We start from the raw sequence: 227,312 nt of genomic DNA, 5'->3' as shown, positions 1-227,312 counted from the left end.
CCGGAGATCTCGGGCTCCTTCACGCAGGAGAGCGCCCAGGTGCTCGCCGATCAGCTGAAGTACGGGGCGCTGCCGCTGAGTTTCGAGGTGGTCAGCTCCGACACGATCTCGGCGACACTCGGGTCGCAGCAGCTGCAGATCGGTCTCGTCGCGGGCCTCATCGGTCTGGCGCTCGTGGCGATCTACTCGCTGGTCTCCTACCGCGCGCTCGGTTTCGTCATCATCGCCTCGCTGGCGGTGATGGCGATCCTCACCTACATCGCCCTGTGCATCCTGTCGTGGCGGATGGGCTTCCGGCTCTCGCTCGCCGGTGTCGCGGGCCTCATCGTGACGATCGGGTTCACGGCCGATTCCTTCATCGTCTACTTCGAGCGGATCCGCGACGAACTCCGGGACGGCAAGAGCATCACGGGCGCCGTCGAGGACGGCTGGGCGCGTGCGAAGCGCACGATCTACATCTCGAAGTCGATCAACATCCTTGCGGCGGTCGTGCTCTACATCCTCGCCGACGCGACCGTGAAGGGCTTCGCGTTCACGCTCGGCCTGACGACCGTCATCGACGTGCTGATCTTCATCATCTTCACCCACCCCGTCATGCAGCTGCTGGCCCGCACCCGGTTCTTCGGGCAGGGTCACCCGCTGTCCGGACTCGATCCGCACGCGCTGGGCGCGGTGTACCGCAGCCGGGCGGAATTCCAGACGCCCGTGGCTGCGGCGTCGCGCGGACGCGCGGCCAGGACGGCCCGCTCCCGCGGTGAGGCGGAGCGCCGTCAGACGATCGCGGAGCGCAAGCAGGCCGAGTTGCAGGCGGCGTCGCGCGCCGGCGGTGCCGGAAAGGACGGCCGGGACTGATGCCCTCCATGAACCAGTTCGGCAACGATCTCTACACCGGGAAGGTGTCGGTGCCCTTCGTGCGCCGGCGTCGCGTGTGGTTCATCACCGCCATCGCGCTCGTCTTCGCGTCGGTGCTCATCCTTCTCGTGCGCCCCCCGCAGTTCTCCATCGAGTTCACGGGCGGGTCGCAGTTCACGGTCTCCGGGCTGGAGCAGCCCGACCAGCTCGTGGCCACGGACGCCGTGCGCGAGGTGGTCCCCGGGGCCACCACGAAGGTCACCACGGTCGGCGGCACCGCGATCCGCGTGCAGACCGATCAGATGTCGGAGGTGGAGACGCGAGAGGTCGCCTCATCGCTCGCCGACGCCTACGGAGTGGGCACCGAGGAGGTCACGACCTCGTTCATCGGGCCGACATGGGGCCAGGATGTCACGCGGCAATCCCTGTGGGGTCTGTCGATCTTCCTCGCGCTGACGTTCCTCATCATGGCGATCTACTTCCGCACTTGGAAGATGTCGGCTGCCGCCATCATCGGCCTCATCGACGTGCTGGTCGTCACGGTGGGCATCTACGCCCTCGCGGGGTTCGAGATCTCGCCGGCCGCGGTGATCGGCTTCCTCACGATCCTCGGGTACTCGCTCTACGACACCACGGTCGTGTTCGACAAGATCAGGGAGAACACCTCCGAGGACGGCCTGAGATCGGGTCGCACCTTCGGGGAGTCCGTCGAGCTCGCCGTGAACCAGACCCTCATCCGATCGATCAACACGTCGGTCGTGGCGGTGCTGCCGGTGGCGGCGATCCTGTTCATCGGCGCGTTCTGGCTGGGGGCCGAGACCCTCTCCGACATCTCCCTGTCGATCACCGTCGGCATCGTCGTCGCGGCGTACTCGACGCTGTTCGTCGCGGCCCCGCTGTACTCGCTGTTCCGCGAGGGCGAGACCGAGCTCAAGCGCCGGGACGACCGTCTCCGTGAGGCGCGCGCCCAGTCCGCCGACGTCTCGGTCTGACCGCGGCCGGTGGGTCCTCGTCGCGCGCGTAGGATGGGCACATCCGGCGGGATGACCAGGTTCCGCGTATCACCGGCGGAGGAGGAGAGCGGATGACGGAGACGGCTCCTCCCGTGGTACAGAGCTCGTCGCTGCGCCGGCTCGTGCCCCGCATCTTCTCCCGCGCCCCCCGTCGTGAGGGCCTCGAGGATCTCATCCGCACGGTCCGGACGAACCACCCGCGCGGGGACATCGCGGTCATCGAACGCGCGTACGCCGTCGCGGCACGGGCCCACGAGGGACAGAAGCGCCAGAGCGGCGAGCCGTACATCACCCACCCCGTCGCGGTCGCGCAGATCCTCGCCGACCTGGGGCTGGGGCCGAAGGCGATCGCCGCAGCCCTGCTGCACGACACCGTCGAGGACACCGCGTACAGCCTCGACCAGCTGTCGGCGGAGTTCGGCGACGAGGTCGCCATGCTCGTCGACGGCGTCACGAAGCTCGACAAGGTCAAGTACGGCGACGCCGCGCAGGCGGAGACCGTCCGCAAGATGATCGTCGCGATGTCCAAGGACATCCGGGTGCTCGTGATCAAGCTCGCGGACCGTCTTCACAACGCCCGCACATGGGGGTTCGTGCCGCCCGAGAAGGCGGCGAAGAAGGCGACCGAGACCCTCGAGATCTACGCGCCGCTGGCGCACCGTCTCGGCATCCAGACGATCAAGTCCGAACTCGAGGACCTCTCGTTCGCCGTCTTACACCCCAAGCTCTACGCCGAGATCGACAGCCTCGTCAAGCAGCGCACGCCCCAGCGGGAACAGTACGTGCAGAGCGTCATCTCCTCCGTCGAGGAGGATCTGCGCGAGCTGCGCATCCGGGGGCGCATCATGGGCCGCCCCAAGCAGCTGTACTCCGTGTACCAGAAGATGGTGGTGCGCGGTCGCGAGTTCGACGACATCTACGACCTCATCGGCATCCGTGTGCTCGTCTCGAGCGTGCGCGACTGCTACGCCGTGCTGGGATCGATCCACGCCCGCTGGACGCCGCTGCCCGGTCGATTCAAGGACTACATCGCCACCCCCAAGTTCAACCTCTACCAGTCGCTGCACACGACCGTCATCGGTCCGGGTGGCCGCACGGTCGAGATCCAGATCCGCACCCACGAGATGCATCAGCAGGCGGAGTTCGGTGTCGCCGCGCACTGGAAGTACAAGGAGCGGGTCACGGGCGGCAAGACCGCGAAGGCCCTCGACACCGACATGGCGTGGCTCGCGCACATCTCGGACTGGCAGGCCGAGACGGCCGATCCCGGCGAGTTCCTCGACTCCCTCCGGTACGAGATCGGGGCGAAGGAGGTCTATGTCTTCACGCCCAAGGGGCGGGTCATCGGCCTGCCCGCCGGGGCGACCCCGGTCGATTTCGCCTACGCCGTGCACACCGAGGTCGGACACCGCACGATGGGCGCAAAGGTGGGCGGCCGGCTCGTGCCGCTGGACTCCCCGCTCGCGTCCGGCGATGTCGTCGAGGTCTTCACGTCGAAGAACCCGGATGCCGGACCCAGCCAGGACTGGCTCGGCTTCGTCAAGAGCACCCGCGCGCGCAACAAGATCCGCGCCTGGTTCACGAAGGAGCGGCGCGAGGAGGCGGTCGAGCAGGGCAAGGAGTCCATCGCCCGCGCCATGCGGCGACAGAACCTGCCGCTGCAGCGACTGATGAGCCAGGACTCGTTCGCCGAGGTCGCCCATCAGCTGCGGTACGAGGACGTCACCGCCCTCTACGCCGCGGTCGGCGAGGGACACGTCTCGACGCAGTCGATCATCGAGAAGGTCACCGCGCTCGTCGGCACCGGCGAGGACACCTCCACCGGACCCATCGATCTGCCGAACGCCACGCGTGTGCGCGCGCCGCGCACGACCGATTCCGGCGTGCTCGTGCGCGGGGCCCCCGACATCCTCGTCAAGCTCGCCAAGTGCTGCACCCCGGTGCCGGGCGACGACATCGTGGGCTTCGTCACGCGCGGCAGCGGGGTATCGGTGCACCGTACCGACTGCCCGAACGTCGCCGCGCTCGAGAACGACCCCGAGCGGATGATCGACGTGTCGTGGGCGCCGACCCCGAAGGGCGTGTTCCTGGTGCAGATCCAGGTGGAGGCGCTGGATCGGTCGGGGCTGCTGTCGGATGTGACGCGCGTGCTGAGCGAGCACCACGTCAACATCCTGTCGGCGTCCGTGTCGACCACGGACGAGCGGCTCGCCCTCAGCAAGTTCGTCTTCGAGATGGGCGACACGGTGCACCTCGACCGCGTGCTGAACGCTGTGCGCCGCATCGACGCGGTGTACGACGTCTACCGTGTGACGTCGTCCTGACCGTACCGCTCGCCGATCCGCAGCAGCTCCGCGACGGCGTCGGCGCGACCCGGTAGGCGTTGCTGATCGCGCATCCACCGGATGCCCTCGGCGACGCCGAACGCCTCGGCCATCGCCTCGACCGCGGCACGGGCGCGAACGGCGTCGACGGGATGCGCGAGCCGGCGCGCCAGGTCGGCCATCGTCTTGTCGCGCCGCACCACGAGCACCCCGCCGAGCCGGATCACCTGGTCGGCCCGCACCGGCCAGTCGTGGAAGATCGCACGGCGCCCGATGAGGTTGCCGACCCGGTGCTCGACGGCGCGCACGAGGCTGTGACGTGCGGGTGCGGTCGCGAGCGCGCCGTACACCCAGGCCGCGCTCCACAGGCAGGCCGCGAACCGCTCGTCGCACAGCACGCTGAGGGACGCCGCCCGCATCTCCGCCGTCTCGACGGCGTCCGCCGGGATGTACCCTTCCCCGAGCTCCACGACGTGCCCGTCCAGACGCGCCGCCGAGAGTTCGGCGGGCGACAGGCGGTCGTGAGGGAAGTACAGGAACGGCCCGGTCATGGCGGCAGTCAACCCCATGGCCCGGGCCGATCGGCGGTCCCGCTTCGATCCTGTGGAGAAGTCGGCGGGGAAGAGCGCCCTCGGGGTGCGCGGTGGGCGGAGGGTGTCAGCCGCCGACGACGTCGAGCCAGGCTCGGCGCGTGGACAGTTCGTCCTCGAGGCGCGTGGCGGCCTTGGCGTCGCCGCGCTGATGCGCCTGCGCGATCTCCCGCTCCAGCTTCTCGATCGCGTCGGCCAGCTGGCGTGCCATGTCTCCCGCACGCGCCTTGGTCTCGGGGTTGTTGCGCTTCCAGTCCGCGTCCTCGCGCCCACGCAGCGCGGACTCCACCTTGCGGAGGGCGTCGTCGAGGGCGCGGTCACGCTCGCGAGGGGCGACGCGGCCGATTTCATCCCAGCGACGCTGGATGCCGGTGAGCAGCGAGCGCGCGGCGGACAGATCCTTCTCGTCGGCCACGGACTGCGCCTCGGCGATGAGGGCCTCCTTGGCTTCGATCTTCGGCTGCGACTCGGCGATCTCCGCGGCATCCCGTTCGGCGCGGGCGCCGTAGAGGGCGTCTCCGGCGGCCTTGAACCGGGCCCACAGCGCGTCGTCCGCCTTCTTGCCGGCGCGCCCGGAGGCCTTCCACTCGTCCAGCAGGGCGCGATAGGAGGGGATGCCGTCCTCGCCCTTGTCGCGCAGCGCCTCGGCGCGCTCGACGAGGCGGGTCTTGCGCTCGCGTGCGCCCTTGTGCGCCTCGTCGAGCTCGGCGAAGAACTCCCGGCGGTGCTTGTCGACGATCGCTCGCGCGTCGCGGAAGCGCTTCCACAATTCCTGCGCGGTGCTCTTGGGCAGCCGCGGCCCCGTCTGCTGATGGGACTGCCAGGAAGCGAAGAGATCGCTCATCTCCTGCGTGGCCTGCTTCCATTGGACCGTCTTGGGGTCCCGGGCAGCGAGCGCCTCGGCGCGCTCGACGAGCGTCGTCCGCTCGACGACGGCTCGCGCGACCGCCTCCTTCGCCGCGGCGGTCTCCGCCGCCGACGCCTCGGAGAGCGCGGCGGAGAGCGCCTCGACGCGCGCGATCAGGCCGCCGAGGTCGCCGACGGCAGCGGCGCCCTCGATGTCGGCGCGCAGGTGGACGGCCGCGGATGCGAGGTCGCCCGCCGAAGCGCCGCCACCGCGGTGGCGCTGTTCCAGGAGCGTGACCTTGTCGGCCAGGTCGGTGAACTTGCGCTCGTAATAGGCGAGGGCCTCGTCCGGCGTGCCGTCGGGGTACTGGCCGACTTCGCGCCAGTTGTCGCCCTCGCGGACGTAGACGGTGCCGTCGTCATCGACGCGGCCCCACGCCTGCTCGGGCGCGGAAGCAGTCTCGGAGGACACGGTTCTCCTTGTGCGGTGCCGGGGGAGTGGGTCCGGACCAGCCTAGTACGACCGGACCACGGCTCAAGGGGTCGTGCTCGGCTCGGGGGCAGGCGCGCCGGACAGGGACGGGCCGGGGGAGCTGGTGTCACCCGGGGCGGGGGCGCCGGGGCCGATGGTGGCGAAGGCGACCTGGGAGGCGATCGCGGCGGCGATGACGAGACCGCCGGCGACCGCGGCCACGACGGTGTCGCGGCGACGGCGGGCCACGATGCCGTCGTGGAGGGTCCGTCGAGCCTCGTAGGCCCGTTCCCGGGCGCGCGCCTGTTCCTGGGCGCGCTGGCGTTCGCTCTTCCCTCGTGCCATGGCATTCTCCCTCGTGGCGGGCCGTGGACAGATCGGCCACGAGCCTAGCCGCGCTCGGGATGTCGGCTACCCCGGTTAGCCTGAGGGGATGGCCGGCTCCAGTGCGCTCTTCGCGGGATCGACGCCGCTGGCCGTGCGCATGCGGCCCGCGGGTCTGGACGAGGTCGCGGGCCAGCAGCACCTGCTGCGACCGGGGTCGCCGCTGGTCGCCCTCGCCGATCCGGATCGTGCGTCGACGGGCGCCGTCTCCGTCATCCTGTGGGGGCCGCCCGGTACGGGGAAGACGACGCTCGCGCAGGCGATCGCCCGCTCCTCGGGGCGGCGCTTCGTCGAGCTCTCCGCCGTCACGGCGGGGGTCAAGGACGTGCGCGAGGTCATGCAGGACGCCCTCACGCAGCGCGACATGTACGGCGCGCAGACGATCCTCTTCCTCGACGAGATCCACCGCTTCACGAAGGCGCAGCAGGACGCCCTGCTCCCCGGCGTCGAGAACGGTTGGGTGGTGCTCATCGCCGCGACCACCGAGAACCCCTCCTTCTCGGTGATCTCCCCGCTGCTCTCGCGTTCCCTCCTGCTGACCCTCAAGCCGCTCTCCGACGCCGACCTCGCGCTGCTGATCGATCGCGCCGTGGACGACCCGCGGGGGCTCGCGGGGGCGGTCCGGCTGGATGACGAGGCGCGCTCGGCCCTCGTGCGGCTCGCGTCGGGCGATGCTCGCCGCGCGCTGACGGCCCTCGAGGCCGCCGCGGTCATGACCATCGGCGCCACGGAGGCCGACGGCGACCGCATCGACGCCGAGGCGGACACCGACGACGAGACCGAGGCCGATGAGGATGCGACGGCGGACGAGGATGCGTCGGCCGCGCCCGTCGTCGGTGCCGACGCCGTCGCGCGGGCGGTGGACCGGGCGCTGCTGCGGTACGACCGCCAGGGCGACGAGCACTACGACGTCATCAGCGCGTTCATCAAGTCCATCCGCGGCTCGGACGTCGATGCCTCGCTGCACTATCTCGCGCGCATGATCGAGGCGGGGGAGGACCCCCGCTTCATCGCGCGGCGACTGGTCATCTCCGCGTCCGAGGACATCGGGCTCGCCGACCCGCAGGCCCTGCAGATAGCGGTCGCCGCGGCGGACGCGGTCGCCTTCATCGGGATGCCGGAGGGGCGCATCCCGCTCGCGGAGGCCACGGCCTATCTGGCCACCGCCGCCAAGTCCAACGCGGCGTACGTCGCGATCGACCGGGCCCTCGCGGATGTGCGCGCGGGCAGGATCGGACAGGTCCCCGTGCACCTGCGCGACGCCCACTATGCGGGGGCGAAGCGTCTCGGGCACGGGAAGGGGTACGTGTATCCGCACGACAGCGAGGTCGGCGTCGCGGCGCAGAAGTATCTCCCCGAGCCGCTCGAGGGGACGCGCTACTACTCCCCGACATCGCACGGTGCCGAGCGCGACATCTCAGCGCGCCTGGAGAAGATCCGCCGCATCCTCGGCGACGCGCGATGACGGCTCCGTCGCGCGCCGGGCGGCTCTGGTAGTATCGGAGGGTTCGGAACCCACGTTTCCGGGCATCCCCCTCATTCTTTCACTCCACCGGCGCGCTGCGACGTGCGTGCCGGCCGGCGGATGGCGGGATACGTCCGTGAGCTGCGAAAGACGCGGCCACGTCACCGGAAGGACAGCTTCGTGACCACGAAGTCCCAGGACCGCCGCAAGGTGCGCCTCTCGCGCGCCCTCGGCGTCGCACTGACCCCCAAGGCCGCCCGCTACCTCGAGAAGCGTCCCTACGCTCCCGGCGAGCACGGCCGCACCAAGCGCAAGGCCGACAGCGACTACGCCGTCCGTCTGCGCGAGAAGCAGCGTCTGCGCGAGCAGTACGGCATCCGCGAGAAGCAGCTGCGCATCGCCTTCAACGAGGCTCGTCGCACCGAGGGCCTGACGGGTGAGAACCTCGTCGAGCTGCTCGAGATGCGTCTCGACGCGCTCGTCGTGCGCGCCGGCTTCGCCCGCACGACCGCGCAGGCCCGCCAGCTCGTCGTGCACCGTCACATCCTCGTCGACGGTCAGCTCGTGGATCGCCCCTCGTTCCGGGTCAAGCCGGGACAGCAGATCCACGTCAAGCCCAAGAGCGAGAGCCTCGAGCCGTTCCAGGTGGCGGCTGCCGGCGGTCACGCCGAAGTGCTGCCCCCGGTTCCCGGCTACATCGAGGTCGACCTGTCGACCCTCCGGGCCACGCTCGTGCGTCGCCCGAAGCGCGCGGAGGTCCCCGTGACCTGTGACGTGCAGCTCGTCGTGGAGTACTACGCGGCGCGCTAAGCGACGCCCACCGCTGCGAAGCGCACGAAGGGCGCCGGGTCTCCACGGATCCGGCGCCCTTCGGCGTCGGTGGCTACGATGGGTCAGACGCCGCGTCCGCGACGTCTATCGGCGAGGAAGTGATGACATGAAGAACCTCCTGTGGTTCACGTTCGGCATCGTCGGCGGGTTCGTGATCGCGCACCTGGTGGACAAGAACCCGGCCGGTCACGACGCCCTCGCCGAGATCGACGCGCGGATCGGGGAGTTCACCGACCGCATCGGCGAGGCCTACCGGGACCAGGAATCGCGCCTGGGTCAGATCGTGGACGACGCCAAGGACGCGGTGGCCCGTGCCGCCGACGCGGCGGCCGACTCGGCCCGCTCCGCCGAGTAGCAGCGCCCGCTCGAGACATCCACCCTTCTCACCGCCGCGGACCGGCGGTGATCACGCTGGCAAGGACACCCCACTCCGCATGAAGACCGCCGACATCGCGAAGCGCTACCTCGACTACTTCGAGAAGAACGACCACACCATCGTTCCGTCGGCGTCGCTCGTGACCGATGATCCCTCGCTGCTGTTCACGGTCGCCGGGATGGTCCCGTTCATCCCCTATCTCACGGGCGTCGTCCCCGCCCCCTTCTCGCGGGCGGCCGATGTGCAGAAGTGCATCCGCACGAACGACATCGAAGAGGTCGGTCACACGGCTCGCCACGGCACCTTCTTTCAGATGCTCGGGAACTGGTCGTTCGGCGACTACTTCAAGGAAGGCGCGATCGGCTACGCGTGGGAGCTGCTGACGTCGTCGGAGTCCGACGGCGGGCTGGGGTTCGCCGAGCGCGACCTGTGGGTGACCGTCTACGAGGACGACGACGAGGCGGCGCTGCTGTGGCAGAAGGTCGCCGGGGTCCCCGCCGAGCGCATCCAGCGCCTGGGCAAGGACGACAACTACTGGTCCACGGGCCAGCCGGGCCCCGCGGGTCCCTGCTCGGAGATCTACTTCGACCGCGGTCCCGCCTACGGTCGCGATGGCGGACCCGCCGTCGACGACAACCGGTTCACCGAGATCTGGAACCTCGTGTTCATGCAGGATCTCATCACGAACGTGCGCAGCAAGGTCGACTTCGACATCGTCGGCGAGCTCCCGATGAAGAACATCGACACGGGCATGGGGCTCGAGCGCGTCGCCTTCATCAAGCAGGGCGTCGAGAACATGTACGAGATCGACCAGGTGCGTCCCGTGCTCGATCGCGCCGTCGAGCTCTCCGGCCGCCGCTACGGCGCAGAGCACGAGGACGACGTGCGCTTCCGCGTCATCGCCGACCACGTCCGTTCGTCGCTGATGCTGCTCTCCGACGGCGTCACCCCCTCCAACGAGGGTCGCGGTTACATCCTCCGCCGCCTGATGCGCCGCTCGGTGCGCGCCATGCGTCTGCTCGGGGTCGACGGCCCGACGTTCCCCGAACTGTTCTCCGCCTCGCGGGACGCGATGAAGTCCGCGTACCCCGAGCTCGAGACCGACTACCCGCGCCTGTCCGCGTACGCGTACGCCGAGGAGGAGACGTTCCTGCGCACCCTCGCCTCGGGCTCGAGCATCCTCGATCTCGCGGTGACGCAGACGAAGGATGCCGGGGGCACACAGGTGTCGGGGACGGAGGCGTTCCTTCTCCACGACACGTACGGCTTCCCGATCGACCTCACGCTCGAGGTGGCCGCCGAGGCGGGCCTGAGCGTGGATCGTGCGGCGTTCGACGCGCTCATGCTGGAGCAGCGCACGCGCGCCAAGACCGACGCGAAGAGTCGCAAGCGCGCCCTCGCGGACCACAGCGTCTACCGCGACTTCCGTGCCCTGGGCGAGACCGTCTTCACGGGATACACCGACCTCGAGACCGAGTCCCGGGTGCTCGGCCTCCTCGTCGACGGCGTCTCCGTCGACCGGGCGGGCGTCGGGCAGGTGGCCGAGGTCATCCTCGCGGAGACCGCGCTGTACGCCGAGTCCGGCGGGCAGGTCGCCGACAAGGGGATCATCGTGGGTCCGGGGTACGAGCTTGACGTGCTCGACGTCCAGAAGCCGGTGCCGGGCCTCGTCAGCCACACCGTCGAGGTCACCGCGGGCGAGGTGGCCGTGGGCGTCGCGGCGACATCGGTCGTCGACGCCGCGAACCGCCGTGCGGCGCGCCAGGCGCACTCCGCGACGCACCTCGTGCACGCCGCGCTGCGGGACACGCTCGGGTCGAGCGCGACGCAGGCCGGTTCGCTGAACCGGGCCGGCTATCTGCGGTTCGACTTCACGTGGGGCCAGGCGCTGTCGGCCCAGACGCGCTCCGAGATCGAGGAGATCGCGAACAACGCCGTCCGCGACAACCTCGCGGTCGAGACGCGCGTGCTCTCGCTCGACGAGGCGAAGGCCGCCGGTGCCATGGCGCTGTTCGGCGAGAAGTACGGCGACGTCGTGCGGATGGTCGACATCGGCGGTCCGTGGTCGCGCGAACTGTGCGCCGGCACCCACGTCGGATCCAGCGCCGAGATCGGGCTCATCTCGCTGGTCGGCGAGTCGTCGGTCGGCGCGTCGAACCGTCGCATCGAATCCCTCGTCGGTCTCGACGCGTTCCGTGAGCTCGCCGCCGAGCGTGCCATCGTGTCCCAGCTGACGACATCGCTGAAGACGCCCCGCGACCAGCTCCCCGACCGGATCGCAGAGCTGTCGGCGAGCCTGAAGGCGGCCGAGAAGAAGATCGCGGCGTTCGAGTCGCGCGCCCTGCTGGAGCGGGTGCCCGCTCTCGCGGAGGCCGCCGAGAGCATCGGTGCGGTGCGGGTCGTCGCGGCGGACGTGTCGGCCGTCGCATCCCAGGACGATCTGCGTCAGCTCGTCGTCGGCGTGCGCGACAGGCTGTCGGCGGCTCCCGCCGTCGTGGCGCTGGGTGCCAGGGTCGGCGATCGTCCGGTCGTGATCGTCGCCACGAACGACGACGCGCGTGGCCGGGGCATCAAGGCCGGCGTCCTGGCGAAGGCCGCGGCCGCGGCTCTCGGCGGCGGCGGCGGCGGGCGGGACGACATCGCGCAGGGTGGCGGGGCGGATGCCGCGGCGCTCCCCGAGGCGCTCGAGGCGGTCCGCGCCGGCATCGGCGCCGCGATCGCGTGAGCGGATTCCGCCCCGGGGTGAGGCTCGGCGTCGACGTCGGGAAGGCGCGCGTGGGTGTGGCCCGCTGCGACCGCGACGGTCTGCTCGCGACTCCCGTGGAGACCGTGACGCGCACCGACCCCGGAGCCGTCGCGCGCATCGCCGCACTGGCCGACGAGTACGGCGCCGTCGAGATCGTGGTCGGCCTGCCGGTGAGCCTGTCGGGAGGTGAGACGTCCTCGACGTCCGATGCGCGGGCGTTCGCGGCGGAGATCGTCGCGGCATCCGGTCTGCCCGTGCGCCTGGTCGACGAGCGGCTGAGCACCGTGACGGCGCACGACGCCCTCCGGCGTTCGGGCCGGTCCCAGCGCTCGTCGCGTAGCATTGTCGACCAGGTCGCCGCGGTCGTGCTCCTGCAGCACGCCCTCGATATCGAGAAGAGGACGGGACGCCCTGCGGGCGAGCCCGTCCATCCTGAGGAGCCCCCCTCCTGATGTCCCACAACACGCCCCCTGAAGGTCCTGACGAGGATCGGTTCGCCGAGCTTTTCGGGAACCTGCCGGACCCGCGTCAGCGCGACGCCGGAGAGCGCGAACCCGAGCCCGAGCCGCCCCTGTCGCGTCGGGAGGCCAGGCAGCGCGCCGCCGCCTCGAGTCCGGGCCCGGGCGCCGACGAGGGCGCTCCCGAGCCCGTCGCCGCCCCGCGCGCGGACGCTCCGCGCATCACGCGGGAGCCGGCACTCGCGCCGGCCGCGGCGGGGCATGCGGCGGCGGGCGGCGGCTCGACGATGACGCTCGACGCGCTGTTCGCCGACGAGACGCAGGCGACGCCCACCCGCGCGGAGAAGAAGCGGAATCGCCGCGTGGGGGGCTGGATCGCTCTCGGCGTCGTGGTCCTGGTCGTCGGGGGGATCGTCGGCACGGGCGCATGGGCCTGGGCCGCCTACGAGGACCAGATCCGCGCCGTCTTCGGATGGCAGGAGCCCATCGACTACGAGCCCGGGATGGCCACGGGCGAAGCGCTCGTGACCATCGTCGACGGCGACACGGGTGCGACGATCTCCGACACGCTCTACGAGGCCGGCGTGACGATGACGCCCGAGGCCTTCTACTCGCACATCCTCACGCTCGACGCGGTGCCCACCTTCTATCCGGGCGTGTTCCAGCTTCAGCAGCAGATGACCTCGGCCGCGGCGCTCGAGGCGCTGCAGAATCCGGACAACCGTATGGAGAACTCGGCGCAGCTGCGCGAGGGCCTCACGGTAGAGCAGACGCTTCCCCTCCTGGCCGACGGCATCGGCCTGCCGATCGAGGAGCTGCAGGCGGCCGTCTCCGACCCCGCGCCGTACGGCGTGCCCGCGGACACCCTCGAGGGCTGGCTGTTTCCGGCGACGTATCAGTTCTCGCCGGGCGTGACCGCACCCGAGGTCATCCAGACGCTCGTGGACCGCACGATCCAGTCGCTCGACTCGGCGGGCGTGCCGGTGGAGGAGCGCGAGCGCATCCTCACGATCGCGTCGATCATCGAGCGCGAGGCGCGCTTCGAGGACGACTTCTATCGCGTCTCGCGCGTCATCTACAACAGGCTCTCGCCCGACAACCAGGAGACCAACGGGCTGCTGCAGATGGACTCGACGGCGCAGTACGGCTACGGCGAGATGCACGACGGCACCGTCTCCTCGACCGCCGAGGCGCTCGAGGACGACAACCCCTGGAACACGTACGTGAACACCGGGCTCCCGATCGGTCCCATCGCCAATCCCGGCGACACCGCGATCGATGCCGCGATGAATCCCGCCGACGGCCCGTGGTTGTATTTCGTCACGGTCAATCTCGACACCGGCGAGACGGTCTTCACCGAGACGAACGCGCAGCATCAGCAGGCCGTCACGCAGTGGCAGCAGTGGTGCCGCGACAATCCCGACTCCGGGTGCTGACGTGACGGTCACCGGACCCCGCACCCGCCTCGCGGTGTGGGGGAGCCCGATCGCGCACAGCAGGTCCCCGCAGCTGCACCTCGCAGCCTACGCCGCGCTCGGACTGGACTGGCGCTACGAGCGGCGTGAGGTCGGCGCGGAGCGCTTCGACGAGTCCGTCGCCTCGCTGGATGACGCGTGGCGGGGCCTGTCGCTGACGATGCCGCTGAAGGAGGGCGCGTTCCGCATCGCGGTCGAGCGGGATCGCCGTGCCGAGCTCACCGGGGCCGTCAACACGCTCCTGCTCGGACCCGGGGGCCCGCGGGGCGTCAACACGGACGTGGGCGGTCTCGTGCGAGCTCTCGGCGACGCCGGGGTGCCGGCGGTGGAGACGGCGCGCGTCATCGGGGCCGGGGCCACGGCATCCTCCGCTCTGGTCGCGCTCAGCGAGCTGGGCGCGTCGCGCGTGGATGTGCTCGCCCGGCGTCCGGACGCGGCCCGGGGACTGGTCGTCCTCGGCTCCCGCCTCGGGATGGATGTGCGTGCGCGCCCGCTCGGCGAGGATCCGGCGACGCTCGCGGACGTGGTCATCGGCACGCTGCCGGGCGGCGCGGCGCTGGCGGAGAAGGACGCGGACGCCGCGCTGACGGATGCCCCGGTGCTGCTGGATGTCGCCTACAGCCCGTGGCCGTCCGCCCTCGCGGAGCGCCAGCGGCTCCGCGGCGGCGCGGCTGTCTCGGGCCTCGGGATGCTGCTGCACCAGGCCCTCCTGCAGGTGCGATTCTTCGTCAACGGCGATGTGGACGAGCCGCTCGCCGCGGAGGACGACGTCCTCGCCGCGATGCGTGCGGCGCTCATGGGAGACTAGACATATGCTTCGCGTGCTCACGGCCGGTGAATCCCACGGCCCCGAACTCGTCGCCGTCATGGAGGGACTGCCCGCGGGCGTCCCCGTGTCGCTCGACGCCATCCGCGCCGACCTCGCCCGCCGGAAGCTCGGCTACGGCCGCGGCTCCCGCATGAAGTTCGAGGAGGACGAGCTCACCATCTCCGGCGGCGTGCGTCACGGGCTGTCGCTCGGCAGCCCCATCGCGCTGCGCATCGGCAACACCGAGTGGCCGAAGTGGGTCGAGGTGATGAGCCCCGAGCCCGTCGAGCTGACCGAGCGCTCGCGCGGCCGCGGTGCCGCCCTCACCCGTCCGCGCCCGGGGCACGCCGATCTCGTCGGCATGCAGAAGTACGGCTTCGACGAGGCACGCCCGATCCTCGAGCGCGCGAGCGCCCGCGAGACGGCCGCCCGTGTCGCCCTCGGCGCGCTCGCCCGGGGCTTCCTCGCGGAGCTCGGCATCCGGCTCGTGAGCCACACCCTGTCGATCGGTCCCGTTCGCGTCCCGGATGACGCGCGCCTGCCGACGCCCGACGACGTCGACGCCCTCGACGCCGATCCGCTGCGCTGCTTCGACGCCGAGACGTCCTCGCGGATGGTCGCCGAGGTGGACGAGGCACGCAAGGACGGCGACACCCTCGGCGGGATCGTCGAGGTGCTCGCCTACGGCCTGCCGCCCGGGCTCGGCTCCCATGTGCACTGGGATCGTCGCCTCGACGGCAAGCTGGCGCAGGCGCTCATGAGCATCCAGGCGATCAAGGGCGTCGAGATCGGCGACGGCTTCGAGACCACCCGCCGCCGCGGGTCGGTCGCGCACGACGAGCTCTTCGCGGCCGACGCCGGCATCACGCGCGGCTCCGACCGCGCCGGCGGCACCGAAGGCGGCATGTCCACGGGCACGGTGCTGCGCGTTCGCGCGGGCATGAAGCCGATCGCCACCGTCCCGCACGCGCTGCGCACCGTCGACGTGGCATCCGGGGAGACGGCATCCGCGCACCACCAGCGCTCCGATGTCTGCGCCGTGCCTGCGGCGGGCGTCGTGGCCGAGGCGATGGTGGCGATCGTACTCGCCGAGGCGGTGCTGGAGAAGTTCGGCGGCGACAGCGTCCGCGAGACGCGACGCAACCTCGAGTCCTACCTCGCCGAGATTCCGGCGACGCTGCGGTCGGCGCCGGCATCAGAGGCCGACCTGCTCGCGCATGAGCTCTCCTGACGGCGGAGCCCTCGTCCTGGTCGGGCCGATGGGCTCGGGCAAGACGAGCGTCGGCAAGCGCGTCGCTCGGGCGCTGGGCTGGTCCTTCACCGACACCGACGCCCTGGTGGTGCGGGAGAACGGACCCCTGCCGCAGCTGTTCGCCACCCACGGCGAGGCCCACTTCCGGGCGCTGGAGCGCGATGCGGTGAGCCGTGCGCTGGCGGGCGGCGGCGTCGTGTCCCTCGGCGGCGGGGCGGTGCTCGATGCGCGCACCCGGTCGGACCTCGCCGCGCACCGGGTGGCGCTGCTCACCGTCGACCCTCACGTCGTCGCATCGCGCCTCGGGGGAGCGGGCCGGCCGCTCCTGGACGGGGAGGACCCCCTGGTGCGATGGGAGCGCATCCTCGCCGAGCGGCGACCCCTGTACGAGGAGGTCGCGGACGCGACCTTCGACACGTCCTCCGGCCCGCTCTCGCGGGTCGTGGAGGCGATCGTGACCTGGGCCCAGGCGCCCCTTCCGCCCTCGTCCCCGGCTCAGTCCGGCAATCAGGAGACGCTGTGAGCATCACGACCATCACCGTGGCCGGCGACGACGGCTACGACATCCTCATCGGCCGCGGCACGCTCGCGCGGGTCGGCGATCTGCTTGCGGCGTCGACGCGGAAGGTCCTCATCGTCCACCCTCCGACCCTCGGCCGCAAGGCGTCCGCCCTGCGCGAGCAGCTCATGGCGGACGCGGGACGCGAGGTTCTGCTCGCCGAGGTCCCCGACGCGGAGGCGGGCAAGCGCGTCGAGGTCGCCGCGTTCTGCTGGCAGGTCATGGGTCAGGCGGACTTCACCCGCACCGACGCCGTCATCGGGTTCGGCGGGGGAGCCGTGACCGACCTGGCCGGATTCGTCGCGGCGACGTGGCTGCGCGGCGTGCAGATCGTGCAGGTCCCCACCACCGTGCTCGGGATGGTCGACGCGGCCGTCGGCGGCAAGACCGGCATCAACACCGCAGAGGGCAAGAACCTCGTCGGCGCCTTCTGGCCGCCGCGCGCCGTCGTCTGCGACCTCGACCTCCTCGAGACCCTTCCGCACAACGAGATCGTCGCCGGCTTCGCCGAGGTGATCAAGGCGGGCTTCATCGCGGAGCCCGAGATCCTCGAGATCGTCGAGTCGGATGCCGCGGCGGCGGTCGACCCGACGACGCCCGCCTTCCGGCGGTGCATCGAACTCGCGATCGGGATGAAGGCGCGGGTCGTGGCCGAGGACCTGCGCGAGGCGGGGCTGCGCGAGACGCTCAACTACGGGCACACGCTCGGGCATGCGATCGAGCACGCGGAACGCTATCGGTGGCGTCACGGCGCGGCCGTCTCCATCGGGATGGTCTACGCGGCCGAGCTGTCGCGCCTGGCCGGGCGGCTCTCGGATGCCGGCGCCGCGCGTCACCGCGACATCCTGGAGAGCCTGGGCCTTCCCACCGACTATCGCGCGGGGGCGTGGCCGCAGCTGCTGGCAACGATGCAGCGCGACAAGAAGAGCCGCGGCGGGATGCTGCGCTTCATCGTCCTCGACGACATCGGCCGCCCCACGGTCCTGCAGGCCCCCGACGAGTCGCTGCTGTTCGCCGCCTACCAGGAGGTCGCGTCATGACCGACCGCCGGCTGCTGCTGGTCAACGGACCGAACCTGAACCTGCTCGGGACCCGGGAGCCGGCCGTCTACGGCTCCGACACGCTCGAGGACGCCGAGGAGCTCGCGATGCGCGCGGCGCGCGCGCGGGGCTTCGACGTCCGCGCCGTGCAGAGCAACCACGAGGGCGTGCTGATCGACGCGATCCACGCCGCGCGGCACGACTGCGCAGGCATCGTGATCAATCCGGGGGGGCTCACCCACACCTCGGTCGTGCTCCGCGACGCCCTCGTGGGCGTCGCTCTTCCAGTGGCCGAGGTCCACGTCTCGGATGTGAAGGCGCGGGAGAGCTTCCGGCATCATTCGTATGTCGAGGACATAGCGGTCGTCCACGTCATCGGTCTGGGGGTGGCCGGGTACGGCGTCGCGATCGAGCGCCTCATCGACGTCATCGAGGCCGACGGCGGGCACTGATACGCACCCGTCGGACGGTCATCACGTAGAATCGACCGTCGGGCCCGGCTGGGCCGCACTCCTCCCGGGCGCAGGCCCCGGCATCTCGAAGGACCTCACACACCCATGGCTTCCACCGCAGACATCAAGAACGGCGTCGTCCTCAACATCGACGGGCAGCTCTGGAGCGTCGTGGAGTTCCAGCACGTCAAGCCCGGCAAGGGTGGCGCCTTCGTGCGCACCAAGCTGAAGAACGTCATGACGGGCAAGGTCGTCGACAAGACCTTCAATGCCGGCTCGAAGGTGGAGATCGAGAACGTCGACCGCCGCGACTTCACGTACCTCTACAACGACGGCGACGGCTTCGTCTTCATGGACACGGCCGACTTCGACCAGCTGACCGTCGCCGCGGCGACGGTGGGCGACGCGAAGAACTTCCTGCTGGAGAACCAGCAGGTCACGATCGCGCTCAACAACGGCAACCCGCTCTACATCGACCTGCCCGCCTCCGTCGTGCTCGAGGTGACGTACACCGAGCCGGGCCTGCAGGGCGACCGCTCCTCGGCCGGCACCAAGCCCGCGACGGTGGAGACGGGCTACGAGATCCAGGTACCGCTCTTCCTCGAGACCGGCACGAAGGTCAAGGTCGACACGCGCACCGGGGATTACCTCGGTCGTGTCAGCTGAGCCGGGGGCTTCCACGTCATGAGCGCTCGCACGAAGGCGCGCAAGCGCGCCCTCGACATCCTCTTCCAGGCCGATGTGCGCGGAGAGCAGGTCTCGATCATCCTCGCGGCCGAGGCCAAGCGCGCGGCCGGCGAGCCGGCGCGCGAGGCGTCGTGGCTGTACGCGCGTGAGATCGTCGACGGCGTCATCGATCACCGCGACGACATCGACGAGGTCATCGCCACCCACAGCCGGGACTGGAAGATCGAGCGGATGCCGGCGGTCGACCGGGCGGTGCTGCGGATAGGCGTCTGGGAGCTGCTCCACAACGACGACATCCCCGCGGCGGTGGCGATCGACGAGGCGGTCGAGCTCGCCAAGGAGTTCTCCACCGACGATTCGGGCTCGTTCGTGCACGGCGTGCTGGCCCGCGTCGCCCGGGCGGGCTGAGCGCCCGGCAGACGCGAGTGCCGCACGGGCGCGTCGCGTGTCCGAGGCGTCTGAGAGCATGACCGGGATGGGTCACACTCCGCGTCCGCCCTCGACGCCGCCGACGTGGCGCGATCTCGTGACCCCTGCGCCGGCATCGGGCGGCGAGGTGCCCCTGGCGCTGGGCGTGGATCTGCGGCGGGCGATCCCGGGATCGTCGCCGTGGCTACCCCGGCAGTCCGAGGCCGCCACGGCGCGCACACTACGGCTCGCTCACGACGACCTGCGCCTGCGCGTGCACCCGATGCGGCGCAGCCCGCACACGGGAACATGGATCAAGGGCGACGCGACGTGGGAGGTGGTGCGGCGCCCCGGCGGGGTGTTCATTCCTGCGCAGGCCCGCTGGTTCGCGGAGCTGTACAGCATCGCCCGCGATGTCTTCGCGATCGGGGCGTTCGCCGCCGTGTCCGAGGGGATCGTGCTCGACGGCGTCGGGTCGGGGCTGCTGTGGCAGCACCTCCGGGCCGCATCGGCGCTCGAGATCCCCCTCGTCGGCCTGCACCGGAGCATCGCGGTCGCCCTGGCGGAGAGCGCGTCGTCGAGCATCAGGATCTCTCCGCGCAGCGACGGCGCGCTGGATGTGTCGGCGTGCGTCGTGATCGACGGGGCGGAGGTCGAGGCGCGGGGAGTGCGCCCGATCGGCGCGACGGGGGTCTACGCCGTTGCGACGAACGGAACCCGCATCCACGTCGCCATCGCGGAACTCGCCCTCGATGACCCGCTGCAGACGCTCCTGTCTGCACGCGGCGACATCCGGGTGCCGGCGGCCGAGCGGGAGGACTTCCTCGCGCAGGCGGGTCCGCGGCTGGGGCGACGCGGCGACGTCGAGTTCTCGGGCGGGATCACGCCGGTGCGGATGCCGGAGCCCGCCCCGGTTCTGGAGGTGGCGCACCGTCCGGAGGACCGCGTCGACGTGGCGCTGGTCTGGGACTACCCCGGGGCGGGTCGCGTGTCCGATGCGGAGGGCTCCGCCCGTCGGGACGCACCCGTCGAGCGCGACCGTGAGACGGAGGCCCGTTGGGTGCGGCGGATCTCCGAGGAATGGCATCGCGCGCTCGGCGACGCGTTCGCCCCGACGCGCACCGCGCAGGGGGTGCGCGCCGCGGAGATGGTCACGCGCGCCATCCCGGCGCTCGAGAGGATCGGCGTCCGCATCGAGACCGCGGGGAGACGCCGCACTTACCGCGAGCTGGCGGGGGACCCTCACATCTCCGTCTCCACGGTCGAGAGCGCCGACCCCGACTGGTTCGACCTCGGCGTGATCGTCTCGATCGACGGTCGGCGCATCCCCTTCGCTCCGCTGTTCACCGCCCTCGCGCAAGGGCGCCGGAAGATGCTCCTCGCGGACGGCGGCTACTTCTCCCTCGCGCATCCCGCGCTCCAGCGCCTGAAGGACCTCATCGGCGAGGCCGCGGACGTGGCCGAGTGGGAGACGGGCCCACGTCTGCATCGCCACCAGAGCGCTCTCTGGGCGGAGTTCGAGGATCTCGCCGACGAGTCCGCGGCCGCGCTGACGTGGCGGTCGGCCGTGGCGGGACTGCGCGACGTGAGCCGCATCCCGTCGACGCCGATTCCCCGCGCGCTGAGTGCGACGCTCCGGCCGTATCAGCGATCGGGCTTCGACTGGCTCGCGTTCCTCTGGCGGCACCGCCTGGGAGGGATACTCGCTGACGACATGGGGCTTGGAAAGACCCTCCAGACGCTGGCTCTCGTCGCGCACGCGGTGGAGTCGGGGGAGCGGCGACCCTTCCTCGTGATCGCCCCCACGTCGGTCACCTCGGTGTGGCGCGACGAGGCGGCGAGGTTCGTCCCCGGTCTTCGGGTGCAGACGATCACCGAGACGCGCGGACGTCGCCCGCAGACGGTCGAGCAGCTCGCCGGCGACGCCGATATCGTCGTGACCTCCTATGCGGTTCTCCGTCTCTCCGCCTCCGAATTCGCCCCGATCGGCTGGGCGGGCGTCATCGTCGACGAGGCGCAGTTCGTCAAGAACGCTCAGACGAAGGCGCACCGCACGGTGGGGGAGCTGCGGGCGGATGCCGTGTACGCCCTCACCGGCACGCCGCTCGAGAACTCGCTCGCCGATCTGTGGGCGCTGCTGTCGTTGACGGCCCCGGGCCTGTTCGCCTCGGCGCGCCGCTTCCGGGAGGACTACATCGGTCCCATCGAGCAGGGGAGGGTGCCGGAGAACTCCGAGGGCGGGGCGTTCCGCGCCGAGCGGCTGGCGCGGCTGCGCCGACGCATCCGCCCCCTCGTCATGAGGCGCACCAAACAGCTCGTGGCGCCCGAGCTGCCTCCGCTGCAGGAGCAGGTCCAGCACGTCGAGCTCAGCGCCGAGCACCGCGAGATCTACGACGCCGTGCTGCAGCGCGAGAGGAAGAAGGTGCTCGGACTGCTCGATGACCTCGACCGCAACAGGTTCATCGTCTTCCGCTCGCTGACGCTGCTGCGATTGCTGAGCGTCGATGCGGGCCTCGTCGACGACGCCCACGCGGAGATCGGGTCCGCCAAGCTCGACGCGCTCGTCGAGCAGCTTGCGGAGATCGCGTCCGAGGGCCACCGCGCGCTCGTGTTCAGCCAGTTCACGAGCTTCCTCGCGCGCGTCTCCCGGCGCCTCGACGCGGCGGGCGTGGCGCACACCCAGCTCGACGGGTCCACGCGAGACCGCGACGAGGTCGTGCAGCGGTTCCGATCCGGCGCCGCGCCGGTCTTCCTCATCAGCCTCAAGGCGGGAGGCTTCGGTCTCACCCTGACCGAGGCCGAGTACGTGTTCGTCGCCGACCCGTGGTGGAACCCCGCGGCCGAGTCGCAGGCGATCGACCGGGCCCACCGGATCGGGCAGGATCGCTCCGTGATCGTGTACCGCATGATCGCCTCCGACACGATCGAGGAGAAGGTCGCGGCGCTGCAGGCGCGCAAGGCGCGCCTCTTCACCGCCGTCATGGACGACGAGGAACTCTTCGCCCGCGCGTTCTCGGCCGACGACATCCGCGCGCTGCTGGAATCGTGACGTCCGGGTGTTTTGCCCGGTCCGTCGCTCAGGGCGCTGCCGGGGGGCGGCCGTACAATCGATGAGTTCACGAGACGACCCGACGGGAGCAGCATGAAGATCACGGGACTCGGACATGCCGGAATGTTCATCGAGACGGCGGGAGGATCCATCCTCTGCGACCCGGTGATCGGCCCCAGCTTCTTCGGCTCGTGGTTCCCCTTCCCCGACAACCGCGGACTCGACTGGGAGCGCTTCGGCGCGGCCGACTTCCTGTACATCTCGCACCGCCACCGTGATCATTTCGATCCCGCGCTGCTGCGGCGTTACGTCTCGACCGACATCCGCGTGTTGCTCCCGGACTACCCCACGGACGACCTCGAGACCGATCTGCGGCGCCTGGGGTACGACAACATCGTCTACACGCAGGCCGGGGTGCCCCTGACCTTCGGTGACATGACTCTGATGGTGACGCCCCTGCGCGCGCCGAGCGACGGCCCGATCGGCGATTCCTCGCTGAGCGTCGACGACGGGACGGCGAGCATCCTGAACCAGAACGATTCGCATCCGCTCGATCTCGACAAGCTGCTGTCGTTCAGCAAGCCCGACGCGTACTTCACGCAGGTCTCTGGAGCCATCTGGTGGCCGATGGTCTACGACCTGCCGCAGGACGCGAAGCAGAACTTCGCGCGTCTCAAGCGCGACGCCCAGAACAAGCGGGCGATGTACTACATCGACAAGGTCGACGCCCCCCATGTGTTCCCGATGGCGGGCCCGCCGATGTTCCTCCGCGAGGAGCTGTTCCGCTACAACGGGCTCGGCGAGCAGAACGACTCGATCTTCACCGACCAGCGCGAGTTTCTCGAGCACATGGCGATCGAGCGCCCCGAGCAGAAGGGGCATCTCTTCGTTCCGGGGACGGAGGTCGAGGTGAGCAACGGCGATGTCCGCGTCTCGCAGACGCTCTTCACCGACGAGGAGATCGCCCGCATCTTCGGCGACAAGTGGGCGTATCTCGCCGAGCAGGCCCACTCGCGTCAGGACGAGATCCGTGCCGAGGAGGCATCGCGCGCCGCGGCGATGCCGCCCGAGCAGATGCTCGCCGAGATCAAGGAGTGGTGGGAGCCGCTGCTTCGCAGGGCGCGGACCATCCGCAACGGTGTGGGCGGCAACGTCCGCTTCCGCATCGGCGACCTCGACATGGTCGTGGACTTCCCGAAGGCGAAGGTCCGGCACTACGCCGGCGAGGAGTGCGTGTACTGGTACACCATCCCGGCCGACCTCGTCTCGACGAACATCCGCGACCGAGAGATCGACTGGTCAAACTCGATCTTCCTGTCGATGCAGTTCGAGGTCGGGCGCAGCGGCAAGTTCAACGAGTTCCTCACGACGTTCCTCAAGTGCCTCTCTCGCGACCGCATCGAGTACGTCGAGAACTGGTATGCCGAGCAGTCCGACCAGACGGAGGACGCGAGGCTCGACGAGTGGGTCGTGCAGCGGCGGTGCCCCCACCTGCGCGCCGACCTGACCAAGACCGGCAAGATCGAGGACGGCGTGCTCACCTGCAGCCTGCACGACTGGAAGTGGGACCTCGCCAGCGGGCGCTGCCTCACGACGCAGGGGCACCCGATCCGGGCTCGCGCCGCCGCCGACGCCGATCGTGCCGACACCGCCGCCGCGGTCTGAGTGGGAGGGGCGCGCCCCGCGGATCCGCTAGAGTGAACCCGCACCTCAGCAACCTTTAACCCCGTCCCGTGAGGCGGAGAAGGGAGCGTCGATGAGCACGAGAACCGTGCTGCACGAGGCCGACATCACCCGGGCCCTGACTCGGATCTCCCACGAGATCCTCGAGTCCAATCGCGGCCCCGACGATCTGATCCTCCTGGGGATCCCTACCCGCGGTGTGACGCTCGCCCACCGCATCGGCGCCCTCGTGTCGCAGTTCTCGGGGGTGGATGTCCCCGTCGGTTCCCTCGACGTGACGATGTACCGCGACGACCTGTCTCAGCACCCCACGCGCGCGCCGCACCCCACGCAGATTCCCGAGGGCGGCGTGGACGGCAAGGTCGTGGTCCTCGTGGACGACGTGCTCTACTCGGGCCGCAGCATCCGGGCGGCCCTCGATGCGCTTCAGGACATCGGGCGTCCCGCGGTCGTGCGTCTGGCGACCCTCGTCGACCGCGGGCATCGAGAGCTGCCCATCCGCCCCGACTTCGTGGGCAAGAACCTGCCGAGCGCCCGCGACGAGCGTGTCAACGTGCGCCTGACCGAGGTCGACGGGGCGGAATCCGTGACGATCGAGGACGAAGGCGCCGACGAATGAGGCACCTGCTCGACACCGCATCGCTGTCCCGCGAGGACGCCCTCGCGATCCTCGACGTCGCCGAGGACATGTCGGCCACCCAGAGCCGGCAGGTCAAGAAGCTCCCCACGCTTCGCGGCAAGACCGTCGTCAACCTCTTCTTCGAGGACTCCACCCGCACGCGCATCTCGTTCGAGGCGGCGGCCAAGCGGCTGAGCGCCGATGTGATCAACTTCGCCGCCAAGGGGTCCAGCGTCTCGAAAGGCGAGAGCCTGCAGGACACGGCACAGACCCTCCAGGCGATGGGGGCGGATGCCGTGGTCATCCGTCACGGCGCATCCGGCGCCCCGCGCACGCTCGCCACGAGCGGGTGGATCACCGCGGGGGTCGTCAACGCCGGGGACGGCACGCACGAGCACCCCACGCAGGCGCTCCTCGACGCGTTCACGATGCGACGTCGTCGCTACGGCGGCGACAGCCGCGGCCGGGACCTGTCGGGATACCGCGTCGCGATCGTCGGCGACATCCTGCACTCCCGGGTGGCCCGCTCCAACGTCTGGCTCCTGCACACGCTGGGCGCGGAGGTCACGCTCGTGGCCCCGCCCACCCTGGTGCCGCAGGATGTGTCGGGGTGGCCCGTGCGCGTCGTGTACGACCTCGACGAGGCGATCGCGAACCGACCCGACGCCGTCATGATGCTGCGCATCCAGCTCGAGCGCATGCGCGCGGCGTACTTCCCGACCGAGCGCGAGTACGCCCGCCGCTGGGGGCTCGGCAGCGACCGCCTGCGGGCGCTTCCCGCCGATAGCATTGTCATGCACCCCGGGCCCATGAACCGGGGTCTGGAGATCTCCGCCGATGCCGCCGATTCACCCCGTTCGACGGTGCTCGAGCAGGTGTCGAACGGCGTCTCGGTGCGGATGGCCGCGCTCTACCTGCTGCTGGCGGGCGAGCGGGAAGACGATATGCCGGGGCATCCCGCGCGAGCGGAGGAGGAGCGATGAGCCACACGAACACGGGACCCCTCCTGATCGCGGGGGCTCGGCTGCCCGACGGGTCCCGCGCGGACATCCTGATCGAGGACGGGCGCGTGAGCGAGGTGGGCACCGGGCTCAGCCGGGCGGGATCCCGGCGCATCGACGCCGACGGGCTCGTCGCGCTCCCCGGGCTGGTTGACCTGCACACGCACCTGCGTGAGCCCGGCTACGAGGCCGGGGAGACGATCCTCACGGGGACCCGAGCCGCCGCCGCCGGAGGGTTCACGGCCGTCTTCGCGATGCCGAACACCTCGCCGGTCGCCGACACGGCGGGCGTCGTCGAGCAGGAGCTCGCGCTCGGCGAGGCCGCGGGCTACGCGACCGTTCAGCCGATCGGTGCCGTGACCGTCGGACAGAAGGGCGAGCGGCTCGCCGAGCTGGGTGCCATGGCGGATTCCCGCGCGCGGGTGCGGGTCTTCAGCGACGACGGCTTCTGCGTGCACGATCCGCTCATCATGCGGCGCGCCCTGGAGTATGTGAAGGCTTTCGACGGCGTCATCGCGCAGCACGCGCAGGATCCCCGCCTCACCGAGGGGGCGCAGATGAACGAGGGCGCGGTCTCGGCGGAGCTGGGGCTGGCCGGGTGGCCGGCGGTCGCGGAGGAGTCGATCATCGCGCGCGACGTGCTGCTGGCCGAGCACGTCGGCTCCCGCCTGCACGTGTGCCACCTCTCCACCGCGGGCTCCGTCGACATCATCCGGTGGGCCAAGAAGCGGGGCATCCCGGTCACCGCCGAGGTGACCCCGCATCATCTCCTGCTCACCGACGAACGGGTGCGCGGATACGACGCCCGGTACAAGGTGAACCCGCCGCTGCGCCGCGCCGAGGACGTGCAGGCGGTGCGCGAGGGCCTCGCGGACGGCACGATCGACATCGTCGCCACCGACCACGCCCCGCACCCGGCCGAGCACAAGAGCTGCGAGTGGCAGGCCGCTGCGAACGGCATGGTGGGTCTGGAGAGCGCCCTGCGCGTCGTGCACTCGGCCATGGTCGAGACAGGCTTGCTCTCGTGGACCGACATCGCTCGCGTGATGTCGGAGACCCCCGCCCGCATCGGTCGCCTCGCCGGCCACGGGATGCCGATCGCCGCGGGGCAGCCGGCGGAGATCACCCTCTACGATCCGTCGGTGAGGGGGACCTTCACCGAGGGGGATCTGCGCGGCCGCAGCGAGAACTCGCCCTATCTGGGGACGGAGCTGCCCGGGAGCGTCCGGTGGAGCATCCACCGTGGCCGGCCGACGCTGGCCGACGGCGTCATCGTGCCGGAGCCGGCCTCGTGACGCGCGAGGCCGCGGTCGCGATCCTCGTCGCGGTCGCCGTGCTGCTCCTGGGTCTCATGGCGTGGGGATGGTGGCGACGATCCCGGCGCGACCGAGCGCTCTCCGCTCCTACCGACGTTCCGGTCGATGCGGCGGCCACGGCATCCTTCTCGGGGCTGTACGTCGCGACCACGCGGCACGACGCGCCGCTGGACCGCCTCGCTATCCGTCACCTGGCCTACCGCGGTCGCGTGCGGGTGGACGTGACCGCCACCGGCGTGATCCTGCGGATCACGGGGGAGCCCGACGTCTTCCTCGGGGCGCCGCTGCTCCTCGAGGTGGGCCGCGCCACCTGGACCATCGACCGCGTCGTCGAGCGCGACGGCCTGGTCTATCTCGCCTGGCGCGTCGACGACACGACTGTCGCCGACAGCTACCTGCGCCTGCAGGGAACCGATCCCGATGCCCTCGTCGCCGCCGTGCAGGAGATCCTGCCGGCGCCCACAACGACTGGACCTGACGCATGACCCGTTTCACCACAGACCCCGCCGTCCTCGTCCTCGAGGACGGCACCCGCTATGCCGGACGCGCCTACGGGGCCCGCGGCACGACCCTCGGCGAGGTCGTCTTCGCCACCGGCATGACCGGATACCAGGAGACCCTGACCGATCCCTCGTACGCCGGGCAGATCGTGCTGCAGACCGCGCCGCACATCGGCAACACGGGCATGAACGGCGAGGACCGGGAATCCCGCCGCATCTGGGTCGCCGGCTACATCGTGCGCGACCCCTCGCGCGTGGTGTCCAACTGGCGCGCCGACGAATCGCTCGACGATGCGCTCGAGACCGACGGCATCGTCGGCATCAGCGGTATCGACACGCGCGCCGTGACGCGCCACATCCGCTCGGCGGGCAGCATGCGCGGCGCCATCTTCTCCGGCGATGCCGCGGGCATCGACCCGGACGAGCAGGTGCGCCTCGTCCGCGAGGCGCCCGCGATGGCGGGTCGCAGCCTGTCGGCCGAGGTGTCGGTCGCCGCCGCCGAGGTGACCCCCGCGCGGGGCGAGCGGATCGGCGCCCTCGCCGTCCTCGACCTCGGCGTCAAGCAGGCGACGGTCGACAACCTCGCCGACCGTGGCTTCGAGGTGCACGTCCTGCCTCAGGACGTCACGATCGAGCAGCTGCGCGCGATCGACCCCGTGGCGGTGTTCTACTCCAACGGCCCGGGCGACCCCGCCGCCTCCGCGGACCACGTCGACCTGCTGCGCGCGGTGCTCGATGACCGGCTGCCGTTCTTCGGCATCTGCTTCGGCAACCAGCTGCTCGGCCGCGCCCTCGGCCTCGGCACGTACAAGCTGCCCTTCGGTCACCGCGGGATCAACCAGCCGGTGCTCGATCGGCAGACCGGACGCGTGGAGATCACGGCGCACAATCACGGTTTCGCCGTCGAGGCCCCCCTCGAAGGCCCCTTCGACAGCCCCCACGGCTACGGACGCGTCGAGGTGAGCCACGTCGGACTCAACGACCAGGTCGTCGAGGGCCTCCGCGCCCTGGACCTGCCGGCGTTCAGCGTGCAGTACCACCCCGAGGCGGCCGCCGGCCCGCACGATGCGAACTACCTCTTCGACCGGTTCCGCGACATGGTCGTGGCCCACCTCGACAGCAAGAAGGACTCCCAGTAATGCCCAAGCGCGACGACATCAAGAGCGTCCTCGTCATCGGCTCCGGCCCGATCGTCATCGGCCAGGCCTGCGAATTCGACTACTCGGGGACCCAGGCCTGCCGCGTTCTGCGCGAGGAAGGCGTCCGCGTCATCCTCGTCAACTCGAACCCGGCGACGATCATGACCGACCCGGACTTCGCGGATGCGACGTACATCGAGCCGATCACCCCCGCCGTCATCGAGACGATCATCGCCAAGGAGCGACCCGACGCGATCCTGCCGACGCTTGGCGGGCAGACGGCCCTCAACGCCGCGATGGCGCTCGACGCGGCCGGGATCCTGGAGAAGTACGACGTCGAGCTGATCGGCGCGAAGGTCGAAGCCATCAACAAGGGCGAGGACCGGCAGATCTTCAAGCAGCTCGTCATCGACGCGGGTGCGGATGTCGCGGCGAGCCGCATCTGCCGCTCGATGGACGAGGTGCTCGCCGGCGCGGAAGAGCTCGGATACCCCCTCGTGGTGCGCCCGAGCTTCACGATGGGCGGTCTCGGCTCGGGCTTCGCGTACGACGAGAAGGACCTGCGCCGCATCGCGGGCGCGGGACTGCACGACTCGCCGACCCACGAGGTGCTGCTCGAGGAGTCGATCCTGGGATGGAAGGAGTACGAGCTCGAGCTCATGCGCGACATGGCCGACAACACGGTCGTCGTCTGCTCGATCGAGAACGTCGATCCCGTCGGCGTGCACACGGGCGACTCGATCACGGTCGCCCCGGCCCTCACGCTCACCGACCGCGAGTACCAGAAGCTCCGCGATATCGGCATCGACATCATCCGCGCCGTCGGTGTGGACACCGGCGGCTGCAACATCCAGTTCGCGGTGGACCCGGCCTCGGGACGCATCATCGTGATCGAGATGAACCCCCGCGTCTCGCGCTCGTCGGCCCTGGCGTCGAAGGCCACGGGGTTCCCGATCGCCAAGATCGCCGCCAAGCTCGCGATCGGGTACCGCCTCGACGAGATCCCGAACGACATCACCAAGGTGACGCCGGCCAGCTTCGAGCCCACGCTCGACTACGTCGTGGTCAAGGTTCCCCGCTTCGCGTTCGAGAAGTTCCCGGCCGCCGACACGACGCTGACGACCACCATGAAGTCGGTCGGCGAGGCCATGGCGATCGGCCGCAACTACGCCACGGCTCTTCAGAAGGCGCTGCGTTCGCTCGAGAAGCGCGGGTCGAGCTTCCACTGGGGCGAGGAGCCCCGCTCGGTGGAGGAGTTGCTCGAGGTCTCCAAGACGCCCACGGATGGGCGGATCGTCGTGCTGCAGCAGGCGATGCGCAAGGGCGCGAGCATCGAGCAGGCGTTCGAGGCGACGGCGATCGACCCGTGGTTCCTCGACCAGATCGCGCTCATCAACGAGGTCGCCGAGCACGTGCGCACCGCCCCGGAGCTCGACGCCGCGACGCTTCGGCTGGCGAAGGAGCACGGCTTCTCGGACGCCCAGCTCGCGCAGCTGCGGGGGATGAGCGAGGAGCGGGTGCGCGAGCAGCGGTATGCCGCCGGCATCCGCCCCGTCTACAAGACGGTCGACACCTGCGCGGGGGAGTTCCCTGCGCTCACGCCCTACCACTACTCCAGCTACGACAGCGAGACCGAGGTCACCCCGTCGGAGCGCACGAAGGTCGTCATCATCGGGTCCGGGCCGAACCGCATCGGGCAGGGCGTCGAGTTCGACTACTCGTGCGTGCACGCGTCGTTCGCCCTCGCCGACGCGGGATACGAGACCGTCATGGTCAACTGCAACCCGGAGACCGTCTCGACGGACTACGACACCTCCGACCGCCTATACTTCGAGCCGCTCACGCTCGAGGACGTGCTCGAGGTGCTGCACGCCGAGGCGGCGTCGGGCGAGATCCTCGGGGTCGTCTGCCAGCTGGGCGGCCAGACGCCGCTGGGCCTTGCCAAGGGCATCCAGGATGCCGGATACCGCATCCTCGGCACGAGCCCCGAGGCGATCGACCTGGCCGAGGAGCGCGAGCTGTTCTCGCGCCTGCTCGACCGCGCGGGTCTCGTCGCGCCCCGCAACGGAACGGCCACCGACGTCGAGGGCGCCGTTCGCATCGCCGAGGACATCGGCTACCCCGTCCTCGTCCGCCCGAGCTTCGTGCTGGGCGGCCGCGGGATGGAGATCGTCTACGACACCCCCAGCATCCGCGACTACTTCTTCCGGATCGCCGATCAGGCGATCATCGGGCCCGGACAGCCGTTGCTGGTGGACCGTTTCCTGGACGACGCGATCGAGATCGACGTCGATGCCCTCTACGACGGCTCCGAGCTGTACATCGGGGGCGTCATGGAGCACATCGAGGAGGCGGGCATCCACTCGGGCGACTCGAGCTGCACGCTTCCGCCCATCTCGCTCGGCCGCACCGAGATCGACCGCGTCCGCGAGGCGACGCTGGCGATCGCCGAGGGAGTCGGCGTGCGGGGCCTGCTGAACGTGCAGTTCGCCATCAGCGCGGGCGTGCTGTACGTCATCGAGGCCAATCCCCGCGCCAGCCGCACGGTGCCGTTCGTCTCGAAGGCGCTCGGCATCCCGCTCGCCAAGGCCGCGTCGCGCATCATGGCCGGCACGAGCATCGCCGAGTTGAAGGACGAGGGGCTGCTGCCCGCCGTCGACGGCTCGCGCGTGCCGCTGGACTCGCCGGTGTCGGTGAAGGAGGCCGTCCTGCCCTTCAAGCGCTTCCGCACGAAGGAGGGCCACATCGTCGACTCCGTGCTGGGCCCCGAGATGCGCTCGACGGGCGAGGTCATGGGGATAGACCGCGACTTCCCGACGGCGTTCGCCAAGAGCCAGGAGGCGGCGTACGGCGGCATGCCGACGTCGGGGACCGTGTTCATCTCGGTGGCCGACAGCGACAAGCGCGCCGTCATCCTGCCCGCCCACCGCCTGCGGCAGCTGGGCTTCGATCTGGTGGCGACGGAGGGCACGGCGGAGATCCTCGCCCGCAACGGCATCGACGTGCGCATCGTGGCCAAGTACAGCGAGACGGCCGGCTCGTCCGAGCCGAACATCGTCGACCTGATCAACGCGGGCGAGATCGACATCGTCGTGAACACCCCCTCGGGGCGGTCGGCGCGTGCCGACGGCTACGAGATCCGCGCCGCCGCGGTCGCCGCCGACAAGGCACTCTTCACCACGATCGCGGTGCTCGGCGCCGCCGTCAGCGCGATGGACGCGATCGGCGACGGGTTCGACGTGAGGAGCCTGCAGGAGTACGCCGCGGACCGGGCCGTACGAGCGTGAGCGCACCCACCTTCGGGGATCGGGTGCAGGGGGCAATCGCGGCGCACGGGCACCTGTGCGTCGGGATCGACCCGCACCCGCACCTGCTCGAGGCATGGGGCCTGCCCGTGAGCGCCGACGGCGTGAGGCGGTTCGGCGAGCGCGTCGTGGATGCCGCGGCCGGGCGGGCGGGGATCGTCAAGCCCCAGGTGTCCTTCTTCGAACGATTCGGGTCCGCCGGCTTCGCCGCCCTGGAGGCGGTGCTGTCGGCGGCACGGGAGCGGGGGCTGATCACGATCGCCGACGCCAAGCGCGGCGACATCGGCACGACGATGGACGCGTATGCGGCCGCGTGGCTGCTCCCGGGATCGCCGCTCGAGGCGGATGCCCTGACCGTCTCCCCGTACCTGGGGGCGGGAGCGCTCGAGGGGACCCTGGCGCTGGCCGCGGCCCACGGCAAGGGCGTCTTCGTGCTGGCCGCGACGAGCAATCCGGAGGGCGCCGCGGTGCAGGGCGCGGCGGTCTCCGGCCGTGATGGCGTGCGCGACACCGTCGCCGGCAGGATCGTTCGGGAGGTCACGGCGTTCAACGCGGCGCACACCCCGGCCGGGTCCTGGGCCGGAGCGGGGTTCGTCGTCGGTGCAACCGTGGACAGGCGCGCCGCCGGGCTTCCCGATACGATCGACCCCGTCGCCCCGATCCTCGCACCCGGGTTCGGCCACCAGGGCGCCCGTCCGGAAGACCTCGAAGAGATCTTCGGGCCGTTGTCCCCGGCCGTCCTCGCGAGCGAGAGCAGAAGCATCCTCTCGGCCGGTCCGAAGGCACTGGAGGCAGCCATCGAGGCGACACGAGCACGCACGGGAGGCGCACGTGGCTGAGACGGTTGAGCCGAAGACGGGTTCGTCGCGCCCGCCCGAGGTCGATCGGGCCGCCGCCTCGCGCAAGGCGGTCGCCGCTCGTCGGGAGCGCGCCGCGCTCAAGCGGGACGTGGCGACCCGCGTCATCAGCCCCCAGGAGATGCTGCGGCGCGCGTGGCGCGACGCGGATTCGGCCGCGGCCGCGATGCGCGTGCCCGACTTCCTCACGTGCATCCCGGCGATCGGCGAGGGCAAGCGCGACCGGATCCTCGCCGACCTGCGCATCTCGCCGGTGAAGCGGCTCGGAGGGCTGGGAGCGCGCCAGCGGCTGGACCTGCAGACGTTCCTCGACGACCGATTCCCCGAGCCCGCGGCGCGGCCCGGGCGCAGTCGCCTCGTCGTCCTCGCGGGGCCGACCGCCGTGGGCAAGGGCACGGTCGCCGCGCACATCCAGCAGCACCATCCCGAGATGCTCCTCTCCGTCTCCGCCACGACCCGGCCGCCGCGGCCGGGCGAGGAGCACGGCGTGCACTACTTCTTCGTCGACGACGCCGAGTTCGACCGGATGATCGCCGCCGGCGAGCTTCTCGAGCACGCGACCGTGCACAACCGTTTCCGCTACGGAACACCCCGGCAGCCCATCGCGCGCGCGCTGGAGGAGGGTCGGAGCGTGCTGCTGGAGATCGACCTGCAGGGAGCGCGTCAGGTGCGCGCGGCGGATCCATCCGCCATGCTCGTGTTCCTCCTCCCGCCCAGCTGGGATGAGCTGGTCACGCGGCTCGTCGGCCGCGGCACGGAGGGACCCGAGGAGCGCGCCCGCCGCCTGCGCACCGCCAAGCGCGAGCTCGCGGCGCAGAGCGAGTTCGACCACCGGGTCGTGAACGCGGATGTCGCGACGGCCGCTCGCGAGGTCGTCGCCCTCGTGCAGGCTCCCTCCGCACCCTGACCGGGCGGCGCGCCTGGGTTTCGTAAAGTTACACACGAATTCGGGTTCGCGGCGCCGTCCGGAACGATGAGTCTGTGCCCGCAACCGTCATCGACAGCCGCCCGTCGCTCCGCGCCGCTCCCGCGCGACGCGACGGAGTGCTGCTGGATGCCGTCTCCCGCACGTTCGGCACGGCGCAGGGCGCACGCGATGTGCTCCGCGGGGTCGACCTCGAGGTGCCCGCGGGTGAGATCCTCGCCGTCGTCGGGCCCTCGGGCTGCGGCAAGTCCACGCTGCTGCGACTGCTCGGCGGTCTCGACGTCCCCACGACCGGGACGATCCGCGTCTCCGGCGAGCCGGTCGCGGACACCGACGCCCGTACGGCCGTCGCCTTCCAGGAGCCGCGCCTCCTGCCGTGGCGCACGCTCGCGCAGAACATCGAGCTCGGCCTGCCGCGCGGTGCCCGGTCCGGCCGTTCCCGCGTCGCGGAGCTTCTCGACCTGGTCGGCCTGTCCCACGCCGCCGATCAGAAGCCGCGTGAGGTCTCCGGCGGCATGGCGCAGCGCGCCTCGCTCGCCCGAGCCCTCGCGCGCAATCCGGAGGTGCTGCTGCTCGACGAGCCGTTCGGCGCCCTGGACGCCCTGACGCGGCTGCGCATGCAGGATCTGCTGCTGGATGTCCACTCCGCGCAGCCGACGACCGTCATCCTCGTCACGCATGACGTCGAGGAGGCCCTCTTCCTGGCCGATCGGGTGCTCCTGCTGCGCTCGATCGGGGACGACACGGCGGAGGGCTCGATCGCGCGCACGATCGCCGTCCCCGGGCACCGCCCGCGCGACCGCGCCGACCGTGCCTTCACAGAGTTGCGCGCCGAGCTCCTGCAAGGGCTCGGCGTCGACACCCATCACCACACCCACGACAGCTCCGAGGAGACCCGATGAGCGCCATCATCCGCCGCACCGTACCGACGATCGCGATCGCGGGTGCGATGATGCTGATGGCGACGGGCTGCGTCGCGGGGGAGAACGCCACGGCATCCGACTCCGGTGCCGCCGACGGGGCCCAGGAGTGGTCCACCGACACGCTGTCGATCGACTTCGCCACGTACAACCCGCTGAGCCTCATCATCAAGGAGCAGGGCCTTCTGGAGGAGGCGCTCGGCGAGGGCGTCACCGTCGAGTGGGTGCAGTCGGCCGGATCCAACAAGGCCAACGAGTTCCTCCGCGCCGGATCGATCGACGTCGGCTCCACCGCCGGCTCGGCGGCGCTGCTCGCTCGCGCGAACGGTTCGCCCATCCAGGTGATCGACATCTACTCGCAGCCGGAGTGGGCGGCGATCGTCGTTCCGGAGGGCAGCGACATCACGTCGGTCGCCGACCTGGCCGGCAAGTCCGTCGCGGCCACCGCGGGCACCGACCCTTACTTCTTCCTGCTGCAGGCGCTCGAGACCGAGGGCCTGTCGGTCGAAGACATCCAGGTGCAGAACCTGCAGCACGCCGACGGCCGGGCGGCCCTCGACGCGGGGTCGGTGGATGCGTGGTCGGGCCTCGACCCGATCATGGCGGCCGCCGAGGTCGAGTCGGGCGCGCAGCTGATCTACCGGAACGTCGACTTCAACTCCTACGGGTTCCTCAACGCAACCGAGGAGTTCATCACCGAGCACGCCGACGTCGCGCAGGTCGTCGTCGACGCCTACGAGGACGCCCGCGCCTGGGCGCTGGAGAACCCGGAGGAGACCGCGGCCCTGCTCGCCGAGGTCGCGGGCATCGACATCGAGGTGGCGAACACCGTCATCCAGGAGCGTTCCAACCTCGACGTGAGCGGCGTCCCCGGCGAGGCGCAGCTGGATGTGCTCCGCGTCATCGCGCCGGTGCTCGTCGCCTCCGACGCCGTCCAGGGCGGTCAGGCGGAGATCGATCGCGCGCTCGACACGATCGTGAACGCGACGTTCGCCGAGAAGGCGACAGAGGGCCGATGACCTCCGCGCCCGCCCGCACGAGCACGAGCCCGGACGCCCCCGCGCGTCCGGGCTCGGCGCCGCGTCCGTTCTGGGAACGACGCGCCGTCAGGGTCGTCGGCGGACTCGTCCTGCCCCTGGCGATCCTCGGCGTCTGGCAGGTCGTCACGACGTCCGGACTCGTGCCGCCCTACCGGCTCCCCCCGCCCGCCACCGTCGTTCAGGCGGCCGTCCAACTCGCGGACAGCGGCGACCTCTGGATCCACATCGCGATCTCGGTGCAGCGCGTACTGCTCGGCTTCGCGATCGGTTCGGTCGTCGGGCTCGCGGGTGCGGCCATCGTCGGGCTGACGAAGGCCGGCGACATCCTCCTCAGCCCGATCCTCGCGGCGTTCCGTGCGATCCCCTCCCTCGCGCTCGTGCCGCTGCTGCTGCTCTGGATGGGGATCGGCGAGGACTCGAAGGTCGCCCTCATCGCGATCGGGGCTTTCTTCCCCGTCTTCACGACGGTGAGCCTGGCGCTGCGCCAGGTCGATCCCCACTCGGTGGAGATGGCCCGCTCGTTCAGCCTGCGCGGGTTCTCCCTGTTCCGCACGGTGCAGCTGCCCTCGGTTGTGCCCGCGATCATGTCGGGGCTGCGGCTCGCGCTGGCGCAGTCCTGGCTCTTCCTCGTCGCCGCCGAGCTGATCGCGGCCTCCATGGGACTCGGCTGGCTCCTGACGGACTCGCAGTCCACGGGACGGGTGGACCGCATCCTTCTCGCGATCGTGCTGCTGGCGCTTCTCGGAACGCTGACCAACGGCGTCCTGAGCGTCGTGCAGAAGTACCTGCTGCGCCGGTGGATCTGACGTGAGCGATGCCGTCACCGGGAGCGCGGCTCCCACGGAGGAAGCACGCCTGGTCGAGACGCGCGCCTACCCGCCTTCCGAGGGCTTCGCGGCGCAGGCGAACGTAGGCGCCGGCGCGTACGCCGACGCCGCGGCCGACCCGATCGCCTTCTGGGAGGACGCTGCCCGCCGGCTCGACTGGGCGACGCCGTGGGATGCCCCGCACGAGTGGGAGCCGCCCGTGCGCGGCGACGACGGCGAGCTGTCCGTGCCCGCCGCACGCTGGTTCGTCGGCGGGCGCCTGAACGTCGCCTACAACTGCGTCGACCGGCACGTGGAGGCGGGGCGAGGGCAGAAGGTGGCGCTCCATTTCGAGGGCGAGCCGGGCGACCGGACGAGCGTGACCTACGCGGACCTGCAGCGCCGCGTCGCGCGGGCCGCGAACGGGCTGATCGCCCTCGGCATCCAGCCCGGGGACCGCGTCGTGGTGTATCTGCCGGTGCTCGTGGAGACCGTCGTCATCGCGCTGGCCTGCGCGCGCATCGGTGCCGTGCATTCGCTCGTCTTCGGGGGGTTCTCCGCCGAGGCGCTGCGGTTCCGCGTCGAGGACACCGGCGCGAAGCTGCTGGTGACCACCGACGGCCAGTACCGCCGCGGTGCCGCCGTGGAGGTCAAGTCCGCCGCCGACGAGGCGGTCGAGGGGCTCGCTCACGTCGAGCATGTCCTCGTGGTGCGCCGCACCGGCCAGGACGTGCCCTGGCGGGGCGGGCGCGACGTGTGGTGGCACGACGTCGTCGACACCGCATCCGACGTGCACGAGCCGCAGGCCTTCGACGCCGAGCATCCCCTGTTCATCATCTACACCTCGGGCACGACCGGCAGGCCGAAGGGGCTCGTCCACACCGGTGGCGGGTACCTCGCACATGCGAGCTGGGCCCACTGGGCGCACTTCGACGCCAAGCCGGACGATGTCCACTGGTGCACCGCCGACCTGGCGTGGGTCACGGCGCACACCTACGAGATCTACGGCCCGCTCTCCAACGGCCTGACGCAGGTCATCTACGAGGGCACCCCCGACACCCCGCACCGGGAGCGGCACCTCGAGATCATCGAGCGCTACGGCGTGACCGTGTACTACACGGCGCCGACCCTCATCCGCACCTTCATGACGTGGTTCGGCGACACCCTGCCGGCCGGCCACGACCTCTCGTCGCTGCGCCTTCTCGGCACGGTCGGCGAGGCGATCAACCCCGCCGCGTGGGTGTGGTTCCGGGACGCGTTCGGGCGTGGCGAGCTGCCCGTCGTGGACACCTGGTGGCAGTCCGAGACCGGTGCGGCGATGATCGCGCCGCTGCCCGGGGCGACGACCCTGAAGCCCGGTTCCGCCTCCGTCCCGCTCCCCGGCATCGACGCGGCCGTCGTCGACGAGGAGGGTCGGGAGGTCGCGCCGGGCCGCTCGGGAACCCTCGTCGTGCGGCGGCCCTGGCCCGGGATGGCGCGTACCGTGTGGGGCGACCCGCGGCGGTATCGCGACTCGTACTGGGCCCAGTACGCCGGGCGCGGCGAGCACGGCGGCTTCTACGTCGCCGGCGATGGCGCGACGGTGGATGCCGACGGCTACGTCTGGATCCTCGGCCGACTCGACGACGTGCTGAACGTGTCGGGACACCGGATGTCGACGATCGAGATCGAATCCGCCCTCGTGGCGCATGCGTCGGTGGGGGAGGCCGGGGTGGCGGCGGTCGAGGATCCCGTCACGGGTCACGCCGTCGCCGCCTTCGTGGTGGCCTCCGGCGCGGGCAACGTCGCTCCCGACGCGCTGCGCGCGCACGTCGCGCACGAGATCGGACCGATCGCGAAGCCCCGGCACCTCGTCGTCGTGCCCGAGCTGCCGAAGACCCGTTCGGGGAAGATCCTGCGCCGACTCCTCGCGCAGTTGTGGGAGGCTGAACGGGATCGCCGCGCCGGTCGCGACCCGCACCCTCTGGGCGACACCACCTCCCTCCAGAACCCCTGGGCGGTCGAGCAGATCGCCGCCGTCCTCGCCGACGCCTGAGCGACGCGCACCCCATCAGAGAGAAGACATGAGCGAAGACCACCGGTTCGGGTTCCGCACCCGCGCCCTGCACGCGGGCGGCACGCCCGACGCCGCCACGGGTGCCCGCGCGGTGCCGATCTACCAGACCTCGTCGTTCGTCTTCGACGACGCCGCGGATGCCGCGAACCTCTTCGCGCTGCAGAAGTACGGCAACATCTACTCGCGCATCGGCAATCCCACCGTCGCCGCGCTCGAGGAGCGTCTGGCCTCGCTCGAGGGCGGCATCGGAGCCGTCGCGACGGCATCCGGGATGAGCGCGGAGTTCATCACGTTCGCGGCCCTCACGGGCGCGGGCGACCACGTCGTGGCCTCGGCGCAGCTCTACGGCGGCACGGTGACGCAGCTGGACGTGACGCTGCGGCGCTTCGGCGTCGACACGACGTTCGTCGCATCGAGCGACCCGGCCGACTACGCCGCCGCGATCCGGCCGGAGACGAAGGTGCTCTACGTCGAGACGATCGGCAACCCCTCCGGCGAGATCGCCGATATCGAGGGGCTCGCCGAGGTGGCACACGCCGCCGGCATCCCGCTCGTGGTGGACTCCACGCTCGCGACGCCCTACCTGGCGCGTCCGCTCGAGCACGGCGCCGACATCGTCATCCACTCGGTGACGAAGTTCCTCGGCGGTCACGGGACGACCCTCGGCGGCGTCGTGGTGGAGAAGGGCACGTTCGACTGGGGCAACGGCAGGTTCCCCCAGATGACCGAGCCCGTCGCGTCGTACGGCGGCATCAGCTGGTGGGACAACTTCGGCGAGTACGGGTTCCTCACCAAGCTGCGCTCCGAGCAGCTGCGCGACATCGGGCCCGCCCTGGCCCCCCACTCCGCCTTCCTGCTGCTGCAGGGCGTGGAGACCCTTCCGCAGCGGATCGACGCGCACCTCGCGAACGCCCGCATCGTCGCCGAATGGCTGGACTCGGACCCCCGCGTCTCGTTCGTCACGTGGGCGGGCCTGCCCGCACACCCGCACCGCGCCCGCGCCGAGAAGTACCTGCCGCTCGGTCCCGGCTCCGTCTTCGCGTTCGGGGTGCGCCCGACCGGCGACTTCGACGCCGAGGAGCAGAGGCTCGCGGCCGCCCGGCGCACCGGCGAGGCGCTCATCGACTCGCTCCGCCTCGCCTCGCACCTCGCGAACATCGGGGACGCCCGCACCCTCGTCATCCACCCGGCCTCGACGACGCACCAGCAGCTGAGTGCGGCGCAGCTCGTGACCGCGGGGGTGCCGGCGGATCTCATCCGCATCTCGGTGGGCCTGGAGGACGCCGAGGACATCCTGTGGGACCTCGACCAGGCTCTCACCGCAGCGACAGGAGTGACGCGTTGAGCGCATCGTGCGAACTTCCCCCGCAGCCCGTCGTCGCGTGCGCCCTCCCGGCCGCGCCGGCGCCGGCGTCGTCGGAGCGGACCTGGCGGGCGCCCGGCGCGCAGGAGCGGTACGAGATCCTCCGGCGCGCGAAGTCCGTCGCGATCGTCGGCGCATCCGAGAACCCCGCGCGCGCGAGCTTCTTCGTCGCGACGTACCTGCTCGGCTCGTCGCCGTACGACGTCTACTTCGTCAACCCGCGGGCGAAGAGCATCCTCGGCCGGCCCGTCTACGCGTCGCTCGCGGACCTCCCCGTCGTGCCCGACATCGTCGACGTCTTCCGCCGGCACGACGACCTGCCCGGGGTCGCCCGCGAGGCCGTCGATGCGGGTGCGAGCGCCCTCTGGCTGCAGCTCGGCTCGTGGAACGAGGATGCCGCGGCCGTCGCCGAAGAGGCGGGGCTCGCTGTCGTCATGGACCGGTGCATCAAGATCGAGCACGCGCGCTTCCACGGGGGTCTGCACCTCGCGGGGTTCGACACCGGCGTCATCAGCTCCCGGCGCCAGTTGCTCTCGCGCTGAGGAGCGTCGAGCGGCGGGTCCCGTGCCGCGTCGCGTAGACTGGTCGGATGCCGTGAGGGGCGCGCTTCGCGCCGCCGGGCACCCGAGATTTCCGGACCACTCGCGTCCGGACCCCCGATCGAGAGGATTCCGCCATGGCCGGAACGAACCAGGGCATCATCGAGCCCCCCATCGAGTCCCTTCTCCACAAGGTCGACGCGAACGGCGAGCCGATCTCGAAGTATCAGCTGGTGATCTTCGCGGCGCGCCGCGCCCGGCAGATCAACGACTACTACTCCGACCTGCACGAGGGGAACCTCTTCGACAACGTCGGCCCGCTGGTCGACTCGTCCGTCGAGGACAAGCCCCTCACGATCGCGCTGCACGAGATCGCCGAGGACAAGCTGCGCCTGCGCTCCGCCTGATCCGGTGAGTGCTCTGCGGCTGTTCACGTCGGAGTCCGTCACCGAGGGGCATCCCGACAAGATCTGCGACCAGATCTCCGACAGCATCCTGGATGCGATCCTGACCGAGGATCCGCACGGTCGAGTGGCCGTCGAGACCCTCGTCACGACGGGTCTGGTGCACGTCGCGGGAGAGGTGTCGACCTCCGCCTATGTGGAGATCCCCGCGATCGTGCGCGATGTCGTGAACCGCATCGGTTACACCTCGAGCGAGACGGGCTTCGACGGCGACTCGTGCGGTGTCAGCGTCTCCATCGGCGCGCAGTCGTCCGACATCGCGGCGGGCGTCAACAAGGCGTTCGAGCAGCGCGAGCAGCGCTCGGTCGATCCGCACGACGAGCAGGGCGCGGGCGATCAGGGCATCATGTTCGGCTTCGCCACCGCGGAGACGCCCCAGTACATGCCGATGGCGAGCTGGATCGCGCACCGCATGGCGGAGCGGCTGGCCGACACGCGGCGCGACGGCAGGCTTCCCTTCCTCCGCCCCGACGGCAAGACCCAGGTGACGCTGGGCTTCGACGGCCACACTCCCAAGACCGTGGAGTCCGTCGTGCTCTCGACGCAGCACCACCCCGACATCAGCCAGGAAGACCTCCGCCGCGCGGTGCGCCGGGACGTCATCGACCCGGTGCTCGCGGAGAGCGGTCTCGACCTGCGCGACGTCAGCTACTACATCAACCCCGCCGGCCCGTTCCTCGTCGGCGGTCCCAAGGGGGATGCGGGCCTGACCGGCCGCAAGATCATCATCGACACCTACGGGGGAGCGGCCCGCCACGGCGGCGGGGCCTTCAGCGGCAAGGACCCGTCGAAGGTCGACCGCTCCGCGGCCTACGCGATGCGGTGGGTCGCGAAGAACGCCGTCGCCGCGGGGCTCGCCGAGCGCCTCGAGGTGCAGGTGGCCTACGCGATCGGCAAGGCGCGCCCGGTCGGAGTCTACGTCGAGACCTTCGGCACGGGCACCGTGTCGGACGAGGCCATCACCGCGGCCATCCGCGAGGTGTTCGACCTGCGCCCCGCCGCGATCATCGAGGATCTCGATCTGCTGCGGCCCATCTACGCGCGTACGGCCTCCTACGGTCACTTCGGCCGCGAGCTGGACGAGTTCACCTGGGAGCGGCTCGACCGCGTCGACGACCTGCGCGCCGCCGCCGGGATCTGAGCGTGGGCGGCCGCGCCGTCGCTCGCGTGCTGCTGGATTCGCCGCTGCCGCAGCTGGATCGCCTCTTCGATTACGCGATCCCCGACGCGATGGACGAGGAGATCGTCCCCGGCATCCGCGTCAAGGTACCGCTGCGCACCGCCGGACGCATCGTCGATGCGTATGTCGTGGAGCGGGGCGAGGCGGTCGACCCCGACCGGCCGCTGTCGGAGATCGATGCCGTCGTCTCCTCCGTCCGAGTCCTTCCCCCGTCGCTGTACACGCTCGCCCGCCGGGTCGCAGACCGTGCCGCCGGATCAGCCTCGGACATCCTGCGACTGGTGATCCCCAAGCGCCAGGTGCGCGTCGAGAAGGCGTGGGTCGCCCGACGGGATGCCGAGGCGCAGGCGGTGTCCGGCTCGCCCGCGGATGCCGAGGCCGCGGGCGACACCGCACCCGTCGCCGGATCGGCGTCCTCCGCACCGGGCGCCGAATGGGCCCGGGCCGTGCTCGAGACGTATCCCGCGCTGACCGCAGCGCTGGACGCCGACAAACGCGTCGCGCTCGACGCCCCCGCGAGGCCGGCGCGCACCCACGCCCAATCGGGGAGTGGCGCGTGGGCCGTGCTGCTCGCGGCCGCCGCGGCGCACACCCTCGCGGGGGGACGCAGCGCCGTCGTCGTCGTGCCCGACCACCGGGACCTCGACCAGATCGAGCGAGCGCTGGAGGGACTCGTTCCGCCGCAGGACCTGGTGCGGGACGACGCGGCCCGACCGGCCGCGGATCGCTACCGCGGGTATCTGAGGATCCTCGAGCGCCGGCCCGTCGTCGTGATCGGGAATCGCTCGAGCGTCTATTCGCCCGTGCACCGCCCGGGCCTCGTCGCGGTGTGGGACGACGGAGACCCCCTGCTCGACGAACCGCTCGCCCCCTACGTGCACGCCCGCGACGCGGCGCTCGTGCGCCAGGGCCTCGACGGGGGCGCGTTGCTGCTGGCGGGCCACACGCGCACGAGCGACGTCGAACGGCTCGTGCGGATCGGCTGGGTGGGGGAGGCCGCGCCGAAGCGCAAGTACGCCCCCCGCGTCATCCTGAGCGCGACGCGCGAGGGGGAGCGTCCCGGCGCGCGCATTCCCTCGGCGGCGTTCGCCGCGGCCCGAGAGGCCCTCGAGAGCGGGCCCGTGCTGGTGCAGGTGGCGAGGCCGGGCTACGCGCCGTCGCTGGTCTGCGGCGACTGCCGGCGACCCGCCCGGTGCGTCCACTGCGCCGGCCCGCTCCACGCGCCGCGCAAGGACGCCCCGCCCGTCTGCCGGTGGTGCGGGCGCACCGCGATGGCCTGGCGATGCGCATCCTGCGACGGCACGACACTGCGGCTCGCCTCCTCCGGCAGCACCCGCACGGCCGACGAGCTCGGTCGCGCATTCCCCGGGACCCGCGTCATCGTCGCGGACGGGACCCACCCCATCCGCTCCGTCGCGGCGGCGCCCGCGCTCGTCATCGCGACGCGCGGCGCGGAACCCGAGGCGGAGGGCGGGTATCGGGCCGTGCTCCTGCTGGACGGCGAGCGGATGCTGATGGCCGAGTCGCTGCGCATCGCCGAGGACTGTCTGCGCTGGTGGTCGAACGCCGCGGCCCTCGCAGCCCCCGGCGCGCCCGTTCACCTGGTCGGCGTCGCGGGGCGGATCGCCCGGGCGCTCGCGACGTGGACGCAGCCCGCCTTCGCCGCCGCGGAGCTCGAGGAGCGAGCGCCCCTGCGGATGCCGCCGACGGCGCGTGTCGCGGCGGTCGAGGGGGAGCCCACGGCTGTGGAGAAGGCCCTGTCGGACCTGCGTGCTCACGTCCCGCTCGCCGCCGACGCCATCCTCGGCCCCGTCGACGTGCCGCCGGGGGAGCGTGAGCGGGGAGCCCCGCCGAGGGCCCGTGCGATCGTGCGGTTCGACTACGCGCACGGCGCGGACGTCGCCCGCGCGCTGCGCGCGTCCGTCGTCGCCGCCTCCGTCCGGGGTCGACGTTCGCCGCGAGGCGCGGCACCCCGCAATACACTCAGAGTGCGGGTCGACGTGCCCGATCCCGAACTGTAGGAAAGGAACGATGCGCATCGTCTTCGCGGGCACCCCCGCACCCGCCGTTCCCTCGCTGCGCGTCCTCGCGGCATCCGATCATGAGATCGCCGCCGTGGTGACGCGCCCCGACGCCCCTCTCGGCCGCAGGCGCACGCTCACCCCCTCGCCGATCGCCGTCACAGCGGAGGAGCTGGGGCTGCCCGTCGTGCGGGCCGCCTCGCTCGATGCGGACGCGGGCCGGCGCATCACGGCGCTGCGGCCCGAGCTCGGCGTCATCGTCGCCTACGGCGGCCTCGTGCGCGAACCGCTGCTGAGCGCTCCCGAACACGGCTGGATCAACCTGCACTTCTCGCTCCTGCCGCGGTGGCGGGGGGCGGCTCCCGTGCAGCACTCCCTGATCGCCGGCGACTCCCTGACGGGCGTCAGCGTCTTCCGGCTCGTCGCCGAGCTCGACGCCGGCGAGGTGCTCGGCATGCGCGAATACGCGGTGGGTCCCCGGGCCGTCGCGGGAGACGTCCTGGAGGACCTGTCGGGCCTCGGGGCGGAGCTGTTGCGGGATGTCGTCGCCGACATCGCCGACGGACGCGCGCAGGCCGTGCCGCAGGAGGGCACCCCCACCTACGCGCCGAAGCTGACGCTCGACGACGCGCGCGTGCGATGGGGCGAGGATGCCGCGGCCGTGCTGTCCCGCGTGCGGGGCACGACGCCCGAGCCGGGCGCGTTCACCACCGTCAACGGGCAGCGCCTGAAGATCCTGGGCGTGCGCGAGCACACTGCCGATGTGTCTCTGCCGCCGGGGGAGTTCGCCGCCGTCGGGCGCGAGGTGCTGGTGGGCACGGGCACGCACGCGATCGTGGTCGAGCAGGTCCAGCCCGCCGGCAAGGGCGCGATGTCGGCCGGCGACTGGTGGCGGGGCCTGCGGTTGCCCGTCCTGCGGGCCGACTCGTGAAGGTCCAGCCCTCCCGCCGGGTCGCCTTCGACGTCATCCGTGCCGTGTCGGAGTCCGACGCGTACGCCAACCTCCTGCTGCCGGCGGCGATCTCCCGCGCCGCGCTGAACACCGCCGATGCGGCCCTCGCGACGGAGCTGACCTACGGGACCCTGCGTCGACGCGGGTACTACGACGCGGTCATCGAGGTGGCGGCCTCCCGTTCCGTGGAGCGCATCGACCCGCCCGTGCTCGACGCGCTGCGGCTGAGCGCGCACCAGATCCTCTCGACGAGGGTCGCGTCGCACGCCGCCGTGAACGAGGGCGTCGAGCTCGTCCGCGCGCACGCCGGTCGAGCCGCGTCCGGGTTCGCCAACGGCGTGCTGCGGGCGATCTCCCGGGAGGACCCCGGCACATGGCGGGCCCGGGTGCTGGAGAGGGCCCGCAACAACGCCGAGCGACTCGGGCTCGACCACGCGCATCCCGCGTGGATCGTGCGGGCCCTCCGCCGGGCGCTTGCCGCAGAGGGGCGTGAAGGCGAGCTGGAAGCGCTCCTCGCCGCCGACAACGTCTCGCCGACGGTGACGATGGCGGCTCTGCCGGGGCTTGCGGACCCGCCCGAGCGGGCGCGGCGCACCGCGGTCTCTCCCGTCGGTTTCCGCGTCGGCGGCGGCGACCCCGAGCCGCTGATGACCGCGTCGAACGGCCTCCTCCGCGTGCAGGACGAGGGCTCGCAGCTGGCCGCCCTGGCGCTCTCGCGTGCGATGCCCGTGCGCGCGGGCGAGCGGTGGCTGGATCTGTGCGCGGGACCGGGCGGCAAGACGGCGCTGCTCGGCGCCGAGGCGCTGGCCGGCGGGGCGAGCCTCGAGGCGAACGAACCGGTCCCCGCCCGGGCGGGCCTCGTGCGCCGCGCGGTGGCGGGGCTGCCGACCGAGGTACCGGTATCGGAGGAGGACGGACGGGACCGCGCCGCCGCGGCGGCGGGGCTGTACGACCGCGTGCTCGTGGACGCCCCCTGCACGGGGCTCGGGGCGCTGCGCCGGCGTCCCGAGGCGCGCTGGCGCAAACAGCCCGCCGATGTCGCGGAGCTCTCTGCGCTGCAGGAGGAGCTCTTCGACGCGGGCGTGCGGGCGCTGGCGCCCGGCGGCATCCTCGCCTACGTCACGTGCTCTCCGCACCTCGCCGAGACGACCGCGATCGTCACGGAGGGGGTGCGCAGGGCGAGCGGCGCCATCGAGGCGCTCGACACCCGAGGCATCCTCGGGGGCATCTCGCGCGTGCCCCTCGACCTGGGGGACGCCCCCGCGGGTCCCGGTCCGGCGCAGCTGTGGCCGCACCGTCACGGGACCGACGCGATGTTCATCGCCCTCTTCCGGCGCGTGGCATAGTCCTCGAACCGGGACCCGGGGTCAGTCGATCAGCCGCAGCCGGTCGCCGTCCTGTGCCAGCTGCACGCGCAGCACCTCGAGCGCGGCGGGATGCGCTCGTCCCAGGGCCCGTGCGTCGATGCGGAGGTGCTCCGCCGATCCCTCCGTGAGATCGCGCAGCACGGCGAGCACGCGCTCGGAACCGCTGAACGCCAGCTCGCCGCCGAGGTGCACCAGGATGCCCTCGTGGTCGCGTTCGACACGGATGCCGGGGGCGGCGATGCTCTCGTGGGGTTCGAACACGTGCATGCCGAACTCGTGCGAGAGGCGCTCGAGGATGCGGATGCCGCGCACGCTGTTCCCGTGCGGATCCAGGCGCGGACTGAAGGTCGCGACGCCGAACTGCGAGGGCGCGACGGCGAGAAGGTCTCCGCTGACCCCGCTCTTGGCCGGCATCCCCACCCGGAGGAGCCACTCGCCCGAGAAGAGGAGCCACTCGCCCGAGAAGTCGTACATCCCGCAGCTGGCCATGACGGACACGACATCCCGTGCGACCGCCTCGCGCACGACCCGTTCTCCGGTGACGGGGTTGACGCCGCCGAAGGCGAGGGTTCCCGCCATGACGGCGAGATCGTGCACGGTGACGCGCACCGAGCACTGGCGGAAATAGGTCTCCACGACGGTGTCCACGTCGCCGTCGATCACGTCGTGCGAGCGCAGCAGATGGGCCAGCGCCCGATTGCGATGTCCGGTGTCGGACTCGCCGCGGTACACCTCCTCGTCGATGTCCAGCGGGCGCCCCGCGAAGCGGGAGAGCACCTCGAGGACCTGCGCGGACCGGGCCGCGGCGTCGCCCTCGGCCACGAGCGACGAGGTGGCGATCGCACCCGCGTTGACCATGGGGTTCGCGGGGCGACCCGTGCCCCGCTCGAGGCTGATCGCGTTGAAGGGCTCGCCGCTGGGCTCGACGCCGACGTGGCGCAGCACCTCGTCGCGCCCGAGACGCTCGAGCGCCGCCGCCAGCACGAAGGGCTTCGAGACGGATTGGATCGTGAAGAGATGCTCGGAGTCGCCGACGGCCGTGACACGGCCACGCGGTCCGACGACGGCGAACGCGAGCCGATCGGGCTCTGCGGCGGCCAGCGCGGGGATGTAGTCGGCGACGGCGCCTTCGTCGTCGGGGCGCACCTCGGCGAGCACGGAATCGAGCATGGCGCGGATGGGGTCCACGGAGCCGACCCTATCGGCTCGCGATAATGGGGGAGTGCGCCCTCTCCACGATCCGCCCGCCGCCCCCCGAATCAACCCCAGCATCCTCGCCGCCGACTTCGTCAACATGCAGGCCGAGCTCGCGCGCATCGCGGGGGCCGACTTCGTCCACGTCGACGTCATGGACAATCACTTCGTCCCGAACCTCACGTTCGGGCCGCAGATGGTCGGCCGCATCCAGGAGACCAGCCCGGTGCCCCTCGACGTCCACCTCATGATCGACGCCCCCGAGCGATGGGCGCCGGAGTACGCCGAGCTCGGCGCCGCCTCGGTGACGTTCCACCTCGAGGCCGCGGCGGATCCGGTGGCCCTGGCGCGCCGCCTGCGGGAGATCGGCGCGCGCGCCGGCGTCGCGGTCAAACCCGCGACGCCTCTCGAGAACCTCTACGACGTGCTCGACGAGTTCGATCAGATCCTCGTGATGACGGTCGAGCCCGGTTTCGGGGGGCAGTCGTTCATGCCCGAGACGATGCCCAAGCTCGCCCGGCTCGCCGACGAGGCCCGCCGGCGCGGTTCGTCAGTGTGGCTCCAGGTCGACGGCGGGATCTCGGCCTCGACGATCGAGATCGCGGCCGAAGCGGGGGCCGACACGTTCGTCGCCGGATCCGCCGTCTTCGGCGCCGCCGACCCGGACCGCGCGATCAGCGAGCTGCGCCGCTCGGCCGCACGGCACGCGCACTGATCGCTACCCTCGAGCCATGAGCGAGAGCCCTGATCCCGCGCCCCCCGCCCGCGCCACGCGGATCGCCGCCGCCGCGAAGCGCCCCGCCCGCGGGCTCATCGACGCCTACAGCGGCGAGCACGGCGTGTACGGCGTCGTGCTCGTGACGGCGCTCATCGCCGTCGCCGCCGACGAGGAGACCGACCTCGATGTCATCGCCTTCGTCGTCGGCACCACGGTCGTGTTCTGGCTGGCGCATCTCTACGCCGCCGCGGTGGCGAGCCGTTCGCCCCGGCACGGTCGGGGGGAGAGCCTCGGCGCAGCACTCCGGCACGGGGCGAAGCACTCCTCCGGGATGCTCCTGGCGATGCTCATCCCCTCGCTGCTGCTCGGTCTCGGGGCGGCGGGGATCCTCGACGAGGACACCGCATACCTGATCGCTCTCGCCAGCGGGGTCGTGCTGCTGGCGCTGATCGGCTACGCCAATGCAGCCCGCAACGGATCGCGGTGGCCGTGGCGGCTGCTCGGCATCCTCGCCACGACGAGCCTGGGGCTGGTGGTCATCGCGCTGAGCGTGCTCGCGCACTAGGGCGGATGCGCCGCTGCGAGCCGGTACCCTGGCTGGGTGAAGACTTTCGACGAGCTGTTCGCCGAACTCGCGGACAAGGCCTCCGAGCGGCCCGCGGGATCGGGAACGGTCGCGGCGCTCGACGCCGGCGTGCACGCGATCGGCAAGAAGATCGTCGAGGAAGCCGCCGAAGTGTGGATGGCCGCGGAGTACGAGTCGCAGGAGGAGGCGGCGGAGGAGATCTCCCAGCTGCTCTACCACCTGCAGGTTCTCATGCTCGCCAAGGGGCTGACCCCGGCCGACGTCTACCGACATCTCTGACCGATCCCCGGTCCGACAGCCCCGATCCGAAAGCCCCGCACCCCCATGCTGCGTATTGCCGTGCCCAACAAGGGCTCGCTCGCCGACACCGCCGCCGACATGCTGCGCGAGGCCGGTTACACCGGTCGCCGTGACAGCAAGGACCTGCACGTCATCGACCCCCAGAACGACGTCGAGTTCTTCTATCTGCGCCCCCGCGACATCGCCACGTACGTCGGCTCCGGAGCCCTCGATGTCGGCATCACGGGACGCGACCTGCTGCGCGACGTGCGCGGGCGCGCCCGCGAGATCGAGGCGCTCGGATTCGGCGACTCCACCTTCCGCTTCGCCGGGCCTCCCGGACGCTTCACCCAGCTGTCCGACCTCGAGGGCCTGCGGGTCGCCTCGGCGTACCCGGGCCTCGTGGACGGGTTCCTCGACGACCACGGCGTGGCCGTCGACCTCGTCCCGCTCGACGGCGCGGTGGAATCCGCGGTGCGCCTCGGCGTCGCGGATGCCGTGGCCGATGTCGTCTCGACCGGCACGACGCTGCGGCAGGCGGGCCTGGAGATCTTCGGCCCCGTCATCCTCGAGTCCGAGGCCGTCGTCATCCAGGGACCGCACGAGGCCGCGGGAACCGAGACGCTGCTGCGCCGCCTTCGCGGCGTGATGGTCGCACGCCGGTACGTGCTCGTCGACTACGACCTGCCCGCGGCGCTCGTCGACCGTGCGGTCGCGGTGGCCCCGGGCATCGAGTCGCCGACGATCTCCCCGCTGCGCGACCCGGAGTGGGTGGCGGTGCGGGTGATGGTCCCGCGCAAGGGCGTGAACGGCGTGATGGACGAGCTCTACGCGATCGGCGCGCGCGCGATCCTGGTCACCGCGATCCACGCTGCGAGGCTGTGAGCCCGCGATGAGCCTGGTGTGCCGCGTCATCCCGTGTCTCGACGTCAATGCCGGGCGCGTGGTCAAGGGCGTGAACTTCGAGAACCTCCGCGACATGGGCGATCCGGTCGAGCTCGCGAAGCTGTACTACGAGCAGGGCGCCGACGAGATCACGTTCCTGGACGTCACGGCGACGGTCGATGCGCGCGCCACGACGTACGAGGTGGTGACCCGCACCGCCGAGCAGGTCTTCATCCCGCTCACCGTCGGGGGAGGGGTGCGCAGCACGGCGGACGTCTCCCGCCTGCTGGCGTGCGGGGCCGACAAGATCGGGGTGAACTCCGCCGCCATCGCTCGGCCCGCGCTGCTCGACGAGATCGCCGACCGGTTCGGCGCCCAGGTGCTTGTGCTCTCGCTCGATGTGAAGAGGTCGGCGCTGACGGACTCGGGCTTCGTCGTGACCACCCACGGCGGCCGCACCGAGACGACCCTAGACGCCCTCGAGTGGGCGCGGGAGGCGACCGAGCGCGGCGCGGGCGAGCTGCTGGTCAACTCGATCGACGCCGACGGCACGAAGGAGGGCTTCGACCTCGAGCTCGTCCGTCTCATGCGCGAGGTCTCGAGCGTGCCCGTCATCGCGTCGGGGGGCGCCGGCGCCGCGTCGCACTTCGCGCCCGCCATCCGAGCGGGAGCGGACGCCGTGCTCGCGGCGAGCGTGTTCCACTCCGGTCAGCTGACCGTGGGCGACGTGAAGAACGCCATGACCGCCGAGGGGATCGAGGTGCGCGCATGAGCGCTGCGGAGTCCACGAGCGAGATCGAGGAGAAGATCGGCCGCGTCGTCTTCACCGCCGACGGTCTCGCCCCCGCCATCATCCAGCAGCACGACACCGGCGAGGTGCTCATGCTGGCGTGGATGGATGCCGAGGCCCTGCGCCGTACGCTGACGACCGGCCGGGTGACCTACTGGTCCCGCTCGCGACAGGAGTACTGGCGCAAGGGCGACACCTCGGGCAACATCCAGCTCGTGCGAGGCGCGCGGCTCGACTGCGACGGCGACGCCCTCCTGATCAGCGTCGAGCAGATCGGGCCCGCCTGCCACACGGGAACCCGCACGTGCTTCGACGCCGACGACCTCGACCCCGTGCAGGCGGCGCCCGCGTGAGGCGCGCGCGCCTGCTCGCCGTCCTCGTCACGCTCGGGGCGGGTGCCCTGCTGCTGGTCTCGTCGACGCAGACGTGGTTCGCCGTGGTGCTCCGGGACTCGCCCGATCAGGCGCTCGAGGTCGCCGGCTCGTCCGCCGTCCCCGTGCTCGCCCCGCTGGCGCTGGCCACCCTCGCGGTCGGGGCGGCGGCGTCGCTGGCCGGCCGCGTGCTGGGCACGATCTTCGGCGCGATCGACATCGCCATCGCCGCGGCCGTCACCGCGCTGGCGCTGCCCCCCGTGCTCGGCTCGTGGCAGGCGGCGATCTCGGCGACGGTGACGGAGGCGACCGGCATCGCCGGGGCGGAGGGGATCGCCGGGCTCGTCTCGTCGGTGACCCCCACGGCGTGGCCGTGGATCTCCCTCGTCTTCGCGGCGGTGCTCGCGGGGGCGGGTGTTCTCGCGCTCGTGTCGGCACGGGCGTGGACATCCTCCGGGCGGCGCTATCGCACGGATGCCGCCGCCGCCCCGCACTCGGCGGGGCCGCTGGATGCGGTCGACTCGTGGGACGAGCTCAGCCACGGCGAGGATCCCACTCGCTGACCGTTTCCGCCTGCCCCGGGGGCGCCCGGTAGACTGGTCGCCGCACCCGATCGAAGGAGTCCCATGAGCCACGACATCGCCGAGCCCGGTCACGGACACTCGCCCGCCGCCTGGACCGCCGTCGTCATCATGCTCGTGGCCGTTGCGATCGGCACGACGGCGTACTTCTTCGACCTGCCGTGGCTCGTGTGGGCCTCGGCGGGCCTGCTCGTCGTCGGCGCGATCGTCGGCTGGATCATGGCGAGGATCGGCTACGGCGTGGGCGGCGCGAAGTACACCTCGAAGGGACACTGACCGTGCTCGCCGACCTGACGGCCGGCGCAGTCGAGGACTCCCGGACGCGCGAGGCCGGGCGGCCCCTCGTCGAGGTGGAGCGCGCGGCACTGGCAGCCGCCCCGCCGCTGGATGCCCTCGCCGCGCTGGCACCGGCGGACGTCGTGCGCATCATCGCCGAGGTCAAGCGCGCGAGCCCCTCGCGCGGAGACCTCGCCGACATCCCCGATCCCGCCGCACAGGCGCGTCTGTACGAGACCGGCGGCGCATCGGCGATCAGCGTGCTGACCGAAGGACGCCGCTTCAAGGGAAGCCTCGCCGACCTCGAGGCCGTGAAGGGCGCCGTGTCGCTCCCGGTGCTCCGCAAGGACTTCATCGCCACGACGTACCAGGTCTTCGAGGCGCGCGCCGCGGGCGCCGACCTCGTGCTGCTGATCGTCGCGGCGCTCGACCAGCGCACGCTCGAGACGCTCCACGCCCTCATCCTCGAGCTTGGAATGACGCCCCTCGTCGAGGCGCACTCCGCCGAGGAGCTCGACCGGGCGGCCGCGGTCGGGGCGCGCCTGATCGGGATCAACGCCCGTGACCTGCGCACGTTCGAGCTCGACCGAGACCTCTTCGGGCGGCTGTCGGAGCGATTCCCCTCCGACGCCATCAAGGTCGCGGAATCCGCCGTCCTCTCCCCGGAGGACGTGCGCCACTATCGCAACGCCGGCGCGGACGCCGTGCTCGTGGGGGAGGCGCTCGTCACGAGCGACCCCGTCGCGACGCTGCGCCGATTCCTGGAGGTCGCCGCATGACCGGCACAACGCACGTCACCACCCCCGCGCACAGCCTTCGCGACGCACCCGGTCCGTTCTTCGGCGACTTCGGCGGCCGGTACATGCCCGAGTCGCTCATCGCCGCGATCGACGAGCTCACCGCGGTGTACGAGGACGCGATGGCCGACCCCGCCTTCATCGACGAGTTCCACGCTCTCCTGCGCTCCTACGCGGGCCGGCCCTCGCCGCTCACGGAGGTGCGGCGGTTCGCCGAGCACGCCGGGGGAGCGCGCGTCTTCCTCAAGCGCGAGGACCTCAACCACACCGGGTCGCACAAGATCAACAACGTCATCGGCCAGGCCCTCCTCACCAAGCGGCTCGGCAAGACGCGCGTGATCGCGGAGACTGGCGCGGGCCAGCACGGTGTCGCGACGGCCACCGCCGCGGCGCTGTTCGGCTTCGACTGCACCATCTACATGGGCGAGGTCGACACGCAGCGACAGGCTCTCAACGTCGCGCGCATGCGACTCCTCGGCGCGGAGGTGATCCCGGTGACCACGGGCTCGCGCACCCTCAAGGACGCGATCAACGAGGCGTACCGCGACTGGGTCGCGAGCGTCGAGACCACCAACTACATCTTCGGCACCGCCGCCGGCCCGCATCCCTTCCCCGCCATGGTGCGCGACTTCCAGAAGGTCATCGGCGAGGAGGCGCGCGGGCAGCTGCTCGAGGAGGCCGGGCGGCTCCCCGACGCCGTGCTGGCCTGCGTGGGCGGGGGATCGAACGCGATCGGCATGTTCGACGCGTTCCTCGACGACGAGGGCGTGCGGCTGTACGGCGTGGAGGCCGCCGGCGACGGCGTGGACACCCCGAAGCACGCGGCATCCATCGAGCGCGGACGCCCCGGCATCCTGCACGGCGCGAAGACCTACGTCCTGCAGGACGAGGACGGACAGACGGTGGAGTCGCACTCGATTTCGGCGGGTCTGGACTACCCGGGCGTGGGCCCGCAGCACGCGTGGCTCTCGGCGATCGGTCGCGCGGAGTACATCCCCGCGACCGACGACGAGGCGATGCAGGCGCTGCGGCTTCTCAGCCGGACCGAGGGCATCATCCCCGCCATCGAGTCGGCGCACGCCCTCGCGGGCGCACTGCGCATCGGGAAGGAGCTGGGACCCGACGCGATCATCGCGATCAACCTCTCCGGCCGCGGCGACAAGGACATGGACACCGCCGCGCGCTACTTCGAGCTCTACGACGCCGACGCGCCGACGCCCGTCATCCCCGACGAAGCGATCGAGGGCTCCGAGGCCGCTTCCGGCGAAGGGATCGAGCTGTGAGCTCGCGCGTAGAGGAGGCGATCGCGCGCGCACACGCGGAGGGCCGCGGCGCGCTGATCGGATACCTGCCGGTCGGCTTCCCGGACCTGCCGACGAGCATCGAGGCCGCCGTCGAGCTGGCCGCGAGCGGCGTGGACATCCTCGAGCTCGGCCCGCCCTACAGCGACCCCGTGATGGACGGCGTGGTCATCCAGGAGGCGACGCAGGCGGCGCTGGCGGCCGGGTTCCGCCTTCGCGACCTGTTCCCGGCGATCCGGGAGATCACCTCCCGCGTCGACATCCCCGTGCTGGTGATGTCCTACTGGAACCCGATCTGGCAGTACGGCGTCGACCGCTACGCCGACGATCTTCTGGACGCGGGCGGCGCGGGGATCATCACGCCCGACATCACCCCCGATGCCGCGGCGGAGTGGATCGACGCCAGCACGCGCACGGGCCTGGACCGCATCTTCCTGGCGGCGCCGTCGTCGACCGACGAGCGCCTGGACCTCGTGGTGAAGAACTCCACGGGGTTCGTCTACACCGTCTCGACGATGGGCATCACGGGGGAGCGGGCAGAACTGGATGCCGCCGCGCGCACGCTCGTCGCGCGGCTGCGCGCACGCGGAGCGGCGCACGCGTGCGTCGGCATCGGCATCTCGACGCCCGACCAGGTGGCCGGGGTGCTCGAGTACGCCGACGGCGCCATCGTGGGAACCGCTCTCGTCCGCGCGCTCCGCGACGGCGGGATCGAGGGCCTCGGCGAGGTCGCCCGCGCCCTGTCCGCGGGCACGACGAAGGCTACCTCCGCGCGCTAGCGTTCACCCGTCCTCGTTCGGCTCGGGCACGAGCGTCGAGACGCCGGAAGGCACTGCCGATAGAATCTCCGTCATGCTGTCTTCCGCGCTCGACATCTTCGCGAGCATCCCGAGCCCCTCGATCAGCTATGTCGATCTGGGGCCGTTGCGCATCCATTTCTACGCGCTCTGCATCATCACGGGCATCATCGTCGCGACGCTGCTGACCAACCATCGCCTCACCAGGCGCGGTGCGGAGCCGTGGGTGGTCCTGGACATCGGCCTGCCCGCCGTCGTCCTCGCGATCATCGGCGCGCGCATCTACCACGTAGTCACGCACCCCGGCTTCTACTTCGGCGAGGGCACCAACATCTGGGCGGTGTTCTTCATCTGGGAGGGCGGCATCGCGATCTACGGCGCCCTCATGGGCGGCGCGGTCGGAGCGTGGCTGGGGTGCCGCTGGACGGGCATCCGGTTCTGGACCTTCGCCGACGCCCTGGCTCCCGGAATCCTGCTCGCCCAGGCGATCGGCCGCTTCGGCAACTGGTTCAACCAGGAGCTCTTCGGCCTGCCCACCGACCTTCCGTGGGGTCTCGAGATCGATCCAGGCAACGCCGCGATCCCCGCGGGCCTGCCTGAGGGCACCCTCTTCCACCCCACGTTCCTCTACGAGGTGATCTGGAACGTCGCCGGCGTCTGCGTGCTGCTGTGGGTCGGCGCGCGCCTGGGCCTGCAGTGGGGCCGCCTGTTCGGCCTCTACCTCGTCTGGTACAGCGCAGGTCGCATCGTGTGGGAGTCGATCCGCATCGACCCGAGCGAGATCTTCTTCGGCATCCGCACGAACGTGTGGGCCGCGGTCGCGGGGGTCCTGCTCGGGCTCGCCATCATGATCGTCCAGAAGCGCCGTCACCCGGGCCTCGAGCCGAGCCCCTACGTTCCCGGCCGCGAGCGGCCCGGAACGGCGGCTGCGGTACAATCGGAGGACATCACGGAGTTCGTGGACGTGAGCGAACCGCCCGCGAATGAACTCGACAGCGGAGCAGAAGCCACAAGCTCAGCCGCCACCAAATGAGCATCCGGGCCGACGGCGTCCCATCTAGCACCACCAGTGAGGACGGTTGATATGGCCGCGAGCCCTCTCTTCGGCGAGCGCAGCACAATCCCCTCGAAGCAGGGGATGTACAACCCCGATTTCGAAAAGGACGCCTGTGGTCTGGCGATGGTCGCGACCCTGCGCGGCACGCCGGGCCACGACATCATCGACCAGGCGCTGACCGCGCTCCGCAATCTCGAGCACCGCGGCGCGATCGGCTCCGATGCCGGCACGGGCGACGGCGCCGGCATCCTGACGCAGATCCCCGACGAGTTCCTGCGCGCCGTCGTGGACTTCGACCTGCCCGCCAAGGGCGAGTACGCGGTCGGGATGGCGTTCCTGCCGCGGGACGACGACGCACGCGCGAGCCTGAAGGCCGGCGTGGAGAAGATCGCCCAGAGCGAGAACCTCGTCATCCTCGGATGGCGCGAAGTGCCCGTCGACGAGCGGCACCTCGGAAAGCTCGCCTTCGAGGCGCGCCCCGCGTTCGAGCAGCTCTTCGTCTCGCGCCCCGCGGTGGGCGACCAGCCCGCCCTGTCGGGGATCGACCTCGACCGTCGCGTCTACCGACTGCGCAAGCGCGCGCGCCACGAGCTCGACGCCTACTTCGTCTCGCTCTCCGCGCGCACGCTCGGCTACAAGGGCATGGTGACGACCCTGCAGCTCGAGCCGTTCTACCCCGACCTGCAGGACGAGCGCTTCGCGTCGGAGCTCGCGGTCGTGCACTCGCGGTACTCCACCAACACCTTCCCGTCGTGGCCGCTCGCGCAGCCGCTGCGCATGCTGGCGCACAACGGCGAGATCAACACCGTCAAGGGAAACCGCAATTGGATGCGGGCTCGCCAGTCCCAGCTCGAATCCGAGCTGCTCGGCGACGTCAAGCCCCTGCTGCCGATCTGCACGCCCGGAGCGAGCGACTCGGCATCCTTCGACGAGGTGCTCGAGCTGCTGACCCTGACGGGCCGCAGCCTTCCCCACGCGATCATGATGATGGTGCCCGAGGCCTACGAGAAGCAGGCCGACATGGACCCCGACCTGCGGGCGTTCTACGACTACCACTCCATGCAGATGGAGCCGTGGGACGGGCCTGCGGCCCTCATCTTCACCGACGGCACCCTCGTGGGCGCGACGTTGGACCGCAACGGCCTGCGTCCCGGCCGCTGGACCGAGACCACCGACGGCCTCATCGTCATCGGCAGCGAGACGGGCGTGCTCGACATCGAGCCCGAGCGGATCAGGCGGCGCGGGCGCCTTCGCCCCGGCCGGATGTTCCTCGTCGACACGGCCGCCGGCCGCATCGTCGAGGATGACGAGATCAAGAAGCAGCTCGCGACGCTGCACCCCTGGCAGCAGTGGCTCGACAAGGGCACCGTGCGCCTGGCGGATCTTCCCGAGCGCGAGCACATCGTGCACCCCATCGCCTCCATCACCCGGCGTCAGCGCACGTTCGGGTACACCGAGGAGGAGGTGCGCATCCTCCTGACCCCGATGGGACAGACGGGCACGGAGCCTCTGGGAGCCATGGGGTCGGACACCCCCATCGCCGTTCTCGCCGAGCGCCCCCGCCTGCTCTTCGACTACTTCGTGCAGCAGTTCGCGCAGGTCACCAATCCGCCGCTGGACTCGATCCGCGAAGAGGTCGTCACGAGCCTTCGGATGGGGCTCGGGCCCGAGCCGAACCTGCTGTCGTGGGGCGCGGACCACGCCCGCAACGTCACGCTCGACTTCCCGGTGATCGACAACGACGAGCTCGCCAAGATCCAGCACATCGACACGGCGTTGCCCGGTCGCACCTCCGTCACGATCCGCGGTCTCTACCGCGTCGAGGCGGGCAAGAAGGGGCTGGAGAAGCGCATCGCGCAGATCTGCAGCGAGGTCGACCAGGCGATCGAGGACGGCGCGGAGTTCATCGTGCTCTCCGACCGCGACTCGAACAAGGACCTCGCGCCGATCCCGTCGCTGCTGCTCGTGGCCGCCGTGCACCACCACCTGATCCGGCGCGAGACGCGGATGAAGGTGGGCCTCGTCGTCGAGGCCGGCGACGTGCGCGAGGTGCACCACGTCGCGACGCTCATCGGCTACGGCGCATCGGCCGTGAACCCCTATCTGGCCATGGAGACCGTCGAGTACCTCGTGCGCGCCGGCTTCATCAGCGGCGTGACTCCGGAGAAGGCCGTCAAGAACCTGATCTACGCCCTGGGCAAGGGCGTGCTGAAGATCATGTCGAAGATGGGCATCTCGACGGTGTCCTCGTACGCCGGCGCCCAGGTGTTCGAGGCCGTCGGCCTCTCGCAGGAGTTCGTCGACACCTACTTCACCGGCACGGAGTCGAAGCTCGGCGGCGTCGGCATCGACGTCGTCGCCGCCGAGAACGCCGCGCGACACGCCTACGCGTATCCCGAGGATGCCGCGGTGCGCGCGCACGAACGCCTCTGGACCGGCGGGGAGTACCAGTGGCGCCGCGACGGCGCCCCCCACCTGTTCAACCCGGACACGGTGTTCCGCCTGCAGCACGCGACCCGGACGCGGCGGTACGACATCTTCCGCGAGTACACCAAGCTCGTCGACGACCAGGCGAACGAGCTCAACACGCTGCGCGGGATGTTCCGCCTGCGCACGGGTGAGCGCCCGCCCGTGCCGCTGGACGAGGTGGAGTCGGTCGCGTCGATCGTGAAGCGGTTCCAGACCGGGGCGATGAGCTACGGCTCCATCTCCAAGGAGGCCCACGAGACGCTGGCGATCGCCATGAACCGCCTGGGCGGCAAGTCGAACACCGGCGAGGGCGGAGAGGACGTCGACAGGCTCCTCGACCCCGAGCGCCGCAGCGCGATCAAGCAGGTCGCCTCGGGTCGCTTCGGTGTGACGAGCATGTACCTCACCCACGCCGAGGACATCCAGATCAAGCTCGCGCAGGGCGCCAAGCCCGGCGAGGGCGGACAGCTGCCCCCGACGAAGGTGTACCCCTGGGTCGCGCGCACCCGTCACGCCACCGCCGGCGTGGGGCTCATCTCCCCGCCGCCGCACCACGACATCTACTCGATCGAAGACCTCAAGCAGCTCATCTTCGACCTCAAACGGTCGAACCCGAGCGCCCGCATCCACACGAAGCTCGTGAGCCAGTCGGGCATCGGAGCGGTGGCTGCGGGTGTCGCCAAGGCGCTCTCCGACGTCATCCTCGTCTCGGGGCACGACGGCGGCACCGGCGCGAGCCCCATGAACTCGCTCAAGCACGCCGGCACGCCGTGGGAGCTGGGACTCGCCGAGACCCAGCAGACGCTGATGATCAACGGCATGCGCGACCGCGTGGTGGTGCAGGTCGACGGTCAGCTGAAGACCGGCCGAGACGTCGTGATCGCGGCGCTTCTGGGCGCCGAGGAGTTCGGATTCGCCACGACGGCGCTCGTCGTCGAGGGCTGCATCATGATGCGCGTCTGCCACCTGGACACGTGCCCCGTGGGCGTCGCGACCCAGAACCCCGAACTGCGAAAGCGCTTCACGGGCAAGCCGGAGTTCGTCGTGAACTTCATGGAGTTCATCGCGGAAGAGGTGCGGGAGTACCTGGCGGAGCTCGGCTTCCGCTCGATCGACGAGGCCGTCGGGCATCACGAGATGCTGGATGTCGAGGGCGCGATCGCGCACTGGAAGGCGAGCGGCCTCGACCTCTCGCCGATCCTGCGCGGAATCGCCTTCGCCGAGGACGAACCGCGCCGGCACGCCCGGGCGCAGGCGCACGAGCTCGACGAGCACTTCGACGTGCAGCTCATCGAGCGCGCGCAGGACGTGATCGCGCACGGCGGCGAGGTGAGCATCGACCTCCCGATCCGCAACACCGAACGCGCGGTGGGAACGATGCTCGGCCACCGGGTGACGCTCGCGCACGGCGAGAACGGCCTGCCTGCCGGATCGATCACGGTCAACCTCCGGGGTTCCGCCGGCCAGTCGTTCGGCGCCTTCATGCCCGCGGGCATCACGCTGCGCCTCGAGGGCGACTCCAACGACTACGTCGGCAAGGGGCTCTCGGGCGGCCAGATCGTCATCCGGCCGCCCCGGGGCGCGACCTTCGACGCGTCGCAGAACGTCATCGCCGGCAACGTGATCGGCTATGGCGCCACGCAGGGGACGATGTTCCTGCGCGGTGTGGTGGGGGAGCGCTTCTTCGTGCGGAACTCCGGCGCCACGGCCGTCGTGGAAGGCGTGGGCGACCACGCGCTCGAGTACATGACCGGCGGTCTCGCCGTCATCCTCGGCGCAACCGGCCGCAACCTCGGTGCGGGCATGTCCGGCGGCACGGCCTACGTGTACAAGCTCGACGAGGCGCTGGTGAACCGCGAGGCCCTCGCCTCCGGCGAGCTGGAGCTGAAGGAGCTCGGCTCCGGCGACGTCGAGATCCTCCGCGACCTGCTCGAGCAGCACGTGTCGGAGACCGGCTCGACGCTGGCCGCGGACCTCCTCGCGGACTTCGACGCCGAAGCGTCGAACTTCGTCCGCGTTCTGCCGCGCGACTACGCGGCCGTCCTGCAAACCCGTCAGAAGGCGGTCGCCGAGGGGCTGGACCCCGACAGCGACGTCGTCTGGACCCGAATCCTGGAGGTGACCGGTGGCTGACCCCAAGGGCTTCCTCAAGGTCACGGAGCGTGAACTGCCGGCTCGCCGGCCCGTGCCCGTGCGCATCATGGACTGGAAAGAGGTCTACGAGCCCGGCGACTCCGCCGTGCTGCGTCGGCAGGCCGGCCGTTGCATGGACTGCGGCATCCCGTTCTGCCACAAGGGGTGCCCGCTCGGCAACCTCATCCCCGAGTGGAACGACCTGACGTGGCGCGGCGAGGGCCGCTCGGCGATCGAGCGGCTGCACGCGACGAACAACTTCCCGGAGTTCACGGGCACGCTCTGCCCCGCTCCGTGCGAGAGCTCGTGCGTGCTCGGGATCAACCAGCCCGCCGTCACGATCAAGCAGATCGAGGTCTCGATCATCGACGAGGCGTTCGCGAACGGATGGGTCGAGCCCGAGCCGCCCGGACGCCTGACGGGGAAGACGGTCGCCGTCGTGGGATCGGGGCCCGCGGGACTCGCCGCCGCCCAGCAGCTCACGCGCGCCGGCCACACGGTCGCGGTGTACGAGCGGGACGACCGCATCGGCGGCCTGCTGCGCTACGGCATCCCCGACTTCAAGATGGAGAAGCGGCGGCTCGAGTCGCGCCTGCGCCAGATGCAGGACGAGGGAACCCGCTTCCGCGCGGGCGTGGAGATCGGCAAGGACATCTCCTGGGATGACCTGCGCTCGCGCTACGACGCCGTCGTGGTGGCCACGGGCTCGACCGTTCCCCGCGACCTCCCGATCCCCGGTCGAGACCTGGCAGGCGTCCATTTCGCGATGGAGTACCTGGTGGAGTCGAACCGCGCGGTCGCCGGCGACACCGTGCCGAATCAGATCACGGCGGAGGGCAAGCACGTCGTCGTGATCGGCGGCGGCGACACCGGGGCCGACTGCATCGGAACCGCGCACCGCCACGGCGCGCTGAGCGTGACGAACCTCGCGATCGGCGTCCAGCCCCCGCAATCCCGCACCGATGCGCACCCCTGGCCCATGACGCCGACGATCTTCGAGGTGTCCTCGGCGCACGAGGAGGGCGGCGAGCGGATGTATCTCGCCTCCACGGTCGAGTTCCTCGGAAACGCCGCGGGCGAGGTCCGCGCGCTGCGCGTCGCGGAGACGGAGTTCGTCGACGGCCGGCGGGTGCCCAAGAGCGGCACCGAGCGCGAGATCCCCGCCGACCTCGTGCTCATCGCGATGGGCTTCACGGGGCCGGAGGGCGACACGCTCGCCTCCCAGCTGAGCGCCCCCTTCACCACGAGGGGCAACGTCGAGCGCGACGGCCACTACCAGACGTCCATCCCGGGCGTCTTCGTCGCCGGCGACGCCGGCCGCGGACAGTCGCTGATCGTCTGGGCGATCGCGGAGGGCCGCGCGGCCGCCGCGAGCGTCGACGCCTACCTCATGGGCCACACCGAACTGCCCTCGCCCGTCCGCCCCACGGACGTCGCGATCGGCCTGCAGCCCGCGTAGGCTGACCCGGGCGCTCTCGCGTCCACACCACCCCCCCCCGAAACAACGATCCCCTGGAGCTCCAACACGATGAGACGCGCCAAGATCGTCGCCACCCTCGGACCGGCCACGTCGACCTATGAGTCGGTACGGGCGATCATCGAGGCCGGCGTCGACGTCGCACGGTTCAACCTCAGCCACGGCGACTACACCGTGCACGAGAACAACTTCGCCAACGTGCGCAAGGCTGCGGATGACGCGGGCCGGCCGGTGGCCGTTCTCGTCGACCTGCAGGGACCGAAGATCCGCCTCGGACGCTTCGCCGACGGACCGCACGAGCTGGCGGTCGGCGACATCTTCAAGATCACCGTCGAGGACATCCCCGGCACCAAGGAGATCTGCTCCACGACCTTTAAGGGTCTGCCCCAGGACGTGCGACCCGGCGACTTCCTCCTCATCGACGACGGCAAGGTGCGCGTGAAGGTCCTCGAGACCGACGGCACCGTCGTGACCACCGAGGTCGTCGTCGCCGGAACGGTGTCCAACAACAAGGGCATCAACCTGCCCGGCGTCGCGGTCAACGTCCCCGCCTTGAGCGAGAAGGACGAGGCCGACCTGCGCTGGGGCCTGCGCATCGGCGCCGACATCATCGCGCTCTCGTTCGTGCGCAGCGCGAAGGACGTGCAGCGCGCGCACGTGATCATGGCGGAGGAGGGACGCCACGTCCCGATCATCGCCAAGATCGAGAAGCCGCAGGCGGTCGACAACCTCGAAGAGATCGTCGACGCGTTCGACGGCATCATGGTCGCTCGTGGGGATCTCGGTGTCGAGCTGCCCCTCGAGGCCGTGCCGATCGTGCAGAAGCGCGCCGTCGAGCTCTCGCGGCGGATGGCCAAGCCGGTCATCGTCGCGACGCAGATGCTCGAGTCGATGATCAACAGCCCCGTCCCCACGCGCGCCGAGACCTCCGACGTCGCCAACGCCGTGCTCGACGGGGCGGACGCCGTCATGCTCTCGGGCGAGACGAGCGTGGGGGAGTACCCCGTCGTGGTCGTCGAGACGATGGCCCGCATCGTGGCCTCGACCGAGGAGCACGGCCTGGACCGCATCGCGAAGCTCACCAACAAGCCCCGCACGCAGGGCGGCGCGATCACGCTCGCGGCGATCGAGGTGGCCGATTTCGTGGAGGCCAAGTTCCTCTGCATCTTCACCGAGTCGGGCGACTCGGCCCGCCGCATGTCGCGGCTGCGTCCGAACATCCCGATGCTCGCGTTCACGCCCGAGCCGGCGATCCGCCGGCGCATGGCGCTGACCTGGGGCATCCAGTCCACGCTCGTCGAGCACGTGGCGCACACCGACCGGATGTTCATCCAGGTGGACGACTACCTGCTCTCGAACGACCTCGCGAAGGTCGGTGACAAGGTCGTCGTGATCTCCGGTTCCCCTCCCGGAATCGTCGGGTCGACCAACGACATCCGCGTCCACAAGGTCGGCGACGCCGTGCACGGCGCGGCCCCGATCTACCAGACGCGCGAGTAGCTCTCCCTGCACCGCCTACGACGATGGCGGCGGCATCCATGCGGATGCCGCCGCCATCGTCGTGCGGAGCGAGTGCGAGGCGCGCGATCTCGCCTCGGCAGGGTGCCGGTGGTGGGAGTCGAACCCACACGCCCTTTCGGGCAACCGAGTTTGAGTCGGTCGCGTCTGCCATTCCGCCACACCGGCCCGGGCACGCTCGGGATCGACCATATCGTAGGATTGGCGGGTGACTGACCCAGACCAGACCGCGGCTCCCGCGGCATCCGCTCCGCGACGCGTCGTCGTCGCGGAGGACGAATCGCTCATCCGTCTCGACATCGTCGAGATCCTGCGCGACAACGGCTTCGAGGTCGTCGGCGAGGCGGGAGACGGCGAGACCGCCGTCCAGCTCGCCACCGAGCTGCGTCCCGATCTCGTGATCATGGACGTCAAGATGCCCGTGCTCGACGGCATCAGCGCGGCGGAGAAGCTCAACAAGAACCACATCGCCCCCGTCGTGCTGCTGACGGCCTTCAGCCAGAAGGAACTCGTCGAGCGCGCGAGCGAGGCGGGTGCCCTCGCCTATGTCGTGAAGCCGTTCACGCCGAACGACCTGCTGCCGGCGATCGAGATCGCGCTGAGTCGCTACCAGCAGATCATCACGCTCGAGGCCGAGGTCGCCGACATGGTCGAGCGCTTCGAGACCCGCAAGCTCGTCGACCGTGCGAAGGGCCTCCTCAACGAGAAGATGGGCCTGTCGGAGCCCGAGGCGTTCCGCTGGATCCAGAAGGCGTCGATGGATCGGCGCCTCACGATGCAGGATGTCGCCAAGGCGATCATCGAACAGCTCGCCCCCAAGAAGGTCTGACGCTCCCGCGGAGGCATGCCTTCGCGACGACGGCCGCGGTGTCCTCGGATGCCGCGGCCGTCAGCGTGCGGGGGCGTCCTTGATCATGTTGGTGATGCGCACGGTCGACAGGCGCCGTCCGGCATCGTCGGACACGACGATCTCGTGCACCGTCATGCTGCGCCCGAGGTGCAGGGGCGTGCAGACGCCCGTGACGCGTCCCGAGGTCGCCGAGCGCGTGTGCGTGGCGTTGATGTCGACGCCGACGGCGAGACGACCGGCGCCGGCATGAAGGTTGGCGTGCATCGACCCGAGCGACTCGCCGAGCACGACGTACGCGCCGCCGTGCATGAGCCCGACCGGCTGCGTGTTGCCCTCGACGGGCATGGTCGCGACCGCGCGTTCGGGGGTGAACTCCACCCACTCGAACCCCATCTTCTGGGCCAGCGATCCGATGCCGCGCGACCGGGCCCATTCGAGGGCGGAGGGATGAGCGGCGGCGTCGTACATGGGGCTCCTTCGGGCCGGGGTGACACGGCGGGACGAACCCGCATCGGCACTGTCGGACGCGCTGACTAAGCTGTCGGGGTGCCGGACTCCGCAAAGCCTACCCTCATGGTCGTCGACGGCCACTCGCTCGCCTACCGGGCCTTCTTCGCCCTTCCCGTCGAGAATTTCACGACGAAGGACCACCAGCACACGAACGCCATCTACGGCTTCCTGGCGATGCTCATCAACCTCATCAAGGCCGAGCGCCCGAGCCACCTGGCGGTCGCCTTCGACACCTCCCGCACGTCGTTCCGCACGCGGGAGTACGCCGAATACAAGGCGAACCGCAGCGAGACGCCCGCGGAGTTCAAGGGTCAGATCCCGCTCCTGCAGGAGTGCCTCGCGGCCATGAACATCCCCGTCCTCCAGCAGGAGGACATCGAGGCCGACGACATCCTCGCGACGCTCGCCACGCAGGGCGCGGCCGACGGCTTCGACGTGCTCGTCGTCTCCGGCGACCGCGACACGATCCAGCTCGTCACCGACGACGTCACCCTGCTGTACCCGAACGTGCAGGGGGTCTCGCAGCTGAAGCGCTACGACCCGGCCGCGGTGATCGAGAAGTACGGGCTCCCGCCCGAGCAGTACCCCGACATCGCCGCGCTCGTGGGCGAGACGAGCGACAACCTGCCGGGCGTGCCGAAGGTCGGCGAGAAGACGGCGGTGAAGTGGCTCACCCAGTTCGGTTCGCTCGATGAGCTCCTGACCCGGGCGGACGAGATCAAGGGCGTCGTCGGCGGCAATCTGCGCGAGCACCTGGACGCCGTCCGCCGCAACCGCGCCCTGAACCGCCTGCTCACCGACGTCGAGCTGCCGGTGACCCCCGCCGACCTCGAGGCGCGCGCGATCGACGCGCAGGCCGTGCGCGACATCTTCGCTCGGCTCGAGTTCCGCACGCTCCTCAGCCGCGTCTTCGAAGCAGTCGGGGCCGAACAGCCCGGCGGATCGGAGCCTTCGGCCGACGCGCCGGCCGCGCCCGCCCCTCGAGAGGTCTCGGACGCCGAGTTCGCCGACTGGATCGACGCCGCGACCGCGAACCATCCCGATGGGATCGCGCTCACCTTCTCCACGGCCCTCGACCGCGCGGGACTCGCGACGGCGACGGAAGCCGTCGAGATCGCCTGGGCGGGCGGGGCCGGCGCGTCGCCGGCGTTCGAGGGCTGGCTCGCCTCGGCATCCCCGAAGCTCATGCACGACGCGAAGGCGCAGGTGAAGGCGATCCGTCGGTCCGGGGCGCGCGTCGACGGTGTCGTCTACGACACCCTCCTCGCGGGCTGGCTGCTGCGTCCGAGTTTCCCCGACAAGTCCCTCGCCGATCTCGTCGAGCGATACCTCGGCGAGAGCCTTCCCGTCGCCGATCCGAACCAGCTCGTCCCGGAGACCGACGGAGCCACACCGGGACAGCAGGCGTGGTACATCCTCCGCGTCGCGGACGCGCTGCGCGAGAAGTCCCCGGAGCCGGTGCGCCGCGTGCTCGCCGACATCGAGATGCCGACGCTGTCTGCGCTGGCCGACATGGAGCTCGCGGGAGTCAGCGTGTCGCACGACAGGCTGTCCGGCTTCTCCGCCGAGCTCGGTGCCCGGGCCGAGGCGCTCGCCGCCGAGGCGTACGGCATCATCGGCCGCGAGTTCAACCTGGGTTCGCCGAAGCAGCTGCAGGAGGTGCTGTTCGACGAGCTCGCGCTTCCGAAGACCCGCAAGACCAAGACCGGATACTCGACGGATGCCGCGGTCCTGGCGGATCTGCAGGAGAGCAACCCCCACCCGTTCCTCGACCTGCTGCTGCAGCACCGCGAGGCGACGAAGATGCGGCAGATCATCGAGTCGCTCGACGTCGCGATCGCCCCGGACGGTCGCATCCACACGACCTACGTGCAGACGGGGAGCCAGACCGGCCGGCTCTCGAGCACGGAGCCGAACCTGCAGAACATCCCGGTGCGCACCGACGAATCCCGTCGCATCCGCGAGGCCTTTCAGGTTGGGGAGGGATACGAGGCGCTCCTCACGGCCGACTACTCGCAGATCGAGATGCGCATCATGGCGCACCTCTCCGAGGATCCGGGGCTCATCGAGGCGTTCAACTCCGGCGAGGACCTCCATCGCTTCGTCGGAGCGCGCGTGTTCGGCGTGTCACCCGACGATGTCACTCCCGCCATGCGTACCAAGGTCAAGGCGATGTCCTACGGGCTCGTGTACGGCCTCTCGGCCTTCGGCCTGTCGAAGCAGCTGCGCATCGAGCAGTCCGAGGCGAAGGAGCTCATGACCGAGTACTTCGCGCGCTTCGGGGCGGTACGCGACTACCTGCGCGGCTCCGTCGCTCAGGCTCGGATCGACGGGTACACCGAGACGATCTTCGGCCGGCGTCGTCCGTTCCCCGATCTCGGCAGTCCGAACCGGGTGCTACGCGAGAACGCCGAGCGTGCCGCACTCAACGCCCCGATCCAGGGCAGCGCCGCCGACATCATGAAGATCGCGCTGTTCCACATCCACGACGCGCTGCGAGAAGAGGGTCTGCGCTCGCGCATCCTGATGCAGATCCACGACGAGCTCGTCGTCGAGGTCGCGCCGGGGGAGTGGGACGCCGCGGCGCGCATCGTGCGCGAGAGGATGGGCGACGCGGCGCACCTGTCGGTGCCGCTGGACGTACAGATCGGCCGCGGAGCGAACTGGAACGAGGCGGCTCACTGAGCCCACCGACTCCCACTCGGGCGGGCGGGCCTGGCTAGGCTCGTCGCATGACCGCATCTGAACGGACCTCCACGCCGATCGACACGATCGCGGAGGCGTGGGTCGACACGCTCGCCGACCTCTCGCCGATCCTCGCGACCTACATCGGACGATTCGAGCACAACGGGCGATTCGACGACTTCTCGCCCGAGGGTGCGGAGAAATACGCCGCGGCGGCGCGCGCCACGCTCACGGCGCTCGAGGCGGCCGACGCCGTCGACGAGATCGACCGGGTCACGAAGGACGACCTCGGCGGGGAGCTGCGTCTGTCCCTCGAGCTCCACGAGCACCGCGCACACCTGCGGGACCTCAACGTCATCGCCTCTCCCGCGCAGGAGATCCGCTCCGCGTTCGACCTGATGCCCACCGACACGGTCGAGGACTGGGAGGTGATCTCCGCGCGGCTGGCCGCCCTCCCCGACGCGATCAGCGGCTACATCGCGTCACTCCGTGAGGGTGCCCGGAACGGCGTCGTGCCCGCGCGGCGTCAGGTCACGGAGGTCGCGGCTCAGATCGCACGGTACACGGCCGACACCGGGTTCTTCGCGGAGTTCGTCGGGAGCGCATCGCCCGCCGAGGGGCAGCTGCCGGCATCGCTCGCCCGCGCGCTGGCCGATCGCAGCGGCGCGGCGCGGGTCGCCTACGACGGGCTGGCCCACTTCCTCCACACCGAACTGGCGGCGGATGCCGGGGAGCAGGACGCCGTCGGGCGCGACCTGTACGCCCTCCACTCCCGCCGCTTCCTCGGCGCGAGCATCGACCTGGATGAGACCTATGAGTGGGGGATCGAGGAGCTCGCCCGCATGGTCGCCGAGCAGGAGGAGGTCGCCCAGGAGATCCTTCCGGGCGCGTCCGTCGAGGAGGCGGTCGCCTTCCTGGAGGCGGACCCGTCCCGGAAGCTGCACGGCACCGAAGCGCTGCAGCGGTGGATGCAGGAGACGAGCGACAGGGCCGTCGCGGAACTCGGCGCGACGCATTTCGACATCCCCGAGCCGATCCGCCGGCTCGAGTGCATGATCGCCCCCACGAAGGAGGGCGGGATCTACTACACGGGACCGACAGACGACTTCTCCCGCCCCGGACGCATGTGGTGGTCGGTGCCGGAGGGCGTGGAGAGCTTCGACACATGGCGCGAGCTGACCACGGTCTATCACGAGGGCGTTCCCGGCCACCACCTGCAGATCGCGCAGGCGGTCTACAACCGCGCGGAGCTGAACTCGTGGCGCCGCCTGCTCGCGGGGACGTCGGGCCACGCGGAGGGATGGGCGCTGTACGCGGAGCGCCTCATGCAGGAGCTCGGCTACCTGGACGATCCGGCCGACCGCCTGGGAATGCTCGACGGTCAGCGGATGCGCGCCGCCCGCGTCGTGCTCGACATCGGGGTGCACCTCGGCAAGACGCGCCCCGACGGCCAAGGGGTGTGGGATGCCGACTACGCCCTGGCGTTCATGCGGCGCAACGTCAACATGCCCGACGAGTTCGTGCGGTTCGAGGTGAACCGTTATCTCGGCTGGCCCGGTCAGGCGCCCTCCTACAAGGTGGGGCAGCGCATCTGGGAGCAGGTGCGCGAGCAGTATCGCGCGGACCGCGGCGACGCCTTCGACATCAAGGAGTTCCACACGCGGGCGCTGGATGTAGGCGGGGTCGGGCTCGACACGCTGGCGACCGCCCTGCGGCGCGGCTAGGCCGGCACGGCCACGGCCACGCTGATGCCGCCGCGGGAATGATCTCGCCGCGGCATCCGTTCTATGCTTGTGAATGGAAAGGCGGATCATGAACGCACCCGTACAGCTGGGCCTGGACACTTTCGGAGACGTGACGCGCGGCGAGGACGGCGAACTGCTCTCGCACGCTCAGACGATTCGAAACGTCGTCGAGCAGGCGGAGCTCGCAGATCAGGTCGGCCTGTCGTTCTTCGGGGTGGGGGAGCATCATCGCCCGGACTTCGCGGTGTCCAGCCCGGAGATCGTGCTCGCGGCCGCCGCCGCACGCACGAGCCGGATCCACCTCGGCACGGCCGTGACGGTGCTCTCCAGCGACGACCCGGTGCGGCTCTTCGAGCGGTTCGCGACGCTGGATGCGATCTCGAACGGGCGCGCGGAGGTCATCCTCGGTCGGGGATCGTTCATCGAGTCCTTCCCGCTGTTCGGTTACGAGCTCTCCGACTACGAGACGCTCTTCGAGGAGAAGCTCGACCTCTTCACGAAGCTCATGGCCGAGAAGCCGGTCAGCTGGCAGGGGCGCACCCGCGCGGCGCTCGTCGACGCCGACGTGTACCCCAAGACGGAGAACGGGCTCAAGGCGTGGATCGGCGTCGGCGGTAGTCCGGAGTCCGTCGTGCGCGCCGCCCGCCACGGCCTGGGGCTCATGCTCGCGATCATCGGAGGGCCCGCGGCGCGCTTCCGTCCGTTCGTCGACCTGTACCACCGGTCGCTCGACGCGATGGGCCTGCCCGCCCTGCCCGTGGGGGTGCACTCGCCGGGCCACATCGCCGACACCGACCAGCAGGCGTGGGAGGAGGCCTTCCCGGGCTTCGAGTCGATGCACAACACGATCGGGCGCGAGCGGGGATGGCCCCCCTACAACCGCATGCGCTTCCAGCAGGACGTCGGTCCGGAGGGCGCCGTGTACGCCGGCTCGCCCGAGACCGTCGCCCGGAAGATCGCGACGACCGTGAGCCAGCTGGGGCTGACCCGCTTCGACATGAAGTTCTCGACGGGCACGCTCTCCCACGCCAAGATGATGCGCAGTATCGAGCTCTACGGCACGCAGGTCGCCCCGCGCGTGCACGAGCTGCTCGCCGGGGCGCCGGCGACGCGGGCGTAGGCACGATCCGCCCGCCCTTCGCCGCCTGTGGGGCAGGTTGTGTGCAGTGGGGCAGGTCGTAACCTGCCCCACTGCACGTGTCCTGCCCCAGTTCGCCGCGCCGGGGGTGACGACCGGGGCACGCATAGGCTGGGGGAGTGGCACACGTGCGGTACGTCGCGATCGGCGATTCATTCAGCGAGGGCGTGGGCGACGACCTTCCCGACGGCAGGCAGCGCGGCTGGGCGGACCTGGTGGCGCAGGGCTGGGCCAACGCGACGGGTTCGCGCGTCGAATACGCCAACCTCGCCATCCGGGGCAAGCTGATCTGGCCGATCGTGGCGGAGCAGCTCGAGCCCGCGCTCGCCCTGCGGCCGACGCACCTGTCGTTCAACGGCGGGGGCAACGACATGCTCCGGCCCCGTGCCGACATCGAGCACATCGCCGATGCGTTCACCCGGGTGCTGCAGCGGTGCGACGAGGAGGGCGTCACGCTCATCCTCCTCTCGGGCGCGAACCCGTCGCCGCACCTGCCGCTCGGCGGACTCATCCAGAGGCGTGGCGATGCCCTTTCGCGGGCGGTGCTGCGCCGAGCCGAGGGTCGGGACGACGTCGTCCGTGCCCTGAACTGGCCGGACGGCGAGCTGTCGACCGCGCCCTTCTGGTCTCACGACCGGCTCCATATGAACGCGCGCGGTCACCACCGCGTCGCGGCCCGGGTGCTCGACGCCCTCGGACTCGCGGCACCCGAGGACTGGTGGCAGCTGCCCTGGGATGCCGCCTCCGGCCCCCGCGGCTGGCGCTACTACCGTGAGCACGTCGGTCCGTGGCTGCGCCGGCGCCTGACGGGGACGTCTTCGGGAGACGGCCGCGAGGCCAAGTACGCCGCATGGACGCCGGTCGACCCCTCCGGCCCCGCCGCAGGGTGAGGCCGGGCGCCGCACCGGCTCAGCAGGCGGGACCGGCTGGATCCTCGAGGCACGTCCGCGCGACGAGCGCGCTGCGGACCTCTACGACCCTCACGTCGTAGGCCGTCGCGGACGAGGTAACGCTGCCCTCGACGGACCGCCACGCGCCAGACCCGAAATCCACGTGCGCCTCGTAGACGACGGTCGCCGTCGCGCGGTAGATGCCGGGTGCGGCATACGTGTGACTCGTCGCCGTCGCGGCGTAGTCGGGAAGCCCGAGAGAGGCCCACGTCGCGCCGCCGGCCCGGTGCGACGCCCCCGATCCGTCGCCGTGGTCGAACCGGTACGCCACCGGGCGGAATCGCACGGTCACGTCGTAACCCAGCAGCGGTCCCGACTGCAGCTGGGTGGATGCCGCGGCCACGAGGTTCGTCGGCATGCCGGCGACGCCGAGCCCCAGGGGCTCTCCGGTCAGCGACGGCGCCGCCGGAACGAAGGAGGCCAGGTCGGCCGCCGTGACATCGGGGAGCCCGATCACGCCGTACCCGGGACGGCAGAGCGCGCTGGCGCACGGGGGAGCGGCTGGGGCTTGACCGCCCGAACCCGGCCCGCCCGGGCCGGGTTCCCGGCCGCTCCCCGAATCGCCCGGTGTACCGGGGCTTCTCGTACTGGCCCCGACGTCGACTTGCGTTCCGTCAGTCGACGCCGAGCACGCCGTCCACGCGCTCTCCGCCCCGCATGGCGGGGTTGGGACGCTGCTCATCGTTGCGCCAAGTGTCAATAGCGACGCTGCGAACGCTGCTATGCGACGCATGAGGGATGGTTGGAGGCTTCGCTACCGCGAATGAGTAGCCCCGTGGCGCTTGAGGCCTGTTCAAACGACACTCGTAAGGGTTGATCGTCACGACGGTCGGGAGGGACCATCGAGCGCCCAGACGAGTCCGTTACATCGACGCTGCCGACCGAGAGACATATGTTCAGGACCAGCTCATCGCCGGTTTGAACGACTGGTGGAAGTGCATCAAAGGAAGTCGTTCCCTCGACCGCCCATCCATTCGCGTGCATCCGCGAGAACGTTGCCCGCGCGTTTGCATTCGCCTCACCCGTCGTCCAGGCGTACACCGCCTCGAAGGTGTTCGGATCGCTGAGGTCCACCTGGTTGAGCGCATCGACGTAGGCGCGGTAGGTCGCTTCCGCAGCCGCGAAGGCCTCGTCATCCGTCATGAACACCACGCTGGGCTCGGGGGAGGGGCCGGGCGGCGTGGGCGCGCATCCCGCCAGCAACAGGATGCCCCCCATGACCCACACCGCCCGTCGACTCCCCATGGCGACACGCTAGCGTCGCAGAGAGCATCGACACCGGTTATCCACAGCGTCCGAGGATGGTCGTAACCTCGCGGCATGACGCGATTCCACTACGACACCGCGACGTCGTTCGACGGCTTCATCGCCGACCGGGACGGCTCCCTCGCGTGGCTCTTCGCGGTAGCCGGCGGCGAGGAGCCGGATGCCGATCTCCTGCCGTCCGGGCACACCGTCATGGTCGAGGGATCGACGACCTACGAGTGGGTGCTGGCCAAGACCGACCTGCTCGCGCATCCCGAGAAGTGGCGCGAGTTCTATGGCGACGTCCCGGTCTTCGTGTTCACCTCCCGCGAGCTCCCCGTGCCGGCCGGCGCGGACGTGCGCTTCGTCCGGGGCTCCGTCGTCGAGGCGCTCCCGGCCATCCGCCGGGCGGCCGCCGGCGGTGATGTCTGGATCGTGGGCGGGGGAGATCTGGCAGGACAGTTCCTGGATGCCGGGGCCCTCGACCGCATCTCGATCTCGATCGCACCGGTGGCGCTCGGCGCGGGCGCGCCGCTGTTCCCCCGGCGACTGGAATCCGACCGTCTGAGGCTCGTCGCCGCGAGGTCGGTCGGCCAGTTCGCACGCCTGGAGTTCGATGTCGAACCACTGAACGGGGTAGTCACCGGGATCGACGTGACGGGCTCGTAGCGGCACACGGCCGCGGTGCGCCTTCGCCGCTATGGGCCGGACTCACCGACGGCGGGCATCATCTCGTCCGACCAGCGCGATGACTGGTCGGTGGACGACGAGTACTGAGCGGCGCTCGCACGCCGCGTGCATCGACTGTTGACACAATACGCGATACAATGACCCCCGTGACGCTCTCCTTCACGGTCGACTCGACGACACAGATTCCTCCGTTCGAGCAGCTTCGCTCCCAGATCGCGGATGCCGTCCGTGACGGGCGGATGACTGCAGGGGAGCGGCTGCCCACCGTCCGGCAGCTCGCGGAGAACGCCGGCGTCGCGGCGGGAACCGTCGCGCGGGCGTACCGCGAGCTGGAGGCGGCCGGCGTCGTCGAGACGCGCGGCCGCAACGGCACCTTCGTCTCGTTCGATGCGGATGCGGAGAGGCGCGAGGTTCAGCGAGCGGCCGTCGCGTATGCGGACCTGGTTCGGTCCTCGTCGATCGACCCGGAGGAGGGGCTGAGGATCGTCGCCGCGGCGCTCTCCCGACCGGACTGACATAATGGGCATTATCGGACTATCGTCGAGAGTGGCCCCGAGGGCGCAGCTCGGTCAGCGCTCCGACGCGCAGAATCGGCAACGCGTCCGTCCGGATCACCGTGAACAGAGTGTGGGTGCAGTGTCGGCAGCGCACGAGCGCGGCCTGAGCGTCCATCTCCACCGAGGCCTCCGCCAGCACGCCTTCCGCGCCGCATTCCCCGCAGGTCGCCACGAGCGCCGTCGCGTCGCCGGCCAGCAGGTCCGCGAGGATGCCGGCCACGGCGTTCCCATCGACCAGCGCGGCGTGCGCCGCCTGACGATCCGTGCGCGGGTGTCCTGCATCCATCACGCCCCTCCGAATCTCTCGGTACGCACTCGCTCCGGATCATGGCCGAGTTCCACGAGCGCTCGCGCTGTCACCTCGACGAATCCCGTCGGGCCGCAGACGTAGAACGTGGCCCCCTGATCCGGAGGCCATACGTGCTCGGCGACGGCCGCCCGGTCGAGGCGGCCGAGAGGGCCGCGCCATCCGATCGGTCCCTGGCGCGTGTACACCCAGGTCACGGAGATGCCTCGCTCCCCCATGACTTCGACGTCCTCACGATATATCGCGTCTACCGGACTCCGCGCGGAGTACAGCAGACGGAACGGCTGACCCGATTCCGCGTGCACGCGGGCGCGGGCGATCGCCCGCAGCGGGACGATCCCCGATCCCCCCGCGATGAGCTGCACCGGGCCTGGCGTCGACGGGCGCCATACGAAGTAGCCGCCGAGCGGACCGAGCACCTCGAGCTCGTCACCCGGCCGCACGTCGCGTACCAGGTAGGGCGACACCTCCCCGTCGTCCACCTCGTCCACCGCGAGCTCGATGCGCTCGCCGTCGCCCGCAGCGGCGAGCGAATAGGACCGCACCGCCTGATACCCGTCCTCGGCGGTGAGCCGCACGTCCACATGCTGACCGGGCGCACTCCCCTGCCACCCCTCGACATGCACTTCGAGCACACGTGCGGTGGGGGTGACGGCGCGCGCGCTGACGATCCGGGCTCTTCGCCAGCCGCCGCTCACCAGTAGCGTTCCTCCCGCCAGGGATCTCCGCGTAGGTGGTAGCCGTTCTGCTCCCAGAAGCCGGGGTCGTCACGTTCGCGCAGCTCGATACCCTGCACCCACTTCGCACTCTTCCAGAAGTACAGGTGAGGCACGAGGAGGCGGGCGGGCCCGCCGTGCTCCGCGGCGAGCGGCCTTCCGTCGAACTCGTACGCGATCCACGCCTTGCCGCCGAGAAGGTCCTCCAGCGGCAGGTTGGTCGTGTAGCCGCCGTACGAGTGCACCATCGCGAATGCGCGATCGGTCCGCACGTCCGCGAAGAGCGTGTCGACCGACACGCCGCGCCACGAGGTGTCGAGCTTGGACCAGCGTGTGACGCAGTGGATGTCGGTCGTCACGTCCTCGGCCGGCAGAGCGAGAAGCTCCCGCCACGACCACGCCCGCTCTTCCTTTTCCGTGCGGAGGAGGAAGGACCACTCCTCCAGGTCGGGCCTCGGGGTCGGCCCCGCGGAGAGCACCGGGAAGTCCGTCGTGAGGTATTGCCCCGGAGCAAGTCGCGGGTCGCTCTCGCGCCTCCGCGCACCGAAGCCACGTGAGAACACGGCCATGACGCCTCCGATCGCCCGCTGACGCACCTACAGTATCCGCGCCGCAGACCGCGGAACAGACTCCTTCCCTCCCTCACTACTCTGGGGGGATGCCGCGCACGAGCCACACCCCGCCGAGCGCATGATCGATGCGCTCACCGGGTTCGCGGTCATCGGCTTCGCGATCTTCGTCGGGTGGGTCATCGGCCGGATCGACCTGCTCGGCGAGCACGCACGACCCGTGCTGGCGAAGCTCATCTTCTACGTCCTCTCGCCGTTCCTGCTCTTCGTCGTGCTGGCGCAGGCCGACGTCCGGATGCTCTTCTCCGCGCTGCTGCCCGTCTCGGCGATCGCCGCGATCGCCGTCATGGTCGTCTATGCGCTCATCGCCCGGGCCCTCTGGCGCCGCTCGGTCTCGGAGACGCTCATCGGCGCCCTCTCCTCGGGCCAGGTGAACTCCAACAACATCGGCATCCCGCTCTCGCTGTACCTGCTGGGAAGCGCGGCATTCCCCGCACCGGTCATCCTGATGCAGCTGCTGGCCTTCACGCCCGTCTCGATGGCGATCCTCGAGGCGGCGACGAGCGGCGTGCGCCGAGTGCGTGCGCTTCTGCTGCGCACGGTGGGCAACCCCATCGTGATCGGCTCGGTCCTCGGCACCCTCGTCTCGGTGAGCGGCGTGCGTCTTCCCCCTCTCGTGCTCGAACCCGCCCAGCTGATCGCCGACGCGTGCGTGCCGGTGCTGCTGATCAGCTACGGCATCTCGCTTCACGGTCAGCGGGTGCTGGCACCGTCGGGGCGGCGTCGCGACATCCTGCTGGCGGCTTCGCTCAAGCTCGTCGTGATGCCGGGGGTCGCGTGGGCCGTCGCCGCGCTCGTCTTCCGCCTCTCCCCCGCCGACGTGCTCGTCGTCGTCGTCCTCGCGGCGCTGCCCACCGCGCAGAACGTCTTCAACTACTCCCAGCGCTACGGTGTCGGCGAGACGATCGCCCGCGACACGGTCTTCCTCACCACCGTCGGCTGCGTGCCCGTGCTGCTGCTCGCCCTGTACCTGCTCGGCTGACGTCGCCTCCGACACGGGCGGGGGCCGACCAGCATTGGGCGCCCGCGAGCGATAGCCTGGGGCCACTCCCAGCACATTCCCAGAAAGGCCCCTCGCATGAGCACCGACATCCCCGTCGAAAAGGCTGCCGTCAACGGCATCCGCACCGCCCTCGGCCTGGGCGGCGTCATCGCCCTCATCGTCGGCATCCTGATCCTCGTCTGGCCGGGTCGCACGGCAATGGTGGTCGCGGCCATCATCGCCGTGTACGCGATCGTCGGCGGCCTCGTCTACGCCGGACTCGGCATCTTCTCGAAGGCCATGGGCGGGTGGTCGCGCATCGGTCACATCGTGCTCGGCATCCTTTTCGTGGTCGCGGGCATCATCGCCCTCTCGAACCTCGGCGCCACCACCGCGTGGCTCGCGGTGTTCCTCGGCCTGCTCGTCGGCATCATGTGGATCGTCGAGGGCGTCGTCGCGCTCACGACCCTGAGCGGCGCGGCGTCGAAGGGCCTCACGATCTTCTTCGCCGTCCTGAGCATCATCGCGGGCATCATCCTGATCTTCGCCCCGCTGTGGGGCGCGGTCGTGCTGTGGTGGATCCTCGGCATCTCGCTCGTGGCGCTCGGCATCGTGCAGATCGTGCGCGCCTTCACCTTCAAGTCGCTCTGATCCGCTGCGGGCAGGTCCCGCCGCGAAGACGACGAACGGCCCGGGATCACACCCGGGCCGTTCGTCGTGGTGGCGTCGGGACTACTCCGCGGCGAAACCGCTGACGTCGCCGACGAGGCGGGTGTTGTCGGCGGGGATCGGATCCACGGCCGCGCGGGCGATCTCCGCGGCGAACTCCGAGACGTTGTAGAGCCTGCCGGCGGATTCGCGACGCGTCGCGATCGCGCCGGGGTTGGCGCGCTCGAGCAGCGTCGCCGTGATCGTGCCCTCGATCATGTCCCCCGAGACGACGACGAATCCGATGCCGCGCTCCTCGAGCTCGGGGATCAGCTCGCGCAGCGCGTCCTCGCCCGCCCGCTTGGACAGGGCGACGGGCTCGTACTCGGGCATCGTCGGGGTCGTGCGGATGAAGTGGGCCTGGTGGCTCGTGACGAACACGATGCGCGACCCCTCCCCCAGCAGCGGCAGCGCCGCCCGGAGCGCGCCGACCTGCGCGTCGCGGTTCAGCAGGAGTGCGTAGTCCTCGCCCATACCGGCCTCCATGCCGCCGGAGGCGTTGAGCACCAGGATGTCGAGGCCGCCGTACTCGCGCTCGACCTCGGCGAACATCGCACCGACCGAATCGGCGTCGGTCAGGTCGGCGCCGACGACGAGGGCGCGGCTGCCCGCCTGCGCCACCTCGGCGGCGAGCTTCTGCGCGCGCGGGGCCTTGTTGCGGTAGTTGATGACGACGTCGGCGCCGGCCTGGGCGAGATAGCGCACGGTGTCGGCGCCGATGCCGCGGGAGGAACCCGTCACGAGGGCGCGCTTGCCGTCGAGGGCTCCGGGGGCGAGGGGCGAGGGGGTCTCGGTCACGTGTGGGAACTCCAGGATCGAAGGGCCGCGGATCGTCGCCGCGGGCAGATCGACCCTACCAATCGACGGCCCGGGGGCCGTGGTCGCGTGCTAGGTTCGCCTCAAAGGGGAGGCGCGCCGTGGACCTATTCCAGACCGTCGAGCAGTTCGCCTGGATCGGCTGGATCGTTCTGATCCTCGTGTTCTTCACGATCGAGACCCTGACCCTCGAGCTCACATTCGCGATGCTGGGACTCGGCGGGGTGGCCGGCCTCGTCGCCGATCTGGCGGGTGCGCCGTTATGGCTGCAGGTGGTCGTGGGGGCCGCGGTCGCGGCGCTGCTCCTGCTCCTTCTGCGCCCGCCGCTCCTGCGCCGCCTCCGCCGCGGCGAGGACCCCACCCCCAGCAACGTCGACGCGCTGCTCGGGATGTCGGGCGTCGTGATCGCCACCGTGGGCCTGACCGGTGGCCAGGTGCGCCTCGCGAACGGCGACACATGGACGGCGCGCACGTCCGACATCCGCGAGATCACCCCCGGCGTCGCCGTGACCGTCACCCGCATCGACGGCGCGACCGCGCTCGTCCGTCCCACCGAGGAGACCGCGCAGTCATGACCGACATCGAGCAACTGATCCCCACCGTGATCGGATGGCTGCTGGCCCTCGCGGTCCTCATCTTCGTCCTCGTCGTCCTCGCGCGCTCGATCCGCATCATCCCGCAGGCCAGCGCCGGCATCGTCGAGCGGCTCGGCCGTTACCACAAGACGCTGACACCGGGGCTGAATCTCCTTGTGCCGTTCATCGACCGGCTCCGACCGCTCATCGACATGCGCGAGCAGGTCGTCTCGTTCCCCCCGCAGCCCGTGATCACCGAGGACAACCTCGTCGTCTCGATCGACACCGTCGTGTATTTCCAGGTCACCGACGCGCGCGCCGCGACGTACGAGATCGCGAACTACCTCGGAGCCGTCGAGCAGCTGACGACGACCACGCTTCGCAACGTCGTGGGCGGCCTCAACCTCGAGGAGGCGCTGACCAGCCGCGACGAGATCAACGGGCAGCTGCGCGTCGTCCTCGACGAGGCGACGGGCAAGTGGGGCATCCGCGTCGGTCGCGTCGAACTCAAGGCCATCGATCCGCCGGTCTCCATCCAGGACTCGATGGAGAAGCAGATGCGCGCCGAGCGCGACCGCCGTGCGGCGATCCTCACGGCCGAGGGCTCGAAGCAATCGCAGATCCTCGAGGCGGAGGGGCGCCGACAGGCCGAGATCCTCCGCGCCGAGGGAGACAAGCAGGCCGCCGTGCTCCGGGCACAGGGCGAGGCGGAGGCCATCCACTCGGTCTTCGAAGCCATCCACGCCGGCAACCCCGATGACAAGCTCCTCGCCTACCAGTACCTGCAGACCCTGCCGAAGATCAGCCAGGGCGCCGCCAACAAGCTGTGGATCATCCCGAGCGAGTTCACGGAAGCGCTGAAGGGCGTCTCCGGCGCCTTTGCGGGCAGGGTTGCGGATGCCGCCGCATCCGCCCCCGACGACGACGCACCCCCACCGCGTCTCCCGTGAGGCACCCGTGGTTCGCGCGCGCCGACACTCCGCGCGTGCTCGCTCACCGCGGACTCGTCACGCCGGCATCCGCAGCGCACGGCGTGGCCGAGAACTCCTTCGCCGCCTTCGCGGAAGCGCACGGTCACGGAGTCGACTACATCGAGTCCGATGCGCACATCACCGCCGACGGCGTGGTCGTGCTCTTCCACGACGACGATCTGAGCCGGGTGACGGGCGATCCCCGTCCCCTCGCCGCCGTCCCGCTTCGGGAGCTCGAGGACCTCATGGCCCCGCTGGGAGGCCTCGTCACGCTCGCGCAGGCGCTCGAGGCCTTCCCCGACACCCGTTTCAACATTGACATCAAGGCGGATGCCGCCGCCGAGCCCGCCGGCCGCATCGTCGCCGCAGCGTCCGAGCGGGTGCTGGTCACGAGCTTCTCCGACTCGCGCCGGAGGCGCGCCCTCGCCGCGGCGCGCGCTGCGGGCGGCCCGGGGCCCGGGCCGGCCACCTCGGCCGGCACAGCGACGATCGCACGCCTGCTCGCGGCCCTCGCCACGCGCTCGCGCGGGCTCGCGGCACGGGCGATCCGCGGCGTCGACGCCCTGCAGATCCCCGAGCGTCGGGGGCGCGTGCGCATCCTCACTCCCCGGCTGATCGAAGCCGCCCACCGCTCGGGCGTCGAGGTCCACGTGTGGACGGTCAACGATCCGGCGGACATGCGACGCCTCGCCGGCCTCGGCGTCGACGGCGTCGTGACCGACCGGGCCGACGTCGCGCTGCGCGTGCTCCACCCCGCATGACTGGGGGTTGTCTGGGAAAGCGCGTCCCGAACGCGCCGTTCGGATGATCCACACAGGTCGCTGCGTTATACCGGGTGATTGACCTCATCAGTCCCCCAGATGCCGAGGAGACCACACAATGGCAGATCGCAGCCTGCGCGGCATGCGTCTCGGCGCCCAGAGCCTACAGAGCGAAGAGGGCGTCGTGTTCATGGAGCGCACCGAGTACACCTACACCTGCAGCACCTGCGGGCACGACACCAAGCTCATGTTCGCTGCGGATGCCGAGGCGCCCGAGGCGTGGGAGTGCCGCGCGTGCGGCGCCGAAGCCGCGCTCGTCGTCGGCGACAAGACCGTGACGATCGATCACAGCGACGACAAGACGCCGCGCACGCACTGGGACATGCTGCTCGAGCGCCGCACCCGCGCCGAGCTCGAGGAGATCCTCGAGGAGCGCCTCGCCTACCTTCGCGCGCGTCGCGGCGCGGGCGAGAACCCCGACAGCATGCTGCTGGGGGCCTGACCCCACCGATCAGAAGGGCGTCGGATGCCGAGGCATCCGACGCCCTTCTGCGTGCCGGGCCTCACGCGCTCCGCGTCCGGCGTCGCGCCACGAGGCCCGTCGCGACGAGCCCCGCGATCGCCGCCCAGAACAGCGCCGTCTGCACCGCTCCCCCGATGACGACACCCGGCGTCAGCCCCGTGCGCAGCTCGACGTCCGTGAGCATGGCACCGGCGACGTCGGCCGGCAGCTCGTCGACCGTCGCCCCGTCGGGCCCGATCACCTGGCTCGTGCCCACCGTCGAGATGTTCACGACGCTGCGGCCGGTCTCGATCGCGCGCATCCGCGCGAAGGCCAGTTGCTGGAGGTTCTCGTCGGTGCCGCGGAAGTCCGCGTTGTTGGTCTGGAACATGTAGACCTGGGCCCCGTCGCGGGCGCCCTCCCGGATCACGTCGTCGTAGATGACGTCGAAGCAGATCGCCAGCCCGACGCCCACGCCGCCGATGTCGAAGAGGGGGACATTGGTGCCGGGTGTGTACTCGCGCTGAATGAGACCGATCAGGTCGGGGGCCAGCATCTCGAAGAACCACCGGTCCGGCACGTACTCGCCGAACGGCACGGGCTTGCGCTTGTCGTGGAACTGGACGGGGTTCTCCTCCCCCGCCTCCCAGAGCATCGAGGTGTTGAACACCTCGTCGTCCCGCGACGTCGCCGCGTTGATGACGAGGGGCGCATCGACACGCCGCGACAGGGCGTTGAGGATGCCGGCCACCTGCGCGTTCGCGGTGGGGTCGGCGTCCACGCCGCCCTCGGGCCACAGCAGAACGTCCATCCGCTCGTCCAGCAGCGGCTCCGTCGCCTCCAGCTGCGCTCGCAGGATGTCGCCTCGCGCCCGCTCGTCGAAGTACCCGGACGGGCCGTTGCCCTGAACACTCCCCACGGTCATGACGCCGGCGGGGGCCGTCTGCCACTGGGGGGTGAGCAAGAGGACCGCGATCAGCGCAACCGACGGGATGGCCGTCCTCCGGTCCCGCCATCGGGCGACCCGTGCCCACTCGATGAGCGCCGCGACCGCCGCGACCATGAGGAACGTGAGTCCGGAGACCCCGACCCACGAGGCAAGGTGCGCGAGGGGGCCCTCGGACTGGCTCATGCCCATCCGCGCCCAGGGGAAGCCCGTATAGGGCCACGACCCCATGAACACCTCGCGCGCCGTCCAGAGCGCCGCAACGAGCGCCGGCAGGGCAACCAACCGCACCCAGAGGGCGTTCGACGCTCGCGGCATCCACCGGTACGCCCACACGATCGGCACCGATCCCAGGGCCCAGAACACGGTCTCGAGCCCGGCCAGCCCGAACCAGGGCAGCGGGCCGAGATAGCGGGTGATCCAGACGATGTGCGTGAAGTAGAAGGCGGCGCCGAAGACTGCCCCCACGAGCAGTCCCGACCACGCCGTGCGGCCGACCAGTGCGACCAGCGCGAGCCCGATCCCTACGAAGGCGAGAGGCCACGCGCCCACCGACGGGAAGGCGAGATCGAGCACCGGTCCGCCCGCGACGGCGGCGACCAGCGCAGCCCACAGGGGAAGGAGCGGGCGCTGCGCCCGCGGGATGCCGGTCACAGCCCCGAGTACGCGACGACGCCGCGCCGTACCCCGTCGAGCGCGGCGCGGGCCGTGCGCGCGACATCAGGTTCCGCCACCAGGGAGAGCTGATCCAGCAGGTCGATGCTCTGCCGGCACCAGCGCACGAAATCGCCCGCGGCCATGTCGGCGTCGTCCAGGACGCGATCCAGCGGCACGCCGCGCACCCATCCGCGCATCGCCCGGGCGAGCCCCGGCGCCAGAGGCTCGGAGCCGGGCAGGCGGTGATCCCGCTCGAGGTCGTCCAGCTGGGCCCAGAGCTCCTGCGTCGCCGTCAGGGCCGTGCGGAATGCGCCGCCGGGCAGCCCGCGCTCACCGGGTCCGGCGTCGTCGCGGCGCGGCTCGTAGACGATGCAGCTCGCGAGGGCGGCGAGGGACGCCGCATCCAGCTGGCGCCACAGGCCGCGCCGGAGCGACTCGGCCACGAGAAGATCGCGTTCGCCGTAGATGCGCCGCATCGTGCGACCCGCGTCGGTCAGATGCACACGGCCGTCCTCGATGCGCAGGTAGTCGAGCGCCTCGAGCACGTCGGTCACGCGGTCGAACTGGCGCGCCACCGTCCCCGTGCGGGCGGAGATCTGGGTCCGTGTGCGATCAATGGCTCGCTTGAGCTTCCAGTAGCGCTCGGCCCAGCGGGCGTGGTTCTCCCGGTCGGGGCAGCCGTGGCAGGGATGCCGCTGCATGCGCTTGCGCAGCGACGCGATCTGCGCCTGGCGTCGCTCGCGATCGCCCCGGGACGCCCCGGCATCCTGCCGATTCTTCTTCTCGAGGTCGGTCAGCTCGCGCCGGATGCCGGAGTACTCGGTGAAGTCGCCGCGGTCGCAGGCCATGGCCGCCGCGTACCCCGCGAGCGACTCCTCCTGCTCCCGCACCTGACGCGCCAGACCGACGACGGCGCGGTCGGCCTGGAACTGGGCGAACGAGGATTCCAGGAGCTCGTGAGCGCGCGACCGGCCGAACCGGTCGATAAGGTTGACCGCCATGTTGTACGTCGGCCGGAAGCTGGAGTGGAGGGGGTAGGTGCGGCGGGAAGCGAGGGCCGCCACCTGCTGCGGGTCCAGACCCTCGGTCCACTGGATGACCGCGTGCCCCTCGACGTCGATCCCGCGGCGCCCCGCTCGCCCGGTCAGCTGGGTGTACTCCCCCGACGTGATCGCGACGCGCGCCTCGCCGTTGAACTTCTCGAGCTTCTCCAGCACGACCGTGCGGGCCGGCATGTTGATGCCCAGCGCGAGGGTCTCCGTCGCGAACACCGCCTTGACGAGCTTGCGCTGGAAGAGCTCCTCGACCACCTCCTTGAACGCCGGCAGGAGGCCCGCGTGGTGCGCCGCGACGCCCCGTTCGAGATTCTCGCGCCACTCCCAGAACCCCAGCACGGCCAGGTCCTCTTCCGGCAGCGTGCGTGTGCGTTCCTCGACCACCTCGCGGATCTCACGACGCTCGTCGGCGTCGGTCAGGCGCAGGCCGGAACGCCGCACCTGCTGCACCGCCTGGTCGCACCCGGCACGGCTGAAGATGAAGAAGATCGCCGGCAGGAGGTTGCTGCGTCCGAGCAGATGCACGACCTCCGGCCGGTCGAGCCGCTCGACGCGCTGAGGCTGCCCCGCGCGCACCGGTCGTCTGCCGCCCCGCGACGGGCGATGCCCGCCGCGGCCCCTTGAGGAGCGGTACGCATCGGCCTGCCGTCCACCCTGAGCAGCGCCCCCGCGGATGCGCATGAGCTCCTGATTCACCTGCGCCGTCGCCACCCCCGCGCGGTCGTCGAAGAGAGGCAGCAGGTCGCCGCGCACCAGGACGTGCTGCTCGAGCGGCACGGGGCGCGTCTCGGACACGATGACCTCGGTGTCGCCGCGCACCGTGCCGAGCCAGTCGCCGAACTCCTCGGCGTTGGAGACGGTGGCCGACAGCGAGACGAGGCGCACATCCTGCGCGAGGTGGATGATGACCTCCTCCCATACGGCGCCCCGGAAGCGGTCGGCCAGGTAGTGGACCTCGTCCATGACGACGTACTGCAGGTCGCGCAGCGCCGGCGAGTCGGCGTAGAGCATGTTCCGCAGCACCTCGGTGGTCATGACCACGACGCGCGCGGAGGAGTTGATGTTCACGTCGCCGGTGAGCAGACCCACGGCATCCGCGCCATAGACATGCTGGAGCTCCCGGAACTTCTGGTTGGACAGCGCCTTCATGGGGGTGGTGTAGAAGGCCTTGCCGCGCTCCGAGCGCATCGCGAGATGGATCGCGAACTCCCCCACGATCGTCTTCCCCGCGCCGGTCGGGGCGGCGACGAGCACGCTGCGACCCTCCTCGAGCGCCTGACAGCCCGCGATCTGGAAGTCGTCGAGATCGAACCGCTGCTGCTCGGCGAAGGACGCCGAGACGGGATGCCGTCGCGCGTCGCGCGCCGCCGCATAGCGCTCGGCGGGGGTCGCTGTCACGCCGACTGTCCCGATGCGAACAGCGCCTCTTCGCGCTTGGTCCGGCGTCGGTCGAAGAGCATCGACAACGCCGCAGCGGCGATGTACAGGACGATCATGATGCCCATCAGCAGCAGCATCGAGGTCACGTCGGCCGCGGGGGTCGCAAGGGCCGAGAACACCGCGGCCACGAGAACCGCCACGCGCCACCCCTTCAGGATCGCGCGCCCGCTCATGATGCCCGCGAGGTTCATTGCCACGAGGAAGACCGGCAGGACGAAGGCGCATCCGAGCACGATGAAGAACTTGAACACGAAGTCGTAGTAGGTGTCGTAGGCGAACAGCAGGGCGGCGCCGCCAGGCACGAACGTGGCCATGAGCTCGATGACGTGCGGGATGATGAAGAAGCCCACGGCGCACCCCGCGAAGAAGAGCGGGATGGCGGCTCCCATGAAGGCCCACGTGTAGCGGATCTCCTTTCGGGTCAGCCCCGGCATCACGAAAGCCCAGAGCTGCCACAGCCACACCGGCGCGGAGATCAGGAGGCCGATCGCGAAGGCGATCCGCATGCGCAGATCGAAGCCGCTCGTGACCGTCGTGAAGTTCAGCGCGGTCAGCGTCTCACCCGTGATCTCCTGGCCACGGCGCGCCGCCACCTCGAGGATGGGTTCGTTCAGGAGCGAGATGATGCCGTCGGTGATGAAGAAGGCGACGATCATGCCGACCACCAGCCCGACCACGGCGATCATCAGCCGCCTGCGCAGCTCGACGAGGTGCTCCCCGAGCGACATCCTCTTGTCGCGGCGCGGCTGTTCGGGCGAGACCGTCACTCCCGCATCGGTCGTGGCCACGGCGCCTACGGCTTGGGTTCGCTGCCCGGCGCCGTTCGAGGCGGAGCCGGCTGCGACAGCGACGGGTCTGCGACCGGGGCCGTCCCCTCCTGCGTGGCGCGCCCATCAGCGACGTCGTCGTCCTTCATGGCCTTCATCTCGCCCCGGAAGACGCGGGCGGACTGGCCGACGCTCTTTGCCAGGGCCGGCAGCTTGGCCGCACCGAAGAGCAGAAGGATCACGGCCAGGAGAATCAGCAGGTGCCAGCCGGTGAGGTTGCCCAACATGGTGCTCTCCGTCGTTCGGCGAAAGGGTGATCCCCGTCAGTCTAACCCCGGCGTCCTCGTGCGGATCCGTCGCACACGCGTCAGCCGTACTGCGCGAGCGCGGCGCGCGCCCACTCGACCGTCGCCTGCCGAGCCTCGGCGGGGGCCACAACCTCCACCGACCCGCCTCGCCGCGTGGCCAGCCGCTTCAGCTGAGCGGGATCGGCGACCCGGAGCAGGGCGGTCGACAGGGGATCCCCCGCGGTGATCTCGGCATAGTCGAGGTACTGGCCGAGGAGCGGCGCGACGTGCGGGACGAAGCGGATGGTCGCCTCGAGTGCGCCGTCCTCACGGGCGAAGATCGTCGTCTCGGGATCGTCGCGGGCGGCGGCGGGGATGTCCGTCACGACGGCGTCCGTGACGCGATCGAGGTGGAAGGTCCGCATGTCGCGGCGGAGGTGGCACCAGCCGCGCAGGTACCACTGGTCGTCCTTGACGAGGATGCGGACGGGGTCGACGGTACGTGTCGTCGGCTCGGCATCCGGCTTGTGGTGGGTGAACGACAGCGCGACCCCCTTGTCGAGAGCGTCGCGCACCGCCGCCCGGACCTCGTCCACCGGATCCGCCGCGACCACGAGCTGGCTGGGAGCGGCGCTCGCGCCGCGGGACAGCTTGGCGATCAGAGCGGGCACCGTCTCCCCCGTCGCCACCCCCGGCGCCGACTGCGCGAGCTGCAGGCCCGCCAGGAGCGCGGCCGCCTCCCGCGCGGTCAGCCGGGGAGCGCGTTCGAAAGCCACGGTGTTGAGCAGCTGCAGCTCGTCGCGCTCGTCGAGCAGATCCCAGTCGATGTCGAAGAGCTCGTGGTGCATGCCCTCCGGCAGGCCGATCACCACGAGGCCTTCGGCGAGGCGGCGGAGCACATCGGGCTCGACGTCGAACTCCCGGGCCGCGTCGACCACCGGCACCGGTCCCTTCTCGACCAGGTACGGCACGAGGTTCATCACGAGCGCGACGCGGTCGATCGCCAGCAGGGGCGGCCGGGCGCTCACGCGGTCACCCCGTGGGCCGCGAGCGTGCGCTGCAGCCGCTCGACCACCTGGGCCCGGAGGTCGTCCGGCGAGACGACCGTCACCTCGGGACCGTACGATGCCAGCTCGTCCGCGAGCACATGGACGTCGACGAAGGGGATGCGCACGAGGTCGTCCTCCCGGCTGCCTCGTCGGCGCAGGCGCAGCGCGGCCTCGGAATCCTCCTGCACGCGCACGAGGGCGCTGTTGCGTCGTGCGACCTCGTCGAGGCCCCGACGCGCGCGTTCGCCTGCTCCCGCCGCCGCTGCGGGATCGAACCGATCACGCAGCTGCTCGACATCGCCCACGATGCGCGACAGGAGGAACGTCCGCTCCTGTGCGAGGTCGCGATCGAACCCGTAGAGATGCCAGCGCCCGTCGTAGTCGATCAGGGCGTGCGGCTCCACGGTGCGCACCCGCGGGACGTCGTCGCCGGGCTTGACGTAGGTGAAGCGCACGACGCGGTGGGCGTCGTGTGCGGCACGCAGGGCAGGGAAGGCGTGGTCCTTCGCGGAGAGGCGCGGCGCGAATCCGATGATCGGCTCGTCGACGTCGATGCCGAGGGCTCGGATCTTGCGGAGGGCGGACTGGGCCTCACCCGACATCGAGCTCTCCCCCCACACGGCCGCCGCGATCCCGAGGATCGCGACCTCGGCGGGCGTGAAGACGATGTCCTCGGGCAGGACGTACTCGGCCTTCGGGATGACGTAGCGGGCCTCGCGCAGGTCGTCCGGGTCGGCCGCATCTCCGAGCGTGTGGACCGGCATCCCGAGCTCGCGGAGTGCATCCTTGTCGCGCTCGAACATCTTCTCGAGGGCGTCTGCGCTGCGCCCCTCCGCGCGCGCCTCGCGGTACCCGGACACGCTCGAGAGGATCTGCTCCTTGGTGAGCCCGTATCGGTTCGCCATGAGGGCGACCGTCAGGCTGAGCAGACGCTCCTCCGGCGTGATCTTCTGGGGCACGCCTCAATCCTAGGCGCGGCCCCGCTCACTCGGCGGGAGCGTCGATTCCGAGGATGTCGACGACGAAGACCAGGGTCGAGCCCGCCGGGACGCTACCGCTGCCCTGGTCGCCGTAGCCGAGGTCGGGCGGGATGACGGCGAGGATCTGGGAGCCGACGGTCTGACCCTCGAGCGCCGCGCCGAACCCCTCCACGACGGCGTCGAGCTCGAACGCGACGGGTGCGCCGTTCTCCCAGGAGGAGTCGAAGACGGTCCCCTCGTCCCACAGCACGCCGGTGTAGTGCACGCGGACGGGCGCATCGCCTGTGACGACCTCGCCGTCGCCCTTCTTCAGCACCTGCACCTCCAGGTCGGCGGGCGGCTGGGCCTCGGGGACGATGATGCCGGGGCGCCCGTCGGGAGCGCGCACGACGGTGGGAAGGTTGTGCCCGGCGACAAACTGGTCGGCGCCGTCGGCCTTGTCGAGATAGACCTTGCGCAGATCGACCACTGCGATGGCGCTGCCGCCCTCCCCGATGCCGAACCCGGCGGCGGCCTCGGCATTCAGCCCGTCGCCGGTGAGGACGGTGGCGACCCGCCCGCCCTCACGGGCGCACGCGAGAGCGTCCTCGAAGCCGGGGAACGACTGCGTCCACTGCGAGAGGGTGAGCACGCTCGTGAGCGATCCGTCGTACGGGGTCGTGGCGATCTGCTCGCCCGTCGCGCCGTTGTACAGCGCGACGTCGATCACCATCGCCTGGTCGAGGCCGCGGACCGCGGTCCCGTCGCCCTCGACGATGTCGGTCCACTCCGACTCGCTTGCCGTGATGGGGGTGTACGCCTCGACGTCCGGGACGTCGTCGGTGTCGCCCTCCACGGTGACGAGGTCGATCGCCTCCTGCGACGCGCTGAGCGTCCGCTCGCATCCGTCGTCGTTCACCGTGGGCGAGGAGCATCCGACCAGCGCGAGACCGAGGATGCCGGCGACGGTCACAGGGGCGAGGAATTTACGCACGCGCTTCAGTCTATGCGAGCCGGGCTCGCCGAACCGGCGCCCTCGTCGTCCGCGTCGCCGGCGGCGCCGCCCAGACGCGCGGAAGCCGCCCGCTGCGCCTCCCGCACCCGCTTGCGCAGGTTCTTGTCGGTGATCTCACGATCCCCGACGGCGCCGGGCGTCCACAGCTCCACGTCCTCGTCGCCGTAGCTGCTCTTGGACGCGCGGCGCTTCTGCTCGGGAGCGACCGCGCCCGGGGCAAGGCGGCGTGCCGAGATGAGAAAGCCCGTGTGAGCCACCATGCGGTGGTCCGGACGGACGGCCAGGCCCTCGACGTGCCAGCCGCGCACCATGGTTTCGGACGCGTCGGGTTCGGTGAACAGGCCGGTCCCCCGCAGATACTCGGCGACGCGTGACAGCTGCGTCGCGGTGGCGACGTAGCAGAGCACGACCCCCCCGGGCGTGAGGGCCTCGGCGACGACGTCGATGCACTCCCAGGGCGCCAGCATGTCGAGGACGACTCGGTCGACGGAGCCCGCCGGTGTCGCACGGGGCAGCTCCTCGGCCAGGTCCCCGACCCGCACCTCCCACTGCGTCGGATGGGCGCCGAAGAACGTCGCGACGTTCGCCTCGGCGACCTCCGCGAACTCCGGCCGGCGCTCGAACGACAGCAGCCGCCCCCCTGCGCCGATCGCGCGCAGGAGCCAGAGCGAGAGCGCACCCGACCCGACGCCGGCCTCGACGACGGTCGCGCCCGGGAACACGTCCGCCTCGGCGAGGATCTGTGCGGCATCCTTCGGATAGACGATCGCCGCGCCGCGGGGCATCGACATGACGAAGTCGCGCAGCAGCGGACGCAGCGCCAGGTACTCATGGCCGCCGCTGTTGACCACGACCGACCCGTCGGGGATGCCGACGAGCTGGGCGTGCCGGAGCACACCGTGATGCGTGTGGAGCTCGCCTCCCTCACGCAGCGTGATCGTGTGGAGGCGGCCCTTCGGCCCCGTCAGCTGTACCCGGTCACCGAGGGCGAAGGGCCCGCTCGATCGGGGCGTCGTCGCGGCGCTCACCGGAGGGCCTCGGCGCGGCGGGCGCCTGCGGAGCGCTCCGAATGAAGACGCGAGATCTCCGCGACGCCCATGCGCTCGAGCGAGGCGGCGATGGCGAACGCCCCCGACCCTTCGAGCGAGACGATGTTCGGCACGCCGAGCACGGTGCATCCCGCGGCGACACCGGAGCGGACCCCGTTCGGCGAATCCTCGATGGCGACCGTGTCCGCGACATCGACGCCCAGCAGCTCGGCGGCGCGCAGGTAGGGGTCGGGGAAGGGCTTGGGGCGCTCGACGTCGTCGCCGGCGACGATGACATCGAACGCGTCGAAGTCGATGAGGTCGACGATCGATGTCGCCATGCGGCGCATCGACATCGTCACCAATGCCGTGGGGATGCCTGCGGCCTTCAGCTCGGCGAGCAGCTCGCGCGCACCCGGACGGAAGGGCACCCCCTCGCGGGCGAGCGACTCGAGCACGCGATCGGTGAGCGTGTCGATGATCTCGGGCACCGACATCCGCACCCCCGCGGCCTGGAAGATGCGCGCGGCGTCCTCGAGGCCGAGCCCAACGAGCTGAAGCGCCTGCTCGTGGCTCCACGTTCCCCCGAAGCTCTCGACGAGCGGTGTCTCCGCGGCGATCCAGTGCGGTTCGGTGTCGACGAGGGTTCCGTCCATGTCCCACAGGACGGCGCGAGGAAGAGGGTGATTCACCCGGCCATGCTACCCGCGGGCCGGGTCGCCACCCGCGGCAGGGGCCGCACCGCTGCCGCGCACCCCCGCCTCCAGGGACCGCGTGCACCTATCCTTGAGGGAACCGGATCGGCCCGCACCCCCGAGCGTCGATCGGCGAGACGGGAGGCACGGTGGACGGACTCGGACGCAGAGTGCTCGTGGCGGCCTTCGACGGCTGGAACGACGCGGGCGAGGCGGCCTCCGCTGCCATCGAGGCGCTGCGATCGCGTCGTGAGACGGAGACCGTGCACTCCGTGGACCCCGAGCTGTACTTCGACTACCAGTACACGCGGCCCCACATCACGATGGATGCCGAGGGCCGGCGCATCCTCAAGTGGCCCGAGACGCTCGTCACCCGCCCCGCGCGACGCACGCGCGGCACGCAGCTGTGGCTCCTCTCCGGCGTCGAGCCCGCGCGCGCCTGGCAGGCCTTCGCCGCCGAGCTCGTCGACGTCGCGCTGCGCGAGGACATCACGGGGTTCGTCGCGCTCGGGTCGATGATGTCCGATGTGCCGCACACGCGCCCCATCTCGGTGTTCGGTGGCAGCGACAACGAGAGGATGCGCACCGAGCTCGGTCTCGAACGCAGCACCTACGAGGGGCCCGTCGGCATCCTCTCGGTCATCGCCCAGGCAGCCGAGGCCGCCGGCATCCCCACGGTTTCGCTGTGGGCGAGCGTGCCCCACTACGTGGCCGGTCACACCCCCTCTCCCAAGGCGACGCTCGCCCTGCTCGACCGTCTCGAGGACGTCACGGGCACGAAGATCGACCGGGGCGACCTTCCCACCCAGGCCGCCGCATGGGAGGCGTCGATCGATGCGGCCGCCGCGGACGACGAGGAGATGACGGAGTACATCCGCCAGCTCGAGCAGACGCGCGACACGTGGGATTCCCCCGAGGCATCGGGCGATGCCATCGCGCAGGAGTTCGAGCGCTATCTCCGGCGCCGGGGCGACGGTCCCGGCAAGCCCGGGCGCGGCGACGAACCCCGCCGCTGACGCCCGCGCGGCGCACCCGATCGTGCGTCCCGCGCGGGGCGTCGCCGGCTCAGTAGGGCTGCAGAACCCCCACCGAGAGCAGCACGATCAGCACGACGCCGAGGGCGACGCGGTAGATCACGAAGGGCAGGAAGCTGCCGCGCTTGAGGTAGCGCATCAGGAACGCGATGACCGCGAGACCGACGCCGAAGGCGACCACCGTGGCGCCGAACGTGTCGAGAAGCGTGTAGGGGCCACCCGGCTCCTGGAAGGCCTGCAGCAGCTCGTACAGGCCCGAGCCGAACACGGCGGGAACGGCCAGCAGGAAGGCGTATTCGGCCGCTGCGGGCCGCGTATAGCCGAGGGCGAGCCCGAGTGTCGTCGTCGCCCCGGAGCGGGAGACGCCGGGGATCAGGGCGAGAGCCTGCGCGAAGCCCAGCGCGAGCCCGTGCGGGTAGGTCAGATCCTTCAGTTCGCGCTGTCGGCGTCCCCACCGGTCGGCTGCGCCGAGGAGGAGCCCGAACCCTATGAGCACGATCGCCACGAGCCAGAGGTTGCGGAAGGTCCCGCGGATGACGTCCTGGAAGAGGAACCCCAGCGCGCCGATGGGGATCGTTCCGAGGATGATGAGCCAACCCATCCGCGCATCCGGGTCGTTGCGCGGGACGCGGCCCGTCAGCGACTGCGCCCACCGCGAGATGATGCGCACGATCGTGCCCCAGAAGTAGACCAGGACGGCGGCCTCCGTGCCGATCTGCGTGATCGCGGTGAAGGTCGCGCCCGGGTCCTCGGCCGAAGGGAGGAACTCGCCGACGATGCGCAGGTGGGCGCTCGAGGAGATCGGCAGGAACTCCGTCAGCCCCTGGATGATGCCGAGGACGAGGGCTTCGATGAACTGCATGGGCGCCTTCCGGTGAGGTCGCGTCGGTGCGGGATGAGAGGGGTGCCGCGACGCGGCATCCGAGGATCAGCAGACCCTGAGCAGGTCGGTCAGCACGCGCTGTCCGAACTCGAGGGCATCGACGGGGACGCGCTCGTCCACCCCGTGGAACATACCGGTGAAGTCGAGGTCGGGGGGAAGGCGCAGCGGCGCGAAGCCGTATCCGGAGATGCCGAGGGTGGCGAGAGCCTTGTTGTCGGTGCCGCCGCCCATCAGGTACGGCAGGACCGGGACCCCGGGATCGTGGCGCTCCAGCATCTCGACCATCGTGTCGACGAGGTCGCCCTCGAACGGGACCTCGAGCCCGATGTCGCTGTGCACGGTCTCGATCTCGATGTCGTCGCCGACGATCCGCTGGATCTCGGCGAGGGCCGCCGCCTCGGTGCCCGGAAGCACGCGCACGTCGATGAGTGCCTCGGCTCGATCGGGGATGACGTTGTGCTTGTAGCCCGCCGCGAGGCCGGTGGGGTTCGTGGTGGTGCGCAGCGTCGAGCGCAGAAAGCCCGACGCGCGCCCCGTCCTCGCCGCAAGGGCGTCGGGCCCGAGGGCGGCATCTCCGACGATTCCGCCCAGTCCCGCCAGGAGCGCCGTCGTGGTGGCGGTCAGACGCACCGGCCACTCCGTGCGCCCGAGGGCGGCGACGGCCTCGGCGAGGCGGATGACGGCGTTGTCCTCGTGCACGGCCGACCCGTGTGCGGCGCGGCCCCGCGCGACGAGCCGTATCCACACGAGGGCCTTCTCCCCCACCTGCAGCAGATACGCCCGGCGACCCGCCACATCGATCGAGTATCCGCCGACCTCGCTGATCGCCTCCGTCGCGCCGGCGAACCAGTCGGGTCGCTCCTTCACGACCAGGTGAGAGCCCTCGATGCCGCCGTTCTCCTCGTCGGCGAAGAACGCCACGATGACATCCCGCGCCGGCTGTTCGCCGGAGCGCACCAGATCGGCGACGGAGGTGAGGATCATGGCATCCATGTCCTTCATGTCCACGGCGCCACGGCCCCACAGCATCCCGTCGCGGACGACGCCCGCGAACGGATCGACGCTCCAGCCCTCCGGCGGTGCGGGGACCACGTCGAGGTGCCCGTGGAGCACGAGGGCGGGCCTGCGGCGATCGCGGCCGGGCAGCACGGCGCGCACGTTCGTGCGGCGCGGCACCGGCTCGAAGTAGTCCACCTCGAGGCCGAGCGCTTCGAGGTACGCGCCGGCGTACTCGGCCGCCTCGCGCTCTCCGCGCGCCGTGCCCCCGCCCCAGTTCTGCGTGTCGAATCGGATCAGGTCGCGGGCGATGCTCGCCACTTCCGGCAGAGGCGCGTCGCCCACTGCCGAGATGAGGGCAGCAGGGTTCCGCGACATGCCGACCAGGCTACCCGCGTCGGGATCGCGGCCGGAAACGTGATAGTGTCGACCCTCGGTTGCGAAAGCAACTCACCCACGCGCGGGTGGCGGAATAGGTAGACGCGCTAGCTTGAGGTGCTAGTGCCCGTATAGGGCGTGGGGGTTCAAGTCCCCCCTCGCGCACAGAGAGAGAAACCCCGGCTCAGTCGGGGTTTCTCTCGTTTCGGGGATCAGGCCGCGGATACGCCGAAGAGCAGCCCGAGCGCATACGTCACGGCGGCCGCCCCGAAGCCGATCGCCAGCTGACGCAGCGCGCGTCGAAGCGGCGGCGCCCCCGAGAGCAGGCCCACGAGCGCGCCCGTCGCCAGCAGCGCGGCCCCCACCAGCACGAGCGCGAGCAGGACTGCTGCGAGCCCGGACAGCCCGAACAGCCAAGGCACCACGGGAATGATCGCGCCGGAGGCGAAGAACAGGAAGCTGGATGCCGCGGCCCCCCACGCACCCCCGACGATCTCGTGCTGTTCGGCGCTGCCGGGGCCTGCGCGATCCCGGTCTCCGGGTGCCGCCGCGCGAGCGGCCTCCAGGACGGTGCGCGCGCGTTCGATCGCCGCCGCGCTCGTCAGTCCGCGGGTGCGGTACACGAGCGCGAGCTCGTTCGCGTCCAGGTCCAGATCGGGCAGCACGTCGTCGGCGTACGCGCTGGGCTCGGTGGACGTCAACAGCTCGCGCTGCGACTTGACCGAGACGAATTCGCCCGCCCCCATCGAGAGTGCGCCCGCCAGCAGCCCCGCGACACCGCTGAAGAGCACGAACTGCGGGGCGACGCCCGTCGCCCCGATGCCCATCACGAGGGCGAGGTTCGAGACCAGACCGTCGTTCGCACCGAAGACCGCCGCGCGGAACGTGCCTGACAGGCGCCGCCGGCCCCGCGCCGCGAGACCGCGCACGACCTCATGGTGGATCTTCTCGTCCGCGCGCATGGCCGGGGTGGCGAACCGCTCCGCGTCGTACGGCGACCGCCCCTCCGCGTTCTGCGCGAGGGCGAGCACGAAGATCGTGCCGAAGCGACGCGCCATCCAGGCCAGCGCCCGCGTCCGCATGCCGGGGCCGGGCAGCTTGGCGGGTTCGCCGCCGAGCAGCGAGAGCCAGTGCGCCTCGTGACGGCGCTCCGCCTCGACGAGGGCCAGGAGAATCTCACGCTCCTCCCCGCTTTTGCGGGTCGCGAGCTCGCGGTATACGCGCGCCTCGGCGCGTTCATCGACGAGGTAGCGCGCCCACCGGCGGCGGTCGGCGGCGGTGGGGGTCTCGCTGACGGGCGCGATCATGCGGCCTCCAGATCGGCGGCGGGTGGTGGGGGGATCACTCCACCGTACGGTCGCGCCCGCCCGCGCGCCCGGCAGAGTCACGGATTGACAGCATTTCGGGGATCCGAACGGCGCCGTACCCCGCTCAGGAGCGGACGCGTTTGCGCAGCACCTCGATGCGCGCCTGCAGCTGCGCGACGGTCGCGTGCGACACGGCCGGACCCCCGCACGTCCGGCGCAGCTCGGCATGGACCATGCCGTGCGGCTCGCCGCTCTGGCGCGCGTAGAGACCCACGAGGCTGTTCAGCAGCTGCCGCTGCTCCTTCAGGCTGCGGTGAAGCGCCTGCGGCGGCAGGTGATCGGCCGGCTCCGCCTCTCCCCCGGGCCCTGTCGCCTCACGCTCCTTGCGGTGCCGCGACTGACGCGATTGCCGCTGCAGCAGCAGCTCGTGGACGTGCTCGGGCTCGAGCAGCCCCGGAATCCCGAGGAACTCCTCCTCCTCCGGCGTGCCGGGAACAGCCAGCTGGCCGAATTCCTTGCCGTCGTAGAGCACGCGGTCGAAGTGCGCGAGCGAGCCGAGCGCCTGGTAGGTGAACTCCTGCGTGAGGGCGTCGGAGGCCTTCTCCTCCCGCTCCGCGGCATCCATGAGGTCGTCGTCGAGCGCCCACTCGTCCTCGCCGTCCGCGTCGCGGTCGAGAGCATGATCCCGCTCGCGTTCCAGTTCGTTCGCGAGGGCGAGAAGGGGAGGCACGTTGGGGAGGAAGATACTGGCCGTCTCGCCGCGCCGCCGGGCCCGTACGAAGCGCCCGATGGCCTGCGCGAAGAAGAGGGGCGTCGAGGCGCTCGTCGCGTAGACGCCTACGGCCAGGCGAGGAACATCGACGCCCTCCGAGACCATGCGCACGGCCACGAGCCACCTCGAGGTCGAGGCCGAGAACGTCTCGATGCGCAGCGACGCCTCCGCCTCGTCCGAGAGCACCACCGTGGGCGGCTCGCCCGAGATGTCGGCGAGGATCGCGGCGTACGCGCGGGCGGCGGTCTGGTCGGTGGCGATGATGAGGCCGCCCGCGTCCGGGATCTGCTCCCGCACTTCGGTGAGCCTGCGATCCGCGGAGCGCAGGACGGCGGGGATCCAGTCGCCCTGCGGATCCAGCGCCGTGCGCCACGCCTGCGCGTTGACGTCCTTCGTGTTGTCCTGACCGAGATGCGCCTCCATCTCGTCGCCGGTGCGCGTTCGCCACCGCATCTTCCCGGCGTAGACGAGGAACATGACCGGGCGGACGACGCCGTCTTCGAGCGCGCGGCGATACCCGTAGGCGTAGTCGGTGCGGGAGATGCGGATGCCTTTGTCGTCCGGGTGGTACTCGACGAAGGGGATCGGGGCCGTGTCGCTGCGGAAGGGCGTTCCCGACAGGAGCAGCCGACGGGTCGCCCGCCCGTAGGCCTCCCGGAGGGCATCGCCCCAGCTGAGCGCATCCCCGCCGTGATGCACTTCGTCCAGGATGACGAGCGTGCGCGCGTCCTCGGTGAGCTGCTGGTGCACGGATGCCTTGACCGCCACCTGCGCGTACGTGACCGCGACGCCGTGGTAGTGCCGGGCGGGGACGCTGTGGCGATTGCTGAAGGCGGGATCGAGGCGCAGCGAGACGCGGGCCGCGGCATCCGCCCACTGGGTCTTGAGGTGCTCGGTCGGGGCCACCACGACGATGCGCGTCACGACCCGTCGTCGCAGCAGCTCCGTCGCCAGGCGGAGGGCGAAGGTCGTCTTCCCGGCGCCCGGGGTCGCCGCTGCGAGGAAGTCGCGCGGACCCTTGCCGGGGCCGTCCGGCCCGTCGAGGGCGAAGTACTCGTCGAGGGCCTCGGCCTGCCACGCGCGCAGGCGCTGCGCCGTCCCCCACGGGGCCCGCTGCGGGTAGGAGGGCGACAGGTGCTCCGCGGCGAAGCTGCCCACGTGGGCCGCGGTCGCCTGCTCCGTCATCCGTCTCCAGTCTCTTCGAACGCCGCGTGATCGGGCGCCCCGTTCCTTTGCCGCCGGGCACGGGCACCGGCACGGATGACCACGATAGACGACCCCGCGGACGTCGGGCCGCCCGTGGCACCCCGTGCCACCTGGTCGGAACCGGAGTGCCGGGGTAGTGTCGGAGGGTCCGCGAACCGAGGAGAGGCCCATGTCGTCGGAGGAGACGGATCTTCCTCACCGCACGCCCTACATCGCCAACACCGGAGCCCACCCCTGGCGCCGGTTCGTCGCGATCGGCGACTCCTTCACCGAGGGGATCGGCGATCCCGAGCCGAGCCTGGAGGGCGGGCACCGCGGCTGGGCCGATCGCGTCGCGGAGGTGCTCGCCATGCAGGTCGACGACTTCGCATACGCCAATCTCGCGGTCCGGGGGCGCCTGATCGGCCGCATCGTCGAGGAGCAGGTGGAGCCGGCCCTCGCGCTGACCCCCGACCTCGTGACGTTCTGCGCCGGCGGCAACGACATCATCCGCCCCGGCGCCGACCCCGATGCGGTGGCCGCCACCTTCGAGGACGGCGTCGCGCGGCTGTCCTCCCGGGGCGCGACGGTGGTCGTGTTCACCGGCATCGACGTCGCCTGGCAGCCGGTGTTCCGCTCGATGCGGGGCAAGATCGCGATCTACAACGAGAACCTGCGCGCGATCGCCGACAGGTACGACTGCATCGTCGCCGATCAGTGGGCGCTGAAGGAGATCCAGGATCCGCGCTTCTTCGACCCCGACCGTCTGCACCTGAACTCACTCGGCCACCACGAGGTCGCGCGCATGGTGCTGCGTGCGCTGAACGTCCCGAACGACCTCGTGCCCATGCAGCCGGATCCCCTGCCGATCACGACGTGGCGCACGGCGCGGGCCGGCGACCTGGTGTGGGCGCGCACCCACCTCGTCCCCTGGGTGCTGCGTCGCTTGCGGCACCAGTCCTCCGGCGACGAGGTGACGGCGAAGCGACCGGACGCACTGCCGTACAACCGCCTGACCGCACGCGCCTCGGCCGAGCGGTAGCGGCGTCAGCCCGCGGGCGGCACGCGAAGCGCCCAGAGCGCGACGGCGCTGGCGGCCGCGACATTGAGCGAGTCCACCCCTCCGGCCATCGGGATGGTCACGATCGTGTCCGCGGCCGCGAGGGCGGACCGGCTGAGGCCGTCGCCCTCCGCCCCGAGCACGAGAGCCACGCGGTCCGGCGGGGCGGCGGCGAATTGCTCGAGCCCGACGGCCCCGTCCGACAGCGCGAGGGCGGCGATGTGCCACCCCGCGCCCTGGAGGATGCCGCGGGCGTCGTCCCACTCGGGAAGGCGCGTCCAGGGCACCTGGAAGACCGTGCCCATGCTCACCCGGACGCTCCGCCGATAGAGCGGATCGGCGCAGCGCGGGGTGACCAGCACGGCGTCGGCACCGAGGCCCGCGGCGCCGCGAAAGGCAGCCCCGACGTTCGTGTGGTCGACGATGTCCTCGAGGATCAGCACGCGACGAGCAGCCGACAGCACGTCGGCGACCGGCCGGTCCGGCGGCCGGTGCATGGATGCGAGAAGACCCCGGTGCACCGCGTATCCCGTCAGCGACTCGGCGACCGCGGCATCCGTGAGGTAGATCGGCGCTTCGACGCCGGCGAGCAGCGCGCGCGCCTCCGGCAGCCACTTCTCCTGCACGAGCGTGGCGCGCGGCCGGTGACCCGCCGCCAGGGCGCGAGCGAGCACCTTGCCAGATTCGGCGATGTAGAGTCCGCCGGCGGGCTCGCTGATGCGCCGCAGCGCGACGTCGGTCAGGTCGCGGAAGTCCGCCAGGCGGGGGTCCGCGGGGTCGTCCACGCGCTCGACCCACGGTCCTCCGGCTTCCCGCACCCGTCCACGCTAGCCGACGGTCGCCACCGGCCGCCGGCGTAACATCCCGGTAAAGGAGGCCGCGTACACTTGCCGGACGCGAGGAGGACGCACCCCATGGTCTTGGTCACGCACGAGGGATCCCTGGCTACCGCCCAGGTCGGTCGAGCGATCGACGCCCTCGCGGGCCGCAGCCTCGCGATCCTCACGGGGGCGGGCGTCTCCACCGACTCCGGCATTCCGGACTACCGGGGACAGGGCGCTCCCACCCGGACTCCCATGACGGCCCAGCAGTTCCTGACCGATGCCGCCGCGCGGCGCCGGTACTGGGTCGGCAGCCATCTCGGATGGAAGGCCTTCTCGAGCGCGCAACCCAACCTGGGCCACACGGCGATCGCCCGGCTGGAGGCTTCGGGACTGTCCACCGGCGTCGTCACGCAGAACGTGGACGGTCTTCACGTGCGTGCCGGCAGCAGCCGGGTCGTCGAGCTCCACGGCACGATGCGCCGCGTCCTGTGCACGCGCTGCGGGCAGGTGTTCGACCGCCGCGACATCGCCGAGCGGGTGGAGATCGACAATCCGTGGGTCGCGGTCCCGGAGAACGTCCCGCTCGGCCCCGATGGAGACGTGCTCCCGGCGAGCACGGACGATTTCGTCATCCCCGATTGCACGGTGTGCGGCGGAATGCTCAAGCCCGACGTCGTGTTCTTCGGGGAGTTCATCCCGGCCGAGAAGTTCCGCGAGGCGGAGCAGCTCGTGCACCGCAGCGAGGCCCTCGTCGTCGCCGGGTCCTCGCTCGTGGTCAACTCCGGCATCCGCCTGGTGGAACGCGCCCGCCGACGACGCCTGCCCGTCATCATCGTCAACCGGGGATCGACGCGTGCGGATGCCAAGGCGACCGTGAAGGTGGATGCCGGGGCCAGCGAGGTGCTCGACGCGTTCGCGTCCGCGCTTCCCGCCGCGCGCTGAGCCGCCGGCGGTGCCCGTAGGATCGAGGGGATGACGACCCTCACGATCGTGCGCCACGGACAGACGGACTGGAACCTCGCACACCGCATCCAGGGGGCCACGGACATCCCCCTCAACGACACGGGTCGGGACCAGGCGCGGGCCATCGGCGACGTCCTCGCCGAGACGCTGACGGGCGTCGGGGCGCGGGTCGTCTCCAGCGATCTCGAGCGAGCGCGCGAGACCGCGGCGATCATCGGCGGGCGGATGGGCGTCGAGTCCGCGCCGGCGCGCGTGTACCCCGAGCTTCGAGAGCGCTCGTACGGCGAGGCGGAAGGAATGCTCGTGGCGGACTTCATCGAGCGCTTCGGTGCCGGCCCCCGCGACGACGTGCCAGGCGCGGAATCCCGCCCGGACCTCCGCTCCCGCGCGCTGCGGGCCGTGCGCCGGGTCGTGCGCGATGTGCGTGCGGAGACCGCGCCCGCCCCCGCCGCGGTCGTCGTCGTCTCGCACGGGGCGCTCATCCGCGAGCTCATCGGTCACGCCTCCAGCGACGCCGCTCCCCTGCCCGGCGAACGCCTGGAGAACGGCTCCGCCCACACATTCCTCGTCGAGCGCAACGGGATGAGGCTGCTTTCCTACACGGCGGTGGCGGCGTAGCCACCGCTCCTGATGCTCGGCCCCCGCAGACGTCGTTACGATCGGCGATGACGGAGGGATCGAAATGGACGACGGCAGGGAGGACTCACCCGGCGGGAAGCCCGCCCGCGATGTGACCGAGGCGCGTGAGAGCCGCCCGCGCGAGCGGAGCCGCCGCGACTTCCTGCGCGCCGGGGGTCTCACCGCGGCCGGCTTCATCGCGGGGGCGGCGGCGGGTGGCGCGGTCGGCGCCGCGATCGCGGGCTCGGTAGCCGAGGGCTCACCCGGCGCCGCCCCGGACGTGCGCGACGAACCCGGATTAGCGCACGTCGTCGTGCTCATGGGTGAGAACCGTTCGTTCGACAACATGTTCGGCTGGCTCTACACGCCCGATACCCTCCCCGCCGGCCGGAGCTTCGAGGGGCTCGCATTCGGCGACTACTCCAACCCCGCTCCGGACGGCACGCCGGTGCCCGCGCACGTCTACAGCGGCGCGACCGACACGATCATGGGTCTTCCGAACCCCGACCCCGGCGAGGAGTACCCGCACGTCAACACGCAGCTCTTCGGGATCGTCGATCCCGCGGAGAACTCGCGGCTCTGGGTCGAGGAGATGAGTCATCCCTACAACTCCCCCTCGGTGGGAGCGACACCGACGATGGACGGCTTCCTGCGCGACTACCGCATCAACTACGAGCGGCTCAACCGCGGCACCGCACCGACGGACGATCAGGCGAACCAGATCATGGGCGGTTTCTCCCCCGACATGCTCCCCGTGCTCTCCACGCTCGCTCGCGAGTTCGCGGTGTTCGATCACTGGTTCGCGGCCGTGCCGAGTCAGACCTACTGCAACCGTTCGTTCTTCCACGCGTCGACTTCGCACGGCTTCGTCACGAACAAGCACGGCGGCGGGTACGGAAAGTGGCTGGACGCCGACCCGGCGCCGACCATCTTCAACCGGCTCGAGGAGGCCGGGCAGTCGTGGCGGATCTACTTCGACGAACTCCAGCTGGTCTCCCTCACGGGCGTCATGCACGCTCCAGTGCTGGAGGAGTACTGGAAGACCGGCCGCTTCGCCTACATGACGCAGTTCTTCGAGGATGCCGCGTCCGGCGCCCTTCCCGCCTACGCGTTCATCGAGCCGCGGATGGTCTACAACCACAACGACTTCCACCCGCCGTTCGGGGCGCTCCGGGAGAGCGACGTCGACGGGGAGTACCTCGCCGACTCCGCCGTCTCCGATGTGCGGGCCGGCGAGGCCCTCGTCGCGAGCGTCTACGACGCCATCCGCACGAGCTCCGCGCCGAACGGCTCGAATGCGCTGAACACGCTGCTGCTCATCACCTTCGACGAGCACGGCGGGACGTACGATCACGTCCCGCCGCCGACGGCGACACCCCCGCACGCGGATGCGCCCGCGGGCGAGATGGGTTTCACGTTCGACCGGCTCGGTGCACGGGTCCCCGCCATCGCGGTATCGGCGTACACGCGGGCGGGCACGATCATCCAGGACGAGATGCATCATGCCGCCGTCATCCGCACCCTCTGTCGCCTGCACGGGCTGCAGCCCCTGACGCGCCGCGATGCGGCCGCGAACGATCTCTTCTCCGTCGTGAACCTGGACGCGCCCCGCGACCCCGCCACGTGGCCCCTCGTGCACCCCATGTGGGTGCAGCCGAACGCGGAGGAGGACTCCCTCGCCGACCTCGCACACGGCAAGCACCGCCTCAAGCCGCTGAGCCAACCCGGCAAGGGACTGCTCGGGCTCCTCCTCGCCCGCTACGGGCCACCGGACGCCCCGGAGCCGCAGACGTATGCGGATGCCTACGAGGTGCTCCGCACCCACGGCCTCGGTCTCTTCTTCCCCAAGACCGACGCGACCCCGGCGGCCACTCCCTCCCCGAGCACCGCTTCTCCGGCCTAGTGGCAGGTCCGGGCGGGCGGGCGTGCGCGCATGCGTCGATGATTCGCACCTCGCTCAACGTCCTGCGCACATACTGAGCATCCTGCGTCGGATGCACGGACCGCCGCGTGATAAAGTTCAGCATCATGAGCAAGCTCGACCATGTGGACCTCGCCCTCCTGAGCGCCCTCTCCGACGACCCGCGCGCCACGGTCGTGGGGCTCTCCGAACGCTTGGGGCTGTCGCGGAACACCGTCCAGGCCCGCATGGCCAAGCTCGAGCGCAGCGGGGTCTTCCTCTCCTTCGAGCGAACGATCGCCCCGCACACGCTCGGCTTCCCGCTTCAGGCCGCGATCTCGGTGCTCGTCCGCCAGACCGAGCTGCCCGGCATCGCGGCGGCACTCGCGGAGATCCCCGAGATCATCCAGGCGTACGGTCTCAGCGGTCAGGTCGATCTGCTCGTGCACGTGGCCTGTCGCGATGCCCGGCACCTGTTCGACGTCGACGCCCGCATCCTCGCGGTCCCGGGCGTGGAGCGCACCGAGACGTCGCTCGTGATGGGCGAGGTCATCCCGTACCGCGTCTCACCGCTCATGGCGACGGCGCAGACGGCATAGCCAGCGCATCCGGTGAGGGCGTTCCCGCGCGGACCAGCACGACACCGGCGACGATGAGCACGCCGCCCGCCGCCTGCACGAGGGTCGGCGCCTCGGCCAACAGGATCCACGCGAACAGGACGGCGAAGAGGACTTCCGCGAGCCCCACGAAAGCCGCAAGTCGGGCTCCGATCCGCAGCACCGCGAGCACGCTCAATGAGTACGCCACCGCCGTCGCGACCACGGCGACCCACCCGAGGGGGACGAACCACGGGACGACCATTCCACCGAGGGGCACCGACACCGGCGGCGCCGCATACGGAAGCAGGCCGGCCAGGCACAGCAGCCCGGTGATCACGGCGCCCGCCGCCATTCCCGCGGCGACCAGCGTCAGCGGTGCGATCCCCTCCCCCGCGTGCTCCGAGAGCTGATAGTAAACCGCCATCGACACGGCCGCCCCGAGCGCCAAGCCGACGCCGATCGCGTCGAACGAGGCCCCTGACAGATCGATGACGAGGATCAGACCGCACACGCTCGCGGCCGTGCCGGCCAGCACCGAGCGGCGGGGCGCGCGCCGCGTCCGCGCCCAGATCCAGGCGACGATGAGCACCGGGGCGAGGTACTGCACGAGGAGGGCCACCGCCACGGGCATCCGTTCGATCGCGGAGAGGTGAAGTACCTGGCAGCCGACCACACCCGTCGCGGCGAAGCCCAGGATGAGCGCACCGTGTCTCCGGAGAAGTCCGGGGTCCCGACGCAGGGCGATGACGAGCACCGGAAGCAGGACGAGTGCGGCCCCTGCCATGCGCCACAGCGCCGCGGCGCCGGGCGTCCATCCCGCCTCGAGGAGCGGTTTGAGGAAGGAGCCGCTCGAAGCGAAGGTCACGGCCGACGCGAGACCGAGGAGGATGCCTCGGCGCACCGACGACACGCCCCCAGCAACGCCGACGGGCACGGGGAGGGTGTGCGCCACGGCCGGCCGCCTGTCAGGAGTGAATGATGGGTACGATCGTGACAGTAGTGCCGCCTACTGTCAGGAGTCAATATGGTCTTCATCCATGACACGGAGGCCGCCCTCCGCGCGGCCTCCGATCTCGTGAACACGCATCCGGACGCGTCGTTCGAGCGCGAGGACTCGCTGACGAGCGCCGCCGACCTCGATGCCTTCCTCCAGACCCACCGGTACTCGGGAACCCTCCGCCGCGACGCCGCCGAGCTGGAGGAGCTGCGGGCGATCCGACCGCGGCTGAGGGCGCTGTGGCTCACCGATCGCACGGGGGCGGTCCCGCTCGTCAACGGCATGCTGCGGGACGGGGCTGCCCTGCCGAGACTCGTCATCCATGACGATTACGACTGGCACATCCACGCCACCACCGACGACGCACCGCTGGCCACCCGCATCCTGGTGGAGGCCGCCATGGCGTTCGTGGACATCATCCGCGCGGATGCGTACGAGCGGGTTCGCCTCTGCGACGCGGGCGACTGCGACAGCGTCTACATCGACTTCTCCCGCAACGGGTCCAAGCGCTACTGCGACTCCGGCAACTGCGGCAACCGGATGAACGTCAACGCGTACCGGAGACGGCGGGCTCGTCGAGGAACCGACTGATCGCCCGCGCGGCGGGCACGGGCGTCTCGTAGTGGATGAGGTGCCCCACGCCGTCGATCTCCACCAGCTGCGCGCGCGGGAAGACCTCGGCCAGGCGACGCACCGCCGAGATCGGGGTGATGTCGTCCTGCACGGCCGCCACGAGGAGGGTCGGTCGATCGATCCGGGCCGCCGACTGGCTCACATCGTGGGACACCGACGTGACGAACGCCTCGTGCAGCACGTCCCGATCGGCGAACCGGGAGAAGTACCGGCGGTGCTGGTCGTGCACGAAGGCCCTCAGCCCGCGGTCGCGGGTCTTGGCCATCGCCTCGCTCATGATCCGCACGACGAGCCCGTTGCGTAGAAGAGCCTCGCCGGGGCGCCGGGGAAGCCGCGCGCCCGCCGCGTAGTAACCGATGGCCAGACGCGTCAGGATGCCGCGGGGTCCCTCGAGCGCGGGAGCGCCGATCGGATTGATCAGGACGAGGCCCGGCGTCTCGAGCCCGTCCGCGACGGCGGCCGCGGCGACGATCGACCCGAACGAATGACCCAGGACGACGGCGCCGGGGGCGACGAGATCGCTGAACGCGTGCAACCACGCGACGTAGGTGTCGAGGTCGTGTCGGCGCCCGGGGATCGGATCCGTCTCACCGAAACCCGGGAGGTCGGGCATGATCGTCCTCACCTGCGGAAGATGCGCGACGACGGGCTCGAGACCATGATGCTCGCCGCGGAAGCCGTGGATCGCGAGGACGGTGTGCGGGGCGTCATCCTGCCCGTACACCCAGAACGCCGTCCGACCGCCGAGCACCTCCACCTCGTCCCGGCGCACGGGCACGGCGGACAGGGCGTCCCGGTACGGGTGGATCGACTGCACTCGTCGAGTCTACGAACACCTCGGAGTGCCGGTGCACGGAGCGCCTGCGCACCGGTGTCGGACGGCGCCCATAACGTGGACCGCATGCAGCCCGTCGCGCCCGAGCCGCTCTTCGACGACGACTTCCTCGACGCCCCCCGCGCCGTCGCGTACGCCTCCTCCCCCGCGCCGCCGGTCGTCGCGAGTGCGACGTGGTGCGACCGCATCGGCGTGTTCGACCTGGAGACGACGGGTGTCGACGTGGCGGAGGACCGCATCGTGACGGCGCACGTGGGGGTGCTGGATGCCGAGGGCGGTCTCGTCCGTCAGTACACGTGGCTCGCCGATCCGGGGGTCGATATCCCCGACGGCGCCACCGCCGTGCACGGCATCACGACGGCGCACGCACGGGCGCACGGGCGTCCTTCCCGCGAGGTGGTCGGGGAGATCGTCGCCGCACTGCGCGCCATCTTCGCCGAGGGACTGCCGGTTGTCGCCTACAACGCCCCGTTCGACTTCTCGATGCTCAAGTACGAGGCGCTGCGCAACGGGCTCCCGCCGATACTCGACCCTTCGCCGGTCATCGATCCGCTCGTGCTCGACAAGTGCGTCGACCGGTACCGCAAGGGCAAGCGCACGCTCGATGCCGTCTGCGCGCACTACGAGGTCGTTCTCGAGGCGGCGCACACGGCAGCGGCCGACGCCGTGGCCGCCGGCCGGGTGGCGCAGGTGCTTGCACAGCGCTTCGCGGATCGTCTGCCCGCCGACGGCGCGAGCCTTCACACGAGCCAGATCGCCTGGGCGCGGGCGCAGGCGGAGAGTCTGACCGAGTACTTCGTCCGCATCGGCCGCATCGACAAGGACGACCGGCTTGACGGCTCCTGGCCGATCCGCTGACGCGCTCGCCGTGAACGAGAAGGGGCCCCGCGGCGCATGCCGGGGGCCCCTTCTGCTGCGGCCTACTTGCCGAAGTTCTTGAAGCGCTGGTTGAACTTCTCGACGCGACCGGCCGAGTCCATGATGCGCTGCTTGCCCGTGTAGAAGGGGTGCGACGCGGAGGAGATCTCGACGTCGATCACGGGGTACTCCGTGCCGTCGAGCTCGATGGTCTTGTCGCTCGACACCGTGGAGCGGGTGAGGAACGTCTCGCCCGACGCGAGGTCGCGGAAAACGACGGCCTGGTAGTCGGGGTGGATGTCAGTCTGCATGGCGGTTCCTTGAGCGTGGACGGATGACGGGAAGTCTGCGGTGCGCACGGCACCAAGGATCTACTTTACCAGATGACCCGCGTCGAGAGTGGATCAGGCGGCGCGGGCGGTGAAGCGCCCGTCGCTCCCGCTGAGCGTGATGGGGACGCCGAAGGTGTCGCTCAGATGGTCGGCCGTCAGGGTGTCCGCGATCGGCCCCGCCGCGACCGCCGCGCCGTCACGGAGCAGCATGACGTGCGTGAACCCGACGGGAATCTCCTCCACGTGGTGCGTCACCATGATCATCGCCGGCGTGGTCGGCGCCTGCGCATACCCTCCCAACAGGGACAGCAGCTCTTCACGGGCCCCGAGATCGAGGCTGGCCGTCGGTTCGTCGAGGAGGAGAAGCTCGGGATCGGTCATCACCGCGCGGGCGATCTGAACGCGCTTCTGCTCCCCGTCCGACAGCGTTCCGAACGTGCGGTCGGCGAGGTGGTCGAGGTGCCACTCGGCGAGGACGCGCAGCGCGCGGCGCTCGTCGATGTCCTCGTACTCCTCGGTCCATCGACCGGTCACCGAGAACGCCGCGGTCAGCACGGAGTCCAGCACGCTCTCCTCGCGAGGGATGCGGCGGGCCATCGCCGACGACGCGAATCCGATGCGCGGGCGGAGCTCGAACACGTCGGTGCGCCCGAGGCGCTCCCCCAGCACGTCCACCTCGCCCGAGGACGGGTGCAGCAGCGTGTCCGCGAGCTGCAGCAGGGTCGTCTTGCCCGCCCCGTTGGGCCCGAGGATCACCCAGCGTTCGTCGTGCGCCACGTCCCAGTCCAGGTGATCGACGATGTTTCGGCCGTCTCGGCGCACGACGACGTCTCGGAACTGCAGGACTGGGGCCATGCGGCCCAGCCTAACGGCTCGCGCCGCGCTCATCGGGAAGCGGCGACGACCGTTGCGTACAGCTCCGCGGTCTGTGCCGCGATCTGCGTCCAGCTGAACCGCTCGGCCGCACGCCGGCGCCCCGCCTCGCCGAATTCGCGCGCACGGTGGCGGTCGGCGGTGACCTCGGTGAGCGCGGACGCCAGGTCGGCCACGAAGCGGTCTGGATCGATCGGCGTGCCCGTGCCGTCCTGCATCTGCTCGATCGGGACCAGCCGGCCCGTCACGCCGTCTTCGACGACCTCCGGGATGCCGCCGGTCGCCGTGCCCACGACGGCCGCGCCGCACGCCATCGCTTCGAGGTTGACGATCCCGAGCGGTTCGTAGACGGAGGGGCACACGAACGTCGTCGCGGCCGTCAGCAGCACCCGCAGCTCTCGCCGGGAGAGCACCCGATCGTGCCAGATCACCCCGTCCCGGCTCTCCTGCAACCGCCGCACGGCGTCCTCGACCTCCGCCAGGATCTCCGGCGTGTCCGGGGCGCCGGCGCAGAGCACCAGCTGCACGTCCGGCGGGAGGTGCGCCGCCGCCCGGAGGAGGTACGGAAGGCCCTTCTGGCGGGTGATGCGGCCGACGAAGACGATCGAGGGCCGGTCGGCATCGACACCGAGCGCGCTCAGGGTCTCCGGATCCTCCAGCGGCGCCCACTCCCCGGTGTCGATCCCGTTGTAGATGACGTGCACCTTGGCCGGGTCGATCTCCGGGTAGCAGCGCAGGATGTCGGAGCGCATGCCGCCCGACACGGCGACGACGGCCGAGGCGGACGTGTACGCGGTGCGCTCGACCCAGCTCGAGACGGCGTATCCGCCGCCGAGCTGCTCCGCCTTCCACGGCCGCAGCGGCTCCAGGCTGTGCGCCGACACGATGTGCGGGATGCCGTGCAGCAGCGCCGCCGTGTGGCCTGCGAAGTTGGCGTACCACGTGTGCGAATGCACGAGATCCGCGCCGGCGATGTCCCCGACCATGGCGAGATCGACCCCGAGCGTCTGGATGGCGGTGTTGGCCTGGGACAGTTCGGCCGGCACTGCGTAGGCTGTCGTTCCGGCCTCCTCGCGCCGTGCGCCGAACGCGCGCACACGCACGTCGATCCGCTCTCGGAGAGCGCGCACCAGTTCGGCGACATGCACTCCCGCACCCCCGTAGACCTCGGGCGGATACTCCTTCGAGACGATGTCGACGCGCATGATAGCAACGCTAGTACGCGCGCGTTCGGGGGGCCTAGTGTGGAGGCATGCCTACGACGCCGAAGGTCTTCGGAATCATCCTCGCCGGAGGCGAGGGCAAGCGCCTCATGCCGCTGACGGCCGACCGGGCCAAGCCTGCGGTGCCCTTCGGCGGCCAGTACCGCCTCATCGACTTCGCGATATCCAACCTCGTCAACGCCGGCCTGCGACAGCTCGTCGTCCTGACGCAGTACAAGTCGCACAGCCTCGACCGGCACATCTCGCAGACGTGGCGTCTCTCGCCGATGCTCGGTGCCTACGTGGCCTCCGTGCCGGCGCAGCAGCGGCTCGGCAAGCGGTGGTTCTCCGGATCGGCGGACGCGATCCTGCAGAGCCTGAACCTCATCAACGACGAGAAGCCCGACATCGTCGTGGTCATCGGCGCCGACCACGTGTACCGCATGGACTTCAATCAGATGCTCGACGCGCACATCGAATCCGGGGCGCGGGCGACCGTCGCCGGCATCCGCCAGCCGATCTCGCTGGCGGACCAGTTCGGCGTCATCGCGGTCGATCCGGCCGACCCCACTCGCATCTCCGAGTTCCTCGAGAAGCCGCAGAACCCCACGGGACTGGCGGATGCGCCGCACGAGGTCCTCGCATCGATGGGCAACTACATCTTCGACGCCGATGCGCTCATCGAGGCCGTCGAGGCCGACGGCGAGGTCGCCACGTCCAACCACGACATGGGAGGCGACATCGTGCCGTACTTCGTCTCGCGCGGCGAGGCGGGCGTGTACGACATGAAGCGCAACGACGTTCCGGGTTCCACCGACCGCGATCGCGCCTACTGGCGGGACGTGGGGACGATCGATTCGTTCTTCGACGCCCACATGGACCTGATCTCGACGCTGCCGATCTTCAACCTGTACAACACCGACTGGCCGATCCACTCGCAGGCCGTCAACTCGCCGCCGGCGAAGTTCGTGCGCGACTCGGTGGGTCGCATCGGCAACGCGATCGACTCCATCGTCTCGCTCGGGTCCGTGCTCTCCGGCACCCACCTCGAGCGCAGCGTCGTGGGGCCGTGGACCCTCGCCGGCGGCGGATCGACGATCACCGATTCGGTGCTCTTCGATCACGTGCAGGTCGGACCCGGCGCGCGCATCCACCGGGCCATCCTCGACAAGGGCGTCGTGCTCGCGCCCGGCGCGACCGTCGGCGTGGATCGCGAACGCGATCTCGCCCGGGGATTCACCGTGACGGATTCGGGCATCACGGTCGTCGGCAAGAACGTGCGCGTCGAGCACTGACGCCCTCCCCCGCCCGCGGGCGCTAGCCTCGGGGGGTGAATTCCGCCCGGCTGCTCGTCGTTCTCGACGCCGATTCCACGCTCATCCGCAACGAGGTCATCGAGTTGCTCGCCGACGAGGCGGGCCGCGGTGCCGAGGTCGCCGCGGCCACCGAGGCCGCGATGCGCGGCGAGGTCGACTTCGCGGAGAGCCTGCGCGCACGGGTCGCGGCCCTGCGGGGGGTGCCCGTCGAGGCGTTCGCCCGCGTCCTCGCCCGGATCGAGCCGACCCCGGGCATCGGCGACCTGGCCGCCGCGGTGAAGGCGCGCGGCGGCATCCTGGCGGTCGTCTCCGGCGGATTCCACGAGATCCTCGACGAGATCGCCCCCTCCCTCGGCGTCGACGTGTGGCGCGCAAACCGACTGGAGATCGGCGAGGGCGCCCTGACGGGCCGTGTCGAGGGAGACATCGTGGATGCCGCGGCCAAAGCCGCGTCCCTGCGCGAATGGGCCGCGCTCTACGGGGTGCCCGCCGGCGCGACCGTCGCCGTCGGCGACGGCGCGAACGACCTGCTGATGATGGAGACTGCTGCGCTCGGGCTCGCGTTCAACGCCAAGCCCGCGGTGCGTGCCCGCGCCGACCTCGTCGTCGGGCCCCTCGACCTGTCGCAGATCGTGCCGCTGCTGCCCGCGGGAGCGCGCCAGTAGGCTGGTCCGGTCCCACCCCCGATCCCAGGAGCAGCATGTCGACTGATCGCGTCGTCCTCGTCACCGGCGGAAACCGCGGCATCGGTCGTGCCATCGCCGCCCGATTCGTCGCGGAGGGCTACGCCGTGGCCGTCACGGCGCGCTCCGGCGAGGGTCCCGAGGGCGCGCTGACCGTCCGAGCCGACGTCACCGACGCGGAGAGCCTCGATCGCGCCTATGCCGAGGTCGAGGAGAAGCTCGGTCCTGTCGGCATCGTCGTCGCCAACGCCGGCATCACGAAGGACACGCTGCTGCTGCGCATGACGGAGGACGACTTCGACCAGGTCGTGTCCACGAACCTCGGTGGCGCCTTCCGCGTCGTCAAGCGGGCCGCGAAGGGCATGCTGAAGGCGCGGTGGGGCCGCGTCATCCTCATCTCGAGCGTCGTGGGCCTCTACGGCTCGGCCGGCCAGATCAACTACTCGTCGTCCAAGAGCGGGCTGGTGGGCTTCGCACGCTCGCTCACCCGGGAGCTCGGTGGACGGGGGATCACCGCAAACGTCGTCGCGCCCGGATTCATCGAGACGGACATGACCGCGGCGCTGCCGGAGGACACCCAGGCCGAATACAAGCGGAGCATCCCCGCCGGGAGATTCGCCACCGCCGATGAGGTCGCCGGCGTCGTCACGTGGCTCGCATCGGATGACGCGGCGTACATCTCCGGTGCGGTGATCCCCGTCGACGGCGGTCTCGGGATGGGCCACTAGCCCTCACCGCCGCCCCGGCGCCCTCACCAGCGAGAGACAGACCCACGGTACGAGGATGACGGCGATCCGTCGACGCTGGCCCTTTGACACGCGCGAGGACATCCTGCCACGCTGAGATCGATCAGAGAGGACACCCGTGAGCACAACTCCCCCCTACCCCGACGCCCCCGGATACGGAGGCAGCCCCGCTGCGCAGACCAACACGCTCGCCGTCGTCTCGCTCGTCAGCGCGATCGTCGGCATGCTGCTCGTGCCGCTCATCGGGTCGATCGTCGCCGTGATCACAGGCCACATGTCCCTCGGTCAGCTCAAGACCAGTGGCGAGCAGGGGCACGGTCTTGCCCTCGCGGGGACGATCATCGGGTGGGTCGGGATCGGCGCCGCCGTCCTCGGCATCATCCTGCTCGCGATCTTCCTGCCGCTGTTCTTCACCGCCGTCGCCACCACGACCCCCGTCTCCTGAGCGGCTCCGACGGCCCGGGGGCGGCGTACCCTGGAAGCTATCGTGAGAGCGCCCGCCAGCCACTTGACCAGCACCTCGTTGCCGCAGTCACCGAGGGACGAGGCCGCCGCGCGCCTTCGTCGCTACGCGGTCACGATGGGCATACGCATCGCGTGCTTCCTGCTCATGGCCTTCGTCACCCCCTACGGCTGGTGGACCTGGGTATTCGCCGCGGGGGCCATCCTGTTGCCGTACGTGGCCGTGGTGCTCGCGAACGTGGGCATGGACGCCCGGGAGCCGCGGGCGGAGTCGCCCGAACGAGCCCTGCCCGGCGCGCCGGAATCCGCACCGCGCACGGCCGCGCCAGCCGCGTCGCCGTCGGTGATCCGCATTCAGGAATCGCCCGAGGCGAGACCTGTGCAAGACCAGAATGCGGGAGCATGAGCGTGACGAACCCGTGCTCGCGGGCCGGCTGCCGCGCAGACGCCTCGTGGCAGGTCCGCTGGCGCAACCCGCGCATCCACGCAGCGGATCGCCGCAAGACCTGGCTGGCGTGCCCCGATCACGTCGACTACCTGCGCGACTACCTCGCGGCGCGCGACTTCCCGGTCGAGGTCGCGCCCTTCGTGCCGGGGACGAGCTCATGACCTCGCGCGGCGTCAGCATGCAGCGGCTGCCGACGGCGGGCCGATGGAGCATCTACATCGCTCTCGCCGTCGCCTTCGCGATCGCGTGCGCCTTCCTCGCCGTGTGGCAGTTCGACCGCAACGAGGAGCGCGCCGGCGAGCTGGCCCTCGTCGCCGCCAACTACGACGCCGAGGTCGTTCCGGTGGGCGAGCTGCTCACCGGAACCGACGACTTCGCGCCGGGCGATGAGTGGCGACCGGTGCTCCTCCGCGGCGAGTACATGGCCGACGATCAGGTCTACGTGCGCAACCGGCCCCACGGCGGGACGAGCGCCTTCGAGGTGCTGACGCCGTTTCTCGCCGACGACGGCAGGATCTTCGTGATCGACCGGGGGTGGGTGCGTCCCGCCGAGGAGGGCTCCGGCCCGTCGGCCGCACCTCCACCGCCCGAGGGGACGGTGGAGGTCATCGTGCGGCTGCGGCCCGGCGAGGCCCTGCCCGCCTCCGGGCGCGGCGCGCCGGAGGGACAGGTCCCGACCATCAACCTGCCGCTCATCGCGGAACGGACGGGCGACGCGACGGTGGTCTCCTCCTACGGGATGCTGGTGTCGGAGGAGCCCGCGACAGCGGCTCGGCCGACCGCGATCGCGGCGCCCACGGAGGATCCCGGGCCCCACCTGTCGTACGCGATCCAGTGGATCCTCTTCGCGGTGATGGGATTCGTCTTCATCGCCTACGTCATCCGCACCGAAGTCGCCCACCGCCGCGAAAGCGCGTCCGATTCGCGCGAGCTGCCCGCTCCCTCCCGTCGCGACCGTGACATGGAGGACGAAGACGCGCTGCTGGATGCCGCATCCTCCGCGCGCTGATCAGGCCAACGTGATCAGGTCCGCGTACTCGCGGTTCCAGATGTCCTCGACGCCGTCGGGCAGGATCAGGACACGCTCCGGATTGAGCGCCTCCACGGCGCCCTCGTCGTGCGAGACGAGGACCACGGCCCCCTCGTAGTGGGAGAGCGCCCCGAGGATCTCCTCGCGGGAGGCGGGGTCGAGGTTGTTCGTCGGCTCGTCGAGCAGCAGCATGTTCGCCGAGGAGACCACGAGCGTGGCGAGCGAGAGGCGGGTCTTCTCTCCCCCCGAGAGGACGCCTGCAGGCTTGAGGACGTCGTCGCCGGTGAAGAGGAACGAGCCGAGAACCTTGCGCGCCTCGGTCGCGGTGATGTCCGGCGCGGCCGACATCATGTTCTCGAGGACGCTGCGGTCCACGTCGAGGTTCTCGTGCTCCTGCGCGTAGTAGCCGACCTTGAGCCCGTGCCCGGGTTCGAGCTGGCCGGTGTCCGGCTGATCTACTCCGGCCAGGATCCGCAGCAGCGTCGTCTTCCCCGCGCCGTTGAGGCCGAGCACGACGACCTTGGAGCCGCGATCGATCGCGAGATCGACATCCGTGAAGATCTCGAGCGAGCCGTACGACTTCGACAGCCCGGACGCCATGAGCGGAGTCTTCCCGCACGGCGCCGGCTTGGGGAACCGCAGCTTGGCGACCCGGTCGTCCTGACGGACGTCGTCGAGGCCGGACAGCATCTTCTCGGCTCGCGCGACCATCTGGTGGGCCGCCGCGGCCTTCGACGCCTTCGCGCCGAAGCGCGCCGCCTGCTGCTGCAGCGCCGTCGCCTTCTTCTCGACGTTCGCGCGCTCCTTCTTGCGCCGCTCCTCGTCGGCGACGCGCTGACGCAGGTAGTTCTTCCAGTTCATGTTGTAGACGTCGATGACCTGGCGGTTCGCATCGAGGTAGAACACCCGGTTGACGGTCTCGCCGACGAGCTCGACGTCGTGGCTGATCACGATGAGGCCCCCGCGATAGCCGCGAAGGAACTCCCGCAGCCACACCACGCTGTCGGCGTCGAGGTGGTTGGTGGGCTCGTCCAGGATCATCGTCTGCGCGTCGGAGAACAGGATGCGCGCGAGCTCGATCCGGCGTCGCTGACCGCCCGACAGAGTGCTCAGCGGCTGATCGAGGATGCGGTCCGGCAGCGAGAGGTTGTGAGCGATCGAGGCGGCCTCCGCCTCCGCGGCGTAGCCGCCCAGCGCCTCGAATCGCTCGGTGAGCTGACCGTAGCGACGCATCGCCTTCTCGGCGACCTCCGGATCGGCGTCCCCCATCGAGAGCGACGCCTCCTGCATCCCGACGCTGAGGCGGCCGAGACCTCGCGCATCCAGGATCCGCGTGCGCGCCAGGTCCTCCGGGTCGCCCGAACGGGGGTCCTGGGGCAGGTAGCCGAGCTCTCCTGCGCGATCCACGCGGCCCCCGGAGGGCAGCGCGTCTCCGGCGAGAACCTTCGTCAGGGTCGTCTTGCCCGCGCCGTTGCGGCCCACGAGACCGATCTTGTCGCCCGGTCCGACCCGGAAGCTCACGTCGGACATCAGCAGGCGGGCACCCACGCGGATCTCGAGGTCGTGCACGGCGAGCACAGCAGATGTCCGTTTCGTCGGTGGGTGGAGTACAAAGGGTGGCAGATAGCCAGCCCCCTAGTATAAAACGCGAGTCGCCCCCGCGACGCCGCCCCACCCCGTCTCGCCCCGTCGAAGGAGCTCCATGTCGTCGCTCGCCGCACAGCCCTCCCGCCGCGTCCTCGCCGATCTGATCACGCGCCCTGCCACTCGCAGCCGCGCCGTCGCCGTGGATGTGGGGCTCGTCGTCGCCGGCGCCGCGCTCGTGGCGCTCCTGGCGAAGGTCGCCGTGCCGATGTGGCCGGTCCCCATCACGGGGCAGACCCTCGGCGTCATCCTCGTCGGAGCCGCTCTCGGCTCGCGGCGCGGCACCGCCGCGCTGACGACCTACATGCTCGCGGGGCTCGCCGGGGCGCCCGTGTTCGCCACCGCCCTCGCCGGCCCCGCCTACGTCCTCTCGCCGTCCTTCGGGTTCATCGTCGGCTTCATCCCCGCCGCGTTCGTCGCGGGCTGGGTCGCCGAGCGGGCCTGGGATCGCCGCCCCGCCCTCGCGTTCCTCGGGTTCCTGGGGGCCAGCGTCATCCCCTTCCTCGTCGGCGTCCCCTACATGGCGCTCATCCTTGCCACCGTCGTCGGTGCGGAAGTCACGCTCGGATCGGTCCTCGCCGCAGGAGTCACGCCGTTCATCGTGGGCGGCATCGTGAAGGCCGCCGCCGCCGCCCTGCTCATCCCGCTCGCATGGCGCGGAGTCGGCGCCCTCGACGCCCGCAAGTGACGCGCGGTTAGGCGTCGACGAGAGCGCCGATACGCTCGACCGCCTCGGTGAGCACCTCGGGTGAGCACCCGATGTTGAAGCGCACGTGTCCGCGGCCCTCGTCGCCGAAGGCCGGTCCGTAGTGGAGCGCTACCCGCGCCTCTCGCAGGATCCGGGTGGACGGGTTGTCCCCCCAGCCCAGTCCGCCCAGATCGACCCAGGCCAGGAATCCCGCATCGGGCATCCGGTACCGGGCGCCCGGCACGTGCCGCGAGAGCAGATCTGCGAGCAGGCGCCGGTTCTCGTCGATGGCGGCCAGAGCGGAGTCCAGCCACGCGTCGCTCTCAGGGGCGAAGGACGCGACGGCGGCCATGGCACCGAAGAGGCCGGTGCGCCACTCCACCTCTGCGGGGAGCGATCGAAGGACACGCGCGTGCTCGTCGTCCCCCGCGATCATGAGGGCGCACTTGAGCCCCGCCAGATTGAACGCCTTGCTGGCGCTGGTCACGGCGAATCCCACCCGCGCGGCCGTCGGGGAGGCGTCGAGGAAGGGCGTGAAACCCGTTCCGGGGTAGGCCAGCGGCGCGTGGATCTCGTCGCTGATGACGGTGGCGCCGAAGCGATCCGCTGCCTCGGCGATCTTTGCCAGAGCCTCGCGGCCGTGCACCGTGCCGGTCGGATTGTGCGGGTTGCACAGCAGAACCGCTCGCGCGCCACCAGCGAGGGCGGCCTCGATGCCTGCCAGGTCGAGCTCGTGACCGGACGGACCGGCGCGCAGGGGCACGCGCTCGACGACTCCGCCCGCCTCGGGAACGGCGTCGTAGAAGGGCGGATACACGGGTGGGGTCACGACCACGCGGTCGCCGGGCTCGATGACCCGCCGCAGCAGTTCTACGACGCCCATGATCACGTCGCCGGTCGTGCGGATCCGGTCGGGGCGCGGCGCCCATCCGAAGCGGCGCCCGGCGAACGCGACATATGCGTCGCGCACACCGGGGTCGGGCGGCGTGTATCCGGTGTCCCCCAGCGTCACCGCGCGCGCGAGCCGCGCGGTGATGGCCGGCGCGAGGGGGAAGTCCGTCTCCGCGACGAAGAGCGGCAGCACGTCTGCGGGATACGTCCGCCACTTCGTGCTCGAGCGTTCGCGGAGTTGTTCGAGGGGAAGGGCCTTCAGCGGTGTGACACGCACGGCATCGAGCCTACCGACCGGCTCTCGCGCGATGCGCGACGGGCGTCAGATGGCGAAACCGAGCGCCCTCATCATGTCGCGCCCGTCGTCGGTGATCCGCTCGGGGCCCCACGGCGGCATCCACACCCAGTTGATGCGGAACCGGTCCACGACGTCGTCGAGCGCCTGCGCGGTCTGCTCCTCGAGCACGTCGGTGAGCGGGCACCCCGCGCTGGTCAGGGTCATGTGGATGACGAGGGCGTCGTTCTCGTCATCCCAGGCGAGGTCGTAGATCAGGCCCAGGTCGACGACATTGATCCCGAGTTCCGGGTCCATGACGTCCTTGAGCGCCTCGGTGACCTCGTCGAACTTCTCCGGAGTGAGCGTCGCGGTCATAGGAGAGACCTTACGCCTCGGCGCCGGAGGCCGGCTCGAGGAATCGGTCGTAGCCTTCGTCCTCGAGGCGCTCGGCGAGCTCGGGGCCGCCTTCCTCGACGATGCGGCCCGCTACCATGACGTGCACGAAGTCCGGGTGGATGTAGCGCAGGATGCGGGTGTAGTGCGTGATCAGCAGCACCCCGAGTCCGGTGTGCTCCTTCGCGCGGTTCACGCCCTCCGAGACGATCTTGAGCGCGTCGACGTCAAGGCCGGAGTCGGTCTCGTCGAGCACGGCGATCTGCGGCTTGAGGAGCTCTAGCTGGAGGATCTCGTGCCGCTTCTTCTCTCCGCCGGAGAAGCCTTCGTTGACGTTGCGCTCCGCGAACTTCGGGTCCATGCGCAGGTTCTTCATGGAGCCCTTGACGTCCTTGATCCAGGTGCGGATGCCGGGCGCCTCGCCGTCGATGGCCGTTTTCGCCGTGCGGAGGAAGTTGCTCACCGTGACCCCGGGGATCTCCACGGGGTACTGCATGGCCAGGAAGAGGCCCGCGCGGGCCCGCTCGTCCACGCTCATCGCGAGCACGTCCTCGCCGTCGAGGGTGATCGAGCCCTGCGTGACGGTGTACTTCGGGTGTCCCGCGATCGTGTAGGCGAGAGTCGACTTTCCGGAGCCGTTGGGCCCCATGATGGCGTGGGTCTCGCCCTTGCGCAGGGTGAGGGTGACGCCGTTGAGGATGGGCGTCTCGCCCGCCTCCGTCTCGACGGTGACGTGCAGGTCGCGGATTTCAAGGACAGACATGGGGGTTCCTTCGATGGGGCCGGTCAGACGGCCACGGTTGCGTCGGGGTCGATGAGCACGTCGTCGCCGGAGATCTCGACGACGTAGACGGGGACGGGCTCATAGGCGGGAAGGTTCAGGGGCTTGCCGGTGCGGAGGGAGAACGCGGATCCGTGCGCCCAGCATTCGAGGGTCTCCCCCTCGACGAAGCCGTCGGAGAGCGAGATGTCGCCGTGGGTGCAGGTGTCGCCGATGGCGTGGACGACGCCCTCGGCATCCAGCACGACCGCGATCGGCTTGCCGCCGACCTCGACGCGCTTCGCCGTGTCCTGCTCCAGTTCGCTCAGCGCGCACGCGCGCTCGAGGCTCACTCGCCGGCTCCCTGAGCCAGCTCCGCCTCGATGAGCGAGCTGAGCTCCTCCTGCAGCGAGCCGATGCCGATCTTCTGAACGATCTCCGTCAGGAAGCCGAGCACGACGAGGCGCCGCGCCTCGTCCTCGCGGATGCCGCGGGCCTGCAGATAGAACAGCTGCTCGTCGTCGAAGCGACCGGTGGCGGACGCGTGGCCGGCCCCTTCGATCGCGCCGGTCTCGATCTCGAGGTTCGGAATGGAGTCCGCCCGGGCGCCCTCGGTGAGCACGAGGTTGCGGTTGGCCTCGTAGGAGTCGGTCCCCTCGGCGTGCGGACCGATGAGAACGTCGCCGATCCACACCGTCCGCGCCCCCGATCCCTGCAGGGCCGCCTTGTAGAGGACGTCTCCCCGCGTGTGCGGACCCTTGTGATGCAGGTACACCTGGCTCTCGAGGTGCTGCGGCGCGTCGGCGAAGGCGAGGCCGTACAGCTCGCCCTGTGATCCCGCGCCGGCGAGCTCGACGGACGGGTTCACCCGCACGAGCCCGCCGCCGAAGCTGACCACCGTGTGACGCAGCGTGCCGTCGCGCTCGACGCGCGCCTGGTGGGCGGCGGCGTGGACCGCGTCGTCGTCCCACTGCTGCACCGAGACGACCTCGAGCGAGGCCCCCGGACGCACGATGATCTCGACGTTCTGGGCGAACCGGGCGGCACCGGTGTGGCGCAGCACGACAGTGGCCCGCGAGTGCGGCCGGGCCTCGATGACGACGTGCGCGTGGGCGAGCAGCTCCGCGCCCGCGCCCGGGAAGGTGACGACGACGGGTTCGTCGAGCTCGGCCTCGTCGGGGACGGCGAGGTACAGAGCCTCGGCGCTGCGCTTCCAGGCGATGGCCGCGGGAAGATCCTCGGGCTCGAAGACCTCGCCGCGCGGTGCCTCGCCGATCTCGAGCGACGCCGCAGCCAGCGGTCCGCTCACCTCGATCGAGACGGCACCGGCGTCGCCGGGCGCGTCCTGCAGCAGCGGAGCGATGCGCGCGAGCGGCGTGTGCTTCCAGTCGACCTCTCGGCCGGTGGGCTCGCCGAAGGCCGCCGGGTCGTAGGAGCGCATTCGGGCGGAGCGGGTCTGAACGGGAACGACGGACGTAGACGTCTGGCCCCATCCTCCGTCGGTGTGCGCCTGGCTTCCCGGCGCGGGGCGGGGGGTGGTTGTGGTCGTCATCTAGCCGACGGATCCTTCCATGCCCATCTCGATGAGTTTGTTCAGCTCGAGGGCGTATTCCATGGGCAACTCGCGCGCGATCGGCTCGATGAAGCCGCGCACGATCATCGCCATTGCTTCGTCTTCGGGGAGTCCGCGGCTCATGAGGTAGAACAGCTGCTCCTCGCTGACCTTCGAGACGGTCGCCTCGTGGCCCAGCTGCACGTCATCCACGCGGATGTCGATCGCGGGATAGGTGTCGCTGCGGGAGATCGTGTCGACGAGCAGGGCGTCGCACCGCACCGTGTTGGCCGAGTGATGCGCCTGCGGCTCGACGCGGACCTCGCCGCGGTAGCCCGCGCGTCCGCCGCCGCGGGCGATCGACTTGGAGACGATCGACGACTGCGTATAGGGCGCCATGTGGATCATCTTCGCGCCGGCATCCTGGTGCTGGCCCGGACCCGCGAACGCCACCGAGAGCGTCTCGCCCTTGGCGTGCTCGCCGACGAGGAAGATCGACGGGTACTTCATCGTCACCTTGGAGCCGATGTTGCCGTCGACCCACTCCATCGTCGCGCCCTCATGGGCGACCGCGCGCTTCGTGACGAGGTTGTACACGTTGTTCGACCAGTTCTGGATCGTCGTGTACCGGACGCGGGCGTTCTTCTTGACGATGATCTCCACGACGGCCGAGTGCAGCGAGTCGCTCTTGTAGATGGGAGCGGTGCAACCCTCGATGTAGTGGACGTAGCTGTCCTCGTCGGCGATGATCAGGGTCCGCTCGAACTGACCCATGTTCTCGGTGTTGATCCGGAAGTACGCCTGGAGCGGGATCTCGACGTGCACGCCCTTCGGCACGTAGACGAAGGAGCCGCCCGACCACACGGCGGTGTTCAGCGCCGCGAACTTGTTGTCCCCGGAGGGGATGACGGTGCCGAAGTACTCCTCGAAGAACTCCGGGTGCTCCCGCAGCGCCGTGTCGGTGTCCATGAAGATGACGCCCTGCGCCTCGAGATCCTCGCGGATCTGGTGGTAGACCACCTCGGACTCGTACTGCGCCGCCACACCGGCGACGAGGCGCTGGCGCTCGGCCTCCGGGATGCCCAGGCGCTCGTACGTGTTGCGGATGTCCTCGGGAAGGTCTTCCCAGGTCTGCGCCTGCTTTTCGGTGGAGCGGACGAAGTATTTGATGTTCTCGAAGTCGATCGCGGAGAGATCGGCTCCCCACGTCGGCATCGGCTTGCGGCCGAACAGCTGCAGCGCCTTGATGCGGCGCTGGAGCATCCACTCGGGTTCGGCCTTCAGCGCCGAGATGTCGCGGACGACGGCCTCGCTGAGGCCCCGTCGCGCGCTCGCCCCGGCGGCGTCGGCGTCGTGCCAGCCGAACTCGTAGACTCCGAGTCCCTCGAGCTCTGGCCGGTCGATCAGCACTTCAGACATGGTCACTCTCCTCTAGGCCGCAACGGTGTCATCCGCCCCGGCATTCCTTACCGTGCGGTGCACGGGAGGCAATGCCGCTGGTGGGCCCTCTCAGATGCGCAGGTCTTCGCGCCTACACTGTCTACACGTGCGCCTGCGCGTGTGCGCGCGCATGTCGACTCCAACGATTCTACAGGTACGACCCCTCGTCCCGGGCCGGTCCCGCCCCGGCCCGCCCGATTGGCGCGAAGGTCGTCCAGGAGGCCCATCCATGCCCGACCCGATCACCACCGCTCCCCCGCGCCCCACCTCCGCGGACGACCGCGGATGGCTGCCGCGCACCGTCGACGCCCGCGTCCGCGCGTTCGCGTGGATGTCGTTCGTCGCCGAGGTCCTGATCATCGCGACCGGCGGCGCGGTCCGGCTCACCGGCTCCGGGCTGGGCTGTCCCACGTGGCCCACCTGCACGCCCGAATCGCTCGTGAACACCCCCGAGATGGGCATCCACGGGGTCATCGAATTCGGCAACCGCACGCTGACGGGCCTCGTCGGCATCCTCGCGCTCGCGGTCGTCGTCCTGGTGTGGCGCATGCGCCGCACGCGTCGCGACCTCTTCCTCCTCGCGCTCGTCGTGCTCGGCGGCGTCGTGACGCAGGCGATCGTGGGCGGCATCACGGTCCTCACGGGCCTGAACCCGTTCATCGTGGGTTTCCACTACGTCGCGTCGCTCGTGCTCGTCTGCGTGTGCGCGGCCTTCCTGTATCTCTCGGTCCGGCCGCGCGGGGTGCGCTCCCTGCGCGTGCCCCCCGCGTTCGCGATCACGACCCACGTGACGACGTTCGTCCTGGCGGCCACGATCTTCTTCGGCGTCCTCACGACGGGCGCGGGTCCCCACTCCGGCGACGCGGCGGCCGGACGCAACGGCTTCGACGCCGAAGTGCTCGAACACGTCCACGCCTGGCCCGGCTACGCGCTGCTGGCGCTGACCCTCGCCCTGACGGTCATCGCCTGGGTCCGCTCCCTCGCGCCGCGAAGGTGGTTCGCCCTTCTGCTCGCACTTCAGGTCGTGCAGATCGCCGTCGGGCTGTATCAGGCCAGGAACGGCCTCCCGGAGCTGGCCGTCGGTGCACACATGGTGCTGGCCGCCCTCACCGCCGCGGCGATGACCGTCGTGGTGCTCTCCCTCTCGTCCCGCGCGGACCGGCCCACAGTCGATTCATAGGCGCCGGATAGGGTCCACCCGTGTGCGGCGGGGAGTGTCGGAGAGGTCAGCAACCCCGCCCGCACACAGAGGAGCACCGATGACCATCCGTCCCCGCATCACCCGCAGCATCCCTTTCTGGATCCTGGTCGCCGGCTCGCTCGCCGCGGCGATCGCGGGAGTGGTGATGACCCTCACGACCCTCGGCGCCATGTCGACGACCCTGCTGGATGGCAGCGCCACCGGTGTCGACGTCTACGTGGGGCAGGTCTGGGCGATCTTCGGAGCCGTGCTCCTCGGCGCGGGCATCCTCGGAGTCGCAATGGCGCTGACCCTCGCGACCGGCGCCTGGCTTCTACGCCCCGACATGGGGTTCCCCGAGCCCTCTCGCGATGAGGACGACGCGCCCGCTCACGAGCGTGACGCACCGGACGCCGCCGACGAGCCCGACGAGGCGCACGACGTGGAGGAGCCCTCGCGGCGCAGCTAGAACGGCAGGAGCGGGTCGACGGCGATCGCGACGAAGATGAGCGTCAGATACGTGATGGATGCGTGGAAGACGCGCATCGGTGCCGGCTCGGTCCCTCGCACCGCTCGCGTGTACAGCCGGTGCGACTCGTAGATGAACCAACCGCCGAAGACGAGCGCAGACGCCGTATAGACCAGTCCCATGCCCGCGACCGGGATGAGCAGCAGGGAGCATGCGACGGTCGCCCACGCGTAGAGGATGACCTGCAGACCGACCTGCGTGCCCGAGCGCGTCGCGCCCAGCATGGGCACGTCGACGTTGTCGTACTGCGCCTTGTACTTCATCGACAGCGGCCAGTAGTGCGGCGGCGTCCAGAGGAAGACGAGGGTGAACAGGACCAGCGGCGCCCAGGAGAGCGACCCCGTGACAGCCGACCATCCGATCAGCACGGGGAAGCATCCGGCAATCCCGCCCCACACGATGTTCTGTTCCGTGCGCCGCTTGAGGATCATCGTGTAGACGACCACATAGAAGAAGATCGCCGCGGCCGAGAGCACGGCCGCGAGCCAGTTGGTCGTGGCCCACAGCCAGAGCGTGGAGAACACCGCGAGCGTCCAGGCGAAGACGAGCGCGTTCCGGGGCGACACCTCGCCCGTCACGAGAGGACGGTTCACCGTCCTCTGCATGTGAGCGTCGATGTCGCGATCGAGGTACATGTTGAATGCCGCCGCGGAGCCTGCGCTCAGCGAACCGCCGATGACGGTGGCGAGGATGAGCAGCGGATGCGGCATCCCGCCGTGGGCCAGGATCATCACAGGGACGGTCGTGACGAGCAGGAGCTCGAGCACGCGCGGCTTCGTCAGAGCGACGTAGGCGCCGATCTTTCGCCCGAGGGACGTCTTCGCGGCGGGTGCCTCCGTGGGAGGCCTCGTCGTGATGTCCATCGCCCCCCGCTCGGTCCGCACGTGATGATCCACCGTGCAGTCTATGCCATCCCGCGTCGTCGCCCGCCCGGCCCGCGCGCACCAACCCCGCTTCGCTATGCTGAACGGACACACGCGCTTTCGCGCCGATCCCCTGAGCACGAACCCGCGGCTGCGGGCCATGTCACAGGGCCATGCGCGGGCGCTCCCCCACCAAACGAAGGGCGGTCCGGTGTCGGAGCTGCGTTGGGATGAGATCGATGAGCGCGCCGTGGACACGGTTCGCGTTCTTGCTGCGGATGCGGTGGAGAAGGTGGGCAACGGTCACCCCGGAACCGCGATGAGCCTGGCTCCTGCCGCTTACCTGCTGTATCAGAAGGTGATGCGTCACGACCCGACGGACACGGGCTGGCTCGGGCGCGATCGGTTCATCCTCTCGGCCGGCCACTCCTCGCTGACGCAGTACGTGCAGCTGTACCTCGGCGGGTTCGGTCTCGAGCTCGACGACCTCAAGGCGCTGCGCACGTGGGGCTCGCTCACTCCCGGACACCCCGAGTACCGCCACACGAACGGCGTCGAGATCACGACCGGCCCGCTCGGGCAGGGTCTCGCGTCGTCCGTCGGCTTCGCCTACGCGGCGCGCTACGAGCGCGGGCTGTTCGACCCGGAGGCGGCCCCCGGCACGTCTCCCTTCGACCACTTCGTCTACGTCATCGCCTCGGACGGCGACCTGCAGGAGGGCGTCACCGCTGAGGCCTCGTCGCTGGCGGGCCACCAGAAGCTCGGGAACCTCGTCGTCATCTACGACGCCAACCAGATCTCGATCGAGGACGACACCAACGTCGCGTTCACCGAGGACGTCGCGAAGCGGTACGAGGCGTACGGCTGGCAGGTTCAGACCGTCGACTGGAAGAAGACCGGCGAGTACGTCGAGGACGTCGCCGAGCTCTACAGCGCGATCGAGGCGGCGAAGGCCGAGACCGACAAGCCGTCGATCATCATCCTCAAGACCGTGATCGGCTGGCCCTCCCCGGGCAAGCAGAACACCGGCAAGATCCACGGATCCGCGCTCGGCGCCGACGAGCTCGCCGCGACGAAGAAGGTCCTCGGTTTCGACCCCGAGAAGAGCTTCGTCGTCGCCGACGACGTCCTCGCCCGCACTCGCGCCCTCGCCGAGCGCGGCGAGGCGGACAAGTCGGCCTGGCAGCAGGACTTCGACGCCTGGGCCGCCGCCAACCCCGAGCGCAAGGCGCTGCTCGACCGCCTGCTCGCCGGTGAGCTGCCCGACGGCATCCAGGAAGCTCTCCCCGTCTTCGAGCCGGGCAAGGACGTCTCCACCCGGGCGGCGTCGGGCAAGGTGCTCAATGCCCTCGCGGCGCAGATGCCCGAGCTCTGGGGCGGATCGGCGGACCTCGCCGAGTCCAACCTCACCACCATCAACGGCGCCGCCTCGTTCATTCCGGAGGAATGGTCGACGCACGAGTGGAGCGGCAACCCCTACGGGCGAGTCCTTCACTTCGGCATCCGCGAGCACGCGATGGGCTCGATCCTCAACGGCATCGTGCTGCACGGACCGACCCGCGCGTTCGGCGGAACGTTCCTCATCTTCAGCGACTACATGCGTCCGGCCGTGCGTCTGGCCGCGCTCATGGACATCCGCAGCATCTTCGTCTGGACGCACGACTCGATCGCCCTCGGCGAGGACGGCCCGACGCACCAGCCGATCGAGCAGCTCGCGACGCTCCGCGCGATCCCGAACTTCACGGTCGTCCGTCCCGCCGACGCCAACGAGACCGCCGCGGCATGGCTCGAGATCCTGCGCCGGCAGGCAGGCCCGGCCGGAATTGCGCTGACGCGCCAGAACATCCCCGTCTTCGACCGGGGCGAGGGCGACGCGGAGGGTGACACCTTCGCGTCGACGGCGGGCGTCGCCAAGGGCGCGTACGTGCTGGCGGAAGCCGCGAACGGAACCCCCGACGTGATCCTCATCGCCACGGGCTCCGAGGTGCAGATCGCCGTCGCCGCACGGGCGGCACTCGCCGAGCAGGGCGTCCACGCACGCGTCGTGTCCGCGCCGTCGCTCGAGTGGTTCGCCGAGCAGGACGCGAGCTACCGCGACGCGGTCCTGCCGCCGCACATCGGTGCTCGCGTGTCGGTCGAGGCCGGCCTCGCGCTCGGCTGGCGGGAGCTCGTCGGCGACAAGGGCCGCTCGGTCTCGATCGAGCACTTCGGCGCCTCCGCCGACTACAAGACCCTTTACACCGAGTTCGGACTCACGCACGACGCCGTCGTCCAGGCGGCTCTGGAGAGCATCAAGGAGAACGCATGAGCACCCCCACCGCACAGTTGACCGCCGCCGGTGTCAGCATCTGGCTGGACGACCTCTCCCGCGACCGGATCCGCACGGGCAACCTCGCCGAGCTGATCGAGAGCCGCAATGTCAGCGGGGTCACGACGAACCCGACCATCTTCGCGGCCGCGCTCTCGAAGGGCGAGGCGTACGAGGAGCAGGTCGCGGCCCTCTCCGCGCGCGGCGCGAGCACCGATGAGGCCATCTTCGAACTCACGACGGACGATGTCCGGGCCGCCTCCGACATCTTCCGCGGCGTCTACGACGCCACCGACGGCGTCGACGGCCGGGTCTCGATCGAGGTCTCCCCCGACCTCGCGCACGACACCGCGGCCACCGTCGCGGAGGCGCGCAAGCTCGCCGCCGCCGTCGACCGCCCGAACGCTCTGATCAAGATCCCCGCCACCAAGGCCGGACTCCCCGCCATCACCGAGGTGATCGGCGCGGGCATCAGCGTCAACGTGACGCTGATCTTCAGCCTGGAGCGGTACGCCGCTGTCATCGATGCGTACCTGTCGGGGCTCGAGAAGGCGCAGGCTGCCGGCATCGACCTCGCCGGCATCCAGTCCGTCGCGTCGTTCTTCGTCTCGCGGGTGGACACCGAGGTCGACAAGCGCCTCGCGGAGATCGGCACGGAGGAGGCCGCCGCGCTGAAGGGCAAGGCGGGCATCGCCAATGCCCGTCTGGCGTTCGAGCTCTACCAGCGGGAGTTCGCGACGGACCGCGCCCAGGCCCTCCTCGCCGCGGGTGCGAACGTGCAGCGTCCCCTGTGGGCCTCGACCGGGGTGAAGGACCCCGCGCTGCCCGACACCCTCTACGTCACCGAACTCGTCACGGCCGGCACCGTCAACACGATGCCCGAGAAGACCCTCGAGGCCACCTTCGACCACGGTGTCATCGGGGGCGACACGATCACCGGCGCCTACGCCGAGGCGCACCAGGTCTTCGACGACCTCGCCGCAGCCGGGGTCGACGTCGACGACGTGACGCAGGTGCTCGAGGACGAGGGCGTCGAGAAGTTCGTCGTCTCGTGGCGCGAGCTGCAGGACACGGTCAAGGCCGCCCTGGCGGGTGCCGCGGAGTCGACCCGATGAGCTTCGAGATCCACGTGTCGGGGGCCCCGAAGGCGGCCGTCGAGGCCACGGTGCCGGCGCTCATCGCCGACCTCGTGGCTTCGCGGATCACCGCGGGCGATCCGACGCTGTGGGGCCCGGCGGCCGAGGAGGAGGCGTCGAAGCGGCTCGGCTGGGTCGATGCGGTCTCGATCTCGCGACCGCTCGTCGCCCCCATCGAGCGCCTCCGTGCCGACTTCTCGGCGCGCGGTGTCGATCGTTTCGTCCTCGCCGGAATGGGCGGATCATCCCTCGCGCCCGAGGTCATCACCCGCACCGCGGGCGTCCCGCTGGTGATCCTCGACTCGACGGCACCCGGGCAGGTCCTGGCGGCGCTCGACGGCGACAGCGAGTCCGGCGGACTCGAGCGCACGGCGCTCATCGTGTCGTCGAAGTCCGGCTCGACGGTGGAGACCGACTCGGCGCGGCGGGCCTTCGAGGCCGCGTTCCGCGACCTCGGTATCGACCCTGCCGAACGCATCGTCGTCGTCACCGATCCCGGGTCCCCTCTGGACGCGTCCGCTCGCGAGGCCGGCTACCACGTCTTCAACGCCGACCCCAATGTCGGCGGGCGGTACTCGGCGCTCACGGCGTTCGGACTGGTGCCATCGGGGCTTGCCGGCGCAGACATCGGCGAACTGCTCGACGAGGCCGACGCCACGCTGCTCGAAGTGGCCGTAGACAGCCCCGAGAACCCCGCGCTCGCGCTGGGTGCCGCGATCGCGGCGACGCAGAACGCGGCCGGTGCGCGCAAGGACAAGCTCGGGCTCGTCTCCGACGGCACCCACATCGAGGGCCTGCCCGACTGGATCGAGCAGCTCATCGCGGAGTCGACGGGCAAGGACGGCACCGGCATCCTGCCCGTCGTCCTCCTCCCCGTCTCCCCCGAGCTCGAGGTCGAACTCCACGACCTGCTCGTCGCGCGACTCGTCGACGACGCCGCGCACTTCCGCATCCTGGAGCGCCACCCCGGCGAGGTGCTCGTGAGCGGCTCCCTGGGCGCGCAGCTCGTGGTCTGGGAGTACGCCACCGCGATCGCCGGCCGCCTCCTCGGCATCAACCCGTTCGACCAGCCCGATGTGGAATCGGCCAAGGTCGCCACCCGCGGTCTGCTCGAGCAGCGTCCCGAGCCGTCCGCGCCCGCCTTCGTCGTCGACGGTGTCGAGGTTCGCGTGAGCGAGCCGGAGCTTGCCGCGTCGGGAACGATCGCGGGCGTCCTCGACTCCCTCTGGTCCCGGCTCGGACCCGACGGGTACGTCTCGGTGCAGGCGTACGTCAATCGGCTGGAGATCCCCCAGCTCGCAGGACTGCGCGAACTCGTCGCGGCCGACTCCGGCCGGCCGACGACGTTCGGCTGGGGGCCTCGCTTCCTCCACTCCACGGGCCAGTATCACAAGGGCGGCCCCGCCACGGGCGTCTTCCTGCAGATCACCGAACGCACCGACGTCGACCTGGAGATCCCCGGCCTGCCCTTCACCTTCGGTCAGCTGATCGAAGCTCAGGCCGCGGGGGATGCCTCGGTCCTCGCCGCCCACGGACGCCCCGTCGTCACGCTCACGCTCACCGATCCCGCTGTCGACGTGCTCTCGCTCTTCGAAGCCGCGCAGTAGCTCGGGCCGACACCACGCAAGGACGGACCATCTCGCCATGCCACCCATCGAGATCTCGCGCGGACACAACCCCCTGCGCGACCCCGACGACCGCCGCCTGAACCGCATCGCAGGGCCCAGCGCGCTCGTGATCTTCGGCGTGACAGGAGACCTGTCGCGCAAGAAGCTCATGCCCGCGGTGTACGACCTCGCCAACCGCGGACTGCTTCCCCCGGGGTTCGCCCTGGTGGGTTTCGCACGCCGCGACTGGGAGGACCAGGACTTCGCCGCCGTCGTCTACGACGCCGTCAAGCAGCACGCGCGCACGCCCTTCCGTGAGGACACGTGGAATCAGCTGCTCCAGGGAATCCGGTTCGTCTCGGGCGAATTCGACGACCCGGACGCCTTCGCCCGGCTTCGCCAGACCGTGGAGAAGCTCGACGTCGAGCGGGGCACGATGGGAAACCACGCCTACTACCTGTCGATCCCGCCCAAGGACTTCCCGCTCGTCGCACGCCAGCTCCGCGACTCGGGCCTCGTCGGGGAGGACGCCGCGGGAGACGATTCGTGGCGCCGGGTCGTGATCGAGAAGCCGTTCGGTCATGACCTCGCCTCCGCTCGAGCCCTCAACGAGGCGCTCGAGGTCGCGTTCCCCGCGGATTCGATCTTCCGCATCGACCACTATCTCGGCAAGGAGACGGTCCAGAACATCCTGGCGCTGCGTTTCGCCAACGAGTTGTACGAGCCGATCTGGAACCGCAACTACGTCGACCACGTGCAGATCACGATGGCCGAGGACATCGGCGTCGGCGGCCGGGCCGGATACTACGACGGCATCGGCGCCGCGCGGGATGTGATCCAGAACCACCTGCTGCAGCTGCTCGCCCTCACTGCGATGGAGGAGCCGATCAGCCTGGACGCCAGCCACCTCCGCGCCGAGAAGGAGAAGGTGCTGGCCGCTGTGGAGCTGCCCGAGAACCTCGCCGAGGCCACGGCTCGCGGCCAGTACGCGGGCGGATGGCAGGGCGGCGAGAAGGTGCGCGGCTTCCTCGAGGAGGACGGCATGGACCCGTCCTCCACCACCGAGACCTTCGCCGCCATCAAGCTCGAGATCGCGACGCGCCGGTGGGCGGGGGTGCCCTTCTACCTCCGCACCGGCAAGCGCCTGGGCCGCCGCGTCACCGAGGTGGCCGTCGTGTTCAAGAGGGCTCCGCAGCACCTCTTCGCACGGAGCCAGACGCTCGAGCTCGGCCAGAACGCGCTCGTGATCCGCATCCAGCCCGACGAGGGCGTGACGATCCGTTTCGGGTCCAAGGTGCCCGGCGCCGGCACCCAGGTGCGCGACGTCACGATGGACTTCGGGTACGGGCACGCCTTCACGGAGGCGAGTCCCGAGGCGTACGAGAGGCTCATCCTCGACGTGCTCCTCGGCGAGCCACCCCTGTTCCCGCGTCACGAAGAGGTCGAACTCTCCTGGCGCATCCTGGACCCCGTCGAGGAGTTCTGGGCACAGGAGGGCGGCCCCGTCGAGCAATACAGCCCGGGCTCGTGGGGGCCGGCGTCCGCCGATGCCCTGCTCGCCCGTGACGGCCGCGTTTGGAGGCGCCCGTGATCATCGACCTGCCCGACACGACTGTCAGCAAGATCGCGCGCTCGCTCGTGTCGACCCGCGAGGAGGGCGGGGCCGTCGCGCTCGGCCGCGTGCTGACCCTCGTCATCGCGACGCGACAGGGAGTCGCGGAGGATGCGATCGAGGCCGCCAACGACGCGTCCCGCGAGCATCCCATGCGGGTCATCGTGCTGATGACCGACGACACCGGCGACGCCCGCCTCGACGCGCAGATCCGCGTCGGGGGCGACGCGGGTGCCAGCGAGGTCGTCGTGCTGCGTGCGCACGGCGGCGCGGCATCCAACGAGGAGGCCCTCGTCACGGGGCTGCTGCTTCCGGACGCACCCGTGGTCGTCTGGTGGCCGGACACTCCCCCGGCGGTGCCCTCCTCCTCGCCGCTCGGCCGTATCGCCCAGCGCCGGATCACCGACGCATCCACCGGGCCCTTCGAACCGCGGCGTCTCCAGGAGCTCGGCGAGGTCTATGCTCCCGGCGACACCGACCTCGCCTGGACGCGCCTGACGCACTGGCGCGAGCAGCTCGCCGCCGTGCTCGACCAGCCGCCGTTCGACCCCGTCACAAGGGTCGAAGTGCGCGGAGCGAGCTCGTCTCCGTCGACCGCGCTTCTCGCCGCGTGGCTGCGACTGAAGCTCGACGTGCCCGTCTCCTGGGAGTACATGCCCTCCGGCGAGTGGTCGGAGGGCATCAAGTCGGTGCGTCTCGTCCGCGACTCCGACGACATCCTGCTCGAGCGTCCGAACCCGGGAGTGGCCTGCCTCACGCAACCGGGACAGCCGCGCCACGATCTCGTGCTCCCCCGGCGCACCCTTCGCGAATGCCTCGCGGAGGAACTGCGTCGCCTCGACCCCGACCTGCTGTATGGTCGGGTGATCAGCGAGGGGTGGTCGCTGCTGGACCCCCCGACGAGCCGGGAGTCTGATGTCGTCTGAGCTTTCCGCCGAGAGGCGTGTCGTCGTCAGTGCCGACCGTGCCACCGTCGTAGACGTCGTCTCGCGGCGGCTCCTCGACAAGCTCACGAGGCTCACGAACGAGAAGGAGCGAGTCCATCTCGCCCTCACGGGCGGGGGCGCGGGTATCGGGGTGCTCGCCGGCGTCGCCGACCACCCCGCGCGCGACCAGGTCGACTGGAGCCGCGTGCATTTCTGGTGGAGCGATGAGCGCTTCGTCCCCCAGCAGGATGCCGAGCGCAACGATCTCCAGGCACGCGCCGCTCTCCTCGACGTGCTGGACGTTCCGGAGGAGAATATCCACTCGATCGCATCGACCGACTCGGGTCTCAGCGCAGAAGAGGCGGCAGAGCGCTATTCCGAGGAGCTCGCCCGGTTCGCCGACGACACCTCCGGCCCTCGGTGGCCGTCGTTCGACGTGTGCCTGCTGGGCGTCGGTCCCGACGCCCACATCGCCTCCCTCTTCCCGGATCGGGACGAGATCCGCGTGAGCGACAGCGGGGCCGTCGCCGTCCACGACTCCCCCAAGCCTCCGCCGACCCGGGTGACGCTGACCAGGCCGGTCATCAACGCGTCCCAGCGCGTCTGGCTCGTACTCACGGGCGCCGAGAAGGCCTCCGCACTCGGTCTCGCGCTGGCGGGGGCCAGCTACCTGAGCGTTCCCGCCGCAGGCGCCAAGGGACGACGCAGCACGCTGTTCTTCGTCGACGTGGATGCCGCGGCCGAGGTTCCGGAAGAACTCATCGATCCCGACTGAAGATCCCGAAGCGCTCCAAGCCGCACCCCGGTCGTGGTCGACGGACGCGAGCGGGGACTACTGACCGCGGCGCTCGCGGAGCTGCTTCAGAGCATCGTCCAGAAGCTGCGACGCCTCCTCGTCGGTGCGCCGCTCCTTCACATAGGCGAGGTGCGTCTTGTACGGCTCGGTCTTCGCGAGAGCGGGAGGGTTGGCCTTGTCGCGTCCCGCAGGCAGACCCGAGTGGGGGCTGTCGATGACGTCGGGGATCTCCTCGTCGGCGACGCCTGCTGCGAAGTAACGCACGGTCTCGTTGCCCAGGGCATCCCAGTACGACACGGCCACGCGCTCGGCGTGGAAACCGTGATCCTGCTCGCCCATCGGACCGGCACCCACCCGAGTGCCGCGAATCGCGTTGCCGCCTGTCGCCATGTCTACAGTCCCTGGAACTTCGTGATGAGGCCGAGAGCAACGATCGCGACGAACCACACGAGGGCCAGCACGATCGTGAATCGGTTGAGATTGCGCTCGGCGAGGCCGGACGAGCCGAGCGCGGAGGTCATTCCGCCGCCGAACATGTCGGAAAGGCCGCCACCGCGGCCCTTGTGCAGGAGGATCAGCAGCGTCAGCAGCAGGCTCGTGAGGCCGAGCACCACCTGGAGGACGAATTCGAGAATCTGCACGAAGAGTAGGCCTTTCACACGGCCCCCCGGATGCGGGCGGGCCGTCGACAAGTATACGGGGACGCTCAGACGCCCACGTGCTTCTGGTAGCGGATGATCGCAGCGAACTCGTCGACCTTCAGGCTCGCGCCGCCGACGAGCGCGCCGTCCACATCGGGCTCCCGCATGAAGCCCGCGATGTTCGCCGCGGCGACCGATCCGCCGTACAGGATGCGGGTGCGCGCCGCGGCGTCCTCGCCCAGAGTGTCGGCGATGACGCCGCGAAGCGCGCGGCACACCTCCTGGGCCTGCTCGGGCGTCGCGGCCTGGCCGGACCCGATCGCCCAGACCGGCTCGTATGCGACCACGATCTCGGCGTCCGCCGAAACACCCGCGAGCGCCGTCCTGAGCTGTGCCGCGGGCACGGCACTGGCGCCGTGCTTCTCGAGGTCCTCCGCGGTCTCCCCCACGCAGATCACGGGCGCGAGCCCGTGCCGGAGAGCGGCGGAGACCTTCGCACCGACGATCTCGTCGGTCTCGGCGTGGTGCTGCCGGCGCTCGGAATGACCGATGATCACGTATGCGCAGTCGAGCTTCTTGAGGAACGCCCCCGACACCTCGCCGGTGTAGGGGCCCGAGTCGTGGGCCGAGACATCCTGTGCGCCGTGCGCGAACGCGATCTTGTCGGCGGAGATCAGCGTCTGCACGCTGCGGAGGTCGGTGAACGGCGGAAAGAGAGCCACCTCGACGCTCCCCGCCTCGTGGCCCGCGTCCTTCAACGCCCAGTCGAGCTTCTGAACGAAAGCGATCGCCTGCTGGTGATCGAGGTTCATCTTCCAGTTTCCCGCGATGAGCGGGGTGCGCGTCACTGCCATCCGAGGACCTCCAGTCCGGGGAGCTTCTTGCCCTCGAGGAACTCGAGGCTCGCGCCCCCGCCCGTCGAGATGTGTCCGAAATCGCCGTCGGCGAACCCGAGCTGGCGGACGGCGGCGGCCGAATCGCCGCCGCCCACGACCGACAGCCCGTCGACCTGAGTCAGGGCCTTCGCGATCGTCTTGGTGCCCGCGGCGAATGCGGGCATCTCGAACACGCCCATGGGGCCGTTCCAGAAGACCGTGCGGCTTGCGCGGATCGCCTCGGCGAACGTGTGCGCCGTCGCCGGACCGATATCCAGGCCGATGCCGGTGGAGCCGAACCGGGTGTCCTCGAGCGCGTCCGCGGGGGCGACCACGTGGTCGGCGTCGGCTGCGAACCCCGAAGCCACGACAGCGTCGGCGGGAAGGATCAGCTCGACGCCGCGCTCACGTGCCGCGTCGATGTACCCGCGCACCGTGTCGAGCTGGTCGGCCTCGAGCAGGCTCGCGCCCACCTTGTGACCCTGAGCCGCGAGGAAGGTGAACATCATCCCGCCACCGACGAGGAGCTTGTCCACGCGCGGAAGCAGGTGCGAGATCACACCGAGCTTGTCGCTCACCTTGGAACCGCCGAGCACGACGGTGTACGGCCGCTGCGGGTTCTCGGTGAGGCGATCGAGCACGTCGAGCTCGGCGGCGATCAGCAGGCCCGCGGCCGAAGGCACGATCTGTGCGAGGTCGTAGACGCTCGCCTGCTTGCGGTGCACCACACCGAACCCGTCGGAGACGAGGGCGTCTCCGAGTTCGGCGAGCTGCCGCGCGAAGGCGCCGCGCTCCTCGTCGCTCTTGGAGGTCTCCCCCGGGTTGAACCGGAGGTTCTCGATCACCGCGACGTCGCCGTCCTCGAGCGAGGACACCGCGTCATGCGCGGATTCGCCGACCGTGTCCCGCGCGAAGGCGACGGGCTTGCCCAGCAACTCGGAGAGACGCTGGGCGACGGGCGCGAGGCTGTACTTCGCGTCGGGCGCGCCATCGGGTCGGCCGAGATGCGAGCAGACGACGAGGCGTGCTCCCTGACCGATGAGGGCATTGAGGGTGGGCAGCGACGCCCGCACGCGGCCATCGTCCGTGATCTTCCCGTCCTTCAGGGGGACGTTCAGATCGCAGCGGACGATGACGCGCGTGCCGGCGAGCGACCCCAGCGATTCGAGGGTGCGCAGCGACATCGAATCGCCTTACAGGCGCTCGCCGACGTACTCGGTGAGGTCGACGAGGCGGTTGGAGTAACCCCACTCGTTGTCGTACCAGCTCGACACCTTGACCAGGTTGCCGCTGACGTTGGTGAGCTCGGCGTCGAAGATCGACGAGTGGGGGTTGAGCTGGATGTCGCTCGAGACGATGGGGTCCTCGGTGTACTCGAGGATGCCCTTGAGGCGTCCCTCCGCCGCGGCCTGCTTGTAGACGGCGTTGATCTGCTCGACGGTGAGGCCCTCGGTGGGCGTCACGATCGTGAGGTCGACGATCGATCCGGTGGGAACGGGAACTCGGTACGACGAGCCGCTCAGCTTGCCGTTGAGCTCGGGCAGCACCCGGCCGATGGCCTTGGCGGCGCCGGTCGAGGCCGGGACGATGTTGATGGCGGCACCGCGCGCACGACGGAGGTCGCTGTGGGGGCCGTCCTGCAGGTTCTGGTCGGCCGTGTACGCGTGGGCGGTCATCATGAAGCCGCGCTCGATGCCGAAGGCGTCGTTGAACACCTTGGCGAGCGGGGCGAGGCAGTTCGTGGTGCACGAGGCGTTCGAGATGATGACGTCGCTCTCGGCGTCGTAGGTCTCCTCGTTCACGCCCATCACGATGGTCGCGTCGTCGCCCGTCGCGGGGGCGGAGACGAGAACTTTCTTCGCCCCACCGGCGATGTGCTTCTTGGCGTCCTCGGCCTTGGTGAACCGGCCGGTGGACTCGATGACGATGTCGACGCCGAGCTCGCCCCAGGGGAGGTTCGCGGGGTCGCGCTCCTCGAAGACACGGATGCGGTGGCCGCCGACCGTGATGGAGTCGCCGTCGTAGGTCACGTCCTGAGCGAGAGGGCCGCCGACCGAGTCGTACTTGAGCAGGTGAGCGAGCGACTTGTTGTCGGTCAGGTCGTTCACCGCCACGATCTCGAGGTCCGCGCCCTGCGCGAGGGCCGCGCGGAGGTAGTTGCGTCCGATGCGGCCGAAGCCGTTGATGCCGATCTTGACAGACACGGTTGTCTCCCGATTCTCGTCGCGCCGACGGCGCATTGTCGTCGCGCCCGCGGGCGCATTGCTACCGCGCCGGGGCGCGGTGTTGTGGGGGGTGAGAAGAGGATGCCGGGGCCCCCGGCAGGCGAGGGCCCCGCGGCATCCTCACCTCGTCACGACCCTACCAGCAGACCCGTCGTCTTCTCTCGGGCCACCTGGAAGCGCGTCTGGACGTCGGCCCAGTTCGCGATGTTCCAGAACGCCTTGACGTAGTCCGCGCGGACGTTCTTGTAGTCGAGGTAGTACGCGTGCTCCCAGACATCCAGCAGCAGCAGCGGAACCGAGCCCGCCGCGAACTGCGACTGCTGGTCGAAGAACTGCTGGATGATCAGGTTCTGACCGATCGAGTCCCAGAACAGACCCGCCCAGCCCGAGCCCTGGACGCCCATGGCCGCGGCGGTGAAGTGCGCCTGGAACTTGTCGAAGGAGCCGAAGTGATCGGAGATGGCCGACTCGAGGTCACCGGTGGGCTTGTCTCCCCCGTTCGGCGAGAGGTTGGTCCAGAAGATGGAGTGGTTCGTGTGTCCGCCGAGATTGAACGCGAGGTCCTTCTCGAGCTTGTTGACGTTCGCGAAGTCGCCCTTGTCGCGGGCCTCCGCCAGCTGCTCGAGCGCCGTGTTGGCACCCGTCACGTAAGCCTGGTGGTGCTTGTCGTGGTGCAGCTGCATGATCGTCGCGCTGATGTGCGGCTCGAGGGCCGCGTAGTCGTAGGGCAGATCGGGCAGGGTGTACGTCGCCATATTCGCTTTCTCTCCTGTCGTGGCCACGCTCGCGCGCGGCGCGGATGACGTTCTCATCCTAGTGAGAGCCAACACGACCGACAGGGGGTTGCTTCCCGCTCCGGGGAAGATTACGACACGTCGGCGTCGGCGGGGATGCCGGCGTCCGTGCCGGGGATGCCCTCGTCCTCCGCACGCTTGTCGGCCATCGCCAGCAGACGGCGGATGCGTCCGGCGACGGCGTCCTTCGTCAACGGCGGGTCGGCGTGGTGCCCGAGCTCGTCGAGGCTCGCCTCGCGGTGTGCGAGGCGGAGACGCCCCGCCTCGCGCAGGTGGTCGGGGATGTCCTCGCCGAGGATCTCCATGGCCCGCTCGACACGCGCGCACGCGGCGACCGCCGCCTGCGCGGAGCGCCGGAGGTTCGCGTCGTCGAAGTTGACCAGACGGTTCACTCCCGCGCGGACCTCCCGGCGCTGGCGCAGCTGTTCCCACTCCGCGGCCGCCCGCTGTGCGCCCATCGCGTGCAGGATGGCCCGGATGGCATCCCCGTCGCGCACGACGACGCGATGCACGGCCCGCACCTCCCGCGCCTTCGCCGCGACATCGAGGCGGTGAGCCGCCCCGACGAGCGCCATCGCGACCTCGGACGACGGGCACGTCACCTCGAGCGCCGCGGACCGCCCCGGATCGGTAAGGGACCCCGCGGCGAGGAACGCGCCCCGCCACAGCGCCGAGAGGTCGTCGCGAGAGCCCGTCGTCAGCTTGTTGGGCAGGCCCCGCACGGGGCGCCGACGCTGGTCGAGAAGGCCCGTCTGGCGCGCCAGCGTCTCGCCGCCCTCGCGCACGCGGACGATGAAGTGGCCCTCCTGGCGAGACGAAGACGCCTGGACGCGGCCCAGTTCCGGCCGGACGCCGTACAGCTCGATGATGTCCCTCGCCGCCCGCCGGGCGAGCGCCTCGGAGTCCAGTTCGGCCTCGATGGCCATCTTGCCGGCGATGGAGTGCAGGCCGCCGGAGAACCGCAGCAGGGCCGTCACCTCCGCGACGCGCGCCTGCGGACGCGGGTCGCGGACCGTCATCAACTCGGCCTTGACATCGGCGGTTGGGGGCACGGCTCTCCTCATTGCTGGCCGGTCGGTCGGGGAACCTGCCTAGCTTACTCGCGCCCCAGATCGCGATGCTTCACGCGCACCGCGACACCCGGCAGGGAACGCAGTCTCTGCGCGAGCTCGATCGCCATCGCCACCGACCGGTGCTTGCCGCCCGTGCATCCCACGGCGACGGTCGAGTGCCGCTTGTTCTCCCGCTGGTATCCGGCGATGACGGGCGCGAGGGCGTCGGCGTAGGAGTCGAGGAACTGCGCGGCCCCCTCCTGGGCGAGGACGAAGTCGCGAACCGATTCGTCCTGCCCCGTCAGGGCGCGAAGGTCGGAGTTCCAGAACGGATTGGGGAGGAACCGCATGTCGGCGACGAGATCGGCATCGGGAGGCAGCCCGTACTTGAACCCGAAGCTCTGGATCGTCAGCGTGTGCTTGGCCGATCCGGCCTCCGAGAACAGCTCCCCGACCGTCGTCGCCAGCTGGTGGATGTTGAACGTGCTCGTGTCGACGATGAGATCCGCACTCTCGCGCATAGGCGCCATCCGCCGCCGCTCGATGGCGATCCCGTCGAGGATCGTCCCCTCGCCCTGGAGAGGGTGCGGGCGGCGCACGGCCTCGAAACGACGGACGAGCACATCGTCCGCTGCGTCGAGGAAGACCACTCGCACGCGGCGCCCCTCACGCAGGCGCTCCATGACCTCCGGAAGGCGTTCGAAGAGCTCGCGCCCGCGAACGTCGACGACGGCGGCGACCCGCGGCAGCGCGCCGCCGACCATTCCCGAGAGATCGAGCAGCGGTCGCAGCATCTGCGGGGGCAGGTTGTCGACGACGTACCAGTCGAGATCCTCCAGGGCGTTCGCGACGGTCGAGCGCCCGGCGCCCGACATCCCCGTCACGATGAGCACTTCGCCCGCGTCGCCGTCCGCCTCAGTCATCGCTCCCACCCGGTTCGTCGCCGGCTCTCACCCTACTGACTTCGGCGCGGACGCCGCCAACGCTTGTGAGGCGTCCGTAGATGAATCGTCGGCCGCCGGCGACTCCTGCAGGCGCGAGTGGATGGTGGCCGCGAGCTTGGGGCCGATCCCCTTGACCTCCGTGATCGCCGCCGTGTCGGCACGGCGAAGGGCCGCTACCGACCCGAAGTGCCGCAGCAGCACGCGGATCCGCTCCGCGCCGAGGCCCGGGATCTCCTCCAGGACGCTGTGGATGTCGCGGCGACGCGTACCCCTCTGATGACGAATCGCGAAGCGGTGAGCCTCGTCGCGCAGCCGCTGCAGGAGGTAGAGGGCCTCGCTCGTGCGGGGCAGGATCACGGGATACTCCTCCCCCGGCAGCCAGACCTCCTCCAGGCGCTTGGCGAGGCCGCACAGCGCGATCTCCTCGTGGCCGGAGTCGGCGAGGGCTCGCGCCGCGGCGGCGACCTGCGGTTTTCCGCCGTCGACGACGAGAAGCTGCGGGGGGTAGGCGAATCGCGTGCGCCGCCGCGTGACGGGAGCGTCGTCGGTGCCCACCTCCTCGGCCTCCGCCTCGTCCCGGTCGAGGTGCGCGAGCCGGCGCGTCAGGACCTGGTGGATCGAGTCGGTGTCGTCCGTTGTATCGGTCACGGAGAAGGAGCGGTATTGATCCTTGCGCGGGAGCCCGTCTTCGAACACGACCATCGAGGCGACGACGTTGGTCCCCGACAGGTGCGAGACGTCGAAGCACTCGATCCGCAGCGGCGCCTCGGACATCCCGAGCGCCTCCTGGAGATCCGTGAGCGCCTGCGACCTGGCGACGTAGTCCGACGTGCGCCTGGTCTTGTGGAGCATGAGGGCTTGCTGGGCGTTGAGGCTCGCCGTCTTCATGAGATCGGCTTTGCGTCCGCGCTGCGCGACCTGCACGTCCACGGGACGGCCGCCGCGCCGCTCCCGCAGCCATTCCTGCAGCTCTGCCGCGTCGGGCGGGAGCGCCGGCACCAGGATGCGGCGCGGGATGTCCGTGGGAGCCGCCTCGCCGTAGGCGCGCTGCAGCACCTGGTCGATGAGCTCGCCGCCCTCGATGTCGATCTCCTTCTCGATCGTCGAGGCCCGTACCCCGCGCACGCGCCCGCCGCGCACGACGAAGTGCTGCACGGCGGCCGCGAGCTCGTCCTCCGCGATGCCGAAGAGATCCAGGTCGACGTCCTCGCCGAGCACCAGGGCGGACCGGGACAGGACCGCGTCGATCGCCGCCAGCCGGTCGCGGAAGACCGCGGCCGCCTCGTAGTCCATCGCCGCGGCGGCCTCGCGCATCCTCGCCGTGAGGTCGACCCTGAATCTCTGGTCGCCCCCGGCCATGAACGCGACGAAGTCGTCCACGATCGCCCTGTGCTCCTCCACCGTGACCCGCATCGAGCACGGGCCGCCGCAGCGCCCGATCTGTCCCGGGAAACAGGGCCGACCGGTCTGCATCGCCTTCTTGTAGCTCGAATCACTGCAGGTGCGGATCGGGAAGACCTTGATGAGCTGGTCGATCGTGTCGTGCACCGCCCAGACCTTCGGGTAGGGACCGAAGTACCGGGCACCCCGGATGCGGCGGTTCCGGGTGACCAGCACCCGCGGCGCCTCATCGGCGAGGGTGATCGCCATGAAGGGGTAGGACTTGTCGTCGCGGTAGCGGACGTTGAAGGGCGGATCGAACTCCTTGATCCACATGTACTCCAGCTGAAGGGAGTCCACGTCCGTCGCGACGACCGTCCACTCGACCGAGGCCGCCGTCGTGACCATCCGACGCGTGCGCTCGTGCAGGGTGTGCAGCGGAGCGAAATAGTTGCTCAGCCGCGCGCGCAGGTTCTTCGCCTTGCCGACGTACAGCACGCGGCCGTCGGCGTCACGGAATCGATAGACCCCCGGGTTGGTGGGGATCTCCCCCTGCTTCGGCCGGTAGGACAGCGGCGACGCCACGCTCAGCCCGCCTTCCGGCGTTCACCACCGCGCCGGTCCTCCTGACCGAGGAGCTCGGCGAGGAACATCCCCGTATGGCTGTCCTCCACGCGCGCGACCTGCTCGGGAGTGCCCGTCGCGACGACCTCTCCTCCCCCCGAGCCGCCCTCGGGCCCCATGTCGATGATCCAGTCGGCGGACTTGATCACGTCGAGGTTGTGCTCGATGACGATGACGGTGTTCCCCTTGTCGACGAGGCCGCCGAGGACCTCGAGCAGGCGCTGGACGTCCTCGAAGTGCAGGCCCGTGGTGGGCTCGTCCAGCACGTAGACGCTGCGGCCGTTGCTGCGCCGCTGCAGCTCCGTGGCGAGCTTGACGCGCTGCGCCTCCCCACCCGACAGGGTCGTCGCGGACTGCCCGAGACGGACGTATCCGAGCCCGACCTCGACGAGCGTGCGCAGGTACCGATGGATCGCCTGGATCGGCTCGAAGAACTCCGCGGCCTCGGAGATCGGCATCTCGAGCACCTCGGCGATGTTCTTGCCCTTGTAGTGCACGGCGAGCGTGTCCCGGTTGTACCGCTTGCCGTGGCACACCTCGCAGTCGACGTAGACGTCGGGGAGGAAGTTCATCTCGATCTTGATCGTGCCATCGCCCGAGCAGGCCTCGCAGCGACCGCCCTTCACATTGAAGCTGAATCGCCCGGGCTGGTACCCGCGCACCTTCGCCTCGGGGGTCTCGCTGAACAGCGTGCGGATGCGGTCGAAGACGCCGGTGTAGGTGGCCGGATTCGAGCGCGGCGTCCGTCCGATCGGGTTCTGGTCGACGTGCACGACCTTGTCGAGGTCGTCGAGCCCCGTCACCCGCGTGTGCTTGCCCGGCACGCGGCGGGCTCCGTTGAGCCGTGTCGCCAGCACCTCGTACAGGATGCCGTTGACGAGCGAGGACTTGCCCGATCCGCTCACGCCGGTGACGGCCGTGAGCACGCCGATCGGGAAGTCGACGGTGACGTTGCGAAGGTTGTTCTCGCGCGCCCCGACGACCGTGATCTTGCGCGACCGGTCGATCTTGCGCCGCTTCGCGGGCGTGGCGATCTCCCGGCGTCCCGACAGGTAGTCGCCCGTCAGCGAGGCGCGCTCGTTCAACAGGGCGTCGTAGGGTCCGGAGTGCACGACCGTGCCACCGTTGACCCCCGCCCCCGGGCCGATGTCGACGATCCAGTCGGCGGCCTCGATGGTCTCCTCGTCGTGCTCGACGACGATGAGCGTGTTACCCAGATCGCGAAGCGTCACGAGCGTCTTGATGAGGCGTCGGTTGTCGCGCTGGTGCAGTCCGATCGACGGCTCGTCGAGCACGTACAGGACGCCGGTGAGCCCCGACCCGATCTGCGTCGCGAGACGGATGCGCTGCGCCTCGCCGCCGGAGAGCGACGCCGCGGCGCGGCTGAGGCTGAGGTAGTTGAGCCCGACCTGGATGAGGAAGTCGAGACGGACGCGGATCTCGCGCAGCACCTGGGCGGCGATCGCGACCTCGCGGTCGGTGAGCGTGAGCTGCGCGAAATAGTCGCGCGCATCGGCCAGGCTCAGGTGAGACGCCTCGGCGATCGAGTGACCATGGACGAGGACCGAGAGCACCTCCGGCTTGAGCCGGTCGCCGTTGCAGACCGGACACGGCACCTCGCGCAGGAACTCCGACCAGCGGGTGCGCTGCGTGTCGGACTCCGCCTGCAGCCATTGCCGCTCGATGTAGGGCACGACGCCCTCGAAGCCCGACGCGTATCGCATCTCGCGGCCGAAGCGGTTCTTCCACTTGACGGTGACCTTGTAGTTGTCGCCGCGCAGCACCGCCTCTCGGATGTCGGACGGCAGCTCCTTCCACGGCGTGTCGAGCGAGAAGTCCAGGTCGGCGGCGAGCCCCTCCAGGAGGCGCTCGTAGTACTGGAACAGCCCCTTGCCCTGCGTCGTCCAGGGGACGATGACACCCTCGCGGATCGAGAGCTCGTCATCCCCCAGCAGCAGATCGACATCGACCGACATGCGGGTGCCGAGTCCCGAGCAGGCCGGACATGCGCCGAACGGCGCGTTGAACGAGAAGGTGCGCGGCTCGATCTCCGTCAGCTGCAGGGGGTGCCCGTTCGGGCACGCGAGCTTCTCGGAGAAGTTCTGCCAGGCGCCGTCGCCCGCTTCGTCCACGAAGTTGACCTGCATGACGCCGCCCGCGAGACCGAGCGCGGTCTCCACGGAGTCGGTGACGCGACCCAGGATGTCGGGCGAGGCGACGAGCCGATCGACGACGACCGCGATGTCGTGCTTGTAGCTCTTCTTCAGCGTGGGAGGCTCGGCCAGCTGGATGAGGTCGCCGTCGACGATCGCGCGTGCGTAGCCCTTGGCTCCGAGCTCGCGGAACAGGTCGACGAACTCGCCCTTCTTCTGCGTGACGACCGGCGCCACGATCTGGTACCGAGTGCCCTCGGGCAGCTCCATGAGCTGGTCGGCGATCTGCTGCACGGTCTGACGCTGGATGCGTTCGCCGCACTCGGGGCAGTGAGGCACGCCGATGCGAGCCCAGAGCAGACGCATGTAGTCGTAGACCTCGGTGATCGTGCCGACGGTCGAGCGCGGGTTTCGGTTGGTCGACTTCTGGTCGATCGAGACCGCCGGTGACAGCCCCTCGATGAAGTCGACGTCGGGGCGGTCGACCTGCCCGAGGAACTGCCGCGCGTAGGCGCTCAGCGATTCGACGTAGCGACGCTGCCCCTCGGCGAAGATCGTGTCGAATGCGAGGCTCGATTTCCCGGAGCCGGAAAGACCCGTGAAGACGACGAGGGAGTCGCGCGGGATGTCGAGATCGACGTCGTGGAGATTGTGAACGCGGGCACCGCGGACGCTGAGCTTCGAGGAGGTGGCAACGGGGACGATGGGCACCCGTCAAGTGTAGGTTCGCCCTCCGACATCGGTTCCGGGTTCGCCCTCGGCGGACTCGCCGGCACCGCATCGCACGCCGCCAGGGCCCGCGACCCCGCTCCAGAGGGCACACTGGTGTCATGACACGCGCATCACGCTCCGCCCGCCCGCGACTCCGGGACAGGGTCCGCGAGGCCGGCGGGTGGTACGCGTGGATCAACGCGAACCTCATCAAGGCCGCCGGACCCGCCGCCGTCGGCCCATATGAGAGCACGCCGCCCCCCTCCGCGACGGAGCGCGCGGAGCGCGCGTGCCCCCTGTGCGGGCATCCGATGAACACCCACACCATCGACCGCCGCGGAGACAAGCCCCTGCTGCGTTGCCCCTGAGGAGCGCGCGCCGCGCCTCTCAGGCGTGGCCGGCCCGCTCCATCGCACGCAGTTCCTTCTTCAGCTCCTGGACCTCGTCGCGCAGCCGCGCGGCGAGCTCGAACTTCAGCTCCGCCGCCGCGGCGAGCATCTGGTCGTTGAGGTCGGCGATCGTCGACTCCAGCTGGGTCGCTCCCTCAGCGGCGATGCCCTCACGACGCAGCCGCGGCGTGGGCGCCTTGCCCTTTCCGGACCCGCCCTTCTTCGCCAGCATCGCCGCCGTATCGGCGCCCTCCCGCGCGAGGATCTCGGTGATGTCCGCGATGCGCTTGCGCAGCGGCTGCGGGTCGATGCCGTTCTCGAGGTTGTAGGCGATCTGCCGATCGCGGCGCCTGTTCGTCTCGTCGATCGCGTTGCGCATCGAGTCCGTCATGGTCTCGGCGTACATGTGCACCTCGCCGGAGACGTTGCGGGCCGCGCGACCGATCGTCTGGATGAGGGAGGTTCCGCTGCGCAGGAATCCTTCTTTGTCGGCGTCGAGGATCGCCACGAGCGAGACCTCGGGCAGGTCGAGCCCCTCTCGCAGGAGGTTGATGCCGACCAGCACGTCGTACACGCCGGCCCTCAGTTCCGTGAGCAGCTCCACGCGTCGCAGCGTGTCGACGTCGGAGTGGAGATAGCGCACCTTGACGCCGTGCTCGCCGAGGAAGTCGGTCAGCTCCTCCGCCATCTTCTTCGTGAGGGTCGTCACGAGGACGCGCTCGTCGCGCTCGACGCGCAGGCGGATCTGCTCGAGCAGGTCGTCGATCTGCCCCTTGGCGGGCTTGACGACGATCTGCGGATCGATGAGCCCCGTGGGGCGGATGATCTGTTCGACGACGCCGTCGGCGACACCCATCTCGTACCGGCCGGGAGTCGCGGAGAGGTAGACCGTCTGACCCACCCGGTTCTTGAACTCGTCCCAGCGCAGGGGGCGGTTGTCCATCGCACTGGGCAGCCGGAACCCGTGATCCACGAGGGTGCGCTTGCGGGAGGCATCCCCCTCGTACATCGCACCGATCTGCGGGACGGTCACGTGCGATTCGTCGATCACGATGAGGAAGTCGTCGGGGAAGAAGTCGAGCAGGCAGTGGGGCGCCTCTCCGGGGGCGCGCGCGTCGATGTGCCGCGAGTAGTTCTCGATGCCGGAGCAGAAGCCGAGCTGCTGCATCATCTCGAGGTCGAAGGTGGTGCGCATGCGCAGCCGCTGCGCCTCCAGCAGCTTGCCCTGCCCCTCCAGCTCCTTCAGCCGCTCCTCGAGCTCGGCCTCGATCGTGCCGATCGCGCGCTGCATGACATCGGTGCCGGCGACGTAGTGGGATGCCGGGAAGATCGGCACGGAGTCGAGCCGCTCGAGAACGTCGCCGGTGAGCGGGTGGAGCTTGTACAGCGCCTCGATCTCGTCGCCGAAGAGCTCGATGCGGATCGCGTACTCCTCGTAGACCGGGATGATCTCGATCGTGTCGCCGCGCACGCGGAAGTTGCCGCGGGAGAAGTCGACGTCGTTGCGGTTGTACTGCATCGAGATGAACTTGCGGATGAGGGCGTCCCGGTCGTAGCGCTCGCCCACCTGCAGCGCGACCATCGCGCGCAGGTACTCCTCGGGGGCGCCGAGGCCGTAGATGCACGAGACCGTCGAGACGACCACGACATCGCGCCGCGACAGCAGCGAGTTGGTGGTGGAGTGGCGCAGGCGCTCCACCTCCGCGTTGATAGAGCTGTCCTTCTCGATAAAGGTGTCCGTCTGCGGCACATACGCCTCGGGCTGGTAGTAGTCGTAGTACGACACGAAGTACTCGACGGCGTTGTGGGGCATGAGTTCCCGGAACTCGTTCGCCAGCTGAGCCGCCAGCGTCTTGTTGTGCGCGAGCACCAACGTGGGGCGCTGCACCTGCTCGACCAGCCACGCCGTGGTCGCGGACTTGCCCGTGCCGGTCGCGCCGAGCAGCACGACATCGGTCTCGCCCGCGTTGATCCGCGCCGCCAGTTCGGCGATGGCCTGCGGCTGGTCGCCCGACGGGGAGTACTCGCTGACGACCTCGAACGGCCGCACGCTGCGCGTGGTCTGCATGTGAAGAAGCCTAGGGGTGGCCGCCGACACGGGCGTCGGCGTTCGCCCAGCGCGGATGCGTCAGGACCGGACCCGCCGCCACAGCTCGTCGACCTGCTCGATCGTGTGGCTGAGGGACCCGGCCGTGTCGACGACGACGTCGGCGACGGCGAGTCGCGCTGCATCCGGGGCCTGGGCCGCGATCCGACGCGCGGCATCCTCCGCCGTCATGCCGCGCTCGGAGACGAGCCTGTCGCGGCGCACGGCCGCGGGTGCGTGGGCGACGACCACGAGATCCCACGGACCGTCCACGCGCGCCTCCACGAGGAGCGGGACGTCGTAGACGACGACGGCACGCGGGTCCCGGGCGAACGCCTCGGCGAAGCGTCGTGCCGACAACTCCCGCACGGCGGGGTGGACGATCCCGTTGAGGCGCGCAAGGGCATCCGGGTCGCCGAAGACGGCACGCCCGAGAGCCTCGCGATCGAGGGCGCCCTCGGGGCCGACGATCCCGGCGCCGAACTCGGCCGCGATGAGGTCCAGGACGTGCGACGGCGGAGTCTGCACCTCGCGCACGAGCGCATCGGCGTCGACGACGACCGCTCCGTGCTCCGTCAGCCGCCGCGCGATCGTCGACTTCCCCGACGCGATGCCGCCGGTGAGTGCGATGAGAGGCATCGCTCCAGCATGTCGCATGGGCCCCGGTGCGCGCACGCTCGGTCGCCTCGGAGATGGTCTGGGATATCATCGGGCGGCGCCCGTGTCCCGCGGCCCGCTCCCACATCCCTCGGAGGAACAGCGATGGATCAGCCTCGCGTCGCTGTGGTCGTCGAAGACGACGCCGACATCCGCTTCCTCATCTCCGCCGTCCTCGAGCAGTCCGGCTTCCAGGTCGTGTCCGCATCGTCGGGCCCCGAGGGCGTCGACGCCGTCCGCACCCACGCGCCGGTCATCACGACACTGGATGTGAGCATGCCCGGCTTCGACGGCCACGAGGCCGCCCGTCGCATCCGCGCGTTCAGCGACACCTACATCGTCATGATCACGGCGCGCGCGGAGCAGATCGACTCGTTGCAGGGCATCCAGGCGGGAGCGGACGAGTACATCACCAAGCCGTTCCGGCCGCGGGATCTGCGTGCACGCATCGCGGCCCTTTTCGAACACCCCCGGGCCTCACGCTCGTCAGACTGATCACGCCATGTCGACGACGATGACGGAGGCGTCGGGACTCGATGCGGAGCGCAGTGCGGCCCTGTCGGCGACCTGGAGAAGACGCTCCGCGTCGTAGCCGATTCCGTCGGTCAGCGCGACGCCGACGCCCAGGACAGGGATCACGGCGCTGCCGAGCGACGCGAAATCGTCCAGCAGGTGCCGGTGGAGTCGACCGGCGACGCGACGGGCCTCTGCCGCGGAGACCGGGACCATCCCCAGCACGATCTCCGTGTCGCTCGCCTGGCCGACGACCGCCTGCGTCGGGGCGTGACGGACCACGCTGCTGCGCCATTCGTGCACGAGCGCCTGCGCCTCCCCCGGGCTGAAGGCGGTGGCGATGTTCGGGATGTCGTCGATCCTCATCGCGATGAGCGCGTACCGGTCACCGTGGTGTCGTGCTCGATCGAGGATCCCCCTCAGCACGACCCGGAAGGAGCCGGAGTCGAGCACACCGTTGCTCGCGAGCGCGAGTGTCCGCGATCGGGGCGTGGCCGACGGGCGCGCCGCGCGCAGCACGGATGTCGAAACGACCGCGACGACGATCAGCACGACCGTCACGAACGCCATCGCGATGGACCCGAACCAATCCGTGAAGAAGGGGTCGACGGGTCCCACGGCGACGAAGGCGATCGAGCGGGCGAGGAAGAACAGCGACTCGATCGCCAGCACGACGGTGAGCGGCCACGAGACCGACAGCGTGGCCATCGTCCCACGCCGCGACTCGACGGCGCCCAGGAGGGTGAAGGCGGCGTTGGGGATGTACACCGCGAGGGCGCCGGCCCAGTCGCCGCCCTCCGCTCCGGCGACGGCGACCAGCGCGAATGCCAGCAGCGACGCCGCGGCGACCAGCGCGGCCGGCACCATCACCGTCCGCTCGTTGAACCTACGGCACCCGAGCCACATGATCCCCGCGGACGCCACGAACGACGCGTTGCCGATGCCGGTCGCCAGCCACACGGACTCGTCGGGAGACGCCGCCCACGCCAGGTAGCTGACGGTGGTCAGGATGCCGGCGATGTACGCCAGCGCCCAGATCCGCCCGGCCCCGTCGTCCCTCCGAAGGAGGGTCTCGACGAGGTACACGGCGCCCGCGGAGAGCACGACGACGGTCGTCATAACGGAGATGCTGAAGAGGTCCAGACCGCTCATACGTCTCTCCTTAGATCGGAGGCGGGCAGGCGGACGATGAAGGTGGTCCCCTCGCCCTGCATCGTCTGCACGGTGATCTCGCCGCCGTGGGCGCGCACGATGTCCCGGCTGATGGCCAGTCCGAGACCGCTGCCGTGCGTCGTCGAGCCCCGCACGGAGTCGGAGCGGAAGAAGCGCTCGAACAGCCGGGGCAGCTCGTGCTCGGAGATCCCGGGGCCGTCGTCGCTCACCGTCAGCCACGCGTGCAGGCCGTCGGACATCGCGGACACCTGGACGTGGCCGTCGTCGCTGTTGTACTTGACGGCGTTGGACACCAGATTGTCGACCACCTGGCGGATGCGGTGCGCGTCGGCGTAGGCGACGGCATCCTCCACGCCCGAGCCGTCAATCGTGATGCCGCGCTCGGTCGCGCGGGGGGTGGCGGCCTCGATCGCGGCCGTCATGACCTCCGCAAGATTCGTCGGGCGGGGCGATATGGAGACGGCGGCTCCCTTGCGCGCGTTGGCCGACATCGTCAGGATGTCGGCCACGAGCTCGAGCAGCCGGCCCGCATTGCGCTCGGCGACCTCGAGGCTGCGCCGCGCCACGGGAGAGATCGTCTCGTCGTCGAGCGCGAGGTCGAGGTATCCCATGATCGAGGTCAGCGGTGTCCGCAGCTCGTGCGACACGGACGCGACGAGGTCCTCCCGGGCGCGGATCGCCAGCTCCTCCGACGTGACGTCGCGCGAGACGACCACCATCCCGGCCGCCGATCCGTCGGGGTCGGTCAGCTCTCGTGCGGACGCCGCGATCGCGCGCCTGTCGGCATCCTCCGGCTCGCCGTGCCAGACGACGAGGTTGTCGAACGTCTCCCCTCTGCGCGCTCGCGAGAGAGGGAGCGCGTCCGCCTGTATCGACGTGACACCGTCGGCCGCGTAGGCCGACATGCGTCCGTCACGACCCCTCGCCCGCTGCAATCTCCCGTGCGCCTCGTTGGCGAGCAGCTGTGTGCCGTCGGCCGCGATCCGCACGACGCCGAAGTCCAGGGCGTCGAGCACGTCGATCACGACGTCCTCCTGTCGCCGCGCACGATCGACCGCCTGCTGAAGATAGCGCGACTGCTTCTCCAGCAGCATCCGCTGAGCAGAGGCACGTCGCGCCGCGAGAGAGGCGATGAAGGCCAGAGCCGTGATCGTCACGGGGAGGAGGATCGTCGCCGGGACGATGTCCGTCTCGGGAGCGATCGCGGTCTGCACCCAGAAGACGGCGGTCGTGCCGAGCGAACCGCCGACGAGCCCCGCCCACCCGTAGGACCAGGCGATCCAGATGAGCGGGAACGCCCAGAGGATGCCGAGGGCGGCACCGGGCGTCGCCTCGCGGAGCAGGGCGATCGCGATCACGTCGCACACGGGGACGATGAGACCCGCGAGGTGCGGGAGCCTGTTCCACGGCACGACGAACGCTGCGCCGGTCGTTCCGAGCGTCACCGTGAGGCCGAGGATGAACGTCGGGAGGTCGCCGACCCAGCCGAGCGCGATCGCCAGCACTGCGGCGAGCAGCGCGACGCCGGCGAAGAGAACCTGATTGAGGACGACGATGCGGTCGCGCGCGCCCGCATCGACACGCATCCAGCCGGCTTGCGGTGGCGCCGCCGGCGAACGCGACTCTGTCATGGTCTCGACGCTACTGCCCTCGATCGCTCCGGTGGCGCAGGCGGCCCGGGAAACCTCGACGCAATCGTGACGATCCGCCGGGGGACGCGTCTCCCGACGACGACGCGCGGGAGAGCCGTCTCACGCGCGCGCAGCCTCGGCCCGCGCATCCTGAGCCTCGTACGACGCGACGAGCGCCCGCTCGCGTTCGTGGGAGGGAAGACCGATCGCGACGACGGCTGCGCCGAGGACGATCGCGACCGCGCCCACCAGGTAGGCGCCGAGCGCCCCCTCCACGAGGCTCAGGCTCGCGGCCGAGAGGATCTCGTCCCGGTACTGCGGATATTGGTCGGCGACGTGCAGCGCGGAGGCGAAGGATGCCTGCAGCGCCTCCGTCACGCTCGCGCTGATGGACGCGGATTGGCCGCTCGCCTCGATCTGCCGCGCGAATGCGGCGGCGAAGCCCGATGCGAGGATGGCGCCGAGGATCGCCTGCATGATCGAGCCGCCGAGGTCGCGCTGCAGGTCGGACGTGGCAGAGGCCATCCCCACCCGCGCCACCGGCGTCGACTCGGTGAGCGCACGCGACGCGGGCGTCATGGCGAAGGCGGCGCCCGCGCCGATCACGAGGAACCCCGTGCCGATCAGCCAGTACGGCGTGTGCTCGCGCCAGAAGAGCATCGTGACGAAGCCGAGCAGCACGAGCGCGTATCCCGCCAGCATCGTCACTCGCGAGCCGCGCGCCAGCACGAGCCGCGCGGACAGCGGAGCCACCACGAGCAGGCCGACGGCCGCCGGCACCACCGACAGGCCCGCCTCGAGCGTGTCGTAGCCGAGGATGTTCTGGAGGAACTGCTGGCCGACGAACATCGCCCCCATGAGCGATCCGAAGACGATCATCCCGCCGGCGGCGGGCACCCAGAACATGCGACGCCGCGCCACGGCCAGGTCGTAGAGCGGATGACGCGTGCGGAGCTGTCGGATGCCGAACACCAGCATCAGCAGGACCGCCGCCCCGAGAAGGCCCAGGCCCAGCCCCGCTCGTCCCGGCGCGAACACCTCGCTGATCCCGAGGACGAACGCCGAGATCGCCAGCACCGAGAGCACGCCGCCGGGGTGGTCCACGGGAGCGGTGGACTCGTGCACGTGGGACGGCACGAGGATCCAGACGAGCACGAAGGCCGCCGCGGCGATCGGAGCCGCGACGAGGAACGCCGAGCCCCACCACAGGACGACCAGGAGCAGGCCCGCCAGCACCGAGCCGATCACGGTCGCCATGGCGCTCACGCTCGACCACAGCGCGATGGCACCCGTGCGCCCCGGCCCGCTGGACCACAGCGCCGTGATGAGCGAGAGCGTCGTCGGGTACGCCATGCCGGCCGCGATGCCGGTGAAGATGCGCGCGGCGATCAGGAGCTCGATCGATCCCGCGAACGCGGACAGGAAGCTCGCGACGACGGTGAGGGCGAGGCCCACGAGGAGCAGTTGCTTGCGCCCGTAGCGGTCGGCGACCGCCCCGAGATAGAGCACCGACATCGCGAGCCCGAGCGAGCAGCCGAGCGCCACGAGGTTCAGCTGGGTCTGGTCCGCCCCGAACGCGTCGCCGATGTCGGGTAACGCGATGTTGGCGGCGGCGAGGTTGATGTTGCACACGAGGGCCGCGAGGATCAGCGAGGTCAGCACGAGCGGGGCACGGGCGGGGGCGCCCTCGCGCGGGGCGTCGGTCATGGCATCACACTAGCGACGCCGCGCCGCTCAGAGCGTGGGCTCGCCCAGCGACAGCATGAGGCGATTCGCCCAGTTGAAGAACGCCGCCGACATGATCGTGTCGACCACCTCGAGGTCGTCGAGCCCCGCGGCATCCAGCGCCCGAAGCTCGTCGGATCCGAGCGCGGGCGGCGACTGGGAGAGCGCGACGGACGCGTCGACGACGGCGTCCCACCGCGGATCGATGCGCGCGCCCGTTCCCTCGTCGAGCAGGCGTTGCACGTCTTCGCGCCGCCCGGAGTGGTGGGTGGCGAACCCGGCGTGGACCGACGCGCAGTAGACGCACCCGTTGCTGCGCGATGCCGCCGTGGCGGCGATCTCCCGATCCGCGCGCGGCAGACCCTCGGCGACGTTGAAGAAGATGTCGAAGTCCGCGAGCGTGCGCTCCCGCAGGACCGCGGGATCACGTGCCAGCAGCCGGAAGTACGCGTTCTTCGCGCGCGAGCGCTGCACGAGGGCTTCGAAGTGCCGTTCCCCGAGGTCCGTCTCTCGAAGCGGCTCCAGCCACGGGACCCAGCCGAGGACGTCCTGAGTGAAGCGCTGCGGGACGGGCCGATCCGTCTCGGGCGCGAGAGACTCCGTCATCGGCGGTCCCCTTCGGTGGGGGCGGAACCCGCGGCTCTCATGGCACGCAGGCCCGCGGCGACGCGCAGCTGGAAGGCGAGGAACGACACCAGCTGCGACAGCGTCACGACGCCTGTCGTGCTCCAGCCGGCGTCCAGCAGCTGCTGCAGGTGAGCGCGCGAGGCGTCGCGCGGGTGCAGCACGAGCATGTGCGCATGCTCGAGCGCGGCGCCGAGGCGATCCCCCAGCGCGTAGGCGGCCTCGACGGACCCGACGGAGTACGTCGGTCCGGGCACGCTCTCGGGCGCGTTGTTGTGGAGGAAGGCGCCGTAGGGACCCGGATGGGAGGCTCGACGGGCCTCGGTGCGGACGATGCCGGCGAGGCGGGTGCCCTCCGGGGTCGCGTCCAGCGCACGGCCGTAGAACCGCACGGCCTCGTCGTCCCCGTGCAGTCGCGCGACGAAGACGGCGACGGCGAACCGCTCGGCCGGGGACATCTCCGCGGCATCCACCGAGACGAACAGAGCCTCATACGCCCCCTGGGCGTGCGAGCGGGACTCGGGGCGGCGGCGCCGCAGCGCGTCCCAGCGGTCGCCCGGGGAGATCCCGGCCAGGGTGTCGATGACGTCCACGGTCTCGCTCATCGCGTCCTCCCGCTCACGTGGCGCTCTGACCCAGGTAGGCCTCGCGGATCTCGGGGTCGGCGAGCAGCTCCGCCGCCGTGCCCTGCAGGCGCACCTCGCCGTTGACCAGCACATAGCCGCGGTGCGCGATCGACAGGGCGAGCTCGGCCGACTGCTCGACGATGAAGACCGCGACCCCGCGTTCGGCATTGATCCGCTGGATCGTCTCCAGCACCTGGTCGACGACGATCGGCGCGAGCCCCATCGTCGGCTCGTCCATGCAGATCAGGCGGGGTCTCGACATGAGCGCACGCGCGAACGCGAGCATCTGCTGCTCGCCGCCCGACAGGGTCCCGGCCTGCTGCCGGCGACGCTCGGCGAGCCGCGGGAACAGGTCGTACTGATCGGCGAGGTCGGAGCGGAGCTCACCGCCGCGGGCGCGACGCGTGTACGCACCGACGAGCAGGTTCTCCTCGATCGTCATCTCCGGGAAGACCCGGCGAGCCTCGGGCACGCTGGCGATCCCGGCGCGGATGACGTCGGCAGTGGAATCGCGGAGGATGCTGCGTCCGTCGAAGACGATCTCGCCGCGGCGAGGCGTCACGAGGCGCAGGATCGTCTTCATCGTCGTGGACTTGCCGCTGGCGTTGCCGCCCAGGAGCGAAACGATCTCGCCGCGGCCGATGGAATAGCTCACCCCGTGGAGCGCACGGAACTGGCCGTAGTAGACATCGACGTCCCGCACGTCGAGCAGCGGGACGGTCGCATTCATCGGGTCTCCTCGCCGTCCGTCGTCTCGGGCGGGTTCGCCGCGTCGTCGTCGAGCACCGCGGCCACGACATCGTGGGTTCGGGCCGCCGCTCCGCCGCGCCGCTTGCCGAGATAGGCCTCGATGACGCGCTCGTCGTTCTGCACCGCCGCGGGAGGACCGTCGGCGATCACCCGCCCGCCGTCCATCACGATCACACGGTCGGAGACGCTCATCACGAGCTCGAGCTTGTGCTCCACGATCACCATCGTCTGCCCCTCTGCCTTCAGGTCCAGCAGCTGGCGCACGACCTCCTTCGTCTCGGCGGTGTTCATGCCCGCCGTCGGCTCGTCCAGCAGCAGGAGACCGGGCGCCGACGCGAGGGCTCGGGCGATCTCGGTGCGCCGGCGGTTGGCGTAGGAGAGCGTCCACGCGGGGTGCTCGCGACGCGGCAGAAGCCGCGTGGAGAAGCGCTGGAGCTGGGTCGTCACCCGCTCGTCCGCCTCCCTCTTCTCCCTCCGCAGCCCCGGTGTCCCCACCGTTGCGAGTGCCGCCTCGGCGATGAGCGCGACCCACCTGAGCACCGGGATGCCGCGGAGCGCCGGCAGCGGCGTGGCCGCGCGCGCGAGCGGAACCTGGCCCAGGAGCACGTTCTCCGCAACGGTGGCGTTGCCGAAGACGCGCCCGTTCTGGAACGTGCGCCGGACGCCGCGCCGGGCCATCGCGTCGGGGCTGCGGCCCGCCACGTCCTCTCCGCGGAACCGGATCGATCCGGAGTCGGGTGCGAGCTCCCCGCTCAGGAGGTTGATCGTGGTCGTCTTGCCCGAGCCGTTCGGCCCGATGATGCTGACCACCTCGCCCTCGTCGACGTGGAAGGTGTTGTCGTCCACGGCCTTCAGCGCGCCGAACGACCGGGACAGGCCGCGGACCTCGAGCAGCCGGGTCATCGTCCCTCCTCCCCCCGCGTCGTCGCCGGGCGCGCCGCGAGCGTCCCCGCGAGAGGCGGGTCACCCGCGATGGGGCCGGATGGGTCCTGCCGGCTACTTTCGCCTCTGCCCGTGACCCTCGCCAGCAGGCGGGCGAACGGGAGCGGCAGCGTCCACAGGCCCTCGGGCCGGAAGCGCACCAGCAGGAGCAGCACGAGCCCGTAGATGAGGAGGCGGGTGTCCGCCGCGACCCGGAACAGCTCCAGCCCGCCCACGAGGATGATGGCGCCGAGGATCGCGCCGAAGGGCCGCAGCATGCTGCCGAGGACCGCGATCGTGACGATCTGGAACGAAAGATTGGGGCTGAAGATCTTCGGGTCGAGGAACCCGTACTGCGCAGCCCAGAACGCGCCTGCGACGCCGGCGATGAGGCCGCCGACGGCGAACGCCAGGGACTTGTACTGCGGCGCGGCGATCCCCGAGGCGCGCGCGGCGATCTCGTCGTCGCGCACCGCACGCCAGTACAGCCCGAGGTGCGACCGGCTCATGCGGTGCACGAGCAGGATGAGCGCCAGCAGCAGCCCGAGCCCCAGGGCGTAGAGCTGCGTCGGTGAGCTCAGCACGATGCCGAACACGTCCGGGAGCGGGATGAGCGACAGGCCGCTGCCGCCGCCGGTGATCGGCACCGCGACCAGGATGACGGCGGAGATCGCCGCACCCGTGGCGAGCGTCGCGATCGCCGGATAGTGCCCGGAGAGGCGCCAGGAGGGGGCGTTCAGGATCGCGATGAGGACGGCCGAGACCAGTCCGGCCAGGAGAGCCGCCGGCAGGAAGGGCATCCCGGCGTTCTTCATCAGCAGGGCCGCGGCGTACGCGCCGATCGCGACAGGGCCCGCCTGGCCGAGCGAGAGCTGGCCCGCCTGGCCGCCGATGACCGTCATGGACAGCGCGATCATCGCGAACGCGATGATCTGGATCCCGACCTGGACCGCGTACCCGTTGAAGAGCCCGGGAACGGCGGGCACGAGCGCGAGCGCGACGAGCACGGCGACCTGCCAGCGCCTCATCACGAGCGGTCGGGCCTGCGAGAAGAACGTGCCGGTGAGCGGCTCCCGGCGGACGGACTTCTTGCCGAGCAGCCCCTCGGGGCGGATCCACAGGACCGCGAGGAGGACGCCGAACGTGATCAGCTGGCGGACCGAGTCGCCCCACAGACTCACCCCGACCGCCTCGAGCACGCCGAGCACGAGGCCGCCGATGACGGCCCCCAGAAGCGACCCCAGCCCGCCGAGCGTCGCCGCGGCGATCCCGGCCAGCCCGATCTGGAAGCCCTGCGTGGGGGCGATCGTGGTGAAGTAGGCCGCCACGAGGACGCCCGCGAGACCGCCCAGGCCCGAGGCGACCATGAAGGCGATCGACTGGACGCGTGCGACCGGCACGCCCATCTGGGCCGCGGCATCCCGATCCTGCGAGGTCGCGCGGATGGCGCGGCCGATCTTCGTGAACCGCAGCGCCAGCGCGAGCGCGGTCATGAGAGTGACGCCTGTGACGAGGATGATGACGTCGATGAGGCCGAAGGTGAGCCCGCCCACCTGGAAGGTGACGGGCGGGAGTCCCGAGTCGAACCGGCGCACCTCGGGTCCGAAGATCATCTGCGTGAGATTGTCGAGGATGATCATGACGGCGATCGTCGACAGCACCGCGGCGATCGGCGCGCGTCCCGCGAAAGGCCGTACCGCGACGAGATTGATGAGATAGCCGAGGGCCGCCGTCACGGCGACGGCGGCGAGGGCGCCGAGCCACAGCGGCATCCCGAACTGCGTCGTGACGACCCAGCCCACCATGGCGCCCACGGCGAACAGGGAGCCGTGGGCGAAGTTGACGACGTTCGCGACGCCGATGACGAGGGACAGGCCGAGCGCGACCAGAGCGTACGCGTTGCCGTTGATCAGTCCGGCGACGAGGATGTCGAACACGTGGTGGTCTCTTTCCGAGGGTGCGGACGCGAACGCGGGGGCGTCAGGTGCACCGGCGCCCCCGCGTCGGCGTCAGCCGAGGTCGTCGGTCTCGACGAAGGCGCCGTCCTGCACCTGCAGCCACACGAACGGCGGGCTGTCGATCCGGCGCTCGTCGTTGTAGGCGGCCTCGCCGTAGATGATCGAGGGGATGCCCTCGCCGTCGCGCAGAGCGTTGCGGATTCCCTCGCGGTCGAGGGTCTCCGCGTTCTCGGCGGCCCAGGCGAGCTGCTTCAGGCCGTCGTAGGCGTACGCGGCGAAGAGGTTGGGCGCGTACCCGAACTTCTCGGTGTACGCCTCGACGAAGCCCGTGACGGCCGGGTCGTCCGACTCCGGGTAGAAGGACGTGTCGACGTAGATGCCGTCCGCAGCCTCCTGTGCGAGGTCGAGCAGCTGCTGCGAGTAGTTGGAGCCGACGGCCACGAACGGCACGTCGAAACCGGCCTGCTCGGCCTGCTGCGCGAGCAGCGCGGTGGTGGCGTAGTACGTGTAGATGATCGCGACGTCGGCGCCGGCGTCGCGCGCCTGCACGAGCTGCGGCCGGAAGTCGGTGGATGCCTCCTCGACCGGCGTAGAGTAGGCGATCTCGTCGCCGTTGGCGGCGATCTGGTCCTCGAGGACCTCGAAGGCCGTGTTGCCCCAGTCGGTGTTGAGGTAGAAGACGGCGATGTCGTCGCCCAGCTCGCCGGCGGCGTCGGCGACGACCCGCGCCTCGACCTCCTGCGTAATGCTGGGGCTGAAGATGTAGTCGCCGGTCGTCGTGAAGTCGGGGTGGGAGTTGGTGATGCCCAGCTGGAGGAGGCCGCCACGCTGGTAGAGGGGGCTCGCCACCATGGACGTCGCGGACGAGAAGTCCCCCAGCACCGCGAGGACGTTCTCGTCGCTCACGAAGCGCTGCGCGATCGTCGTCGCCTGTGCGGCCTCGCCCTGGCTGTCCTGGAAGTCCAGCTGAACCTCGCGGCCGTCGATGCCGCCCTCCGCGTTGATCTCGTCGAGGGCGATCTCGAAGCCCTCCTGCCAGTTCTTGCCGTACTCGGCCTGGTTCCCGGTCAGCGGTCCGGACACGCCGAAGACGACGGGCTCCCCCGAGGGCGCGCCTCCCTCCGTGCCGCTCTCCCCCGCGCATCCGGCCAGGGCGAGGGTGGTCACGGCTACGGCGGCGCTCCAGGCGAGGAGACGGGGGGAGATTCTCATGGGATGACCTCACGGTGCGAAGGACTCGGACAGCGCGTCATGCGGTGCCCGGCGCGGGGAGCGAAGCCACGCGCCCTCCTATGCTCGCTCGTGCCGCAGCCGCCGACGAATCGAGCCGTAACACAAGCACACGCAAGCGCCGGTCGACTTCGTCCCGCGGCCGACGAGCGCGTATACAGGAGGGATGACACCCGGCAACCGCCCCGCGATCGCGCTGATCGGCGCGGGTCCTCGCGGGGTGTCCCTGCTCGAGCGGATCGTCGCGCATGCCGAATCGGGCGAGGCGCTCGGCGCCGGCCTGACCGTCCACCTCATCGACGACACGCAGATCGGCGCCGGCCGCATCTGGCGCACGGACCAGCCGCGCGAGCTGTGCACGAACACGCTGGCCCACGCGGTGACGCTGTTCACCGACGACTCGGTCACGATGACGGGCCCGGTGCGGACGGGACCCACCCTGTGGGAGTGGGGCGTGCTCGTGGCCCATCGCTCGAATCCGACCGCACGGTCGAGGCGCGCGCTCGAGACGATCTCCGCCGACCACATCGCCGTCTTCGACGTCGTCCCGTTCCCGCGGCTCGTCGCGGACCGGTACCGCGACGAGCTGCGCGAATGGCTGCCCGAGTCGCACCCGAGTCGCGCGCTCTACGGCGAGTACATCTCGTGGTTCCTCTCCGGCGTGCTCGCCCGGCTGCCCGACGGCGTCGACGTGCGCACTCACCTCGGACGCGTCGTCTCGGTCGACGAAGCCGACGGTCGACAACTGCTGACGTTCGCCTCCGGAGAGAAGCTGAGCGTCGACGCGGTGGTCGCCGCGACGGGCTGGATGCCGCGGGCTCCCACGCCCGCGGAGCGCGAGATCCTCGAAGCCCTCGCCGCCGACGAGGGACTCGTGTGGGTGCGGCCGGACAGCCCCGCCGACCAGGACCTGACGGGTGTCCCGGACGGCGCCGACGTCATCGTCCGGGGGCTCGGGATGGGCTTCTTCGACACGATGGCGCTCCTGACCATCGGCAGGGGCGGGGCGTTCGCCCCCGACCCGGACGCACCGGGGGGTCTGCGCTACCTCCCCTCGGGGCGTGAGCCGGTGCTGCACGTGACGTCGCACCGCGGCATCCCCTACCGCGCCAAGAGCCTCTACCGCGGCCTGCCGCCTCGCGCCGAGCAGCGCCATCTGCGCTCGTTCGACACCTCCGCGGCGCGCCCCATCGATTTCGACGCCCGGCTGTGGCCGCTGATCCTCAAGGACGCGTTCTCCGACTACTACGTCACACTCGCGCGCGTGGCGCCCGGCGCCCTGCTCGCGCCGATCGAGGACGTGCTCGCGGCGATCGAGCGCGCGCCCGGCGAGCTCGACGCCCTCACGGCAGCGGTCGCGCCGTTCGTACCGGATCCCGCGGATCGGCTGGATCTCGCCGCGGCTCTGCACCCCGCCCCGTCGGGGTTCGGCTCGCCGGAGGAGTTCGACGGGTGGGTGGAGGCGTTCGTCGCGGCCGACCTCGCCGAGGCCGAGAGGGGCGTCGACTCACCGTTGAAGGCGGCCCTCTGGTCGATCGCGTCGGCTCGGGGACCCGCGAGCAGGATCGGCGCCTTCGGCGGCTTCGACGCCGAGTCCCGCGAGGGCGGCTTCCGGCTCCTTCACTCGGTCGGCGCGACGTTCGGCTCCGGCCCGCCGGCGTTCCGGTCCCGTCAGCTGCTGGCTCTCGTCCGTGCGGGCGTCGTCCGATTCATCGGTCCGGCCGCATCGGTGCGGGTGATCGACGGCTCGTTCGTGGCGAGCTCCCCCGCCGTCGCGGGCTCGGAGGTGCGCTCCCCCGTCCTGATCGATGCATGGATGCACTTCCACGACATCGCCGCCAGCGACGACCCGCTCGTCCACTCCCTCCATGCGGCGGGGCGCATCCGCCCGTTCAGGGTCGCCGGGCGCTCCGGCGGATCGATCGTGACGGGGGGCTTCGACGTGCATCCGTCCACCGGCATCGTGCTCCATCCCGACGGCTCCCCCGATCGGGCGCTCCACATCGCGGGGATCCCGATCGACGAGGTCATGCACGACGCCATCATCAGCCCGATGCCGGGCACCGACCCGACCATGCTGCGTGAGACCGACAGGGTCGCGCGCAGCGCGCTCGAGGTCGCGCTCGCCGCGGCATCCGCCCCCTACTCAGGAGTTCACCGGTGACGAACGACACGAACCGCCCCGTCGCCCTTGTGACGGGGGCCACCGGCGGGATGGGCGGCGAGATCGTCGCCGACCTCTCGCGCACACATCGGGTGATCGCCACGGGCCGCTCGGTCGCGGCGCTCGAGGACCTCACCCTGCGCACCGGGTGCGACACCGCCGCGGTCGACATGACGGATGCCGCGTCCCTCGACGGCCTCGGCGGGTCCCTCGACCGACTGGACGTGCTCGTGCACGCCGCGGCCGTGTCGCGCGCCCGGCGCGTCGACACGGCGGATGCCGAGGACTGGGCGCTCCAGCTGGCCACCAACGTCACCGGCCCCGCCCTCCTGACGCGCGCCGTGCTTCCGCTGCTGCGCCGTAGCGCGGGCACCGTCGTGTTCATCGGCTCGGGCGCCGGCACGCGTCCGGTGCCCGGCAGCGCGGTGTACACCGCCACCAAGCACGCCCTGCGTGGGCTTGCGGACGTGCTGAGGATCGACGAGGCGCCGTCGAGGATCCGTGTCGTGACGATCGCGCCCGGCCAGACCGACACCGCCATGCTGCGCGACATGATCGCCACGGTCGGGGGCGCCTACGAGCCGGAACGGTACATCCGCCCCGCGTCGGTGGCTCAGGCCGTGCGGTTCGTCGTCGATGCGCCCGCCGATGTGCAGCTCACGGACCTCGCGGTGCGTCCGCGCGTCGAGGTCTCGCGCCTCTGAGCCCACCGCCGCCGGGCCGAACGACAGAACGGGGCCGGAGCCCGAAGGCTCCGACCCCGTTCTCGTGTGGTGTCGGCTCAGCGACCCGAGAGCTTCTCGCGCAGCGCGGCGAGGGCCTCGTCGTCGGCGAGGGTGCCCGCGCCCGACGAGTCGCTCGTGAACGCACCGGCGCCGAAGTCGGCGGCGGACTGCGCCTCGGCCTCCATGGTCTTGGCGACCTGGGCCTTGTGGGCCTCCCAGCGAGCCTGCGCGGCGGCGTACTCCGCCTCCCACGCGAGGCGCTGCTCGTCGAAGCCGTCCTTCCACTGGTTGGTCTCGGGGTCGAACCCTTCGGGGTACTTGTACTCCCCGTTCTCGTCATACTCCGTCGCCATGCCGTAGAGGGCGGGGTCGAACTCGGTGCCGTTGGGGTCGACCGAGTCGTTCGCCTGCTTCAGCGAGAGCGAGATGCGGCGGCGCTCGAGGTCGATGTCGATGACCTTGACGAACACCTCCTCGCCCACCGAGACGACCTGCTCGGCGAGCTCGACGTGCTTGCCCGAAAGCTCGGAGATATGCACGAGGCCCTCGATGCCGTCAGCGACGCGGACGAACGCACCGAACGGAACGAGCTTGGTGACCTTACCCGGCGCGACCTGGCCGATCGCGTGGGTGCGGGCGAAGACCTGCCACGGGTCCTCCTGCGTCGCCTTGAGCGAGAGCGACACGCGCTCGCGGTCGAGGTCGACCTCGAGGATCTCGACGGTGACCTCCTGGCCCACCTCGACGACCTCGGAGGCGTGCTCGATGTGCTTCCACGACAGCTCGGACACGTGAACCAGGCCGTCCACGCCGCCCAGGTCGACGAACGCACCGAAGTTGACGATCGAGGAGACCGTTCCCTTGCGGACCTGGCCCTTGTGCAGGGCGTTCAGGAAGTTCGTGCGGGTCTCCGACTGCGTCTGCTCGAGCAGCGCACGACGCGAGAGGACGACGTTGTTGCGGTTCTTGTCGAGCTCGAGGATCTTCGCCTCGATCTCCTGGCCCAGGAACGGGGTCAGGTCGCGCACGCGGCGGAGGTCGATCAGCGACGCGGGAAGGAAGCCGCGGAGGCCGATGTCGACGATGAGGCCGCCCTTGACGACCTCGATCACCTGACCGGTGACGACACCGTCGTTCTCCTTGATCTTCTCGACATCGCCCCACGCACGCTCGTACTGCGCGCGCTTCTTCGAGAGGATGAGGCGCCCTTCCTTGTCCTCCTTCTGGAGGACGAGCGCCTCGACGGCGTCGCCGAGCTGGACGACCTCGTTGGGGTCCACGTCGTGCTTGATGGAAAGTTCGCGGGAGGGGATGACACCCTCGGTCTTGTATCCGACGTCGAGGAGCACCTCGTCGCGGTCGATCTTCACGACGGTGCCTTCGATGAGGTCTCCGTCGTTGAAGAACTTCAGGGTCTTCTCGACCGCGGCCAGAAAGTCTTCGGCAGATCCGATGTCGTTGATCGCGACCTGCTTGGTGGCCGGGGCGGTCGTTGCGGTAGTCATGTAGTGGGTTGTCCTTGTTGGGTTGGTATCTCGGGCCCCGCGGCACAGCGCCGACCCGAAGGGCACGACGATGACCGTGGAGGCGAAGCGGATTCGATTGGGATCGCCACACGCGCACGACGGAGCCGCGACACAAGTGACACCCCAGGGTATCAGAACGGCATGGCCGCCCGCAGGGACAAGCGAGCCCGCTCGACGGCGCCGAGCGGGCTCGCCGGCAGGCTCAGCGGGCGGTGACCTCGACGGTGAACTGCAGGGGCTGAATGCCGCCCTGCGCGTTCGTCATCGTGACCTCCGTCGTGCCGGCGGAGCGCGCCTCGATCCCGGGGTTGAAGACGGCGCTGCCATCCTCGCGCCCCTGCACGAAGACGGCCACGGCGGTGTCGGCGACCTCACCGGTGTAGCTGTCGACGGCGAGGTCTCCGGTGTCGATGTTGAGGACCTGCCCGACGACGAGGTCGACGGTGGCGCCTTGGAGGTCGCCGGCATCCATGGTGACGGGAGCGATCACGGGCGTCGCGGGGCTTTCACTCGGTGCGGACGAGGACGGGGAACCGCTGGGGGTGGTCTCCCCCGCGCAGCCGGCGAGGGTCAGTGCGGCCGCGACGACGAAGGCCGCGCCGATGAGCTTTGCTGTGTTCACGCGGCCAGTATGGCAGGGGGCGAGCAACGGCCCCGGCGTCTGTGCACAGTCGGCGCGTCCGGTCCGTCGCCTACGTGCGGAGAAGAAGAAGCCCGGCTCGTGAGAACCGGGCTTCTTCTGGTGTTGTGACCCCAGCGGGATTCGAACCCGCGTTACCGCCGTGAGAGAGCGTTTTTGAGTCAAATCTGCAGGTTGACGCGGCCGAGAATCATTGTTTTTATGCGGTTCTATGCACCAAGTTATCGACACGTGTCGGTTTCAAATGTGGGCAAAATGTGGGCAAAGGCCAAGTTACCGCCCCATCCCGATTACCTCTGCGATGTCACATGACGATCCAGGGGACGACTCTTGCGTCATAGGCCGATTGATGGCCCGCCGGGACTGGAGGGTCCACTGTGTGGCCGGCTGGGGTCGTACGGTCCGGCACCGGGGAAGTACCGGTCGACGGTTGGTGCTCGCCGGGGCTCCTGGATTCGGACCTCCGGCGCAAGGCCGATATCGCGCGCGCGACTCATGAAGCGCGTCGCAGTGCTCTGACTGATCTTCAGAGTGTCGGAGACGAGCTTGAGCGGAGGGTAGCTGAGAGCGGTCGCGACGCGGTAGATCGCGATCGCGTCGAGGATGGAGTCTCTTTGCTCGCGTCCTTCCCGAGCGAGTTGGCGAGCGAGGAACACTCGGGCACCGATGGGCTGGCTCTCGCCGACATCCACTGTGACCACATCGAGTGCTGAATTCGTCATGATCCAGTGCGTGCGGACTTCACGCAGCACCTGGCTCGTGATGTCGACGCCTCCCCCCTCGCGCTCGAGGGCGGCGAATGCGACAGCGGAGCGACCGAGTGCTGCATCCCACTCCACGCGTACCGTGATCGTGCCAGGGACATCCTTTTCGCCCGATACGCGTGCGTGCCACGATCGCGGCACGCTCACTCCGCTCCCGAGATCGATCCGCTCGTCACCGATGTCGTACGTCTGCAGCTCCGCCATGGAACCCACTATTCCACTCCGCCGGAGAATTCGCGAAGATGACTGTCGATCTTGGCTCACATCTGTGGTACTTTGCGTCGAAGGGAGACTGACGCTGTTGGCTCAAACGTGAGGAAGGCCATGAATCGCTCATCGGATTGTCTGGCTCTGACGATGAAGGATGCCGCGAAGCTCGTCGGCGTCGACTACCGCACGATCAAGTTGGGCATGGAGAACGGGACTATTCCGTCGGTCCAACTGGGGCTGCGGCGAATGATCCCGCGCGCCGCACTCCTGCGCGTGTTCGGCGTCGACGCCTGATCACGAGTTGCTCCTGACGTTTCTGGATCACGGACCAGGAGAGGGCCCTCAGAGCGACAGCCCGCCGCGCGAGGCAGAAGAGTTCGGCGTAACCCATGGTGTCGACGCCTCGAGTGATCGCGCGCGTGCCGCTCGCCGCAGCTCGGCGTCTGCCGCGCGCATCGCGTCCTGGATCGTCAGCTCGGTCGTGCCGCGCATCATCGTCGCGCCGATGTTGCCGATCGCATCCTGGTCGGTCCGGGCGATCGTGACGGCCACGTTCTGGTGCCGCCCGCGCGTCAGGCCGACGTAGAGGCCGGCCGCGTCGACATCCGGCCCCACCACTGCGGCATCCGTCGTCTCGCCTTGAATGCCATGCACCGTCGACGCGTACGCAAGTTGCAGGTGATCGAGCGCGTATTCGCGGCTCACCCGGCGAATCTCACCACTGTCACCGACCGAGGCGAGGTCAATGCTTGCATCCCAAATGTTGCGCACCACCCATTGCGCACGATTCTCAACCCCGGTGCGCGGATCATTGCGGCGGGTCTGCACGATGTCGCCAACCAGGATGTGCTGCTCCCCCATCCCCAGCGCCAGCGTCGTGGGATCCAGCTCACCGTCATTGACCCGTCGTTGCTGGATGGCGTCGTTGATCGCGTCCGCCTCATCATTGGTACCGGCGACCAGCGCAACGCGCTTGCTGCGGGCGTGCCAATCGAAGTAGGCCGCGACCATTGCGTCGCGTGCTTCCTCCGCGCTGGCCACCCGCTGCACGTGCCCGTGTTCGAGCAACTCCCCCGCGACTTGGAGTGCGTCGTCGCGGTCGCGGGGGTTGCGGACGCGCAGCGTGAGCGCGGCGTACTCGGGATCGCTGAACCGGTGCACGGTGTCGAGTTCGACGGATGCTGTCGCGTAGCGCACCGCGGATGCCATCGCTCCTGCATGCCCGACCGGGAGTGCCTGGTTCGGGTCTCCCACCATCGCCACGCCGACACCGTGCTCGAGGGCGAGATCGACAAGCGCGGCCGCAGTCTGCAGGTCGACCATGCCGGCCTCATCCACCACGATCCGATCGCCCCTCCGGAGGACGAATCTGGCTGGCCCGTCGTAGACAACCCCCGTCGTCGGGTCCGCCTCGCCGCGGGACAGACGCGCCCAGACTTGGGCTCCGGCGGAGTCAGTGTGCCAGCGGTAGCCGTGGTCGGCGAGCAGCGCGTGCAGGCTCGAGGCCGCGGCACCGACTTCGCGCGATGCGACCGATGCCGCCTTCCGGGTCGGCGCGACCACCAGCATCCGTCGCCGCTGTCCTGCCAGTCCCGCGTATGCGACGCGCAACATCGTGGTCTTGCCCGCGCCAGCCGGCCCGGTGACCGCCACCAGCCCACCCCTCCCCGCGATCGCGCCCGCTGCTGCGAGCTGCGAGGCATCCAGGGTGTCGATGTCCTCGATGGATGCTGCGGCACGACCTAGCTCGGTCGGCAGGAGTGAGCGGCCGGGTGAGGCGAGAGCATCGAGGCGCCCTGAGAGACGGATCTTCAGGCGCATCGTCTCGGTCGCCATGTACGCCTTCACGTGACCGGGAATGTCCGCGCCCCCAGCGAGGCGCACGGACTTGCGATGCGCTCGTTCGGAGATCTCGTCGATCGTCGCGGTCAACGTGTCGCGCGGCGCGATCACGCCGCTGCGCGAGAGGGCGCGAATGGCGCCGGCACGAAGATCGAACGAGCTGAACCGGCCGCCAGAACGGGTCGACCGCGCGTCGGCGTCTACGACCGCAGCATCCGACAGCAGATCTAGGTCCAGCGCGTCCGTCGGCGTCGCGGTGTGCGCGATCGGAGACCGATCGCGGGTGAGTGCTGGATCGATAACCTCCAGCTCGTCGCGGACCGTTGCCTCCCAGGACTGCTCGTCCAGGTGGGCCGGCTTGTTCGGGCGCGACATCGCCCACGCTCGACGGTCAATCTGCGTCAGAACCCGGATGCTGGGGCGCGCACCGTCGTGCTCGGCGGTCCATACCGCAACCAGCCTCGCTCGGTTCCGCTCGATTTGCGCTGACCGACGCGAGAAGGGCCGTACCGCTCCGGCGAGCTGCGCCACCTCTCCGTCGTCATCGAGAGTGAATCCGTGGCGCGCGAGGGCGGCCATCCACTGCGGGTCAGTGCGGGCAGCGAGATCGCCTTCGGCATTGATCACCGTGTGCAGCTTCATCGCGACGCGTGAGTCGACGTTCGACCACTTGCCGTCCTCACCGAGGACCTTGATGTTCAACCACATATGACGGTGAGCGTGCGGGTCCAGCGCCCGTGAGCGACGATGCTGCAGCTCGACGACCTCGATGCGGGTGATGTCCTCTCGGATCAGCCCACCGTGACCACGGCGCGCGTTCAGCTCGCGCTGCCAGGTCAGCAGGATTTGATCCCGCAGCCGGTCCTGCAGCGCCTCAAACTCGGTCGCGAGTTCCGGATGCAGCAACGCAGCGATGCTGTACGACTTCGGGTGATTGAGCGTGCCGTCCAGCAAGAGGTCGGCGTCAGCGCTCAGCCGTTGCCGGCCGCGCTCCTCACCACTGACAGGGTCGTGGCCCGTGATCCACACACGAAGCCCGCCGGCAGTGAGTTCGTCGGCGGAGATGCGGCCGTGGTCGACGACGAAACGCGCAACAGTCGAGTCCGATGCCAGACCATACGCTTCGAGCGCATCACCACCGGACGCGTGCTGGAGATGAGCGTCACAGGTCCCCTCGAGCGCGTACGCAATCGCGTGTCGTACCCCTCGGGACTCAACCCCACGCTTCCACCGCTCAAGGCCACCTCGCATGCAGTCAGAGTAGGGCTGGTTTTTACGTTTGGCCAGGACGTTTTACGCCTTGAAGGTACCTGTGGCGGGATGCGCCTAAATGGTACCGATCAGGCGCCCCACCGCGATGGGTGCCTGCGTGCATTGCTGTTCATCGGTGTTCCGGACTTGGACCGTTTCGGCTCCGACGCTGTCGGTGGCAGCCGCCGGGTTGTGCGTTGTGTTGCGCTGCTCGATCGAGGCCGCATGGCGACCAGGGCGATCTCTTGAGGCGAAGTTTCGATTCGCGTGTCGCCGACGCTCGAGTCTCCCCGCGGTCTCGAATGGCGCTGAACGACTATGGGCTTGCTCGCCACGACCCGCAGACAGAACGAGGGTCCTATTGCGTCGAACGCTCCAACTGCACCCCGGCTGACCCGTCGGACGGGACCGTGCTCAGGTGCGTTCTTCGAGCGCCCGCACGACCTGTCGAAATTCGTCTGGGGTGATCTCGCCGCGCGCAAGGCGTTCCTCGGCGATCTGACGCGCTGTGTTCGGCGCCGACGGAACCTGTCCCCCACGCGGAGACGAACCTGAAGCTGCGGTGCGGACGATCAAGATGATGACTGCCGCCAAGATGAGCAGCAACATCACGCCGCCGAACCACATCCAGCCCCACCCGAAGCCGTTTCCGTACATCATGAGCTGACCGCCCTTCTATCCGCCTGCCTGGCCGATCCGTGACTCCAGCTTGCGCTGAAGCTTGAGCGTCCCTATAGGTCGAACGTCCCGCGGTGCAAAGCACGGCATACTTCTCATGAACCTTCCCGGGGACATTGATGATTGCCAAGTCGACGGCTCCGAAACCGCGTGTCGTGGGTGATCGACGTAAAGACATGCGAGGCGCGTGTGCGGCCTCTTCGCGATGGATGCTAACGAAAACAGCGTTTCAGGCACCATCCGGACACGAGCTCCCAGCCAGCCTGACGGTGGACGGTTCCTCGGTCTCGGCGATAGCTCACGGGTGTCCGTATCGGTGGGGATCGGCGTCGAAAGCCTTGGCGCATCCGATTGAGCAGAAGTAGAACGTGGTGCCGCCGTGCTCTCGGGTTGTGGCGGCTGTGGCGGGGTCGATCAGCATTCCGCAGACCGGGTCAGTGACTAATACTGTGTTGTCGGTCGTGTCGTCGGTGTGGTGTGTCATGGGATTCTCCTCGGGTTGGGGTCAGGCAGGGGACCGTCAGGATGCTGCGGGAGCGGGAGCGGGAGCGGGAGGTGAGGGCAGGCGCAGCCTCTTGAGCAGGAGCGCGTTGACGGCGACGATGACGCTGGAGCCGGACATGGAGATGGCGGCGATCTCCGGGCTGAGCATGATCCCCAGCGAGGAGACGAACACGCCGGCGGCGATCGGGAGGGCAACGGCGTTGTAGCCGATGGCCCAGCCGAGGTTCTGTCGCATCTTGCGAACGGTGCCTTTTCCGATCCGCAGCGCGATCGCGACGTCGAGCGGGTCGGAGCGCATCAGAACGACATCAGCAGTCTCGATGGCCACATCGGTTCCTGCGCCGATGGCGATGCCCAGGTCTGCTTGAGCGAGGGCGGGGGCGTCGTTCACGCCGTCGCCGACCATGGCAACCTTCTTGCCCGCCCGTTGCAGCTCGGCGATCCGTGCGGACTTGTCCTCGGGGAGGACTTCGGCGATCACGGTGTCGATGCCCAACAGGGAAGCGATCCGCTTTGCCGTGGGTTCGTTGTCGCCGGTGAGCATGACGACCTCGATGCCAGCCTCGTGCAGGGCCGTGACCGCTGCGGCGGCGGTTTCTCGCGGCGCGTCCGCCAGCGCGATCACCCCCGCTGCCTCGCCGTCCACCGCGAATGCGATGGCGGTGCGTCCGGTGGAGGCCAGTCCGTGGAGGGCTGCCTCGATGGGGCTGATGTCGATGCCCTCGTCGGCCATCAAACGGGTGTTGCCCATCACCACGCGGTGGCCGTCGACGGTGGCGACCGCGCCGAGCCCGGTCACGTTCCGGAATGCGCTGGCGGTGCGTCGGGGGATGTTGCGGGCGTCGGCGTAGGCGACGACCGCCCTGGCGAGCGGATGCTCAGATTCGCGTTCCGCTGCGGCCGCGAGGGAGAGCAGTTCGATGTCGTTCATGCCGATCGGCAGGTAGTCCGTGACTTCGGGTTCGCCCTTGGTCAGAGTGCCGGTCTTGTCGAGGACGACCATATCGATATGGGCAGCGGATTCCAGGGCGCTGGCGTTCTTGAACAGCACGCCGCGTTTGGCGCCGAGTCCGGTGCCGACCATGATCGCAGTCGGTGTGGCCAGGCCGAGCGCGTCGGGGCAGGTGATCACCACGACGGTGATGGCGAACAGGATCGCCGTGGGCACCGGCGCGCCGGTGAGCCACCAGGCCAGGAAGGTGACCGTGCCGCCGATCAGGGCGACCAGGACCAGCCAGAACGCGGCACGGTCGGCGAGGCGTTGCCCGGGGGCCTTGGAGTTCTGCGCTTCCTGAACGAGGGCGACGATCTGCGCGAGGGCGGTGTCGGCGCCGACCTTGGTGGCCCGCACCCGGAGGGTCCCGGTGGTGTTGACGGTGGCCCCGATCACCTCGGAGCCGGGCGTCTTGAGGACCGGCAGGCTCTCTCCGGTCACCATCGATTCGTCGATCTCCGAGTCGCCTTCTTCGACGGTGCCGTCGGTCGGGATCTTCGCGCCGGGTCGCACCAGCATGAGATCGCCGGGGACGACGTCGGCGGTGGGCACCTCGACCTCTTCGCCGTCGCGGAGCACGACGGCGCGGGGAGGGGCGAGCTCGAGCAGGGTGCGAATCGCGTCGTTCGCCCCGCCGCGGGCGCGCATCTCCACCCAGTGGCCGAGCAGAACGAAGGCGGCAAGCACGGTGGCTGCCTCATAGAACACTTCACCGCCGCCGGTGAGGGTGACCGCCACGCTGTACAGCCAGCCGGTGCCGACACCGACCGCGACCAGCACCATCATGTCCAGGGTCCGGGCTCGGAGCGCGCGGAAAGCACCATCGAAGAAGATCCAGGCGGAGTAGAAGATCACCGGCAGCGAGAGGATCAGCGAGAAAACGTCATCGCGCAGCCCGAACGGTGCGGGCACGGTGAACCCCAGCACCTCCCGGCCGATCGGGGACCACAAGATGATCGGCACGGACAGCACGGCGGCCACGATGAAACGGTTGCGCATATCGCGGATCATCGACGCCATGGACATTCCCGCGTGGCTTCCGCCGTGCCCCATCACATCCTGCATGCTGCGGTCTGCCACCTCGTGGCCGCCGTGATCCGGAGCTTGGTGTGGGCCCTGGCTCGCGGGGGTCTCGCCGCCTACAGGTGCGGGGCTGGTCATCGCGGCGTGATCGTGAGCCGGGCTCGCCGGGCCCAGGGGCCGTGCATCGCCGGGCGCCGGCACGTGTGGTTCGGTCAGGGGCGGGCGGTGGTCGGTGTGCGCCGGCCGGGTGGGGTCGTCGGCGGGATCGCAGATGTGCTCGGGGACGGACTGCCCGGCGCAGTGGTAGCCGCACTCGATGATCCACTGCCGCAGCTGAGCCTGGGAGGTCAGCTCCGGGTTGTAGGTCACGTTCGCGGTCTGGGAGACCGGGTTCGCCTCGACATCAGTGACACCCGCCTGCCGCAGCAGGGTGGCCTCGACCGTGGCCTTGGAGGACGCCCAGGACAACCCCTCGACTTCCAACACCACGGTTCGCGTCGCGTTGCTCATGGTCTTCTCTTCTCGGTGATCGGCGGACGTCGGGTTCATTGCGAAGCGTCCGTCCTGATGACAGTCCGCCAGGTGTTCCCGGCGTCGGTGGTTATGCGCACTCCGCCCTCGTCAGCGATGGCGACAGCTCCGTCGAAGCTGGCCGCGATTGCCGAAGCGGCGCCGGTGGCGTGCCCGGCGGTCTTCCAGACGGCCCCCTCGGTCGTGCTTCCGGTCCAGATCGTGCCGTCCGCATCGACCCCGATGATGCCCTCCTCCGCTGTCGGGTCGGCCGTGATCACCAGAAGCGCCGGGGCGTTGGCGACCGCGGTGAAGGTGATGCCGCCGTCGCGGCTGACCACCAGACCCTCCGGAGTGGTGGCAGTGACCACATCGGCTTTCATCGGGTCGATGCTGATGTCCCGTGCCGTCAGCGGGCCAAGGTCCTCCCAGGTCTGCCCGGCATCACTGCTCGCCGCGAGGACCGCCCGGTCGGACGGAAGCCCGAGGAGGAAGTCGGGGGCGGCGGGGGTGGCGGCGAGCAGGTGGAAGTCGGTGACCCCGGCCAGCGACACCTGTTCCCAGCCGGCGTCGCTGTAGCGGACCAGGCCCACGTTGGGGGCAGTGAAGGTGTGGTCCTGGTTGGCCGGGTCAGGGTGGCCGGACGCGAGGATGGTGTCCGCGTGGACGGTCAGTCCCATCGCATCGAAGGTGGTCTTCCCGACCAGGGAGGTGTCGTCCGTCGTCGGGTCGACCCGGTAGACACCGGTGTGTGCGCCGACCAACACCGCCCCGTCCGGGTCGAAAGCGACGTCGTGGACGTGCGGGATGAGATCGAGCGAGGTCTCATTCTCGGGTACAGCCGCGCATGCGGCGGCGGTCAGGACAACCGTGGTGGCGAGGCCAAAAGCGGCGAGAGTGCGTGTATGTGTCTTCATGGTGGCGGTCTCCCTGGGTCAGGGGCCGGCCGTCGGGTACGGCCGGCCCCTGACGGTCAGAGTGTCGCGAGAATGTCCTCCATCGTGGTGATCTCCGTGGTCTGCGAGGCGATGATGGCCTCTGCGAGGGCGATCACGTCGGCGTTCTGGCCGTTCTCGACCTCGGTCTGCGCCATCTCGATCGCGCCCTGATGGTGGACGATCATCTGCTCCAGGAAGAGGCGGGACGCCTCCACACCACTGGCGTCCTCGAGGGCTTGCATGTCGGTGTCGGACATCATCCCGTGGTCCATGCCGCCCATGTCCCCCATCGGGGTGCCCCAGTCATCGAGCCAGGACTCCATCAGCTCGATCTCCGGACCTTGCGCGGCCTTGATCTGCTCCGCCAGGGTGATGACGCGCTCGTCGATGCCGTCCTTGCCGAGGATCATGTCGGCCATCTCAACGGCTTGTTCGTGATGGGGAATCATCATCATCGTGAACTGCATGTCGGCGTTGTTCACGTCGGCAGCGGGAGACGCCGACGAGCCCATTCCGGGCATGTTGTCCATCCCGCCGCTGCCGGTGGTGCCGGCGCAGCCGGCGAGGGCGAGCAGGGCTGTCAGGGTGATCGCGGCGGTCGCCGCGGCACGGTTCTTCATTTGATATCTCCTCAGTCGTCTGTGTGGCGCGCACGATCGGTGTGATCGCGCGCGAAAGCTCGGCTGCCCTCAACGGGTCAGCGAGCTGCAATCACGTACGACTGATGCAGAGAACGAGAAGAGAGGGTGGTCGGGACAGCGCTGCCCGGCCGGCGACCATGAGGGGTCCGGCGCGGCCGAACACGACACCCCAGCTGACGCCAGCGCGGGGCAGAAGGAACAGCAGCGATACGACCAGGAGGGCAAGGACGCACGCCATCGCGAGCATGGCTTCATGCCCCCCGCAGTCCGGGCAGCCGTCATCGGCCGGTGGCGCATCGTGGCCGTGGGCGGCGCCGGCTTCCTGCACGGAAACGGCGGCGGCAGGATCCGCATGCGCGGTCGGCGCGTCGAGCGCGTGCATCGCGAGCAGACCGATGATGAGCGCGGCGGTGAGGGCGATGAGCAGCAGCACAGACCGGCCCAGCCCGTGCGGGCTGCGGCGCAAATGCTGCGCGAGAGCGATCATCGAGAACTCACCTCCTTGCCTTCAGGGTAATCGTCCCTGGCGGCCGGCGTGGAACCGCCAGCCGCCAGGTCTCAGGCGGGCTGCGGTACCCGCGCCACGGGTACGGCGGGCACCGTCGGCGCCGGCGCTGGTCGGAACCGTCGCAGGCGGAGGCTGTTGGTCACCACGAACACCGACGACAGGGCCATCGCTGCGGCGGCAACCAGGGGGTTGAGCAGGCCAAGCATCGCGATCGGGATCGCGGCGATGTTGTACGCGAACGCCCAGAACAGGTTGCCCTTGATGGTACCCAGGGTGCGACGCGAAAGCCGGATAGCGTCCGCGACAACCAGGAGGTCGCCGGAGGCGATGGTCACGTCGCTGGCGGCGATGGCGGCGTCCGTCCCGCCCCCCATCGCGATGCCGAGGTCGGCCGCGGCGAGGGCGGCGGCATCGTTCACACCGTCGCCGACCATGGCCACCACGCGCCCCGCGGATTGGAGTTCGCGGATAACCTCGAGCTTTCCTGCAGGGGTGACCCCAGCCCGAACCTCATCGATCCCGACCAGACCCGCGATATGTTCGGCGGCGCCGGCGTTGTCGCCGGTAAGCAGCACGGGACGCAGGCCCAGGGCACGGAATCGGGCGATCGCGTCCGCGCTGGTCGGCTTGACGGCGTCGGAGACCGCGACGATGCCAAGGAATTCCCCGTCGCGGGCGACCGCGATCACCGTGCCCCCAGCAGCCTCCAGCACCTCAGCCTCACCGCGGAAACGGATCGGAAGATGCACGGACCACTGGTCCTCCGCCCACGCCGGGCGTCCAGCCACGACCAGCGAGCCTTCCAGAACGGCCTGGACGCCGAACCCGGCGTGCGACGCGAACGACTCCGCCACCGGCGCCGCGCCACCATGAGCACTCACGATGGCCCGCGCCACGGGGTGTTCGGATCCCCACTCCGCGCCAGCGGCGATCCGCAGCAGCTCGTCATCAGTAACGCCGGGCGCCGCCGAGACGGTGGTGACGGTCATCGCGCCCCGGGTGATAGTTCCGGTCTTGTCCAGCACGATCGTGTCGACCTGACGAGTCTGCTCGAGCACCTGCGGCCCACGAATAAGGATCCCCAGCTGTGACCCGCGCCCGGTTCCGACCAGCAGCGCGGTCGGCGTCGCCAAGCCCAGCGCGCACGGGCAAGCGATGATCAGCGTCGCCACCGCAGCAGTGAACGCGACCTCGACGGACCCACCGACCAGCATCCACCCGACGAAAGCGACGATCGCCAGGAGGATCACGATCGGAACGAACACGGCCGAGACCCGGTCGGCGAGACGCTGCACGCGCGCCTTGCCGGTCTGAGCGTCATCCATCAGCCGCTGCATCCGCGCCAGCTCCGTGTCCGCCCCGACCCTCGTGATCTCGACGATCAGGCGTCCGCCAACGTTCACGGTGGCGCCCACGACGCGGGATCCGACGGTGACCTCGACCGGCACGGATTCCCCGGTCAGCATGCTGGCGTCGATCGCCGAGGCGCCGTCGACGACGAGCCCGTCCGAGGGGATCTTCTCGCCGGGGCGCACCAGCACCCGGTCCCCGACGGCAAGCTGTGCGACCGGAACACGCTGCTCCACCCCGCCGACGAGGCGCGTGGCGTCCTTGGCGCCGAGTTCGAGCAGGGCGCGCAACGCCTCGGAGGAGGACTTCTTCGCCCGGGCTTCGGCGTACCGGCCGGCCAGGATGAACACCGTGACGAGGGCGGCGACTTCCAGGTAGATCTCCCCGCTTCCCGCTTCCGGGCTGCCGAAGAGGGTGAAGGTCATGTGCATGCCCGGCATCCCCGCCATCCCGAAGAACAGCGCGTACAGCGACCAACCGAATGCGGCGATCACCCCGAGGCTGATCAGCGTGTCCATGGTGGCGGCGCCGTGGCGGGCATTCACGAACGCGGCACGGTGGAACGGCCAGGCGCCCCACACCGCGACCGGCGCGGTCAGGGTCAGCGCGAGCCACTGCCAGTTCGTGAACTGCAGCACCGGGATCATCGACATCAGCGCGACCGGCACGGCCAGGGCCGTGCTGATCAGCAGCCGGCGGCGCAGGGTAACCAGCTCGACGTCGTCGGCAGGTGTTGCGGCCGATGCGGACTCATCGATGATCGGCGCGGGAAGCGCCGCGGAGTAGCCGGCGGATTCGACCGCCGCGATCAGCTGCGCCGTCTCCACGCCGTCGGCGTGCACGCGCGCCTTCTCGGTCGCGTAATTGACCGTCGCCTCCACCCCCGGGATCTTGTTGAGCTTGCGCTCGATCCGGGTCGCGCAGGATGCGCAGGTCATCCCCGAGATATCGAGGTCCACATCGACGGTGCTCATGCGGGTGTGCCGGCGAGGGCGTACCCCGCCTCCTCCACCGCGGCTCGCACGCGTGCGGCATCGATCGGCGCGGCGCTGTGGATCGTGACCCGTGAGGTGCCGCCGGCGTTCAGGTCGACCGAGACGTTGTCGACACCGTCGATCGCGGAGATCTCCTCGGTGACGCTCATCACGCAGTGCGAGCAGGTCATCCCCTCAACCAGCAGTTCTTCGGTGATCGTAGATGCCGCGGGCTGCTTGTCGGGGACGGATGCCGCGGCGCAGCAGCTGCATCCGGCGGCGGAGTCGATCAGGCCCAGGTCAGTGCGCTCGTTCGTGGTCATGATGTGTGTCCTTTCGGTTCAGGGGTAGACGTCAGGAGCGGACAAGGCGAGCGATCGCCTCGTTCGCTTCTCGGATCTTCTCTTCGGCGACCGGGCCGCCTTCAGCTGCAGCCTCAGCGACGCAGTGGGACAGATGATCCGCCAGCAGCGACAACGCGACCGTCTCCAGCGCGCTCGTCGCCGCCGATACCTGGGTGAGGATGTCGATGCAGTACTTGTCGTTGTCGACCATTCGCGCGATGCCGCGCACCTGCCCTTCGGCACGGCTCAGCCGCTTAAGCAGATCATCCTTGTTGCCCGCCTACCCGTTCACGACTACATGCTATACCCCCCTAGGGTATAGAGGGCGCTATGTCACGCTTAGCGCGCAGGGGCCGAGGAATGTCTCACGCACGCCCGTCAGCGGGAAGGCCCCGCGCGTCCGGCGGCGGACAGTCCTGAACTACTCGGTGGTGGCCTCGTTCGCGCAGCTTCGGTCTGCTTGTCCGGAGAAGCTTGGCGCGGCTCGCGAGGCTGCCTCTTCCGGGGTGGTTGCCGGCCCGTTGGTTTGAATGTCGTCGATAAGCCAGTCCATCAGGAGGATCTCCCGTTTCTGCGCCTCGATGATCTCGACGGCCAGCTCGCAGACTCGCACGTCTTGTATCTGTGCGCGCTCGGATCGGGTGATGGCGAGGGAGTGGTGCGGGATCATTGCGTTCATGAACGAGGTGTCGCCGACGGTGATCTGGCTGCGATCGAGAAACGCGCCTCCGGCGATCAGGAGGATACCGACGCCGACGATGGCGATGTTCGCCTTGGTGTTCTTGTACATGTTCAGCATCCAGGCGATCATCACGAGCACCATGGCGCCGCCCATGGTGACGGCCATGAACACCCGGCTCTGACTGAAGCGGATGTGGCTCCACTCCCATGAGCCCACGAACATGACCCAGTACATGACGACCATGGCAGTGAGGATCATCGCCGCAAATCGCAGGTACATTGCACCCGACGTGCGGGGCTTGTCGTCTTCCGAGTGTTGGTGATCTGGGGTGTGCTGATCGTTATCGGTTTTCGACATCAGAGGCGTCCTTTCTTTGCTCGATCTGACGCTCTACAGGCTGCGCAGCAGTTCCTCACAGGCCTGCTCGCAGCGTCGGCATGATTCCGCGCACACACGGCAGTGCTCGTGCATGTCTGCGTGACGCTCGCACTCGTCTGCGCATGCTCTACATGCCGATCGGCACGCTTCCACGGCCGCGCGGGTGATGTTCGCGTCGTACCCGGTGTGCCGTGACAGCACACGCGCCGTGACCGCGCACAGGTCTGCGCAGTCCAGATTGGTGCGAATGCACTTCGTCAGCTCCGCGACCATCTCCTCGCTCAAGCAAGCGTCCGCGCACGCAGTGCAGGCCTGCGCGCACTCCACACACGCGTCGATACAACGCGCCAGCGCCCTCTCATCAACATTCCCGAGACTCTTCGGGTAGGTGCGCAGCATGTCCTCGGTGACCGTCATGGCCGTGTCCTTTCGAAGGGGTTTGAACGCCGGTAACGTAAGCCGCTCGCAACGCGCACAGTAAGGGCCTTGCATACTCCACCGGGGTACGGTAACCCGCAATAAGCGACGGCCGCGGGGTTGTGTCACCGGCGCAACCTCGCGGCTGAGATGGGCGCCATGCGTGTGCTCGTTTGGGCCCCTGGCGAAGATCCGCCGTCGGTACAGTAAGCACTGTATAGTCATCGAGTGCTGACTATCGCGAATCGCCTGGATGTCATGAATCGACTGGGACGGGCAATGGCCGACCCGACACGATCGCGGATTCTGATGACCCTGCTCGGCGGCCCGAGCTATCCGGCTGTACTCGCTCGCGAACTGGAACTATCCCGGTCTAATGTCTCCAACCACCTCACCTGCCTTCGCGACTGCGGCATCGTGATCGCCGAGCCCGAGGGGCGTCAAACTCGCTACGAGATTGCTGATGGCCATCTGGCCGTCGCGCTCACCGCTCTCGTGGATGTCACCCTGGCGGTCGATGAGAGCGCGCCGTGCGTGGACGCATCCTGCACGGTTCCCGGCTGCTGCGAGGTCGCACCGTGACGACGCTCACGCCTGAGCGACGGGAGCGGCTGCATCGCCGTGTGCGGTTCATCGTCGCTTTCACGATCACCTACAACGTGCTCGAGGCGGTCATCGCGATCTGGGCGGGTGTGCTCGCCTCTTCTGCCGCTCTCATCGGGTTCGGTTTGGACTCTGTCGTCGAAGTGCTCTCGGCCGTCGCGGTGGCGTGGCAGTTCACCCGGAAGGATCCGGAGCGGTGGGAGAAGGCCACGGTTCGCGCGATCGGGCTCGCGTTCTTCGCCCTCGCGGGCTACGTCACCATCGACGCGATCCTGAGCCTCGTCTCGAGAGACGCCCCCGAGCACAGTCCGCTCGGCCTCGGGATCACCGCGTTGAGCCTGCTGGTGATGCCAGCGCTCGCCTGGTACGAAACGCGCACAGGTCGAGAACTCGGATCCAAGAGCGTGCTCGCCGACGCGAAGCAGCTACTGCTCTGTGTCTACCTCTCCGGCGCCGTATTCATCGGTCTGATTCTGAACAGCCTTCTCGGATGGTGGTGGGCCGACTCTGTCGCCGCGCTCGTCGTCGCAGCCCTCGCCGTCCGTGAAGGCATCGAAGCGTGGCGCGGAGACATCGAGTCTCCCTTCGAGGTCCTCAGTGAGATGAAAGAGGATGGCCGAGGATCCGCGTAATCCCGCGATTCTCGCCCGCGCGCAGCGACTCGCGCTCACCACGATGGCCTGACTCCGGACGGAGGCGATGTCGGGTGGCCTGTCTACACTCTCGAGCATGGGCAGCATATCCCCATACGATTCGGCGCAGGGCCGCCGGTACCGCGTGCGATACCGCAAGCCCGACCAGACCCAGACGGACAAGCGCGGCTTCCGAACAAAGCGCGAGGCCGAACTCTTTCTGGCGTCAGTCGAATTAGACAAGGCTCGCGGCGGCTACATCGATCCGGGTAGGGCGCGCGTCACGGTCGAGCAGTGGATGGCAATCTGGCTCTCGTCGCGCACCGACGTGCGGGCGACCACCCGAGATCGCATCGAGGGGATCATCGCTAAGCACGTCAATCCGAAGCTTGGACATCTGCCACTCAGCGACGTGACCCGACTGGGGGTGCAGCAATGGGCGTCCACGCTGCCTGGCGAACCTGCCACGGTCCGCAAGATCGTCCTCGTGCTATCGGGCGCACTTCAACTCGCCGTTGAGGATGGCCGTCTGTCTCATAACCCCGCCGCGACCCTGCGGCTGGCGAGGACGGTGCAGAAGCGTAAGCGGTACCTCAGCCATGCCGAGGTCGGAGCACTCGCGCAAGCTGTGGGCCGACAACCGAACGGCGCCGAGCTGGGCTACGACATCCTCGTGCTTGTACTGGCATACTGCGGACTCCGTTGGGGCGAAGCGTCGGGATTGCGTGTGAAGGACGTCGACCTGGAACGCAGCCGACTCAACGTAGAGGCCACGGTCGTCATGGTGAAGGGCCACCAGAGGGAGGAGGCGCCGAAGGACTACGAGCACCGGTCGATTCCCATTCCTGCTTTCCTCCGCCCGCACCTCGCCCGCCAGATCGCCGGCCGGTCCCCCCACTCACCGGTCTTCTACGGTCAGCGCACGGGTACGTGGTTGCGCAACGCGGTCTTTCGCCTCGGCTGGTTCAACGACGCGGCTGCCAGTATCGGGTTGACAGGCCTGACTCCGCACGAGTTGCGCCACACGGCGGCGTCTCTGGCGATCTCAGCCGGAGCGAACGTCAAAGCGGTGCAGCGAATGCTCGGCCATGCCAAGGCCAGCGTTACCCTCGACGTGTACGCCGACCTGTTCGAGGAGGATCTCGATGCCGTCGCGGTCTCGCTCAACGCGGCTGCTCTCCAGACGACTGTCGGCGACTTCTACGCTGTGGCTGAGACCGAGTAGACAAACCCCGCTTTGAGCCTCATCGCCCCGGCGAGCACGGCCTGACAGAGTGCGATCGCTGCGCCTCGGGACCTCAAGGCGAGACGGAGTGATGGTCAAAAGCCTGCAAAGACGCCCCGAAATCCGCGTTTCCAGCCGACCATCTGCAGGCAACGACTCTGGGATCCGTGGGCAAAATGTGGGCAGATCCGAACATCGCCCACATGGACGTCCTCCGAGAATGACGAAAACCCCCGGATAACCGGGGGTTTTCGTTGGTGACCCCAGCGGGATTCGAACCCGCGTTACCGCCGTGAGAGGGCGGCGTACTAGGCCGCTATACGATGGGGCCTCGCTGACAACCGTTCAAGTATGCCACGGCGTGCACGGGACGGACAAATCGAGGCCACCCGAGTGCAGTGGCCTTGCCGGAACCTGCGCCGAAGCGCTTGAGTGATCGCATGCGCCTGACCAAACACGAGCACGCCGCCCTCCTCCTCGAGCACGAGGGCAAGGGCCTCATCATCGATCCGGGGTCCTTCACGACGCCGTTCCCCGAGATGGGCCACGTCGTCGCGGTCGTCGTGACGCACGAGCACGCGGACCACTGGACGCCCGAGCACCTGGACCGCATCCGCAAGGCTGCGCCCGGCGTGCCGATCTACGGGCCCGCCGGGGTCGAGGCCGCGGCATCCGATCACGGCATCACCGTCGTCGAACCGGGCGACAGCGTGACGATCGAGCCCTTCACTCTCCGCTTCTTCCCGGCAGAGCACGAGGTCATCCACGAGTCGCTCCCGCGTGTGCAGAACGTGGGCGTCCTCGTCAACGACCAGCTGTACTACCCCGGCGACTCGTACGCCGTGCCGGAGGGCGTCGACGTGAACGTCCTCGCCGCGCCCATCGGCGCCCCCTGGCTGCGCATCGGCGATGCCATGGACTTCGTGCTCGCCGTCAAGCCGCGGAGGGCGTTCGGCACCCACGACATGACCCTCTCGGTCATCGGCCGCGACATGCACCGCGCGCGCCTGCAGTGGGCGACGGCGCAGAACGGCGGCGAGTTCCTCGCGCTCGACCCCGGCGACACGATGGACATCTGACACGCACAGAACGGCGGATGCCGCGGCCTGAGAGGCGCCGCGGCATCCGCCGTTTCGGCCGGGGTCCCGCCGGTCCCCGGGGTCTGGGATCAGGCGGCGACGGTCGCGCCGACCGGAGTCAGCGCCGCCTCCTCCTGGGCGCCCTTCTTGTGCACCCACTTCTTCAGGGCGACCACGACGAGGGCCGCGACGACCGCTCCCGCGACGATCGAGACGGCGAAGCCCCAGAACGGGTTGATCGCGAAGAACACGAAGATGCCGCCGTGGGGGGCGAGCGACGAGACCCCGAACGCCATGCTGAGTGCGCCCGTGACGGCGCCGCCGACCATCGACGCGGGGATGACGCGAAGCGGGTCCACGGCCGCGAACGGGATGGCGCCCTCCGAGATGAAGGCGGCGCCCAGCAGCCACGCCGCCTTGCCGTTCTCCCGTTCGACGGGATTGAACAGGCCGCGCGCGAGGACCGTGGAGGCCAGGGCCATCGCCAGCGGCGGCACCATCCCCGCCGCCATGACCGCGGCCATGATGAGGAACGGCGTGGAGGAGAGGTCGCTCGTGGACGCGGCGGCGAGGCCCGTGGTCGCGAACGTGTACGCCACCTTGTTGACGGGTCCGCCGAGGTCGAAGCACATCATGAGGCCGAGGATCACGCCGAGGCCGATGATCGACGCACCGGTCAGGCTGTTGAGCCAGTCGGTGAGGCCCAGCATCAGTTCCGCGATGGGGCGACCGAGGAAGAGGATCATGAGGCCGGATGCGACGACCGACCCGATCAGCGGGATGATGACGGTGGGCATGAGTCCGCGCAGCCAGCGGGGCGCCGGCAGCCGGCCCAGCCACCAGGCGATGAAGCCGGCGAGCACGCCGCCGATGAGGCCGCCGATGAAGCCCGCGCTCATGAGCACGGCCACGGCGCCCGCGACGAATCCGGGGGCGATGCCCGGCCGATCCGCGATCGCGAAGGCGATGAAGCCCGCGAGCACGGGGACGAGGAAGCCCATCGACGTGGCGCCGATCATGAACGCCACGGAACCGAGGTACTGCCCCAGCGGCCCGAGCGGCGACGTGATCCCCTCGGTCGGAAGATCCCACAGCGAGTTCTGGATGATGACGTTCGCGGCGTTCGCCGTGACCTCGTAGCCGCCGAGGAGGAACCCCAGCGCGATCAGCAGACCGCCGCCGGCGACGAACGGGATCATGTACGACACGCCCGTGAGCAGCCAGCGCTTGATGCGCGAGCCGACGGACTCCTGTGCGGCGGTGCTCGACGAGGCCTGCGCGGTGCCGGGGACCCGCTCGGCCTTCGGATCCTTCGCCGCGGCGACGGCCTCGGCGATGAGCCGGTCGGGCTGATCGATGCCGCGCTTGACGCTCGCCCGTACGACGGGCTTGCCTGCGAAGCGCTGCGGCTCGCGCACGTCGACGTCGACGGCGAAGATCACGGCATCCGCCGCCGCGATCTCGTCGGCGGGAAGCGCCTGGTATCCGCTGGAGCCCTGCGGCTCGACGACGAGGTCGACATCGTTCTTGGCGGCTGCGGCCGTCAGCGCGTCGGCCGCCATGAACGTGTGCGCGATGCCCGTCGCGCACGCCGTGACGGCGACGATCTTCGGGCGCGGGCCGGATTCCGCGGGCGTCGGGGCGGCGTCGGACTCCCCTGCCGGCGGGGTGGCGGCGGGTGCCGAGTGCGCGGTGGCGGAGCCCTCACCGATCGCCTCCTGCACGATCCGCACGATGTCGTCCTTCGAGGATGCGGCGCGCAGCGCGCCGGTGAACTCGTCGTCCAGGAGGCTGCGGGCGAGCTTCGAGAGGACGGCGAGGTGCTCCTCGGCGGCATCGGCGGGGGCGGCGATCAGGAAGACGAGGTCGGCGGGGCCGTCGTCCGCGCCGAAGTCGACTCCGGGCTTCAGGCGCGCGAACGCGAGGGACGGCTGGGAGACGGCGGTGCTCTTCGCGTGCGGGATCGCGATGCCGCCGGGAAGCCCGGTCTCGTCCTTCTGCTCGCGCGCCCACGCGTCGGCGTAGAGCGCGTCGGCGTCGGTCGCGCGACCCTGCGCGACGACCCGCTGAGCGAGGGCGCGGATGACGGCGCTCTTGTCGGCGCCGAGCGGCTCGTCAAGGCTGACGAGCCCGCTGGTGATGGTGTCAGACACGGAAGACCTCCTCTGGTCCTGCTGTGTTCACACGCCCGAAAGGGCGAGAGGGGTGAGTACGACCTCGCCGGCGGGCAGGTCGTGGGGGGTGGGGATCTGGGTGCCCGGCAGAGCGGCGGCTGCGGAGCCGTACCGGACGGCGTGACGCAGGCGTTCGGCGGGGCTGGCGCCGGCAAGGTCGGCGAGCAGATAGCCGGCGAGCGAGCTGTCGCCGGCGCCGACGGTGCTCGTGACCCGGACGGGCGGGGGCGCCGCATGGAACGCGTCATCGGCCGTGACGAGCACGGCACCGTCTCCCCCGAGCGTGATCAGGGCGGCCGCGACACGGGCGGGAACGAACGATCGGGCGATGCGGACGATGTCCGCGAGACGACCCCCGACGTCCTCGAGGGTGACGACGGCGAGCTCCGCGAGCTCGTCGTCGTTGGGCTTGACGAGGTCGGCGATGCCCGCGTCCACGACCGCCCGCAGCGCCGGTCCCGACGTGTCGACCGCGATCCTCGGGGCAGCGTCGCCGAGCTCGTCGCGGATGGCGCGCGCGACGTCGACGTAGAAGTCGTCGCCGGGGCCGGGGGGAAGCGATCCGGCCAGCACCGTCCAGGCACCGCCGCGGGACGCTTCCACCACCGCCGCGATGAGGGCGCGTCGTTCGCCGGGGTCGAGCTCGACGCCCGGAAGGTTGATCTTCGTCGTCGTGCCGGCGGCATCCGTCAACGCGATGTTCGCGCGGACATGACCGTGGACGGCGACGGTCCGGGTCGGCAGGCCCGTCGCGCGCAGGATCGGCCCGTAGGGGTCGTCCTCCGACATGGGAAGCACCGCCAGCGTGGGAACTCCCGCCGACGCGACCGCACGGGCGACGTTGATGCCCTTGCCCCCCGCATCCTCCCGCGCCGACAGGGCCTGCTGCACGTCGCCGGGCACGAGCGGCGCCTCGAGGGCGATCGTGCGGTCGAGGGCGGGGTTGGCCGTGAGGGTGATGATCATGCCGTCCACACCTCCACGTCGGCGGCGGCGGCGGTATCCGCCACGGAGACCGGCACGGGGGCGTCCGTCACGATGACGTCGACCTCGTCGATCCCGGCGAAGCGCACGAGGAACTCGTCGCCGATCTTGCTGGCGTCGGCGAGCACGACGACGCGGCGGGCCGCACTCACGATCGCCCGCTTGACGGCCGCTTCGTCGGGGTCCGGCGTGCTGAGGCCGAATTCGGCGGAGAGCCCGTTGGTGCCGAGGAAGGCGACGTCGGGCCGGAGCTGTTCGATCGCGCGCACGGTCTGCGAACCCACGGCGGCGGCCGTGAGCCCGCGCACCCGCCCGCCGATGATCGTCACGGGCACGTCGCTGCGCGCACCGAGTTCGAACGCGACCGGCACCGAATGCGTCACGACCTCGGCCCGCGCCCCACGCTCCCGCAGGTGGGCGCCGAGTTCCCGGGCGAGGGCTGCCGTCGTCGTCCCCGCGTCGATGTACACCGAACCGCGGAACCCGTCGGCGATCGCCTCCAGCGCGCGGCGGGCGATCTGCAGCTTCTCCGCGCCGCGCACCTGATCGCGGTCGGTCACGGCGGTCTCGCTCGTGCTGCCGCGCTCCGCCGAGACTGCTCCGCCGTGCACCCGTCGGAGCGCCCCGGATCGCTCCATCGCGTCGAGGTCACGACGGATGGTCTCGGTGGTGACCCCGAACGAGCGCGCGAGGGAGACGACGGAGACCCGCCCGTCCTGCGAGAGCTGGCGCTCGATCGCCTCGTGGCGCTCCGTCGCGTACACACCGACCTCTTCTCTGCGGCTTCGTGGTTGCCCACACGTTACAACACAGTCCAACAGAAAACAACGACGCAAACCAAGATCGATGAGTAGACGCCGCGCACGCGGCGCAGCCGGACACCGCGGCGTTGCGGAGTGGCGGTCGGACGGACGCACCGGACGGGGGCCTTCGTCGCGATTACGCGGCGGCGTCCGTCCCGTCGCCGGATGCCGGGGCGACCGTCACCTCCACGACGTCGCCGGCGAGCCTCAGTCGAACGATGCTGCGCTCCGGGAGATCGGGGAACTCGTCGGGCAGTCGGATGCCGGGGAAGATCGGGATGTCGAGGATGACGTCCAGGCCGGGCGGCGCGCACTGCAGGGCCCACAGCTGACGCTCGGATGCGACGGCGAGACAGCGGCCCGCCCCGTCCGCCGTGCGCGCCGAGAGAATCTCCAACCCGCCGAACGTCTCGTGCGAACGCACAGAGGCGGGGTCGATGGCGTAGAAGTCACGCGGGTTCGTGTTCAACTGGTCCACCACCGCGGCCGACGGCTCGCCCGCCGGGCGGAGGACGGCGGTGGAACCGAGCCCCGTGAGCGAGGGCAGAACCGCCCCGCCGACCACCACGATCGCGAGCGTCACGACCGCCGCGACGAGGACGCGCCCGCCGATCCGGTCGATCAGCCCGCGCTTCGACGGGGCCGGGGCCGCCGGCTCCGGCTCCGGCTCCTCGACGGTCGGACCGGCGTCGTCCCGGGGCTCCACGATGAGCTCGCCGCCCGATCGCCCGCTCTCCGGGGCGGATGCCGCGCCGGCGTCGGCTGCGGGCGTCGATGCGTCGACGCGGCCACCGCCCACCCCCGCGTCGGCCGCGCGGTGGGTCGCCTCCAAGCGGGAGAGGCGCTCCTGCGCCGCCGGGTCGTCGAGGATGTCGGCATCCGGTCCGTAGGCGCGGGCGCGCAGCTCGGCGAGCTCCTCGCGCTCGCTGCGAACCCCGTCATCCATCGCGCCCATTATTCCCGCCCGTGCAGGCGCTCGGGCGGGATGGGGTCACTTCGCTGCGGACTCCTGCTGCGCCCGACGCTGCCGCACCAGGATCAGCCCCGCGCCGGACACCAGCAGCGCGAGCCCCAAGAACGCCCACCCGGCGTCCAGCTCGCTGCCGGTGACGCTCAGCGCCTCCGCCGACCCGTTGCCACCGTCGCCGATGGCCGCAGCCGGGGCAGCCCGCACGGTCAGCGACACCGACGCACGCTCGACGCCGTTGATGTCGAAGAGCTTCACCTGGTGCGGACCGGGTGCCGTGTCGGCGGGGATCGCGAAGCTCTGGGAGATGCGGCCCGCGGCATCCGCCGTCACCGAACCGAGCGGCACCGGGGTCGAGTGGAGCTCCACGGTGTAGACGGTGCCCGGCACGTGTCCGCCGCCCGTCACGACCACGCGCTCCCCCGCCGTGACGGATTGCAGCGTGAGGGACACGGTCGCGACAGCGTCGCTCGCCGCACCCTCACCACGACCGGACAGCGGATCGTACCCCGCCAGCACCGGCGTGACCAGCACCGACAGCCTCTTGCCGAGGAGCTGATCGGTGAGCGTGAGAGACGCACCCGTCGCACCGGCGAGGTTCTCACCGTCCGCGAGCCACTGGTACTCGTACGAGTCGGGTCCCGGAGCGGGGCCCAGCAGGATCGTGGCCGACAGGGTCTCGCCGACGAGCGGCTGCCCCGTGACCGACACCTGCACCGTCGTCGCGAACGTCCCGAGCACGACCTCGGCGGTCGGGTCCGACACCGCTTCGCCCGACGCGGCATCCCAGCCCTCGAGCTGGGCGCGCACCGACACCGTCATCACCGCGCCGAGCTGCGACGACACCGGCCGGTAGGAGTCGGAGACGGCTCCGTCGATCGGCGCGCCGTCGGCGTACCACTGGTAGGCGTAGCTCGCCGGAAGAGGCGTCGCTTCCTGGGTCACCTCGGCGGAGAGACGCTCGCCCACCGCCGCCTCGCCCGTGATCCGCACCACGGGCAGTGTGCGGTACTGGCCGGGGGCGATCTGCGAGGCCGCGCTCGCCGTGCCTACGCCGCTCGCACTGTCGTATCCGGCACGAACGGCGGTGACGCGCACCGTGACGTCTGAGCCCACGAGATCCGACGGTACGTCGAATGCCGAGCCCGTCTGGCCGGGAATCTCCTCGCCGTCGGCCAGCCACTGGTACGAGTAGGAGTCGGCGACCGGGTCGGCGTGCCCGGAGATCGCCGCCGTCAGGGTGGCGCCCACCGACGGCTCTCCCCCGACGATGACCTCGGGGACGGCTCGGAAGAGCCCCTTCGCGATGATCTCGCTCGTGGCGGACGCCACGGCCGCCGCACCGTCGTAACCCGCCCGGACGGGAGTCGCCTCCACCCGGACCCGCACGCCTTCGAAAGGCGCAGTGAGTGACAGCGTCGAGCTCGTCGCTCCCTCGATGGGATCATCGCCCACGAGCCACCAGTACGTGTAGCTCGCTGCAGCGGGGGGACGACTCGTTCGCGATGGTCGCGGTCAGCGTCTCGCCCACACGCGCGTCGCCGGCGATCCCCACCTCGGCCGGTCGGCTGAAGATCGCGCTCGCGACCGGCCCGACGGGCGCCGAGGTGCGCGTGATCGGCTCGTAGCCGGAGGCCGTGCCGGTGACGTCGACCGTGATGTCGGCGCCGACGAGCTCCGCGGTCAGGACGATGCTCGCGCTGGTCGCCCCGGCGATCGGGGTCCCGTCCGCGCGCCACTGGTAGGACAGCTGCGCCGCCGCATCCCACTCGCCGGCGACAGCCGAGAGCTGCGCCTCGACGGTCGGCGTACCCGTGATGGTCGGCCTCGGGGCCGCGGAGAACACTTTGGCGGAGACGGCCGGAGTCGGCTCGGAGGTGCCGGCGCCCGTTTCGGAGCCGTACCCCTCGAGCGTGGGGGTGGCGGTGACGGTGATCGTCTCGCCGATCGCCGCATCGGGCACCGTGAACGTCGAGGATCTCGCATCGGCGACGGCCTCACCGCCGATGCTCCACTGATAGGCGTACGACGTGGGCGCGGGCTCGGCGTCGGCGGTGATGGATGCCGTCAGCACATCGCCCGGCCGCACCGTCGCGCCCGCGTCGGTCGCGACGACGACGGGCTTCGTGAAAGGGCGGGTGAAGACATACTCGCCCAGGAGCCCAAAGCCGCGCACACCCCACACCCGGCTCGGGTCGGCCGGGTCCACCGCGATGCCCATGCCGTACATCATCGGGATGGGCGTCATGCCCGCCGCGGCGGCGTGGGTGCGCGTGTCGATGGGCTCGATCGCGCCCGTGTTGTTGTTGCCGACGACGTACGCGATCGTTCCGTCGGGCGTGAAGGCGATGTCGCTGGTGGAGGTCTTGATCGGGATCGACACGTCGGGGTCGAGCTGGTTCGTCGTGGTGTCGAGCACCCGCATGGTGGCGCCGGCGGCGATGTACACCCGGTCGGCGGTGGGGCTCGTCGCCAGGAAGCGCGTCAGCGGCAGGTCGATCTCCGTCACGGCGAAGGTGCTCGTGGAGATGACGAGCACCTTGCCCGTCTGCCCCGCCGCGGCATAGGCCCACGCACCGTCGCGGCTGAACGAGATCGAGGTCACTGCGGTGCCCAGGGCGAGATGGCGGATGACCTCGTTCTGGGCGGTGGAGATCACCGAGATCGACCCCGCGACCTGCGAGCCGTAGTTGCCGACCCATGCCTGCGTGCCCTCGGGGTTCACCGTGACGGTGTACGGAACCTCCTGGCCGAGCTGGGTGTCCCGGACGGTGGCCTCGACGACGCCCGTCGCCGTGTTGATGACGCTCGTGGTCGAGCGGCTGCCGCTGTTGTAGTGGACGACGTACAGGCGTGACCCGTCGGTGCTGAGATCCGCACGCATGGGGGTCGAGTTGACCGCGACCGTCCTGCTGATGCTGCGTGTCTCGAGGTCGACGAAGAGGACGGTGTTGGCCGTGCGGTCGACGAGGTACGCGGTCGACCCCGTGGCGTCGATCTCGATGTCGTAGAGGGCGGTGGCTGCCGGGAGCCAGGTCTCCGTCGTGGCGGCCTGCGCGGGCACGACGGAGATGAGGACCCCCGCCGCGGCGAGGGTCAGGGCGGACAGGGCGGCGACGATTCGGCGCAGGAGCATGGGGAGCCTCGATGTGGGGAAGGGAGAGGGCGGGCCGAGCGTATCCATGCGCTCCCGTGCATGTCGCACGCCCTAGGTACTAGTGCGGTAGGTCCCGGAGATGCGTTGCCGCGGGACGGGCCGCTACGCTCGATCCGGGGACGGGTCGAGGGGGTCGCGCGAGAGGAAGGGTCGGGATGCACCCGCTTCGTGTCGCGGTGGTCGAAGACCAGCCCCTCTACCGGCAGATGCTCGGGCTGCTGCTGTCGTCGACGACAGGCATCCGTCTGGTCGCGGCGTGCGCCGGCGCACAGGATGCCGCGCGATCTCTGCGTGCCTCCGAGGTCGACGTCGCGCTGCTCGATCTGCACCTGCCCGACGGCGACGGGCTCGGCGTCGGACGCGCCCTCCGTCGCGAGAACCCGGGCATCGGCATCGTCATCCTGTCCGCCTCCGACAGCATGCACGCGCTGCTCGAGCTCGACGCCGACGAGGCCGCGGGATGGAGCTACCTGTCGAAGTCCTCCGCGCTGACGGCGCACGCCCTGGTGCGGGCGATCCAGCACACCGCTGCCGGACGCACCGTCCTGGACCCCGCAGTCACCCGCGGACGCGCCCCGCGTCCCCACGGCCCGCTCGACGCGCTGAGCGCGCGGCAGTTCGAGGTGCTCGGCCTCGCGGCGGAGGGCCTGACGAACCACGCCATCGCCGAGCGCCTGGGATTGTCACGACGCTCGGTGGATGCGCACGTCAACGCCATCTATCACGCCCTCGGCATCCAGTCGTCGACGGCGCACAACCCCCGCGTGACCGCCGTGCGCAGCTACCTCGCGCACACCGCGCGCCGTGCGCACGCATGAGCCGCCCGCTGACCGAGGAGCGGGCAGCCTCCCGTGTGACGCTCATCAGCATCGCGATCATGGGCTCCCTTCTCGGGCTGTACACGAGCATGCAGTCCTCCCTCGTGCTCGGGGTGGTGTCGGAGGTGATGAGGAACGCACCCGCCTCGCCCGCGTGGGAACTGGTGTCGCGCAGCGCCGTCAATCTGATCTCGGTGGGGTCGATGGTCGTGCTCGCGGCGTTCCTGCACCCCGAACGGCGACGCGGTTACGTCGTCGCCGTGCACGTGATCGGCATCGCCCTTGCGTCGAGCGTGTTCCGCGCGGGGCTCCAGGCCTCCCTCGGCATATACGACATCACCGTCGCATCGAGCCGGCAGACTCTGCTTCTCGAGATCGGCACGACGACGATCGTCAGCGCGGTCGTCATCGTCGGAAGCCTCGTCCAGCAGCGGCTGTGGCGGCGGGTGATCGAGGCCGACAACGTGCGCTTCGCTTCGCAGGAACGGGTGAACGATCTTCTGCGCGCCCTGCAGGAGGAGGAGCTGCGGGTGCGCCGCGAGATCTCCCACACCCTCCACGGCAGCGTCCAGAGCGCCTTCATCGTCCTCGAGGCCCGGCTCGGGTCCGTTGTGCCACGCCTCGGAGAGCGGGAGGCGGACGAGGTGGGCGCGATCACGCAGGACCTCGCCCGCTTGCGTGAGGGAGAGATCCGCACCCTGTCCGCGGCGCTCTACCCCGCGGATCTGGAACGAGGCGTGCGGGCGGCCCTCACGACGATCCTGGAACGCGTGCCGCCGTCGGTGGCCGTGCGCTCTAGGGTCGAGCCGTCCGCCTCGGTTCTGGATGCCGACGATGTCGACATCTTCGCTCGCATCCTCGTGATCCGCGTCATCGAGGAGGCGCTCTCCAACGCGCTCAAACACGGCGGAGCGAGCGAGCTCGCGGTGCGGCTCTCGGCCGAGGGACGAGAGGTCACGGTGACGGTCGACAACAACGGCGATGCGCCCCCGGCGGCCTTCGAATCCTCCGGACTCGCGCGCCTTCGGCAGTACCTCCAGTTGGCGGAGGGCCGGATCACGCTGTCACCCGGCGGTGACCTTGGCGGGGCACGCCTGCGCGCGACGCTCACCGTCTGATTCGACGTCGTGCGGCTGTTCGCTCTCCGTCATCCGGCCATGCTCCTTCCCGCCCGCCGACGGCGCGCTCGATCGTTCGCGCCGTCGGATAAGGTGGTCGTCATCCACACGGGAGCCCTTGCAGGGGCTGAGATCGGGCTGATGCGGCCCGCGACCGTTCGAACCTGTCCGGGTAATGCCGGCGAAGGAAGTAGGACTTCTGATGACCGATTCATCGCACTCGCTCGCCTATCTGCATGACGAGGAACACGGCATCCGTGTGCCCGTCACGATGATCGCGCTCGAGGACTCCCCCGGCGCCGTCCCCAACCCGCCGCTGACGGTGTACCGCACTGCCGGGCCCGGCAGCGACCCGCTGCAGGGGCTGCAGCCCGTGCGAACCTCGTGGATCGAGGCGCGCGGCGACACCGAGGCATACGACGGCCGAGAGCGCAATCTGCACGACGACGGACGGGCGGCGCTACGCCGCGGGGTCGCGTCGGCGGAGTGGCAGGGCGCGAAGCGTCGTCCCCGCCGCGCTCTGCCGGGGAGAACGGTCACGCAGATGCACTATGCCCGCGCCGGCATCGTGACCCCCGAGATGCGCTTCGTCGCGCTGCGGGAGAACTGCGATGTGGAGCTGGTGCGCTCTGAGCTCGCCGCGGGCCGGGCCATCATCCCGAACAACATCAACCATCCCGAATCCGAGCCCATGATCATCGGGAAGGCCTTCCTGGTGAAGATCAATGCGAACATCGGCAACTCCGCGGTGACCAGCTCGATCGCCGAAGAGGTGGACAAGCTCCAGTGGGCGACGCGGTGGGGCGCCGACACGGTCATGGACCTGTCCACCGGCGACGACATACACACCACGCGGGAGTGGATCATCCGCAACTCGCCGGTGCCCATCGGCACCGTGCCGATCTACCAGGCCCTCGAGAAGGTGGACGGCGACGCGAGCATGCTCACGTGGGAGATCTTCCGCGACACGGTGATCGAGCAATGCGAGCAGGGTGTGGATTACATGACGATCCACGCCGGCGTGCTGCTGCGCTACGTGCCGCTCACCGCTGATCGAGTTACCGGCATCGTCTCGCGCGGCGGGTCGATCATGGCCGGATGGTGCTTGGCGCATCATCGGGAGAACTTCCTGTACACGCACTTCGATGAACTGTGCGAGATCTTCGCTCAGTACGACGTCTCCTTCTCGCTCGGCGATGGACTGCGGCCGGGGTCGACGGCCGACGCGAACGACGCCGCTCAGTTCGCCGAGCTCGACACTCTGGCCGAGCTGACGAAGCGGGCGTGGGCGTACGACGTTCAGGTGATGGTCGAGGGGCCGGGGCATGTGCCACTCCACCTGGTGCGGGAGAACGTGGAGCGGCAGCAGGAACTCTGCGACGGTGCGCCGTTCTACACCCTCGGGCCTCTGGTGACGGATGTCGCGCCCGGCTACGACCACATCACGTCGGCGATCGGGGCGACCGAGATCGCCCGATACGGCACAGCGATGCTCTGCTACGTGACGCCCAAGGAGCACCTGGGTCTGCCCAACAAGGACGATGTCAAGACGGGCGTGATCACGTACAAGATCGCGGCGCACGCCGCAGACCTCGCCAAGGGGCACCCCGGCGCGAACGAGCGCGACGACGCCCTGTCGAAGGCGCGCTTCGAGTTCCGCTGGCGGGATCAGTTCGCCCTCGCCCTGGACCCCGTCACGGCGGAGCAGTTCCACGACGAGACGCTGCCGGCGGAACCGGCGAAGACGGCGCACTTCTGCTCGATGTGCGGGCCCAAGTTCTGCTCGATGCGCATCTCCCAGGACATCCGCGACCGGTTCGGCGACATGTCCGAGCAGGAGCGGATCGTCGGCATGCGTGAGAAGTCCGGGGCCTTCCGTGACTCGGGCGGCACGGTGTACCTGGAACTGCCCTCCGTGCGCGAGCAGGCGAACCGGCCGTGACCGGCCGCGTCTCCGCCGAGTACATCGGCGGGATGCTGGAGTGCCCTCGCGCGGAAGATCCCCTTGTGCAGTGACTGACGAACGCCGTCGTCACCGACGTCACCGCGAACGCCCGCCTCGCCATCAGCGCCTCCCCGCGATGGTCGACATCCCCATCGCCGGGAGGCGTTCAGGTCGAGGTCGTCAGTGCGACTGGAGGGCCCATCGGTCGAATCCCCCGTCGAGGACACGCACATCCGGGTGCCCGGCGGCCAGGAGAAGTGCCGCGGCGGCACGCGCACGCGGTCCCGCCTTGCAGTAGACGATGATCGGACGATCGTCGGAAAGCGCGACGAAGCCGGGCCCGTCGGCTCTCAGCCGACTGAGCGGCGCGGAGCGGGCGCCCGAGATGTGTTCTCGGGAGTATTCGTCGGCCTCTCGGACGTCGAGAAGTTCGAACGGCGCCCCACCCGACGAGCGCTCTCCCAGCGCATTGCTCAGCGTTTCGACGTCGATGAGTGCGTTCCCCGGATCCTGATCACTGCACGAGTCCCCCGGAAACCGGTCGCCGGTTACCGCTCCCGCACCGCGGTCGGGGTCGGGGTCGGGGCCGGGTACGACCATGAACTCCCGCCACGTGGCGTCCGCGAGGTCGAAGGTGGCGAGTCGCCCGAGCAGGGTTCGCCCCGTGCCGGTGATGAGCTTGATCGCCTCGGCGGCCATCAGCGAGCCTGCCACGCCGCAGAGAACACCGAACACGCCTGCTTCGCCGCACGAGGGGGCGGACTCGCGGGGAGGTGCGTCCGGGTAGAGGTCGCGGTACGTCGGGCCGTGAGTGCTCCAGAACACACTGACCTGGCACTGAAATCGAAGGATCGACCCCCACACGCACGGCTTCCCGGTCACCGTCGCGGCATCCGAGACGAGGTAGCGGGTAGCGAAGTTGTCCGTCCCGTCGACGACGACGTCGTATTCCTCGAACAGTCCCGTGGCGGACTCCCTCGACAGTCGCAGCGGATGGGTGCGCACCGTCACCCGCGGGTTGACCGCGGTGACGGCGTCGCGTGCGGAGTCGATCTTGAGGCGGCCGATGTCATCGACGCCGTGGACGATCTGACGCTGGAGGTTGCTCGCCTCCACGACGTCGTCGTCCACGATCCCCAGAGTGCCGACCCCGGCGGCGGCGAGGTAGAGGAGGATCGGGGATCCGAGCCCGCCGCCGCCGATCACCAGCACACGCGCGTTCTTCAATCGCCGCTGCCCCGCGACCCCGATCTCGGGGAGCAGGATGTGGCGGGAGTATCGGTCGATCTCCTCGGGCTCCAACCCCGGAGCCGGCGCGACGAGCGGCGGCAGCGAGGCGCCATCCGGCGTCGGTCTCATAGGTCGGGCCGTCCTTCCATGGCCGAGGAGGCTTGGGCAGCGGTGCGCCGCGGGATCCGGCCCGACAGGCGGGCGAGTCGACCGGCGATCACGGCGTGGCGGAAGGCCGTCGCCATGCCGACCGGATCCTGCGCGCGCGTGACCGCTGTGGCCAGCAGTACGGCGTCACAGCCGAGCTCCATGGCGAGGGCTGCGTCGGATGCGGTGCCGATCCCCGCATCCAGCACGATCGGAACGCCCGCGCGTTCGACGATGAGGGAGATGTTGTGCGGGTTGAGGATGCCGAGTCCCGTGCCGATCGGGGCACCCAGGGGCATGACCGCGGCGGCGCCGAGCTCTTCGAGCCGCAGGGCGAGTGCCGGGTCGTCGTTGGTGTAGGCGAAGACGACGAAGCCCCGTGCGACGAGCGCCTCGGTGGCCTGGGCGAGCTCGGCTCCGTCGGGAAGGAGGGTGTCCTCGTCCGCGATCACCTCGAGCTTGATCCAGTTGGTCGACAGCGCCTCGCGAGCCAGTTCTGCGGTGAGCACCGCCTCCCGTGCGGTGAGGCATCCTGCCGTGTTGGGAAGCAGGCGGATGCCCTCGTCGCGCAGCAGCTGGAAGAGGGAGCCGGTCGTCGACGGCTCGTGCCGGCGCATCGAGACGGTGGTGAGTTCCGTGCCCGAGGCCCGCAGCGCCTCACCGACACCGGCGTGGCTGGGTGCGCCGCCGGTCCCCATGATCAGTCGAGAGCCGAGAGCGACGCCGTCGATGTGCAGAGTGTCGGTGGCCACCTCAGCCTCCCTGCGTGGCGCTGACGATCTCGACCGCGTCGCCCTCGGCGAGACGCTCGTGCGCCCACCGTGCGCGGGGGACGACGACGGAGTTGACGGCGACGGCGATGCCCAGAATCGTGCCGGCGGGGAGGGCGCCGTCCGCCCCGATCCGAACGCCGAGGATCCCTTCCATCAGGTCGGCGACCGACTGAGGAGCGGACGTGTGATGGGGTTCGCCGTTGACGGTGATCGTTGTCATCGGTGGGTCCCTTCTGCCGTTTGATCGGCGTGAGTGGTGAATCGATCGGGACGGAACGCGTCCCAGCGGTGATCGGGGTGGCCGTCGATGAGACCCAGGACGATATCCGCCGCGAGCGGCGCGAGAAGGACCCCGTGGCGGAAGAAACCCGTCGCCACGGTCAGTCCGGCCACGGCGGCGCCGCCCCGCCCCAGGACGCGCCCCAGGAGGGGTGCGTTGTCCGGCGTGCCCTGTCGCGCCCTGACCGTCGCCTCGATGAGCGACAACTCCCCCACCGCCGGCACCACCTGCTGTGCGTCCCGAAGGAGCCGGTGAACGGCCCCCGCGGACACCGCATCCACTCCGTCCTCGCGCTGCGTCGCACCGACGACGAGGGTGCCGTCGGCGCGGGGTACCAGGTAGACGCTCTCACCGTGGACGAGGGCGCGTACCGTGCTGTGAAGCAGCGGCCGGAGCCGGTCGGGCACCCGGAGCCTGAGGATGTCGCCGTACACGGGTCGCAGCGGCAGGTCGAGACGCCCCGGAACCCCGTCGATGGCGCTGGCTCCGGCACCGTTGGCGAGCACGACCTCCGCCCCGACGACCTCCGTCCCATCCGAGAGCCGGACGCCGATGACAGGTGAGTCGTCGTCCGCCCGGTCGCGATGCAGCAGCGCCACCGCCTGCTCACGCGCGATACCCACCTGACGCCCTTGCCCGTCCGGCCTCTGGAGGCGGTCGAGCAGGCTGGCCGCGAGCATCCGCGGGTCGACCTGGTGGTCGCCCGCCACGCGGTAGACGCTGCTCACCCGCGGGCCGAGCAGCGGTTCGCGAGCGCGCGCATCGCGCGTCGTCAGCGGCTCGACGTCGAGCTGCGCACGACGGTGCGCGGCGTGGAGATCGGCCAGGGCCTGACGGTCCCCCTGATCGACACCCACCAGCAGCGTTTCCGTGCGGAGGTAGCCTGCCGCCCCTTCGACGAACTCCAACTCGCGGATGAACCCGGGGTAGCGTGCGGCGGACTCCCGCATCGCCGGAAGGAGCGCGTCCTCCTGGTAGTGGTACTCGCTGACGGGTGCGAGCATGCCCGCCGCCGCGAACGTCGCACCCTGGGCGGGGGCGGGGTCGATCAACAGCACGGAGCGTCCGGTCTGCGCCGCGCGCCAGGCGATGCTCAATCCGATGACCCCGCCGCCGACGACGATCACCTCGGCGGTGGGCCGGCCGCCTCGGGCCGGATCCACCGATAGGGTGAGCCGATGTCCATCGCCGCTGCACGCCTCTATCTCTGCACCGACGCACGAGCCCGTCAGGGCGACTTCGCCGACTTCGTGGATGCCGCGTTCTCGGGCCGCATCGACGTCATCCAGCTGCGCGACAAGTCCTTGGAGGGCGGCGAGCAGCTCGACGTCCTGCGCATCCTCGCCGACGCAGCGGCCCGTCACGACGCGCTCTGGTCGGTGAACGACCGCGCCGACGTCGCGCGCGTCACCGGCGCCCCCGTCCTGCACCTCGGTCAGAAGGACCTTCCCGAGCGGCTCGCCCGGACGGTCGTCGGACCGCGGACGATCCTGGGCAAGTCCACCCACACCCCCGAGCAGATCGACGCCGCCGCAGCCGCGGACGACCTCGATTACTTCTGCGTCGGGCCAGTCTGGGCGACACCGACCAAGCCCGGCCGCGCTGCGGTCGGGACCGAGCTCGTCCGCTACGCGGCGGGCATCGGCACGCGGCGGCCGTGGTTCGCCATCGGCGGCATCGATACGTCGAACATCGAGGAGGTCGTCGCCGCAGGCGCAGAGCGTGTCGTCGTCGTCCGCGCGATCACCGATTCCGACGACCCCGCCGGCAGTGCGCGACGACTCCGCGCCGCGCTGCCCGGGATCTTGCCAGCCGGGGCTCCCTGATATCTCGGCGTGGCGCTCGGCCCGACTTCCGTTCGGGTGAGCCATGCCCGGCGCCTACTGCTCGCGCAGCGCGCGGTGGGCGTGACGTCGGTGCGCGCGAACGCGCGATGAATGGACGGACTTCATAGGGCGACTCCTACTTCCTTCGCCGGCATGACCCGGACAGGTTCGAACGGTCGCGGGCCGCGTCAGCCCGATCTCAGCCCTTGCGAGGGCACCCGTGTGGATAGCCGCAACCCTACCGCAGTCGCGCGTCGTCAGTCCTCCAGCCCCGCGCCACCCGTCCGCCCCCGTCGGCCTGCCGGGACGAAGCTCCCCCACCGACGGGAGTGCATCGAGGTCGTCCGACGACCCGCGACTTCGCGCACGCGGGAGAGCGAAACGACAAAACCCCCGAATCAACGGGGGTCTTCGTCTTGCTGGGGTACCTGGACTCGAACCAAGAACAACTGAACCAGAATCAGCCGTGTTGCCAATTACACCATACCCCAAGGGGTGTCGGCCGAAGCCGTACCGAGGGTCAAGTCTAGTCGACCGTCGGACCCACACCAAACCGGCGCCCTACCGGGCGCGCCGCTCCACGAGCGCAGCGAGGCGTCGAAGCGTCTCCGCCTTGCCGAGCAGCTCCATCGACTCGAAGAGCGGCGGCGAGACGCGGCGACCGGTCAACGCGACGCGCGGCGGCCCGTACGCCACGCGCGGCTTCAGGCCGAGGCCCTCCACGAGCGCGCTCGCGAGCGCCTCCTGCACGGCCGCCGCAGTGAACTCCGACTCCGGCACCACCTCGAGCGCGCCGACGCACGCCACGAGCACCTCGTTCGCGTTCTCGGGCAGGCCCTTCAGCGCGTCCTCGTCATATGCGATCTCGTCGACGAAGAGGAAGCCCAGCATCCCCGGCACGTCGCCGAGCAACTGGACTCGCTCCTGCACGAGGGGGGCGGATGCCGCGATGAGCGCTCGCTGCGCCTCGGTCGGCGGCTGCGCCACGAGGCCGTCTGCCACGAGGTACGGGACGATGCGCTCCGCGAAATCGTCCGGGTCAAGCATCCGGATGTGGTCGCCGTTGATCGACTCCGCCTTCTTCTGGTCGAAGCGGGCAGGGTTGGGGTTGACGTCCGCGATGTCGAAGGCGGCGATGAACTCGTCGAGGGAGAAGACGTCGCGGTCAGGCGCGATCGACCAGCCGAGCAAGGCGAGGTAGTTGAGCAGGCCCTCGTGGATGAAGCCCTTCTCGCGCTGCAGGAACAGATCGGCCCGGGGGTCGCGCTTGGAGAGCTTCTTCGTCCCGTCGCCGAGCACGAGCGGCATGTGGCCGAAGCGCGGGATGAACGTCGTCACGCCCGCGTCGATGAGGGCGCGGTACAGCGACAGCTGCCGGGCCGTCGAGGGCATGAGATCCTCGCCGCGCAGCACGTGCGTGATGCCCATGAGCGCGTCGTCGACCGGGTTGACGAATGTGTAGAGCGGGATGCCGCCAGCGCGGACGATCACGAAATCCGGGAAGGATCCCGCCGGGAAGGTCACCTCGCCGCGGATGAGGTCGTGGTACGTGACGTCCTCGTCGGGCACGCGCAGGCGCCAGGCGGGTTCTCGCCCCTCGGCGCGGAACGCCGCCTTCTGCTCCTCGGTGAGGGTGCGGTCGAAATTGTCGTAGCCCAGCTGCTTCGCGCGCCCGCTGGCCTCGTTGCGGGCGTCGATCTCCTCGGCCGTCGAGTAGCTCTCGTATACGGCGCCCGCCGCGATGAGCTTGTCGAGCACCTCCCGGTAGATCTCGTGCCGCTGCGACTGCCGGTAGGGCGCGTGCGGTCCGCCCTTCTCGACGCCTTCGTCCCAGTCGATCTTGAGCCAGGTGAGCGCGTCGAGCAGCTGGCGATAGCTCTCCTCGCTGTCGCGCGCGGCATCCGTGTCCTCGATCCGGAAGACCATCGTGCCGCCGTGGTGGCGCGCGTACGCCCAGTTGAACAGCGCGGTGCGCACGAGACCCACGTGCGGCAGGCCCGTCGGCGAGGGGCAGAAACGAACGCGGACATCCGCACCGACCGCGGTGGTCGTGGGATACGGGGTGGGGGCAGCGGGGGCGTCAGACATGGCCGCTCCAGCCTAGTCGCGCACGGGGTGCGCGACGGATGCGCGAGCCCTCGGACGGTGGGCGGCGGTCAGCCCCGCGACGCCGGCCGCCAGACGACCACGAGACCGACGACGACCGCCGCGACGGCGAGGATCGAGACGAGGGCGAGCCCGCTGTAGCCGATCCAGCCCAGCACGACTCCCGCCGAGATCGCTCCGCCGGCCCCCACGAGGTTCATCGTCAGGTCACTGCGACCCTGGCGACGCGTGCGCAGCTGCTCCGCCGTCGCCTCCGTCAGCAGGGCGGACCCCGCCACGGTCGCCGCGCTCCAGCCGAGCCCCAGCAGGACGAGCGAGACGGTAACGGCCGCCTGCGCCTCGGCCCAGAGCCACGCCGTCAGGAGGGACGCCAGCAGCAGCGCCTGCCCGATCGCGACCGTGGGGACCCGGCCCAGGCGGTCGGCGAGGATGCCGAAGACGGGACTCAGCGCGTACATGCCCGCGATGTGGAGGCTGATCGTCAATCCGATCACCGTCAGCGCCGCGCCGTGGTGCTGCAGGTGCACCGGCGTCATCGCCATCACCGCGACCATCACGCCGTGGCTTGCCGCGATGGCGAAGATGGCGAATCGCGCCACGCCCGGCCGATCGGGACGCATGACCGCTCCCGCGGCCGAGTCGGCGGGGGTGTCCGCACGCAGGCGATCCGCGAGCATCAGCGGGTCGGGCCGCAGGGCGAGGAGATACAGCCCGATGGCGAGCAGCTGGGCGACGATCGTGAAGACGTAAGGCCCCGTCAGCGGCGGCATCCCGAACACCGCCCCGATGCCCTCCCCCGGACCGACGAGGTTGGGGCCCAGCACGGCGCCGACCGTGGTCGCCCATACGACGATCGACAGGTCGCGCCCGCGGGTGCGGTCGGTGGCGAGGTCGGTTGCGGCGAATCGCGACTGCAGATTGGCGGCCTGACCGGCCCCGATGAGCGCGAAGGCGACGAGGAGAAGCGGGAACATGCGGGTGGATGCCGCGGCGATCACGAGGGCGACGCCGACGAGGGCGATCCCCATGCCCGAGGTGAGGGAGATCCGCCGGCCGCGCCGTCGTGCGAGCGCCGCGAGCGGGATGGCAAGCGCCGCCGCCCCGAGGGTGACGGCGGCCGCGGCGAGACCCGACAGCGCGTCGTCGCCGGAGATATCCGCCGCGAGCACGGCGCCGAGCGCGATCGTGGCGCCGAACGCGACACCGCCCAGCACCTGCCCGAGCGAGAGCACCCACAGGATTCGCACCCGTGCGGCGGCGACGACCGATGCGGCGGTCGTCGCCGGACCCTCAGGCATCCCGTACGGGATTGCGCAGGAGACCGAGCCCGGGGATCTCGATCTCGACGACGTCGCCCGCCACGATCGGGCCGACGCCCGCCGGCGTGCCCGTCATGATCAGGTCGCCCGGGAGGAGCGTGAACGCCGCCGAGGCGTACGCGATCACCTCGGCGACCGAGTGGATCATGTCCGAGACGGGACCGTCCTGCTTGACCTCGCCGTTCACGCGGGTGACGATCCGCGCCTGCGCGAGGTCGAGGTCGGTCTCGATCGCGGGACCGATCGGGCAGAAAGAGTCGAACCCCTTGGCGCGTGCCCACTGTCCGTCGGACTTCTGCAGATCGCGCGCGGTCACGTCGTTGCCGATCGTGTATCCGAAGACGTAGCCCGCGGCATCCTCGACCGAGACGTTGCGCGCGACGCGGCCGATCACCGCGACGAGCTCGCCCTCGAAATCCACGCGCTCGCTGATGCCCGGGCGCACGATCGCATCGCCGGGACCGATCACCGAGGTGTTGGGCTTGAAGAAGAGCAGGGGCTCCGCGGGGGCCTCGTTGCCGAGCTCCGCCGCGTGATCGCGGTAGTTGCGACCGACGCCGACCACCTTCGAGCGCGGGATGACGGGAGCCAGCAGCTGCACCTCACGCAAGGGGACGCGCTGGCCCGTCGTGTCGAAACCCGCGAAGAGGGGGTCGCCCGCGAGCACGACGATGTCGGTCTCGTCGACCACGCCGTAGCGGATGGACTCTTCATGGCTGAACCGCACGATCTTCACCCGGACAGCCTACTGTCGACGCTTCGGCGGGCTACGGCAGCGCGCTTCCTGGTCGACAACAGGAGAACGCCCCGGAACAGGACGATCTGCGGAGGATCCCCCTGTTTTCGGGCGTTCGCCTGCGTTCGCGCGGGGGGAACCCCGAAGAACGGGCCCTCGGCAGACGCCTCAGGCGTCCAGGCGCATCAGCCAGCCGTGCTTGTCCTCGCGCCGGCCGTACTGGATGTCGGTGAGCTCCTCGCGCAGCGAGAGCGCCAGCTCCCCCGTGGGCTGCTCGTCGAAGAAGTCGCGGCCCTTCAGCATCCCGATCGGGGTCACGACGGCGGCGGTGCCGCAGGCGAACACCTCGACGATGTCGCCGGATGCCACCCCCTCGCGCCACTCGGCGAGCGAGACCGCGCGGCCCTCGACCTTGTGCCCGCGATCGCGGGCGAGCTGGAGGATGGAGTCGCGCGTGATCCCCTCGAGGATCGACGGCGACTCGGGCGTCACCAGCGTGCCGTCCTTGTGGACGAACACGACGTTCATCCCGCCGAGCTCCTCGACGTTGCGGTCGGCGTCGAGGAAGACGACCTGGTCGCACTCGTTCTCGTACGCCTCGGACTGCGGCAGCAGGCTCGCAGCGTAGTTGCCGCCGGTCTTCGCCGCACCCGTGCCGCCCTTGCCCGCCCGCGCGTAGTCCTCGCTCAGCCAGATCGACACCGGCTGCACTCCGCCCTTGAAATAGGCGCCGGCGGGAGAGGCGATGACGTAGTAGGCGACCTTGTGCGCGGGACGCACACCGAGGAACGCCTCCTTCGCGAACATGAACGGCCGCAGGTAGAGGCTCTGATCCGCGCCCGAGGGCACCCAGTCGCCGTCGACGGAGATCAGCGCGCGCAGCGACTCGATGAAGTACTCCGCGGGCAGCTCCGGCAGCGCGAGCCGGCGCGCCGAGCGCTGGAGGCGGCGCGCGTTCTGGTCGGGGCGGAAGGTGTGGATCGACCCGTCGGCGTGACGGTACGCCTTGATGCCCTCGAAGATCTCCTGGCCGTAGTGGAGCACCGAGGCCGCCGGGTCGAGGCTGATCGGGCCGTAGGGCTGGATCCGGGGGCGGTGCCAGCCACCGCGCACCGACCAGCAGATGTCGACCATGTGATCGGTGAAGCTCGACCCGAAGCCGGGGTTGGCGAGGATCTCCTCGCGCTGGGCCGGGGACTTCGCGGCGAGGTTCTTCGTGACGGCGAACTGCAGCGGCGTGAGTCCGGTGTCGGGGTCGGAGTCGATGAGGGTCATGGCTGTCCTGACGGTCGGTAGGTGGACGGCGCCCGCGTCGCCCTGGGCTCCAGGTTACGCCTGCAGCCGGGCGGCGATCGCGTCGCCGATCTCGCTCGTGGTGCGTGCGGTGCCGGTGCGCGCCGCGATGTCGGCCTCGACGGCGCGGGTGACGCGGGAGGCCTCCTCGGCGAGGCCGAGGTGATCGAGCAGCAGGGCCACGGAGAGGATCGCCGCCGTCGGGTCGGCCTTCTGCTGCCCGGCGATGTCGGGCGCCGATCCGTGCACCGGCTCGAACATCGAGGGGAACGCGCCGTCGGGGTTGATGTTCCCGGATGCCGCGAGACCGATCCCCCCGGTGATCGCACCGGCCAGATCGGTCAGGATGTCGCCGAAGAGGTTGTCGGTGACGATGACGTCGAAGCGGGACGGGTTCGTGACCAGGAAGATCGTGGCCGCATCGACGTGGAGGTAGTCTACGGCGACATCCGGGTGTTCCGCGGCAACGGCCGCCACGACGCGCTGCCAGATCGATCCCGCGTGAACGAGCACGTTCGTCTTGTGCACCCACGTCAGCTTCTTCGAGCGTTTCTCGGCGAGGTCGAACGCGTGACGCACGACCCGCTCGACGCCGAAGGCGGTGTTGACCGAGACCTCGGTCGCCACCTCGTGGGGGGTTCCGCGGCGCAGCGCACCGCCGTTGCCGACGTACGGACCCTCGGTGCCCTCGCGGACGACGACGAAGTCGACCGAGCCCGCGTCGGCGAGCGGCCCCGGCACCGAGGGATACAGCACCGACGGACGCAGGTTGACGTAGTGGTCGAGCTCGAACCGCAGCTTGAGCAGCAGACCGCGCTCGATGTTGGCGCCCTTCAGCCGAGGATCGCCCGGGACCCCTCCGACGGCACCCAGCAGGATCGCGTCGTGGCCCTTGATGGCCGCCAGGTCCTCGTCGGTGAGCGTGTCGCCCGTCTCGAGGAAACGACCGGCGCCGAGCGAGAACCGCGTCTTCTCGACCGTCACCTCCGTGCCGGCCACCGCGGCATCCAGCACCTTCTCGGCTTCCGTGACGACTTCGGGACCGATGCCGTCACCGGGGATGACGGCGAGTGAGACGACGCGCGACATTGTGCAGTTACTCCTGGGGGACGATCCGGCGGGACCCTCCCAGGCTAGCGGCCGCGACGATGGCGGCGAGCACGATCAGGCCCGCGCCGATGAGCGACGTGATCACGACTCCCCCGTCGAAGGCGTGGGCCGCGGCGTCCCGGAGCTGGGCGCCCATCGCGGGCTCGAGCGAATCCGCCGCGTTCACCGCTCCCGCGAGCGTCTCGCGTGCCGCATCGGCGGCGACGGCGGGGATGCCGACGGGCAGATCCAGCGCGGCGCGGTAGTACGCCGTCAGGATGCCGCCCATGATGGTCGTGCCGAGCACCGCGCCCAGCTCGTACGCCGTCTCGGAGACGGCGCTCGCCGCTCCCGCCTTCGCGGCGGGCGCGCTCGAGAGGATCAGCTCGTTCGACACCGTCTCGGCCATGCCGATGCCCGCCCCGAGCGTCATGAACGCGACGATCAGCATCGACAGGCTCTGCGCGTCCGTCGTCAGGGCGACGATCAGGTAGCCGAGCACCGACAGCGAGAGCGCGGCCGGCACGAGGATGCGGGCCGGGAGTCGACGGGCGAGCGGCACGACGCCGAGACCGGCGGCGATCATGACGGCGAGGCCCGGCAGCAGCGCGATGCCCGCCTCCATGGGGCTGAGCTCGAGGACGAGCTGCAGGTGCTGCGCGACGAAGTAGAGGAAGCCCACCAACCCGATGACGCTCAGGAGGTTCACCAGGACCGCACCGCTGAACGTGCCGCGGCGGAAGAGCGCCATGTCGAGCATGGGGTCGGCCGCGCGCAGCTGCCGGCGCACGAAGAGCGCCCCGGCGACGGCGCCCAGGGCGAGCAGCCAGGGGGCCGGTCCCGTGAAACCCTCGACCGCGAGGGACTTGATCGCGTACACGACGGGCACCATGGTCGCCAGCGACAGCAGGATGCTGATCGGGTCGATACGCCCGGGGCGGGGGTCGCGGCTCTCGGGGATGAGCAGCGGGACGGCGACGAGGAGCGGGACGAGCACGGGCACCGCGAGCAGAAAGACCGAGCCCCACGCGAAGTGCTCGAGCAGGAACCCGCCCACGATCGGCCCCAGGGCCATGCCGGCGCTGAACCCCGCGGCCCACACCGCGATCGCGAGCCGGCGCTGCTCGCGGTCGCGGAAGATGCTGCGCAGCAGCGACAGCGTCGAGGGCATGAGCATCGCCCCGAAGACGCCGAGGCCGGCGCGGGCGGCGATCAGCAGCTCCGCCGTCGGCGCGAAAGCGGCCAGCACCGAGAGGATGCCGAACCCCGTCGCACCGATGAGGAGCAGGCGGCGGCGGCCGAAGCGGTCGCCCAGCGTCCCCATCGTCACGAGCAGACTCGCGAGCACGAGCGGATAGGCGTCGATGATCCACAGCTGCTGAGCGCTCGTGGGCGCGAGATCCAGCGCGATCTGCGGCAGGGCGAAGCTCAGAACCGTGTTGTCGACCGAGACGAGCAGCACGGGGAGCATGAGCACGGCCAGCGATACCCAGCCGCGCCAGCCGACGCGCTCGGAGACGCCGGACGCGAGGGGGATGTCGATCGTGTGAAGAGCCATGATTCCGTCGCTCGTTTGTAAACCGTCCAGTCGGTATAGTATCAGGATGCCCTCCCCCGCGTCCACGCCGCCACGGCGGATACGATCGAGACCATGAGCCGACCGCCGCGCGCGCGCGAGAGCGTGCTCGACGCCTTCGAGACCCTCGTCATCGACGAGGGCGAGCGCGCCGCCACGCTGGATGCCACGGCGCGCGCAGCCGGCGTCTCGAAGGGCGGACTGCTCTACCACTTCTCGTCGAAGGACGCCCTCGTCGAGGGGCTGCTCGAGCGGCTGCGGGTGCTGTCCGCCGACGACATCGAGCAGATCAAGGGCTCCCCCGAAGGACCCGTCGCGGCCTTCATGCGCACATCGATCATGACCGACTCCCCGCTCGACCGTGTGATCGTCGCCGTCTCCCGCCTCGCACAGAACGGTCATCCCACGGCGGGCGCCGCGATCCGCGAGCTGCGCGTGCTGTGGGAGGACGCGCTGCGCCCCCACGCCCGCGACGAGACCGCGCTGCAGCTGATCATGCTCGTCAGCGACGGCCTCTACTTCAACAACGCCCTCACCGTCGGATCCGTGTCCGGCCCGGTGCCCGAGGGCGCCGAGCTCGACGCGCTCATCGCGCTCGTGGAGTCCTCCGCCGGGCGCTGACCCCGGCATCCACTGCCTTCGTCACCGTGCGAAACACCACGTCCGCGGCGAGCCACCACGTGATGCGTGGTGTGTCGGCGCGGAAATGGTGTCTCGCGGGCGGGGAGGACGCGGGGGGGGCGTCAGGCCTCGGTGATCTCGATCTGGCGGAACAGGTCGGCGCCCACGGCCTCGCGCAGCTCGTCGAGGATCTGCTCGGGCACCTGGCTGTCGACCGTGAGCACCGAGAGGGCGCGCCCGCTCGCGTCGGGGTGGGCCACCTGCAGGCTCTCGATGTTGATCTGCGCGTCGCCGAGCTTCTTGCCGTAGATCGCGACGATCCCCGGGCGGTCGGCGTACCGCATCACCACGTGATGGCGCGCGATCGGCACCTCGATCTCGTAGCCGTCGATCGAGACGACCTTGGGAACCATGCGCGTGCCGGCGAGCGTGCCCGCCACCGTCAGCACGCTCCCGTCGGCCAGCGAGCCGCGCAGCACCGTGATGTTGCGGTAGAGCGGGCTCTCGGACTCGACGATCATGCGGGTCTCGATGCCGCGCTGTTCGGCGAAGAGCGGAGCGTTCACGTACGAGACGTTCTCGCTGACGATGTTCGTGAAGATCCCCTTGAGCGCGGCGAGCCGGTACACGCTGACGTCGTAGGCCGCGAGCTCGCCGCGCACCTCGATGTCGAGGCTCGTGAGAGCGCTCGGCGCGAGCGCCGCGAAGAACTGGCCGAGCTGCTCGACGAGCGCGATGCCGGGGCGCACGAACGGGTCGATCACGCCGCCGGCGACGTTCACGGCATCCGGGACGAGGTCGCCCTCGAGCGCGAGCTTCACCGACTTGGCGACAGAGACGCCCGCCTTCTCCTGGGCCTCCTCCGTGCTGGCGCCGAGGTGCGGCGTCACGACCACGTTGGGAAGCGAGAGCAGACGGCGGGCCGGCGAGTCCTCTGCCGGCGGCTCGGTGGAGAAGACGTCGAGACCCGCACCGGCGATCTGGCCGGTCGTGAGCGCGGTGTACAGCGCGTCCTCATCGACCAGGCCGCCGCGAGCGACGTTGACGACGAAGGCGGAGCTCTTCATGGCGGCCAGCTGCGTCGCGCCGATCATCCCCGTGGTCTCGGGTGTCTTCGGCATGTGCACCGTGACGAAGTCGCTCTCGCGCAGGACGTCGTCGAACGAGAGCAGCTCGACCTGCAGGTGCTGCGCCCGCGCCGGGGTGACGTAAGGGTCGTAACCGACGACCCGCACGCCGAAGGCCCGCAGGCGCTCGGCGACGAGCGCGCCGATGCGGCCGAGTCCGAAGATTCCCACCGTCTTCTCGTAGAGCTCGGTGCCCGTGAACGAGCTGCGCTTCCACTCCCCGGCGGAGAGCGAACCGTGCGCCGCGGGAATCCGACGGGCGAGGCTCAAGATGTGACCGACGGTCAGCTCGGCCGCCGAGATCACGTTCGAGGTGGGCGCGTTCACGACCATGACGCCCGCGGCCGTTGCGGCCTTGATGTCGACGTTGTCGAGACCGACCCCGGCGCGCGCGACGACCTTGAGGACCGGGGCCGCGGCTAGGGCCTCCGCATCGACCTTCGTCGCGGAGCGCACCAGTACCGCATGCGCCTCCCCGAGCGCCGCGAGCAGCGCGGGGCGGTCGGTTCCGTCGACGTATCGGACGTCGAAATCGGGACCGAGCGCATCGATCGTCGCGGGCGAGAGTTCTTCGGCGATCAGCACAACAGGCTTCGTCACGGGGATCCTTCGGGACGCACGCCGGCGGGTGAGCGCGGCGCAGGGCGGTGCAGGGATGCCGCGCCGCACGCCAAGGGGGCGAGGCCTAATGAGCCTATCGGCTGCGCCGGGGGGCCGTTGACCGTGTGACGCAGCGCGTGCGACGCGGCCTCATCCGATCACGGCCGAGGTGTTCAGACTCGTATAGGCGACGACGTTGAGCCAGAACACGCCCACCAGCGCCAGCCCCGTGAGCAGGACGAGCGCGTAGGTGCCGGTGCCGCGGCGCCACGAGAGCGCGAAAGCGCACGCGAACACGATGGCCGGCATCAGGATCGCGAAGATCCAGATCAGCCAGCCGAGGCCGTTCAACCCGATCTGAGCCGCCGCCACGGTGTTGCCGATCGCCTGCCAGATCGCGTAGGCGTAGAAGAGGCCGAGCACTCCCCCGATAGCGACGAGGATCCACACCGGGGTGCGGCGCCGGTCGTCCGATCCCACTGCGCTCATGCGCCCACCGCTCCGATCATGATGAAGGGCCACGGCACGAGGAGGACCGCTCCCGCGGTCAGCCACGCCCAGCGCGCCCATGCTCGACCGCCGCGCGTGGCGAACAGGACGGTGCCGAACCAGATGAGGGGCGCCGCCGCGGCGAGCCACAGCGCGCCCTGGTACATCGCGTCGGTAACGAGCACCCGGTACTGCCCCTGGAGCCGCAGGCCGCCGATAAGCCAGCCCACGGCGAAGAGCAGGTACACCCCGCCCAGCACGCCGAGCGCGACGAGGGACGCATTGCCGAGCCCTGCCGGCTCCTCCGCCTCGGCGGGCGCCGCGGCATCCACCGGGCTCTCCTCGGCGGGCCCTCGGTCCCCGGCGCCGTCGGCGCTCGCGGCACCGTCGCTCCCCGTGCCCACTGCACGCCAGCCGGCGGGCAGCTCGTCCTCGGGTGCGGCCGGCGAGGCGGACCGGACGGCGTCCTCCCGGGGCGAGGTGACGAGCGTGGGGTCGTCGTCGCCGTCCCAGGAGAGTGCGTCGTCCTCGCGTCCGGTGGTCACGGATCCAGCGTAGCCCGCAACGACAGACCCGGCCGCCCCGCCCCTTGATGCGGGGACGGGACGACCGGGCGAAAGCCGTGCCGGATGGGAACGGCTGGTCAGTGTCGGATCAGCGCGCGGCGGATCCCTCGACGTAGTCGGAGTCCTGCTGCTTCCACGCGAACAGCGCCCGAAGGTCCTTGCCGACCGCCTCGATGGGGTGCGACGCGGCCTTCTCGCGCAGCTCCCGGAACTCCACGGCGCCGTTGTCCTGGTCGCCGATGAAGCGCTCCGCGAAGGCGCCGGAGCGGATGTCGGCGAGCACGCCGGCCATGTTCTCCTTCACGTGCGGGTCGATGACGCGGGGGCCCGACACGTAGTCGCCGTACTCCGCCGTGTCGGAGACCGACCAGCGCTGCTTCGCGATGCCGCCCTCCCACATCAGGTCGACGATGAGCTTGAGCTCGTGGAGCACCTCGAAGTACGCGATCTCGGGCTGGTAGCCGGCCTCGGTCAGCGTCTCGAAGCCGTACTGGACCAGCTGCGACACGCCACCGCAGAGCACCGCCTGCTCGCCGAAGAGGTCGGTCTCGGTCTCCTCGGTGAAGGTGGTCTTGATGACGCCGGCACGGGTGCCGCCGATCGCCTTCGCGTAGGACTTGGCGATGTCCCAGGCCTGGCCCGACGCGTCCTGCTCGACGGCGATGATGTCGGGGATGCCGCGGCCCGCGACGAACTCGCGACGCACGGTGTGTCCGGGCGCCTTGGGCGCGACCAGGATGACGTCGACGCCCTCGGGTGCCTCGATGTACCCGAAGCGGATGTTGAACCCGTGCGCGAACGCGAGGGTCTTGCCCGCGGCGAGATTGTCCTTGATGTGGTCGTTGTAGATCGAGCGCTGGTGCTGGTCGGGCGCCAGGATCATGATGAGGTCGGCCCACGCCGCGGCATCCGCGACGCTCTTGACCTCGAACCCGTCCTCCTCGGCCTTGGCCGTGGACTTCGAGCCGTCCTTGAGGGCGATGACGACCTCGACGCCCGAGTCGCGCAGGTTCTGCGCGTGAGCGTGGCCCTGCGAGCCGTAGCCGACGATCGCGACCTTCTTGCCCTGGATGAGCGAGAGGTCGGCGTCGGCGTCGTAGAAGATCTCTGCCATGGGGTTTTCTCCTTGATTCGGAAGCGGTGGTCGTTACGTCTCGCCGCGCTCGCCCAACGACCGGTGGGCGGGCGGCGCGGATCCTCAGCCGCGAAGGACGCGCTCGGTGATGCTCTTGCCGCCGCGGCCGATCGCGAGCTGGCCGGACTGCGCCAGCTCCTTCACCCCGAAAGGCTCGACGGCACGCAGGAAGGCCTCGACCTTGCCGCGGTCGCCCGTGACCTCGATCACGAGGGCATCCGCCGCGTAGTCCACGATCGACGCGCGGAACAGATTGACGACCTCGATGACATTGGAGCGCGTCGCGTTGTCGGCGCGCACCTTCACCAGCACGTGATCGCGCAGCACCGACGAGGCGGGGTCCAGCTCGACGATCTTGATGACGTTGACGAGCTTGTTGAGCTGCTTCGTCACCTGCTCGAGCGGCAGCTGATCGACGTCGACGACGACCGTGATGCGCGACAGGCCGGGCACCTCGGTCACCCCGACGGCCAGCGATTCGATGTTGAAGCCGCGGCGGGCGAACAGCCCCGCCACGCGCGTCAGCAGACCGGGCTTGTCCTCCACGAGGAGGCTCAGGACGTGCGTGCTCACGATCAGTCCTCCTGCTCGCCGAAGGACGGCGAGTGCTCGCGGGCGTACTGGACGTAGCTGTTGCTGACGCCCTGCGGCACCATCGGCCACACCATAGCGTCGGCACTCACGACGAAGTCGATGACGACCGGGCGGTCGTTCGTCTCCAGGGCCGTGCGGATCGCGGCATCCACGTCTTCTTCCCTCTCGACCCTCAACGCGAGACAGCCGTACGCCTCGGCGAGCTTGACGAAATCCGGGATCCGGATCGAGTCGTGCCCGGTGTTCAGGTCGGTGTTGGAGTAGCGACCGGAGTAGAAGAGCGTCTGCCACTGGCGCACCATGCCGAGCGAGGAGTTGTTGATCACGGCGACCTTGATCGGGATGTTGTTGATCGCGCAGGTCGCGAGCTCCTGATTGGTCATCTGGAAGCAGCCGTCGCCGTCGATCGCCCAGACGACGCGTTCCGGCTCGGCCACCTTCGCGCCCATGGCTGCGGGGACCGCATAGCCCATCGTGCCGGCGCCGCCCGAGTTGAGCCACGCGTTGGGGCGCTCGTACTTGATGAACTGCGCCGCCCACATCTGGTGCTGGCCGACGCCCGCGGCGTAGACGCCCTCGGGGCCGGTGAGCTCGCCGATGCGCTGGATCACGTACTGCGGGGCGAGCAGCCCGTCGCTCGTGGGCGAGTATCCCAGGGGGAATTCCTCACGCAGCCCGTCGAGGTACGACCACCACTCGGAGATGTCGGCGCGGCCCTCGGTCGTGGCGCCCGCGAACGCCGCGTCGAGGTCGACGAGGACGTCCTTCAGGTCGCCCACGATCGGCACGTCCGCCGTACGGATCTTGGAGATCTCGGCCGGGTCGATGTCGACGTGCACCACCTGCGCCTTGGGGGCGAACAGCGCCGCCTTGCCGGTCACGCGGTCGTCGAAGCGGGCACCGAGCGAGACCAGCAGGTCCGCCTCCTGCAGGGCGAGCACCGCCGGCACCGTCCCGTGCATGCCCGGCATGCCGAGGTGCTGAGGGTGCGAGTCGGGGAAGGCGCCGCGGGCCATCAGGGTGGTCACGACCGGCGCACCGGTCGCCTCGGCCAGGCGCAGCAGCTCCTCGGCCGCCCGCGCTCGGACCACCCCGCCCCCGACGTACAGCACCGGCTTGCTCGCGGTCGCGAGGAGCTGGGCAGCCGCCTGGATCTGCTTGCCGTGGGCCTTCGTCACCGGGCGGTACCCGGGCAGGTCGATGCGCGGAGGCCAGACGAAGGGCGCCTCGGCCTGCTGCGCGTCCTTCGTGATGTCGACGAGCACGGGGCCGGGCCGGCCGGTGGAGGCGATCTCGAACGCCGCCGCGATCGCGCCGGGGATGTCCTCGGCCGTCTTGACGAGGAAGGAGTGCTTCGTGATCGGCATCGTGATGCCGACGATGTCGGCCTCCTGGAAGGCGTCCGTGCCCATCAGGTTGCTGAAGACCTGACCGGTGATGGCCACGATGGGGACCGAGTCCATGTACGCGTCGGCGATCGCCGTGACGAGGTTGGTCGCGCCGGGGCCGGACGTCGCGATCGCGACGCCCACCCGGCCGGATGCCGCGGCGTAGCCCTCGGCGGCGTGCCCTGCGCCCTGCTCGTGCCTCACCAGGATGTGGCGCACTCCGGTGGAGTCCATGAGCGGGTCGTAGACGGGCAGGATCGCCCCGCCCGGAAGGCCGAAGACATCGGTGACGCCGAGCAGCTCCAGTGAGCGGACGACGGCCTCGGCGCCCGTGAGCACGGGCGCGGATGCGGTCCGGGCGGGCGGCCGGGGAACGGCCGTGGCAGATTCGGCGGGCATGGTGGGATTCCTCTCCGCGAGAGATCGAGCGGGATGGGGTGGCCGCGGTTACCCCGTGACGGCGCCTTCCGCGGCGGAACGCACGAGCTTGGAGTACTTGGCCAGAACGCCTCGGGTGTAGCGCGGGGGCAGGGGCTCCCAGCCAGAGCGGCGGGAGCTCAGCTCTGCCTCATCGACGAGTAGGTCGAGAGTGCGAGCCGCGATATCGACCCGTATCAGATCACCATCGCGCACGAAGGCGATGGGACCGGCGTCCACCGCTTCGGGTGCTATGTGGCCGATGCACAGGCCGGTTGTGCCGCCTGAGAATCGTCCGTCTGTCAAGAGTAGTACATCTTTCCCGAGACCCGCGCCCTTGATGGCGGCCGTGATGGCGAGCATCTCGCGCATCCCCGGACCGCCCTTAGGGCCCTCGTACCGGATGACGACGACGTCGCCGGCCGAGATCTCCCCCGCCTCGAGGGCGTCCATCGCGGCGCGCTCTCGCTCGAACACGCGGGCCGGACCCTCGAACACGCTCGCGTCGAAGCCGGCGGTCTTGACGACGGCGCCGTCGGGCGCGAACGAGCCGTGCAGGATCGTCAGCCCGCCGGAGGCGTGGATGGGGTCGTCGAAGCGGTGGATGACCGTGCCGTCGACGGGGTCGGGGTTCAGGTCGGCGAGGTTCTCGGCGAGCGTCTTGCCCGTCACGGTGAGGGCGTCGCCGTGCAGCAGGCCCTCATCCAGCATCGCCTTCATGACGACCGGGATGCCGCCATGGCGGTCGACGTCGTTCATGACGTACTTGCCGAACGGCTTCATGTCGGCCACGTGGGGGACCTTGTCGCCGATGCGGTTGAAGTCGTGCAGGTCGAGGTCCACCTCGGCCTCGTTAGCGATCGCGAGCAGGTGCAGCACGACGTTGGTCGAGCCGCCGAGGGCCATCGCGAGGGCGATGGCGTTCTCGAACGCCTCCTTGGTCAGGATGTCGCGCGTCGTGATCCCCTGGCGCAGCAGGTTCACGACCGCCTCGCCGGAGCGGTGGGCGAAGTAGTCGCGGCGGCGGTCGGCCGAGGGCGGGGCCGCGGAGCCGGGCAGGCTGAGGCCCAGGGCCTCCGCGACGGAGGCCATCGTGTTGGCCGTGTACATGCCGCCACAGGCACCCTCGCCGGGCGCGAAGGCGCACTCGATGCGCTTGAGGTCGGCCTCGCTCATGCGGCCCGACAGGCACGCACCGACACCCTCGAACGAGTCGATGATCGTGATGTCCTTCTCGGTGCCGTCGCTGAGCTTGACCCAGCCCGGCGCGATCGAGCCGGCGTAGAGGAAGACGCTCGACAGATCGAGGCGGGCGCTCGCCATCAGCATGCCGGGGATCGACTTGTCGCAGCCGGCCAGCAGGACGCTGCCGTCGAGACGCTCGGCCATCATGACGGTCTCGACGGAGTCGGCGATGACCTCACGCGAGACGAGCGAGAAGTGCATGCCCTCATGACCCATCGAGATGCCGTCCGAGACGGAGATGGTGCCGAACTGCAGCGGATATCCGCCGCCCGAGTGCACTCCCTCCTTCGCACCCTGCGCGAGGCGGTCCAGGCTCAGGTTGCAGGGGGTGATCTCGTTCCAGCTCGACGCGATGCCGATCTGGGGCTTTTCCCAGTCCGCATCGCCCATTCCCACCGCGCGCAGCATGCCGCGCGAGGTGGTGGCTTCGATGCCGTCGGTCACGACACGGCTGCGGGGCTTGATGTCGACGGGCGCGCTGGAAGACGGGTCAGAGGGGTGGGCCATGCCCAAAGTCTATTCCTGCGCCGCGGAGCGCATTCGCGCCAGCTGCGACAAGACCTGGGCGAGTTCTGCGGGGGATTCCACACGTACGGCCGCCGCGGTCTCCCCCGCGCCGACCTTGATCCCGAGGTCGGTATCCCGCAGGCTGCGCAGCGCGTCCTCGTCGGTCACGTCATCACCCGCGAACAGCACCGCGGTGGCCGCCAGCTGCTCCCGCAGGGCCGCGACCGCGGCATCCTTGCCCTCGTGCCGCCACGCGAACTCGAGGATGTCGCGTCCCGTGCGCCGGCGCCATGCGGGTGCGCGCTCCGCGACGATCGTGTCGACGGCGCTCGTCGCGCGATCGGTGTCTGCCGCGTTCGCCAGCCGGGTGTGCAGGCCGAAACCGAACTCCTTGCGCTCGATCCACGCGCCATCGAGCGTCTCGACGGCTGCCTCTACGGCCGCCAGCACCTCGTCCGCCACGTCGGGCCGGTCTTCGTCCACCGGCGAGACGCTCGCATCGTCGCGGACGGAGGACCCGCGCGGGTGCCAGAACTCGGCGCCGTGCGATCCCGCGAGGTGGAAAGGGGAATCGTCGTCGTGCTCCGCGATCACCCTCAGGTCGTGGAGGGTCCGGCCCGAGACGAAGGCGACGTCGGTACCCGGTGCGGCGGCGAGGGAGCGCACCGCCTCGGCCGACTCGGGCAGCGCCCGCACGCTCATCGGCTCGTCGCTCAGGTAGGAGAGCGTTCCGTCGAAGTCGAGGGCGACGAGCAGGTGCGGTGTCGCCGCTACCCGCGCCAGCAGCGCTCGAGCCTCGGGCGATCCGGCGGGTGCGGCGGCGCTCACGCGTGCGCCGCGCTCTCGGTGCGTCCCCGGGCCTGCTCCAGGGCCGCGAGGAACGAACGCGACCACGCATCGACGTCGTTCTCGAACACGCGACGTCGGAGCGCGCGCATGCGCCGGCCCTGCTCGGCGCCGGGCATGTCGAGCGCCCGCAGGATCGTGTCCTTCATGCCCACGATGTCGTGGGGGTTGATCAGGAGGGCGCTGCCGAGTTCGTCGGCCGCGCCGGCGAACTCGCTCAGCACGAGCGCCCCCCGGTTGTCGATCCGGGAGGCGACGTACTCCTTCGCCACGAGGTTCATGCCATCCCGCAGGGCGGTCACGAGCATGACGTCGGCGGCGAGGAAGAGCGCGACCATCTCCTCCCGCGGATACCCGTGATGGAGGTACCGGATGGCGGTGTGACCCGTGGTGTCGTAGGTGCCGTTGATGCGCCCTACGGTGAGCTCGATCTCGTCCCGCAGCTGCGCGTACGCCTCGACGCGCTCGCGGCTGGGACTCGCGACCTGCACGAGCGTCACGTCGGATGCCTCGACCCGCCCGTCCTCCAGCAGCTCGCCGAACGCCTTCATCCGGTGGCGAATGCCCTTCGTGTAGTCCAAGCGGTCGACGCCGAGAAGGATCTTGCGCGGGTTGCCGAGGCCCTCCCGGATCTCCCGGGCGCGTGCCTGCACCTTCGGGTCCCGGGCGAGCGCGGCGTACGACTCCGCGTCGATCGAGATCGGGAACGCCTTGGCCAGCGCGGTGCGCGTCGTGCCATCGGGCTGCGGGACGGTGATGCCCGACGCCTTCGTGTCGTAGCGCAGCTGACGTCGCACCGCCCGGGCGAAGTTCCCGGCATCCGCCACCCGCTGGAAGCCGATGACGTCGGCACCCAGCAAACCCTCGAGCACCTGACGCCGCCAGGGCAGCTGCGAGTACAGGCCGTATGCAGGGAACGGAATGTGATGGAAGTACCCGATCGTCAGGTCGGGCCGCAGCTCGCGCAGCATCATGGGCACGAGCTGCAGCTGGTAGTCCTGCACCCACACTGTCGCGCCGTCGGCGGCGACGGCTGCGGCCGCCTCCGCGAAGCGACGGTTGACGCGCACATAGGCATCCCACCACTGGCGGCGGTAGCGGGGCGCGGCGATCACGTCGTGGTAGAGCGGCCAGATCGTGTCGTTGGAGAAGCCCTCGTAGTAGAGCTCGACGTCTTCTTCCGTCAGCGTGATGGGCACGAGGTGCGTGCCGTCGAACTCGAAGGGCTCGACATCCAGGTCGGGCTTTCCGGGCCAGCCCACCCACGCCCCGTCTGCGCGACGCATCATCGGCTCGAGCGCCGTGACGAGGCCTCCGGGCGAGCGCTTCCACTCGCCGTCGTCACCGCGGTCCACGGGGAGGCGGTTCGCGACGACGACCAGATCGGCGAGGTCGGGGGTCTGAGCGGAGGTCACGGGTTGCCTCTTTCCGGGGATGGGCGGGATGTCGTGAGCCTCCAGGGTATCGGGCCGCTCCCCCGCACTCCCGGGCTTGCGAGCGGGAGCGAAGCATGCCAGAGACTGCCCGAGGGCGCTACCGTGGGGCCGCTGGCTGCGTTGCGGGTAGCGTTGCCGTCATGCGCAAGTACGTGTTCGGCACCGGCATCATCTCGGCCGTCACCGGCGGCATCACCCTGCTGCGGTCGGCGCGCGCGGGCACCTTCACCTGGCGGACCGCCCTTGCGTGGCTAAGCTGGGGCATCAGCCTGGCGCTCGCGATCGGATCGATCGTCGACACCAGGCGCGCGACCCGTGGCCGCCCGATACCCGACGATTCCCCCGTTCACGGCAAGGAGAAGAAGCTTCTTCGCGGCCGCGTGCAGGGTGAGCGCTGACGCAACATCCCGCGTTCACCGGGTGAGTAGAGGGCCACGCCCTCGCCTTCGCCCCACGCGCGCGATCATCGCGGACGAGGCAGCCTGAATGCCGGCACCACGGTAGCGTGGACGAGATGCGAGCGACGACGATCCATGCTGCCGGTGATATCCGACTCGAAGAGGTGCCCGACCCCGTGCTCAGCACGGGACGCGACGCGATCGTAAGGGTCGTCGCCGCCTGCGTCTGCGGTTCGGACCTCTGGAGCTATCGCGGCGTGCGCGCGCCCAAGGCCGGCTCGCGCACCGGCCACGAGTTCGTCGGCGTCGTGGAGGCAATCGGCGACGACGTCGAGCGCGTCTCGGTCGGCGACTTCGTCATCGCGCCCTTCTACGACTGCGACATGACGTGCGTGAACTGCGCGAACGGCGTCTCGACCTCCTGCCTCGAACTCTCATGGTGGGGCTCGCGCGACCACTTCGGCGGGTTCGCCGACGGCGGACAGGGCGAGTTCGTCCGCGTCCCCCACGCCGATGGCACCCTGGTGAAGACCCCCGGATATCCGTCGGAAGCCCTGATCCCGCATCTGCTGACGCTGTCGGACGTCTTCGGCACCGGTCACCACGCCGCGCTCTCCGGCGGGGTCGGCCCCGGCACCTCCGTCGTCGTGATCGGCGACGGAGCCGTCGGCCTCTGCGCGGTGCTCGCCTCGAAGAGGCTCGGCGCAGAGCGCATCGTGCTGATGTCCCGGCACGAGTCCCGCCAGGCGCTCGGGCGTGAATTCGGCGCGACCGACGTCGTCGCCGAACGGGGCGAGGCGGGGGTGGACGCGGCGAAGGCGTTCTTCGACGGGATCGGACCCGACGCCGTTCTCGAGTGCGTCGGGACGAGCGCGAGCATGGAACAGGCTGTCGCGACCGTCCGGCCGGGCGGCACCGTCGGCTTCGTCGGCGTTCCGGCCGAGGGCAACTCCGTCCCCGTGCAGTCGCTCTTCGGGGCCAACGTCGCCCTGCGCGGTGGCGTGGCGCCCGTCCGCAACTACATCGAGGAACTGCTGCCGGATGTCTGGGGCGGGGTCGTTCAGCCGGGTCGTGTCTTCGACCTCACCCTCCCCTTGGCCGATGTGGCCGAAGCCTACGCCGCGATGGACGAGCGCCGAGCGATCAAGGTGCTGCTGCAGCCCTGACGCCACGGCATCCGCTCGCCCGGCGTTCGGTCGAGATCAGTCGTCCCACCCGTTCTGCGGGGTCGCGCACGTGTCGCGGAAGACATACTGCGACGGGAGCTTGCGCTCGTGACTCGACCAGTCGATCGGAGGCCGCCGGGCATTCGGGGGCAGGTAGCCGAGGCGGTACACGGCCATCAGGTCGAGCGTGTCCGGCACCTCGAGCAGCCGCTCGATGCGCTCCCAGTTGCCCGGGACCTCCATGGGGAACGACACGAACTGGATTCCCATCCCGAGCTCGACGGTGGCGAGCCAGACGTTCTCCATCGCCGCGCCCATGCTGAATATCGAGTAGAACGACGACAGCTCGCCCGTGCGGTTCTCGGTCCGATCGAGCAGCACCGCCATGAGCAGGGGCGATCCCGCGACGAGCCTGCGGTTCTCCTCCCCCAGCGTCTGCGGGACGCGCAGCGCATTCATCATCTTCTGTCCCCGTGGCGTGAACACCTGGCTCGTGAACGGCCGGAGGGGTGCGGGGAGGCGGTCGAAGAGCATTCCGTCGCGACGCCGCTGCATCTCGGCGGCGCTGAATCGGAAGTACCTCTTGTACCTCTCGAAGAAGGTCCCGTTCGACATCGCCGTCGTCATGCTCTCGCCGCTGATCGCAGCGATCGCGTCGATGCTCTCGCGCTGCTCGATGAGCACGAATCGCCATGGTTGGCTGTTCAGCTGCGAGGGCGCCCGCCCGGCGACCTCCATGAGCAGGCGCTGATGCTCCTCCGACACCGGATCCGGCAGCAACGGGCCGTTCGTCGTCTTCCGGCGACGCACCACATCGAGGAATTCCATTCCTACCTCCGGGATTCGATGATCGCCCCGACGAAAAACGGCGCCGCCGCCAGGGCGGTCGCGCTGTGGCGCCAGGTGCGTGTGCCGACGAACGGGATGAGGGCCAGCACGGCCAGCGCCGCGGACAGCGGGGCGACGAGTCGGGGACGGCGGGCGACACCCGCCGCGGCCGCGGTCACGCTCGTGAGGGCGGCCGTCGTCGTGAACAGGGCATGGTGAACCCAGCGGATCTCGTGCGTGTTGATCAGCCGCGTCGCGACGCTCGCTCCGAGCGCGCAGTTCGCGATATAGCCGATGGATGCCGCGGCCAGCCATCCGCGAACACCCAGCGGGTCGGATCGGGTCGGTTTCAGGGTGACCGCCATGGGTTCGGGATTCTACCCGCCGGACATCTCGCGGATCAGTTCGCCCGTCGCGTTCATATGTCGCCCGATCCGGGTCGGAGAACGACGGAAGGCCCGGCCACTGATTCTGCTCAGTGATCCCGGGCCTTCCTTCTGGTGCACCCCCAGGGACTTGAACCCTGAACCCACTGATTAAGAGTCAGTTGCTCTGCCGATTGAGCTAGAGGTGCGAGTGGTGCGCCGCGCGCACCGAGGATCAACGTTATCACCCGCGACCGGCTCGCCGCCAATCGGGACGACCACCCGCGGGTATCCTGGGCGGGTGACCCTCCCCGCTTCCCCGACGGGCGCGCTGACGCCCCCTCGCGCCGACGACCTCGCGCTCGCGCTGCGCATGGCGGATGCCGCGGACGCGGTCTCCATGGCTCGGTTCGACGCCTCCGACCTGGCGGTCGAGACGAAGCCCGACGCGTCTCCCGTCACCGAGGCCGACCTCGCCACCGAGCGAGCGATCCGCGACATCCTCGCGGCGGAGCGTCCGCACGACGGCGTGTTCGGTGAGGAATTCGGCCGACAGGGCGACCAGGCGCGGCAGTGGATCGTCGACCCCATCGACGGCACCGCCAACTACCTGCGCGGCATCCCGATGTGGGGAACGCTGATCTGCCTCGCGGAGGAGGGCCGCCCCGTCGTCGGCGTCGTGAGCGTGCCGGGCATCTCCCGCCGGTGGTGGGCCGCGGAGGGTCTGGGCTCCTGGACCGTCGATGCGGGCGGCTCCCCGACTCGTCTGCATGTGTCGGGGATCGACCGCATCGAGGACGCGAGCGTGAGCTTCCAGAGCATCCGACAGTGGGATGACGCGGGCCACCTGCCCGCCCTCGTCGCGCTGTCGCGCCGCGTCTGGCGCGACCGCGGCTACGGCGACGTCTGGCCGTACATGCTCCTGGCGGAGGGCCGGCTCGAGTTCGTCGCGGAGTTCGACGTGAAGGAGTACGACATCGCCGCGGTCGTGCCGATCATCACCGAGGCGGGCGGCCGATTCACGTCGTTCGAGGGCGACGAGACGCTGTCGGCGCGCTCCTCGCTCGCCACCAACGGGGTGCTGCACGAGAGCTTCCTCGCCTTCCTCCATTCCGACCACGTCCCCGTGTGAGCCTCATGCCCCGTCGTCCCCTCCTGCCCGCGGTCGCCTGGGTCGGCTCCGTCCTGATCCTGGCCGGGTGCGCGGGCGAGCAGGCACCCTCGCTAGAGTCCGGCTCTCCCCCGACCCCGACGGCGCCGGTCGAGACGACGACCCCCACCCCGGAACCCGTGCCGACGGTCGACCCGGCGAGCGTGACGTGCGAGAACCTCATCCCCGCGTCGGTCGTCGAGGCGTTCGGGGAGTCGGGGTGGACCTACCAGGAAGACGTCTTCCGCGTCGGTGCGCAGGAGATCGAAGACGGCATCTGGTGCACGTGGGGAGACGCCCAGAGCCCAGCCTCCGACAACGTGCAGATCTACGGGTGGGCACCGCTCGAGCCCGGACTCGCCGCCGACGCGCAGGACGAGCTCGCCGACCAGGGTTGGGTGCGCGAGGATTCCACCGAGGGCGTGTACGTCACCGAGAATCCCGACACCCTGGTGTCGGCGGATGCCGAGGGCTACGGCATGACCTACCTCTTCGGCGACGGGTGGGTCACGGTGTCCCACGGCAAGTCGAGCCTGCTCGTCATCGAGCGCCCGGGAGTCTAGGCGCCGACCGCCCTCACCCGTCTCCGGCGGGCGTAGCCTTTAACCGTTCAACGGCGAGCGGAGAGGCGGGCCCGTCATGAAGATCCCCACGGCCGCCCGGGTCGTCCAGTACGACCGCACCGGCGGCCCGGATGTGCTGCGGCTGCAGGAGCGGCCCCTGTCGCCGCCCGGGGACGGCGAAGCCGTGATCGAGGTCGTCACGGCCGGCATCAATCACATCGACGCCTTCATCCGCGAAGCACGCGAGACGCAGTGGGACGACCCTTTTCCCCGCGGCTCCGGCAGCGACTTCGCCGGCATCGTCGTGGCCACAGGACCGGGCGCAGCGCGGTTCCGCGTCGGCGCCGAGGTGATCGGGCACGTCGTGACCGTGATCGCGAACATGAACCTCGTCGCGACCTACACGGATACGGGCACGAGCTGTTCGGGATGACGATCCCGCGGCCCGCCCCTTCGCCTGTCGCGAACCGTCGGGGCGGGGCCGCGTCGACGACGTTTCGTGACAGGCGAGGAGGCGAAACGACGAAGGCCCGGTCCCCGCGAGCGTCACGCGCGCGGGAACCGGGCCCTGGTCGGTGCGAACCGCGGTCGTGGAGATGGGGGGAATCGAACCCCCGTCCATCGCTGTGTCTCTGGGGCTTCTCCGGGCGCAGTCTGTAAGAGCGTTCTGCTCGGCCCCGACCTTTGTCACAGACACCTAAGTCGACGGGCCCAGCCTGATAAGAGTCCCGCGCGACGCTCAGGCATCGTCGCGCAGCAAGATCCCTAGATGACGCCAGGATCCGTGTCGGGATCACCCACGGTCTGACGGACTATCGGGCTCGCTTAAGCAGCGAGGGCGAAGTCAGTGCGCTTGGATTCGGCACTTATAGTTTTGCAGGGAGCGTTTACGAGATAACCCTGCATCCTCGGCCCGCTTCTCGCAGATTCGCAGGCGATGTCGAAACCGATCATCCCCGTGAACCTTCGTCGAAGGAACCGCTGTTCGCACGCTGTGGAGTTATGAGTACCGGGCGGATGCCGCCCGAGCCCTTCAGCATACAACGATAGCGAACGCCCGACCATTCCCGAGCCGCGAGGACGCGTCGTCCGCCCGGGTTTCGCCGGGCGTAGGCTCGGCCGCATGAGCGAGGTCATCATCACCGTCCGCGGCGAGCACGAGGCGCGTGTCTCCCCCGAGCGTGCAACGGCTCACCTGAGCGTGCGCTGCGACGGACCGGCCCGCGGCCCCGTCATCGAGAAGATCGCGGCGCTCACCGCGCCGCTGCGCGAGGAGCTCGACGCGCGTCGCGCCGACGGCGACGTGACGGAATGGTCGAGCCAGCGCGCAGCCGTCTGGTCGGAACGCCCGTGGAACGCCGAGGGCCGCCAGCTCGCGCCCGTCCACCACGCATCCGTCGACCTCGAGGCGACCTTCGCCGACTTCGCCGCACTGTCGTGGTGGGTCTCCGCCGCGTCCGAACGGGAGGGCGTGCAGATCTGCGGCATCACGTGGGAGCTGACCCCCGAGACGCGTCGCGCGGTCGAGGCGGATGCCGCGGCCCAGGCCGTGCGAGAGGCGCTCGCTCGCGCGGCCGCGTACGCCGCCGCGATCGACCGCGGCTCCGTCACACCCCTTGAGATCGCCGATCAGGGGCTGCTCCTCAGGAGCGGCGATCGACCGGAGCGGGCCGAACCCCGCGCCCTGCGTGCGATGGCGATGTCCGCCGACACCGGCGGCCCCTCGGTGCAGTTCGAGCCGCAGCCGATCGTCGTGACTGTGAGCGTCGAGGGTCGGTTCTCGGCGCGCTGACGGGGCGCCGGGCGCCGGCATGCGCTGACTCGCCCCCGGCGCCTGGTCACGCGCGAATCTTCGGTCGCGCAGACGTCACGGTCGGGAGCGAGCCCGCGCCCGTCACTCCCCGAGGCGGTTGCGCGTGCGCATGGCGCGCTCGGCCTCGCGCTTGTCCTCGCGTTCGCGGATCGTCTGGCGCTTCTCGAACTCCCGCTTGCCCTTGGCGATGGCGATCTCGACCTTCGCGCGGCCGTCGGAGAAGTAGAGCTTCAGCGGCACGAGGGTGTATCCGCCCGCCGCGACGGCGTGGGAGAGCTTGATGATCTCCTCCTTGTGGAGGAGAAGCTTGCGCGTGCGCTTCGTCGCGTGGTTGGTCCAGTGGCCCTGCGAATACTCCGGGATGTGCACGGCGTCCAGGAACGCCTCGCCGCCGTCGATGTATGCGTACCCGTCGGTGAGGTTCGCACGACCCTGCCGCAACGACTTGACCTCGGTGCCCGTGAGCACGAGGCCCGCCTCGTACGTCTTCTCGATCGCGTAGTCGTGGCGGGCACGACGATTGGTCGCGACGACCTTCTCCCCGCGTTCCTTCACCATGACGACCTCCGGCATCTGCGCCGCGCGCACGCACGGCAGCCTCTCAGTCTAGCGGTTGCGCACCTCGGGTCAGGCCCGGAGCCAACGCCGGATGGCGAAGCCGGCCGACAGTGCCGCCAGGAATACGCCGACGACGACCATCACCGGGATGACGACGAACAGCTCCTCCGCGCCCACCCACGTCGTGATGAACGCGACTCGCTCGCGGAGATACCCCTCCACCCCGAAGCGCAGCCCCGCCCAGACGGCGAGGGCGGCAAGACCCGAGCCGAGCAGCGCCGCCAGCACGCCCTCGAGGATGAACGGCGTCTGGATGAATCGGTTGGATGCCCCGACCAGCCGCATGATGCCGAGTTCTCGCCGGCGGGCGTACGCCGAAAGGCGGATGGTCGTCGCGATCAGCAGGACGGCCGCGATCAGCATGAGACCGGCGATGCCGACGGCGATGTACGTCGCCACCGTCAGGGCCTGGAACAGCGGATCCAGGTACTGCAGCTGATCGGCGACGTCCTCGACGCCCGCGGTGCCGCTGAACGCCTCGATGATGACGTCGGACTGCGTCTGGTCGACGAGGTTGATCCAGAACGTCTCGTTCATCTGCTCGGGCGCGATGACGCTCGCGTAGTCCTCGCCCATCTGCTCGATGAGGTTGGCGTAGGCCTCGTCGCGGGTCTCGAAGCGGTACTCCTGCACAAGCGGTCCCAGCGTGTCGGAGTCGAGGGACGCCTGCACCTCTGCGATCTGCTCGGGCGTGGCCGCGCCGTCGACGCACGTCGCGCTCACCGAGATCGGCGTGCACATGTAGACCGCGACCTGGGCCCGGTCGACCCAGAAGTCCTGCATCTTCGCGATCTGCATCTGCATGAGGATCGCGGCGCCGACGAACGTGAGCGACACGAAGGTCACGAGCACGACGGAGATGACCATCGAAGCGTTGCGCCGCAGGCCGCTGAACGCCTCGGCGAGTATCAGTTGCCACCTCACGACGTGGGACCCACCCTGTCGTCCTCGTCGCCTTCGCCGAGGCCCAGGCGGTCGGCGACGCCGACCTCGGGCAGCTCGGGCAGCTCGATCTCGATGGGTCCGGTCAGGTGCACGCGCGGCGCAGCTCCGGTGTCGTGGGGCGGCGGCGGCATGGGCGGCGAGGGCGCCTCCTCCTCGACATGGACGATGGGGTCGAAGGGCGGCGGGCTCACGGCGGCGGCGGCCTGACCCGCGACGGCCGAGAGCGCGGCGTTGGCAACGGCCAGCGCGTCCGCGTCGGGGATGGCCTCCCCCGCGGGGGCAGCATCCGCTCCGGCGAGGTGCTCGTCGCCGTGGGAGTGGGATGCCGCGTCGGCGCGGTTCTCGGAGGCCTGTGCCGCCGCGGGTTCCGGTTCGACGTCGGGGGCGAAGACGGGGACGTCGCCCGTCGGGGGCGCGTCGTCGCCCGCGGCGACGCGCTGCTGCAGCTCGAGAACGGCGGTGAGGGCGGCGATGGCGTCCGCGCCCTTCTCCTTGGCGGGGGCGAGGCTCGGCAGCTGCGATGTGTCGCCGTACCCTCCGTGCACCTCGTCGCGCACGATCTCACCGTGCGCGAGCTCGATGACGCGTCGGCGCATCTGGTCGACGAAGCCCGCCTCGTGGGTCGCCATGAGCACGGTCGTGCCGTTCGCGTTGATGCGGGCGAGGAGCTGCATGATGCCGATCGACGTGGCGGGGTCGAGGTTCCCCGTCGGTTCGTCGGCCAGGAGCACCTGCGGGCGGTTGACGAGCGCGCGCGCGATCGCGACGCGCTGCTGCTCGCCGCCCGAGAGCTCGTGCGGCATCCGCTTCTCCTTGCCCGCGAGCCCGACGAGCTCGAGCACCTCGGGCACCGCCTGCTGGATGAACCCGCGCGAGGCTCCCGTGACCTGGAGGGTGAACGCGACGTTCTGGAACACCGTCTTGGAGGTGAGGAGGCGGAAGTCCTGGAAGACCGCGCCGACGTGCCGGCGAAAGTACGGGACTTTGCGGTTGGAGAGCGTCGTGAGGTCGCGGCCCAGCACGACGACGCTGCCCGTCGTGGGCATGTCCTCGCGGAGGATCAGGCGCAGGCACGTCGACTTGCCCGAGCCCGAGGGTCCGACGAGGAAGACGAACTCGCCGCGGGCGACTTCGAAGTCGACGCCCGAGAGACCCGGCTTCTGCGAGCCGCGGTAGGTCTTGGTGACGTGTTCGAACCTGATCATGGCCATCCGAGCCTAAGCGTGTGGCGGGGGATGCCCCTCAGCGACACCCGGCTGGCGGCATCCGGATCAGTCGTCGTCCTTGCGCTTGCGCCAGCGGATGCCCGCGGCGATGAAGCCGTCGAGGTCGCCGTCGAACACGACGGCGGGGTTGCCGACCTCGTGTCCCGTGCGCAGGTCCTTCACGAGCTGCTGGCCGTAGAGGAAGTACGAGCGCATCTGGTCGCCCCAGCTGGCCGTGATGACGCCCGCGAGCTCCTTCTTCTTCGCCGCCTCCTCCTCGCGCTTGAGCAGCAGGAGCCGGGTCTGCAGCACGCGCATGGCTGCGGCGCGGTTCTGGATCTGCGACTTCTCGTTCTGCATCGAGACCACGATGCCCGTGGGGAGGTGGGTCAGGCGCACGGCGGAGTCGGTCGTGTTGACCGACTGCCCGCCGGGGCCCGACGAGCGGAAGACGTCGACGCGGATGTCGCCCTCGGGGATGTCGACCTCGACGGCCTCCTCCATGACGGGGATCACCTCGACGGCGGCGAAGGACGTCTGGCGCTTGTCGGCCGAGCCGAACGGGCTGATGCGAGCCAGTCGGTGGGTGCCGGCCTCGACCGAGAGCGTTCCGTAGGCGTAGGGGGCATCGATCTCGAACGTGGCCGACTTGATGCCCGCGCCCTCGGCGTAGGAGGTGTCCATGACCTTGACGGGATACTTGTGGCGCTCGGCCCAGCGCAGATACATGCGCATGAGCATCTCGGCGAAGTCGGTCGCGTCGTCGCCGCCGGCGCCCGAGCGGATCGTCACGACGGCCGAGCGGGAGTCGTACTCGCCGTCGAGCAGGGTCTGCACCTCGAGCTGTCCGATCGCCTCACCGAGGGCGGCGAGCTCGCGGCGCGCCTCGTCGGCTGACTCCTCGTCCTCCATCTCGCGAGCGAGCTCGACGAGCACCTCGAGGTCGTCGAGGCGACGCTCGATGGCGTCGACGCGCGCGAGGTCGGATTGGCTGTGGCTCAGCGCGCTCGTCACCTTCTGGGCGGCCTCGGGATCGTCCCACAGGTCGGGAGCCCCCGCCTGCTCGCTCAGGCGAGCGATGTCGGCGCGCAGGCCGTCGACGTCGACGACGGCGCGGATGTCGGAGAAGGTGGAGCGCAGCGCCTGGATGTCGGCGGACAGATCGAGTTCGAGCATGACAGTCCAGACTAACGTGGATACGGTGACCCGATCCCCCGTCTCCCCCGCCGACGCCGGCGACAGGGCTCGGATCGGGGCGGTCGTCGGCCGCCTCGCCCCCATGATCTACGGCCCCACGGTGCTCTTCGCGTTCGGCGAGGGGGCCGTGCTGCCGCTGCTGCCGGTGATGGCAGCTCGGCTGGGCGCCGACATCGCCGTCGCCGGCCTCGTCGCCTCGGCGCTCGTCGTCGGCCAGCTCGTGGGCAACATCCCCGCCGGCTGGGCGGTGGCGCGGTTCGGTGAGCGCGCGACGATGGCGGCGGCCGGAGTGGTGGCGCTCGCCGGCGTGGCGGGACTGCTCTGGGCGCCGAACATCGGCGTGCTCGCGGCATCCGTGCTCATCGTGGGTTTCTGCGCCGCGGCGTTTGGCCTCGCGCGCCACTCGTTCATGGCGACGCGGGTGCCGCTGGTGTTCCGCGCCCGCGCGCTGTCGCTGCTGGGCGGCACGTTCCGGCTCGGCCTGTTCGCCGGCCCGTTCGCGGCGGCCGCCCTGCTGCTGCTCTTCGACGACGAGCGCGCCGCCGTCTGGTTCTTCGGCGTGTGTCTCATCGGGTGTGTGCTGCTCGTCCTGCTGGGTCCCGATCCGGAAGCACAGCTCGCCGCGCGCAGCACAGCCACCCCGCCCGCCGGGCACTCCCGCTACTCCCGTCACGCCGACGGCGGCGAGGACTCGGGCGAGCCGGTCACGGGATCGATCCCCACGCAGTCGCGCGCCGGGGTGTTCCGCACCATGTGGGCGCATCGCGACGTGCTGGCGCGCCTGGGGCTCGCGGCGGCGTCGGTGTCGGCGGTGCGCTCGGCGCGCCAGCTGGTGCTGCCCCTGTGGGGCGTCTCGATCGGGCTGGACGCCGCGACGATCGCCCTCGTCGTCGGCATCTCGGGCGCGATCGACTTCGCCCTGTTCTACGCGAGCGGCCAGGTGATGGACCGCTTCGGCCGCCTGTGGGCCGCCCTCCCGGCGATGACGCTCATGGGCCTCGGCTTCCTGGCGCTGTCGGCCACGCACGATCTCGCCGACGCCGACGTCTGGTTCGCCGTCTTCGCGATGGTCGTGAGCGTCGGCAACGGGCTCTCCAGCGGCATCCTGCTCACCCTCGGCGCCGACACCGCGCCGCCCGCGAATCCGGCGCCCTACCTCGGGTCGTGGCGGACGCTGACGGATGCCGGGGGCGCCGCGACGCCGCTGCTCGTCTCCGGGGTGACGGCGGTGTGGTCGATCTCGGGCGCCGTAGCGCTCGTGGGGGTCATCGGGCTCGTCGGGGCCGTCGCGCTGACGCGCTTCATCCCGCGGTTCTCGCCGCGGCGCG

The 227,312-nt window shown here is 70.2% G+C and carries 215 protein-coding genes, 5 tRNA genes, 1 other RNA gene and 2 riboswitches (2 of these 223 cut by a window edge); of the genes, 111 read left to right on the top strand and 110 right to left on the bottom strand.

Features of this window, described 5'->3' with window-relative positions:
- From secD to ACIGCK_RS07725, 3 genes are all read left to right on the top strand, one after another.
- Positions 1–852, top strand: partial view of a protein translocase subunit SecD gene (gene secD / locus ACIGCK_RS07735; protein WP_396665119.1) — the end only. The gene continues 870 nt to the left of window position 1, outside the view; the window shows 852 of its 1,722 coding nt (coding positions 871–1,722); the start codon falls outside the window, past its left edge; its stop codon occupies positions 850–852.
- Entirely contained in the window at positions 852–1,844 is a 993-nt protein-coding gene (secF, locus tag ACIGCK_RS07730; protein WP_330171872.1) for a protein translocase subunit SecF, read from the top strand. Before secD ends, secF begins: the two co-directional genes overlap by 1 nt.
- Positions 1,845–1,936: 92 nt before the next feature.
- Positions 1,937–4,189 carry a RelA/SpoT family protein gene (locus ACIGCK_RS07725; protein WP_396665117.1) on the top strand — a complete coding sequence of 751 codons (2,253 nt, stop codon included), beginning with the start codon at positions 1,937–1,939 and terminating at the stop codon, positions 4,187–4,189.
- On the opposite strand, the gene ACIGCK_RS07720 is transcribed toward ACIGCK_RS07725, so the two are convergent.
- The 3 genes from ACIGCK_RS07720 to ACIGCK_RS07710 form a co-directional block, all read right to left on the bottom strand.
- Positions 4,168–4,740 (bottom strand): hypothetical protein, encoded by a 573-nt coding sequence (locus ACIGCK_RS07720; RefSeq protein ID WP_396665115.1) that lies wholly within the window; start codon positions 4,738–4,740, stop codon positions 4,168–4,170. The genes ACIGCK_RS07725 and ACIGCK_RS07720 overlap by 22 nt on opposite strands.
- Before the next feature lie 106 nt (positions 4,741–4,846).
- Entirely contained in the window at positions 4,847–6,097 is a 1,251-nt protein-coding gene (locus ACIGCK_RS07715; RefSeq protein WP_396665113.1) for a DUF349 domain-containing protein, read from the bottom strand.
- Between the two features lie 63 nt (positions 6,098–6,160).
- Positions 6,161–6,442: a dioxygenase gene (locus ACIGCK_RS07710; RefSeq protein WP_396665111.1), complete on the bottom strand. Its 282-nt coding sequence runs from the start codon at positions 6,440–6,442 to the stop codon at positions 6,161–6,163.
- 88 nt (positions 6,443–6,530) lie between these two features.
- Here ACIGCK_RS07710 and ACIGCK_RS07705 point away from each other — a divergent pair, with 88 nt between their 5' ends.
- From ACIGCK_RS07705 to ACIGCK_RS07540, 34 genes are all read left to right on the top strand, one after another.
- On the top strand, positions 6,531–7,946 hold the full coding sequence (locus ACIGCK_RS07705) for a replication-associated recombination protein A (protein ID WP_396665110.1): 1,416 nt from the start codon (positions 6,531–6,533) through the stop codon (positions 7,944–7,946).
- Between the two features lie 180 nt (positions 7,947–8,126).
- Complete coding sequence (gene rpsD / locus ACIGCK_RS07700; protein ID WP_396665109.1) at positions 8,127–8,756, top strand: 30S ribosomal protein S4; 630 nt, start codon at positions 8,127–8,129, stop codon at positions 8,754–8,756.
- A gap of 127 nt (positions 8,757–8,883) precedes the next feature.
- Positions 8,884–9,132: an ATPase gene (locus ACIGCK_RS07695; RefSeq protein ID WP_330171879.1), complete on the top strand. Its 249-nt coding sequence runs from the start codon at positions 8,884–8,886 to the stop codon at positions 9,130–9,132.
- A 79-nt stretch (positions 9,133–9,211) separates the two neighbouring features.
- A complete protein-coding gene (gene alaS / locus ACIGCK_RS07690) occupies positions 9,212–11,878 on the top strand; it encodes an alanine--tRNA ligase (protein ID WP_396665107.1) in 2,667 nt (888 codons plus the stop codon).
- Positions 11,875–12,351: a Holliday junction resolvase RuvX gene (ruvX, locus tag ACIGCK_RS07685; protein WP_396665105.1), complete on the top strand. Its 477-nt coding sequence runs from the start codon at positions 11,875–11,877 to the stop codon at positions 12,349–12,351. The genes alaS and ruvX overlap by 4 nt, the downstream gene beginning before the upstream one ends.
- Complete coding sequence (mltG, locus tag ACIGCK_RS07680; RefSeq protein ID WP_396665103.1) at positions 12,351–13,793, top strand: endolytic transglycosylase MltG; 1,443 nt, start codon at positions 12,351–12,353, stop codon at positions 13,791–13,793. The genes ruvX and mltG overlap by 1 nt, the downstream gene beginning before the upstream one ends.
- A gap of 1 nt (position 13,794) precedes the next feature.
- The gene (locus tag ACIGCK_RS07675) at positions 13,795–14,640 is read left to right on the top strand and encodes a shikimate dehydrogenase (RefSeq protein WP_396665101.1); all 846 of its coding nucleotides are present in this window, start codon (positions 13,795–13,797) and stop codon (positions 14,638–14,640) included.
- A 4-nt stretch (positions 14,641–14,644) separates the two neighbouring features.
- Complete coding sequence (gene aroC, locus ACIGCK_RS07670) at positions 14,645–15,871, top strand: chorismate synthase (RefSeq protein WP_396665099.1); 1,227 nt, start codon at positions 14,645–14,647, stop codon at positions 15,869–15,871.
- A complete protein-coding gene (locus ACIGCK_RS07665) occupies positions 15,858–16,415 on the top strand; it encodes a shikimate kinase (protein ID WP_396665098.1) in 558 nt (185 codons plus the stop codon). The genes aroC and ACIGCK_RS07665 overlap by 14 nt, the downstream gene beginning before the upstream one ends.
- Entirely contained in the window at positions 16,412–17,491 is a 1,080-nt protein-coding gene (aroB, locus tag ACIGCK_RS07660) for a 3-dehydroquinate synthase (protein WP_330171886.1), read from the top strand. Before ACIGCK_RS07665 ends, aroB begins: the two co-directional genes overlap by 4 nt.
- Positions 17,488–17,943: a type II 3-dehydroquinate dehydratase gene (gene aroQ, locus ACIGCK_RS07655; protein WP_396665095.1), complete on the top strand. Its 456-nt coding sequence runs from the start codon at positions 17,488–17,490 to the stop codon at positions 17,941–17,943. The genes aroB and aroQ overlap by 4 nt, the downstream gene beginning before the upstream one ends.
- 105 nt (positions 17,944–18,048) lie before the next feature.
- Positions 18,049–18,609 carry an elongation factor P gene (gene efp, locus ACIGCK_RS07650; RefSeq protein WP_396665093.1) on the top strand — a complete coding sequence of 187 codons (561 nt, stop codon included), beginning with the start codon at positions 18,049–18,051 and terminating at the stop codon, positions 18,607–18,609.
- A gap of 18 nt (positions 18,610–18,627) precedes the next feature.
- Complete coding sequence (gene nusB / locus ACIGCK_RS07645; protein WP_330171889.1) at positions 18,628–19,038, top strand: transcription antitermination factor NusB; 411 nt, start codon at positions 18,628–18,630, stop codon at positions 19,036–19,038.
- 67 nt (positions 19,039–19,105) lie between these two features.
- The gene (locus ACIGCK_RS07640) at positions 19,106–22,087 is read left to right on the top strand and encodes a DEAD/DEAH box helicase (RefSeq protein WP_396665091.1); all 2,982 of its coding nucleotides are present in this window, start codon (positions 19,106–19,108) and stop codon (positions 22,085–22,087) included.
- A 93-nt stretch (positions 22,088–22,180) separates the two neighbouring features.
- Positions 22,181–23,752, top strand: a complete 1,572-nt coding sequence (locus ACIGCK_RS07635) for a Rieske 2Fe-2S domain-containing protein (RefSeq protein WP_396665090.1) — start codon at positions 22,181–22,183, stop codon at positions 23,750–23,752.
- A 91-nt stretch (positions 23,753–23,843) separates the two neighbouring features.
- Positions 23,844–24,389, top strand: a complete 546-nt coding sequence (pyrR, locus tag ACIGCK_RS07630; RefSeq protein ID WP_396665088.1) for a bifunctional pyr operon transcriptional regulator/uracil phosphoribosyltransferase PyrR — start codon at positions 23,844–23,846, stop codon at positions 24,387–24,389.
- Positions 24,386–25,372 carry an aspartate carbamoyltransferase catalytic subunit gene (locus tag ACIGCK_RS07625; RefSeq protein WP_396665087.1) on the top strand — a complete coding sequence of 329 codons (987 nt, stop codon included), beginning with the start codon at positions 24,386–24,388 and terminating at the stop codon, positions 25,370–25,372. The genes pyrR and ACIGCK_RS07625 overlap by 4 nt, the downstream gene beginning before the upstream one ends.
- Positions 25,369–26,685 (top strand): dihydroorotase, encoded by a 1,317-nt coding sequence (locus tag ACIGCK_RS07620; protein ID WP_396665085.1) that lies wholly within the window; start codon positions 25,369–25,371, stop codon positions 26,683–26,685. Before ACIGCK_RS07625 ends, ACIGCK_RS07620 begins: the two co-directional genes overlap by 4 nt.
- Positions 26,682–27,191: a hypothetical protein gene (locus ACIGCK_RS07615; protein ID WP_396665083.1), complete on the top strand. Its 510-nt coding sequence runs from the start codon at positions 26,682–26,684 to the stop codon at positions 27,189–27,191. Before ACIGCK_RS07620 ends, ACIGCK_RS07615 begins: the two co-directional genes overlap by 4 nt.
- Complete coding sequence (gene carA, locus ACIGCK_RS07610) at positions 27,188–28,345, top strand: glutamine-hydrolyzing carbamoyl-phosphate synthase small subunit (RefSeq protein ID WP_396665081.1); 1,158 nt, start codon at positions 27,188–27,190, stop codon at positions 28,343–28,345. Before ACIGCK_RS07615 ends, carA begins: the two co-directional genes overlap by 4 nt.
- Positions 28,345–31,632, top strand: coding sequence for a carbamoyl-phosphate synthase large subunit (carB, locus tag ACIGCK_RS07605; protein WP_396665079.1), 3,288 nt, complete (start codon positions 28,345–28,347; stop codon positions 31,630–31,632). The genes carA and carB overlap by 1 nt, the downstream gene beginning before the upstream one ends.
- Positions 31,629–32,489, top strand: coding sequence for an orotidine-5'-phosphate decarboxylase (gene pyrF / locus ACIGCK_RS07600; RefSeq protein WP_396665077.1), 861 nt, complete (start codon positions 31,629–31,631; stop codon positions 32,487–32,489). Before carB ends, pyrF begins: the two co-directional genes overlap by 4 nt.
- Positions 32,482–33,414, top strand: a complete 933-nt coding sequence (gmk, locus tag ACIGCK_RS07595) for a guanylate kinase (protein ID WP_396665075.1) — start codon at positions 32,482–32,484, stop codon at positions 33,412–33,414. The genes pyrF and gmk overlap by 8 nt, the downstream gene beginning before the upstream one ends.
- A 74-nt stretch (positions 33,415–33,488) precedes the next feature.
- Positions 33,489–34,334, top strand: a complete 846-nt coding sequence (locus ACIGCK_RS07590) for an ABC transporter ATP-binding protein (protein WP_396665073.1) — start codon at positions 33,489–33,491, stop codon at positions 34,332–34,334.
- Complete coding sequence (locus ACIGCK_RS07585) at positions 34,331–35,371, top strand: aliphatic sulfonate ABC transporter substrate-binding protein (protein WP_396665072.1); 1,041 nt, start codon at positions 34,331–34,333, stop codon at positions 35,369–35,371. Before ACIGCK_RS07590 ends, ACIGCK_RS07585 begins: the two co-directional genes overlap by 4 nt.
- Positions 35,368–36,198, top strand: coding sequence for an ABC transporter permease (locus ACIGCK_RS07580; protein ID WP_396665070.1), 831 nt, complete (start codon positions 35,368–35,370; stop codon positions 36,196–36,198). Before ACIGCK_RS07585 ends, ACIGCK_RS07580 begins: the two co-directional genes overlap by 4 nt.
- A 1-nt stretch (position 36,199) precedes the next feature.
- Positions 36,200–38,233 carry an acetate--CoA ligase gene (acs, locus tag ACIGCK_RS07575; protein WP_396665068.1) on the top strand — a complete coding sequence of 678 codons (2,034 nt, stop codon included), beginning with the start codon at positions 36,200–36,202 and terminating at the stop codon, positions 38,231–38,233.
- A gap of 28 nt (positions 38,234–38,261) precedes the next feature.
- Positions 38,262–39,599: an O-acetylhomoserine aminocarboxypropyltransferase/cysteine synthase family protein gene (locus ACIGCK_RS07570; protein WP_330171902.1), complete on the top strand. Its 1,338-nt coding sequence runs from the start codon at positions 38,262–38,264 to the stop codon at positions 39,597–39,599.
- Entirely contained in the window at positions 39,596–40,159 is a 564-nt protein-coding gene (locus ACIGCK_RS07565) for a CoA-binding protein (protein WP_396665066.1), read from the top strand. The genes ACIGCK_RS07570 and ACIGCK_RS07565 overlap by 4 nt, the downstream gene beginning before the upstream one ends.
- Positions 40,160–40,293: 134 nt before the next feature.
- Positions 40,294–40,563 carry a DNA-directed RNA polymerase subunit omega gene (gene rpoZ / locus ACIGCK_RS07560; protein ID WP_396665064.1) on the top strand — a complete coding sequence of 90 codons (270 nt, stop codon included), beginning with the start codon at positions 40,294–40,296 and terminating at the stop codon, positions 40,561–40,563.
- 4 nt (positions 40,564–40,567) lie between these two features.
- Positions 40,568–41,761: a methionine adenosyltransferase gene (gene metK, locus ACIGCK_RS07555; protein ID WP_396665062.1), complete on the top strand. Its 1,194-nt coding sequence runs from the start codon at positions 40,568–40,570 to the stop codon at positions 41,759–41,761.
- 2 nt (positions 41,762–41,763) lie between these two features.
- Positions 41,764–43,821: a primosomal protein N' gene (locus ACIGCK_RS07550; RefSeq protein WP_396665060.1), complete on the top strand. Its 2,058-nt coding sequence runs from the start codon at positions 41,764–41,766 to the stop codon at positions 43,819–43,821.
- A gap of 10 nt (positions 43,822–43,831) precedes the next feature.
- Positions 43,832–44,752, top strand: a complete 921-nt coding sequence (gene fmt, locus ACIGCK_RS07545; RefSeq protein WP_396665058.1) for a methionyl-tRNA formyltransferase — start codon at positions 43,832–43,834, stop codon at positions 44,750–44,752.
- The gene (locus ACIGCK_RS07540) at positions 44,749–46,119 is read left to right on the top strand and encodes an RsmB/NOP family class I SAM-dependent RNA methyltransferase (RefSeq protein WP_396665056.1); all 1,371 of its coding nucleotides are present in this window, start codon (positions 44,749–44,751) and stop codon (positions 46,117–46,119) included. Before fmt ends, ACIGCK_RS07540 begins: the two co-directional genes overlap by 4 nt.
- A 21-nt stretch (positions 46,120–46,140) precedes the next feature.
- Here ACIGCK_RS07540 and glsA read toward each other — a convergent pair whose 3' ends face one another.
- Complete coding sequence (glsA, locus tag ACIGCK_RS07535) at positions 46,141–47,328, bottom strand: glutaminase A (protein ID WP_396665055.1); 1,188 nt, start codon at positions 47,326–47,328, stop codon at positions 46,141–46,143.
- Positions 47,329–47,362: 34 nt separating this feature from the next.
- Here glsA and rpe point away from each other — a divergent pair, with 34 nt between their 5' ends.
- The 15 genes from rpe (at position 47,363) to pyk (ending at position 63,351) form a co-directional block, all read left to right on the top strand.
- Entirely contained in the window at positions 47,363–48,049 is a 687-nt protein-coding gene (gene rpe, locus ACIGCK_RS07530) for a ribulose-phosphate 3-epimerase (RefSeq protein WP_396665053.1), read from the top strand.
- A 16-nt stretch (positions 48,050–48,065) separates the two neighbouring features.
- Positions 48,066–48,617, top strand: a complete 552-nt coding sequence (locus tag ACIGCK_RS07525) for a hypothetical protein (RefSeq protein ID WP_396665051.1) — start codon at positions 48,066–48,068, stop codon at positions 48,615–48,617.
- Positions 48,618–48,653: 36 nt separating this feature from the next.
- A complete protein-coding gene (locus tag ACIGCK_RS07520) occupies positions 48,654–48,917 on the top strand; it encodes a phosphoribosyl-ATP diphosphatase (RefSeq protein WP_330171912.1) in 264 nt (87 codons plus the stop codon).
- A gap of 45 nt (positions 48,918–48,962) precedes the next feature.
- Positions 48,963–49,802, top strand: coding sequence for an ATP phosphoribosyltransferase (gene hisG, locus ACIGCK_RS07515; protein WP_330171913.1), 840 nt, complete (start codon positions 48,963–48,965; stop codon positions 49,800–49,802).
- Between the two features lie 7 nt (positions 49,803–49,809).
- Positions 49,810–50,574: an imidazole glycerol phosphate synthase subunit HisF gene (gene hisF / locus ACIGCK_RS07510; RefSeq protein ID WP_330171914.1), complete on the top strand. Its 765-nt coding sequence runs from the start codon at positions 49,810–49,812 to the stop codon at positions 50,572–50,574.
- Positions 50,571–50,945 carry a phosphoribosyl-AMP cyclohydrolase gene (hisI, locus tag ACIGCK_RS07505; protein ID WP_330171915.1) on the top strand — a complete coding sequence of 125 codons (375 nt, stop codon included), beginning with the start codon at positions 50,571–50,573 and terminating at the stop codon, positions 50,943–50,945. Before hisF ends, hisI begins: the two co-directional genes overlap by 4 nt.
- A complete protein-coding gene (locus tag ACIGCK_RS07500) occupies positions 50,942–51,526 on the top strand; it encodes a Trp biosynthesis-associated membrane protein (protein WP_396665048.1) in 585 nt (194 codons plus the stop codon). The genes hisI and ACIGCK_RS07500 overlap by 4 nt, the downstream gene beginning before the upstream one ends.
- A 63-nt stretch (positions 51,527–51,589) precedes the next feature.
- Positions 51,590–51,820, top strand: coding sequence for a DUF6704 family protein (locus tag ACIGCK_RS07495; protein ID WP_396665046.1), 231 nt, complete (start codon positions 51,590–51,592; stop codon positions 51,818–51,820).
- Positions 51,821–51,822: 2 nt separating this feature from the next.
- A complete protein-coding gene (gene trpC / locus ACIGCK_RS07490; RefSeq protein WP_330171918.1) occupies positions 51,823–52,599 on the top strand; it encodes an indole-3-glycerol phosphate synthase TrpC in 777 nt (258 codons plus the stop codon).
- The gene (gene trpB, locus ACIGCK_RS07485; RefSeq protein WP_396665044.1) at positions 52,596–53,900 is read left to right on the top strand and encodes a tryptophan synthase subunit beta; all 1,305 of its coding nucleotides are present in this window, start codon (positions 52,596–52,598) and stop codon (positions 53,898–53,900) included. The genes trpC and trpB overlap by 4 nt, the downstream gene beginning before the upstream one ends.
- Positions 53,897–54,697, top strand: coding sequence for a tryptophan synthase subunit alpha (gene trpA / locus ACIGCK_RS07480; protein ID WP_396665042.1), 801 nt, complete (start codon positions 53,897–53,899; stop codon positions 54,695–54,697). The genes trpB and trpA overlap by 4 nt, the downstream gene beginning before the upstream one ends.
- 73 nt (positions 54,698–54,770) lie before the next feature.
- Positions 54,771–55,748: a prolipoprotein diacylglyceryl transferase gene (gene lgt, locus ACIGCK_RS07475; protein WP_396665040.1), complete on the top strand. Its 978-nt coding sequence runs from the start codon at positions 54,771–54,773 to the stop codon at positions 55,746–55,748.
- Between the two features lie 51 nt (positions 55,749–55,799).
- Complete coding sequence (gene gltB / locus ACIGCK_RS07470; RefSeq protein ID WP_396665038.1) at positions 55,800–60,374, top strand: glutamate synthase large subunit; 4,575 nt, start codon at positions 55,800–55,802, stop codon at positions 60,372–60,374.
- Positions 60,367–61,833, top strand: a complete 1,467-nt coding sequence (locus tag ACIGCK_RS07465) for a glutamate synthase subunit beta (RefSeq protein WP_396665036.1) — start codon at positions 60,367–60,369, stop codon at positions 61,831–61,833. Before gltB ends, ACIGCK_RS07465 begins: the two co-directional genes overlap by 8 nt.
- Positions 61,834–61,902: 69 nt before the next feature.
- Positions 61,903–63,351 (top strand): pyruvate kinase, encoded by a 1,449-nt coding sequence (gene pyk / locus ACIGCK_RS07460; protein ID WP_396665034.1) that lies wholly within the window; start codon positions 61,903–61,905, stop codon positions 63,349–63,351.
- 103 nt (positions 63,352–63,454) lie between these two features.
- Here the strand turns inward: pyk and ACIGCK_RS07455 are convergent.
- Positions 63,455–63,537 (bottom strand) — tRNA-Leu (locus ACIGCK_RS07455).
- A 40-nt stretch (positions 63,538–63,577) separates the two neighbouring features.
- Here ACIGCK_RS07455 and ACIGCK_RS07450 point away from each other — a divergent pair.
- Positions 63,578–64,198: a response regulator gene (locus ACIGCK_RS07450; RefSeq protein WP_330171925.1), complete on the top strand. Its 621-nt coding sequence runs from the start codon at positions 63,578–63,580 to the stop codon at positions 64,196–64,198.
- Positions 64,199–64,258: 60 nt separating this feature from the next.
- Here ACIGCK_RS07450 and ACIGCK_RS07445 read toward each other — a convergent pair whose 3' ends face one another.
- Positions 64,259–64,687, bottom strand: a complete 429-nt coding sequence (locus ACIGCK_RS07445) for a hotdog fold thioesterase (protein ID WP_330171926.1) — start codon at positions 64,685–64,687, stop codon at positions 64,259–64,261.
- Between the two features lie 78 nt (positions 64,688–64,765).
- Here ACIGCK_RS07445 and polA point away from each other — a divergent pair, with 78 nt between their 5' ends.
- The 4 genes from polA (at position 64,766) to ACIGCK_RS07425 (ending at position 71,187) form a co-directional block, all read left to right on the top strand.
- Entirely contained in the window at positions 64,766–67,414 is a 2,649-nt protein-coding gene (gene polA / locus ACIGCK_RS07440; RefSeq protein ID WP_396665031.1) for a DNA polymerase I, read from the top strand.
- Between the two features lie 47 nt (positions 67,415–67,461).
- Positions 67,462–69,138: a DUF885 domain-containing protein gene (locus tag ACIGCK_RS07435; RefSeq protein ID WP_396665030.1), complete on the top strand. Its 1,677-nt coding sequence runs from the start codon at positions 67,462–67,464 to the stop codon at positions 69,136–69,138.
- 88 nt (positions 69,139–69,226) lie between these two features.
- Positions 69,227–70,279 carry an LLM class flavin-dependent oxidoreductase gene (locus ACIGCK_RS07430; protein ID WP_396665028.1) on the top strand — a complete coding sequence of 351 codons (1,053 nt, stop codon included), beginning with the start codon at positions 69,227–69,229 and terminating at the stop codon, positions 70,277–70,279.
- A 137-nt stretch (positions 70,280–70,416) separates the two neighbouring features.
- Complete coding sequence (locus ACIGCK_RS07425; RefSeq protein WP_396665026.1) at positions 70,417–71,187, top strand: SGNH/GDSL hydrolase family protein; 771 nt, start codon at positions 70,417–70,419, stop codon at positions 71,185–71,187.
- Positions 71,188–71,206: 19 nt separating this feature from the next.
- On the opposite strand, the gene ACIGCK_RS07420 is transcribed toward ACIGCK_RS07425, so the two are convergent.
- Positions 71,207–71,704, bottom strand: coding sequence for a hypothetical protein (locus tag ACIGCK_RS07420; protein WP_396665025.1), 498 nt, complete (start codon positions 71,702–71,704; stop codon positions 71,207–71,209).
- Between the two features lie 263 nt (positions 71,705–71,967).
- Complete coding sequence (locus ACIGCK_RS07415; protein ID WP_396665023.1) at positions 71,968–72,390, bottom strand: hypothetical protein; 423 nt, start codon at positions 72,388–72,390, stop codon at positions 71,968–71,970.
- A 177-nt stretch (positions 72,391–72,567) separates the two neighbouring features.
- Between ACIGCK_RS07415 and ACIGCK_RS07410 the strand changes: the two genes are divergently transcribed.
- Positions 72,568–73,161: a dihydrofolate reductase family protein gene (locus ACIGCK_RS07410; RefSeq protein ID WP_396665021.1), complete on the top strand. Its 594-nt coding sequence runs from the start codon at positions 72,568–72,570 to the stop codon at positions 73,159–73,161.
- A 167-nt stretch (positions 73,162–73,328) separates the two neighbouring features.
- Complete coding sequence (locus tag ACIGCK_RS07405) at positions 73,329–73,697, top strand: GntR family transcriptional regulator (protein WP_396665020.1); 369 nt, start codon at positions 73,329–73,331, stop codon at positions 73,695–73,697.
- Between the two features lie 19 nt (positions 73,698–73,716).
- Here the strand turns inward: ACIGCK_RS07405 and ACIGCK_RS07400 are convergent, their stop codons facing one another.
- Genes ACIGCK_RS07400 through ACIGCK_RS07390 form a run of 3 tightly spaced genes read right to left on the bottom strand, consistent with a single transcriptional unit; the run spans position 73,717 to position 75,331 of the window.
- Entirely contained in the window at positions 73,717–74,025 is a 309-nt protein-coding gene (locus ACIGCK_RS07400) for a DUF6510 family protein (RefSeq protein WP_396665018.1), read from the bottom strand.
- On the bottom strand, positions 74,025–74,744 hold the full coding sequence (locus ACIGCK_RS07395) for an FAD-binding oxidoreductase (protein ID WP_396665016.1): 720 nt from the start codon (positions 74,742–74,744) through the stop codon (positions 74,025–74,027). Before ACIGCK_RS07395 ends, ACIGCK_RS07400 begins: the two co-directional genes overlap by 1 nt.
- Positions 74,741–75,331 (bottom strand): sulfite oxidase-like oxidoreductase, encoded by a 591-nt coding sequence (locus ACIGCK_RS07390; RefSeq protein WP_396665015.1) that lies wholly within the window; start codon positions 75,329–75,331, stop codon positions 74,741–74,743. Before ACIGCK_RS07390 ends, ACIGCK_RS07395 begins: the two co-directional genes overlap by 4 nt.
- Before the next feature lie 121 nt (positions 75,332–75,452).
- On the opposite strand from ACIGCK_RS07390, the gene ACIGCK_RS07385 reads away from it, so the two are divergent.
- Both ACIGCK_RS07385 and ACIGCK_RS07380 read left to right on the top strand, forming a co-directional pair.
- Positions 75,453–76,373, top strand: coding sequence for an AEC family transporter (locus ACIGCK_RS07385; RefSeq protein WP_396665014.1), 921 nt, complete (start codon positions 75,453–75,455; stop codon positions 76,371–76,373).
- A 96-nt stretch (positions 76,374–76,469) separates the two neighbouring features.
- On the top strand, positions 76,470–77,024 hold the full coding sequence (locus ACIGCK_RS07380; protein ID WP_396665012.1) for an HdeD family acid-resistance protein: 555 nt from the start codon (positions 76,470–76,472) through the stop codon (positions 77,022–77,024).
- An 81-nt stretch (positions 77,025–77,105) separates the two neighbouring features.
- Here ACIGCK_RS07380 and ACIGCK_RS07375 read toward each other — a convergent pair whose 3' ends face one another.
- Complete coding sequence (locus tag ACIGCK_RS07375; protein WP_396665010.1) at positions 77,106–77,879, bottom strand: SDR family oxidoreductase; 774 nt, start codon at positions 77,877–77,879, stop codon at positions 77,106–77,108.
- Positions 77,880–77,998: 119 nt separating this feature from the next.
- Between ACIGCK_RS07375 and ACIGCK_RS07370 the strand changes: the two genes are divergently transcribed.
- The 4 genes from ACIGCK_RS07370 to ACIGCK_RS07355 all read left to right on the top strand — a co-directional run bounded on the left by ACIGCK_RS07370 (position 77,999) and on the right by ACIGCK_RS07355 (position 80,706).
- Positions 77,999–78,472, top strand: a complete 474-nt coding sequence (locus ACIGCK_RS07370) for an NfeD family protein (RefSeq protein WP_396665008.1) — start codon at positions 77,999–78,001, stop codon at positions 78,470–78,472.
- Positions 78,469–79,422, top strand: coding sequence for an SPFH domain-containing protein (locus tag ACIGCK_RS07365; RefSeq protein ID WP_330171938.1), 954 nt, complete (start codon positions 78,469–78,471; stop codon positions 79,420–79,422). Before ACIGCK_RS07370 ends, ACIGCK_RS07365 begins: the two co-directional genes overlap by 4 nt.
- A complete protein-coding gene (locus tag ACIGCK_RS07360; RefSeq protein ID WP_396665006.1) occupies positions 79,419–80,204 on the top strand; it encodes a glycerophosphodiester phosphodiesterase family protein in 786 nt (261 codons plus the stop codon). Before ACIGCK_RS07365 ends, ACIGCK_RS07360 begins: the two co-directional genes overlap by 4 nt.
- Before the next feature lie 118 nt (positions 80,205–80,322).
- Positions 80,323–80,706 (top strand): RNA polymerase-binding protein RbpA, encoded by a 384-nt coding sequence (locus ACIGCK_RS07355; protein WP_330171940.1) that lies wholly within the window; start codon positions 80,323–80,325, stop codon positions 80,704–80,706.
- Between the two features lie 61 nt (positions 80,707–80,767).
- Here the strand turns inward: ACIGCK_RS07355 and lnt are convergent, their stop codons facing one another.
- The 9 genes from lnt to ACIGCK_RS07310 form a co-directional block, all read right to left on the bottom strand.
- Entirely contained in the window at positions 80,768–82,306 is a 1,539-nt protein-coding gene (lnt, locus tag ACIGCK_RS07350; protein ID WP_396665004.1) for an apolipoprotein N-acyltransferase, read from the bottom strand.
- Entirely contained in the window at positions 82,303–84,762 is a 2,460-nt protein-coding gene (locus ACIGCK_RS07345) for a DEAD/DEAH box helicase (protein WP_396665002.1), read from the bottom strand. Before ACIGCK_RS07345 ends, lnt begins: the two co-directional genes overlap by 4 nt.
- Positions 84,759–85,532: a twin-arginine translocase subunit TatC gene (gene tatC / locus ACIGCK_RS07340; protein ID WP_330172010.1), complete on the bottom strand. Its 774-nt coding sequence runs from the start codon at positions 85,530–85,532 to the stop codon at positions 84,759–84,761. The genes ACIGCK_RS07345 and tatC overlap by 4 nt, the downstream gene beginning before the upstream one ends.
- Positions 85,533–85,597: 65 nt before the next feature.
- On the bottom strand, positions 85,598–85,858 hold the full coding sequence (tatA, locus tag ACIGCK_RS07335) for a Sec-independent protein translocase subunit TatA (protein WP_330169609.1): 261 nt from the start codon (positions 85,856–85,858) through the stop codon (positions 85,598–85,600).
- A gap of 80 nt (positions 85,859–85,938) precedes the next feature.
- Positions 85,939–86,886 carry a WYL domain-containing protein gene (locus ACIGCK_RS07330; protein ID WP_330169610.1) on the bottom strand — a complete coding sequence of 316 codons (948 nt, stop codon included), beginning with the start codon at positions 86,884–86,886 and terminating at the stop codon, positions 85,939–85,941.
- The gene (locus tag ACIGCK_RS07325) at positions 86,883–87,866 is read right to left on the bottom strand and encodes a helix-turn-helix transcriptional regulator (RefSeq protein WP_396665000.1); all 984 of its coding nucleotides are present in this window, start codon (positions 87,864–87,866) and stop codon (positions 86,883–86,885) included. The genes ACIGCK_RS07330 and ACIGCK_RS07325 overlap by 4 nt, the downstream gene beginning before the upstream one ends.
- A gap of 25 nt (positions 87,867–87,891) precedes the next feature.
- Positions 87,892–88,860, bottom strand: a complete 969-nt coding sequence (locus ACIGCK_RS07320) for an FKBP-type peptidyl-prolyl cis-trans isomerase (RefSeq protein ID WP_396664998.1) — start codon at positions 88,858–88,860, stop codon at positions 87,892–87,894.
- A gap of 5 nt (positions 88,861–88,865) precedes the next feature.
- The gene (locus ACIGCK_RS07315; protein ID WP_396664996.1) at positions 88,866–89,909 is read right to left on the bottom strand and encodes a tRNA (adenine-N1)-methyltransferase; all 1,044 of its coding nucleotides are present in this window, start codon (positions 89,907–89,909) and stop codon (positions 88,866–88,868) included.
- Positions 89,906–90,565, bottom strand: coding sequence for an HAD family hydrolase (locus ACIGCK_RS07310; protein ID WP_396665309.1), 660 nt, complete (start codon positions 90,563–90,565; stop codon positions 89,906–89,908). Before ACIGCK_RS07310 ends, ACIGCK_RS07315 begins: the two co-directional genes overlap by 4 nt.
- Before the next feature lie 188 nt (positions 90,566–90,753).
- On the opposite strand from ACIGCK_RS07310, the gene ACIGCK_RS07305 reads away from it, so the two are divergent.
- A complete protein-coding gene (locus tag ACIGCK_RS07305) occupies positions 90,754–91,620 on the top strand; it encodes a PAC2 family protein (RefSeq protein ID WP_396664995.1) in 867 nt (288 codons plus the stop codon).
- Positions 91,621–91,669: 49 nt separating this feature from the next.
- Here ACIGCK_RS07305 and ACIGCK_RS07300 read toward each other — a convergent pair whose 3' ends face one another.
- Positions 91,670–92,500, bottom strand: a complete 831-nt coding sequence (locus tag ACIGCK_RS07300) for an undecaprenyl-diphosphate phosphatase (protein ID WP_330169616.1) — start codon at positions 92,498–92,500, stop codon at positions 91,670–91,672.
- Positions 92,501–92,566: 66 nt separating this feature from the next.
- Entirely contained in the window at positions 92,567–93,895 is a 1,329-nt protein-coding gene (locus tag ACIGCK_RS07295) for a M20/M25/M40 family metallo-hydrolase (protein WP_396664993.1), read from the bottom strand.
- An 80-nt stretch (positions 93,896–93,975) separates the two neighbouring features.
- On the opposite strand from ACIGCK_RS07295, the gene ACIGCK_RS07290 reads away from it, so the two are divergent.
- Positions 93,976–94,060 (top strand) — tRNA-Leu (locus ACIGCK_RS07290).
- Positions 94,061–94,107: 47 nt separating this feature from the next.
- Here ACIGCK_RS07290 and ACIGCK_RS07285 read toward each other — a convergent pair.
- Both ACIGCK_RS07285 and ACIGCK_RS07280 read right to left on the bottom strand, forming a co-directional pair.
- Positions 94,108–95,202 (bottom strand): VIT1/CCC1 family protein, encoded by a 1,095-nt coding sequence (locus ACIGCK_RS07285; protein WP_396664991.1) that lies wholly within the window; start codon positions 95,200–95,202, stop codon positions 94,108–94,110.
- A 124-nt stretch (positions 95,203–95,326) separates the two neighbouring features.
- Positions 95,327–97,159 carry a DEAD/DEAH box helicase gene (locus ACIGCK_RS07280; RefSeq protein WP_396664990.1) on the bottom strand — a complete coding sequence of 611 codons (1,833 nt, stop codon included), beginning with the start codon at positions 97,157–97,159 and terminating at the stop codon, positions 95,327–95,329.
- Between the two features lie 190 nt (positions 97,160–97,349).
- Here ACIGCK_RS07280 and ACIGCK_RS07275 point away from each other — a divergent pair, with 190 nt between their 5' ends.
- On the top strand, positions 97,350–98,201 hold the full coding sequence (locus tag ACIGCK_RS07275; RefSeq protein WP_396664988.1) for an SGNH/GDSL hydrolase family protein: 852 nt from the start codon (positions 97,350–97,352) through the stop codon (positions 98,199–98,201).
- A 5-nt stretch (positions 98,202–98,206) separates the two neighbouring features.
- Here ACIGCK_RS07275 and ACIGCK_RS07270 read toward each other — a convergent pair whose 3' ends face one another.
- Positions 98,207–99,037: a TrmH family RNA methyltransferase gene (locus tag ACIGCK_RS07270; RefSeq protein WP_396664986.1), complete on the bottom strand. Its 831-nt coding sequence runs from the start codon at positions 99,035–99,037 to the stop codon at positions 98,207–98,209.
- A gap of 96 nt (positions 99,038–99,133) precedes the next feature.
- Here ACIGCK_RS07270 and ACIGCK_RS07265 point away from each other — a divergent pair, with 96 nt between their 5' ends.
- The 4 genes from ACIGCK_RS07265 (at position 99,134) to ACIGCK_RS07250 (ending at position 103,123) form a co-directional block, all read left to right on the top strand.
- On the top strand, positions 99,134–99,985 hold the full coding sequence (locus ACIGCK_RS07265) for a Sir2 family NAD-dependent protein deacetylase (RefSeq protein ID WP_396664984.1): 852 nt from the start codon (positions 99,134–99,136) through the stop codon (positions 99,983–99,985).
- A gap of 30 nt (positions 99,986–100,015) precedes the next feature.
- Positions 100,016–100,624, top strand: a complete 609-nt coding sequence (locus ACIGCK_RS07260) for a histidine phosphatase family protein (RefSeq protein WP_396664982.1) — start codon at positions 100,016–100,018, stop codon at positions 100,622–100,624.
- A gap of 64 nt (positions 100,625–100,688) precedes the next feature.
- Entirely contained in the window at positions 100,689–102,527 is a 1,839-nt protein-coding gene (locus ACIGCK_RS07255; RefSeq protein WP_396664980.1) for an alkaline phosphatase family protein, read from the top strand.
- 125 nt (positions 102,528–102,652) lie between these two features.
- The gene (locus ACIGCK_RS07250) at positions 102,653–103,123 is read left to right on the top strand and encodes an Lrp/AsnC family transcriptional regulator (RefSeq protein ID WP_396664978.1); all 471 of its coding nucleotides are present in this window, start codon (positions 102,653–102,655) and stop codon (positions 103,121–103,123) included.
- On the opposite strand, the gene ACIGCK_RS07245 is transcribed toward ACIGCK_RS07250, so the two are convergent.
- Positions 103,098–104,075 (bottom strand): DMT family transporter, encoded by a 978-nt coding sequence (locus ACIGCK_RS07245; RefSeq protein ID WP_396664976.1) that lies wholly within the window; start codon positions 104,073–104,075, stop codon positions 103,098–103,100. The two genes, ACIGCK_RS07250 and ACIGCK_RS07245, sit on opposite strands and share 26 nt — an antisense overlap.
- A 72-nt stretch (positions 104,076–104,147) precedes the next feature.
- Between ACIGCK_RS07245 and ACIGCK_RS07240 the strand changes: the two genes are divergently transcribed.
- On the top strand, positions 104,148–104,711 hold the full coding sequence (locus ACIGCK_RS07240; RefSeq protein WP_396664974.1) for a CGNR zinc finger domain-containing protein: 564 nt from the start codon (positions 104,148–104,150) through the stop codon (positions 104,709–104,711).
- Here the strand turns inward: ACIGCK_RS07240 and ACIGCK_RS07235 are convergent.
- On the bottom strand, positions 104,668–105,570 hold the full coding sequence (locus ACIGCK_RS07235; RefSeq protein WP_396664972.1) for an alpha/beta fold hydrolase: 903 nt from the start codon (positions 105,568–105,570) through the stop codon (positions 104,668–104,670). The two genes, ACIGCK_RS07240 and ACIGCK_RS07235, sit on opposite strands and share 44 nt — an antisense overlap.
- Positions 105,571–105,654: 84 nt before the next feature.
- Here ACIGCK_RS07235 and ACIGCK_RS07230 point away from each other — a divergent pair, with 84 nt between their 5' ends.
- The gene (locus ACIGCK_RS07230) at positions 105,655–106,446 is read left to right on the top strand and encodes an exonuclease domain-containing protein (protein ID WP_396664970.1); all 792 of its coding nucleotides are present in this window, start codon (positions 105,655–105,657) and stop codon (positions 106,444–106,446) included.
- 62 nt (positions 106,447–106,508) lie between these two features.
- Here ACIGCK_RS07230 and ACIGCK_RS07225 read toward each other — a convergent pair whose 3' ends face one another.
- From ACIGCK_RS07225 to glgA, 3 genes are all read right to left on the bottom strand, one after another.
- Positions 106,509–106,757 (bottom strand): type B 50S ribosomal protein L31, encoded by a 249-nt coding sequence (locus tag ACIGCK_RS07225; RefSeq protein ID WP_330169629.1) that lies wholly within the window; start codon positions 106,755–106,757, stop codon positions 106,509–106,511.
- A gap of 93 nt (positions 106,758–106,850) precedes the next feature.
- On the bottom strand, positions 106,851–107,633 hold the full coding sequence (locus ACIGCK_RS07220) for an ABC transporter ATP-binding protein (RefSeq protein ID WP_396664968.1): 783 nt from the start codon (positions 107,631–107,633) through the stop codon (positions 106,851–106,853).
- A 29-nt stretch (positions 107,634–107,662) separates the two neighbouring features.
- On the bottom strand, positions 107,663–108,856 hold the full coding sequence (glgA, locus tag ACIGCK_RS07215; protein WP_396664966.1) for a glycogen synthase: 1,194 nt from the start codon (positions 108,854–108,856) through the stop codon (positions 107,663–107,665).
- 47 nt (positions 108,857–108,903) lie between these two features.
- Here glgA and ACIGCK_RS07210 point away from each other — a divergent pair, with 47 nt between their 5' ends.
- The 7 genes from ACIGCK_RS07210 to ACIGCK_RS07180 all read left to right on the top strand — a co-directional run bounded on the left by ACIGCK_RS07210 (position 108,904) and on the right by ACIGCK_RS07180 (position 113,517).
- A complete protein-coding gene (locus ACIGCK_RS07210; protein ID WP_330169632.1) occupies positions 108,904–110,148 on the top strand; it encodes a glucose-1-phosphate adenylyltransferase in 1,245 nt (414 codons plus the stop codon).
- A 35-nt stretch (positions 110,149–110,183) separates the two neighbouring features.
- Positions 110,184–110,834, top strand: coding sequence for a phosphoserine phosphatase SerB (gene serB, locus ACIGCK_RS07205; protein ID WP_396664964.1), 651 nt, complete (start codon positions 110,184–110,186; stop codon positions 110,832–110,834).
- 35 nt (positions 110,835–110,869) lie between these two features.
- Positions 110,870–111,580, top strand: a complete 711-nt coding sequence (locus ACIGCK_RS07200; protein ID WP_396664962.1) for a beta-ketoacyl-ACP reductase — start codon at positions 110,870–110,872, stop codon at positions 111,578–111,580.
- Positions 111,581–111,716: 136 nt separating this feature from the next.
- Positions 111,717–112,043: a DUF4190 domain-containing protein gene (locus ACIGCK_RS07195; RefSeq protein WP_396664960.1), complete on the top strand. Its 327-nt coding sequence runs from the start codon at positions 111,717–111,719 to the stop codon at positions 112,041–112,043.
- 42 nt (positions 112,044–112,085) lie between these two features.
- On the top strand, positions 112,086–112,466 hold the full coding sequence (locus ACIGCK_RS07190; protein ID WP_330169636.1) for a DUF3099 domain-containing protein: 381 nt from the start codon (positions 112,086–112,088) through the stop codon (positions 112,464–112,466).
- Complete coding sequence (locus ACIGCK_RS07185) at positions 112,463–112,669, top strand: hypothetical protein (RefSeq protein ID WP_396664958.1); 207 nt, start codon at positions 112,463–112,465, stop codon at positions 112,667–112,669. Before ACIGCK_RS07190 ends, ACIGCK_RS07185 begins: the two co-directional genes overlap by 4 nt.
- Complete coding sequence (locus ACIGCK_RS07180) at positions 112,666–113,517, top strand: SURF1 family protein (protein WP_396664956.1); 852 nt, start codon at positions 112,666–112,668, stop codon at positions 113,515–113,517. The genes ACIGCK_RS07185 and ACIGCK_RS07180 overlap by 4 nt, the downstream gene beginning before the upstream one ends.
- Here ACIGCK_RS07180 and ACIGCK_RS07175 read toward each other — a convergent pair whose 3' ends face one another.
- Positions 113,518–115,116, bottom strand: coding sequence for an ABC-F family ATP-binding cassette domain-containing protein (locus tag ACIGCK_RS07175; protein ID WP_396664954.1), 1,599 nt, complete (start codon positions 115,114–115,116; stop codon positions 113,518–113,520).
- Positions 115,117–115,240: 124 nt separating this feature from the next.
- Here ACIGCK_RS07175 and ACIGCK_RS07170 point away from each other — a divergent pair, with 124 nt between their 5' ends.
- Positions 115,241–115,870 (top strand): biotin transporter BioY, encoded by a 630-nt coding sequence (locus ACIGCK_RS07170; protein WP_396664952.1) that lies wholly within the window; start codon positions 115,241–115,243, stop codon positions 115,868–115,870.
- A 7-nt stretch (positions 115,871–115,877) separates the two neighbouring features.
- Here ACIGCK_RS07170 and ACIGCK_RS07165 read toward each other — a convergent pair whose 3' ends face one another.
- The 6 genes from ACIGCK_RS07165 to sufB are packed head-to-tail and all read right to left on the bottom strand — an operon-like array spanning position 115,878 to position 121,162.
- Complete coding sequence (locus ACIGCK_RS07165; protein WP_396664950.1) at positions 115,878–117,038, bottom strand: MalY/PatB family protein; 1,161 nt, start codon at positions 117,036–117,038, stop codon at positions 115,878–115,880.
- A gap of 45 nt (positions 117,039–117,083) precedes the next feature.
- A complete protein-coding gene (locus tag ACIGCK_RS07160; RefSeq protein ID WP_330169642.1) occupies positions 117,084–117,413 on the bottom strand; it encodes a metal-sulfur cluster assembly factor in 330 nt (109 codons plus the stop codon).
- A 10-nt stretch (positions 117,414–117,423) separates the two neighbouring features.
- Positions 117,424–118,194, bottom strand: coding sequence for a Fe-S cluster assembly ATPase SufC (gene sufC, locus ACIGCK_RS07155; RefSeq protein WP_330169643.1), 771 nt, complete (start codon positions 118,192–118,194; stop codon positions 117,424–117,426).
- 23 nt (positions 118,195–118,217) lie between these two features.
- Entirely contained in the window at positions 118,218–118,544 is a 327-nt protein-coding gene (locus ACIGCK_RS07150; protein WP_330169644.1) for a non-heme iron oxygenase ferredoxin subunit, read from the bottom strand.
- On the bottom strand, positions 118,541–119,743 hold the full coding sequence (gene sufD / locus ACIGCK_RS07145) for a Fe-S cluster assembly protein SufD (RefSeq protein ID WP_396664947.1): 1,203 nt from the start codon (positions 119,741–119,743) through the stop codon (positions 118,541–118,543). Before sufD ends, ACIGCK_RS07150 begins: the two co-directional genes overlap by 4 nt.
- Entirely contained in the window at positions 119,744–121,162 is a 1,419-nt protein-coding gene (gene sufB / locus ACIGCK_RS07140; protein WP_396664945.1) for a Fe-S cluster assembly protein SufB, read from the bottom strand.
- Positions 121,163–121,412: 250 nt separating this feature from the next.
- On the opposite strand from sufB, the gene ACIGCK_RS07135 reads away from it, so the two are divergent.
- Positions 121,413–122,363 carry a heme A synthase gene (locus ACIGCK_RS07135; RefSeq protein ID WP_396664944.1) on the top strand — a complete coding sequence of 317 codons (951 nt, stop codon included), beginning with the start codon at positions 121,413–121,415 and terminating at the stop codon, positions 122,361–122,363.
- A gap of 79 nt (positions 122,364–122,442) precedes the next feature.
- Positions 122,443–122,832: a dinucleotide-utilizing enzyme gene (locus ACIGCK_RS07130; RefSeq protein WP_396664942.1), complete on the top strand. Its 390-nt coding sequence runs from the start codon at positions 122,443–122,445 to the stop codon at positions 122,830–122,832.
- On the opposite strand, the gene ACIGCK_RS07125 is transcribed toward ACIGCK_RS07130, so the two are convergent.
- A complete protein-coding gene (locus ACIGCK_RS07125) occupies positions 122,829–123,755 on the bottom strand; it encodes a heme o synthase (RefSeq protein ID WP_330172012.1) in 927 nt (308 codons plus the stop codon). The two genes, ACIGCK_RS07130 and ACIGCK_RS07125, sit on opposite strands and share 4 nt — an antisense overlap.
- Before the next feature lie 211 nt (positions 123,756–123,966).
- Between ACIGCK_RS07125 and tkt the strand changes: the two genes are divergently transcribed.
- Genes tkt through pgl form a run of 6 tightly spaced genes read left to right on the top strand, consistent with a single transcriptional unit; the run spans position 123,967 to position 132,119 of the window.
- The gene (gene tkt, locus ACIGCK_RS07120; RefSeq protein ID WP_396664941.1) at positions 123,967–126,063 is read left to right on the top strand and encodes a transketolase; all 2,097 of its coding nucleotides are present in this window, start codon (positions 123,967–123,969) and stop codon (positions 126,061–126,063) included.
- Entirely contained in the window at positions 126,060–127,178 is a 1,119-nt protein-coding gene (gene tal / locus ACIGCK_RS07115; protein ID WP_396664939.1) for a transaldolase, read from the top strand. Before tkt ends, tal begins: the two co-directional genes overlap by 4 nt.
- Positions 127,175–128,806 (top strand): glucose-6-phosphate isomerase, encoded by a 1,632-nt coding sequence (locus tag ACIGCK_RS07110; RefSeq protein ID WP_396664938.1) that lies wholly within the window; start codon positions 127,175–127,177, stop codon positions 128,804–128,806. Before tal ends, ACIGCK_RS07110 begins: the two co-directional genes overlap by 4 nt.
- 37 nt (positions 128,807–128,843) lie before the next feature.
- Positions 128,844–130,397, top strand: coding sequence for a glucose-6-phosphate dehydrogenase (gene zwf, locus ACIGCK_RS07105; protein WP_330169652.1), 1,554 nt, complete (start codon positions 128,844–128,846; stop codon positions 130,395–130,397).
- Positions 130,394–131,344, top strand: coding sequence for a glucose-6-phosphate dehydrogenase assembly protein OpcA (locus ACIGCK_RS07100; RefSeq protein WP_396664937.1), 951 nt, complete (start codon positions 130,394–130,396; stop codon positions 131,342–131,344). Before zwf ends, ACIGCK_RS07100 begins: the two co-directional genes overlap by 4 nt.
- A complete protein-coding gene (gene pgl, locus ACIGCK_RS07095) occupies positions 131,334–132,119 on the top strand; it encodes a 6-phosphogluconolactonase (protein WP_396664935.1) in 786 nt (261 codons plus the stop codon). The genes ACIGCK_RS07100 and pgl overlap by 11 nt, the downstream gene beginning before the upstream one ends.
- A gap of 57 nt (positions 132,120–132,176) precedes the next feature.
- On the opposite strand, the gene ACIGCK_RS07090 is transcribed toward pgl, so the two are convergent.
- The 10 genes from ACIGCK_RS07090 to uvrA form a co-directional block, all read right to left on the bottom strand.
- Entirely contained in the window at positions 132,177–132,530 is a 354-nt protein-coding gene (locus ACIGCK_RS07090; RefSeq protein ID WP_396664934.1) for an RNA polymerase-binding protein RbpA, read from the bottom strand.
- A gap of 2 nt (positions 132,531–132,532) precedes the next feature.
- The gene (secG, locus tag ACIGCK_RS07085; RefSeq protein ID WP_396664932.1) at positions 132,533–132,781 is read right to left on the bottom strand and encodes a preprotein translocase subunit SecG; all 249 of its coding nucleotides are present in this window, start codon (positions 132,779–132,781) and stop codon (positions 132,533–132,535) included.
- 65 nt (positions 132,782–132,846) lie between these two features.
- Positions 132,847–133,635 carry a triose-phosphate isomerase gene (tpiA, locus tag ACIGCK_RS07080; RefSeq protein ID WP_396664930.1) on the bottom strand — a complete coding sequence of 263 codons (789 nt, stop codon included), beginning with the start codon at positions 133,633–133,635 and terminating at the stop codon, positions 132,847–132,849.
- Positions 133,626–134,840: a phosphoglycerate kinase gene (locus tag ACIGCK_RS07075; RefSeq protein WP_396664929.1), complete on the bottom strand. Its 1,215-nt coding sequence runs from the start codon at positions 134,838–134,840 to the stop codon at positions 133,626–133,628. The genes tpiA and ACIGCK_RS07075 overlap by 10 nt, the downstream gene beginning before the upstream one ends.
- Before the next feature lie 9 nt (positions 134,841–134,849).
- Complete coding sequence (gene gap / locus ACIGCK_RS07070) at positions 134,850–135,860, bottom strand: type I glyceraldehyde-3-phosphate dehydrogenase (protein ID WP_396664927.1); 1,011 nt, start codon at positions 135,858–135,860, stop codon at positions 134,850–134,852.
- Between the two features lie 149 nt (positions 135,861–136,009).
- On the bottom strand, positions 136,010–136,636 hold the full coding sequence (locus tag ACIGCK_RS07065; RefSeq protein ID WP_330169660.1) for a superoxide dismutase: 627 nt from the start codon (positions 136,634–136,636) through the stop codon (positions 136,010–136,012).
- Positions 136,637–136,746: 110 nt separating this feature from the next.
- A complete protein-coding gene (whiA, locus tag ACIGCK_RS07060; protein ID WP_396664925.1) occupies positions 136,747–137,727 on the bottom strand; it encodes a DNA-binding protein WhiA in 981 nt (326 codons plus the stop codon).
- A gap of 44 nt (positions 137,728–137,771) precedes the next feature.
- Positions 137,772–138,650 (bottom strand): RNase adapter RapZ, encoded by an 879-nt coding sequence (rapZ, locus tag ACIGCK_RS07055; RefSeq protein ID WP_396664923.1) that lies wholly within the window; start codon positions 138,648–138,650, stop codon positions 137,772–137,774.
- 27 nt (positions 138,651–138,677) lie between these two features.
- Positions 138,678–140,636: an excinuclease ABC subunit UvrC gene (gene uvrC / locus ACIGCK_RS07050; RefSeq protein WP_396664922.1), complete on the bottom strand. Its 1,959-nt coding sequence runs from the start codon at positions 140,634–140,636 to the stop codon at positions 138,678–138,680.
- Positions 140,637–140,638: 2 nt separating this feature from the next.
- Complete coding sequence (gene uvrA / locus ACIGCK_RS07045; RefSeq protein WP_396664920.1) at positions 140,639–143,539, bottom strand: excinuclease ABC subunit UvrA; 2,901 nt, start codon at positions 143,537–143,539, stop codon at positions 140,639–140,641.
- Positions 143,540–143,658: 119 nt separating this feature from the next.
- Between uvrA and ACIGCK_RS07040 the strand changes: the two genes are divergently transcribed.
- The gene (locus tag ACIGCK_RS07040) at positions 143,659–143,907 is read left to right on the top strand and encodes a hypothetical protein (RefSeq protein WP_330169665.1); all 249 of its coding nucleotides are present in this window, start codon (positions 143,659–143,661) and stop codon (positions 143,905–143,907) included.
- Between the two features lie 19 nt (positions 143,908–143,926).
- On the opposite strand, the gene uvrB is transcribed toward ACIGCK_RS07040, so the two are convergent.
- Positions 143,927–145,996, bottom strand: coding sequence for an excinuclease ABC subunit UvrB (uvrB, locus tag ACIGCK_RS07035; RefSeq protein ID WP_396664918.1), 2,070 nt, complete (start codon positions 145,994–145,996; stop codon positions 143,927–143,929).
- A 60-nt stretch (positions 145,997–146,056) separates the two neighbouring features.
- Positions 146,057–146,653, bottom strand: a complete 597-nt coding sequence (gene coaE, locus ACIGCK_RS07030) for a dephospho-CoA kinase (RefSeq protein WP_396664916.1) — start codon at positions 146,651–146,653, stop codon at positions 146,057–146,059.
- Between the two features lie 123 nt (positions 146,654–146,776).
- Here coaE and ACIGCK_RS07025 point away from each other — a divergent pair, with 123 nt between their 5' ends.
- Complete coding sequence (locus ACIGCK_RS07025) at positions 146,777–147,166, top strand: response regulator transcription factor (RefSeq protein WP_396664914.1); 390 nt, start codon at positions 146,777–146,779, stop codon at positions 147,164–147,166.
- On the opposite strand, the gene ACIGCK_RS07020 is transcribed toward ACIGCK_RS07025, so the two are convergent.
- The 9 genes from ACIGCK_RS07020 to ACIGCK_RS06980 all read right to left on the bottom strand — a co-directional run bounded on the left by ACIGCK_RS07020 (position 147,167) and on the right by ACIGCK_RS06980 (position 157,804).
- Positions 147,167–148,336 (bottom strand): hypothetical protein, encoded by a 1,170-nt coding sequence (locus ACIGCK_RS07020; RefSeq protein ID WP_396664912.1) that lies wholly within the window; start codon positions 148,334–148,336, stop codon positions 147,167–147,169.
- The gene (locus tag ACIGCK_RS07015; RefSeq protein ID WP_396664910.1) at positions 148,333–149,988 is read right to left on the bottom strand and encodes a sensor histidine kinase; all 1,656 of its coding nucleotides are present in this window, start codon (positions 149,986–149,988) and stop codon (positions 148,333–148,335) included. The genes ACIGCK_RS07020 and ACIGCK_RS07015 overlap by 4 nt, the downstream gene beginning before the upstream one ends.
- 120 nt (positions 149,989–150,108) lie before the next feature.
- Positions 150,109–151,695, bottom strand: coding sequence for an MFS transporter (locus ACIGCK_RS07010; RefSeq protein WP_396664909.1), 1,587 nt, complete (start codon positions 151,693–151,695; stop codon positions 150,109–150,111).
- A 27-nt stretch (positions 151,696–151,722) separates the two neighbouring features.
- Positions 151,723–152,319, bottom strand: coding sequence for an alkylhydroperoxidase domain protein (locus ACIGCK_RS07005; RefSeq protein WP_396664908.1), 597 nt, complete (start codon positions 152,317–152,319; stop codon positions 151,723–151,725).
- Positions 152,316–152,942 carry a CMD domain protein gene (locus ACIGCK_RS07000; RefSeq protein ID WP_396664907.1) on the bottom strand — a complete coding sequence of 209 codons (627 nt, stop codon included), beginning with the start codon at positions 152,940–152,942 and terminating at the stop codon, positions 152,316–152,318. Before ACIGCK_RS07000 ends, ACIGCK_RS07005 begins: the two co-directional genes overlap by 4 nt.
- A 13-nt stretch (positions 152,943–152,955) precedes the next feature.
- The gene (locus ACIGCK_RS06995) at positions 152,956–153,693 is read right to left on the bottom strand and encodes an ABC transporter ATP-binding protein (protein ID WP_396664906.1); all 738 of its coding nucleotides are present in this window, start codon (positions 153,691–153,693) and stop codon (positions 152,956–152,958) included.
- A complete protein-coding gene (locus ACIGCK_RS06990; protein WP_396664905.1) occupies positions 153,690–154,616 on the bottom strand; it encodes an ABC transporter ATP-binding protein in 927 nt (308 codons plus the stop codon). Before ACIGCK_RS06990 ends, ACIGCK_RS06995 begins: the two co-directional genes overlap by 4 nt.
- Positions 154,613–156,571 (bottom strand): ABC transporter permease, encoded by a 1,959-nt coding sequence (locus ACIGCK_RS06985; protein WP_396664903.1) that lies wholly within the window; start codon positions 156,569–156,571, stop codon positions 154,613–154,615. The genes ACIGCK_RS06990 and ACIGCK_RS06985 overlap by 4 nt, the downstream gene beginning before the upstream one ends.
- Before the next feature lie 72 nt (positions 156,572–156,643).
- The gene (locus ACIGCK_RS06980; protein ID WP_396664901.1) at positions 156,644–157,804 is read right to left on the bottom strand and encodes an ABC transporter substrate-binding protein; all 1,161 of its coding nucleotides are present in this window, start codon (positions 157,802–157,804) and stop codon (positions 156,644–156,646) included.
- Between the two features lie 184 nt (positions 157,805–157,988).
- Between ACIGCK_RS06980 and ACIGCK_RS06975 the strand changes: the two genes are divergently transcribed.
- A complete protein-coding gene (locus tag ACIGCK_RS06975; protein ID WP_396664899.1) occupies positions 157,989–159,986 on the top strand; it encodes an FAD/NAD(P)-binding protein in 1,998 nt (665 codons plus the stop codon).
- Positions 159,983–160,690, top strand: coding sequence for an SDR family oxidoreductase (locus ACIGCK_RS06970; protein WP_396664897.1), 708 nt, complete (start codon positions 159,983–159,985; stop codon positions 160,688–160,690). Before ACIGCK_RS06975 ends, ACIGCK_RS06970 begins: the two co-directional genes overlap by 4 nt.
- A gap of 77 nt (positions 160,691–160,767) precedes the next feature.
- Here ACIGCK_RS06970 and rpsA read toward each other — a convergent pair whose 3' ends face one another.
- The 3 genes from rpsA to ACIGCK_RS06955 all read right to left on the bottom strand — a co-directional run bounded on the left by rpsA (position 160,768) and on the right by ACIGCK_RS06955 (position 163,845).
- Positions 160,768–162,216 carry a 30S ribosomal protein S1 gene (rpsA, locus tag ACIGCK_RS06965; protein ID WP_396664896.1) on the bottom strand — a complete coding sequence of 483 codons (1,449 nt, stop codon included), beginning with the start codon at positions 162,214–162,216 and terminating at the stop codon, positions 160,768–160,770.
- A 223-nt stretch (positions 162,217–162,439) separates the two neighbouring features.
- The gene (locus ACIGCK_RS06960) at positions 162,440–162,859 is read right to left on the bottom strand and encodes a hypothetical protein (protein WP_396664894.1); all 420 of its coding nucleotides are present in this window, start codon (positions 162,857–162,859) and stop codon (positions 162,440–162,442) included.
- A 353-nt stretch (positions 162,860–163,212) separates the two neighbouring features.
- Positions 163,213–163,845 (bottom strand): hypothetical protein, encoded by a 633-nt coding sequence (locus ACIGCK_RS06955; RefSeq protein WP_206686736.1) that lies wholly within the window; start codon positions 163,843–163,845, stop codon positions 163,213–163,215.
- 120 nt (positions 163,846–163,965) lie between these two features.
- Between ACIGCK_RS06955 and ACIGCK_RS06950 the strand changes: the two genes are divergently transcribed.
- Entirely contained in the window at positions 163,966–164,145 is a 180-nt protein-coding gene (locus ACIGCK_RS06950; protein ID WP_241748168.1) for a helix-turn-helix domain-containing protein, read from the top strand.
- 48 nt (positions 164,146–164,193) lie between these two features.
- Here ACIGCK_RS06950 and ACIGCK_RS06945 read toward each other — a convergent pair whose 3' ends face one another.
- The 12 genes from ACIGCK_RS06945 to ACIGCK_RS06890 all read right to left on the bottom strand — a co-directional run bounded on the left by ACIGCK_RS06945 (position 164,194) and on the right by ACIGCK_RS06890 (position 176,885).
- Positions 164,194–166,944, bottom strand: a complete 2,751-nt coding sequence (locus ACIGCK_RS06945; RefSeq protein WP_302792523.1) for an AAA family ATPase — start codon at positions 166,942–166,944, stop codon at positions 164,194–164,196.
- A gap of 414 nt (positions 166,945–167,358) precedes the next feature.
- Positions 167,359–167,604, bottom strand: a complete 246-nt coding sequence (locus ACIGCK_RS06940; RefSeq protein ID WP_183498610.1) for an SHOCT domain-containing protein — start codon at positions 167,602–167,604, stop codon at positions 167,359–167,361.
- 316 nt (positions 167,605–167,920) lie between these two features.
- Positions 167,921–168,106, bottom strand: a complete 186-nt coding sequence (locus ACIGCK_RS06935) for a YHS domain-containing protein (protein WP_081782656.1) — start codon at positions 168,104–168,106, stop codon at positions 167,921–167,923.
- A gap of 36 nt (positions 168,107–168,142) precedes the next feature.
- On the bottom strand, positions 168,143–170,653 hold the full coding sequence (locus ACIGCK_RS06930) for a heavy metal translocating P-type ATPase (RefSeq protein ID WP_396664892.1): 2,511 nt from the start codon (positions 170,651–170,653) through the stop codon (positions 168,143–168,145).
- A gap of 35 nt (positions 170,654–170,688) precedes the next feature.
- Complete coding sequence (locus tag ACIGCK_RS06925; RefSeq protein WP_183498608.1) at positions 170,689–171,570, bottom strand: hypothetical protein; 882 nt, start codon at positions 171,568–171,570, stop codon at positions 170,689–170,691.
- Between the two features lie 56 nt (positions 171,571–171,626).
- Positions 171,627–172,211 carry a DUF305 domain-containing protein gene (locus ACIGCK_RS06920; protein ID WP_396664890.1) on the bottom strand — a complete coding sequence of 195 codons (585 nt, stop codon included), beginning with the start codon at positions 172,209–172,211 and terminating at the stop codon, positions 171,627–171,629.
- Between the two features lie 91 nt (positions 172,212–172,302).
- Positions 172,303–172,719, bottom strand: a complete 417-nt coding sequence (locus ACIGCK_RS06915) for a DUF6153 family protein (RefSeq protein ID WP_396664888.1) — start codon at positions 172,717–172,719, stop codon at positions 172,303–172,305.
- A gap of 71 nt (positions 172,720–172,790) precedes the next feature.
- Positions 172,791–175,064, bottom strand: coding sequence for a heavy metal translocating P-type ATPase (locus ACIGCK_RS06910; RefSeq protein WP_396664886.1), 2,274 nt, complete (start codon positions 175,062–175,064; stop codon positions 172,791–172,793).
- Positions 175,061–175,387, bottom strand: a complete 327-nt coding sequence (locus tag ACIGCK_RS06905) for a heavy-metal-associated domain-containing protein (RefSeq protein ID WP_028495389.1) — start codon at positions 175,385–175,387, stop codon at positions 175,061–175,063. The genes ACIGCK_RS06910 and ACIGCK_RS06905 overlap by 4 nt, the downstream gene beginning before the upstream one ends.
- Positions 175,388–175,418: 31 nt before the next feature.
- On the bottom strand, positions 175,419–175,670 hold the full coding sequence (locus tag ACIGCK_RS06900; RefSeq protein ID WP_396665307.1) for a metal-sensitive transcriptional regulator: 252 nt from the start codon (positions 175,668–175,670) through the stop codon (positions 175,419–175,421).
- A 159-nt stretch (positions 175,671–175,829) separates the two neighbouring features.
- Positions 175,830–176,447 (bottom strand): DUF305 domain-containing protein, encoded by a 618-nt coding sequence (locus ACIGCK_RS06895; protein WP_028495387.1) that lies wholly within the window; start codon positions 176,445–176,447, stop codon positions 175,830–175,832.
- 33 nt (positions 176,448–176,480) lie between these two features.
- Positions 176,481–176,885 (bottom strand): four-helix bundle copper-binding protein, encoded by a 405-nt coding sequence (locus ACIGCK_RS06890; RefSeq protein WP_028495386.1) that lies wholly within the window; start codon positions 176,883–176,885, stop codon positions 176,481–176,483.
- A gap of 228 nt (positions 176,886–177,113) precedes the next feature.
- Here ACIGCK_RS06890 and ACIGCK_RS06885 point away from each other — a divergent pair, with 228 nt between their 5' ends.
- The 3 genes from ACIGCK_RS06885 (at position 177,114) to ACIGCK_RS06875 (ending at position 179,345) form a co-directional block, all read left to right on the top strand.
- Complete coding sequence (locus ACIGCK_RS06885; RefSeq protein WP_183498603.1) at positions 177,114–177,467, top strand: helix-turn-helix transcriptional regulator; 354 nt, start codon at positions 177,114–177,116, stop codon at positions 177,465–177,467.
- Positions 177,416–178,120 (top strand): cation diffusion facilitator family transporter, encoded by a 705-nt coding sequence (locus ACIGCK_RS06880; protein ID WP_373695451.1) that lies wholly within the window; start codon positions 177,416–177,418, stop codon positions 178,118–178,120. Before ACIGCK_RS06885 ends, ACIGCK_RS06880 begins: the two co-directional genes overlap by 52 nt.
- 97 nt (positions 178,121–178,217) lie before the next feature.
- Positions 178,218–179,345: a site-specific integrase gene (locus tag ACIGCK_RS06875; RefSeq protein ID WP_028495383.1), complete on the top strand. Its 1,128-nt coding sequence runs from the start codon at positions 178,218–178,220 to the stop codon at positions 179,343–179,345.
- A gap of 255 nt (positions 179,346–179,600) precedes the next feature.
- On the opposite strand, the gene ACIGCK_RS06870 is transcribed toward ACIGCK_RS06875, so the two are convergent.
- A tRNA-Glu gene (locus ACIGCK_RS06870) sits at positions 179,601–179,676 on the bottom strand.
- A gap of 109 nt (positions 179,677–179,785) precedes the next feature.
- Here ACIGCK_RS06870 and ACIGCK_RS06865 point away from each other — a divergent pair.
- Positions 179,786–180,424, top strand: coding sequence for an MBL fold metallo-hydrolase (locus ACIGCK_RS06865; RefSeq protein ID WP_396664882.1), 639 nt, complete (start codon positions 179,786–179,788; stop codon positions 180,422–180,424).
- Between the two features lie 89 nt (positions 180,425–180,513).
- Here the strand turns inward: ACIGCK_RS06865 and ACIGCK_RS06860 are convergent, their stop codons facing one another.
- The 6 genes from ACIGCK_RS06860 to ACIGCK_RS06835 form a co-directional block, all read right to left on the bottom strand.
- The gene (locus tag ACIGCK_RS06860) at positions 180,514–182,577 is read right to left on the bottom strand and encodes a fructose-specific PTS transporter subunit EIIC (RefSeq protein ID WP_396664881.1); all 2,064 of its coding nucleotides are present in this window, start codon (positions 182,575–182,577) and stop codon (positions 180,514–180,516) included.
- A 27-nt stretch (positions 182,578–182,604) separates the two neighbouring features.
- The gene (locus tag ACIGCK_RS06855) at positions 182,605–183,564 is read right to left on the bottom strand and encodes a 1-phosphofructokinase family hexose kinase (RefSeq protein WP_396664879.1); all 960 of its coding nucleotides are present in this window, start codon (positions 183,562–183,564) and stop codon (positions 182,605–182,607) included.
- On the bottom strand, positions 183,561–184,346 hold the full coding sequence (locus ACIGCK_RS06850) for a DeoR/GlpR family DNA-binding transcription regulator (protein WP_396664877.1): 786 nt from the start codon (positions 184,344–184,346) through the stop codon (positions 183,561–183,563). Before ACIGCK_RS06850 ends, ACIGCK_RS06855 begins: the two co-directional genes overlap by 4 nt.
- A 175-nt stretch (positions 184,347–184,521) precedes the next feature.
- Positions 184,522–185,331 carry a hypothetical protein gene (locus tag ACIGCK_RS06845; RefSeq protein ID WP_396664875.1) on the bottom strand — a complete coding sequence of 270 codons (810 nt, stop codon included), beginning with the start codon at positions 185,329–185,331 and terminating at the stop codon, positions 184,522–184,524.
- A 45-nt stretch (positions 185,332–185,376) separates the two neighbouring features.
- Positions 185,377–186,729: a hypothetical protein gene (locus ACIGCK_RS06840; protein ID WP_396664874.1), complete on the bottom strand. Its 1,353-nt coding sequence runs from the start codon at positions 186,727–186,729 to the stop codon at positions 185,377–185,379.
- Between the two features lie 67 nt (positions 186,730–186,796).
- The gene (locus ACIGCK_RS06835; RefSeq protein ID WP_396664872.1) at positions 186,797–188,488 is read right to left on the bottom strand and encodes a hypothetical protein; all 1,692 of its coding nucleotides are present in this window, start codon (positions 188,486–188,488) and stop codon (positions 186,797–186,799) included.
- A gap of 176 nt (positions 188,489–188,664) precedes the next feature.
- Here ACIGCK_RS06835 and ACIGCK_RS06830 point away from each other — a divergent pair, with 176 nt between their 5' ends.
- The 3 genes from ACIGCK_RS06830 (at position 188,665) to thiC (ending at position 192,387) form a co-directional block, all read left to right on the top strand.
- A complete protein-coding gene (locus ACIGCK_RS06830; RefSeq protein ID WP_396664871.1) occupies positions 188,665–189,327 on the top strand; it encodes a response regulator in 663 nt (220 codons plus the stop codon).
- A complete protein-coding gene (locus tag ACIGCK_RS06825; protein ID WP_396664870.1) occupies positions 189,324–190,445 on the top strand; it encodes a sensor histidine kinase in 1,122 nt (373 codons plus the stop codon). Before ACIGCK_RS06830 ends, ACIGCK_RS06825 begins: the two co-directional genes overlap by 4 nt.
- 98 nt (positions 190,446–190,543) lie before the next feature.
- A riboswitch (TPP riboswitch) is annotated at positions 190,544–190,652 on the top strand.
- A complete protein-coding gene (thiC, locus tag ACIGCK_RS06820) occupies positions 190,648–192,387 on the top strand; it encodes a phosphomethylpyrimidine synthase ThiC (protein ID WP_396664869.1) in 1,740 nt (579 codons plus the stop codon). It overlaps the preceding riboswitch by 5 nt.
- 183 nt (positions 192,388–192,570) lie before the next feature.
- Here the strand turns inward: thiC and moeB are convergent, their stop codons facing one another.
- From moeB to thiO, 4 genes are read right to left on the bottom strand one after another with little or no spacing between them, the layout of a single operon-like run.
- On the bottom strand, positions 192,571–193,749 hold the full coding sequence (moeB, locus tag ACIGCK_RS06815) for a molybdopterin-synthase adenylyltransferase MoeB (protein WP_396664868.1): 1,179 nt from the start codon (positions 193,747–193,749) through the stop codon (positions 192,571–192,573).
- Entirely contained in the window at positions 193,746–194,519 is a 774-nt protein-coding gene (locus tag ACIGCK_RS06810; protein ID WP_396664866.1) for a thiazole synthase, read from the bottom strand. The genes moeB and ACIGCK_RS06810 overlap by 4 nt, the downstream gene beginning before the upstream one ends.
- A gap of 1 nt (position 194,520) precedes the next feature.
- On the bottom strand, positions 194,521–194,760 hold the full coding sequence (thiS, locus tag ACIGCK_RS06805; RefSeq protein ID WP_396664865.1) for a sulfur carrier protein ThiS: 240 nt from the start codon (positions 194,758–194,760) through the stop codon (positions 194,521–194,523).
- The gene (gene thiO, locus ACIGCK_RS06800) at positions 194,757–195,983 is read right to left on the bottom strand and encodes a glycine oxidase ThiO (protein ID WP_396664863.1); all 1,227 of its coding nucleotides are present in this window, start codon (positions 195,981–195,983) and stop codon (positions 194,757–194,759) included. Before thiO ends, thiS begins: the two co-directional genes overlap by 4 nt.
- 15 nt (positions 195,984–195,998) lie before the next feature.
- Here thiO and thiE point away from each other — a divergent pair, with 15 nt between their 5' ends.
- Positions 195,999–196,646 carry a thiamine phosphate synthase gene (thiE, locus tag ACIGCK_RS06795; RefSeq protein ID WP_396664861.1) on the top strand — a complete coding sequence of 216 codons (648 nt, stop codon included), beginning with the start codon at positions 195,999–196,001 and terminating at the stop codon, positions 196,644–196,646.
- A 123-nt stretch (positions 196,647–196,769) separates the two neighbouring features.
- Positions 196,770–196,878: riboswitch (TPP riboswitch) on the bottom strand.
- A gap of 187 nt (positions 196,879–197,065) precedes the next feature.
- Here thiE and ACIGCK_RS06790 read toward each other — a convergent pair.
- The 7 genes from ACIGCK_RS06790 to ACIGCK_RS06760 all read right to left on the bottom strand — a co-directional run bounded on the left by ACIGCK_RS06790 (position 197,066) and on the right by ACIGCK_RS06760 (position 204,747).
- A tRNA-Gln gene (locus ACIGCK_RS06790) sits at positions 197,066–197,137 on the bottom strand.
- Positions 197,138–197,207: 70 nt separating this feature from the next.
- A complete protein-coding gene (gene gltX, locus ACIGCK_RS06785) occupies positions 197,208–198,734 on the bottom strand; it encodes a glutamate--tRNA ligase (RefSeq protein ID WP_396664859.1) in 1,527 nt (508 codons plus the stop codon).
- A 68-nt stretch (positions 198,735–198,802) separates the two neighbouring features.
- The gene (locus ACIGCK_RS06780; RefSeq protein WP_396664857.1) at positions 198,803–200,050 is read right to left on the bottom strand and encodes an MFS transporter; all 1,248 of its coding nucleotides are present in this window, start codon (positions 200,048–200,050) and stop codon (positions 198,803–198,805) included.
- Positions 200,043–200,807 carry a fumarylacetoacetate hydrolase family protein gene (locus ACIGCK_RS06775; RefSeq protein ID WP_396664855.1) on the bottom strand — a complete coding sequence of 255 codons (765 nt, stop codon included), beginning with the start codon at positions 200,805–200,807 and terminating at the stop codon, positions 200,043–200,045. The genes ACIGCK_RS06780 and ACIGCK_RS06775 overlap by 8 nt, the downstream gene beginning before the upstream one ends.
- A 168-nt stretch (positions 200,808–200,975) precedes the next feature.
- Positions 200,976–202,082 carry a branched-chain amino acid aminotransferase gene (locus ACIGCK_RS06770; RefSeq protein WP_330169700.1) on the bottom strand — a complete coding sequence of 369 codons (1,107 nt, stop codon included), beginning with the start codon at positions 202,080–202,082 and terminating at the stop codon, positions 200,976–200,978.
- Positions 202,083–202,136: 54 nt separating this feature from the next.
- Complete coding sequence (locus tag ACIGCK_RS06765) at positions 202,137–203,189, bottom strand: 3-isopropylmalate dehydrogenase (protein ID WP_396664852.1); 1,053 nt, start codon at positions 203,187–203,189, stop codon at positions 202,137–202,139.
- 7 nt (positions 203,190–203,196) lie between these two features.
- The gene (locus tag ACIGCK_RS06760; RefSeq protein ID WP_396664850.1) at positions 203,197–204,747 is read right to left on the bottom strand and encodes an MFS transporter; all 1,551 of its coding nucleotides are present in this window, start codon (positions 204,745–204,747) and stop codon (positions 203,197–203,199) included.
- Positions 204,748–204,840: 93 nt separating this feature from the next.
- Between ACIGCK_RS06760 and ACIGCK_RS06755 the strand changes: the two genes are divergently transcribed.
- Positions 204,841–205,386 carry a TetR/AcrR family transcriptional regulator gene (locus ACIGCK_RS06755; protein WP_330169703.1) on the top strand — a complete coding sequence of 182 codons (546 nt, stop codon included), beginning with the start codon at positions 204,841–204,843 and terminating at the stop codon, positions 205,384–205,386.
- 122 nt (positions 205,387–205,508) lie between these two features.
- Here the strand turns inward: ACIGCK_RS06755 and serA are convergent, their stop codons facing one another.
- From serA to ACIGCK_RS06710, 9 genes are all read right to left on the bottom strand, one after another.
- Entirely contained in the window at positions 205,509–207,113 is a 1,605-nt protein-coding gene (serA, locus tag ACIGCK_RS06750) for a phosphoglycerate dehydrogenase (RefSeq protein WP_396664848.1), read from the bottom strand.
- Between the two features lie 150 nt (positions 207,114–207,263).
- Positions 207,264–207,602, bottom strand: coding sequence for a bacitracin resistance protein (locus ACIGCK_RS06745; RefSeq protein WP_396664846.1), 339 nt, complete (start codon positions 207,600–207,602; stop codon positions 207,264–207,266).
- Entirely contained in the window at positions 207,599–208,147 is a 549-nt protein-coding gene (locus ACIGCK_RS06740; protein WP_396664844.1) for a DNA polymerase III subunit gamma/tau, read from the bottom strand. The genes ACIGCK_RS06745 and ACIGCK_RS06740 overlap by 4 nt, the downstream gene beginning before the upstream one ends.
- Positions 208,148–208,256: 109 nt before the next feature.
- Positions 208,257–209,282 (bottom strand): ketol-acid reductoisomerase, encoded by a 1,026-nt coding sequence (gene ilvC / locus ACIGCK_RS06735; protein ID WP_330169707.1) that lies wholly within the window; start codon positions 209,280–209,282, stop codon positions 208,257–208,259.
- 84 nt (positions 209,283–209,366) lie between these two features.
- A complete protein-coding gene (gene ilvN, locus ACIGCK_RS06730; RefSeq protein ID WP_396664842.1) occupies positions 209,367–209,876 on the bottom strand; it encodes an acetolactate synthase small subunit in 510 nt (169 codons plus the stop codon).
- Between the two features lie 2 nt (positions 209,877–209,878).
- Positions 209,879–211,684 carry an acetolactate synthase large subunit gene (locus tag ACIGCK_RS06725; protein ID WP_330169709.1) on the bottom strand — a complete coding sequence of 602 codons (1,806 nt, stop codon included), beginning with the start codon at positions 211,682–211,684 and terminating at the stop codon, positions 209,879–209,881.
- Positions 211,685–211,732: 48 nt separating this feature from the next.
- Complete coding sequence (gene ilvD, locus ACIGCK_RS06720; protein ID WP_396664839.1) at positions 211,733–213,454, bottom strand: dihydroxy-acid dehydratase; 1,722 nt, start codon at positions 213,452–213,454, stop codon at positions 211,733–211,735.
- A 9-nt stretch (positions 213,455–213,463) separates the two neighbouring features.
- Positions 213,464–214,282, bottom strand: a complete 819-nt coding sequence (gene otsB / locus ACIGCK_RS06715; RefSeq protein ID WP_396664837.1) for a trehalose-phosphatase — start codon at positions 214,280–214,282, stop codon at positions 213,464–213,466.
- Positions 214,279–215,715 (bottom strand): trehalose-6-phosphate synthase, encoded by a 1,437-nt coding sequence (locus tag ACIGCK_RS06710; RefSeq protein WP_396664835.1) that lies wholly within the window; start codon positions 215,713–215,715, stop codon positions 214,279–214,281. Before ACIGCK_RS06710 ends, otsB begins: the two co-directional genes overlap by 4 nt.
- 161 nt (positions 215,716–215,876) lie before the next feature.
- Between ACIGCK_RS06710 and ACIGCK_RS06705 the strand changes: the two genes are divergently transcribed.
- Both ACIGCK_RS06705 and ACIGCK_RS06700 read left to right on the top strand, forming a co-directional pair.
- Entirely contained in the window at positions 215,877–216,134 is a 258-nt protein-coding gene (locus ACIGCK_RS06705) for a hypothetical protein (RefSeq protein WP_330169713.1), read from the top strand.
- Positions 216,135–216,250: 116 nt separating this feature from the next.
- Positions 216,251–217,300 (top strand): zinc-dependent alcohol dehydrogenase family protein, encoded by a 1,050-nt coding sequence (locus ACIGCK_RS06700; protein ID WP_396664832.1) that lies wholly within the window; start codon positions 216,251–216,253, stop codon positions 217,298–217,300.
- A 36-nt stretch (positions 217,301–217,336) separates the two neighbouring features.
- Here ACIGCK_RS06700 and ACIGCK_RS06695 read toward each other — a convergent pair whose 3' ends face one another.
- The 3 genes from ACIGCK_RS06695 to ACIGCK_RS06685 all read right to left on the bottom strand — a co-directional run bounded on the left by ACIGCK_RS06695 (position 217,337) and on the right by ACIGCK_RS06685 (position 218,702).
- Positions 217,337–218,128, bottom strand: coding sequence for a nitroreductase family protein (locus ACIGCK_RS06695; protein ID WP_396664830.1), 792 nt, complete (start codon positions 218,126–218,128; stop codon positions 217,337–217,339).
- 2 nt (positions 218,129–218,130) lie between these two features.
- Positions 218,131–218,493: a hypothetical protein gene (locus ACIGCK_RS06690; protein WP_396664828.1), complete on the bottom strand. Its 363-nt coding sequence runs from the start codon at positions 218,491–218,493 to the stop codon at positions 218,131–218,133.
- 133 nt (positions 218,494–218,626) lie between these two features.
- A tRNA-Lys gene (locus tag ACIGCK_RS06685) sits at positions 218,627–218,702 on the bottom strand.
- A 92-nt stretch (positions 218,703–218,794) separates the two neighbouring features.
- On the opposite strand from ACIGCK_RS06685, the gene ACIGCK_RS06680 reads away from it, so the two are divergent.
- From ACIGCK_RS06680 to ACIGCK_RS06670, 3 genes are all read left to right on the top strand, one after another.
- Positions 218,795–219,625 carry an inositol monophosphatase family protein gene (locus ACIGCK_RS06680; RefSeq protein ID WP_396664826.1) on the top strand — a complete coding sequence of 277 codons (831 nt, stop codon included), beginning with the start codon at positions 218,795–218,797 and terminating at the stop codon, positions 219,623–219,625.
- 5 nt (positions 219,626–219,630) lie between these two features.
- Positions 219,631–220,206 carry a hypothetical protein gene (locus tag ACIGCK_RS06675; RefSeq protein WP_396664824.1) on the top strand — a complete coding sequence of 192 codons (576 nt, stop codon included), beginning with the start codon at positions 219,631–219,633 and terminating at the stop codon, positions 220,204–220,206.
- Positions 220,207–220,282: 76 nt separating this feature from the next.
- Positions 220,283–220,639, top strand: a complete 357-nt coding sequence (locus ACIGCK_RS06670) for an alcohol dehydrogenase catalytic domain-containing protein (RefSeq protein ID WP_396664822.1) — start codon at positions 220,283–220,285, stop codon at positions 220,637–220,639.
- 155 nt (positions 220,640–220,794) lie between these two features.
- Here ACIGCK_RS06670 and ssrA read toward each other — a convergent pair.
- Positions 220,795–221,164: a transfer-messenger RNA gene (gene ssrA, locus ACIGCK_RS06665) on the bottom strand.
- A 165-nt stretch (positions 221,165–221,329) separates the two neighbouring features.
- Here ssrA and ACIGCK_RS06660 point away from each other — a divergent pair.
- Positions 221,330–221,998: an SIMPL domain-containing protein gene (locus ACIGCK_RS06660; RefSeq protein ID WP_396664820.1), complete on the top strand. Its 669-nt coding sequence runs from the start codon at positions 221,330–221,332 to the stop codon at positions 221,996–221,998.
- A gap of 102 nt (positions 221,999–222,100) precedes the next feature.
- Here ACIGCK_RS06660 and smpB read toward each other — a convergent pair whose 3' ends face one another.
- From smpB to prfB, 4 genes are all read right to left on the bottom strand, one after another.
- On the bottom strand, positions 222,101–222,577 hold the full coding sequence (gene smpB, locus ACIGCK_RS06655) for an SsrA-binding protein SmpB (RefSeq protein WP_396665305.1): 477 nt from the start codon (positions 222,575–222,577) through the stop codon (positions 222,101–222,103).
- Between the two features lie 69 nt (positions 222,578–222,646).
- The gene (gene ftsX, locus ACIGCK_RS06650; protein ID WP_396664818.1) at positions 222,647–223,561 is read right to left on the bottom strand and encodes a permease-like cell division protein FtsX; all 915 of its coding nucleotides are present in this window, start codon (positions 223,559–223,561) and stop codon (positions 222,647–222,649) included.
- Positions 223,558–224,787: a cell division ATP-binding protein FtsE gene (gene ftsE, locus ACIGCK_RS06645; protein WP_396664816.1), complete on the bottom strand. Its 1,230-nt coding sequence runs from the start codon at positions 224,785–224,787 to the stop codon at positions 223,558–223,560. Before ftsE ends, ftsX begins: the two co-directional genes overlap by 4 nt.
- A gap of 66 nt (positions 224,788–224,853) precedes the next feature.
- Positions 224,854–225,963, bottom strand: a complete 1,110-nt coding sequence (prfB, locus tag ACIGCK_RS06640; RefSeq protein ID WP_396664815.1) for a peptide chain release factor 2 — start codon at positions 225,961–225,963, stop codon at positions 224,854–224,856.
- A gap of 103 nt (positions 225,964–226,066) precedes the next feature.
- On the opposite strand from prfB, the gene ACIGCK_RS06635 reads away from it, so the two are divergent.
- Positions 226,067–227,312 carry the 5' portion of an MFS transporter gene (locus ACIGCK_RS06635; RefSeq protein ID WP_396665303.1) on the top strand. It continues 5 nt past the right edge of the window, so only the first 1,246 of its 1,251 coding nucleotides appear in the window; its start codon is at positions 226,067–226,069; its stop codon lies beyond the right edge, outside the window.

Origin of the sequence: Microbacterium sp. NPDC078428 (assembly GCF_044542535.1) — a bacterium.
In the GTDB taxonomy this organism is placed as follows: domain Bacteria; phylum Actinomycetota; class Actinomycetes; order Actinomycetales; family Microbacteriaceae; genus Microbacterium; species Microbacterium limosum.
The sequence above is the reverse complement of the archived record's forward strand: the minus strand, read 5'-3'. Positions and strand labels throughout refer to the sequence as shown.

Excerpts from the sequence above, each read along its gene's own strand:
- secF (WP_330171872.1), top strand. The coding sequence starts at position 852 with ATGCCCTCCATGAACCAGTTCGGCAACGATCTCTACACCGGGAAGGTG.
- ACIGCK_RS07725 (WP_396665117.1), top strand. The coding sequence starts at position 1,937 with ATGACGGAGACGGCTCCTCCCGTGGTACAGAGCTCGTCGCTGCGCCGG.
- ACIGCK_RS07720 (WP_396665115.1), bottom strand. The coding sequence starts at position 4,740 with ATGACCGGGCCGTTCCTGTACTTCCCTCACGACCGCCTGTCGCCCGCC.
- ACIGCK_RS07710 (WP_396665111.1), bottom strand. The coding sequence starts at position 6,442 with ATGGCACGAGGGAAGAGCGAACGCCAGCGCGCCCAGGAACAGGCGCGC.
- ACIGCK_RS07705 (WP_396665110.1), top strand. The coding sequence starts at position 6,531 with ATGGCCGGCTCCAGTGCGCTCTTCGCGGGATCGACGCCGCTGGCCGTG.
- ACIGCK_RS07695 (WP_330171879.1), top strand. The coding sequence starts at position 8,884 with ATGAAGAACCTCCTGTGGTTCACGTTCGGCATCGTCGGCGGGTTCGTG.
- alaS (WP_396665107.1), top strand. The coding sequence starts at position 9,212 with ATGAAGACCGCCGACATCGCGAAGCGCTACCTCGACTACTTCGAGAAG.
- mltG (WP_396665103.1), top strand. The coding sequence starts at position 12,351 with ATGTCCCACAACACGCCCCCTGAAGGTCCTGACGAGGATCGGTTCGCC.
- aroC (WP_396665099.1), top strand. The coding sequence starts at position 14,645 with ATGCTTCGCGTGCTCACGGCCGGTGAATCCCACGGCCCCGAACTCGTC.
- ACIGCK_RS07665 (WP_396665098.1), top strand. The coding sequence starts at position 15,858 with ATGAGCTCTCCTGACGGCGGAGCCCTCGTCCTGGTCGGGCCGATGGGC.
- aroQ (WP_396665095.1), top strand. The coding sequence starts at position 17,488 with ATGACCGACCGCCGGCTGCTGCTGGTCAACGGACCGAACCTGAACCTG.
- efp (WP_396665093.1), top strand. The coding sequence starts at position 18,049 with ATGGCTTCCACCGCAGACATCAAGAACGGCGTCGTCCTCAACATCGAC.
- nusB (WP_330171889.1), top strand. The coding sequence starts at position 18,628 with ATGAGCGCTCGCACGAAGGCGCGCAAGCGCGCCCTCGACATCCTCTTC.
- ACIGCK_RS07640 (WP_396665091.1), top strand. The coding sequence starts at position 19,106 with ATGGGTCACACTCCGCGTCCGCCCTCGACGCCGCCGACGTGGCGCGAT.
- ACIGCK_RS07635 (WP_396665090.1), top strand. The coding sequence starts at position 22,181 with ATGAAGATCACGGGACTCGGACATGCCGGAATGTTCATCGAGACGGCG.
- pyrR (WP_396665088.1), top strand. The coding sequence starts at position 23,844 with ATGAGCACGAGAACCGTGCTGCACGAGGCCGACATCACCCGGGCCCTG.
- ACIGCK_RS07625 (WP_396665087.1), top strand. The coding sequence starts at position 24,386 with ATGAGGCACCTGCTCGACACCGCATCGCTGTCCCGCGAGGACGCCCTC.
- ACIGCK_RS07620 (WP_396665085.1), top strand. The coding sequence starts at position 25,369 with ATGAGCCACACGAACACGGGACCCCTCCTGATCGCGGGGGCTCGGCTG.
- carA (WP_396665081.1), top strand. The coding sequence starts at position 27,188 with ATGACCCGTTTCACCACAGACCCCGCCGTCCTCGTCCTCGAGGACGGC.
- carB (WP_396665079.1), top strand. The coding sequence starts at position 28,345 with ATGCCCAAGCGCGACGACATCAAGAGCGTCCTCGTCATCGGCTCCGGC.
- ACIGCK_RS07585 (WP_396665072.1), top strand. The coding sequence starts at position 34,331 with ATGAGCGCCATCATCCGCCGCACCGTACCGACGATCGCGATCGCGGGT.
- ACIGCK_RS07580 (WP_396665070.1), top strand. The coding sequence starts at position 35,368 with ATGACCTCCGCGCCCGCCCGCACGAGCACGAGCCCGGACGCCCCCGCG.
- ACIGCK_RS07570 (WP_330171902.1), top strand. The coding sequence starts at position 38,262 with ATGAGCGAAGACCACCGGTTCGGGTTCCGCACCCGCGCCCTGCACGCG.
- rpoZ (WP_396665064.1), top strand. The coding sequence starts at position 40,294 with ATGGCCGGAACGAACCAGGGCATCATCGAGCCCCCCATCGAGTCCCTT.
- fmt (WP_396665058.1), top strand. The coding sequence starts at position 43,832 with ATGCGCATCGTCTTCGCGGGCACCCCCGCACCCGCCGTTCCCTCGCTG.
- ACIGCK_RS07525 (WP_396665051.1), top strand. The coding sequence starts at position 48,066 with ATGAGCGAGAGCCCTGATCCCGCGCCCCCCGCCCGCGCCACGCGGATC.
- hisG (WP_330171913.1), top strand. The coding sequence starts at position 48,963 with ATGCTGCGTATTGCCGTGCCCAACAAGGGCTCGCTCGCCGACACCGCC.
- hisF (WP_330171914.1), top strand. The coding sequence starts at position 49,810 with ATGAGCCTGGTGTGCCGCGTCATCCCGTGTCTCGACGTCAATGCCGGG.
- hisI (WP_330171915.1), top strand. The coding sequence starts at position 50,571 with ATGAGCGCTGCGGAGTCCACGAGCGAGATCGAGGAGAAGATCGGCCGC.
- ACIGCK_RS07495 (WP_396665046.1), top strand. The coding sequence starts at position 51,590 with ATGAGCCACGACATCGCCGAGCCCGGTCACGGACACTCGCCCGCCGCC.
- trpB (WP_396665044.1), top strand. The coding sequence starts at position 52,596 with ATGACCGGCACAACGCACGTCACCACCCCCGCGCACAGCCTTCGCGAC.
- lgt (WP_396665040.1), top strand. The coding sequence starts at position 54,771 with ATGCTGTCTTCCGCGCTCGACATCTTCGCGAGCATCCCGAGCCCCTCG.
- gltB (WP_396665038.1), top strand. The coding sequence starts at position 55,800 with ATGGCCGCGAGCCCTCTCTTCGGCGAGCGCAGCACAATCCCCTCGAAG.
- pyk (WP_396665034.1), top strand. The coding sequence starts at position 61,903 with ATGAGACGCGCCAAGATCGTCGCCACCCTCGGACCGGCCACGTCGACC.
- ACIGCK_RS07445 (WP_330171926.1), bottom strand. The coding sequence starts at position 64,687 with ATGTACGACGCCGCCGCTCATCCCTCCGCCCTCGAATGGGCCCGGTCG.
- ACIGCK_RS07435 (WP_396665030.1), top strand. The coding sequence starts at position 67,462 with ATGACCGCATCTGAACGGACCTCCACGCCGATCGACACGATCGCGGAG.
- ACIGCK_RS07430 (WP_396665028.1), top strand. The coding sequence starts at position 69,227 with ATGAACGCACCCGTACAGCTGGGCCTGGACACTTTCGGAGACGTGACG.
- ACIGCK_RS07415 (WP_396665023.1), bottom strand. The coding sequence starts at position 72,390 with ATGACGGATGACGAGGCCTTCGCGGCTGCGGAAGCGACCTACCGCGCC.
- ACIGCK_RS07410 (WP_396665021.1), top strand. The coding sequence starts at position 72,568 with ATGACGCGATTCCACTACGACACCGCGACGTCGTTCGACGGCTTCATC.
- ACIGCK_RS07400 (WP_396665018.1), bottom strand. The coding sequence starts at position 74,025 with ATGGATGCAGGACACCCGCGCACGGATCGTCAGGCGGCGCACGCCGCG.
- ACIGCK_RS07390 (WP_396665015.1), bottom strand. The coding sequence starts at position 75,331 with ATGGCCGTGTTCTCACGTGGCTTCGGTGCGCGGAGGCGCGAGAGCGAC.
- ACIGCK_RS07385 (WP_396665014.1), top strand. The coding sequence starts at position 75,453 with ATGATCGATGCGCTCACCGGGTTCGCGGTCATCGGCTTCGCGATCTTC.
- ACIGCK_RS07380 (WP_396665012.1), top strand. The coding sequence starts at position 76,470 with ATGAGCACCGACATCCCCGTCGAAAAGGCTGCCGTCAACGGCATCCGC.
- ACIGCK_RS07365 (WP_330171938.1), top strand. The coding sequence starts at position 78,469 with ATGACCGACATCGAGCAACTGATCCCCACCGTGATCGGATGGCTGCTG.
- ACIGCK_RS07355 (WP_330171940.1), top strand. The coding sequence starts at position 80,323 with ATGGCAGATCGCAGCCTGCGCGGCATGCGTCTCGGCGCCCAGAGCCTA.
- tatC (WP_330172010.1), bottom strand. The coding sequence starts at position 85,532 with ATGTCGCTCGGGGAGCACCTCGTCGAGCTGCGCAGGCGGCTGATGATC.
- tatA (WP_330169609.1), bottom strand. The coding sequence starts at position 85,858 with ATGTTGGGCAACCTCACCGGCTGGCACCTGCTGATTCTCCTGGCCGTG.
- ACIGCK_RS07310 (WP_396665309.1), bottom strand. The coding sequence starts at position 90,565 with ATGGACGGAACCCTCGTCGACACCGAACCGCACTGGATCGCCGCGGAG.
- ACIGCK_RS07300 (WP_330169616.1), bottom strand. The coding sequence starts at position 92,500 with ATGCAGTTCATCGAAGCCCTCGTCCTCGGCATCATCCAGGGGCTGACG.
- ACIGCK_RS07295 (WP_396664993.1), bottom strand. The coding sequence starts at position 93,895 with ATGTCGCGGAACCCTGCTGCCCTCATCTCGGCAGTGGGCGACGCGCCT.
- ACIGCK_RS07285 (WP_396664991.1), bottom strand. The coding sequence starts at position 95,202 with ATGATCGCGCCCGTCAGCGAGACCCCCACCGCCGCCGACCGCCGCCGG.
- ACIGCK_RS07280 (WP_396664990.1), bottom strand. The coding sequence starts at position 97,159 with ATGACGGAGCAGGCGACCGCGGCCCACGTGGGCAGCTTCGCCGCGGAG.
- ACIGCK_RS07275 (WP_396664988.1), top strand. The coding sequence starts at position 97,350 with ATGTCGTCGGAGGAGACGGATCTTCCTCACCGCACGCCCTACATCGCC.
- ACIGCK_RS07265 (WP_396664984.1), top strand. The coding sequence starts at position 99,134 with ATGGTCTTGGTCACGCACGAGGGATCCCTGGCTACCGCCCAGGTCGGT.
- ACIGCK_RS07260 (WP_396664982.1), top strand. The coding sequence starts at position 100,016 with ATGACGACCCTCACGATCGTGCGCCACGGACAGACGGACTGGAACCTC.
- ACIGCK_RS07255 (WP_396664980.1), top strand. The coding sequence starts at position 100,689 with ATGGACGACGGCAGGGAGGACTCACCCGGCGGGAAGCCCGCCCGCGAT.
- ACIGCK_RS07250 (WP_396664978.1), top strand. The coding sequence starts at position 102,653 with ATGAGCAAGCTCGACCATGTGGACCTCGCCCTCCTGAGCGCCCTCTCC.
- ACIGCK_RS07240 (WP_396664974.1), top strand. The coding sequence starts at position 104,148 with ATGGTCTTCATCCATGACACGGAGGCCGCCCTCCGCGCGGCCTCCGAT.
- ACIGCK_RS07230 (WP_396664970.1), top strand. The coding sequence starts at position 105,655 with ATGCAGCCCGTCGCGCCCGAGCCGCTCTTCGACGACGACTTCCTCGAC.
- ACIGCK_RS07225 (WP_330169629.1), bottom strand. The coding sequence starts at position 106,757 with ATGCAGACTGACATCCACCCCGACTACCAGGCCGTCGTTTTCCGCGAC.
- ACIGCK_RS07220 (WP_396664968.1), bottom strand. The coding sequence starts at position 107,633 with ATGGCCCCAGTCCTGCAGTTCCGAGACGTCGTCGTGCGCCGAGACGGC.
- glgA (WP_396664966.1), bottom strand. The coding sequence starts at position 108,856 with ATGCGCGTCGACATCGTCTCGAAGGAGTATCCGCCCGAGGTCTACGGG.
- ACIGCK_RS07210 (WP_330169632.1), top strand. The coding sequence starts at position 108,904 with ATGCCTACGACGCCGAAGGTCTTCGGAATCATCCTCGCCGGAGGCGAG.
- ACIGCK_RS07200 (WP_396664962.1), top strand. The coding sequence starts at position 110,870 with ATGTCGACTGATCGCGTCGTCCTCGTCACCGGCGGAAACCGCGGCATC.
- ACIGCK_RS07185 (WP_396664958.1), top strand. The coding sequence starts at position 112,463 with ATGAGCGTGACGAACCCGTGCTCGCGGGCCGGCTGCCGCGCAGACGCC.
- ACIGCK_RS07180 (WP_396664956.1), top strand. The coding sequence starts at position 112,666 with ATGACCTCGCGCGGCGTCAGCATGCAGCGGCTGCCGACGGCGGGCCGA.
- ACIGCK_RS07170 (WP_396664952.1), top strand. The coding sequence starts at position 115,241 with ATGTCGTCGCTCGCCGCACAGCCCTCCCGCCGCGTCCTCGCCGATCTG.
- ACIGCK_RS07160 (WP_330169642.1), bottom strand. The coding sequence starts at position 117,413 with ATGACCGCGACGCTCACTCCGGAGAAGTTCGACGAGGTCACCGAGGCG.
- sufC (WP_330169643.1), bottom strand. The coding sequence starts at position 118,194 with ATGTCTGTCCTTGAAATCCGCGACCTGCACGTCACCGTCGAGACGGAG.
- sufD (WP_396664947.1), bottom strand. The coding sequence starts at position 119,743 with ATGACGACCACAACCACCCCCCGCCCCGCGCCGGGAAGCCAGGCGCAC.
- sufB (WP_396664945.1), bottom strand. The coding sequence starts at position 121,162 with ATGTCTGAAGTGCTGATCGACCGGCCAGAGCTCGAGGGACTCGGAGTC.
- ACIGCK_RS07135 (WP_396664944.1), top strand. The coding sequence starts at position 121,413 with ATGCCCGACCCGATCACCACCGCTCCCCCGCGCCCCACCTCCGCGGAC.
- ACIGCK_RS07130 (WP_396664942.1), top strand. The coding sequence starts at position 122,443 with ATGACCATCCGTCCCCGCATCACCCGCAGCATCCCTTTCTGGATCCTG.
- ACIGCK_RS07125 (WP_330172012.1), bottom strand. The coding sequence starts at position 123,755 with ATGGACATCACGACGAGGCCTCCCACGGAGGCACCCGCCGCGAAGACG.
- tal (WP_396664939.1), top strand. The coding sequence starts at position 126,060 with ATGAGCACCCCCACCGCACAGTTGACCGCCGCCGGTGTCAGCATCTGG.
- ACIGCK_RS07110 (WP_396664938.1), top strand. The coding sequence starts at position 127,175 with ATGAGCTTCGAGATCCACGTGTCGGGGGCCCCGAAGGCGGCCGTCGAG.
- zwf (WP_330169652.1), top strand. The coding sequence starts at position 128,844 with ATGCCACCCATCGAGATCTCGCGCGGACACAACCCCCTGCGCGACCCC.
- pgl (WP_396664935.1), top strand. The coding sequence starts at position 131,334 with ATGTCGTCTGAGCTTTCCGCCGAGAGGCGTGTCGTCGTCAGTGCCGAC.
- ACIGCK_RS07090 (WP_396664934.1), bottom strand. The coding sequence starts at position 132,530 with ATGGCGACAGGCGGCAACGCGATTCGCGGCACTCGGGTGGGTGCCGGT.
- tpiA (WP_396664930.1), bottom strand. The coding sequence starts at position 133,635 with ATGGCAGTGACGCGCACCCCGCTCATCGCGGGAAACTGGAAGATGAAC.
- ACIGCK_RS07075 (WP_396664929.1), bottom strand. The coding sequence starts at position 134,840 with ATGTCGCTGCGCACCCTCGAATCGCTGGGGTCGCTCGCCGGCACGCGC.
- ACIGCK_RS07065 (WP_330169660.1), bottom strand. The coding sequence starts at position 136,636 with ATGGCGACGTACACCCTGCCCGATCTGCCCTACGACTACGCGGCCCTC.
- rapZ (WP_396664923.1), bottom strand. The coding sequence starts at position 138,650 with ATGACTGAGGCGGACGGCGACGCGGGCGAAGTGCTCATCGTGACGGGG.
- ACIGCK_RS07040 (WP_330169665.1), top strand. The coding sequence starts at position 143,659 with ATGACACGCGCATCACGCTCCGCCCGCCCGCGACTCCGGGACAGGGTC.
- uvrB (WP_396664918.1), bottom strand. The coding sequence starts at position 145,996 with ATGCAGACCACGCGCAGCGTGCGGCCGTTCGAGGTCGTCAGCGAGTAC.
- coaE (WP_396664916.1), bottom strand. The coding sequence starts at position 146,653 with ATGCCTCTCATCGCACTCACCGGCGGCATCGCGTCGGGGAAGTCGACG.
- ACIGCK_RS07025 (WP_396664914.1), top strand. The coding sequence starts at position 146,777 with ATGGATCAGCCTCGCGTCGCTGTGGTCGTCGAAGACGACGCCGACATC.
- ACIGCK_RS07020 (WP_396664912.1), bottom strand. The coding sequence starts at position 148,336 with ATGAGCGGTCTGGACCTCTTCAGCATCTCCGTTATGACGACCGTCGTC.
- ACIGCK_RS07015 (WP_396664910.1), bottom strand. The coding sequence starts at position 149,988 with ATGACAGAGTCGCGTTCGCCGGCGGCGCCACCGCAAGCCGGCTGGATG.
- ACIGCK_RS07010 (WP_396664909.1), bottom strand. The coding sequence starts at position 151,695 with ATGACCGACGCCCCGCGCGAGGGCGCCCCCGCCCGTGCCCCGCTCGTG.
- ACIGCK_RS07005 (WP_396664908.1), bottom strand. The coding sequence starts at position 152,319 with ATGACGGAGTCTCTCGCGCCCGAGACGGATCGGCCCGTCCCGCAGCGC.
- ACIGCK_RS07000 (WP_396664907.1), bottom strand. The coding sequence starts at position 152,942 with ATGAGCGAGACCGTGGACGTCATCGACACCCTGGCCGGGATCTCCCCG.
- ACIGCK_RS06995 (WP_396664906.1), bottom strand. The coding sequence starts at position 153,693 with ATGAATGCGACCGTCCCGCTGCTCGACGTGCGGGACGTCGATGTCTAC.
- ACIGCK_RS06990 (WP_396664905.1), bottom strand. The coding sequence starts at position 154,616 with ATGACCCGGCTGCTCGAGGTCCGCGGCCTGTCCCGGTCGTTCGGCGCG.
- ACIGCK_RS06980 (WP_396664901.1), bottom strand. The coding sequence starts at position 157,804 with ATGAGAATCTCCCCCCGTCTCCTCGCCTGGAGCGCCGCCGTAGCCGTG.
- ACIGCK_RS06975 (WP_396664899.1), top strand. The coding sequence starts at position 157,989 with ATGACACCCGGCAACCGCCCCGCGATCGCGCTGATCGGCGCGGGTCCT.
- rpsA (WP_396664896.1), bottom strand. The coding sequence starts at position 162,216 with ATGACTACCGCAACGACCGCCCCGGCCACCAAGCAGGTCGCGATCAAC.
- ACIGCK_RS06955 (WP_206686736.1), bottom strand. The coding sequence starts at position 163,845 with ATGGCGGAGCTGCAGACGTACGACATCGGTGACGAGCGGATCGATCTC.
- ACIGCK_RS06950 (WP_241748168.1), top strand. The coding sequence starts at position 163,966 with ATGAATCGCTCATCGGATTGTCTGGCTCTGACGATGAAGGATGCCGCG.
- ACIGCK_RS06945 (WP_302792523.1), bottom strand. The coding sequence starts at position 166,944 with ATGCGAGGTGGCCTTGAGCGGTGGAAGCGTGGGGTTGAGTCCCGAGGG.
- ACIGCK_RS06940 (WP_183498610.1), bottom strand. The coding sequence starts at position 167,604 with ATGATGTACGGAAACGGCTTCGGGTGGGGCTGGATGTGGTTCGGCGGC.
- ACIGCK_RS06935 (WP_081782656.1), bottom strand. The coding sequence starts at position 168,106 with ATGACACACCACACCGACGACACGACCGACAACACAGTATTAGTCACT.
- ACIGCK_RS06930 (WP_396664892.1), bottom strand. The coding sequence starts at position 170,653 with ATGAGCAACGCGACGCGAACCGTGGTGTTGGAAGTCGAGGGGTTGTCC.
- ACIGCK_RS06925 (WP_183498608.1), bottom strand. The coding sequence starts at position 171,570 with ATGAAGACACATACACGCACTCTCGCCGCTTTTGGCCTCGCCACCACG.
- ACIGCK_RS06920 (WP_396664890.1), bottom strand. The coding sequence starts at position 172,211 with ATGAAGAACCGTGCCGCGGCGACCGCCGCGATCACCCTGACAGCCCTG.
- ACIGCK_RS06915 (WP_396664888.1), bottom strand. The coding sequence starts at position 172,719 with ATGATCGCTCTCGCGCAGCATTTGCGCCGCAGCCCGCACGGGCTGGGC.
- ACIGCK_RS06910 (WP_396664886.1), bottom strand. The coding sequence starts at position 175,064 with ATGAGCACCGTCGATGTGGACCTCGATATCTCGGGGATGACCTGCGCA.
- ACIGCK_RS06905 (WP_028495389.1), bottom strand. The coding sequence starts at position 175,387 with ATGACCACGAACGAGCGCACTGACCTGGGCCTGATCGACTCCGCCGCC.
- ACIGCK_RS06895 (WP_028495387.1), bottom strand. The coding sequence starts at position 176,447 with ATGTCGAAAACCGATAACGATCAGCACACCCCAGATCACCAACACTCG.
- ACIGCK_RS06890 (WP_028495386.1), bottom strand. The coding sequence starts at position 176,885 with ATGACGGTCACCGAGGACATGCTGCGCACCTACCCGAAGAGTCTCGGG.
- ACIGCK_RS06875 (WP_028495383.1), top strand. The coding sequence starts at position 178,218 with ATGGGCAGCATATCCCCATACGATTCGGCGCAGGGCCGCCGGTACCGC.
- ACIGCK_RS06865 (WP_396664882.1), top strand. The coding sequence starts at position 179,786 with ATGCGCCTGACCAAACACGAGCACGCCGCCCTCCTCCTCGAGCACGAG.
- ACIGCK_RS06855 (WP_396664879.1), bottom strand. The coding sequence starts at position 183,564 with ATGATCATCACCCTCACGGCCAACCCCGCCCTCGACCGCACGATCGCC.
- ACIGCK_RS06845 (WP_396664875.1), bottom strand. The coding sequence starts at position 185,331 with ATGGATGACGGGGTTCGCAGCGAGCGCGAGGAGCTCGCCGAGCTGCGC.
- ACIGCK_RS06835 (WP_396664872.1), bottom strand. The coding sequence starts at position 188,488 with ATGCTCCTGCGCCGAATCGTCGCCGCCCTGTCCGCCCTGACCCTCGCC.
- ACIGCK_RS06830 (WP_396664871.1), top strand. The coding sequence starts at position 188,665 with ATGCACCCGCTTCGTGTCGCGGTGGTCGAAGACCAGCCCCTCTACCGG.
- ACIGCK_RS06825 (WP_396664870.1), top strand. The coding sequence starts at position 189,324 with ATGAGCCGCCCGCTGACCGAGGAGCGGGCAGCCTCCCGTGTGACGCTC.
- thiC (WP_396664869.1), top strand. The coding sequence starts at position 190,648 with ATGACCGATTCATCGCACTCGCTCGCCTATCTGCATGACGAGGAACAC.
- moeB (WP_396664868.1), bottom strand. The coding sequence starts at position 193,749 with ATGAGACCGACGCCGGATGGCGCCTCGCTGCCGCCGCTCGTCGCGCCG.
- thiS (WP_396664865.1), bottom strand. The coding sequence starts at position 194,760 with ATGACAACGATCACCGTCAACGGCGAACCCCATCACACGTCCGCTCCT.
- thiE (WP_396664861.1), top strand. The coding sequence starts at position 195,999 with ATGTCCATCGCCGCTGCACGCCTCTATCTCTGCACCGACGCACGAGCC.
- gltX (WP_396664859.1), bottom strand. The coding sequence starts at position 198,734 with ATGTCTGACGCCCCCGCTGCCCCCACCCCGTATCCCACGACCACCGCG.
- ACIGCK_RS06780 (WP_396664857.1), bottom strand. The coding sequence starts at position 200,050 with ATGCCTGAGGGTCCGGCGACGACCGCCGCATCGGTCGTCGCCGCCGCA.
- ACIGCK_RS06770 (WP_330169700.1), bottom strand. The coding sequence starts at position 202,082 with ATGACCCTCATCGACTCCGACCCCGACACCGGACTCACGCCGCTGCAG.
- ACIGCK_RS06765 (WP_396664852.1), bottom strand. The coding sequence starts at position 203,189 with ATGTCGCGCGTCGTCTCACTCGCCGTCATCCCCGGTGACGGCATCGGT.
- ACIGCK_RS06760 (WP_396664850.1), bottom strand. The coding sequence starts at position 204,747 with ATGGCTCTTCACACGATCGACATCCCCCTCGCGTCCGGCGTCTCCGAG.
- ACIGCK_RS06755 (WP_330169703.1), top strand. The coding sequence starts at position 204,841 with ATGAGCCGACCGCCGCGCGCGCGCGAGAGCGTGCTCGACGCCTTCGAG.
- ACIGCK_RS06745 (WP_396664846.1), bottom strand. The coding sequence starts at position 207,602 with ATGAGCGCAGTGGGATCGGACGACCGGCGCCGCACCCCGGTGTGGATC.
- ilvC (WP_330169707.1), bottom strand. The coding sequence starts at position 209,282 with ATGGCAGAGATCTTCTACGACGCCGACGCCGACCTCTCGCTCATCCAG.
- ACIGCK_RS06725 (WP_330169709.1), bottom strand. The coding sequence starts at position 211,684 with ATGCCCGCCGAATCTGCCACGGCCGTTCCCCGGCCGCCCGCCCGGACC.
- ilvD (WP_396664839.1), bottom strand. The coding sequence starts at position 213,454 with ATGGCCCACCCCTCTGACCCGTCTTCCAGCGCGCCCGTCGACATCAAG.
- ACIGCK_RS06705 (WP_330169713.1), top strand. The coding sequence starts at position 215,877 with ATGCGCAAGTACGTGTTCGGCACCGGCATCATCTCGGCCGTCACCGGC.
- ACIGCK_RS06700 (WP_396664832.1), top strand. The coding sequence starts at position 216,251 with ATGCGAGCGACGACGATCCATGCTGCCGGTGATATCCGACTCGAAGAG.
- ACIGCK_RS06695 (WP_396664830.1), bottom strand. The coding sequence starts at position 218,128 with ATGGAATTCCTCGATGTGGTGCGTCGCCGGAAGACGACGAACGGCCCG.
- ACIGCK_RS06690 (WP_396664828.1), bottom strand. The coding sequence starts at position 218,493 with ATGGCGGTCACCCTGAAACCGACCCGATCCGACCCGCTGGGTGTTCGC.
- ACIGCK_RS06675 (WP_396664824.1), top strand. The coding sequence starts at position 219,631 with ATGCCCCGTCGTCCCCTCCTGCCCGCGGTCGCCTGGGTCGGCTCCGTC.
- ACIGCK_RS06670 (WP_396664822.1), top strand. The coding sequence starts at position 220,283 with ATGAAGATCCCCACGGCCGCCCGGGTCGTCCAGTACGACCGCACCGGC.
- ACIGCK_RS06660 (WP_396664820.1), top strand. The coding sequence starts at position 221,330 with ATGAGCGAGGTCATCATCACCGTCCGCGGCGAGCACGAGGCGCGTGTC.
- smpB (WP_396665305.1), bottom strand. The coding sequence starts at position 222,577 with ATGGTGAAGGAACGCGGGGAGAAGGTCGTCGCGACCAATCGTCGTGCC.
- ftsE (WP_396664816.1), bottom strand. The coding sequence starts at position 224,787 with ATGATCAGGTTCGAACACGTCACCAAGACCTACCGCGGCTCGCAGAAG.
- prfB (WP_396664815.1), bottom strand. The coding sequence starts at position 225,963 with ATGCTCGAACTCGATCTGTCCGCCGACATCCAGGCGCTGCGCTCCACC.